The organism is Spongiibacter tropicus DSM 19543, from assembly GCF_000420325.1.
GTDB classification, from domain to species: Bacteria; Pseudomonadota; Gammaproteobacteria; order Pseudomonadales; family Spongiibacteraceae; genus Spongiibacter; species Spongiibacter tropicus.
In genome coordinates, this window is sequence record NZ_ATUS01000001.1 from 1 (window position 1) to 226186 (window position 226186).

Below are 226186 nucleotides of genomic sequence, written 5' to 3' on the forward strand. Positions count from 1 at the left end.
TGCTGCGGCGTCTAAAACGCGGTGCGTTTTATCGAACCCTGGCGAGGGTTCTCACCGACCCGCACAATATAAATAAAAAAGCCCAGCACAAGGCTGGGCTTTTTTATTTATGGCGGTGAGGGAGGGATTCGAACCCTCGGTACGTTGCCGTACACACACTTTCCAGGCGTGCTCTTTCGACCACTCAGACACCTCACCGGAACGGGTTAACATGCGCGTCCGTTGGATGCCTCATGTTTTAAGGGCGGCTACTCTAAGGGATTTTACTGTCGATGGCAATTGCGAATTTTTAGTCGGGAATCAATGCCGGGTTGTGCGTGTTATGGAATGTTTTTTGCGAGCGAATTGGCATTTGGTGTACATGGCAGAGCGAAGCGTAAGGAGCTGGCATGATGTATTCCCCGGAGATGCTGCATCGTCTTCAACAATTGCGGTCGCGGATATACGCGGAATTTGGGGTGCGAATTCGTCTTGCAGACCCCGGTCTGCTGGATCAGCTTGCGGAGTTGGGGCCGAGCAGTCGTGATCCCTTTGCCCGAAAAACGATAGCCGAGGTGATGTCGCTGGCAGGGCGGCCGCTGTTGTTCAAGGACGAGAAAGAGGTGGCTGAGGGCTATAAAGAGATCACGTATCGAGGGCGCAAGCTGGAGGTGGCGCGCGAGGCTGCCCCCGCCGCAGAGGCCGCGTCATCGACAGGCACCAAGCGGGTATACCGGGGGCAGGTGGTCAACAAGTAGCGCCGCTCGGGCTTCTCAGAGAAAAAGCCGGCCTTCGCACAGTACGCAGGCCGGCTTTTTTGTGGCCGATAGTTAACCGCCAATGCCCTGAAGAATCTCCAGGTAGTATTCCAATGGCAGGTCTTCTGGAGCGACGGCGGCCGCATCCATCAAGGCCTGTTGCACGCTGGCATTGAAGCCGGAGATGGTTTCATTGCCGCTGAGCGGCGAGGCGACCAATTCGGGAGCGCGACGGTGTTGGCTTGCCTGTTCGTAGTCGTAAGCGATACCGATGCCGGTGCCTTCGTCAAACTGACGAACAAAAATTTCCATGCCTCTCGGCACGCCGACACTGTCATCAACACCAACGGGAACGACGATGGAGCCCATCTGTGTGGTCGATCCGAAGTCACAGGTGCGCCCTCCTGTGGGGCCGGGGCTCAGAATCAGTGCATCAAGGCGTACTGGATTACCGTCATTGTCGAAGACCTGTGCACCGTTTTCATCCAGCAGTGTGTCCATTTGCTGGGTGGTGTATTCGCGCATGGCGATAATGTCGGCAAGTTCTTCTTCCGTCGGTGCCCGGTTCAGGTCGTCGACGGCGACGGTAGCCAATAGCGGTGCAGTTCGTAAACCGACGCGTCCTGTTTCGATAATGCCGTCCAGTCCTTCACAGATATCCCGCCCGTGAGCGACGTCGCCGCCAGCCAGCGCGACGGCGAGGCTGCTGACGCAGGCGCGGGGGCTATTGCCGCCTTCAGCTTCAAAGGTGACGAAGTATTCGTTCATATCATAGTGGCGGGAGCCAGCGCCCTTGCTTTCAAACCCCGGCAGGTAAACGTCGTACACCGTGGCGCCCAGGGCTTCCATGGTACTGAGTGCCTCGGCGATCAGTGCGCCCTGAGCGTCGGTGCCAGCGGCCTCGCTGTTATCGCCAAGCTGACGAACGATGCCGATGTTTTTGCCTTGCAAGCCGTGCTGTCCGCGATCGAGGAAATCGGTGTAGCTGTCGGGCCGTAACTCCGAAGGAAACGCCAGGGTTTTGGGGTCTCGGAAATCCACGCCGGCCATGGCGTCGAGCATCAAGGCAGCGTCACTGACGGTCCGGGTCATCGGACCACCGGTGTCGCGCTGATGGCTGAGCGGAAAGATGCCGTGTTGGGAGATAACGCCGAGGCTGGGGCGAATGCCCACCAGGCCATTGACGGAGGAGGGGTGGCGGATGGACTGGCAGGTATCACTGCCGGTGCCGCCCAGCGCAAAGTTGGCGGCAATGGCTGCCCCGGTTCCCGACGAGGAGCCCGCCGGGCTCTGGGAGGTGTTGTAGGGGTTGGTAACCTGAATGCCGCGATTGGAAAAGCCGGTGGTCCAGAAGGCGAATTCATCCTGATTGGCTTTGCCGAGAATGAGTCCACCGGCCTTGCGCAAGCCTGCTACGGAATTCGCATCCACACCGGCCTGATGCCCGAGCATACTGTAGGAGCCCTGGGTGCTGGGGTAGTCGTAGGTGTCGTAGTTATCTTTCAGCAGAATCGGCATGCAGTGGATCGGCCGGTCGCCAATACCGCCGTCGCGGGCGTAGAGGGCATCCAGCGCCTTGGCCTGTTCGATCGCCAGCGGATTAATCGCCAATACACTGCGAATGGCCAGGCCGCCACTGGGTTGCGGGGTTTTATCGTAGGCAAAGATGCGCTGGATATAGAGGTTTGCCAGCGCTTCACAGTTGAGGGGCTCTCCATTGTCTTGCAGCAATTCGCCGCGAAATGCGGCATGGATATCGGCGACAGTCGCTTCTTCCAGCGAAAAGACGCCCGGCTCTATCGCCGTGTCATTGTCGCTGTTGGACGAGGATGAGCCGCCACAGGCGGCGAGCATCAGGGTGAGTGCAGGTAAAAGCATCGCAGACTGTCGCCGGCGCGATAGGGGCATAGTGTGGCGCATGGGGGTGACCTCATCGTCGGGTAGTGCAAATCCCTGGCGGTGGACAACATCACTGTTTTCGCAATGACGCATTGCGTATTTTGTGTGAAGCAATCGCTGTGCCAGTGCTTCCCGGCGCTGGCGGCCCCTATGAAGTTCTGGCCTGACTGCTTATCATTGGCAGCCTGAATTGAGAGGGTGGAAACAGCATGAAGTGTGCATTGGTGCCAGTAACGGCCTACCAGCAAAACTGTTCGGTGCTGCTTTGCGAAGAAACCGGCAAAGCCGCAGTGGTCGATCCCGGTGGGGATATTGAACGTATTGAGGGCGCCTTATCGCAGCTCGGCGGAGAGCTGGAGGTCATTCTGCTGACTCATGGCCATATGGACCACTGTGCTGCGGCGGATGTTCTTCGTCAGAAATACGGTGTGAAGATTATTGGCCCGCAAAAGGAAGATGCGTTCTGGATCGACAAGCTGCCGGAATGGTGCCAGATGTCTGGCTTCCCCCATGCCGATGCCTTTACCCCGGACCGTTGGCTGGAGGACGGCGACACAGTGAGCTTCGGTGCTCAAATGATGTCGGTACTGCATTGTCCCGGCCACACACCGGGACACGTGGTGTTTTATCACGCGCCCAGCAAACTGGCGCTGGTGGGTGACGTGCTGTTCCAAGGCTCTATCGGCCGCACTGATTTTCCGCGCGGCGACTACGATACGCTGATTACCTCTATCCGCGAAAAACTCTGGCCGTTGGGTGACGACATTACCTTCGTACCGGGACATGGCCCAACCTCCACGTTTGGCGCCGAGCGACAGAGCAATCCCTTTGTTGCTGACAGCCGCTATGGATGAAGCAATGAGCGAGAAGCGTTTTACGCACTTTGATGCGCAGGGTCAGGCCAGCATGGTCGATGTGACCGATAAAGCGGTCACCCAGCGCATTGCCGAGGCAGCGGGCAGCGTAGTGATGCAGCCCGAAACCCTGGCCATGGTCGCCCGCGGTGATCATAAGAAAGGCGATGTGCTTGGCGTAGCGCGGCTGGCAGGCATTCAGGGCGCCAAAAAGTGCAGCGATCTGATTCCGCTTTGTCACCCGCTGATGCTGTCATCAGTGAAGCTGGAATTTGCTATCGATGAGCAGGCCAGTGCCGTGCATATTCGCAGTCGCTGCAAGCTTGCCGCCCAGACCGGCGTGGAAATGGAAGCCTTGACGGCTGTATCGGTAGCGGCGCTCACCATTTATGACATGTGCAAAGCGGTGGACAAGGGTATGCGCATCGACAATATCCGCCTGCTCAGCAAGAGCGGTGGCCGCTCCGGCGACTGGCAGGCCCAAGAGAAGAATCAGGAGCAGGGCGGCTCATGATTACGCTGCTGTTTTTCGCCAAGTTGCGGGAAGACGTGGGTACGGCGTCCTTGGAGCTGGAATTCAACGGCAGCGTTGCGGAATTAAAGGCGCTGCTTGGCGAGCGCGGGCCGGAATGGGCGGAGGCGCTGTCTCGAGAAAATCTGCGCTGCGCGGTGAATCAGGCGGTGGCATCTGAACAGCAAACGATTGTCGCCGGAGATGAAGTGGCTTTTTTCCCACCGGTGACGGGAGGCTGAGCGTGGCGATTAGGGTGAGCGTTCAAGAGGCCGACTTTGACGCTGGTGACGCCTGTCGGGCGTTGACCTCATCAGACTGTGGCGCCATCGTGCAGTTTGTCGGGGTGATGCGTGCCCGCAACGAGGGCGATGAGGTCGTCTCAATGCGGCTGGAGCATTATCCCGGCATGACCGAACGCAGTATTACTGACATTGCCGAGCAGGCTGCCAGGCGCTGGTCGCTGGGCGAGGTGCTGGTGATTCACCGAATCGGCGAGTTGCTGCCGGGGCAGCAGATTGTGCTGGTCGCGGTGAGCGCTGCCCACCGGCAGGCGGCCTTTTCCGGCTGCGAATTCATCATGGATTATCTGAAAACCCAGGCGCCGTTCTGGAAGAAAGAGCAGCTGCTCGACGGACGCAGTCGCTGGGTAGATGCCCGAAGCAGTGATGCGTCCGCTGCCCTCCGTTGGGACTAGTTGGAGTTCTCGCTATGCTCAAGGAAGCCAAGGTATAATTTGCGGCTTCTACGACCGCGCCCGTTAGTCGGCCGGCACATAAAACGACGAGACAGGAAAACTATGAGCTTCGATCCCCGGACCTTCCGCAATGCCCTTGGCCAGTTCACAACCGGTGTCTGTGTGATTACCGCCAACCCAAAAGGCTACGAGCCGTTTGGCATGACCGTTAATTCTTTTGCCTCGGTTTCTCTGGACCCTGCGCTGGTACTATGGAGTTTGCGCAATGATTCCGAGTGCTACGCGGCCTTCGAAGCTGCCGACGGCTTTGCGGTGAACGTGCTGACGCAGGAGCAGGCGGCGCTGTCGAACCAGTACTCGAAAAAAGATGCTCATCAGCTGTCCAAGGATCACTACCGCATCGGCAAGAGCGGTCTGCCGGTACTGCGCGGTGCACTGACCAGCTTCGAATGTGATATCTGGCAGCGTTACGATGGTGGCGACCACCTGATTCTGGTGGGTAAAGTCACTGAAATGGACCTCAGCCCCACTGGAAAACCATTGGTGTTCCAGGGCGGCGCTTACCGCGAGCTGCGCTGATTGCGTTTGCCGCCGAGAACGATAGTCGATGAAGTATTGCTGTGATTGTGGAGCCCCCGTCAGTCTGAAAGTCCCCGAGGGGGATGATCGGCCCCGGTATATCTGCGAGAGCTGCAATACCATTCACTACCAGAATCCGCGAGTGGTCGTGGGCTGCCTGCCTACGGTCGGAGACAAAGTGCTGCTTTGTCGTCGTGCCATCGAACCCCGCCACGGTTTCTGGACGATTCCCGCCGGGTTTATGGAAAACGGCGAAACCATGCTGGAGGGCGCTCTGCGGGAAACCCGCGAGGAGGCCGCCGCCAAAGTGCGCGGCGAAAAGCTCTACCGCATGTTCGATATTCCCCACATCAATCAGGTGTATGTGTTCTTCCGGGGCGAGCTGGACGGCGATTTTGGCGTCGGTCCCGAGAGTCTGGAGAGCCGCCTGTTCAGCGAAGACGAGATCCCTTGGTCCGAGTTGGCCTTTCCGGTCGTCACCGATATTCTGGTGGATTATTTTGATGACCTTCGCCGGGATGATTATCCTATCCGGCTCGGCAAGCCCGGCGCCTTGTGGGCCGAGCACGTCAACTGGAAGTCCGGCGACTGAACTGTCCCGGCGGGCTTTTTCGCAACAGGGATAGACCGCAATGAACGACATTAACCTCTTTGCTCTGCTGGCCGGAGCCCTGTGTATTGCAGCAGGGCTGATGCTGGGTCTGCTGCTGTCCCGTCGTCAGCAGAAGCTGCAAGAGGGACGCATCACAGCGCTGGAGGAAGAGCTTCAGAGTCTGAATCAGCGCCTTACCACTGCCTCGCAGGAGCGTGAACAACTGCAGGCGAGCTTGAATGCGGCGCTTCAGCAAAAAGCGGTTGCCGAGACCAGTCTGTCGGATGTCAGCCAGCGGCTGGCGCACAGTGAGCAGCAGCGCTCGGATGCCGACCGTGCGAAGGCCGATGCGCAGGCAGCGCTGGCCCGCAAGGAGAGTGACTACCGCCATTTGCAGGAATCCTCAAGCGAGCAGATCGCCTTGCTGAAGCAGGCCAGAGAGGAGTTAAGTCGTCAGTTCGAGCAGCTGGCGAATCGCATTTTTGATGAAAAAAGTCGAAGGTTTTCAGAGGCTAATCAGCAAAACCTTCAGCAGTCTCTTAATCCGTTTCGCGAGCAATTGAAAGGCTTTCAGGAGCGGGTGAACCAGATTTACGACATCGAAAACCGCCAGCATGGCGAGCTGCGCGAGCAGCTCAAATCACTGCAGGACATGAACGCCAATATCAGTCGCGAGGCACAGAATCTGACGCGCGCCCTCAAAGGTGATAACAAAGCACAGGGCAACTGGGGCGAGGTCATTCTCGAGCGCGTGCTGGAGGAATCAGGGCTGCGCAAGGGGCACGAGTACGAAACCCAGCTCAGCTTTACCAATGACGAAGGCCGACGGAGTCAGCCCGATGTGATTGTGCGCTTGCCGGATGAGAAAGACATTATCATCGACGCCAAGGTGTCTCTGATCGCCTATGAGCGCTACTGCAGTGCGGAGAGTGAGAGCGAGCGCAGGGAATACCTGAAAGCGCATATCCAGTCGGTGCGCCAGCATATTGCCGGACTTTCCACCAAGGCCTATCAGCATATTGAAGGCATTCGCACGCTGGATTTTGTCTTCATTTTTATTCCGGTCGAAGCGGCCTTTATGACCGCGTTTGAGCATGATCCGGAGCTGTTCCGCAACGCGTATGAGCAGAACATTATTGTCGTGGGGCCAACCACCTTGCTGGCGACCCTGCGCACAGTGCAGAGTATCTGGCGCTACGAGCGGCAAAACCTGAACGCGGAGAAAATCGCCAGGGAAGCTGGGGCGCTGCACGACCAGTTTGCGCTGGTGGTGGAGTCGCTGGAAGACATCGGCAAGCATCTGGATCGCGGTCAAAGCGCTTACGAGAAAACGATTAAACGCATGACCGAGGGGCGGGGCAATCTGGTTGGCCGGGTGGCGCGCCTTGAACAGCTCGGTGCAAAAGTGAAGAAGACCCTGCCGACGGCGCTGACCGAGCGCGCCGATGTTCAGCAGGATGACAGTGACGACAACGACTAACAGGGGGAAGCATGGCATTTCCGAAAGTGGGCAATAAGGCGCCGGCCTTTAGCCTCAAAGATCAGAATGGCGACACGGTAAAACTGGCCGACTTCAAAGGCAAAAAGAACGTGCTGCTGTACTTCTATCCGAAAGCCAAAACCCCCGGCTGCACCGTGCAGGCCTGTGGTATTCGCGATACCTACGCGGAATTCGGCAAGCGCAATACCGTGGTGCTGGGCGTGAGCCCGGACCCGGTGGCAAAGCTCAAAAAATTTGAGGAAAACCCCAAAAAAGAAGAGGCCGCACTGAATTTCACCCTGCTGTCTGATGAAGATCACGCGGTCGCCGACAAATACGGGGCCTGGGGGCCGAAAAAGTTTATGGGTAAAGAGTTCGACGGCATTCTGCGCACCAGCTTTATCATCGATAAAGACGGCGTGCTGCGTCAGGTGCTGGACAAGTTCAAAACCAAAGATCACCACGAGGTTGCACTGGCGGCACTGGACGAACTGGGTCTGAACTGAATCGCCATCGACTGACAAGAACCGCGCTACGGCGCGGTTTTTTTATGTCTGGGGTTTGCCGTCGTCAGCGCCGAGGACGGGCTCTTCAATGCTGTCCCGCGCATCGCGAAAGCGCCGGTAGCTGTCCAGGTCTTTGCTGACGAGTTCCAGGCACAATTTGAGTACCGCTACATCGTCAATAAATCCGGCTACCGGAATGGCGTCGGGAATGGCATCCAGCGGGATGAGGATGTATGTCAGCGCGGTGGCGACAGCGCCGAGAGTCCACCAAGGGATTTCCCGGTAATTGCCGCGTACATAGTCCTGCAGGAGCTGAAAGAGAATGGAAACCTGATTGAGATAGGGCGCAAGGCGGCGACTTTGCACTACCTTGTCGAGAATCTTTTGGCGATCTGCCAGCGTGTCTTCGAGCTGTTGCTCGTCGGCCTGGCTGGCGCCGTCATCGAGAATTTTTTTTGCGCGACGCGCCGAAAACCACTTCATGCTGTCCTCCCGCCGCAGCGGGAGGCTCCCGCGCGAATTAGGCTTGCGCCAGTGTAGCGTATTCCGCCTTGATATCCTTCTTCAGCACTTTGCCCGCCGGGTTGCGGGGCAGGGGAGCACTGGCGAACTCAATATATTTAGGCAGTTTGAAGGCTGCAAGGTGCTTGGCGAGGAAGTTTCTGACCTCGTCTTCGCTCAAGACTTTGCCATTGTTCAGGCGCAGTAATACGGCTACGGACTCTCCCAGCGTTTCGTCGGGTACCCCAAATACTGCCGATTCCAGAACATCGGGGTGCTGGCTGAGCAGGGCTTCGATCTCGGCGGGGTAGATGTTCTCGCCGCCGCGAATAATGAGATCTTTGGCGCGGTCTGCAAGGAAGACGAAGCCGTTATCGTCGATGTAGCCAATATCCCCGGTGATCATCCAGCCATCCTTGAAGGCGGAGGCGTTGGCTTCCGGACGGTGCCAGTACGATTGAATGTTGGTTACGGAGCGCAGCCAGATTTCGCCTTTCTCGCCTTTAGGCAAGTCATTTCCGTCCTCGTCGCAGGTTTTAAAATCTACCAGTGGCGACAGGGTTCCCGCCGAGCCGGGCTGTTCCTCGTAGGCACCGCCGGCACAACTTGAGCCAATAGCATTGCTCTCTGTCATGCCGTAACCGGTGCCCACAAAGGCGCTTTCAAGACGCTGGTCGATGACACGCTTAAACGCGGGTGGGCACGCACTGCCGCCGCCGCCGACTGAAAACAGGCTGCTGGTGTCGAACTTGTCGTAATCCGGGTGTTGCATCAGGTCGATAACCATCGACGGCGAGGCACTGAATACGGTGACGGTTTCCTGCTCAATCAGTCGCAGAGCTTCTCTGGCGTCCCATTTGTAGGTCATGACAATTTTGCGGCCACCGCGCAGATTGACCAGAAATGCCGCATAGCAGCCGGAAACATGAAACAGCGGCACCGACAGCAGCGAGCAGGGTGCGTTGCCTGCGGCGAACATTTTTTCGATGGCCGCAGGGTTGGCCATCGCTGCGCAGATCGCCTGACACTCGAAGCTGAATAGTGCCTGGGTGATATTCCGGTGGGTGGACAGTGCGCCTTTGGGTTTGCCGCTGGTGCCCGAGCTGTACATGATTTGTACCGGGTCGTCTACGTCAAACTCCCAGGCCTGAGGCATACTTTTACCGCTGGCCTCGTCGATCAGGGCGGCCATATCAACGGCATGCTCGTCGGCCTGCCCGCGGGCCACGATCAGTTTGCAGGGCAAGTCGATCAGCAGGGGGGTGAGCGCCTGACGACGGCGCTCGTCAACAAATACGATGTCTGCTGCGCTGTCGCGAAGCACAAACTCCAGTTCTTCAGCGGTGCCCCAACTGTTGAGCGGTACTACAATCGCGCCCAGCGATACGACTGCTGCATAAGCCATCATCCACTCGGGATAGTTGCGCATGGCGATCGCCACTCGCTGCCCTTTTTGCAGGTCGAAGCGCGCTACGAGCTGGTAGGCGAGTGCATCGACATGCCGATAAAAGTCATTGAAGCTGAAGCGTTCTTCGGGCTGTCCGGGCTCGGCATACACCAAAAACTCGGCGTCGCCATGCTGACGGCCGGCATCCAACAGCTCTCGCATGGAGTTGGGCGCGTTCTTGAAGTGCCGCATCGGCTGGCCGTTGACCAGTCGTTCTTCCAGCTCGTAAGGAGCGCCGGGGCCGCAGAGTTGTGCTTCGCAGTCTTTTAGGGTTTGGGCAATGGATGTCATGGATAAGACCCTGGATTATTTTGTTTCAAACATATTGTGGGTAAAGCTGAGCGTGGCCGGAATGGGAGCATTGATGGTTTCCATAATGCGCTCGTACTCGGTTCGATAGATTTTCCAATCGCCATTTTCCAACCGGTAGTGGTCGGTGTAGATGGCCGTGCCGAACAGCATCCAGTTTTGCTCTTTATTGAAAACCAGATCCTGCAGATACCACTTGCCGGTAGCTTCGGTGTCACTCAGCAGCTCAATTTCGGGGTGATGACCGTTGTGCATGGTGATGACGGAGGGCGAATCCATGTGGCCGCGCAGGCCGTCGATCAGCGCTTTGCGATTGTCATAGCTGTATTTGCCACCGTCATAGCGAGCGACTACATCCTCACTCAGGGTGCTTTCCAGCAGATCCCAGTCGTGGGTATCGACTGCGCGCAGGTAGACATATTTGAGGCGTTTGATGGCTTCGATCAGCAACAACTGATCAGCAGACGTTAAAGTCATGAGTTCGGATTCCTGTCTTAGTGTTGTTATAAACAGTGAGCACGTTCTGTACATCTGACGCCGATTGTAGGGGCATGTTTGGGTTTTCAACATGCTCTGTATGGGTGAAGTAAGGGCGAGTTCAGACGTTGCTATTTTTTCCGCGACGTGTCCACGTGAGCAATGTCCGGAAAGCATCGCTATGCGTCACTGCCATTTGTTAAGCTAGCCGCCGTTTTTCGGTTTGAAAGGAGTGCCGCCGCGCATGCGCATTATTACCGCCAACACCAACGGGATTCGGGCCGCCGCCCGCAAGGGGTTTTTCGAATGGCTGGCGACTCAGGACGCCGATGTGGTGTGTATTCAGGAAACCAAGGCCCAACGGGATCAGCTCGACGACCCGCAGTTTCATCCTGAGGGCTACAGTGTGATGTACAGCGATGCCGAGAAAAAAGGCTACAGCGGCACCGCCATGTACTGCAAAAGGCCACCGAAGCAGTTCGTAACCGCCTTGGGCTGGGACCCTGCAGACAGCGAAGGGCGATACATCCGCGCCGACTACGACAACATCAGCGTGATTTCTCTGTATATGCCGTCAGGCTCCAGCAGTGACGCGGCGCAAGCCAAGAAAGACGATTTTCTTGAGCGTATCTATCCCCACTTTGTAGAGCTGAAAGAGCAGGGGCGGGAACTGATTATTTGCGCTGACTGGAATATCTGCCACAAGGAAATCGACCTGAAGAACTGGAAACCCAACCAGAAAAACTCGGGTTTTCTGCCCCATGAGCGCGCCTGGCTCGACAAACTTTACGACGAGGCAGGCTTTGTTGATGCGTTTCGCGAGATCAATCAAGAGGCGGTTTATACCTGGTGGAGTAACCGCGGGCAAGCCTACGCCAACAATGTGGGATGGCGTTTGGACTACCAGGTGATCACACCGGGGCTGGTGGATAGCATCCGCGATGCCTGGGTATATAACGACGAGCGGTTTTCAGACCACGCGCCCTTTATTATGGATTACGATGGCTCGCTTTGACCCGGTGCCTTGTGTACTATCAGCCTCTTTACAGCGCCGCACTGGCTGGCGCTGAACCCAGTTTCTATTGGTCTTGTTGAAGGAAATACCATGAGCTTTTTTATCTCTCAGGCCCACGCCCAATCTGCCGGTGCCGCCGGTGCGCCTCCGGGTGGCGAGCTGTTCCAGATCGGTTTTCTGGTACTGATGTTCGGCCTGTTCTATTTCATTGCCATTCGTCCCCAGCGCAAGCGCCAAAAAGAGCATGCTGCCATGGTCGCCGCGCTGGCCAAGGGCGATGAAGTGGTGACGTCGGCAGGTATTCTCGGCAAAGTCATCAAACTGGACGACGACTACGTTGTTCTTCAGGTGGCCGACAACACCGAGCTGAAGTTCCAGCGTGTTGCGGTACACGCGGTACTGCCGAAAGGCACGCTGAAAGCGATATAAGTCACAACGGGACGCCACGGCGTCCCGTTTTTATTTCTGCCTGTTCCTTTTTTCTACTTCGCCATAGGTCTCGGTCATGACTTCCCCCGTCAACGCCCGTCCCCCGCGTCGCCACCTTGCTCAACTGCCTACGCCCTTACAACCCCTCGACCGCTTGCAGCAGCGCTACCCAGACGGCCCCCGAATATGGGTGAAGCGCGACGACCTTACCGGCTGCGCGCTGTCGGGCAATAAAATCCGCAAACTGGAGTTCAGTCTGGCTCAGGCGCTGGAAGAGGGCTGCGACACGGTGATCACCTGTGGTGGCTTGCAATCCAATCACTGCCGAGCCACCGCCTTGCTCTGTGCGCAGTTGGGGCTGAAATGCCACTTGCTGCTGCGCGGAGAGCATCGGCCTCCAGCCGATGGCAATCTGCTGCTGGACCAGTTGGCCGGTGCGGAAATTTCGGTTTATCCGGCGCCGCAGTTTACGCGCGAATTAACTACCTTGTTTGAACACTGGGTGCAGCATTATGCGGCGCAGGGGCGTCGTGCTTTTGTGATTCCCACCGGCGCGTCAGATGGCATTGGGGTCTGGGGGTATTTTCAGGCCAGCGAAGAGCTGGCAGCAGACTGTCGTCGTGTGGGGATTTCCCCCCGGCATATCTTGTGTGCCACGGGCTCGGGCGGTACTCAGGCTGGATTGAGTGTGGGGGCGCATTATCACCTGCCGGAAGCGGCGGTGTGGGGCGTGAATGTTTGCGACGACGAACGCTGGTTTTTGAATAAAGTGGCCCGAGACCTGCATGAGTGGCGACAGCGTTATGCACTGGATACCGATGTCGATGCGGTAGACGTGAGGGTTATCGACGGTTATGTCGGGCCTGGCTATGCCCGCGCTGACGAGGAGATATATCGCAGCATTGCCGAGCTGGCGGCCTGTGAAGGGCTGGTATTGGACCCGGTCTACACGGGCAAGGCTTTCCATGCCTTGCTGACCGAGCGTAAGGCGGGGCGATTCGGCGCCGATGGCGACATGGTGTTTGTGCACACCGGCGGTCTTTTCGGGGTCTTTCCCCACCGCGAACACTTTTCTTTTCTTGATCATTAACAACGCTTGATCATCAACAACAACGGTAAGGCGACAAAATGGACACACTCAGTACCGCAATAGGCTACGTTAATGGCCTCGTTTGGGGCTGGCCGATGCTGGTGCTGATTCTCGGTACGGGCGCGTACCTGATGCTGGGGCTGCGTCTGATGCCGCTGCGGCATATTCCCGCCGCGTTCGTGCTGCTGCTCAGTCGCAGCAGTGCAGAGCGAGGCAAGGGGGAGATCAGTGCCTTCCAGGCATTGATGACTTCACTCTCTGCCACCATCGGCACCGGGAACATCGCCGGTGTGGCGACCGCGATCGCGCTGGGTGGCCCCGGTGCGCTGTTCTGGATGTGGTGTACGGCGCTGGTTGGTATGGCGACCAAATATGCCGAGGCGGTCTGTGCGGTGGAGTTCCGCGAGCGCGACAGCGAAGGCAATTTCAGCGGCGGACCGATGTATTACATCCGCAATGGTCTCGGGCCGCGCTGGCGATGGTTGGCAGGGACGTTTGCGTTTTTCGGCATCTTCGCCGGATTTGGTATTGGCAATACCGTTCAGGCCAATTCGGTTGCAGACGCTTTGCAAAGCACGTTTTCGGTTCCCATGTGGCTGACGGGCGCGGCGTTAGCCGTTTGCGTGGCACTGGTCGTGTTGGGCGGCGTGAAACGGATTGCCAGTGTGGCCGGTGTGCTGGTGCCGTTTATGGCGATCAGTTACATGGTATTGGGGCTGATTATTCTGGGGATGCACCTCGATCGCATCCCCGAGATGCTGATGCTGGTGCTCGATTCTGCCTTTGGTGGTGCGGCCGCCGTTGGTGGTTTTGCCGGGGCGGGTGTTGCGGCCGCCATCCGCTACGGGGTGGCCCGGGGCGTGTTTTCCAATGAGGCGGGCTTGGGTAGCGCGCCCATTGCCCATGCGGCGGCGCACACGGATAGCCCTGTACGCCAGGGGCTTATTGCCATGTTGGGGACGTTTATCGATACCTTACTGGTGTGCAGTGTTACCGGCTTTGTGATTTTGCTGTCGGGTCTTTGGCAAACCGGCGAGAGCGGGGCGGCATTGTCAGCGGCGGCTTTTGATCATCTGCTCAGTGGCGGACATTATGTGGTGTCGCTCGGGCTGGTGATCTTCGCGTTTACCACGATTCTCGGATGGGCCTACTACGGCGAGCGCTGTGTCGTGTATTTCTTCGGGACTAAGGCTGTGCTGGTATTCCGACTGGCCTGGGTCGCGGCGATACCGATGGGGGCAATGGCGCAGCTCAACTTTATCTGGCTGTTGGCAGATACCCTCAATGCGATGATGGCGCTGCCTAACCTGATCGCGCTGATTCTGCTCAGCCCGTTGGTGTTTAAACTGACACAGACACGGCTGGCCTCGGCACTGGGCAAGGCGGAATCCGCAGGCAGTTAGGTGACTTGGGCTGTCAGTCCGGGTAATGACGCTCCACGCGATCGCTGATGCCGGTGAACAGCTCGTAGCTGATGGTCTGGCAATGGCTGGCTACCTCGGCGGCCGGAAGGCCGTGTCCCCACAGAAGTACCTCGTCGCCGACTTCAGCGTCGGGCAGGGTGCTGACATCAACTGTCAATAAATCCATCGACACCCGACCTGCCAGCGGCACGCGCTGGTCGCGAATCACCATCGGTGTGCCGTCCTCGGCGTGTCGGGGATAGCCATCGGCATAACCGACGCCCACCGTGGCAATGCGTCGCGGGGAGGGTGCTGTCCAGCGGCGGTTGTAGCCCACGCCGTCACCCGTTTCCACGTCTTTGATCGCAATGATCCGGCTTTTAAACTGCATCACCGCTTGCAACTGCTGGCCACCTTGCAGATAGCCGGTGGGGTCGTCGCCATACAGCATAATACCGGGACGGACCCAGTCGAAGTGACTGTAGGGGTGCGCAATAATCGCCGCCGAATTGGCCATGCTGCGCGGCACCCGACCAAGTTCCGCACTGCTGCTGCAGAGTCGCTGGCACTGTTCTGCGGTCACCGGGGTACTAGGTTCATCTGCATCACTGAAGTGACTCATGTGGATAATATCGGCAACCTGAGGGCTGTCGGCTAGCAATCGGTGCGCTTCAACAAACGTCTCATGATTCATGCCGAGTCGGTTCATGCCGATATTGCGCTTCAGCCAAACGTTAATGGATTGTGGCAGTGGGGTTCGGGACAGTTGACGGGCATCGTCCAGCCGGTGGATGACCAAGTCCAATCGCAGTTCTGAGCAGCGCTCCAGCAGGGACCGGTCGATCAGGGTACCCAGCAGCAGCAGGCGGGCCTCTGGCTGGCTGGCTCTCAGGGACTCTGCCTCGCAGAGACGGGCAAGGCCGTAGCCGTCGGCGAGGGCGCTGATATTGGCGGCTACCCAGTCGGCACCGTGTCCGTAGCCATTGGCTTTCAGCATGGCTAAGATACGGGCCGACGGCGCCCGTTGTTTGACTACCGAGATATTGTGACGCAGGGCCGTCACGTCAAATTCCAGCCAGCTTGTATTACGCAAGGTTTGCCAGTGCTCCACTGCCACGATAAGAGAGACCGCCACGCGGTCGATGAGGTTGCCAAGTTTACCGCTGTGGGGCGATGCCTGTCAGTTCTTGTGCTGCTGTTACTGCTGATTTCTCCCGCTTTGGCCACGGATCTGCTCGAGACCTGTCCGCCACGCTTCTCTCCGCCGTCTTACAGCGACAAGCTGCTTATTGACCAGGCGCATTGGCAGGCCATGCAGCAGCTGCGGGACCGCTCACGCGAATGTCCACAGCTTGCCGCCGATTTTGCGCAGGCGTATTTCTGGGGCGGCGCGGAGTGGTCGGCTGACTTCGTCGAGACGCAACGGTATGCCGCGCTTGCCAATGTGGCGCCGTCGCAGAAATGGCAATTGCGCTTGATCAATGCCGGCTTTGTATTACTCGGTCGGCAGCACGGGGATGTGGACGCAGCCATCGCGGTGTTTCAGCGGGAGCTGGCGACTGAGAAAATGCTGCGCAGGCAGCGCGCCTGGGCGGTATTGAATCAACTTGCTGTTCGAGGGGATGTGCGACAATCCGGAGACCATTATGCCTTGCAGTTGCCCGATGGCAGCCTGCTCGCCAGCGACAAAAAGGGCAATATCCAACGGCTAGTAAGCAGGGCTTATGGCAGGACTTATGGCAAGGTTCAGCAGCCTCCGCCAGCCATATTCTACCCACGGAGCCAAGAGGCGTCGTTTGCCCTCCGAGCTTGGCAGGCGCCAGCGGGGCGCTTGATCATCGGGCAGTTGTACAGTTATTACGATGGCCGACAGAGCGGGCAATGTACGGCTACCGCGCTCAGCGATCGCTGGCTAATCACCGCCGCGCATTGCCTTTACCCGCCAGAGGCCGATGCGCCCCTTGCGGATGTTCTGCGATTCTTCCCTAAAAACGGCAATGACGCGGCGCAGGCATTTCGCGTCGAGCAGCTATGGATGCTGCAGAATAACCACCGCCAGCTACTGAACGGCGATATTGCAGCCTACGCAGGCAGTGATCTGGCGCTGCTGAGATTGGACGCTGCCCTTCCGGGGGAGGTGGTTGGCCCGACTCTGGGTTCCAGCCGTGACTCCTCGCTGCTGTACAGCTATGCCTTCGCTGAAAACACGCCCGATAGTAGTTTGTGGCTAAGTGTTTGCCTCCCAGAAACGAAAGAAACTGTCAGCATCTCAAGCAGTGACAAGGTACGAATGGGGCTGTTGTCACTGGATTGCGACAGCCAGCCAGGACAGAGTGGGGCTCTGCTGTGGCAGCCCGGGGAGCCGCTGAACGGGGTGGCGATTCTCTCGGCAAATCTTACTCAAGCGCATGAAAAGCGCGCCATTGCGGCGAGCTTTTCGGCGCCGCTACTGGCAGATATTCAGCGCATATTGCGCAACGAAAAGCCCCGAGCTGTGCACTGGCGCCATGTTCAGCGGTAGTACCCCGGTGCAGCGGTGATGTATATTACAGCTCTTGCCACAAGGGGATGCTGATGCCCAAGGGATTTGAAGACAAGCTGGTCGTTGCTATTTCGTCGCGGGCGCTGTTTAACCTCGACGACAGCCATCAGGTCTTTGAAAATGAGGGCTTGGATGCCTATCAGCAATATCAGATCGAGCACGAAGACCAGATATTGGAGAAGGGCGAGGCCTTCAATATTGTCGAGCGCCTGTTACAGCTCAATGACGTGCTGGATAAAGCCCGCGTTGAAGTGATTCTGTTGTCCCGCAACTCTGCCGATACCGGATTGCGGGTATTTAATTCGATCGAGCATTACGACCTGGATATTCGCCGTGCCGCGTTCAGTGGCGGCGAAAGCCCCTATAAGTACGTTGCTGCATTTGGCTGCCACCTGTTCCTTTCAACGAACGCTGAAGATGTCCGTCGGGCACTGGATAATGGTGTGGCGGCCGCCACCTTGATGCCGCGTACCCGCAAGGCCGACCAGACGCCGCGACGCGAGCTGCGCTTTGCGTTTGACGGTGATGCCGTCCTGTTTTCCGACGAGGCCGAGCAGGTCTTCAAACGCCAGGGACTGGAAGCCTTTACCGCCAGCGAGGTAGCGGCCGCTGACCAGCCGTTGAGTGGCGGGCCGTTCAAGCCTTTCCTGTCGGCGCTGTATACCTTGCAACGCGAGTTGCCCGCCGATGCGCCGCCGATTCGCACCGCGCTTGTCACCGCCCGCTCGGCCCCCGCACACAAGCGGGTAATTCGCACCCTGCGGGAATGGAATATTCGTATCGATGAGTCGCTGTTTCTCGGTGGTTTGGAGAAAGGCGAGTTTTTGCGCGCCTATGGCGCAGATGTGTTCTTTGACGATCAGCATAGTCACTGTGAATCGGCGAGCGAGCACGTGCCCGCGGGTCACGTTCCCCACGGCATTGCCAATCACCGTGATGACGACTGATACTGGTCGCGATCAGTGTTGTTTTACTGGAGACAATAACAATGAAATTGCAGCAGTTGCGGTATATCTGGGAAGTCGCCCACCACGATATGAACGTCTCGGCAACTGCACAGAGCCTGTTTACCTCGCAACCCGGTATCAGTAAGCAGATTCGCATGCTCGAAGACGAGTTGGGGGTGGAGATCTTTGCCCGCAATGGCAAACACCTGACGCGGATTACTCCCGCCGGGGAGGCAATACTCAAGGAGGCTGGGGAAATCCTCCACAAGGCCGAGGGCATTAAGAGTATTGCCCAGGAATTTCGCAATCCCAGCAAAGGCAGCCTGTCCATTGCGACCACGCATACCCAGGCGCGTTACGCCTTGCCGCCGGTTATCAAAGCATTTATCGAACGCTATCCGGATGTGTCGCTGCACATGCATCAGGGCACGCCCATGCAGATCTCCGAGCTGGCGGCGAACTTCGGGGTGGATTTTGCTATCGCCACCGAAGCGCTGGAGCTGTTTTCTGACCTGATAATGATGCCCTGCTATCGCTGGAACCGGACCATTCTGGTGCCGCGGGACCATCCGCTGGCGGCGGTTTCCCGTCTGAGTGTGGAAGATGTGGCCGCGCATCCCATCGTCACGTATGTGTTTGGTTTTACCGGGCGTTCGAAACTCGACGAGGCATTCAGTGAGCGTGGTCTCGAGCCCAAGGTGGTGTTTACCGCAACCGATGCCGATGTCATTAAAACCTATGTGCGGCTGGGCCTTGGGATTGGCATCGTGGCTCAGATGGCTTACGACCCGGTTGCCGACAGCGATCTGGTGGCACTGGACGCCAGCCATTTATTTGAACCGAGCGTGACCAAGGTCGGCTTCCGGCGCGGGACGTATATGCGCAAGTTCATGTATGACTTCGTTGAGTTGTTCGCGCCACACCTGACGAGAGAGCTCGTCGATCAGGCTTATCAGTGCCACAGCAAACAGGAGCTGGACGAGTTGTTTGCGCCGATCGAACTGCCGACCTACTGATACCCTGGCCCCGCAATTGCTTTATCCCCGCTGAGCCGTTAGATTGACCGCCTTTTTTGACCTTAGGAGACTGTAGCCGTGGAAATCGCATGCCTTGACCTTGAAGGTGTACTGATTCCGGAAATCTGGATCGACTTTGCCGAACGCACCGGAATTGAAGCCTTGAAGGCCACCACTCGCGACATTCCGGACTACGATGTGCTCATGCAGCAGCGCCTGCGTCTGCTCGACGAGAACGGACTGGGCCTGCCAGATATTCAGGAAGTGATTGCCGACATGCGGCCGATGGACGGAGCGCGGGAGTTTCTAGACTGGCTGCGCGCGCGTTTCCAGGTGGTGATTCTTTCCGACACCTTCTACGAATTTGCTGCGCCGCTGATGGCGCAACTGGGCTGGCCAACGCTGCTGTGCCACAAGTTGGAAACCGATAACCTGGGCAAGGTGGTGGATTACAAAATCCGCCAGGTAAACCCCAAGCGCCAATCGGTACTGGCACTGAAAACCCTGTACTACCGCATCATTGCGGCGGGGGATTCCTACAATGACACGACAATGCTGGCCGAAGCCGACGCGGGTATTCTGTTCAAGGCTCCCAGCAATGTGATCGAGGAATTTCCGCAATTCCCTGCGGTTCACGATTACGAGGCACTGAAACTGGAATTCATCAAGGCCTCCAATCGCAACCTCAGTCTCTAATCCGAGACCGACTCGGCAAGCGTTGTCATCAGCTTGCCGAGTTTCTCCTCTGTTTCACGAAACTCCTCATCGGCGACTGAGTCCGCCACGACCCCGCCACCGGCCCAGCCGCGTATTTCACCGTTCTGGCAGACAAAACTGCGAATCAGAATATTGCTGTCCATGCGCCCATCACTGCCCAAATAAAACAGGCTTCCGCAGTACAGCGAGCGTCGGCTGGGCTCCAGTTCCGCGATAATCTCCATCGCCCGGCGTTTGGGAGCACCGGTGATTGAGCCGCCGGGAAAACAGTCCAGCAGGGCCTGCAAGGGGCTGCGCGAGGGCATTAGCTCGCCGGAAATGGTGCTGACCAAGTGGTGAACGGTGCGGAAGCTCTGCAGTTCCAGGAGTGCGTCAACGTTCACGCTGCCTGCGATACAGTTACGCCCGAGGTCATTGCGCAGCAGGTCGACAATCATCACGTTTTCAGCCCGGTTCTTTTCACTGCTCTGAAGCGCGTCAGCCAGTTGTCGATCTTCCCGTGTATTGTCAGAACGCCGGGCTGTTCCCTTAATAGGCTGGGTGCGAAGTCGCCCGTCTTCCGCGCAGATGAAGCGTTCGGGTGAGAGAGACAGCAATTGCCCGGCGCCGAAATCCCAGTAGACCGAGAACGGCGCGGCGGCAGTGTTGCGTAACTGGCGATACGCGACCAGTGGTGATCCCTGATAACGGGCATTGAACTGCCGGGTGAGGTTGATCTGGTAACAATCACCCGCGTGAATGTAGTCCTGTACCGCATTGAAAGCCTCGAGATAGGCGGGCCAGTCCAGTGAGCTGGCAAACGGCTCGGTCAGCGCGAAGCTGGGGAGTTTATTGTCAGAGCAACTCCCGTTGCGGAGGCGGTCGGGCCAGGCACTGCGGCTGCCGGCTTGCACGACGAGTTCACATTTCTGATGTTGATGATCGACAACGATGACCCAGTCATAAATGCCGGTAAACCAGCTGGGCAGTGTGTCGAGTGTGTCGCCAGTCTTCCGCGCGAGCAGATGCTGCTCCCCCAGCTCGTAGCTGATATAACCGATGGCGCCGCCACAGAAGGGTAGCTCGGGGTCATGTTCAAAGTCGGCGATCGCGGCCTCTATGGCCTGCCGTTGCCTGTCGATTTGTGTGGCTACCGGCGTTGCGTCGTCAGGCGTGAAGGCAAAGCACTGAGCCGGGTCTGCACAAATCAGGCTGTAGCGTCCGCGCTCACTGTCGGGTTTGCCGGAATCCAGCAATAGGGGGCAGGAGGCCTCCGTCAGCCAGGTGAGATAATGACTGCTGTCATGGAAGTAGGGCAGCGGGCTGCGGCAAAGGCCGGACATGGCGTTGGAAAAGCTCCCTGAAGGGCTTTGACAGGGGGGCGATTGTACGCGCTAGGCCTATGAAAAATCTAGTATTTTGGTCATTCCAAGTGATCGGTATGGTCACCCCTTCAGATTGACAGCCGCAGCGCCCTAAAGTAAGGTTAGCCGCCGCTTTGAGAAAGCTTTCAAGCCGTCAATGCAACACATACAGAACGGCAAGGCTTCTCAATCATCCGTCGCTTACATGCCTTCTGGCTTACTCCGAACAGTCTGGTTACGGCCAGTGCTGAGGACAGCTTCAGTCTGCATGTGGGTCTCGGAAACAAAAAATGACATTTGGGACTGACAGGCATGAGCAAAAAAGAGCATTTGACGCCCTCACTGGAAAATCCATTCGCGCTAAAAGCCGAACTCGAATTTACCGTGCCGGGACAAATTGATTACGAACCTGGCCTCTATGAAGCTGCGCTTCAAGCGGGTCATGATCTTCAGCAACGCCCCCTGAAAGCTGCCGGTATCAAAGCGGTACAAAAACAGCACGAAAAGAAACGCATGACCATCTGGGAGCGTATTCAGGTGCTGGCCGATGCGGGTACCGAGCCCAAGGTGCTGTATCAGAACTGGGGCAAGAATTTGGACGGTGCGTCACTGGTGACCGCCATCGTCAAAGTCAACGGCCGCGATGTGGCCATGTATGGCCATGATTTCACGGTTCGCGCGGGCTCCATGGACGCGACCAATGGCACCAAACTCGCCAACCTGTTCCAGTTGGCTGGCAAACTGGGTATTCCCCTGGTTGGTATGAACGATTCTGCCGGTGCTTACATCCCTGCGGGTGTGGGCGGCCTTGATGGCTACGCCGAGGCCTTTACTGCACTGCGTAAAATCAACGGCGTGGTGCCGTCGATTATGTGCATGTTCGGCTACAACGCCGGTGGTGGTGCCTACCTGCCGCGTCAGGGCTCTTTTGTTATTCAGCCCAACGACACGTTCTTCGGTCTGACCGGACCCGGTGTTGTTAAGTCCGTGCTGGGTGAAGACGTGACGGCTGACGAACTGGGTGGCCCCAGCGTTCACAGCCAGTCTGGCGTCACCGATTTCGTGGTGCCCGATGAAGTGGCGGCGCTGCGCAAGGTCAAAGAGCTGCTGAACTATCTGCCCGATAACTCTGCGTCCAAACCGCCGTTCCAGCCGACCTCAGATCCGCTGACTCGCCGTACCTGGGACGTTGACCTGCTGCTGAAGAAGGCCTTCAACAGCCCCACCGGCTTTAACACGCCGTTCGACATCAGCATCATTATTCAGCAGATGTGTGATCACGGTGACTATTTTGAGATCCAGCCCGAGCGTGCGCGTAACACCATCTGTGCGCTGGGTCGTATCGGTGGCAACGTAGTGGGCTTTGTTGCCAACAACTCAGCCGTTTCCTCAGGCCAGATTGATATCGACGCCGCCTACAAGAACGCACGCTTTATCCGTTTCTGCAACATCTACAATATTCCGGTGATCTTCATGGAAGACACCACCGGCTTCCTGCCCGGTCGCGATCAGGAAACCGGCGGTATTGTTCAGGCGGGTCGCGCCATGCTGGACGCCATCATCGATCTGCGCACACCGCGCTTCCTGGTGATTGTGCGCAACGCCTTCGGCGGCGCTTACGCCTCCTTTAATAACTACCCCACAGGCGCCGATTTTGTCTGCGCACTGCCGACCACCCGCCTGGCGGTAATGGGCCCGGCAGGGGTGGAGTATGTGTATAAAGACGAAGTTCGCAAGATTCGCGGCTCAATCAAATCGCGCATCGCCGAGGCTACACAGCAGAACATTGCTGCGGGCATGAGCGAAGCCGACGCGAGCGCAGCGGCGCAAACCGCGGTTGCCGAGTGGCAGAAGCAGGAAGAAGCGCTGCTGACACAACGCTATGAACGCGAACTGATGAACCCCAACGAAGCATTGAGCCTGGGCTCTATCTCCCAGATCGTCATGCCCTCGGACCTGCGAAAAGTCCTGGGCGAGCAACTGGAATTGCACCTGAAAGGCTACCAGCCTGCGCCGATGAGTGGCGTGCAGCGTGAATTCCACTAAGTGGTGAACCACTGATAAAACGCTCGACAACAACATACAGACGATTCGCTTACGAGGTTATCAACGTGCAAACGAGCAACAATTACTACCTGAACAATCCGCTGATTCACAAAGATCGTCAGCTTGATAAATCATCTTCAGAGTGGGTGAGAAGTTTTTCCTGTAAGGACTTGAAACCCCTAATTATTTGTCGTGGTCCCATCCGTAAAGAGGCGATGGATGTCTTCGACGAAATGGGTATCAACAGCTACGGCATTCTGCTGTCTGAGAAAGACTCTATTACCTATACGAATGCGCTGGCGCCCGAGTTGCGCACGCTGACAGATCCGAACCGCGTTCACCGCGTGCCGGACTACACAGGCGCAACCAAGGAAGAGCGTCAAAAGCGTATTCAGCAGATCATTCGCATTGCCCACGACAATGGCTATAACGCTATCTTCGCCGGCTACGGTTTCATGTCGGAAGATGCCGAGATGGTGGAGTCGATGGAAGAGGCCGGTCTGAACTTTATCGGCCCCTGTTCCTTCACCCAGAAAGCCGCTGGCATGAAAGACCAGGCCAAGCGCACCGCACTGGAAACCGGCGTGTCGGTAACCCCCGGTGTGAACAATGCCACCAGCCTGGCGCTGTTTGCCAAATACGGCAAAGACGGTCTGGACAAGTGTGCCAAAGACAATAATCTCGACGTGGACTTTGCGGCTTGCAAAGACGACGAAGAGAAAGCGCTGGCACTGTTGGCCGCCTCTTATGATGCAGGCATCGACATTATCGATGCCGCTGATATCGGCGCTGCACTGCAAGTTGAAGCCAAGCGCATGCTGGCTGAAAAGCCCAATAACCGCTTCCGTTTGAAAGCTATCGCTGGTGGCGGTGGTAAAGGCCAGCGTATTCTGCAGTCCGCCAACTCCTACGACGGCGCGACGCTGGAAGAGAAAGTCGAGAAAGCCGCTGCCAAAGTGCCTTCGCTGGTACTGGAATGTCTGATCGAGCTGAAAACCAACGGTGTGGGCGATAACAAAAACGTCCTCATCGAGATGAATATCGACACTACCCGTCACCAGGAAATTCAGGTGGTGGGTAACGGCGAGTGGTGCATGACCATGGGCGGCCGTGACTGCTCACTGCAAATGCACGAGCAGAAGCTGTTGGAAGTGTCCGTGACCGAGGAAGAGCTGAAAGCCGCGATCACGGTGGCTGAAGACGCAGGCAAGACGGAAGAAGCCGGTCAGCTGAAGAAAGATCTGGTCATTCTGCAGCGCATGGAAGAAGAGGGCGCGGTCTTCGGTCAGGCGGTAAAACTGGATTCCGTCGGCACCTTCGAGTGTATCGTTGACGGTGAAGCGCATTACTTCATGGAAATGAACACGCGTATCCAGGTGGAGCACCGCGTTACCGAGCTGTGCTACAAGCTGAAGTTCACCAACCCGGACAATCCCGCCGACTTCTTCATCGCTGAAAGTCTGGTAGAAGTGATGGCGCTGCTGGCCCGTCACGGCAAACGTCTGCCCAAGCCCGAGCGCATTGTTCGCGAGAAGACCTCTGTTGAAGCGCGGATGAACGCCACCAACCAGGCGCTGCAGCCTCACGCGGGCGGCATTATCGAAAACTGGTCCAACGCCATTCCCGGCGAAATTCGTGACGACCAGGGTATTTCGACTCACAACCCCGATACCGATGTGTTCATGAAGTACCATCTGGCTGGGGCCTACGACTCGAATATCGCGCTGTTGCTGACGACCGGTGAAACCCGCCTCGACAGCTATAATCGCATGGCAGAGATCCTGCGTCGCACGGAGCTGCGTGGTAAAGACCTCGCAACCAACCTGGAATTCCACTACGGCCTGGTTCACTGGTTTATTGGTAACGGCATCAATGCGCGCCCGAGCACGCGTTTTATCGTGCCTTACCTGACGGCGGTGGGCTTGCTGAAAGAGCAGGCTAACCAGCTGGATCTGGACTATGCCTACGGTCAGATTCGCCAACGCTACCTGGAAGCCAATGCCGAGCAGGCTGCCGAGTGGGCCGCGGTACTGGACGCCAAAAAACTGCTGTTCACCCGTCCGCTGGAGCGCCTGTTCGCAGAGCCGCACTATATGTCTGGCTGGCTGAGCATCAACAAGAAGGCGCTGGTGATTAAAGACGGCAGCATCGAGTGGCTGGAAAACCCGATTCTGCTGCTGGATCGCCTGTACCACTACCTGAACATGGACTTTGAAGTCGGCAAGCCTGCGCGTTACATGATCTGGGATCACGATCACGACATCCTTGACGCTGCCGTTGGCTTCTACAAGTCGCTGGAAGAAAAACTGGGTACGGCAGATTTCACTGCCATCCAAAAGGCGCTGGGCAGCGACGCTGCGCCGGCCGGCTTCAGTGGGGATGAATGGGCCGCAGTACGCAGTGCGCACGCCGGTTATATGGCGGGCACCGAGCTGCTGGCAGTACTGGCGCATATCGCAAGCAGCACGGGCTTCTTCGAGCTGGCTGTGCAGCCTGACTTGAGCATCGAAATTCCCGAGCGTCTCACCGAGGAAAGCCTCCAGAAGCGCATGGCGAAGGTACTGGTACCACCGCCGGTTGCGAAGTCGGACGAGATTCTGGCCGCCAGCGGCGGTATGTTCTATCCGCGTGAAGCGCCGGGCATGGATGTCTTTGTCAATGAAGGCGACCACTTCGAAGCAGGTGATACCCTTTACATCGTTGAAGTCATGAAGATGTTCAACAAAGTGGTTGCGCCGTTTGCCGGCACCATCGAGAAAGTGCTGATTGAGGGTGATGGCGTCATCATCAAGAAAGGTCAGCCGCTGTTCAAAGTGAACCCCGATGAGAAAATCGAGGTTGAGACACCTGAACAGATTGCTGCCGCGCGCCGCGCCAGCACCGATGGTTTCCTGGCTGGAATTGCCGGTTAAGACTTGTCCTCGCGGCGCCCCGGTGGCGCCGCTATCTCTTAGAGGGAGACATCATGATCACTGCTCTGGACCATATCGCAATTGCCGTTCCTGACTTGGAAAAGGCGATCAAGCGCTTCATGGAAGATTTCGGCCTGACCTTTGAAGGCACCGAGGACGTTGAAAGTGCGAAAACGTCTACCGCGTTTTTCCCACTGCCCCCCACCAGCATCGAACTGGTTCATCCGCTTAACGGCGAAGGGCCAATTGCCAAATACCTCGAGAAAAAGCCGGGCGGCATTCACCACCTGTGTTTTCGCACCGACGACATTGAAGCCGATGTCGCGCGCCTGAAAGAAAAAGGCTATCAGTTCCTGTCTGATGCACCGTCGCCCGGTGCTCATGGCTGCCAGGTTATTTTTATTCATCCCAAATCCTGCGACGGCGTGCTGATTGAGCTCAACCAGCCCTCCGACGATCACCACCACTAATTATCTGCGCCCCAGCCACTCTCAGAAGTGGCAGGGTGCACACGACTATCGACAGGACCACGAATATGGCCGATTACAAAGCCCCTGAAGTTTCGCTGGACGAATGGCATAGCCTTGCCAACAAATCCCTGGAACGCAGCAACAAAACCCTTGATGACCTGACATGGCACACGCCAGAAGGTATCGACGTTAAGCCGCTGTACTCCGCTGAAGATACCCGCGACCTGCCTTACACCAATACTTTCCCCGGTCTCGAGCCCTTTATCCGCGGCCCCCAGCCGACCATGTATGCCGGTCGCCCCTGGACTATCCGCCAGTACGCTGGTTTCTCTACTGCAGAAGAGTCCAACGCCTTCTACCGTAAAGCCCTTGCGGCAGGCGGTCAGGGGGTTTCGGTGGCCTTCGACCTGGCGACTCACCGCGGCTATGACTCGGATCATCCCCGAGTCACTGGCGATGTGGGTAAAGCCGGTGTTGCCATCGATTCTGTCGAAGACATGAAGGTGCTGTTCGACGGCATTCCGCTGGATAAAGTCTCGGTCTCGATGACGATGAACGGCGCGGTACTACCGGTACTGGCGGGTTACATCGTCGCAGCCGAAGAGCAGGGCGTCAGCCAGGACCAGCTCTCGGGCACCATCCAGAACGATATCCTCAAAGAATTCATGGTGCGTAACACCTATATTTACCCACCAGCACCGTCGATGAAAATCATCGGTGACATCATCGCCTATGCCTCAGAGCATATGCCCAAGTTCAATACCATTTCGATCTCCGGTTACCACATCCAGGAAGCGGGCGCTGATGCCGCGCTGGAACTGGCCTACACGCTGGCCGACGGTAAGGAGTACATCCGCACTGCAATTGCTGCGGGGCTGGATATCGACAAATTTGCCGGTCGCCTGTCGTTCTTCTGGGGCATTGGCATGAACTTCTACATGGAAATCGCCAAGATGCGCGCGGCACGTCTGCTGTGGGCTGAGATTGTTTCCGAGTTTGAGCCCAAGAATCCGCGCTCGAAAATGCTGCGTACCCACAGCCAGACCTCTGGCTGGTCGCTGACCGAACAAGATCCGTACAACAACATTGTGCGGACCACCATCGAAGCGATGGCGGCGGTCTTCGGCGGCACCCAGTCGCTGCACACCAACGCACTGGATGAAGCGATCGCACTGCCCACGCAGTTTTCTTCGCGCATTGCCCGCAACACCCAGCTGATCATTCAGGAAGAAAGCGGTATCACCAAGGTAGCTGATCCCTGGGGCGGTTCCTATATGATGGAATCCCTCACCAAAGAGATCGCCGATAAAGCCCGCGAACTGATTGCCGAGGTTGAAGAGAAAGGCGGTATGGCCAAGGCCATTGAAACCGGCATGCCGAAACTGCGTATCGAAGAATCGGCGGCGCGCAAGCAGGCCCGTATCGACCGTGGTGAAGACGTCATCGTCGGGGTGAACAAGTACACCCTGGATGAAGAAGACGATGTCGAAGTGCTGGATATCGATAACGAGAAGGTTCGTCAATCGCAAGTCGCGGCACTGGGACGAATTCGCGACGCGCGTGATGAGAAAGCGGTCGAAGATGCACTGGAAGCGATTTATCAGTGTGCTGTCAGCGGCGAAGGCAACCTGCTGGATCTGTGTGTGAAAGCCACCCGCGTACGCGCTACCGTTGGGGAGATTTCTTTCGCTATGGAACGTGAATTCGGTCGTTTTAACGCTCAGGCGCAAACCGTGTCGGGTGTGTATGGCAGCGCCTATCAGGACGACGAAAACTGGCAGGGCATTTCGTCAGATATTGAAGGCTTCGTTGAAAAACATGGCCGCCGTCCCCGTATGCTGGTCTGCAAAATGGGGCAGGACGGACACGACCGCGGTGCCAAAGTTATTGCAACGGCATTCGCCGACGTGGGCTTTGATATCGACCTGTCGCCGATGTTCTCCACGCCGGAAGAAGTGGCCAAACAGGCGGTCGAGAACGACGTACACGTCGTGGGCGTTTCTTCACAGGCCGCCGGTCACAAAACGCTGGTGCCTCAGCTGATTGAAGAGCTGAAGAAAGTCGGTGCCGACGACATCATCGTTGTCGCGGGGGGCGTCATTCCACGCCCGGATTACGACTTCCTGTACAAAGCGGGTGTGAAGGGCATTTTTGGCCCCGGCACCAAAATCCCGCTGGCGGCACGTGAAGTGCTGAACGCCATTAACGACGCCTACCAGGGCTGATCCGCAACGGCGTGAAACGGGAGGCGCGGTGTCCTGCGGGGCACTGTTGCCTCCCGTTTTCGCATGGGTATTTGCAATGAATATTGATGTAGAAGCGCTCAAACAGGGTAACCGCCGGGCCTTAGCCAAGGCGATTACCTTGGTTGAAAGTAAAAAGCTCGATCACCGTGCACAGGCACAAGAGCTGCTTGAGGCGGTGTTGTCCAATACCGGCAACAGTATCCGTATCGGCATTACCGGTATCCCCGGGGTCGGAAAATCGACTTTTATTGAATCCTTCGGCCAGTACCTGATTTCACAGGGTAAGCGCGTGGCGGTGTTGGCTGTCGACCCCAGCTCACCGATAGCCGGGGGCTCCATTCTCGGCGATAAAACCCGCATGGAAATGCTGTCGCGCAGCGATGATGCGTTTATCCGGCCGTCGCCCTCCGAAGGCTCGCTGGGCGGTGTGGCGCTGAAGACACGCGAAACCATGCTGCTGTGCGAGGCAGCCGGTTACGACGTCATTCTGGTGGAAACCGTTGGGGTCGGGCAGTCCGAATACGAAGTCGCGAGTATGGTCGACTTTTTCATGGTGCTGATGCTGCCCAATGCCGGTGATGAACTGCAGGGCATTAAGAAAGGCATTATGGAATTGGCCGATGCACTGGTGATCAACAAGGCCGATGGCGAGAGCATCAACCTCGCCACGCAAACCCGTCGCCACTACCAGAATGCACTACATCTGCTGCGCCACAGCAGTTTCTGGACGCCTCAGGTGATGACCTGTTCTGCGCTGCGCAATGAAAATATTCAAGCGGTGTGGGGCATGATCAGCGACTATCAAGTCGACGCTACCAAGAACGGCGCGTTGGCGGAGAAGCGCGCTCGTCAGGCCAAAGAGTGGATGAATAAGCTGCTTCATGAAATGCTGGATATCAAGCTGAAGGAGAACCCGGCCATCAAAGCCCTGTTGCCGGAATTGAACCGAAAGGTGACCGATGGCGAGACCACACCTTTCCTCGCCGCACAGCGCATTGTCGAGCTGCTCTTCGAAGGAACGCCGACATCATGAGCAAGGCGGTGGCCAGGAAACTCGATGAATTCATCGCCCGTCATCTGCCGACGGCTCAGCACATGCAGTTGGCGGTGGCTGATTACGACAGCCACTCACTGACGCTGACCGCGCCGCTGGGCCCCAGCATCAATGACAAACTGACCGCTTTCGGCGGCAGTATCTACGTAGTCGCGGTGATGGCGTGTTGGGGGATGGTCTATCTGCGCTGTGTCGAGCAGGGGCTGGATCCTGATATCGTCGTTGCGAAAGGCGAGATTGATTACATGAAGCCTGTCGATGGCGATATTGTCGCCAGCTCACTGCCCACCGACGAGTCCGATTGGACGCAGTTTTTTGGGGACTTTGCCGAGCGAGGCCGGGCGAAGATTGCGCTCAGCTCTGAGGTGCGCATCGGCGATGCCGTGGCGGCGCGATTCTCAGGGCTGTACGCCATTGTCGGTGTCAAAGCATGAGTCGTCGGATTCCTTGTACAGGAAACAACTAAGCGCTTCGCGCTGAGCCATGCCGTCCCGGTAACCCAGGTCGATAAGCTTGCCGCAGAATTCCGGAGTGAACAGCAGGTAGCTGGCGATATTCACATTGCCGCCACGGCTGCTGCCCGTCCGTCCCAAAAATGCCCGGAGAGAACGGGGCAGCTCTTTTACATGATCGTCAGCAATACTGTCGATGTCTTCGCTGGGGCTAATCACCAAACAGCGAACTGGCAGCAAATTGCGACCCATCAGCTCGGTATTTTCCTCGGGGATCAGCGACAGCAACTCGTTGATCCGCTCCAGTCGTTCGATATCAATCTCGATGCTGTCGATAAAAGCACTGTTCAATAACTGCCCGATTATTTGCCCAAAGGCCGGAGACTGAATCGGCTTGGGTGTGGCGGAGTAGTGCTGGCGATGCCCGCTTGGCGGAATCACCAGCACCCGGTGCGCGCCTAGATGGATGGCCGGGCTGATGGGGGTGAGCTGACGCAATGCACCATCGCCGTAGTAGTAGCGGCCCACCTTGGCGGGAGGGAAAATCGTGGGGATGGCGGCGGAAGCCATCAGGTGCTGCAGGGTAATCGGCGTGGCCAGTCCTTGTCGTCGCCAGCGTTGCCATCCGGCGTGGCCAGGGCCGCCCTGAAAAAAAGTTTCAGACAGGTTCAGACTGTAGTTCATCGCTGTCAACGAAAGGGCGTCCAGATCACCGTTGAGAATATTGCGACTGATGTTGTTGAAATGGATATGCTTCCCCAGCAGCTCCCGCAATGGACTGTTGTCCAGCAGGGCAACCGGCTTGCCAACCGCAATACCTGAATTGAACAGCGAGAGCCCCAGCCGCAGGGCATTGCGAATCACGCCGATAATATCGGCGCGATAGATCTTATCAGTGGTTAATTCCCGCCACAGCAATTCAAGTTTCTGCGCGGTGCCGGAGAAATGGTGTGCGCCGGCCGCCAGCGACACGGCATTGATTGCCCCGGCAGACGTGCCGGACAGAATACTGAACGGATTGTCGTGACGCGGACCGTGCAGTTCGGCAACCGCCTTTAATACACCCACCTGATAGGCGGCCCGAGCGCCGCCGCCGGGAAGTATCAGTCCGGTATTCGCGTGAGCGGGAAGGAGCCTTTCACCGTCTTTCATGTCTAGCGCTGTCCGCGCAGGCCGGTTTCCACCAAGACTCGTGTGGCAATTTCCTCCACCGAGGCGTGGGTCGTATTGAGGTAGGGAATACCAAAGCGCTGGAACAGTGCTTCGGCGTCGCGGACTTCGTCTTCGCAGCGTCGCAGGCTGGCGTAGGGGCTGTCTGGACGTCGTTCGGCACGGATCGCGGCGAGTCGGGAGGGTTCGATGGTCAGCCCGAACAATCGTGGACGATGTTCAGCGAGGGCTTTGGGCAAGCGGCGCTCTTCCAGATCTTCTTCGGTGAGGGGATAGTTTGCCACGAAGACCCCCGCCTGCAGCGCGAGGTAGAGACAGGTGGGCGTTTTACCGCTGCGCGACACGCCGATAAGAATGACCTGTGCCTGATCATAGCGATTGATGCGCGCACCGTCGTCGTTATCCAGTGCGAAGTTCACGGCATCAATGCGTGTCTGGTAGCGGGCATCTCGGTCGGCGTTTTGCAGGCGCCCCACGGTGCTTGAGGGCTTCTCGCCAAGGGCAGTTTCCAGTTGCGACAGAAAGGTGTCCAGCACGTCGATAATAAAGCCCTTGCTGGTGGCGATCACCGCGCGGATGTCTTGATTCACCAGCGTGTCAAAAATAATGGGCTGATGGCCGGTTTCCTCGGCGATGCGATCAATTTTAGCCACAGTTAACGCCGCTTTTTCTACAGAGTCGACGTACGGGACGACGATATGTTCAAACTCAAGCTGCTCAAATTGGGTCAATACGCTGCTGCCGAGGGTTTCCGCAGTAATGCCGGTGCTGTCTGAAATGTAGAAAACCGTTCTCTTCATGTAGTTTTTTTACCGAATGCAGGGTGTTTTTCGACGGGAATTTCCAGAATAGCTGTTTTAGTATGCTGGCGTCGCACTATTTTCACCCTTATAGCTGCAAGCCAAACGCATTGCAAAGGAGAATGACCGCATGGCTGAATACGTGATCTGGTTCAGGGACCTGGGTATGAACGATGTCGACCGGGTAGGGGGCAAGAATGCTTCGCTCGGTGAGATGATCAGTCAGCTCTCCAATGCAGGGGTGTCTGTGCCCGATGGTTTCGCGACGACCGCGCAGGCCTATCGCGACTTCCTCGACCAGAGTGGTCTGAATCAGCGTATCCAAGACATGCTCAAGGGCCTGGATATCGACGATGTGAAAAAACTGGCCGAAGTCGGCAAAGAAATTCGTCAGGCCATTGTTGATACCCCATTCCCCGGCCCGCTGAACGAGGCGATCAGCGAAGCCTATGCCAAGATGATCGATGGCAACCCCGCCATGGCCTGCGCCGTGCGCTCCTCGGCAACCGCAGAAGATCTGCCGGATGCTTCGTTTGCGGGGCAGCAAGAGACCTTCCTGAACATCAACGGTCTCGACAACATCATGATTGCGATCAAAGAGGTGTTTGCCTCGCTGTACAACGATCGCGCTATCGCGTATCGCGTTCACAAAGGTTTTGAACATGCCGACGTCGCACTGTCGGCTGGCATCCAGCGCATGGTTCGCTCCGAGACCGGCGCGGCAGGTGTCATGTTCACCATGGATACCGAGTCCGGCTTCGACGGTGTGGTATTCATCACCGCCAGCTATGGTCTGGGTGAGACGGTGGTGCAGGGCGCGGTAAACCCCGATGAATTCTATGTGCACAAGGCAACTCTCGCTAAAGACCGACCAGCGGTACTGCGCCGTAATCTGGGCAGCAAGCTGATCAAGATGGTCTACGGCAGCGAGGCCGCTGCCGGTAAGTCAGTGGAAACCGTTGAGGTGCCCGAAGCCGATCGCAATCAGTTCTGTATCAGCGATGCCGAAGTGATGTCGCTGGCGCGCCAGGCGCTGATTATTGAAAAGCACTACGGCCGCCCGATGGATATCGAGTGGGCTCGTGATGGCGACGACGGCAAGTTGTATATCGTTCAGGCTCGCCCGGAAACTGTGAAGAGCCGTGAATCCGCCAATATGATGGAGCGCTACCTGCTCAAAGAGAAAGGTGAAGTGCTGTGTGAAGGGCGTTCTATTGGTCAGCGCATCGGTGCCGGTCCGGTACGGGTAATTGCCGGTATCGCGGATATGGATCAGGTACAAAAAGGCGATGTGCTGGTGACCGACATGACTGACCCGGATTGGGAGCCGGTCATGAAACGCGCCTCAGCCATTGTAACCAACCGGGGTGGCCGCACCTGCCACGCGGCGATCATTGCCCGCGAGCTGGGTATTCCAGCGGTTGTCGGCTGTGGCGACGCTACCGAGAGGCTCACCTCTGGTCAGGACGTGACAGTGTCCTGTGCCGAAGGCGACACCGGTATGGTGTATGCGGGGCAGCTGAACTTTGATATCAGCCGTAACCAGCTCGACAGCATGCCCGAACTGCCGTTCAAAATCATGATGAACGTCGGTAACCCGGATCGCGCGTTTGACTTCCAGTCCTACCCGAACGCGGGTGTCGGTCTGGCGCGACTGGAGTTCATTATTAACCGTATGATCGGCGTGCACCCCAAAGCGCTGATCAATTACGACACGCTGCCCCGCGATGTTCAGCAGGCGGTGAAGCGCCGTGTTGCAGGCTATGCGGACCCAGTTGAGTTCTACGTGGAAAAGCTGGTGGAAGGCATTTCCAGCATCGCCAGCGCCTTCTACCCGGAGCGCGTGATCGTGCGCATGTCCGACTTCAAATCCAACGAGTATGCCCACCTGATTGGCGGCAGCCTCTACGAGCCCTCGGAAGAAAACCCCATGTTGGGTTTCCGCGGTGCCTCGCGCTACATCTCTGATTCCTTCCGTGAGTGCTTCGACCTGGAATGCCGCGCACTGAAGAAAGTCCGTGAAGAGATGGATCTTCAAAACGTCGAGATCATGGTGCCCTTTGTGCGCACCGTGGGCGAGGCCAAACAGGTCATCGAACTGCTCGCCGAGAACGGTCTGAAGCGTGGCGAGAACGGCCTGAAAATCATCATGATGTGCGAACTGCCTGCCAATGCCTTGCTGGCAGAGCAATTCCTTGAGCACTTCGACGGCTTCTCGATTGGCTCCAACGACCTCACTCAGCTCACGCTGGGACTGGATCGCGATTCCGGCTTGATCGCTCACTTGTTTGACGAGCGCAACGACGCCGTCAAGGTACTGCTGTCCAGCGCGATCAAAGCCTGTAAAGAGCAGGGCAAGTACATCGGTATTTGTGGTCAGGGCCCGTCGGATCATCCCGACTTTGCCCAGTGGCTGATGGAGCAGGGCATCGACAGCGTATCGCTTAACCCGGACTCAGTGCTCGAAACCTGGCTGTTCCTGGCGGAGAAACTGAACGCTTGATATAGCCACCCGGTCTCATTGTAAGAACGCGCTTGAGCCCAGGCTGTTTATCAGCTTGGGCTTTTTTGTGCCGGGCATAACTATTTGTATGGCCCGGTCACTGAGGTAAGATGCCGCAAACCCCATGTGGCAGGGCACTATGCGTTACTACTCTCTGGAAAAGCTGATCAACCTTTTCGATGGCTATCGAGAAGTGTTCAAGATCGACAATCACTCGCTGATGTTGTTGCAGATTGATGGGCAACGCTACGCGGTGGAGAGTAGCTGCCCACATAGAGAGTACCCCTTGACCGCTTCAGATGTGGTGGGTGATGAACTGGTCTGCCCGAAACATCACTACCGCTTTGGCATCAGTGATGGGCAGCTGCGCTTTGCCAGCGAAGAGCCTTGCCGCAACTTACGCTGTTATGAGCTGGTCTACCGCGACAATGAAATCGGTGTGATGCTTGATGGTTGAATATTGGCGCTCAGTAGAGGCGCTTCAACCATGGCGAAGGCCGTGAGACCTGCCAGATCCGGTCAAACTGTTCGATGTACTCCCTTGCCGCGGCGCGCTTGTCAACGCCACTCCGCAGGCCACTTTGGCCGTGGCGGGTGTAGGCCGCAAAATGGCCGTTATCGCCCACCAGAAAATACTCACGCAGCTCTTGTTGTAACTCTACCCGCGCCAGCCGAATGTCGACCGCGCTGAGGCGACGGCTCAGTTCCACCAGCGGGTGGCGGACTTCCCGTAACGGTCGATCATCGCAGATGAGCAAGCGGACTTCGCTGTTTCGATGCCGTCTTGCCAGCGCCGACAGGGCCACGCTCAAGGCGTCTTCGCTGTAAATTGCTTCATTCAGACTGAGACTGAATATGCGCACTTGGCGCCGGGCCTGCTGACAAATATCCAGTGCCAGAGCGGAGAAGTCTTGATGCTCAGGGGGGCTTTTTGCAGCCGTGTCCAGCCGCAATTCCATGCTAACGTGGGGAATTCCCGCATCCATGAAGGGCTCGCCATAAATTTTGAACCCGGCTTTGCGGTAGAAGCCTATCGCGTGTTGCTGAGCGGCCAGACGGAGCAGGGGGAATTGCTGGGCTTTCGCACTGGCTATCACGGTGTCCAGCATATCTTGGCCGATATGCTTGCCGCGATAGTCGGCGAGTACTGCCATGCGGCCAATATGTCCGTCGCTGAGCAATCGAACCGTGCCCACCGCTGTATCACCTAGTGAGGCCAGCCAGTGTTGTGCCTGAGGGTCATGCTCATCGATTTCCAGTTCGATAGGGACATGCTGCTCGTCGACAAAAACGCGGTGACGGATAGCGGTAAGAATCTCGGCGTCGTCTTGCCAGCTGACTGGCTCAATCTTCAACATCGTCATCGAAATACACCGTACCCGCCTGATAGAGGCTATAGCGTAATTCAGGTGTTAGAGTCGTGACAATGTCATCGTTTTGCTGAGCACAAAAGGCGGCAATCTGCTCGCGGTGAGCGCTGTCATAAGAATAGGCACAGCCGTCAACAAACAGATAGTGTGCGTCGAACGCGAGACGGGCGCCGGGGCGCAAATATAGCTTGGAATGCTGTTCCTGCGACTGAAATTCGACAAAGGACAGAGCCGGGTTCGAGAACAATTGCTCGTTGTCGACATGGCTCATTAACTGGCCGAACCAGCGCGAGAGGCTTTGGTCATCATCCAGCCCCTGACTTAGCACCTGCCGCAGCTGGCTGACGACCTCTTCAGGAATCCAGCCGGGATTGGCATCGGCGCGGAGTGCTGCATCCCGAAAACGCTGGTCTTCGCTCAATGCCGATTCACGCTCCATAGACCACTGAGAAATCAGTTCAGCATGGGAGGGGGCGCGAAAACCGACCGACAGTGTGATGCAGTCATCGCCCTCGGCGCGGCCCCAATGGGCGACACCGGGCGGGATGTAGAGAATGTCACCGGGTTCCAGCAAAACGCTCTCACGGCACTCAAACTGTTTTAACAGTCGCAGTTCAGGATGGCCGAGCAGCGGTGTGTTGTCATCGCAGTGCTGACCGATGTCCCAGCGCCGCTTGCCATGCCCCTGAATCAGAAAGACGTCGTAGTTGTCGTAGTGTGGACCCACGCTGCCGCCATCACTGGCATAGCTGATCATGATGTCATCGATACGCCAGCGCGGCAGAAACCGAAAGTGTTCGAGCAAAGCCGCGACTTCCGGAATCCAGTGATCTACGGACTGTACCAGCAGCGTCCAGTCGCTTGCCGGCAGTTCCGCAAAGTCTGACTCGTCCAGTGGACCATGCCGCAGCAGCCAGTCCTCGCCATCGCGTCGGATCAGTCGTGAATCGACGTCGGCTTCACAGGCGAGCCCGGCAAGGTCATCGCCATCGACCGGGCAGACAAAGGCGGGCAGGGCCGCGCGCAACAGGCGTGGCTGGCGCTGCCAGTCACTGTCGAGAAACTGCTGGGCGTCGAAGTCCTGCAGCGCCACGAATCAGATCCGCTTGGCCTGCGCGATCGCGTTGCCAATATAGGTGGCAGGGCTGAGGGCCTGCAGCTCTGCTTTCGCTTCAGCGGGAATCTCCAGCGTTTCCACAAAGGTTTCCAGCGCCTCGCGGGTGATGCGCTGTCCGCGAGTCAGGGCTTTCAGCTTCTCGTAAGGGGATTCCACGCCGTAGCGACGCATCACCGTCTGGATGGGTTCGGCGAGGACTTCCCAGGCATCATCCAGGTCGGCGGCAAGGCGCTTGGGATTAATTTGCAGCTTGCTCAATCCTTTCAGTGTCGCCTGATAGGCGATCATGCTGTAGGCCATTCCCACGCCCATGTTGCGCAGCACGGTGGAGTCGGTCAGGTCGCGCTGCCAGCGGGAAATCGGCAGTTTGGCGGCCAGGTGCTGGAGCACGGCATTGGCAATACCGAGGTTGCCCTCGGAGTTTTCAAAGTCGATGGGGTTCACTTTGTGCGGCATGGTGGAGGAACCCACCTCACCGGCAATGGTGCGCTGCTTGAAGTAACCCAGCGAGATATAACCCCAGATATCCCGGTCCAGGTCGATCAGGATGGTGTTAAAACGTGCCAGCGCATCGAACAGCTCGGCAATATAGTCATGGGGTTCGATCTGCGTGGTGTAGGGATTCCAATTCAGGCCCAGGCTCTCTACAAAACTGCTGGCATTGGCCTCCCAATCGACTGCCGGATAGGCCGAGAGGTGGGCATTGTAGTTGCCTACGGCGCCATTGATTTTGCCCAGCAATTCTACTGAGGCAATGGCTTCGCGCTGGCGGCGTAGACGGGCTACGACGTTGGCCAGTTCTTTGCCCATGGTGGTGGGGCTGGCAGTCTGGCCATGAGTGCGTGACAGCATGGGAATCTCGGCAAACTCACGGGCCTGTCCGGCCAGAGTGTCGATGATCTGATCGATATCCTTCAGAATAACGTCGCGCCCCTCGCGCAGCATCAGTGCGTGAGAAAGGTTGTTGATATCTTCTGAGGTGCAGGCGAAGTGTACGAACTCGGAAATCGCGGCGAGCTCGTCGTCCCCGGCAATGCTTTCTTTGATGAAGTATTCGATGGCCTTTACGTCGTGGTTCGTGGTGGCCTCAATTTCCTTGACGCGGGCAGCCTGGGCCTCACCGAAATTGGCAATCATCTCGTCCAGTACGGCACTGGCGCGGGCGGAGAGGGCGGGCACCTCATCGATACCAGGATTGGCCGCCAACTGAGCCAGCCAGCGCAGTTCCACGATCAGACGGCTTTTGATCAGGCCAAACTCGCTGAACACCGGGCGCAGTGAGGCGGTTTTGCTGCCGTAGCGGCCATCAACCGGAGAAATAGCGGAGAGCGCTGACAATTCCATTATCGGGTACCTTTCTAAATAAATTTTCAATGATGCGGGCGGGCGTTTTACCGGGGCGAATCATACACTGCTCAGGGGCGGATTTCAGTGCTGAGCAGCGCCTGCGCTTCGGTAAAAAGCCGATTTCGATTAAACAGCAAGCTGAGACGATTGCCTCCAGCCTGTCGCCACAGGTAGGCGGCGCGAATGGCCGCCAGCAACAGGGCGCGAATGCGCGCAGCATTCGCCGGATTTTGCAATTGCTGGGCATTGCCTGCCACTTGAATGCGGAAGCGGTAGTTTGACAGGGTGTCCTGATAGATATCGGCCAGGGTGACAGAGATTGCACTGACATCACTGCTGAATTCACGCTTTTTGGCGGCGTGTTCCAGGCGGCTGCGCATGATCGACGCGGCAGCATTATCTTTTCGCAGCTTGTTCTGCAGAAAAAAAACGCCCATGCAATAGCGGGTAATGCGCTGACGTTCACCGTAATCGTTGCCACTCAGCAAGTCGCGCAGGGCGCGAATGCCCAATTCAAGCGTGCGGGTACCGCCAAAAATCTTTTCGGTGTTGCCGCCGTCAAAATCGAACAGGCTATTGAGAGAAGCCTCGGTGGCAGCCGGGTCACTCTGGCCGCTGCGGGCAACCTGGTCGACCAGGGTGACGGCCTGGAGCATGGCCGCCAACGCCAAGGTCTGCTCACGTGCAGCCTGTGGAGTAAGGGAAAACAGCATTAGCGATTGTACCCCGATTCAATAATTCCGCCGCCCAGGCACTGGTCTCCAAGATAAAACACGGCTGATTGTCCCGGCGTAATGGCGCGCTGGGGCTCGGCGAATAGCACTTCATAGCCACTTTCTGTCGGGCGGATTTCGCACTCCTGATCGGCTTGTCGGTAGCGAGTTTTAGCCGTGCAATGCAGCGGCAGTGATGGCGTTTGATGATTGATCCAGTGGATTTCCGACAAGGTTAGGCAGTTCTTGAATAAGCCGGGGTGCTGACTTCCCTGAGCCACAAGCAGAACATTTCTCTCCAGATCTTTGTCGATAACATACCAGGGCTCGTCGCCAGCATCTTTCACCCCGCCGATACCTAATCCCTGTCGCTGGCCAATGGTGTGGTACATGAGGCCACTGTGTTGCCCCATATCCTTACCGTCGAGGCTTTCGATACGACCGGGCTGCGCGGGAAGGTACTGCTGCAGAAAGTCCTTGAAACGCCGCTCGCCAATAAAGCAAATGCCGGTACTGTCCTTTTTATCATGCGTTACCAGGTCGTGCTGCTCAGCCAGTGCTCTGACGGCAGGCTTCTCCAGTTCGCCTACCGGAAACAGGGTTTTGCTGAGTTGCTCGGCAGAGACCGCGTGAAGGAAATAGCTCTGGTCTTTATTCGGGTCAAGCCCCTTGAGAAGCTGTGTATCTTCTACATTGCCACTGCGGCGGGTGTAATGCCCGGTGGCGATGCCGTCGGCGCCCAACGCCAGAGCATAGTCGAGAAACGCCTTAAATTTGATTTCGCGGTTGCAGAGAATATCCGGATTTGGTGTGCGACCGGCTTTATACTCGGCCAAAAAATGCTCGAAGACATTGTCCCAGTACTCCTGAGCAAAATTGGCGGTATGGAGGTAGATGTCCAGTTTCTGGCAAACCGCCGCCGCATCGGCCAGGTCATCCATTGCCGTGCAGTATTCCGTACCGTCGTCCTCGTTCCAATTCTTCATGAACAGGCCTTCAACCTGATAGCCCTGTTGTTTCAGGAGGAGGGCTGTCACCGATGAGTCCACACCGCCGGACATGCCAACGATCACCTTCGTATCGGCGATCGCTTTGTCGGCAATGCGTACTTGTGATGGGCTCATCGCGGGCTCCCGTATATCATACTGAGTGGGTAGCGCTGACCCTCGAGGTAGCGTTCAACGCAGTCCAGCACCATAGGGCTGCGAAGTTGCGGGCGGCGCTCGCGGATTTGCTCCAGCGTCAGCCAGTGAACGGTATCGATATCGGCATCCAGCGGGCTTTCGGGGCAAAACGCCTGAGGCCGGCCGAAGAAGGTGGTGCGGTGATAGGTCATATTCTTGCCCGCCGGGGTATACAGGCCCAAACCAACCACGCCCTGCAGTTCAACTCGCCACTGGGTTTCTTCGAGCGTTTCCCGCAAAGCGGCCTCAATCAGCGATTCACCCGCTTCAAGGTGTCCTGCCGGTTGATTAAACACCCGTCGACCGTCGCGGATTTCCTCGACCATCAGGAATTTTCCATCGTTCTCGATGACGCATGCAACGGTTACCCGGGCCTGCCAATCCATATTGAAACCTTAACGTTTTGTCGGCGATCAAAACGCCGCAGTATACCAGCTCGTCCTTAGCGGCGACCACGTTTTGGAGGCAGGCTACCGCGTCGTCTGGAAGGGCTGCGGCGCGAGATGGGAGAAGACGGCGGGGCAGGGAAGCGCTTGGCGAGCTCCTCGCGACTCAGCGTCAATCGCCGATACTCTCCCGGAGCCAATTCGCTAACGCTCCAGGGGCCAATTGCAGCACGGACCAAACGTAATGTTGGGAAGCCTACCGCTGCGGTCATCCGCCTGACCTGTCGATTTCGTCCCTCGCTGATAGTGAGTGACAGCCAGCTGGTGGGAATGTTTGCCCGATAACGTATGGGTGGATCGCGGGGCCACAAATCGTCCGGTTCGTCCATCAATGCCGCTGTTGCGGGCATCGTCAGACCGTCTTTTAACTCAACTCCCTGGCACAGTTGGCAAACTGCACTTTTATTGATCTGGCCCTCGACCTGAACCCAGTAGGTTTTGCTAAGCTTGTGTCGCGGGTGGCTGATGCGGTGCTGAAGTTTGCCGTCGTCCGTCAGGATCATCAGCCCCTCGGAGTCATAGTCGAGTCTGCCTGCCGGGTAAACGCCGGGCAGGTCGATGAAGTCGGCCAAGGTTGCGCGCGCGTCATGAGCGGAAAACTGGCTCATGACCTGGAAGGGTTTATTGAAGAGAATCAGCTCTGTCACGCGAAACTATCATTCATGGAAGAAATTCGACTATAAAGTGGTATAATGCAGCGCTTTTTGGATAAAGCCTGGCTTTAAAATGCTCGCTGACCAGGAATGGCGACACAGATTTTGTGCAGTGACCCTGCCTTGTTGCCGCCATCTAACGAGCTCAGATACTAACCTAAAAACCATGGAGTCAAAAATGGGATACCAACATATCAAGGTACCTGCAGAGGGTGAGAAAATCTCCGTTAATGCGGATCTTTCCCTGAATGTACCCGATCGGCCAATTATTCCTTTTATCGAAGGTGATGGCATCGGGATCGACATCACTCCGGTCATGATCAACGTTGTGAATGCAGCCGTTGAGAAAGCCTATGCCGGCAGCAAAAAAATCAGCTGGATGGAGATTTACACTGGCGAGAAAGCCGCTGAGCTGTACGACGGCGACTGGTTCCCGGCAGAAACTCTCGACGCGATCAAAGAATACGTTGTCGCGATCAAAGGCCCCCTGACTACCCCAGTTGGTGGCGGTTTCCGCTCGCTGAACGTGGCCCTGCGCCAAGAGCTGGATCTTTATGTGTGTCAGCGTCCAGTTCGCTGGTTCGAAGGTGTACCCTCACCGGTTAAAGAACCCAACAAGACCAACATGGTTATTTTCCGCGAGAACTCGGAAGACATCTATGCCGGTATCGAGTGGCAAGCGGGCAGCCCGGAAGCCGACAAGGTTATCGACTTCCTGCAGGAAGAAATGGGTGTTACTAAAATCCGTTTCCCACAGAACTGCGGCATCGGCATCAAACCCGTGTCAGAAGAAGGCACCAAGCGCCTGGTTCGTAAAGCCATTCAGTACACCATTGACCAAGACCTGCCGTCACTGACTCTGGTGCACAAAGGCAACATCATGAAGTTCACCGAAGGCTCCTTCAAAAACTGGGGCTACGAGCTGGCAATGGAAGAGTTCGGTGGTGAGCTGCTGGATGGCGGCCCATGGGTGAAAATGAAGAACCCGAACACCGGCAAAGAAATCATCATTAAAGATGTGATTGCCGACGCGATGCTGCAGCAGGTACTGTTGCGCCCTGACGAGTACAGCGTTATTGCTACTCTCAATCTGAACGGTGACTACCTGTCAGACGCACTGGCGGCACAGGTTGGCGGTATCGGCATTGCTCCAGGTGCCAACCTGAGCGACAACGTAGCCCTGTTCGAAGCCACACACGGCACTGCACCGAAGTACACAGGCCAGGACAAAGTGAACCCCGGCTCACTGATCCTGTCTGCGGAAATGATGCTGCGCCACCTGGGCTGGAACGAAGCCGCAGACCTCGTTATCGATGGCATGAACGGCGCGATTCAGGCGAAGACCGTTACTTACGACTTCGAGCGCCTGATGGACGGTGCAACCCTGCTGAAATGTTCAGAGTTTGGTGATGCCATCATCAAGCACATGAACTGATAAAAAGCAGTGAACGAAAAAGGCCAGCATATGCTGGCCTTTTTTATACTTTCGTCACTAACTCAGACGACAGGCAAGACTCCACTGCGGCGAGACAACTTCATCACCGCATAAGAAGTTCGCTGTAACTCATTGTTCTGTATCGGAACTGCCGCCTGCGGCAAGAATGTTCACAGCATGCAGACCCTTGGGGCCCTGCTCAGCGTCAAAGCTGACGCTCTGCCCGGCCTTGAGCGTTTTATAGCCTTCCATGGTAATCGCGGAGTAGTGGGCGAAAATTTCATCGCCGCCGTCTTCGCTGAGAATAAACCCGTAACCTTTGGCGTTATTGAACCACTTTACAACACCATTTTGCATAGCTTTACACCCTGATTTCTCGTTATAGTTATCGTTAAATTTAGCACGCTCCAGCTTGTAATCTGCGAGCTAATGCCCATTTTTAAATCACAGAGTCCTTGTCGTCAAGCTGCGGTTTCCAGCAAAAATCCTTGGTGATTACCCCTATTGTGAGGGCTCTGCGCAGTGATAAGCTCAGGTAAACAGACATCTATGTTGAACAGTATCGCAAGGGCAGGTGAAGAAGAGCATCCGGATTACCAAGGCGGCGCGGCCGTACAGGAATCGAAGCCGGAGCTCAAAAAGCCTTCCATGTACAAAGTGGTCTTGTTAAACGATGACTACACCCCCATGGAGTTTGTAGTAGAAGTGCTCGAAGATTTCTTCTACATGGATCGACAGCGTGCGACGCAAGTTATGCTGACCGTCCATACCCAGGGTAAAGGTGTTTGCGGTGTATTCACCCGCGATATTGCCGAAACCAAGGCAGAACAGGTAAATCAGTACGCTCGGGAAAGCGGCCACCCGCTGCTCGCAGAAATTGAGGAGAACGAAGGCTGATTCCGACACGTACACAGCAGTATCCCCAAGCAGCAACAGAAGGCGTAGCAGGCTATGTTGAGTAAAGATCTGGAAACCACGCTCAGCCAGGCATTCAAATCGGCCCGTAGTCGCCGTCACGAATTCATGACGGTGGAACACCTGTTGTTGGCGCTGGCCGACAACGAAGCCGCAGTAAAAGTGTTGCTGGCCTGCGGCGCTGATCTCAATCAGCTGAAAGGCGAACTCAACGAATTTGTTGACGCCACCACTCCCCGAATTCCCGACGATGACGTCGAACGCGACACGCAGCCGACGCTGGGCTTTCAACGCGTCTTGCAGCGTGCCGTGTTTCACGTACAGTCCTCCGGCAAGCAGGAGGTCACCGGTGCCAACGTGCTGGTCGCGATTTTCAGCGAGCAGGAAAGCCAGGCGGTGTACTTCCTCAAATCGCAGAGCGTCAATCGCCTCGATGTCGTCAACTACATCACCCACGGCATCTCAAAAGTATCCGGTGCCGAGAATGAGCACGAGCAACACGGCGAGCAGGAAGGTGAGGGCGGAGATCCCGAGCAGCGCCCGTTGGAAAGTTTTTCCACCAACCTGAACGAAGAGGCCAAAGCCGGGCGTATTGATCCCTTGATTGGCCGTGCCGAAGAAGTGGAGCGCGTCGCTCAAATCCTCAGCCGCCGCCGCAAGAACAACCCGCTGCTGGTGGGTGAGTCCGGCGTGGGCAAAACCGCGATCGCCGAAGGTCTGGCCAAGCGTATTGTCGACGGCGAAGTCCCCAGCGTGCTGGAAGACAGCGTGGTCTACTCGCTGGATATGGGCGCCTTGTTGGCGGGGACCAAATACCGGGGCGACTTTGAGAAACGGCTCAAAGGCCTGTTGGCAGATTTGAAAAAGCGTGAAGGCGCCATCCTGTTTATCGATGAAATCCATACCATTATCGGTGCCGGTGCGGCGTCGGGCGGCGTGATGGATGCCTCGAACCTGCTGAAGCCGCTGCTGAGCAGTGGTCAATTGCGCTGCATTGGCTCGACAACGTTCCAGGAATACCGCGGTATCTTTGAAAAAGATCGCGCCCTGAGCCGCCGCTTCCAGAAAGTCGATGTGGGCGAGCCCAGCGTGGAAGATACCTTCCATATCCTCAAAGGCTTGAAATCGCGCTTTGAAGGGCACCATGAGCTGAAATATACCGATGCAGCACTGCGCACAGCCGCGGAATTGTCGGCCCGTTACATCAGCGATCGCTTCCTGCCCGACAAGGCCATTGACGTCATTGATGAAGCCGGCGCGTATCAGCGACTGCAGCCTGAAGAAAGCCGCGCTGAAGTGATTGATGTGCCTGAAATCGAGGCCATCGTCGCCAAGATTGCGCGGATTCCTCCAAAAAGTGTTTCGTCCGATGACAAGGCTTCTCTCGCGAAGCTCGAAGACAACCTCAGAATGGTGGTGTTTGGTCAAGACCAGGCGATTACCGAGCTGAGCGCGGCGATCAAACTGGCACGGGCGGGACTGAAGTCCGGTGACAAACCGATTGGCTCCTTCCTGCTGGCTGGCCCGACCGGGGTCGGCAAGACTGAAGTATGTCGCCAGCTCGCAAAAATCATGGGGCTGGAGTTGGTGCGCTTCGATATGTCGGAGTACATGGAGCGGCACACGGTATCAAGGCTGATCGGCGCGCCTCCGGGTTATGTCGGCTTCGATCAGGGCGGCCTGCTGACAGACGCGGTGACCAAGCACCCGCACTCGGTGGTGTTGCTCGACGAAATCGAGAAAGCCCATCCCGAGTTGTTTAACCTGCTTCTGCAGGTGATGGACCACGGTTCACTGACTGACAACAACGGTCGTAAAGCCGACTTCCGCAATGTGATTCTGGTGATGACAACCAATGCCGGGGCAGAAAGTATTAGCCGCCGCTCTATTGGTTTCACTGAGCAGGATCACCATACCGATGCCAGCGAGGCGATTAATCGTCTGTTTACGCCGGAATTCCGCAACCGCCTGGACAGCGTCATCAACTTTGCGCCACTGGAAGAAGATGTCGTACTGACAGTGGTCGACAAGTTCCTGGTCGAACTGCAATCCCAGCTCGACGACAAAAAAGTGGTGCTGGATGTCGATGATGCCGCTCGACGCTGGTTGGTGAAAAAAGGTTATGACAAAACCATGGGTGCGCGGCCGATGGCCAGAGTGATCCAGGAGCACATCAAAAAGCCACTGGCTGAGATGGTGCTGTTTGGTGCGCTCGAGCATAGCGGCGGCACTGTCCACATTGGTGTGGATGGCTCCGGAGATACCTTAACGCTGGAAGCTGAAGCGGAGAGGGAGATGATAGAAGAGGCCTGAAAAGGCCTCTCGTCAGCGGTCGCTGAAAGAATTAACGACCGCGGAAGGTGATGCGACCCTTGGTCAAATCGTAAGGGGTCAGCTCAACTTTTACCTTGTCACCCGTCAGAATGCGGATGTAGTGTTTGCGCATTTTACCGGAGATGTGTGCGGTAACTACGTGACCATTTTCCAGGCGTACCCGGAACGTGGTGTTCGGCAGGGTATCGATAACCTCGCCTTCCATTTCAATCTGGTCTTCTTTCGCCATTCGGCAGTAACCCTCAAAGATAGTGGTTTTACGATAGAATCGCAGGAAAGTGGCCCAGTACGGCCTTAAAAGCAGCGCGCATTTTGCCTGAATTAGCAGAATTAGGCAATTTGCTTTATTTCAGCCGTAGCCAGCGGCGACTAATTAACAGTTCGATCGGTCGATAATCCGTTTTATAGCGCATTTTCTGGCAGTCTCGAATCCAATATCCCAGGTAGAGATACGGCAGCTGCTTTTGCTGGCAAGCCTGAATCTGCGCCAAGATCGCCAGTTTTCCCAAGCTTCGCTGGTCTTCCTCCGGCGCAAAAAATGTGTACATCGCGGACAGACCATCGCCCATCTGGTCGCATACCGCTACGGCCATCAGCGTGTTTTCTCTATAAAAATGCAGGAAAGCGGTGTCTTCCCGGCAATCGGCGATAAAACTGTCGAACTGTTCCCGCGTGGGCGGATACATGTCGCCATCGGCATGGCGAAGCGTTATGTAGCGCTCGTAAAGTGAGTAGGCGTCAGCGGCGGGCTGCGTTCGCCAGATGACATCCAGATCGTTATTGCGCTGCAATACCCGCCGGTGACTGCGTCGAAACTGGAAGTCAGCAACAGGAACGCGACAAGGCACACAGGCCTGACAATTCTCGCAGTGCGGACGGTAGTAGTGGTTGCCGCTGCGCCGAAAGCCCGCTCTCGAAAGCTGCGTGTACAACTCACCAGAGACATCCGCTTCCGGATCGACAAACAGTGTTTGTGCCTCGCGATCGTCAAAATAACTGCAAGGGTGGGGCGTGGTTTTGTAAAAGCGGGGCTGTGTTTTATCCGTCATTACCGCTGACCTTTTGCTTGCTTTCGTCGCCCAATGTCCAGTGCCCGCGCTGATCCTCATGCGGCTGAGCATAGTGTTCCAGTAGAGTTTTGAACTGCGCCCGAGGAATCAGCTCGGCGCCCATACTGTAGAGGTAGTCATTGCCGACCTGACAGTCAATGACTTTGAAGTTTCGAGAAAGCAATTCTGCACACAGCGCAATCAGCGCAATTTTGGATCCGCTCGGCCCACGGCTGAACATGGATTCGCCGAAAAATACTTGCCCCAACGCCAAACCGTACAAGCCGCCCACCAGCTCGTCGTCCAGATGGACTTCAATGGAGTGCGCCCAGCCCAGCTCATGCATGCGATTGTATGCGCGGCGCATGTCTTGCGTAATCCAGGTACCGGGACGCTTGGGACTGGTTGCTGCACATTCATCAAGCACCCGCGCAAAGCAGCCATCGGCGCTGACGCGATAAGAGGCTCTGCGCATTTGCTTGCGCAGGCTGCGGCTGCAGTGCAATTTTTCAGGAAACAGGACCGCTCGCGGCTGGGGTGACCACCAGAGCAGGGGCTGGGGGTCTTCGTACCAAGGGAAAATCCCGTGCTGGTAGGCGGTCAGCAAACGCTCGGGAGAGAGGTCACCGCCAACGGCCAGCAGGCCGTTGGGGTCATCTAGGGCATTATCGATGTCTGGGAATTGCAGCGAACGCTCATCCAGCCAGGGAATACTGGGCATTACTGCTGACAGACTCCGTTATGCCAGGTCGTCGAGATAACGCTCAGCATCCAGCGCTGCCATACAGCCAAAACCGGCAGAAGTGACTGCTTGGCGGTAGATGTGATCGGCCACATCCCCGGCTGCAAAGACGCCTTCGATACTGGTCTGGGTCGCATTGCCTTCGGTACCGCTGGCAATTTTCAGATAGCCGTTGGCCATCTCAAGCTGGCCCTCAAAAATATCGGTGTTGGGCTTGTGGCCGATGGCGATAAAGACCCCGGCAACGTCGAGCTCCTGGGTGCTGTCATCTTTGGTACTTGCCAGGCGCAGGCCGGTAACGCCGGAATCATCGCCCAACACCTCATCCAATGTGTGATTCCAGAGAATATTCACATTGCCGTTCTCGGCGCGTTCCAGCAGTTTGTCCTGTAGGATTTTCTCTGAACGCAGGGCGTCGCGACGATGCACCAGCGTCACTTCCGAGGCGATGTTGGACAGGTAGAGGGCTTCCTCAACCGCAGTATTACCGCCGCCGATAACCGCGACTTTCTTGCCGCGATAGAAAAATCCATCACAGGTTGCGCAGGCAGAAACGCCTTTGCCCATAAAGGCTTCTTCCGAGGGCAGTCCCAGATACTGTGCAGAGGCGCCGGTAGCAATAATCAGTGCGTCGCAGGTGTAGGTGTTGCTGCCTTTCAATGTGAAGGGGCGATTTTTCAGGTCGACGGACTCGATATGATCGAAGACCACTTGGGTTTCGAAGCGCTCCGCGTGCTCTTGCATACGCATCATCAGTTCTGGCCCTTGAACACCATTCTGGTCGCCAGGCCAGTTATCAACGTCAGTCGTTGTGGTCAACTGCCCACCTTGCTGCATGCCGGTGATAACAACCGGGTTCAGGTTGGCACGGGCGGCATAAACCGCGGCCGTGTAGCCCGCCGGTCCGGAGCCGAGAATAATTAAACGGTGGTGCTGAACATCGCTCATGGAGGTAATATTCCCTGATTGGGGATTGAACTCTGTGCAATCCCGAGTGACTGATAACAGGCGTCTATCATAGGGTAATCCGGCCACATCGGCAAAAGCCGTAACGGCGACAAGCTCTTGATAGAAGTGCTAATATTGGGCCCACATTTGGCATTTTCAATGCCTTTCGCATCGTCAGTACGCAAAATTCAGAGGAAGCCGATTTCCCTTGGCAAAATCCACTTCGGCAAAACACAGCGAACACCGTGACACCCTGCAACTACGCCTGCGCGAGGGGCTGCTTATCGCCTTGGTTGCAGTCTGTGTTTATATCTTTGTGTCGCTGGTCAGCTACGACCCCGCTGATCCGGGCTGGTCGCGAACCGGCGCGGGCGAGGGCATTCACAACGCAGGCGGACCGGTTGGCGCTTGGCTGGCGGATGTGTTCTACGCGCTGTTCGGTTACATGGCGTATCTGTTTCCGGCAATGCTGGCTTTCAGGGCCGCCAAACTCTTTCAACATCGCCTGCATCCGGGCGGCTTTGACTCCGTTGTCTTCGCTCTGCGCAGCATCGGTTTTGTGCTGGTGATGATCGCCAGCACCGGGCTGGCCGCCACCGAAGATCATGGAGGCAGCTTGCTGCCGTTCGGTACCGGGGGCGTATTGGGCGAAGCGATTGGTCAGGCAACTGTGGCCTCGTTCAGCTACTTCGGCAGTCATCTGCTATTGCTGGCGATCTTGCTCTTCGGCATGACGATCTTCACCGATCTTTCCTGGTTGAAGTTAATCGACCGCTTGGGGGAGATGACCCTCAATGTCTATGACCGCTTGCAGGATGCTTTTTATCAATTCCAGCAGCGACGTATTGAGCGCAAGGCCTCCAAGGCCGCGCAGCAACAGCGCAAAGACTCTGTTGCCAAGAAGAACGAAATTCAAAAGACCCGGATTGCGCCAGAGATCGCGCCGCCACCCAAGCCGGTGGCCAAATCGGCCCGGGTGGAAAAGGAAAAGCAAACCTCACTGTTCGATGGGCTTGTCAGCGGCAGCCTGCCGTCGCTGTCACTGCTTGATGCGCCAGATCGCCACTCCGACAAGGGGTTTTCGCCAGAAACTCTGGAGGCGATGTCGCGCCTGCTGGAGCTTAAACTGCTCGACTTCGGTGTGTCGGCAAAAGTGATTGCGGTCTTTCCTGGTCCGGTCATTACCCGTTTCGAACTTGAGCCCGATGCCGGGGTAAAAGTCAGTAAAATCAGCAACCTCGTGAAAGACCTCGCCCGTTCGCTTGCCGTAGTCAGCGTGCGGGTGGTGGAGGTCATTCCGGGCAAGCCTTATGTGGGTATCGAAATTCCCAACGAAGACCGTGAAATCGTCAATTTTCGCGATGTGCTGTCTTCTGAGGCGTTTGAATCTTCCAAATCGGCGCTGACACTGGCCCTCGGTCACGACATTGCCGGTGAGCCGGTCTGTGCCGACCTCGCGAAAATGCCGCATTTGCTGGTTGCCGGTACCACCGGCTCCGGTAAGTCAGTTGGCGTTAATGCCATGTTGATAAGCTTGCTGTACAAATCGTCTCCCGAGGAAGTGCGCTTGCTGTTGGTCGACCCGAAAATGCTGGAGCTGTCTGTGTATGACGGCATTCCGCATCTGTTGACGCCGGTTATCACCGACATGAAAGACGCTGCCAATGGCCTGCGCTGGTGTGTGGCTGAAATGGAACGGCGCTACAAGCTGATGTCGGCGATGGGGGTGCGTAATCTCGCAGGTTTCAACCGCAAAGTGAAAGAAGCCGCCCAGTCCGGCAATCCGATTAAAGATCCGCTGTTCGTCCCCGATGAGCATTTCCAGGCTGGCTTGGAAGAGGCGGAAGCGCCTGACCTTGAGTCACTGCCGGCCATTGTGGTGGTGATTGATGAATTTGCCGACATGATGATGATTGTCGGTAAGAAGGTCGAAGAGCTTATCGCCCGTATCGCCCAGAAGGCGCGAGCCGCGGGTATACACCTGATCCTCGCAACGCAGCGCCCATCGGTGGATGTTATCACCGGCCTGATCAAAGCCAACGTGCCTACGCGCATTGCCTTCCAGGTGTCTTCGAAAATTGACTCGCGGACCATCCTGGATCAGGGCGGTGCTGAGCAGTTGCTGGGTCACGGTGACATGCTCTACCTGCCCCCGGGCTCTGGCTTGCCGGTACGTGTTCACGGCGCCTTTGTCAGCGACGAAGAGGTTCACCGGGTGGTAGCAGACTGGCAAAAACGTGGCGAGCCACAATATATCGACGGCTTGTTGGAAGAGGGTAGCAGCACCGATGCGATGCCCGGTATGCCGCCGGAAGGTGGCGACGATGCTGGCGAATCCGACGCGCTTTACGACGAAGCCGTACGATTTGTTACCCAGAGCCGTCGTGCCTCCATTTCCTCGGTACAGCGCAAGTTGCGCATCGGCTACAACCGCGCTGCCCGATTGATTGAAACCATGGAAGCGGCCGGTGTGGTCTCGGAAATGGCCAGCAATGGCAGCCGAGAAGTCATTGCACCGCCGCCCCCCGAATAAGGAGCGCTTATGCGCAAACTCGCTTTCTGCTTCTTGGCCTGCCTGCTCAACATTGCTCCGGCGCTTGCCGGAGATGTTGCGCAGCTTCACCTTCAGCTTTCGTCACTGAAAACCCTGCAAGCGGACTTTGAACAGGACGTTTTCGATGAAGATGGGGCGCTGCTTCAGCAAAGCCGCGGCGAACTGGTGGTTGAGCGCCCGAACAAACTGCGTTGGGAAAGTCGCGAGCCGTTTCACTATCTGCTTATCAGCGATGGCGAAACCCTGTGGCGCTACGATGCCGATCTGGAGCAGCTCAACACCGAGGCCTTCTCGCCTGAATTGGCGCAAACCCCCGCACTGATTATCGGGGCGAGCATTGCCGAGCTGGAATCTCGCTTCGAGGTCGCCATGAACAAGCAGGGAGCCCAACGCGAATTCATTCTGAAACCACGAAGCCCGGAAATGTTTTCGCAAATGACGCTGCGTTTTAACAAGGGAAAGCTGGTCGGCATGGCGATGCTGGATAATCTGGCACAGCGCACGGAAATCCGGCTGACCTCACCGCGTTACAACAAGGCGATTCCCGCCGGAGACTTCCGCTTCAACGAGGCCAGCCTGTCTCAATGACGGGCACGCAGGCACCTCTGGCGGCCCGTATGCGGCCGGCCAGCCTCGCCGATTACCGGGGACAGCAGCATCTCCTAGGAGAGGGGCAGGCCCTGCGCCGTGCACTGGATGCCGGGCAGCTGCACTCAATGATCTTCTGGGGCCCGCCCGGTGTGGGTAAAACCACCTTGGCGCGGCTGATTGCCCAGCACAGCGACGCACATTTCCTCAGCCTGTCGGCGGTGCTGGCCGGTGTGAAGGATATCCGCAAGGCCGTGGAGGTCGCACAGCAGGAACAGCGCTACGGGCGACGCACAGTGCTGTTTATCGACGAAGTCCACCGTTTCAACAAAGCCCAGCAAGATGCGTTTTTGCCCTACGTGGAAGATGGCACGCTGATCTTTGTCGGCGCCACCACCGAAAACCCCAGCTTTGAAATCAATAATGCACTGTTGTCTCGGGCCAGGGTGTATCCGCTACGGGCGCTGGACACTGATGAACTGCTGGACATCCTCCAGCATGCCTGCGCAGAGGAAGGCTGGCAGTGCGAGCCTGTATTGCTGGAGATGCTGGCCCGACAGGCAGATGGCGATGCCCGTAGAGCACTGAACCTGCTGGAACTGGCGATGGACGTTGCCCGCGACGAAGACCGCGATAATCGCGAAATCGGGCAGAACGCTATCGATCAGGCCCTCAGTCATCAGCCACGACGTTTCGATAAAGGCGGCGATCTTTTCTACGAACAGATTTCCGCGCTGCACAAATCTGTTCGAGGCAGTTCCCCGGATGGGGCGCTCTACTGGCTGCTGCGCATGCTCGACGGCGGCTGCGACCCTATTTATATCGCCCGGCGGTTAGTGCGCATGGCCAGTGAAGACATTGGCAACGCAGATCCGCGGGCACTGCGACTATGCCTTGACGCCTGGGATGTGCAGGAGCGTCTGGGCAGCCCGGAAGGGGAGTTGGCGCTGGCGCAGGCGGTCAGCTATCTTGCCGCGGCCCCCAAGAGCAATGCGGTGTACACCGCATTCAATGCCTTGAAAAAGCGTATTGCTCAGGACCCAAGCTACGATGTACCCATGCACCTGCGCAATGCGCCGACCAAAATGATGAAAGGCCAGGGTTTCGGCGAGGGCTATCGCTATGCCCATGACGAGCCCGGCGGCTATGCGGCCGGGGAGAACTATCTGCCTGAAGCCCTTCACGCCGAGACGTTTTATCATCCGGTTGACCGCGGACTAGAGAAGAAAATCGGCGAAAAGCTGCGCTATCTGCAACAACTCGATGCCGACAGCCCAAACAAGCGTTATTCCTAGTCCAACTCTTGCTAGAATGCCCGTTTTAACCGTGAAGGAAGACTCCGTGCTGCAATATCTTCTGATCGCACTCGGCGGCGCGGGCGGTGCACTCAGCCGTTACGGCGTTGGCCGTCTTTGCCAAAGCTGGTTCCCTTCTCTGTCTTGGCCGATAGGCACCTTCGCCGTTAATATCGTCGGCTCGGCGCTGATAGGCGTCGCCTATGTGCTGATTACCGAACGAGGCAGTGTGCACACCGATTGGCGCTATGTCCTTATGGTGGGATTCTTCGGGGCCTTTACGACGTTTTCTACATTTTCATTGGAGGCTGTCGCCATGCTGGAGTCGGGGCGTATTGTTCTGGCATTCAGCTATATGCTGGCGTCACTCAGCCTGTGTGTGCTGGCCTGTTGGCTGGGCATAATTGCAACAAGATAGCTATTATTTTCAAAGTCTTGGAGAGTATTAATAATGTTGGATATCAAGCAGCTTCGCCAGGAGCCGGACGCCGTGGCAGCCGCCTTGAAAAAGAAAGGGTTTGACTTTGATGTTGAGACCTTTCAGCAGTTAGACAGTCGCCGCAAGCAGGCAGACATCGACAGTCAGGAATTACTGGCACAGCGTAAGCAAGCCTCCAAGCAAATCGGCGAACTGGTAAAAAGCGGTATGCCGGTGGAGGAGGCCAAAGCCCAAGTTAATGAGACGCTGGCCAAAATTGAATCCCAGCTGGAAAGCCTGAAGCAGGACGCCAAGGCGGCCAACGATGCGCTCGACAGCCTGCTGATGGCGGTACCCAATATTCCGGCAGACGAAGTCCCCGAGGGCAAAGATGAAGCCGATAACCGGGAAATTTCCCGCTGGGGCGAGCCCGCTCAATTCAGCTTTGAGGTCAGCGACCATGTCGACGTCGGTGCCCGTCTGGGTGGCTTGGATTTCGACACCGCCAGCAAAATCACCGGCAGTCGTTTTGCAGTCATGCGGGGCGGTATTGCGAGACTGCACCGCGCTCTGATCCAGTTCATGCTGAACACCCACTGTGGTGAGCACGGCTATCAGGAAGTTTATGTGCCCTACATCGTGAACAGCGACTCCCTTCGCGGCACCGGACAACTGCCGAAGTTTGAGGAAGACCTGTTCCGCCTTCAAGGTGATGCGGAGTACTACCTGATCCCCACGGCAGAGGTGCCGGTGACCAATATCATGCGCGACGAGATAATCGACGCTGCCGAGTTGGGAGAGGGACTGAAATTTGCCGCACACACCCCGTGTTTCCGTTCAGAGGCCGGCAGCTACGGTCGCGACACGCGCGGCATGATCCGTCAGCACCAGTTTGAGAAAGTCGAGCTAGTACAGTTTGTGCGCCCGGAACAGTCTGAGGCGGCACTTGAGGCGCTGACCGGTCATGCGGAAGCGATTCTGCAAAAACTGGAACTGCCATACCGCAAAGTCTTGCTATGTGGCGGTGACCTTGGCTTTTCTGCGCGTAAAACCTACGACCTGGAAGTCTGGCTGCCTGCCCAAAACACTTATCGCGAAATCTCCTCCTGCAGTAACTTCGGCGATTTCCAAGCCCGCCGTATGATGGCACGCTGGCGCAACCCTGAAACCGGAAAGCCGGAATTACTCCATACTCTCAATGGTTCTGGTTTGGCGGTGGGGCGCACGCTGGTTGCTTTGCTGGAAAACGGCCAACAGGAAGATGGCAGCGTTGTGATACCCGAGGCACTTCGACCCTATATGGGCGGCATTGACTGCCTGAAACCCTGCGAGCTGGGCTGAACCGGTGGATTTTCTGCCACTGTTCACCCGCTTAGACGGACAGGTTTGTCTGATCGTGGGCGGCGGCGAGGTCGCGCTGCGCAAAGCGAGGTTGTTGCACAAGGCCGGCGCGACACTTCGGGTCGTTGCACCCGATATTCTCCCTGAGCTGCAGGCATTGCTTGCTGAGAGTGGCGCCGCCGCCGAGAGCCTTCAGGACGTCTATACCCCGGAAACGCTGGATAAGGTCTTTCTCTGTATCGCGGCTACCGATGATCGCAGCCTGAATCAGCGCGTATCGGAAGACTGTGGGCAACTGCAGATTCCGGTGAACGTGGTCGATTGCCCTGAGCTTTGCAGCGTTATCCTGCCTGCCATCATCGATCGCTCGCCGATTGTGGTCGCCGTCAGCAGTGGTGGGAAAAGCCCGGTACTCGCGCGGATGATCCGCTCAAAGCTTGAATCGAGCATTCCCGCTGCCTATGGCCGTCTGGCGGATCTGGTCGGCCAGTTTCGCGATGCCGTCAAGCAGCGTTTCGGTGATATCGAAGAGCGACGGGCCTTCTGGGAGCAAACACTCGATGGCCCGGTCGCTGAAATGGTGTATGCCGGTAAGTCAGACACGGCCGCCGATATGCTGTGCGAACTGATCGGCAAGGCGGAGCCCGCACCGGGTGGGGAAGTATATTTGATTGGGGCGGGGCCCGGCGACCCGGATCTGATGACCTTCAAAGCACTGCGCCTGTTGCAAAAGGCCGATGTCGTGCTCTATGACCGGCTGGTGGCGCCGGAAATTGTCGAACTCTGCCGGAAAGACGCGGAGCGCGTATTCGTTGGCAAAGCGCGGTCAAATCACGCTGTGCCCCAGCAGGATATCAACCAGCTTCTGGTCCAGTACGCCAGCCAGGGGCGCAAGGTGGCGCGGCTGAAGGGCGGTGATCCCTTTATTTTCGGCCGTGGTGGCGAAGAAATACAGGAACTGGCAGAGCATCGTATTCCCTTTCAGGTCGTGCCAGGCGTAACGGCGGCAGCGGGCTGTGCAAGCTATGCGGGTATCCCGCTTACTCATCGCGATCACGCGCAGTCTGTGCGCTTTGTCACCGGGCACCTGAAAGACAACAGCATCAACCTGCCGTGGGCGGAGCTGGTACATAATCAGCAAACCGTGGTCTTTTATATGGGACTGATCGGCCTGCCGGTGATCTGCGAGCAGTTGATAGCCCATGGCCGCAGCCCGGATACGCCGATAGCCATTATTCAGCAGGGGACAACGGCTAATCAGAAAGTGGTCACTGCGACCTTGGCCACCATGGTGAAAACCCTTGAGCAGCACCCGGTACAGGCGCCGACACTGATTATTGTTGGCGAAGTGGTGAGCCTGAGGGAAAAACTGGCGTGGTACGAACAACAGCGTGACCTGGACACGTAAACAGCTTGGAGAACAGCGTGACAGACTACGATTACGACTTACTGGTCATCGGCGCAGGCAGCGGCGGTGTGCGAGCGGCCCGTATGGCGGCGGGCATGGGTGCCAAGGTGGCTGTTGCAGAGTCCCGCGCGCTGGGCGGCACCTGTGTCAATGTAGGTTGTGTTCCCAAAAAACTGTTCAGTTATGCGGCCCACTTCACCGAGAATTTCCACGATGCGGCCAGTTTCGGCTGGGATGTTGAACACCAGCCCCTGAACTGGGCACGCCTGCGTGACAACAAGACCCGTGAAATAGAGCGTCTGAACGGCATTTACGGCAACTTGCTGCGCAATGCCGGCGTTCAAATCATTAATGGTCACGCCCGCTTTGTCGACAGCCATCGTGTGGAGGTAGAAGGCAAAACCTACAGTGCCGAACGTATCTTGGTCGCCGTGGGGAGTTGGCCTTTCATTCCCGACGTTGAAGGTCGGGAGCACGTGATCAGTTCCAATGAATTGTTTTATCTCGACGAACTGCCCGAGCACGCCACCGTCGTCGGCGGTGGCTATATCGCCACAGAGTTTGCGGGGATTCTGAATGGACTCGGCGTCAAAGTGACGCAGATCTACCGCAGAGACTTGTTTTTACGCGGTTTCGATGAAGAAATTCGCGGACATCTCGCCGAAGAAATGCGTCAGCGAGGCGTTGATTTGCGCTTTAACGAGGATGTTAGCGCCATTATCAAAACCGAGCAGGGCTACCAGGTCAAACTCCAGCACGGCGACACGCTGAACACCGGTTTGGTGATGTATGCGACCGGACGCAACGCGCTGGTTGAGGGCCTGGGCCTTGAGAATACCCAGGTCACACTCAACGATAAGGGCTTTATCGAGGTCTCTCCGGAGTTTCAGACCCAGGACCCTGCTATCTACGCCTTGGGCGATGTCACGGGCGGAATGGAGTTGACGCCCATCGCGCTGGCCGAAGCCATGAACCTGGTACGCCGCCTATACGGCGATCAAGACCAAGCCATGGATTACAGCTACATTCCCACGGCTATTTTCTGTCAGCCTAATATCGGCACCGTGGGCTACAGCGAAGAGCAAGCGCGGGAAACCTTTGGCGATATTCGCGTGTTTACCTCGCAGTTCCGGCACCTGAAACACACGCTGACTGAAAACCCCTCCAAGGTTTTCCTTAAACTGATTGTCGATGTCGCCAGCGACCGTGTGGTAGGCGCACATATGCTCGGCGATGATGCGGGAGAAGTGATTCAGGGTTTTGCCGTTGCCATTAAGGCCGGAGCAACAAAAGCGGTCTTTGACAGTACGATCGGCATTCACCCCACCGTTGCGGAAGAGTTTGTCACTATGCGGGAAGCCAGCCGTTAAGCTGGCTTCCGTCCTTACTTATGGGCGCCCGGCCAATTGCTCGGGCTGAAAGTAGGGCATTGCATCAACGAGAATGTGGCCTGCCTCATTGAGTAAGGGGTCGACCTTTTCCTTCTTCTCTTCGTCACCCTTGTCAGCAACGGTATCACTGTCCTGACTGCTGTCCATTTTAGGACTCACAACCAAGTCATCAGGAATTTCCAGTCCCTCTTCACCGTCGCCTTCCAGTACCTCCAGAGGCTCTTCGCCCTTAGCCACACGGCGGCGGTTCTCCATCGCCAGTTGCAGGGCTTTCTGTTCCTCACGCTCTTTCTTGCGAACCGCCATATTCAGCGACAGCTCTTTGCGGTCGCGATATTTATCGATGGCGGCAAGCTGTTCGGTGAGGAAGCGGAAGTCCGGGTCCTTGGCAATACGGGAAGCGTGCTTGTTTTCCAAGGCGGGCAGGCCGGAGCGAAGGTCATAGTAATAACGATGGCGCGCCTCGGCGATACGGTCCCAGGCCATGGCATTGTCCAGAATGCTCTCACCGATCTGCTCCTTGTCGTAGAGCGGCGGGAAGGCAATATCGGGAATGACGCCGCGATTCTGGGTGCTGTCACCCGAAATCCGATAGAACTTGGACTCCGTCATTTTTAGCTGCCCGTGGCTCAGCGGGTTAACGGATTGCACCGTTCCTTTACCAAAAGACTGGGTACCAATCACGATTCCGCGCTGATAATCCTGAATGGCGCCGGCAAAAATCTCTGAAGCCGAAGCGCTCATCCGGTTGATCAGCACAGCCAGCGGGCCGGTGTAGTAGGGGGAGCTGCGACGCTTGCCTTCGCGAATCACCCGCGAATTCGACTGGCGAATCTGCACAGTCGGACCGCTTTCAATAAACAGGCCGACCAAGCCATTGGCCTCGGCCAGCGAGCCGCCGCCGTTATCGCGCAGATCGATGACAATCCCTTCTGCGCCGTCAACCAACAGCTCGCCAAGAATACGGTGGACATCCCGGGTCGTGCTGCGGAAGTCCGGATCTCCCATGCGGAAGGCATCAAAGTCGAGGTAAAAGGTCGGAATATTGATGACACCAATCTTGCGCGTCTCGCCGTCGGCATCTTTGATCTCGATGATTTCGCCTTTGGCACTTTGCTCTTCGAGCTTCACCTCATTGCGCTCGATCACGATTTCCTTGCGCTCTTCATCGCTATGCGCAATGGCTGGGATGACGTCCAGGCGCACGAAGGAGCCGCTGGGACCGCGAATCAGGTCAACCACGTCATCCAGACGCCAGCCGATCACATCCTGCATCTCGCCTTTCTTCCCCTGAGCGACCCCAACGATGCGGTCAGCCGGCTGCAGTTGCCCTTGCTTATCCGCAGGGCCCGCCGGTACCAGGCGAACAATCTTGGTGTAGTCGTCCTCCATCTGCAGCACGGCGCCAATGCCTTCCAGCTTCAGGCTCATATTGATCTGAAAATTTTCAGACAGGCGAGGGGAGAAGTAATCCGTGTGGGGGTCGTACAGCGAAGCAAAGGCGTTGGCATACATCTGGAACGCGTCTTCCGATTCGAGCTGCTCAAGCCGTTTGACCTGGTTGCGGAAGCGTTTCTGCAGCAACTCGACAATATCTTTGTCTTCCTTGCCTGCCAATTTGAGCCCAAGAACGCGGTTTTTAAGCTGCTTTCGCCATATTTCGTCGGCTTCTTGCTGATTTTTGGGCCAAGGCTGCTCCGAGCGATCCAGCAGGATGTTCTCATCCTTGCTGAAGTCGAAACTTGGAACTGTCTTGTCGAGGCTGGCTATCGTTTTCTCCAGCCGTTCAACAATGCGCTGGCGATAGCGATTGAAAATGCTAAAGCCGGCATCCACGCGGCCTTTCTTCAGTTCGTCATCAAGGCGTTCGCGGTAGCGCTCGAACTCATCAATATCGCTTTTCAGGAAAAACTGACGATTCGGATCCAGGTCGGCGAGATAGGAATCCAGCAATTGTGATGACGCGCTGTCATCGACCTCGAGTTTGACGTAATGACCGCGTTCGAGACGCTGCAGCATCTCTTTCATCGCGCCGCGCTGATCGCCGTCTGGTGATAACTCGGTAAGCGCCTGCGCCGAGGGCAACAGCAGCAATACCAGGGCCAGGGTTGTGAACACTCGGCGAGTGAATGAAGAGGTGGATCGTTTCAATAAATACATATAAAACCTGCTTTACTCCGCAGTAGCTCGCTCCTGATCAATACGCTGCCCAAGGCAGCATGGGGCGAATTGCTTGTTATTTCACTGCTACGGATGATGTTCAGTATCGGTATACCGCGTTACACTCAAAATATCTACACCAGCACAATAAATGGAGCCCGCGAGTGAGCAAAAACCCGAAGGTGGCCGCAGTAGAGGCCTATATCAAAGCACTGAGTGAGCATGATCTCACCGCCATCGACGCCCTTTATACGGATGATGCCAGCCTAGAAGACCCCGTTGGCAGCACGCCGGTCGTTGGTAAAGACGCTATTCTTGGATTTTACAAAACCGCATTTAGTTCCGGGATCAGTGCACGCATGGACGGTGCCGTCCGACTGGCCGCCAACCACGCCGTTTTTCCCTTTATTGTGGAGCTGAACCCCGGCAACGGCGAAATGCGCCTGGAAATCATCGACCAGTTTACCTTTAACGATGACAACAAAGTGGTTGCCATGAAAGCGTTTTGGGGACCGGAAAACGCCAGCACTCCCTGAACGCCTGCCGGCCCTGCCTGGCGGGGCCAAAGACAATCCCTTCTTCTATCAGCGAATAATAGCGACTGACTTGAGTTGCGCGTAGACAGACATCCCAGCGCGCAACGCCAGACTATGCACGCTGCGCCGGGTGAGGCGAGCCAGTAACTGCTGCTGGCCCAGCGTTAATTCGACAATCTGCATCGCCTCGGCAAAGTCATCGTGAATGGCGCAAATCTGGCAGGGCAGGATATTCACAATGCTGCTGTCCTGGGGCTGCGCCAGGCTCAAACTCACATCCTGCGCCCGAATCCTCAAACGCAGGCGGCTGCCGATGGCGTCGCCGCTGTCGCGCACCCACAATGCGCCGCCATCAAAAGCACATTGCATCAAGTGCCATTGCGTATCGCGCGCGACCAAATCGGCATCAATGACGGCAGAAACTTCGTCTTTTTCGCCCAGACGGTGCCGCTCCTGAATCAGCATGTCAGAGAGCGGCCCCTGCGCGACAGCTCGGCCGCTATCCATCAGCACCAGATGGTCGGCAAGACGGCAGATTTCATCGAGAGAGTGACTGACATAGAGAATCGGGATGGCCGAGTCCCGGCAAAGCGTTTCCAGATAGGGAAGGATCTCAGCTTTGCGCGCCGGGTCGAGACCGGATAGGGGTTCATCCATCAACAACAACTGGGGCGCGGCCAGCAGTGCCCGGGCAATTGCCACCCGTTGGCGCTCGCCGCCCGACAGCCGGTCTGGCTGACGCTGGAGGAGGGGAGCCAGGCCCAGCAGTTCCACGACTGCATCCAGATCGGGCCCAGAGTCACGGGCCCGCTTCTGGGCATAGCGCAGGTTACCCGCAACATCCAGGTGGGGAAACAGGCTGGCTTCCTGAAACACATAGGCAATAGGTCGCTGGTGGCAGGGCAGATGTTGCCGCTCGTCCAGCCATGTCTGCCCATTGAAGGAAATTGCGCCACTGACTTGCGACTCCAGCCCGGCAATACAGCGCAGTAAGGTGGTTTTACCCGATCCCGACGGTCCGAAGATGCCAGTCACGCCAGTGGTGGGTAAAGGCAGCGCCAGATTGAGCTGGAAATCCTCACGGGAGCCCCTTTGGAGCTGGAGATTGACGTCCAGTTTGCCCATCGCCATTCAGAACCCCAGCAATCGCGAGCTGCGATCGTCCCGCCGCAAATACTGCAACACCAGCATCATCCCGAACGACAGCAGCAACATGATCGCCGCCAAGCGATGGGCACTTCCATAATCCAAGGCCTCAACGTGCTCATATAGCTGTACCGACAAAACCTGTGTCGCCCCGGGAATATTTCCCCCAATCATCAGCACCACCCCGAATTCACCCAGCGTGTGGGCAAAACCCAATACCGTGGCGGTGATAATGCCCGGACGGCACAGGGGCAGTAACACAGTAAAAAACCGGTCGAATGGCCCCGCGCCAAGCGTGGCCGCCACATCCAACGGCCGCTGACCCACCGATTCCATCGCATTTTGAAGGGGCTGCACAACAAAGGGCAGGGAGTAGAACAGGGAACCAACAACCAATCCGGAAAAACTGAATGCCAGACTTTGCATTCCCAGCAGTTCAGTCAACGCCCCGAGCGGACCCTCGGGGCCCATCGCCAGCAGCAGGTAGAAACCCAAAACCGTCGGCGGAAGGATCAAGGGCAGGGTAATCAGGGCAGCAATAGGCTGCCGCAACCACGAACGACTGCGGCACAGCCACCAGGCGAGAGGAATACCAATCACGAGCAGCAGTATCGTGACGATTGCCGCCAACTTGAGCGTCAGCAATAGAGCGCTGAGATCTGCGGCATTCAGGAACCCTGTCGTCACTCTCAGCGGGCTCCCGGAAGGCGGTAACCCGCGCTCAAAATGCGCGCTTCTGCCGCTTCAGTTTGCATAAACGCCAAAAACTGCTCAGCGGCGCGCTGCTGCTTGCTGTTTTTCATGACCACGCGCTGCTGTTCGATTGGCGCATACCAATTCGTCGGAACCTCCCAGAAATCGTCATCATTCCGCATTTGAGAGCGTGCCAGCAAGCCCGCTTCCGCATTGCCGCTGTAGACGTACTGATAGGCCTGACTGATATTCTCACCGCGAACCAGCCTTGGCTGGGCCTTATCCAAAATCGCCAGTTTCGTCAGGACTTCCATCGCGGCTTTGCCATAGGGCGCCAGTCGCGGGTTAGCGATGGAAAAACGGCTGTAAGCAAACGCCTTGAGTGCGTCTTCAGGGGTCGGCCCGGCTGGCCACAACACCAGTTGACCCAGCGCATAGGGCTGGCGACTGCCAGTGGCGATCAGCCCCTTGGCTTCCAGTGCTTTGGGGCGGTCAGCGTCCGCCGAGAAGAAAATATCAAAGGGCGCGCCCTGAACAATCTGCGCGTACAGCTTGCCCGACGAGCCGCGAACCACGGTAACCTTGTCACCTGTGCTCGCCTGGTAATCCGCAGCCAGTGCCTCAAGGGTGTCAGCGAAATTTGCCGCAACGGCGAGGCGAAGCTCCGCATGAGCCTGAGCGACGGTCCCGAGCAGCCATAGGGATAAGCAGAACAAGAATCTGGACAACGACAAGGTGCTCCGAACAAAGAAAAAATCAGCCTGCGTTTTACGGTAGAGCAGCTACGCACACTGAACAACCGCCAGAAAGCTAACAAGCTGAAAATAATAGATTTTTTACCTTGGTTTTCAAGCCTAAGCAGACCGCTACCGCCAAAATTGTATCACGCAACATTGCTCCGCAGGCCCTGGGGCAAAGAAAAGGGCTTCTGCCGTTCGTTTATATCAACAGCGCCGTCGGCAAGGGCTTGACCTGTGTCTTGGACAAAGGTGTATAACCGACTTACTGAATCAGATTCCTGTTCTGGTAAAGGCGCCGACGGGAATTATGATTTGCCATTTGATTGAAGAAGTTGCCGCGGATCAGCGTGGTAGAAGCGAGTCAACGTATTGAAGCCGTTAACGTAGCTGGGCTGTCTTATCAAACGCCCATGCGAATAGGCCGGGAGTAGGGCATGAGTTCAAACACGACAACATCTGGCGATGCATCTTGCCATGGTAATAACGCCACAACGTCACCCCATCATCCTCACACCCATGATCATCATGACGCCGAGACCTTTATCTTGCGCCTATAAAACGGACGCATTTATTTTCTCTGACCGGGAAGTATCTAGAAAACTAGTGGCAATTCAGGTCCTGCAATAGGTGTAGATATAGGGGTAGATTTTTTACAATTTGGAGTTCAGCAAGGTAGTATCGCTAACAGTTTCAGGGGTAGCAGTGGAAGCATTACGACAGACCTAATGCTCCCCTTCATTAGTGCAACAGGCACTATCACTTCAGGTGATATTAACTATGGTGGACAGATTAATTTAGGCATTTCAGTTGCTGATGCGATATTTTTTACGACAGGCATTCCAGTTCCTGAAGTAGTTGGCTCAAAAAATACTACTCACATCATTACTGTTGAAGATGCCTTGAATGGTTTTCGGACAGGGGTAAGCACATTTTTCGAGAGTTTTTTTGGCCCGGTAGACGGCCCAAATGAAAACGGCGCGCGCTATCCAATTGATTCGTTAGACCTAGACTTCGGAGCCGATGGAACAGGGTCTGATTTTTAAGTTTAGCTTCCTAAAAGAGGGTTTGGTTTTGCTTAGAAAAATGAATATTAGAAAAAGATGGTTATTCTTTATCGGAATAGAAATTGTATTTTTAGCTATGGTGATAAGTTTTGTCAGCTTAATACTGAGCTCCGCACCCTATCTCTTTCCCATTTGGTTCTTAAGCTTCCCTATTTTTTTTTCAATTATCGTAAAATGCCCGAAATGTAATTCTTCATTTTTTTCTATTATCAAATCAGAGTCGTCAGTAACATCGAGACTTCGATTTGGAAGGTTATTAATTTTATTCTGGAAAACTCCACTAAAGGGTGAGGTTTTATGTCCGGTTTGTCATCACGATTTATTTGAATCTTCTCCAGATGAATAAGGGATAGGTTTTTTTGCTCAAAATACCCAAAAATCTGCTTAATCCGCCTCGTTTCTACCCTATAAGTGTAACTCCCGCTAGGAGTAGTCAGGGTGATAAGCAGTACTCAAGGACAGCAGTTCCTGTCACGGCTCGCGAAAAATATTTTGGTGTAGAGATGTCGGCTCATGCCGATCTGTTCGGCGAGTAGACTCCATATTTCCGCAGCAAACCTTTGATTTTAAAACGATATACCGCAACAACAGACCGCTACCGCCAAAATCGTATCACGCCACATTGCTCCGCAGGCCCCGGGGCAAAGAAAAGGGCTTCTCCCGTTCGTTTATATCAACAGCGTCGTCGGCAAGGGCTTGACCTGTGTCTTAGACAAAGGTGTATAACCGACTTGCTGAATCAGATTCCTGTTCTGGTAAAGGCGCCGACGGGACCTATGATTTGCCATTTGATTGAAGAAGTTGCCGCGGATCAGCGTGGTAGAAGAAGCGAGTCAACGTATTGAAGCCGTTAACGTAGCTGGGCTGTCTTATCAAAGACCCATGCGAATAGGCCGGGAGTAGGGCATGAGTTCAAACACAACATCTGGCGATGCATCTTGCCATAGTAATGACGCCACAACGTCACCCCATTATCTTCACACCCATGATCATCACCATCATGACGCCAAGACCGCCAATCTGCAGGAGCTCATTATTGAAGGAGCGGGCTGCGCCAGTTGCGTCGGGAAAATCGAGTCAGCATTGAATGCTGTGCCGGGCGTAGAAAAGGCGGAGATGAATTTTGCGATGCGCACCGTAAGTGTGGCGGGCACGGCGCCAGCAGATGCTTTGGTCAATGCGGTAGAGAAGGCCGGCTATAACGCCAAAATCGCAACGGCCGAGCATGAAGACGATGCGCTGGCGGAAAAAGAACAGGCAGATTGGGCCTATTACAAACGTCTGATGCGTGACATGACCATCGCCTTGTCCGTAGGTGTGCCGCTGATGATATACGGCATCGTCGGCGGCGCAATGACCGTGAATACGACCGGTGAGCGCCTTGCGTGGTTAGCGGTAGGGCTCCTGACATTCGCCGTGATGGTCATTGCGGGTAAACATTTTTATATCGGTGCCTGGCAGTCCTTCAAAAACCACTCGGCCAATATGGACACCTTGATCGCGCTGGGCACAGGCACCGCATGGCTGTACTCCATGGTCGTTGTAGCCGCTCCCCAGCTCGTTCCGGAAATGGCGCGACATGTGTACTTCGAAGCTACAGCCATGATTATTGGCTTAATTGACCTGGGCCTGGCGCTTGAACTGAAGGCCCGGGGCCGGACATCTGAAGCCATAAAGCGGCTTATCGGCCTGCAAGCTAAAACTGCCAGAGTCATTCGCGACGACAAAGAACTCGACGTGGCTATTGAGCAGGTATTAATGGACGACATTGTCCGTGTGCGACCGGGCGAGAAAATTCCTGTCGATGGTGAAGTCATCGACGGTCATACGGCCATAGATGAGTCCATGCTAACCGGGGAACCGATGCCCGTTGAAAAAGCCGAGGGCGATGCTGTAGCGGCGGGCACCATCAATAAAACCGGCTCAATACGGTTCAAAGCCACCCGCGTCGGCAAAGACACGGCGCTCGCGCAAATTATCAATATGGTCAAGCGCGCGCAGAATTCCAAGCCGCCCATAGGGCGTTTGGCAGACGTGATCTCGGCGTATTTTGTGCCGGTCATCATGATTATTGCCATCACAAGCGCACTGGCATGGCTCAATTTTGGTCCCGATCCAGCGCTTGCCTTTGCCATTGTGTCAGCCACCACCGTGCTGATTATCGCTTGCCCCTGTGCACTGGGGCTGGCAACCCCCATGTCGGTCATGGTGGGCGTGGGCAAAGCGGCGGAGGCGGGTGTGCTGATCCGCAATGGCGAAGCCTTGCAAACCGCATCGAAAATATCGGCCATGATTCTGGATAAAACCGGCACGATCACACTGGGCGCCCCGAAAGTCACCGATATTCTAATCGCTAGCGAGGAGGACGAGAGCACCGTGCTAAAACTGGCGGCATCCCTTGAATCCGGATCAGAGCATCCCCTCGCGTTAGCCATTGTTGAGACTGCCCGAGAGCGGGGCATCGAGAGCAGCAAAGTCGCTAACTTCAGCGCCATTGCAGGCCATGGCGTGCAGGCGGACGTTGACGGTAAGACATTGCTGTTCGGCAACGAAAAACTGATGCGCGAGCGTAATATCGACCTCGGTGAGTTCGTCGAAAAAGCACAAAATCTCGCCATTGAGGCAAAAACTCCCATGTATTTCGCGGTGAACAATCGGCTGTCCGCCATTATCGCCGTGGCTGATCCCATCAAAGACGACTCCATTGCCGCCATAAAACGCCTGCAACAGAACGGTATTCGCGTCGTCATGCTGACCGGTGATAACCGCGCGACGGCAAAGGCCGTTGCCGCAAAGGCGGGCATTTCCGAGTTTTTCGCCGAGGTACTGCCAGAAGACAAATCCAAAAAAGTTCAGGAATTGCAGATGGAAGGTGAAGTGGTCGGCATGACCGGCGATGGCATTAACGATGCGCCAGCGCTGGCCATCGCCAATGTCGGGTTTGCCATCGGCACCGGTACCGATGTGGCCATCGAGAGTGCCGATATCACCCTCATGCGTGGATCGCTGCACGGACTTGCCGATGCCATAGCGGTAAGCAAAGCCACGCTGCGCAACATCAAACAGAACCTCTTCGGCGCCTTCGTCTATAACGCTGCCGGTGTGCCCTTTGCTGCGGGCGTGTTGTATCCATTCTTTGGCGTGTTATTGAGCCCGGTCGTCGCGGGGGCTGCGATGGCATTTTCGTCCCTGACCGTCGTCACAAACGCCAACCGTCTGCGCCTGTTTAAGGCACAAGAACACTAGAGAGCGCCAACCAGCATCCTGTTAAGGAGAGTAGATATGCTTTTGATCAATATCGTCGGTATCGTGCTGATAGCACTGATTGTATGGTGGTTCTGGCTGTACAAGCCTAAAGAGGCCGAGCTTGGCGAAAACGACCTGATAATCACCGTCGAAAACGGCACGTACTCGCCTGCGAGAATCAAAGTGCCCGCAGGGAAGGCGATAGACATTAAATTCATGCGCAAAGACCCAACGCCTTGTTCCGAAACCTTGCTGATCCCCGAGTTAAGCATCAGCGAAACGCTGCCACTCAACAAACTGAAGTCGATCACTTTGCCGGCATTACAGGCGGGCGAGTACGCATTCCATTGCCAGATGCAAATGTACCGGGGACAGATCATGGTTGGTAACTAAGTCTTGTGGAGGCTATTTCAAAGCCCGCATGCCATCGATAAAACCGAGAGCTTGTCATGAAGCTGATGACCGTGTACCGGCCTTCAGTCCGCTTTGCCTAGCCTTATTGGGCTTGCACCCCGCGAAAACCTCTCGTATAACAGATAGATAATTGCACCAAGGAATTAGGTGAAATGGTACGGATTCAGGACAGCGGCGGGGCATTTCCGGCGCCCCGGACCAAGCGGCTCTTCTACCCGAATGAGCCGCACCTCGATACGTTCCCCATTCAGGACTGGAAGCGCCTGATCGGCAATCTCGACACCGTCGACGCCACATCAGCATACTTCCTCAAACTCGAAATCCTGGGCCTGTTAACAGCCGATCTCGGACATTTTTTTGAGGGGGTAGATTTTCACTAACTGAAATCCATATAAGAATTTAAATAACCAATGAAACGATCATTGATGGTGGCTCGGCCCCGTGGACGACTGCTCATGTAAAAATAGGTGAATAAGTGCCAACAATATTCGAAGCAAAAATAGATGGATCTAATGCGATCAGATACTTCCATTTCTCACTAGTCGAATTTTATCTAGAACAGGCCTATGTCAACTCTACGCAGGCAAAAGAAGATCAAGAGCCTAATCATCTCTTAGCATCGAGCATCATGGGCATTATGTTTTCAGCAATGGCGCTAGAGGCATTTGCCAATGAGATCTCAGAGGAAATAATCCCTAAAGAGGATTTGAAGAGCTTTATTCACCTTAGAAAAGGATACAAGAAGTTACAGGGTGAATCGTCGGTACTAGCCAAGCTCCGGATATTGTTTAAAGAAAAATTTAATCACGACCTAGACTCTGATGCGAAGTCTGGTTTGGAAAAGCTTACATCGTTACGAAACAACCTAGTCCATTACAAGCTAAGCGATCTTGCCGGTAAATATATCATGCCTCCAGTTGGTAACATGGATGTAGGAGGTGGGCAAAAAATGCTCACCATTGACTTCATGCAAAAGCCTGAAAGAGTAGAACCCCCGTTTATACAAGAGGTTACTGGTGACGCGGCTCTTGAATGCTTCAATCATGCCTATTCAGTTATAGAAACATGGAATTCTCTAATATCAAAAAAGGAACAAGATTCTGGAAACGACGTAAGTACTAGATAAAGCAGTTTAAAAGTACGCAGTTAACCCGCCCCAATAATGCGAAGTGGAAGAAGGGCTACGCAGCTTCACGCTGAAGCTCGATGCCTTCTTCGCTGAGATACCATATTTTACATAATATATATTATGCGAACATTTGGGGACTGAATGGCGTCGCAAGCCCGGTCAATCCGTTCCCGTAACTCGCTTGCTTTTGTCGACTGTCCGTAGCCGACACGAACGCCCTCGAATTAAAACGCTGAACACCGATGCCCTTGCGCTTGCCGTGCAACGGCATATCCGGACGTCAGTCCAGACATGCTTGACGCCGGAACCCAATAGCTTGCAAGTCGGGCACTTAATCGGTGAAGCAGATTTCCTTGCCGTTGCCCTGGTCGTAGCAATCGCGGCGATTGGAGTTTGGCGCTGACGGCAACTGGTTTTGCGAGTTGTTGATCATTGTTCTGTATGCGGCATCTGCAGCCTGTTTGCGGGCTTGGTCTTTGGCTGCCTGTTTATCGCGTTCCTGCCTGGCATAGAATTCACGCTGCGCACGGCCCGCCTCATAAGCCTCTTTGGCTAGTTTCTGGCCCCGAATACTATCGAGATATTGCTGACGTTGAGCTGCTGCGATTTTTCGTGCTTTCTCGGCGGCTTCTCGACCCGCTGCGTCGTTTTCCAGCGCGTATTCATAGGCGATGGCAGGAACATATCCACACCCTCGCGCATTGCGATGCTCGATTTGCGAGCGCCCCCAATGCATCAAGGCTTTATCTTTTGCTAGGTAGTGCGTCATTTTCGGCATTGCCGCTGCCGCGTTGCAGAAATTGGCCGAGAATTCACCGCGAATCAGGCCAATCTCCTCGAAATTGAGCTCTGCGCTGCGCTCACCAAAGCAATCGCCGTAAATCTTTGTCACCATGATCATCGCTTCACGCGGCGGATACTCGGATATTCTGTCGAGAGGAAGCGGCTTGTGCTTTTCCAGCGCTTTTTCCACCTTTTTATCGGGCACAATGCCCCAGCGGTTTGGTTCGCCTTTCTTTAATTTATTGGAGGAATCTTGAGCCCATTTTCCGAATACCTGTGCTGCGAAGTCGCGTTGCATGTAGGAGGCCGCCGTTTGTATCCCCTCTTTGCCCTTCAGGGCCCAAAACGCAACAACACCAAAAGACTTGTCGACAGCGATGAAGGCGCGGGGATTCTCGAGCTGCTCTGAGCTTAAATTTCATGCGGGCGGAGGCTGACTGTTCGAGTCCAATTGCGCCACGGCAGTGGAAGAAAAAGAAAAAATGGCAACGGTGGCCACTATTGACGCGGCCGTAAACGCCCCGCTCGCCTTCGTATGCTTGGGCATCAGCTTCCCTCTATAAATGTTACAGCGCTGGGTTGTCGTTACTGAGTTGCAGCGTTGTTTTGCGAAAAGTCGGCCATATCCAGATGGTTCAGGTTAAGAATGCCGTGCTGGACGGCGACGAGTGTCGCCATCGCGCGATTTCTAATCCCGAGTTTTCGGTAAATTTCTTTCACGTATCCGTCTACCGTGTACATGCTGATAGATAAGATATTTGCAATCATCTTGTTGCTCTTACCCATCGCGAGTTCCTGGAGCACCTGGCGTTCGCGTGGCGTGAGGGGCAGCGGTTTTGCACTGGAATACGGGGTATTAGCGTTGTCGAGGGGCATTTTGGCGATCACTTTTCCGTTGCGATTGCCGAGTATCTTCCCCTGTGAATACGGGGCTGACAAATGAATAATTCAGCGCTTTCAGATTAGATTATCTTATTCGACCATTCTTTGGCGATGATACCCGCTACCCACTGATGGAAGTCCTGAATGACTTGATCACCCTGATGCTTGTTGCTGTAGGTCAAAAAACATTCACCGTGCCGGGTAACTTTCTCGGCCATTGGCAGCACCAACTCATCGTCGCTGCGCATGAATTGATAGGACGTGGGCAGGTAGCCCATTGCGACGCCGATGTTGCTCTTCACGGCCTCGATACTCGCCTGCACCGTGCTGACTACCAGCTCGTTTGCAATATCCGGGAGCAGGCCCCACTGCGTTTGCCATCGTGGCCATTGGTAACTGTCGTTGGCGATTTTAATGATCCGGCAGCCGCTGAAATCGCCGGCGCTCAAGCCGGGATGTTCGGCGAGGTAGCTCCGTGTGCAGATGGGCGTCAACGAGATTTCTACCAGGGGATGGTAGGTAAGCTCGGGCTCATTGCCACATTCGTGACGGATAGCGACGGTGGTTTCCGACTGTTCCAAATCAACCCGCGAGACATCGGAATCGATCTGGATTGTTAGCTCTGGATATTTCGGCTGGAACTCGTGGATGTTGGGAAACAGTAACAGCGTTGCGATATTTGGCAGTGTATTGATGACAAAACGCTGTTTTTTCCGCTCTTTGCGCACCGCCAGTGTGGCGGTATCAATCAAGTCCAGACCGCGTTTGACATGCAGATAGTAGCGTTTGCCTTCTGCCGTCAGGGAGATTTTGCGATTTTCCCGTTTGAACAGCGCCACACCCAGATTTTCTTCCAGCGCTTTGATCTGGTGGCTGACTGCCGGGGGCGATACAAACAGTTCGTCTGCGGCGTCTTTGAAGCTTAATCGGCGAGCGGCAACTTCAAAAACACGAATCAGGTTAAGTGAAGGCAGGTGCTGGGTGGGCATACGATACGACTCAACGATACAGCAGGCTAATCTATACGAGTGTTGCGGAATAACAACAAGAATATCCTAATGTTACGCGCGATATCACCCTGCACGCCGCAGATACCGAAATGTCTCACTCCCCTGTTGCTCAGGCAGACCATCACCCTACTCACCTCCACGCCCCAACGCTCGGCTGAGGCGCTGCGCAAGTGCCGACATCGCGCACAGAGTAACGCCGGATACCGCCCCCCATAAATGGGCCTCGGTGGCGACTCGCATGTCTATCAGCGATTCCGTGCTGCTAGTATCCAGCAGTCCGCTTTGTTCCAGTACGATTTTTGTCAGGAGCAGCAATAACAGCACTGGGCCGCTTATCGCGTGTTCGCGCCACAGCCAGATGCCGATGACCACGCTTAAACCATGTAGAACCCCAGACAAGCCCACATAGTGCTCCAGCTGGGGCTCCATCAGCAGAAGAAATCCGCCTGTGAGCAGGGCTACGACGACCACGACCGGCAGGAGGTAACTCCTGTTTTTCTCGGGAATCAAACCGGCGAGTAATATCAAGGCAGCGAGATTCATCGCCATGTGTATGAGGTTCGAGTGAACAAAGTGTCCGCTGATTAGCCGCCACGGCATAGCGGCCAGAATGGCCTGGCGTTGATAACTCAACTCGGTTACGCCGCTCTCTGTTACCAGTTGCAGCACTATCAGCAAGGCCGCGATTCCCAGCAGCGCCGGATATGGCCAGTTATTTCTCCACACACATTTCTCAACACGCGCCCTTTAGCGCTCATTTCCAGAGCATTCAGTAAATACCGAATACTGCGCAACGTGACCTTAAGGTGTCACATATGCGCGTCAGACTACAGCGGCGTTCTCGGTAGAACGCCCCTTTGCGAGTCGCCGCCGAGATCTGCTTCACACCGCCCCAATATACATGACGAGGTCTCTCCGGATGACGTTTCTGCGCGCAGTCATAACGATGTGCAGGCTGCTTATTGCCCTTTTTCTAATTGCCCCCAGCCATGCCAACACCGCCGCGCCACTGCCCTTTCACGGCTGGACGCTGACGCATGACGACATGGCCTACAATTTATCGGCGATAAGCAGAATGCAAGAATTCGGCGTGACACATGTTCAGCTCTCTCACCGCATTGTCACCCGCGTCGACCAGTTCCAGTCAGAACCAGAGGTCGTAGATCGCGTCCGGACACTGGCCAGTGCCATCCATAGTCAGGGTGGCCAGGCGATTGTCTGGATGCAGGAGCTTAACACCTCAGATACGCTCGCTTACTGCTTTGACCTGGACGGTGAGCAGATGCAGGAAAAAATGCAGGCCTACCGGGATGCCCTGACAGCCGCGCCGGAAATCGACGGTGTGATGATTAGTTTCGGTAGCGCGCCGAGCGAGTTGCAGTACGTGCTTCCAAGCTGCAAGCCATTGGAGTTTGCACAGCCCAAGGCCCGTTACAAAGCCATCATCGAGGCGGTTTCTCGTGTGGTAATGGATGAGTTCGGCAAGCAGGTGTACGTGCGAACTTTCTATCACAAGGGGCACGAGATACCGATTCTTCGCAATGCCTTGCAGGAAACCAAGCGGCCCATTGTGGTGATGTCTAAAGCCGAACCCAATGATTTTGAACCCTATTACCCGCTTAATCCCTTAATTGCCGACGTCGGCGATCACGATCAGTTTTTCGAGCTGGATTGCGCCGGGGAATACTGGGGGCGTGGAGCGCTCCCCTTTGTTGCGATCGAGTACTTCGTACAGCGCTATCGCGAAGCCGCCCAGCGTCAAGCCACGGGCAAGGGCCGCTTTATTGGATCAACATGCCGGGTCGACCGCTACGAATACTCAGCACTGGAAACCCTGAATGAAGCCAATCTGTTTGCGCAGGCTCAGCTCGTTCGCGACCCCAGTGTGAGCGCGCAGACGATTCTTCGTCGTTTCGTGGAATCGCAGTACGACCTCCCTGCGGGCAGCGATGAGCACCACGTGCTGGCCGACATTCTGCGCCGCACTTATTGGATTGGTCGAAAAATGTACTACGCCAAGGGGGAGTGGGCGTTCAAGAAAGGCAGCGACCTCCCGTCCAGTAATACCGATGCCCTGGGCAATATGATCGATAAGAGCATCTCTCAGTGGGAGCCCGCCTACACGCCGATTACCGCCGCCCTGCTCTCACCCGGCCGCCAGACACTGCAGGAGCTGGGGCAGGAAAAGTTTGAAGCCAGTGACCTCGCGCGGCGAAATCTTGAGACCCTGGAGCAGTTACGGAGTGCGCTGCAGCCGAGCGATTACACAGCGATCGAGACGCTATTGCTGAAACAGCGAATCGCCGCGGACATTTGGCGGCATATGTCCGGCGCGGTGTTTGCTGCGCGTAGTTTGAACCTGGCGTCGTCGAACTGGGCCGCTTGGCATCTCGAGCAGATGGAAGCGATTGCCCAGCAGTTGGACCAACAGTCCTACCCTCAACTGCCCGATACGTATCCCTTCTCTAGCGACGACATTCGGGCGTTTGCGGAGAGCGAGCGTCGGTTCTTGTTCGCTACCGCAGCCTCCCCACTGGAACAATTGACTATCAGCATGATTGATGTCGTGCCTAGCACTAGCAATTCCCTCACGCTGCGCTGGCTGGCGGAAGCCGATACCCAGTACCGCATTGAACTCAGCCAGCAGCTTCCCAACTACACGACCGAGATAGCGATCGACGGGACGAGTGAGGCCCTGCCGAGCCTGAATGACTTTACGATTACCGATCTTGAAGCGGACTCGCCGTACTGGTTACGCATCACGGCCAGCCGCGGCGAGGAAACGGTGAGCTCTGGCGATTTTCCTGTCTGGACCCTGAGTACGCTCGATGCGCAAGATTCCGGGACACCGTCACTGCAATCGCGCTCGGCATCGGGTGGCGGCGCACTGTCACTGTGGTGCCTTATTGGCTTGGCAATGATGCAATGGGCCCGCCGACGCGGGCCTTAGTCGTAGCGCGCGTCCCGCCCCACCTGGGCAGCACACTTCCCCCAGCGACCAACAAGCGCGTAATATTGCTCAGGGCTTTCCTGTCAAAAGGCGTTGTTGATATGTCACGTGGAATGAAAATCTATGCGGCTCTGCTCGTGGCGCTGGGCGGGTTTATCGTATTCAACATATTTTACGAGCCGTCAGATGTCAGGGCGCTGAATGCTACGCTGAAACAAGATGAACAACTCAGCAGCTACCCCTACACATTTCGCGTTTTACGCCTGAAAGATGGCGTGGCGACGATGACATCCCCGCGCTCGGCGTCCGTCCCCGTACCGATGATTATCAGCGTCATTGAGCCGGCGCTAAGCGGCATATCCGTCAACGACGAGCGTTTCTTTGCGGCTCAACAACGCCTTGCCGACATGCAGTCGAGAGCGCATACACTGGTCACCGCCAGCCCCGACGTCGACCGCGTTATATGGGCCTTGGACGAAGCCTGGCTTCAATCTCAGGGAATCACACTGCCCCGCTAACGCCTTGCCCGCGCTTGAACGCGCTACGGCGTTCGTGGGACAACGGCAATAAAGTAGTTGCTGCTTTGGTAGCAAGGCACGGCGACCATTACATCCTCGGTATCGCTGTACTCCCCAACAATGGAAGGATGCCCCGGCGCCAAACACCCCTCTTCAACAGCGTGGGTAGACGTCGCCACTTCGCCACCTTCACTGTCCAGCTCAATAATATGGAATGTATTGTCATTGAATCCGGCACTGATCAGTAAGCTATTGCCGGAGTCTTCGTCGTACCAGATATCGATGCCTACCGGCCCGTCGCCGACCGGCAGGGGCTCAAGAATAACGGGAGTGCCGACACCATCCCAAACAAGTGGAATCACCTGGTCATTGGCAAAATCACTCACAGCGCAAACTGGACCGTCCGCGCTGCAGCGAATTTTTCGAGGACTCTCCCCCACAGAACCGACATTTTCTTTGTCTCCAATTCTGTCGTCAAAGTAGAGATCCCCAGTTTCTGTTACCACCAAAATGGCACCACCGTCTATTTTCCCTGTCGCGCTGACAGGTTCGAGGAAATTGTAGTCGAGAGATGCAGACCACGAATATCCGTCAAAGCTGCTATCGTAGCTAACGAAACGAATCTCGGTATCGGCTGTGACAACCATTTCGTTCGCAAAGATTGTTCCGGGCGGCACATTGGCCGCATCGGTATGGGCTCCTTGCCGAATATTGCCACCCGGCCCAAATTCTCCGGTATCGGGGCTGAAGTTCATCAGAAAGCCTTGCGCCCCTACGCCGTACTCAACAATGGCGGCCGCGGTACTCCTCTCACCCGAAGTGGCGAGTTGCGCAATTAGATGAGCCCCCTGAAGATTGAAGCCGGTTTTATTCTCGCTTGTTTGATCCGCGATAATGTTCCCGTTATCGGCGCGAATTAGCGCACTACCGTGGTCGCCAGCCATCAGCAGGCCAAGCACTTGAGTTGTCGGAGCAAGGGCATTGATGCCTGCTTCACTGACTAACTGCAGTGTTTCGAGCAGTTGTAAGCCACTCGGCGCGGAAAATAGCCCCAGTTCCGGCGTGGAGTCGGGTTCTTCCCCTCCGGCATCGACACAATCAACTGGCGTCGAAGAGTAAAAACTGTATTCATAAACACGGCCCAAATCGTCTCCCGATGTATCGGTTGCGAACAGGGTGTTGGCATAGACAACACCACCTTCAGCGATGAACGCCAGCGAGGTTCGCCCGACACCAGGGCAATACAGCACTACGCTCTGTTGGGCAGGCCCAAGAGTGCCGTCTTCACGCTCCACTTGAAACATCTCGAACGCTGGTGGTGTGGAGGTATCAAAGCAATCTCCGGCGGCAGTCTCGAGAATACTCTGATTGTCAGGGTTGAACGCAGGACAGACTCCCACTCGCCGATCAAGAAAGCGCGACGCACCGCCACCGGTTCTAAGTTCCGCCGTGAAGCTGGCATTAACAGGGTCATCAACTTCGATTTGCGCAGGCACGCCTGACACCAAGAAGTCCACATCATTTAGCGAACCACGTCGGAGAATAAGTGGCGAGAAATGCGATAGCGCGCCTTCTACAGTAACGCTTGCACTCCCCGCGTCCTCTCTGACAATCACAGTTTGATCGAGCAGTACTTCTGGAACTCCCTCGTCGTCCACTGTCCCCAATGCCAGTATGGGAAGCGAAAATTCACCCCGGCGCGCCACGGGATTTATCGGTGCTTCAAGAACAACCTTTATCGGAGCGTCAAAAGTTAATCCATCTGGGCCCAATTCGTAGTAGCTGAGATTACTCTCCGAGGAAAGCGCATCAGGGACATCACTCACGCGTAGAGCGTCAATACGAATCTCAACGGTTTGCTCCAGCGCTCCCGCAGGTATCTCGAGTCTTAACAGGCCATCGCTGGACACGATTTCTCCACCCGACGCTCCGATTGTTTGGCTCCGGCTAGTGCTACTTGCGTTGGAGTTCGAATCAGAATGCCAGCAAGCAGCCAGCGTCAGGCAAATGGTGATGATAAGAAATTTCGATTGGGTGCTCGGCTTATTCTCGAACCTTTTGAAAAACATGACGAATACCTTCGTTTTTTGAGATATCACAACTTTCAGTTGCGCTGTCTTACAAGCAAAAAGGGAGTGAGTCAGTTTTTACTATAGTGGCTCAGAATCGCGACAAGTAATCTAACTTGAAAAAATGAGAAGTAGTGCGAGCTTGCGGCAAGACCGTGTAAAGGCTGGGGACGTTTGGGATCAGATTAGCTGGAGCTAGTAGTCGGCGTCACTTTGAAAACGGAGCAACACATCGCGATCAATGCCGCTGCCACCGGCTTCTCCGTCCGAGCCAAAGCTTGTCAGCTCGAAAGAAGGCGGCGCGTCGGAGCTATTGTAGCGATAGGGTCGCTGCCAGGGATCTTCAAGCAGGTTGGCCCGGCTCAAGTAGGGCCCCGCCCAGTTGGGTGCCAGCGGGGCTGTCTGAGGGGGCTGCAGCAAGGCGCTCAGGCCTTGCTCCGCGCTGGGGTAGCGCAGATTGTCCAGTTTGTATTGGTGTAGCGCTAGCGAGATACGTTCGAGGTCTGCTGCGGCGTGGTGGTGCATTGCCTCTTCCGCGCGGTGCTTCACCAAACTGCTTACATAGATAGCAAGCACCGCAACAATAACGAGCACCCAAATCACCTCGCGACGGGTAATCCCCGCCTGGCGGCGCGCGCAGACACAGTAAGACTCGGACATTTACAGCTTGACTCGGGTTCTCCCGCACACCGAAACGGTAAGAAACCGCGCCAGTTGATCGGGAACGGCTGCCAGTTCAATTTCAGTCAGAAGGTTTGACCACTGGTCGGATGATAACTTCCACGGACCGGCAAAACGCTGCCAAATTTCCGCTTTTCTGGCAGGGGAAATTTCCACTGAATCGACGCCGAGCAGACAAACACCTCGGAGTATAAAGGGGAACACGCTGCTTTCGATATCCGTGCCGGCAGCCATACCGCAGCAGGCCACAGCGCCTTCCGGGCAGATCATTTTCAGCAGGTTACTCAGTGGCTCACCACCAAGCGTGTCAACAGCGGCATCAAACTGGGGTTTGACCATCGCCTTTTTCGCCGCATCGTCAAACAAATCAGGTGAACAGCATTGATCCGCGCCAAGCTGCTTCAGCATGGGATATTGCTCCCCCTTGCCGCTGATCGCCGTCACTCTTGCACCGAGATGACTGAGCAGCGCGACGGCGATAGAACCGACACCGCCACTGGCCCCGGTCACTGCGATGCGCAGGCCCTGAAGTTCGCCTAACTGGCGCTGCAATTTGTCGACACAAAGTCCCGCTGTGAGACCTGCCGTCCCCAGGCCCATCGCTTCGGCAGCATCCAGGCCTTCAGGCATTTTCAGCACCCAGCTTCCCGGAACCTGAATTTGTTCCGCCAGGCCGCCGTCGGTATTCATGCCGAGGTCGTAGCCGGTAACGATGACCTTATCGCCCACCTGAACGTTATCGCAGGTAGAGGCCACGACCTCCCCTGCGGCATCGATGCCTGGTGTGTGGGGGAAACTACGGGTAACCCCCTTATTCCCGGCGGCAGACAGTGCATCTTTGTAGTTCAGCGATGAATAGGCAACTGCAACCCGCACCTGTCCCTCTTCGGGCTCGGGGAAGTCACTTTTATCAATTAACTCTACGCGGTAGCTACCCTGCTCTTCTCGAACCTGAATGGCTTTGAATGACATATCGCCCTCCCGTAATCAGCCGTGGAAGCGGCTGCTTCGCAGCTTATCGATAACGCGCCACAGCCCGCGATCAACTGCCCCTTCAGCAGCCAGGCCCAAGCGTTCTTGCAAACTGCGCTTGTATTTGAATTTAACGGCATAAATATCCGCTTCATCGCGCTTTTCAAGCAAATAGTCGTCGCTGGTTGAAAGGCCGTCAATCAGACCTTGGTCGACGGCCCGGCGGCCGTACCAGACCTCCCCGGTAGCGATGGCGTCGATATCCAACTGCGGACGGTGCTCTCCCACAAACTCTTTGAACAACTGATGAGTGTCTTCGAGTTCTTCAATGAACTTTTTCCTGCCTTCTTCCGTGTTCTCACCGATCATCGTGAGTGTGCGCTTATGCTGACCAGCCGTATGCAGCTCAACATCGATATCGTGTTTTTTCAGCAGGCGATTGAAATTGGGAAGCTGGGCAACCACACCAATGGAGCCGATAACGGCGAACGGCGCGGCCAACAGGCGGTTGCCGATACAGGCCATCATATAGCCGCCACTGGCGGCCACGCGGTCTATGGCAATGGTCAGCGGGATATTCTTGTCGCGCAGGCGTTGCAATTGTGATGCGGCCAAACCATAGCTGTGCACCAGTCCGCCGGGGCTTTCCAGGCGCAGCAACACTTCGTCCTGTGGCGTTGCAAGCGTCAGAATGGCGCTGATCTCATGGCGCAGACACTCGACCTCTGACGCTCGAATATCACCGTCGAAGTCGAGAACAAACAGCCGTTTCTTGTCGGATTTCAGTTTGCCTTTGCGCTCTGCTTTCTCGTGCTTGCGCCGCTCTTTGCGCAGCTTTTTATATTGCTCATCATTCATCAGCGCATAGTTCAGGGTGTCCTGCCAGTCTTCAAAGCGTTCGTGAAGCCGACTGACTTCTATGTGCCCGTCTTCGTTTTCGCGCTTGTTGCGCTGGGACAACGAGCTGATCAAGCTGATAAGAATAAGGATAAAAACCAGGCCAGTAATCGCTTTAGCGAAGAACAGACCGTACTCAAGCAAAAAGTCCAAGGTGGCTCCAGAGAAAAAGCAAAAGGATCGCCATAGTCTTATGACTGGCCGTTTGGGTCAAGCTCACCAGTGCTGCAAGGCGTTGATGGCAATTGGGTTTTCCGGTTTGATAAACATACCACTGCGCCCGAGATAGACGCCATAAAGCGCACCGTCAACCAGGGGCGCATATACTCCGCTGCCGAAGTCCACTTCCACCCAGTCCCAGATAAAAGGCTGGTCTCGCAAGAGCTGCCATGAGTCGACCCATTCTCCCCCTTGCAAGGGATAAACACTGCGCAGTTGTTGCGCCTCATCAGCGGGATCACGATAGCGACTGCTCAAGCGTTCCAAGCGCACCAGATTATTGAGCCCAAGCTTGCCCAGCGCCGCGTCCCAGCGGAGTATCCGCGCGTCCAATCGCCACTCATCGCCGTGCATTGTCGCATCCAGCGCTAACTGCTGGTCATCTGTATTGACGTGAATAAGAAATCCCTTCGCCGGATCCTCGGCCACAAACACTGTGGCAACACGCTGCTCTTCCGCGAGGTTGCGATAGGCCAGCAAATCCTGACTGAGGAACACGACGCCCCCCGTCAGTGGCGCGACGAGGAGTAAGGCAAGCGTTGCACCGAGCGGCCGCCGTCGCAACAGCAGGAGTAGTAGCAGGGTCAGGCCAAGGCTGACACCACACAGCGCCAGCAGCAGGCTATCAAGATCAGGAAGCCACATATTCCGGCTCAGCTGTGGCGACGGGGTAGCCCAGTTGTTGCAGGGCCTCTTCGGCAATACCCAGAATACTGTCGTCGGGCAGGTGTCGCCGCTCCATCTCGCCCAGGTAGTACTCCATGCTGATCATGGCGTCTGCCAATGTCTCGAGAGACTGGGCATCCCGCGTAGGATCGATATCTCCCCGCGCAACAAACGCTTGCATGAATGCCACCGACGACACCGCGACAGCGGCAAGACGGCGCATTTTCAGCATCTGGAATGCCCCTCTGACGGTATTGAGGCTTGTCGGGGTATTGGCGATATGGGTGGCGTCAAAGCCCGAGTCGATATAGGCGGCAATCGCGCGTTTAACAAGACTGATTGCGCTCTTTGCCTCGTCCAGCACAATCGCCGTCGCTTCGCTGACCTGATTATCGGCACTAATGCTGTCGCGTTTGTCGATACTCAGCGCATTCAGCTCGTCGTAGTTCAGCTTGCGGCGGTCGATCTGCGCCAGACTGCTCTCGATAAACAACAGCGTCTCCGCCAATTCCTCCAGTTCACTGCGGTGGCGACTCAGGTCTTTACCAACAAAACTCAGCAAGGCTTTCGAATGCGTGTTCAACACTTCCGACAAGGAAGGCAGGTTCAGTACCAGCAACACATCGGCGCCCTGCTGCAGTAACTCGCTCAGTGGTCGAATTTCTTCGTCATCACTTCGGCCATGCTGCGCAAGGAGTTCGAGGATATCCTTGGCGTGACGCAACTCGCCGCGCAATTCATTCAATACTGACGATACGGTGTCATAACTCAGCCCGAGCATCTGCTGGCGCAGGCGCTGCAGTTCAGCATCATCGAGTTCTGAGGGTGACGCCCCAATGGCTCTGAGAAGCTTGCCGCCCAGCCCCTCCTGCCACGCAGAAAGCCTGAGCAGGAACAGCAGTTCAGCTTCCAGAACATCGTCAGACGGCTTGCCTGCCGCCAGGCGTCGGAGCTGTCCATCCAGAGCAGACAGTACCCGCTTACGTCGCGGATTGAGCTCCAGCCCCTTGTTCAGAAACGCCTCGATCACCGCCGTCGCCAGCAACCAGAAACGCTGCTGGGGGCCGCCAGTCAGCGCCGAACAGAGCTTGCGCAAGGCACGGGCGATCAGCGTCAACTGCATTTCGACCTGGGCATCGCGCAGCACACCGAGCAAGCCCCGCTGATACGCTTGGCGAACGCGTTTCAGCAAGGCCTGAAAGTCCGCCTCTGACAGATTTTCACTGCGCAATACCAGACGGCTGTCGCGACTGAACAGAAACCCGGTTTCAGGCAGGAAATAGCTGTCTGGCAGCAGCAACTGCCGGTGAGCCGCTCGAAGTTCGTTCGCGTGAGTAATGGCCAGAATAGGGATATCTTCTGCGTGGCTCTGCACGAACTCCAGGTACCGGGGCAGAACAAAAAAGGCCGTACTCAGAGCGTTCAGCTGTGCCTCGGGCAATTCCTGCGTGTTGGCAAGAATACTTTGGCAGAGCGCTCGCATTTCATCGGCGATCAGCGCGGCGCCACGCACTTCAATCAAGCGTAGCGTACCGCCAATCTGCCGAAGATCTGTTTCACAATGTTCAAGCAATTGCAGGTCATGTCGCTCTGCAAGAAAGGTCTCAAACACATTGGTCGCTTGCTGGACCGTATTATTCAGTTCTGCATCCACCAGCGCAAAGGAGCTGGTATTGATGGCTGTTTTTATTTCAACTGGCTTTAACACGCGTGATTGCCCCACCTGATTCCGCCGCAGACCGGCACCTTGATAGGCCGACCCTTTCCGGCTGCAATGGCGCAGTTTTAGCAGGTCTTGCCGACGCTGCCCAGTCTCTGCAATGCGAAATACCTACTGGGACACAGTAAATGCCTGCGTCCATTTGAGTATTGGCTGTCACCCTTCCGGAGAGGAGCGCCATAAACACTGGCCGCCACTGGCCTTGTCAATAATATCCAGCTGCTCCTGATGGGCCGCCAGTTCGACATCGCTGGCACGCACCACCCGCAGCGGTTGACGCTCAGCCGAAAGTCGACGAATACCACTACTGCCCTCAGCGCTGCTGTCTTCTTCCCCCGCCAGCGCCAGATTGGTCTGACCACCGGTCATCGCCAGATAGACGTCGGCGAGGATCTCCGCATCCAGCAGAGCCCCGTGAAGATCGCGCTGGGAGTTATCGACAAAATAGCGCTGACACAGGGCATCCAGGCTGTTGCGCTGCCCCGGATGTTTCTGACGCGCCATGACGAGGGTGTCGAGAACCCCGCAAATCTCGCGAATACGAGGCTGGGCCGACATCAGCCCCAGTTCCATATCGAGGAAGCCCACGTCAAAGGGCGCGTTGTGAATGACCAATTCGGCGCCGCGCACAAACTCCAGGAACTCATCGGCAATCGATGAGAATACCGGCTTGTCTGCCAGCATTTCATTGGTGATGCCGTGAACTTCAATCGCCCCCTGCTCGACTTCTCGTTCGGGGTTGATATACACATGAAAATGGCGCCCGGTGAGCTTGCGGTTAACCAGCTCGACACAGCCTATTTCGATAATTCGATGGCCGTCATTGGGGTCGATACCCGTGGTTTCGGTATCCAGAACAATCTGCCGCATGATTACCTCTTTAATTCATCAATACCGCGATTGGCCAGAGCATCGGCCAGCTCGTTCTCGCGGTGACCACTGTGGCCCTTTACCCAATGCCACTCAATGTCATGCTTGGCAGCGAGTTCATCCAAGGCTCGCCACAGGTCGGCGTTCTTAACCGGGGCTTTGGCTGCCGTCTTCCAATTGCGCTTTTTCCAGTTGGGCAGCCACTCCGTAATGCCTTTGCGCACATATTGGGAGTCGGTCGTCAGGGCAACTTTGCAGGGACGTTTCAGGGCGCGCAGCGCTTCAATGGCTGCCGTCAGCTCCATGCGATTATTGGTTGTATCCGGCTCGCCGCCATACAGCGGCTTTTCCGTGGTGCCGCTGCGCAGCAACGCTCCCCAGCCGCCGGGGCCGGGGTTGCCGCGGCAGGCACCGTCGGTGAAGATTTCCACTTTACTTGCTTTTGTCATTCCTGAGGTTTTTCTCTGAGATTGCGCGTTGCACCGAGCATGGCCGGGTGCGGGATGATATTGGAACGCCGGCGCAGGTTGGCAGACGGCGTCAGCGGCGCGCGGTATTTTGTCGCGCTCAGCACAAAAACACCACCCATCGGCAGTTTTGACGACAGGCTCCGATGGTTCATAAAGAAGCTTGGCGTATTGATCGGCAGCCGGTGAAAGGTGTAGCGCAAGTCCGCCTGTTCAAAGCCAAGCAGCGACAGCCAGTCATTGAGCCGGTTGAGCGTAAGGCTGTGGTGCTGCCACATGGCGCTGCGTTTGACACGCCCCATCATTCCTCGCAACGCCAGTGGCGACCAGGGGTTGATACCACAAATCACCAGCTTCCCATGGGGAACGATGAGGCGCTCAACCTCTCTGAGAACGGTGTGCGGATTATTGACGAACTCCAGTAAGTGATGAAGGACGACCATATCCACCGATTCATTGGCAATGGGCAGCTGGTCAAATTCGCAGACGGCGTCGAGAACCTGGCTAAAGCCATACTGACCGATACTGCCAAGGTGAATTGGGCGGTGACAAAGTCGGTCATCAACCTGAAACCGCTCGGGAATCATGCTGAGCTTGAGCAGGTTCCTGCGTTCGGTGCTGCAGTCATCCAGCGCGGCATTAATCAATGCCTGTTCTTCCTGCAAGACGGTGCAGCCGACTGGACTCCGAAACCATTCCCGCAGCGCGGGAAGCAGAATTTCCGGGGAGTGTTGTGTACGCCATTTAGCCATTGTTCACCTCTGTCGCGCCCCTGTGATCACTGCCTGAGAGCTTGTCTGGCAAGAGATAACTGTTTAACCTGAGCCAAACGAGGTAGCAATTTATGGACGCTCTGTCTGTGACGCCGATTCCGGCGTTCGACAACAATTACATCTGGTGCATTCACCGCGACCAAAACGCCGTGCTTGTCGATCCCGGTGATGCTGCTCCGGCACAGCGCTTTTTGCGCGAGTCTGGCTTTGAGCTTACCGCAATTCTGGTAACGCATCATCACTACGACCACGTCAACGGCATCGCCGAATTGCTGTCTGAGTGGCCGACTGCCACTGTCATTGGGCCCGCCACCGCCTCCCCGGCCATCACCCAAGCGGTCAAGGATGGCGATACGGTCACGCTGTTCGACCACCGCTATCAGGTCATCGCCGTTCCGGGCCACACACTGGATCACTTGGCTTACTATCAGGCAGAAACCGGCCAGTTATTTTGTGGCGACACGCTCTTTGCCGGGGGCTGCGGCCGGCTGTTTGAAGGCAGCCCCGAACAGATGCTGCGCTCCCTCCAGCGGCTTCAGGACCTTCCGGCGGCAACCCGTGTATACTGCGCCCACGAGTACACCTTGGCGAACTTGGCCTTTGCCTTGAAAGCCGAGCCAGAAAACGCCACACTGCGCGACCGTTATAGCGTAGTGACCGAAAAGCGTGAGCGTGGAGAGATCACACTGCCATCCACTCTTGCCCAAGAGTGCGCGAGCAACCCGTTTTTACGAACCGACAGTCCCTCGCTGCGAGCGCGAATCTGCGAGCGCGAAGGAAGCGACACGCTGAGTCAGGTTGAGGTGTTTGCCGCGCTGCGAGGCTGGAAAGATAATAGTTGAAGATAATGACAACGACCGACACATTGACCTGGGGCGTGAACTTGGCCCGTGCACCGAGACTCCTGATCATTTCACTTGGCGTATTGCTGACTGCCTGTGTCAGTCAGCCCTCGCGCCAGCAGGCAGTTGACTATCGCGCCAGTTGTGCCACCTGCACCGCCGATCGCCAGCTCACGGTTGTCCGTAAGACCCAAGCCGTGGCCCCGGAGCCCCAGCCATCGCTCCCCGAGTATCAGGACGTCTGGGAGCGAATCGCCGCCAAACTCAGCTTTACCGATATAGCCCGCCACGCCCGGGTGGAAAAACTGGAAGACTGGTACGCAACACACGGTCATTACATGACGAAGGTAAGCGACCGCGCCGGGCACTACATCTACCATATTATTGAGCAGCTTGAAGCCCGTGACATGCCCGTTGATCTCGCGCTGCTGCCTTTCGTCGAAAGTGCCTACGACCCCTTCGCCTATTCCCACGGACGCGCCGCAGGCCTCTGGCAGTTCATTCCCAACACAGCAAAATATGTCGGTATCGAACAGAACTGGTGGTACGACGGCCGACGTGACGTTCTGGTCGCCACAGACGCCGCACTGGACTACTTAAGCTCGCTAAACCAGCGTTTCGACGGCGATTGGATGCTGACGCTGGCCGCCTATAATGCGGGCGCAGGTACCGTGAACAAGGCGATACGACGCAACAAGAAAAAGGGCCGCCCCACCGACTTCTGGTCGCTGGATTTACCAAGAGAAACAGAGCGTTATGTGCCAAAGCTACTGGCACTTGTAAAGATTTTTAGAAACCCGGCGAGCTACAATATCACCCTGCCTCATGTGGAAGACGCGCCACGCTTTGCCAAGATCAATACCGGTGGACAGATTGATCTTGCCAAGGCAGCGAGTCTGGCGGGCATCACTGTCGAAGAGCTCTACCGCTACAACCCCGGATTCAATCGCTGGGTCACGGCCCCCGATGGCCCCCATTACCTGCTTATTCCCACCAGCAATGCCGCACAATTTCAGACCCAGCTGGCCGCCCTGCCAGAAAAACAGCGCGTGCGTTGGACCCGCTACAAGGTTGCCAAAGGCGACAATTTGATCAGCATCGCGAAGCGTCACCATGTCGACATTGCCAGCATTCGTCGATTTAACGAATTGAACAGCGACATGTTGCGCATTGGGCAGGAACTGCTGATTCCCGGTGGCAGCCAGTCGGCGCCCCTCGACAACCTGAATCGCGGCGTCGCCAGCAGCGGCCGTCAGCAACGCAATTACACGGTTCGCCGCGGTGACACCCTGAGCGAAATCGCCAAGACCCACTCCGTAAGCGTCAATCAACTGATTCGCTGGAACCGACTGGATCAGGGCGCCCTGATTAAACCCGGCCAACAACTCTCCATTTGGACCAATGCATCGGCGCCCAGCGGCATTGTTCGCAAGGTGGGTTACAAAGTGCGCAACGGTGACTCACTCTCGGCGATTGCCAGTCGCTTTAAACTCAAAGTTGCTGATATTCTTGAGTGGAATGGGATTGGCCGCAGCAGTTATCTACAGCCCGGTCAGTCGCTGACGCTGTACGTCGACGTAACGCGCGCCGACCTCTAACGAAACCCGCCCTGTCAGGACGCTTTTCATGGCCGGCTATTTTCTGCGCCGAATATTGCTGATCATACCGACCTTTCTCGGCATCACTTTGCTGGTATTCAGCATTACCCGCGTGGTGCCCGGTGGTCCTATTGAGCGCATGATGACCCAAGCCCAGCTCGGCGGCGAAGCTGGCAGCCTCCACCGCAGCGAAGGCGGCGGTACGCTGTCTGACGAGCAATTGGCAGAGCTGGAGCGCTACTACGGCTTTGATCAGCCGCTGCTCACCAGCTATGCCCTTTGGCTGAAGAAGGTGGCCGCCTTTGATCTTGGCCTGTCCACTCGCTATCAGGACCCGGTCTGGGAGATTATTCGCGAACGTTTCCCGGTGTCGATATTCTACGGCGTTACCACGCTGATCCTCACCTACCTCGTCTGTATTCCCCTTGGGCTAATGAAAGGCATCTATCATGGAAGCCGCTTCGACAGTATGTCGTCCGCCGTGGTATTCCTCGGCTACGCGCTGCCCAGTTATGTAATCGGCATCGCGCTGATTTCCCTGTTTGCCGGGTATTACGACTGGTTTCCCCTCGGCGGCTTTGTGTCGGATGATTACGATGATTTATCAACCTTGGGCAAGGCAAAGGATATTTTTCACCACGCGGTCTTGCCGCTAATCGCCTACCTGGCCGGCAGTTTCGCCGTCACCACGCTGATGATGAAAAATGCGCTGATGGACAACCTTTCCGCCGACTATATGCGCACGGCTGCGGCCAAGGGACTGAGCGTCGGCCAGAGTGTACGGCGCCACGCCTTGCGTAACAGCCTCATTCCGATTGCCACCTCGTTCGGCAACAATATTTCGCTGCTCATCGGCGGGTCTTTCCTGGTAGAGACCATCTTCAATATTGATGGAATTGGCCTGCTGGGCTACGAGGCCGTCATTGAGCGCGACTATCCCATTGTCATGGGGATTCTGGTGATCTCCTCGCTGCTGTACCTGGTTGGCAACATTCTGTCTGACCTCTGTGTTGCGCTGGTCGACCCCCGTATTCGCTTCGGCGGAGGACGCCATTGATGGCACTGCTGAGCAACCCGATTGCCCAAAAGCGCTGGCGGCGATTCAAGCAGTCACGTCGAGGCTATGTCTCTGCCTGGTTACTGCTGATACTGACCACACTGAGCTTTGCGGCTGAGTTTATTGCTAACAACCGCGCCCTCATTGTTGCCTACGATGGCGAGCTTTATTTTCCCACGCTGTCGGCCCAGTACAGCGGCAGAGATTTTGGGCAGGACTACGATTACGAAGCCAACTATCGGGATCTGCAGCGCCATTTTGCCGATCAGAAGCAAGGTAATTGGGTGCTTATGCCGCCGGTGCCCTTCGGGCCGCTGGAAAACGACTTGATAGATGGAGATTTCCCGCCGAATGCGCCCTCTCTGGCTACCGGCCACTATTTGGGCACAGACACCAGCGGACGCGATGTTCTCGCCAGACTGATTTACGGCTTCCGTACCGCCATGCTGTTCTCCTTGATTTTGCTGCTGTTCAACTATGCCATCGGTGTCGCCATTGGTTGCATGATGGGCTACTGGGGCGGCGCCTTTGACCTGATATTTCAGCGCCTGATCGAAATCTGGTCGAACGTGCCGTTTCTCTACGTCATCATGATTGTTGCCTCGGTCATCACCCCCGGGTTCTGGACGCTGCTTTTCATCATGGCGTTTTTCGGTTGGACAGGAATGACCTGGTATATGCGTACCGCCACCTACAAAGAGGTGGCACGGGATTATGTGATGGCCGCGCGAGCGCTTGGCGCCTCCGGCTCACGCATTGTGTTCCGGCATATTCTGCCCAATAGCGTTTCGACACTGGTGACCTTCGTCCCCTTTTCCGTGGCGTCCGGGATTACCGCGCTGACAGCGCTGGACTACTTGGGCTTTGGTCTGCCTGCGCCGACGCCGAGCTGGGGCGAACTGCTGAAACAGGGAACGGAAAACCTGGAATCCATGTGGATTGTCAGCTCCGTCGTTCTCGCGATGACATTGATTCTGATGTTGGTGGCCTATGTGGGTGAAGCCATCCGTGACGCCTATGACCCCAGGACCTTCAGCTACTATGACTAAGGCCGCTAGAAACTGCCTGTGGCTGGTCGTTATCGGCCTGCTGCTGAACTCCTTGACGCTGCATGCAGACGACAGCGCAACAGCGCTGCCCGCAGAATTACCGCCAACGTTGACCTGGGAAACCAACAACAGTGATCCGACGTTTGCCAGCCCTGAGGCCAAACGCGGTGGCCGCTTCCGCACCTTCGTTACCACCTTTCCGCTGACGCTGCGCCTTGTCGGGCCCGACTCCAACGGCAGTTTTGCGAGCTATATGCGCGCCAATAATTTAGGCCTGGTCGGCGTCCACCCCAATACACTGAATCCCATTCCGGAGCTGGCCACTCACTGGGCGTTCGGCGACGACGGTCACAGCATTTTCTATCGCCTTGACCCGGATGCCCGCTGGTCTGATGGACAGCCCGTCACCGCGGAGGACTTCGTATTTGCACTCGCGTTCATGCGATCAAAGCACATACTTGCGCCCTGGTATAACAACTACTACAGCGAAGTCATTCGCGATGTCGTCAAGTACGACGACCACACTATTGGCGTCCTCGGTGCAGTGGCGAAACCGCGCGATGAAATGCTTTTCGAATACAGCATCTCCCCTGTTCCCGCGCATTTTCACCAGCTCGATGAAAATTGGGTGCGTGACTACAACTGGAAAATCGCGCCGAATACCGGCCCCTACGCCATCGACCGTATTCGCAAAGGCAAGTACATTGAGTTTCGGCGCAAAAGTGACTGGTGGGCTAACGACAAGCGCTATTTCCAGCACCGCTTCAATCCCGACTATATTCGTGTAAAGCTGATACGCGATCTGAACATCGCCTATCAATATTTCCGCAAAGGCGAACTGGACAGCTTCCCGCTCCTCATGCCCCGGCTTTGGCACAAAAAGGCGCAGGGAAAAATCTACGACATGGGCTATGCGGGCAAAATCAAGTTCTACAATGAGGTCCCCCAGCCAATCAGTGGGCTATTCCTGAACGAGGATGCCCCCCTGCTGAAAGATCGAAACGTGCGGTATGCGATAGCCCATGCCCTGAATATCGACAAAGTCATCAACACGGTGCTTCGCGGTGACTATGAACGCCTGCAGCGTACCCACGACGGTTATGGTGACTACAGCAACCCGAATATTCACGCCAGACCTTTCGACCTGAAGAAAGCCAATGCGCTGCTGGACGAAGCCGGTTGGACGAAACGCGGCCCGGATGGCATCCGTGTGAAAGAAGGTCAGCGTTTGAGCTTGCGCATTACCTATTACAACAGCGGCCACAATGATCGCCTGGTGATCCTCTCCCAGGAAGCACGCAAAGCCGGTATTGAATTCGAGCTGCAGCTCCTGGACCCATCGGCGGCCTTCAAGCAAATTATGGAGAACAAACACCAAGCCGCCTGGATGGGCTGGTCGGGAGGCGGGCTGTCGCCGCGTTACTGGCAATTCTACCACTCCGATAATGCCCATAAGCCTCAGACGAACAATGTGACGAACACCGACAACCCCGTAATAGACGAGAAAATAGACGCCTACCGTAAAGCGACGAAAAAGGCAGACCGTGTGCAGCTTGCTCACGAACTCGAACAGCTCATTTTCGATCAGGGTTCGTTTATCCCCACCTTCAAAGTGCCCTATACCCGTGAGGCATTCTGGCGCTGGCTCAAACTGCCTGCCTTCCACGGTACGCGGACCAGCGAAAGTCTGTTTGACCCGATGGGTAGCAACGGCGGTCTGTTCTGGATTGATGAGCGGGAAAAACAGGCTATCGAGACGGCAAAAGACGAACACCAGGGCTTGCCACCGCTGAAGATTGTTAACAAGCAGTGGGCACAGACACCATGACAAGCGTTCCTCATCCCGCTATTGAAGTCCGCGAGCTGAGCATCGCCATTCGCGATGAGCAGGGCAATGAGCGCCTGATGGTCAGCGATATTTCGTTTCGTATTGCGGCGGGTGAAACCCTGGCTCTGGTGGGCGAATCCGGCTGCGGCAAAAGCCTTACCGCGATGTCACTGCTCCATCTTCTTCCCCAGCCCCAGGTTCGCCTCCACAGCGGCGAGATTATTCTCGCGGGTCAGGCCGTTCACCGTCTTGGGAAAAAACAGTTCCGTAAACTTCGCAGTCATCGTATCGGGGTGATCTTCCAAGACCCCATGACCGCCTTGAACCCCGTTCAGCCTATCGGCAAGCAAATCGACGAGGTGTTGCGCCTGCACCGACCGGAATTGGCGCGGCGTGCCCGGAGAGACCGCACCCTTGAACTGCTAAAAGATGTGGGGCTGCCAGCTCCTGAATCCCGGCTGATAGCCTACCCTCACCAGCTCTCCGGCGGGATGCGCCAGCGGGTGATGATCGCGATGGCCCTTGCTGCCGAGCCGGAAGTGCTGATTGCTGACGAACCTACCACAGCGCTGGACGTCACTATTCAAGCGCAGATTCTGCAATTGCTGAAAAAACTGCAGGACGAACGGGGCATGGCAATGCTGTTTATCACCCACGACCTTGCGCTGGTTTCCCAGCTCGCCGATCGGGTCGCGGTGATGTATGCCGGAAAAATCCTGGAGCAGAACCGCGCGAAAGCGCTGTTCCAGTCTCCCAAACACCCCTATACCCGGGGATTGCTGGCAGCCCTGCCCGCGTCAGCGACAGCCCCGAAGACCTTGCTGACTGCCATGCCGGGGCAAGTGCCGAGCATTGATGCCATGCCGCCGGGCTGTCGTTTTGCGAACCGCTGTGCTTATGCAGATGACCGCTGCCAGCAGCTACCCGCTATCGAGAGGGATAGCGCTGGCGGTGAAGTCGCTTGTCACCACTGGAGGCGACTGAATGACTGAGCCACTGCTGCAGGTGCGTGACCTCGCCTTGCACTTTTACCCTGCTCGCCGCCTGTTCCGTCGCGGTCCCGCGTTGCGCGCCGTCGATGGCGTAAATTTTGATATCGCCCCCGGCGAAACGTTGGGACTGGTCGGAGAATCCGGCTGTGGCAAAAGCAGCCTGGGCAAGGCGCTACTAAACCTTTACCGCCCGACCAGCGGAGAGGTTCGCATGCAGGGGCAGCCGATCAGTGCGCTGAGTGACCGGCAAATGCGGCCTTTGCGCCGCAACATGCAGATGATTTTCCAGGACCCGTTTGAATCGCTGAATGCCCGTCACACAGTAGGCGCCATCCTCGAAGAGCCGCTGATTATTCATCGGGCAGGCGATCGCGCAAACCGGCAAAAGCGAGTCGCCGCCTTGCTGGACCAGGTTGGACTTCCGCAGTCCGCCCAAGATAAATATCCACATGAATTCAGTGGTGGCCAACGCCAGCGTATTGGCATCGCCAGAGCTATCGCCCTGCAACCGAAACTGCTGATCTGTGATGAAGCGGTCTCGGCACTGGATGTGTCGGTGCAGGCACAAATCCTGAACCTGCTACTGGAAATACAACGGGAGCTGGGGCTCAGCATGCTGTTTATCTCCCACGATATCTCCGTGGTACAGCACGTCAGCGATCGTATTGCCGTCATGTATCTCGGCGAGATCGTGGAAATCGGCGACGCTCAGACCGTTCGTCAGCATCCCGCCCATCCATATACCCAAGCACTGCTGGCTGCGGTTCCGCAGTTGGGAGCCGAACAACTGCCCGTGGTGGCGCTGGAGGGAGACATGCCCTCTCCCATGGACATGCCCACAGGATGCCGGTTTGCCGGGCGATGTCCACACCGCCGCCCCAAATGCGAGGAAACGGCGCCACGGCTTGAGTCGGAAAGCCTTCATTCACGCGCCGTTGCCTGTCATTTCTGGCGGGAAATTTCTCCCCAATTGCCGTAAACTGGGCGATTAAACCGCCGTGGGAAGACACCGTGCGCAGCAGTAACCTCCATGCAAAACGAGACCCCGTGCCGCTGAAATATGCCCGCAGCATGTTGCAGGTGGCTGAGGCGCAGGGGTACAACAGCGCGGAGATATTGCGTTCACTGCAGTTGCCCATCGACCCACTGGCTGATAATGCGGACCTTGAAGCCCCTATTGACGCGCGTTATTACTCGGTTATTTACCGGCGGGTCATGTCATTGCTGCAAGACGAATCCTTCGGTTTGGGACTGCGGCAAAAAACGCCGGCTGGCAGCTTCCGCATGTTGTCGCTGTTTATTATTCACTGCGAAACGCTTGAGCAGGCACTGCGCAGGGCATCGGAATTCATTATTTTCTGTCGCACATTGAGAGAACTGCCCAGCGCGTCCAAACGGCCGGTTGAGCGGCTCGGCGATGGTACCGGGCTGTATCGCTTTCCCGCCGACATGGAGCTGGCAGAGAGTGACGATACCGATGAGCAGCGTTACACCATGGCCCACACCATGGCGATCTGGCGCCGCTTTTGTCAGTGGTTAATCGGCAAGCCGCTGGATCTCGTCGCGATACGTATGCAAGCCAGCAAACCCGAGAATCCCGAGTATTTCGAGCAGCTGTTCAGCTGCGAAATTCAGTACGGCTGTAGTGACAACGCCTTTGTCTTGGCAGAGCACTGTCTGGATTGCCCGCTGATCCACACCGAAGAGTCGTTGCGTAAATTTCTACGCGACGCGCCCTACCATCTGCTGGTTGCCCAGGATGATGATGACACCTCACTGCTCTCACAGATGAAGCGCATTGTCGGCACGGACCTGAGCCACGAATTTCCCAGTGTTGTCACCATGGCGGAACACCTGAGCATGTCGGTGCGGACGCTGCGCCGACGCCTCAAGGATTTGGGGACAACCTACCAGCAGTTCAAAGATGAGCTGCGAAAAGAACACGCTCTGCGCTGGCTCAACCAACCAGAGCTAAAAATTAACGCCGTCTCAGCGCTGCTGGGCTTTGACGAACCCAGCGCCTTTCACCGCTCCTTTAAAAAATGGACGGGAATGACACCAGGGGAATACCGCGCCAGCCGCCAGTCAGCCAAACCCCAAAATAATCAAAGGCAATCCGGATGAGCGAACACGACATTGCGAAAACCCTGCACCTGCAATCGGCATTTTCCCAGCTTAGTGCCGATGAACGCCCGATACCCGCGCAGCTACCACCCGAAGAGCGCCTTGCGCTGCGAAAACTGCCCTTTGAGCAGGCCCACAATTTCCGAGACCTGGGTGGCTATCTGAGCGGCGATGGCCGCTATACCCGCTGGGGCAAGATTTATCGTACCGACAAGCTTTCCTCACTGAGCGAGCAGGATCAGCGCTACCTTCAGCGACTGGGAGTTAAACGCATTGTCGATTTCCGCTCCGATGAAGAACGCAATACGGCGCCCCATACCCTGCACCCGGAAAGTCGCATCCTGATCGACCCACTACCCATTAATGTTGAGGCCGCCCAGATCGAGCGCGTGACCGCTCGCCTGCAGGAGCAAAATGTCAGCGCCGAGGACATGGTTGAGTTTCTGATGAGTGCCAACCGCGCCATGGTGACGCACTTCACGGACACCTACAGGAATTGGATACACTCGCTGCTCAGCGACGACCACTATCCCCAGTTATTCCACTGCACGGCAGGCAAAGACCGCACCGGCTTGGCTGCTGCCTTGCTGCTGCGTGCCCTTGGCGTCTCTGAGGAGACGGTGATGGAAGACTACCTCGCGACCAATCACTACACAGCGGCGCGTATCGACGAAATCATTCGCCAAATCCAGGAAATGGATGTGTTCAAAGTTGAGGAGCCGGTCATTCGCACGCTGTTCCATGTGCAGCCTCAGTATATCAATGCCGCCTTCGAAGTGATTGCCGAGCGCTACGGCGATATAGAAGCCTACCTCCAAGACGGCCTCGCTCTGGACCGTTTCCAACGGGAACAGCTTCGCGATATGTTGCTTGAGGAGCTGTAAGCCGCTTGAGCAATACCGTTTTTGACAATCCTTTTGGGCAGATCCAACTTCAGCGCAGACCTCGTCGCCGCAATGAAGTATTGCAAGCATGGGATAATGCCGATCACTACTTGCTGCAGCATCTGGCGGAATCCCCGCCGCCAAGCGGCGCCCGCCTGCTTATCGTTAATGACAGTTTTGGCGCACTGGCCTGCGCACTGGCCGACTACGATTGCCTTGCCTGGTCAGACTCTGCGGTCAGCCATCTGGCCACTCAGGAAAATTGTGCTGTAAATGGCCGCAAGGCGCCCACATTGTTGAGCAGTACTGAAATCCCACAAGGCGACTTCGACCGTGTGATCTATCGTCTGCCTCGCAACCACACGCTGATGCGCTATCAACTCCAGCAGATAGCCCCCCTCCTGCCTAATGCCGATGCATTCTGCGCAGGCATTATGGCGAAATACCTGGATGCCGCCACAATGGCCGTGATCAGCGACAGCATCGGCGACGCCGCCGCGTCACTGGCATGGAAAAAAGCCCGCCTCGTACGGCTCAATCAAGTGAAGCAAAACGTCGCCCCTGATGACGACTGGCTACCGTTCTATGCCGAAGATTACCAGCTTGAGTTGGGTAATCGCGGCAATGTGTTTTCACGAGGGAAACTGGACCGAGGCAGTCGCCTGCTGATCGCAAGCCTGCCGCAGCTCAATACGCCCGCGTGCGTTGCCGATTTGGGCTGCGGCAATGGCCTGCTCGGCTTAATGGCGACTCGACAATGGCCCGACGCTCAGCTCGATTTTTTTGACGAGTCCTACATGGCTGTGGCCAGCGCTCATCGGAATTGGCGGGAAAACCGCTTTGAGGAAAAGCGTGCCGCATTCCATGCCGGCGATTGCTTGCAGGGGTACGGTGGTGAGCATTTTGATTTGATCCTCTGCAATCCGCCTTTCCATCAAGAACAGCAGCTCGGTGACCACATTGCCCAGCAGATGTTTGCCGATGCCAAACGATTCCTCCGTCCCGGAGGACAGTTCTGCGTGGTGGGTAACCGCCACCTTAATTACCACGTCAGCCTGAAAAAGCGCTTCGGTAATTGCCGGGTCATCAATACCGACGCTAAATTCGTGGTATTACTTGCAGAGCAAGAGACACGCTGACACGCGGTACTAGAGCACAGCGCCAACCAAACGGGTGATGGCAGGCCAGGAACCCCCGTGATAGCCTCCAGCGCGTCGCTTATTCACGCACAGATTGAAGTTTGCCATGACCATCCATGTTGTATTTGTCTGCCTCGGTAATATCTGCCGCTCTCCCGCCGCTCAGGGAATTTTTGAGAAAAAAGTCAGCGATGCCGGGCTCGATCAGCGCATAACGGTCGATTCCTGTGGCACCGCCGCCTTTAACATCGGCAAATCACCCGACCCGCGTTCCGTCTCTGCCGCCGCCAAAGCGGGCTATGACATCAGCCAGCAAATCGCCCGGCAGATCGACGACGATGATTACCATCGGGGCAGCTATCTGATCGCGATGGACCGCAACAATCTGGGCAATGTGATGGCTTGGGCGCCGAAGAATTTCGACGGCGAGATCAAGCTCTTCCTCGATTACTGTCACCACGGTGGCAACCGGCAGATTCCAGATCCCTTTTATGGCAAGGCCGACCAGTTTGATACGGTTATCCGCAGCTTGGAAAAAGCGGCAGATGGCCTCCTCCATTACATTCGGGAGCAACATTCGCTGTAATTCGACTCCCGCATCACGACCAACAATAACAACAGGTGCACCATGAAATTTGTTCTATCTTCTTCGTTTTGTCCGCTTCACGAATTGCGCGAGCTGGCCGTAGCCGCGGATCAGAGCGGCTGGGAAGCGATGTCGTTCTCAGACCACGTCGTCAATCCCGAAACACTCAGCCACGATTACCCCTATACCGACGACGGCTCGCGCCGCTGGGCACCGTTCACCGACTGGCCTGACCCTTGGGTCATGACTGGTGCACTCGCCGCCGTGACCGAGCGCTTGAAGTTCACCAACAACATCTTTGTATTGCCGATGCGCAACCCGTTTCTCGTTGCCAAAGCCATCAGCACCGCCGCGATTGTCTCCAATAACCGGGTGATTCCGGCTATCGGCGTGGGTTGGTCTAAAGATGAGTTCGGGCTTCTTCAGCAGGATTTTCACACGCGCGGCAAACGCACTGACGAAATTCTGGAGATTCTGCCGCTGCTGTGGACCGGTAAAATGGTGAGCTATCGCGGTGAGTTTTATCAGTTTGACCCACTGGAGATGAATCCTGCGCCCAGCGAAATTCCGCCAATCTGGGTCGGCGGTATCAGCAAGGCGGCGATGCGCCGCGCTGCACGCTGTGATGGCTGGGTCAGCGACCTTCAGACCAGCGCCGAGATCATTGAATGTCTGGAGTTCATCAAACAGTGCCGACGGGAACTGGGACTTGAGAACACGCCATTCTCGGTGATGGCAACGCCCTCCGACGCTTTTACGCCGGATGGCTACCGGCACCTTGAGGATCACGGCGTGACGCATATCCTCACCCAGCCCTGGCCTTTCTACCATGGCAATACCGACGACCCGGCGAAAAAGCGGGACGGCGTGCTGCGCTATGCTGAGGATATTATCCAGCAGATGGACGACTGAGCCAGACCATAGACTCCAGGTGGTGGGTATGAGGGAACATATCCACCGCCACCGCCTCACGAATGTGAAACCCGCCCTCACATAGGATGCTGAGGTCTCTGGCCAGACTGGCTGGATCACAAGACACATAAACCAGCGATTGCAGCTCTTTCGACGTGGCCAGTGCTTCACACAGGGCTTTGGCACCGGCGCGCGGCGGATCAAGCAAGACCTTGGCGGCACCGCGCAGCACAATATTCTCACTGTCAAACAAATCAGCCCTGGCAAACTCAATGCTAAGCCCCAGTGCGTCCGCCCTTGCCGAGGCTCGCTCGAGCATCGCGTCCCCCATATCCAGCCCCAGCACATGGGCCCCGCTGTGGGCCAATGCGAAGCTGAAATTCCCCAAACCACAGAAATAATCCACAATCTGCTCGCCAGCGCGTGGAGCCAACCAGGTAATCGCCTGCTCAATCATTTCGGTGTTCAGGGGGCGGTTGGCCTGCGTGAAGTCCCCCGGTACAAAACTGACACCCAGCTCGCCACCGTAACGCAGCGCTGGAAAGCCGCCGCTCCAGCGCGTTTGATTACTGGAGACACTATGAAGCTCTAACGGCTGCAAGGCGACTTTGAGCGCCTCACACCAGTCAGTGTCCACCTCATGCGGAAGCGTCAGGGCCAGTCCAACACGCCCGTCGTCATCGCAGGCGAAATGCAATTCCGCCGTTTTCAGGTTTTTAAGCGTACTCAAAAGTAATGGACGCGCTGCCATCACCGCAGGCTCCAGCACAGATTCCAGTACAGGACAGGCCTCAACATCCACCAGGTGATGGCTGGCCGCAGCCCGAAAACCCAAGTGACCGGCGCGGTAGGAAAGCCTTGCCCGGTGGCGGTAGCCCACGGCCTCAGCCGCCAGCAGCGTAACCTCAACATTCGCACGCTGCGCATCCATCACGGCTTGCAGGCGATCGCGTTTGTAGCTCCGCTGAGCCGCGAGCTCCAGATGCTGTAACTGGCAGCCACCACAATCACCAGCGTGAGCACAGGCCACCGGCCGACGGCTGGGTGATGCATCGAGAATCTCCACCGCCAGTGCCTCATCGAAGCGTTTCTGTTGACGCAGCAAGCGCACATTGATGCGCTCTCCCGGCAGCGCGTTCGCCACAAATACGACTTTTCCCCCGTGATACGCTACGCCTCGGCCATCATCCGCCAGACGTTCAATGGATAATGTCTCGATCTTCTGCGGCGGCGTCCGGGGTTTGGCACGTCGCTTGTCCGGCTTTCCAGGCTTGAATATTTTCGCCATCAACGCAGTCCTGTCGCCGGGATAAACTGCCGGTAAGCCTGCAAGCACTGCTGCTGACGTTCGCGTAGCTGCCGCTGCTCAGCTTCGGACTCCGCCCTCACCTCAGCCAGGGAGTCACAGGGCATATCACTGATGGCATTGTGCGGCTGTTCTCTCACCACCGGAGACAGACGCACTACTGAGCCGACGTCGGCATCGTCGGGCTCAGCCGCCCAAAGGCCGACAGCGGATAACAGGCCAATGGCCAATAGGGTTGTTCGCTTCATTGTGCGTCTCAATGCCCGGTTCGCTGGAAATCCGCGTATTTTAGCGCCAGAGGCGCCGCCTTGATATTTTATTGCGGTCTTTTTCGGTTAGAATATCAGGCTCTATTGCGATTGCAGCGGAACAGAATCCGGAAGTTTTATGCCAGAAACCGTTATTGAAAACCTAAACGTTGCCGCACAGGAAGTGCTGATTACTCCTGCGCGACTGAAAGCCGCTCTGCCCATGAGTGACAAAGCCAAAGCTGTCGTGGCTGAAGGTCGTGAAACCGTGCGCAACATCCTCGATGGCAAAGACCACCGTATGTTTATCGTGGTGGGCCCCTGCTCTATCCACGATACGGAACTGGCGATGGACTATGCCCAGCGTTTAAAAGCGCTGGCAGACGAGTTGCAAGATACGCTGGTTATCATCATGCGTGTCTATTTTGAAAAGCCCCGCACGACGGTCGGCTGGAAGGGGCTGATTAACGACCCCTATCTGAATGACACCTTCAAAATCGAAGATGGGCTGCATATCGGCCGCAAGCTGCTGCTCGACATCACCGAGTTGGGGCTGCCTACTTCGACCGAGGCACTGGACCCGATTTCGCCGCAGTATCTGCAGGACTGTATTTCCTGGTCCGCCATCGGCGCCCGCACGACGGAGTCTCAAACCCACCGGGAAATGGCCAGCGGTCTCTCCTCCGCAGTTGGCTTTAAAAATGGCACGGACGGCAACCTGGATGTAGCCATGAACGCGATCGGTTCGGCCGTGAAGCCTCACCGTTTTCTGGGGATTAATGGCGAAGGCCAGGTTGCGGTTATCCACACCCGTGGCAACCGCTATGTACATGTCGTACTGCGCGGCGGCAGCACCGGCCCGAATTACGACTCGGTACACATCAAACTTTGTGAGGCTGCGCTCGACAAGGCCGGTTATCCGCAAAACATCATGGTGGATTGCAGCCATGCAAACTCCAACAAGCAGCCAGAGCTGCAGCCGCTGGTGATCGAGAATGTGACCAATCAGGTAATTGAAGGCAACGCCTCGATTGTCGGGCTGATGGTTGAAAGCAATATTCGCCCCGGTAACCAGAAAATTCCGGCAGATCTGTCTGAGCTGGAGTACGGCGTATCAGTAACCGACGGCTGTATCGGCTGGGAAGAAACGGAAGCGGCCCTGCGCGATATGCGTGACAAGCTTCGGGATGTCCTGCCCAAACGCAAGCGCAATGTCTGACATTGCGGTGTGTAATATAAAAAGGCGCCTTTTGGCGCCTTTTTTGTTTCTAAGAGATCCAGATGGGAGATCCGCGCGTAAAGCTTTATGCTTCTACACCATCTATGGCTGTTTGCCCCGGTTTACCGGGGCTTTTTTATTCTGGGAGCATTCACTTTAACCCTCCAGCCGCATTCAGCTCACCGGGCAGTTCAAACTCCGCGTACAGCGCACAGTGGTCCGACAGTGACTCCCAAGGTTCCCCGTGTAGCAACTGGGCGTGGCGTAAGGTCAATCCTCTAAAATATACCCGGTCCAGTGGCAACAGCGGCCTCTTCGATGGGAAGCTTTTCACTGGTCGTCCATATTGCTCGCAGAACGCCTCTTTCAGATCGAGGTTTAAAAAGCGCCGGTGCAATCGCTGGTGCCAGTCATTGAAATCACCCGCAATGATCAGCGCATCATCCCCGCTGACGCGGTCATTCAACTGCTCATCAAGCCGCTTGAGCTGCCGCCGTCTCTCCCAGGCAAACAATCCCATATGAGCGCAGACGAGCTGCACGCCGGGCGCGATTTTAGCGAAAAGCAGCCCCCGCTGAGAGCGGCGCATTACGGAAATATCGACATTGTCGACGGCGATAATCGGGTATTTGCTCAGTATGGCATTGCCGTGGTGGCCATGCTGGTACACAGCGTTCCGACCATAGGCATAGTGGCTCCAGACGCTATCCGCGAGATACTCAAACTGCCCCGCATCAACCCAATTACTGTGCTTCTGGGCATTCTGACGGTTTTGTCCCACTACCTCCTGAAGAAACACGATATCTGCGTTGACGCGGCGTATCCCTTCGCGGATTTCCTCTAGCAAAAACCGCCGGTTATCGGCGTTAAACCCTTTGTGAACATTGTAGGAAAGGATACGCAGAGGAACAGACATTCAACACTCCGGATGGCATTTCTTCTGTTTACGGCCACTGCCACAGCAGCAGGGATCGTTGCGGGACAATTTGACGGGCGGCAAAAAGCGGCCATCAACATAGCGCCACACCCCATCGACACGCTTGAAACGGGAACGCTCCCGGAGTTGCTGGATTTTTCCCCCATCAAGGAAAAATGCCACAAACTCGACGTCTGCATCGCCGTCGCTGTTCTCACGATGATCGAGAACGCGCAGCCCCAACCACTCAGTCTCCAGCGCCTCGCCCGGCTTTGGCGCCGCGCTGAGCGTCTTGGGATGCCATGACTCGCGCAGATACGCGATATCTCTGAGTACATAAGCACTGTAACGCGAGCGCATTACCTGCTCTGCGGTGGCCTCGCGGGACGGCTGCTGATGCAACAGGCGGCAGCAATCGGCATAGAGCTCACCGCTGCCGCAGGGACAATCCGCATTGAGCATCAGCGCGCGGGCGGAGGTGGAATCTTTGAGGAGTCGGTGGGCTGCCAGCTTTCCGGCAAAGCAATCGCCGCCCGGGTCTTTCTGTCAAAGCCCACAATGATCGTACTGCATGTCGTGGCACACTCGCCATTGGCGTAGATATGATGCTCTATCGTCATGCTCTTGTTGCCAACCCGGCTGCACCAGCTATCGACGACCACTTCATGGTCAAAGCGAATTTCATGCAACATATCCATTTTCACACTGGCAACCACGTTGTGAGGTGCCGGCGAGAGCTTTTCCACCTCAGTGAAAAAATCGATACGTGCCAAGTCAAAGTACTGCGCGTAGACACTGTTAGAAACGTGCCCAAGGAAATCGAGGTCAGAAAAGCGCACCTGAATCCGGGTGCGCGTGTAGGGAAGCTGAATCATGGGGTAAATCCTTCTTCAACGCGGCGCGATGCCGCGAGAAACTGCAGGCTTACTTGAAATACGCGTTATCAGTATTGCTGTGGTCAGTCGTGTCGCGCACACCTGCCAGCTCCGGGATGTTCTCCAGCAGTGTTTTCTCGACCCCTTCTTTGAGGGTCACGTCAACCATACCGCAACCCTGGCAACCACCGCCGAATTTCAAGACGGCGTAATTATCAGCGGTGATTTCCAGCAGCGAGACTTCGCCACCGTGGGCGGCCAGCGAAGGGTTCACCTCGTTGTAGAGCACATAGTTCACGCGGTCTTCCATTGGACTGTTGGCGTCAACACGGGGCAGCCGGGCATTCGGTGCTTTGATGGTCAATTGACCACCCATACGGTCTTTCGCGTAATCAATCAGTGCTTCGTCGAGGAACGGGGCGCTGCGCAGCTCGAAGTAGGCTTCAAAACCCTCATAGGGCACCACCACGTCGTCCTCTTTGGCATCGCCGTCCCGACAATAGGCAATACAGGTCTCAGCCTTGGGAGTGCCTGGCTGGGTGATAAATACACGAACGCCGACGACATCGTCCTGTTTGGAAAGCAACTCAGCAAGATAGCCTTGGGCAGACTCAGTAATCGTTAAGTTAACCTTGGCTTGCTCTGTTGTCATGTTCACCTCATTCTGACACTGCGCACTGACGGGAAAACTCACACGATGAATTTCTATGCGCAGCAGAGTATCTGATAGAATTCCGCAGTTTAACACGAAGCCCCTATCGGCCACAGCCTCGGGGCGTTAACACGCTATTTACGCATCAGGATATTCATGAAGCCTTCAACCCCTCGCCCCGACGCCCTAAAGGCCGCCTTAAAAGACCGCATCTTGGTAATAGATGGGGCCATGGGGAGCATGATTCAAGAATACAAACTGGAGGAAGCCGCCTACCGCGGCGAGCGCTTTGCCGACTACCACCTCGATCTGCGCGGCAATAACGACCTGCTCACCCTCACCCGCCCCGATTTGATCCGCGACATTCATCAGGCGTTTCTGGATGTCGGTGCCGATATCATCGAGACCAACACTTTCAATTCCACCGCCGTGGCGCAGGACGATTACCAACTGGGCGAGATTGCCGAAGAGTTGAACCTGGCCGGCGCTCGCCTCGCTCGCGAGATCGCGGATGCAGAAACTGCAAAGAATCCCGCCAAGCCGCGTTTTGTGGCGGGGGTGATCGGCCCCACCCCGCGGACGGCATCCATCTCGCCGGACGTAAACGATCCGGGCGCCAGAAACATCACCTTCGACAAGCTGGTTGAGGATTACTATGCCGCCGTGCGCGGACTGGTGAACGGTGGCGTAGACCTGCTGCTGATTGAAACCATTTTCGACAGCCTGAATGCCAAAGCCGCCGTCTACGCGGTTCTGCAGTATTTCGAAGATCAGAGCATTGAACTGCCCATCATGATTTCGGTGACCTTTCCGGACACCAGCGGGCGTACCTTGTCCGGTCAGACGCCCAGTGCCTTCTGGAACAGTATTTCCCATGCCAAGCCGCTGATTGTTGGCACCAACTGTGGTCGTCGATTCAGTGAGATACGACCGTTTGTTGAAGAACTTTCTGAAACTGCGGAATGCTATTTCAGCGGCCATTTCAATGCGGGCCTGCCCAATGAGTTCGGCGAGTACGATGAAACCCCCGCCGACATGCATGACGAGCTTCGCGATTTCGCTCAGCGGGGCTTTCTGAATCTGGTCGGCGGTTGCTGTGGCACCACACCGGGACATATCGAAGCGATCGCTAAAGCCGTCGAAGGCATCGCACCGCGCCCCTTGCCTGAACTCCCTGTCGCCTGCCGCCTGTCGGGGCTTGAGCCTTTCAATATCAGCGCCGACAGCCTGTTCGTCAATGTCGGCGAGCGCTGTAATGTCACCGGCTCCGCAATATTCAAGCGCCTGATTCTCGAGGGCAATTACGACGAAGCCCTGTCGGTAGCCCGGCAGCAAGTGGAGAATGGTGCCCAGATCATCGACGTGAACATGGACGAAGGCATGCTGGATGCCAAGGAAGCCATGGTCACCTTCCTTAATCTGATTGCCTCTGAGCCGGATATTTCCCGTGTGCCGATCATGGTCGACTCGTCGAAATGGGACGTCATTGAAGCCGGACTGAAGTGCATTCAAGGCAAGCCGGTTGTGAACTCGATCTCTCTTAAAGAAGGCGAAGAGGAATTCCGCGAGCGCGCAAGTCAGTGCATGAAGTTCGGTGCGGCCGTCGTGGTAATGGCTTTTGACGAAACCGGCCAGGCCGACACCTTTGCCCGCAAGGCCGAAATCTGTAAGCGCTCCTATGACATTCTGGTCAACGAGATCGGCTTTCCGCCCCAGGACATTATTTTCGACCCCAATATCTTCGCCGTTGCCACGGGCATAGAAGAGCACAACAACTATGCCGTCGACTTCATCGAGGCCACCGCCTACATCAAGCGTGAACTGCCTCATGCGATGGTGTCCGGAGGGGTCTCCAACGTATCGTTCTCGTTCCGGGGCAATAACCCCGTCAGAGAGGCCATCCACTCTGTATTCCTCTACCACGCCATTAAAGCTGGCATGGATATGGGTATCGTCAATGCTGGCCAGCTCGCCATCTACGACGACCTCCCTGCTGAGTTGCGCGATGCCGTCGAAGACGTGGTACTCAACCGGCGCGATGACGGAACAGAGCGCCTGCTGGATATCGCCGAGAAATATCGCGGTGACGGCAAAGGCAGCACTCAGAAAGAAGACCTAAGCTGGCGCGAATGGCCCGTTGCCAAACGTATTGAGCATTCTCTGGTGAAAGGTATTTCCACCTTTATCGAGGAAGATGCCGAAGCTGCACGCCAGGAGGCAGCCCGCCCCATTGACGTGATCGAAGGGCCGCTGATGGACGGCATGAACGTCGTCGGCGACCTGTTTGGCGACGGCAAAATGTTCCTGCCTCAGGTGGTGAAATCTGCCCGCGTGATGAAGCAGGCCGTTGCGTACCTGAACCCATATATCGAAGCTCAGAAAGAAGTCGGTGCCAAGGCCAACGGCAAGGTGCTGATGGCCACGGTGAAAGGCGATGTCCACGACATCGGCAAAAATATTGTTGGCGTTGTGCTCCAGTGTAATAACTTTGAGGTTATCGACCTGGGCGTTATGGTGCCCTGCGACAAGATCCTGGAGACAGCCAAGGCCGAAGATGTCGACATTATCGGCCTAAGCGGGCTGATCACCCCGTCATTGGATGAAATGGTGCACGTTGCCAGTGAGATGCAACGGCTGAACTTTCAGGTACCGCTGATGATAGGCGGTGCCACAACATCGAAGGCTCACACCGCAGTAAAAATTGAGCCGAAATACCAAAACGACGTTGCCGTTTACGTTCCCGATGCCTCTCGCAGCGTCGCGGTAGCGACACAACTTATCAGCCGCGACATGAAAGCCAATTTCGTGGCTGAACGACGCGATGAGTACGAGCGCGTTCGCGCGCGCCGCGAGGGTAATCAGCGTAAAACCCGACTGCTCGACTACCCGACGGCATGCAGCCGCGGCCTCAATATCAACTGGGCCGATTATCAGCCACCGACGCCAGCCTTCCTTGGTACCCGCGTGTTCACTGATTATCCCTTGGAAAAACTGCGTGAAACTATCGACTGGACGCCCTTCTTCATCTCCTGGGGGCTGGCGGGCAAATACCCCAAAATCCTCAACGACGAAAAAGTCGGCGAAGCCGCTCAGAACCTGTTTAACGACGCCCAGCAAATGCTCGACAAGCTGATCAACGAAAAGCGGATTCACGCCAATGCCGTTATTGGCTTCTGGCCCGCGCAGCGTCGTGGCAGCGATGATATTGCCGTCTTCAATGAACAGGGCGAGGAAATCAATATCCTTCACCACCTGCGTCAGCAGGCAGAAAAGGCCGATAACAAACCACAAATGAGCCTGGCTGATTACATTGCGCCGGAAGGCAGTGGTGTTAAGGATTATATTGGCGGCTTTGCGGTGACCACCGGCATCGGCGCCGACGAACTCGCCCAAGAGTACGAGGCCGCCAATGACGACTACAGCGCCATTATGGTTAAAGCGCTGGCGGATCGCCTGGCGGAATCCTTCGCGGAGCATATGCACCTGCGCGTACGCAAGGAATTCTGGCCTTACGCGACGGATGAATCACTGAGTAACGAGGAATTAATCAAAGAGGCCTATCGCGGTATTCGCCCCGCTCCGGGCTACCCGGCCTGCCCGGATCACACTGAAAAAAGCACCCTTTTTGAGCTGCTTGATGCCACCAACGCAACGGGAATCAGCCTTACCGAACACCTGGCCATGTTCCCCGCCGCCGCCGTCAGCGGCTTTTATTATTCGCACCCCGACTCGCGCTACTTTGCGGTGGGACGTGTAGCCAAAGATCAGGTCGCCGATCTCGCCAAACGAAAAGGCATGGAAATGGCAACCATGGAACGCTGGCTATCTCCCATTCTGGATTACGATCCCTGAGGCATCGCGGAAAGTCCGCTAAGGCTATGCGGGAAAAGCACTTAGCCTTGGCGGACTCGGCAAGGCTATTATGTAAACGGTAAGATGGGCTGACTGGTTAAGGACATGAAATGACAGACCCCGACAAAAAAGACGAGAAAAAACCCGGCCCGCTGCAGGTTGTTGGCAGTGTAATTTCTGCAGCATTTGGTGTGCAGAGCAGCCGCAACCGTGAGCGCGATTTTCAGCACGGCCGCTTTCGCAATTACGTGATTGCGGCCGTGGGCTTCGTGATGGTGTTTATCGTGGTCGTCTTCAGTGTGGTGCAGATGGTGCTGAAAAGCGCTGGCTGACCCCATTTCTCGAGCAATAAAAAAGGCTGCCGAGGCAGCCTTTTTTATTGCAACCGTCACCGGCTCTTAATAGCCAGGCATACCGTGAAGCCAGTAAACCACAGTACCGACCACAATGGTCAGGATCGCAACGGCGGCGCAAGCATCAGCAAAACTGTCCTCACGCGCTTCTTGATTGTTGTCAGACATAGCAACCTCAAAAGATTATCGGAATAAAATACCGGATTATTCCGGCAGACAAAGACGGCGCATTATAACAAGTTTCTGGATAACGAAATCCCCTAAATGATAATCGGCCAGACGTATAAGCCTTATCCGCAAAAAGCATTAGCGATATAACCGATAACATTTTAAGATTCGCGCCAGATTGCTATTAAGCCCTCCGGCAGAGTTCTCCGCCGGTATCGCCGGGCTTCCGAGCCCTACAAGACCGATTTAACGCGAGAGATTTCAACGCTTTATGTACGCCTACGACCAGTACGACCGGCAAATTGTCAGCCAGCGTGTCGCCCAATACCGGGACCAAACCGAACGCTATCTGGCAGGAAAAATCAGCGATGAGCAGTTTCTGCCGCTGCGCCTCCAAAACGGCCTTTACGTTCAACGCCTGGCCCCCATGCTGCGCATCGCGGTTCCCTACGGCACACTCAACAGCCAACAGTTGCGCAAACTGGCGCATATTTGCCGCCATTACGACAAAGGCTACGCGCACATCAGCACGCGGCAGAATATTCAGCTGAACTGGCCAAAACTCGAAGAAGTTCCCGGCATTCTCGAAGAGCTACTCGAGGTCGATATGCACGCCATTCAGACCAGCGGCAACTGTATTCGCAACGTGACTGCTGACCAGTTCTCAGGCGTCGCTGCAGACGAGGTGGAAGATGCGCGCCCCTGGTGTGAAATCATTCGCCAGTGGTCAACGTTCCACCCCGAGTTTGCCTTCCTTCCCCGCAAATTCAAAATTGCCGTGTGTGGTTCCGAACAGGACCGTGCAGCGGTGATGGTGCACGATATCGGCCTGCAAATTGTTAAGGATCCCGAGGGCAACACCGCATTCAAAGTGATCGTGGGCGGCGGCTTGGGTCGCACCCCGGTGATTGGCAGCGTGATTCATGACGCCCTCCCCCCACAGCACCTGCTGACATACCTGGAAGCCATCGTCCGGGTCTACAACCAACTCGGGCGCCGGGACAACAAGTTCAAAGCGCGAATCAAGATTCTTGTTCGCGCCATGGGCGCTGATGCCTTCAAGGCGAAAGTAGAAGAAGAATGGGCCTTCATCAAGGACGGTCAGCTGAGCCTGCCGGAGGAAGAAGTCGCGCGCGCCAAGTCGTTTTTCACAGCACCCGATTACCTAGCGCTGCAGAATGAGGATCTTCAGGCTGTCGCTCTTGAGAGCCCGGCGTTTGCCCGTTGGCTTGCGCACAACGTACACGCGCATAAGCAAGACGGCTACGCGATCGTTACCCTGTCACTGAAAACCACCGGCGTAGCGCCTGGTGACATTACTGCAGAACAATTCGAGGCCGTTGCGAATCTGGCTGAAGAATATGGCTTCGGCGAGGCGCGAAGCACTCATCAGCAAAATATGGTGTTGCCAGATGTACAGCAGAAGCAGCTTTTCTCTCTGTGGCAGCGGCTGGAGAGCCTAGAGCTGGCCAGCCCGACTGTGGGCACGATGAACGATATTATCTGCTGCCCAGGCGGGGATTTTTGCTCGCTAGCCAACGCGAAATCTATTCCGATTGCAGAAGCGATTCAGCGTCGCTTCGACGATCTGGATTACCTCTATGATCTTGGCGAGATCGAACTGAATATTTCAGGCTGTATGAATGCCTGCGGCCATCACCATATCGGCAACATTGGCATTCTCGGTGTTGATAAGAAAGGGCAAGAGTTTTATCAGGTTTCCCTCGGCGGTAGCCAAGGGTTAAACGCGTCACTGGGTAAAATTCTGGGGCCATCTTTTGCACAGGAAGATATTCCCGACGTTATCGAGAAAATTCTGAACTGCTACGTAGAGCGTCGCCAGCCCGACGAGGACTTTCTCGACACTTTCAATCGCATTGGCCTGGAGCCCTTCAAGGAGCGTGTATATGCCTAATATCATTAAGCAGGGCCAGATCGTCGAGGACAACTGGCAAGTGTGGCGCGACAGCGACTCTCTGCCGGACAGTGCCCATGTTATTGTTCCGCTCGCCCTCTGGCAGGCACAGCGTGATGCCCTGCTGGCCAAAGGGCCTGTAGCACTGTTTCTCGCCAGCGACGAGTCTCCGAAAGCCCTGAGCGATGACGACCTGGAAAAAGCGGCCTTTATTGCCGTCGATTTCCCCAAATTCATGGATGGCCGGGGCTTCAGTTATGCACGCGAGCTCCGGGAACAGCGTCACTATCAGGGCGAAATTCGCGCCATTGGCGACTTTATGCGAGACCAGCTTTTCTACATGCAACGCTGTGGCTTCAGCAGTTACGCGCTGCCCAGCGAAGAACTGGAAGCCGCATTGGCCAGCTTCAATGATTTTACCGAAAGCTATCAGCCGTCTATCGATCAACCGCGACCGCTATTTCGCAGACGCGCCTGACAGCAGCTCGATCCCCACAAAAAAGCCCGCTAAAAGCGGGCTTTTTTGTCTTTGGTGACATTCGCGAGTTATTTAAAAATCACCGAAAAAGTCACGGGCACAGCCAGAGAAATGTTATTCAAACCGGCGAGACTGCGCAGCTTGCCGATACCGGGTGCCAACTTGTGTCGAGTCACATCAATAAAACCAGGAGTGACCGTCGCGACGCTCAACTCACCGCCGCTCAATCGCGTCACCTGCGTCTGAAATACCATGGGGACGGTATTCCCATTCAAGGTCAACTCCCCTTTTAACTCTACTGCCTGTTGCTCACCCGCTTTCAGCGCGCTCACCGACTCGAGATCGACATCAGCTACGAAATTCGCCGTTTTATACTGCGCGGTATCGAACAGGTATTTGCGCATGCGCTCATCACGGATTTCGATCCCGCTGTTAATGCTGTCCAGAGCAATCTCTATCGTTGCTTTACCACTCGCGTCATCGATACTGCCAGCCACCTTTTCAAAGGTAAACAATTCTGCAAAACGGTCATTCTTGACACTGGTGATGTTCAGTGTCGAGCGACTGCTATCCATTTCCAGGGCATTCAAGCCACTGGCAGCCAAAGCCAGCGCTGCCGCACAGAAGAGCTTTTTCATTACCACACACTCCTTTCTTGATGAACTCGCATTGTTGGACAATATAATCCCAAAAAATTACCGACCATCTTACAAAGAATGGCTGCTCTTTGCAGATGTCGTGCGCATAAAAAAGCCCGGCCAAATGACCGGGCTTCTCATACGCTCAAAGCGTAATGCGATACAGCTGCTTAAATCGCGCTTTCCAGCTCAGGCAGTGCATCAAACAAATCGGCAACCAGACCGTAGTCGGCAACCTGGAAGATGGGAGCATCTTCGTCTTTGTTGATGGCGACAATGACTTTAGAGTCTTTCATGCCTGCAAGGTGCTGGATGGCACCGGAAATGCCCACGGCAATATACAGCCCGGGAGCAACGATCTTGCCGGTTTGACCGACTTGCATATCGTTAGGTACGAAGCCTGCGTCAACAGCGGCACGAGAAGCACCCACTGCGGCACCCAGCTTGTCAGCCAGCGAGTACAGCATGCTGAAGTTATCACCGTTCTGCATACCGCGTCCGCCAGAGACAACGATGTCGGCAGCGGTCAGGTCAGGACGATCGCTCTTAGCCAGCTCTTCTTTATCGAAGCTGGAAATCGCTGCGTCTTGGGCACTGGCTACGGCTTCAACAGCCGCAGAACCACCTTCAGCTGCGGCGGCATCAAAAGCGGTTGCACGTACAGTGATCACCTTGATCGGATCAGAAGACTGCACCGTTGCGATAACGTTACCCGCGTAGATGGGACGCTTGAACGTGTCAGCGCTTTCTACAGCGATAATCTCAGAGATTTGTGCAACATCCAGCAGAGCTGCTGCACGCGGCAGCGTGTTCTTACCATTGCTGGTCGCAGGAGCCAGGATGTAACCGTAGTCCTTGCCCAGCTCGGCAACCAACAGCGCAACGTTCTCAGCCAGTTGATGACCGTAGGCAGCATTATCAGCCACCAGAACCTTGCTCACGCCGTCGATTTTCGCTGCAGCTTCCGCTACAGCACCACAGCCTTCACCGGCAACCAATACGGCGATATCACCGCCGATCGCTTTTGCCGCTGTCACGGTGTTCAGGGTTGCCCCATTGATAGAGGCGTTATCGTGTTCTGCAATAACAAGAATGCTCATTAGATTACCTTCGCCTCGTTTTTCAGTTTTTCAACCAGTTCAGCAACGTCGGCCACCTTGATGCCTGCCTGACGCTCTGCCGGCGGCTCAACTTTCAGTGTTTTAACACGTGGCGTTACATCGATGCCCAGCTCGTCAGGAGTCAGAGTATCCAGCGGCTTTTTCTTGGCTTTCATGATATTCGGCAGTGAAGCATAACGGGGTTCGTTCAGACGCAAGTCTGTAGTCACCACTGCGGGCAGCTTCAGTTTCACTGTCTGCAGACCGCCATCAATTTCGCGAGTGACTGCAACGCTGTCGCCATCAACCGCAACTTCTGAAGCGAATGTCCCCTGACCCATACCAGCCAACGCGGCCAGCATCTGACCAGTCTGGTTGTTGTCACCGTCAATGGCCTGCTTGCCCATGATCACCAGCTGAGGCTGCTCTTTATCAACAACCGCCTTCAGTACTTTGGCAATGCCCAGAGGCTGAACGTCTTCATCGGTTTCGACCAAAATGCCGCGGTCAGCACCCAGCGCCAACGCAGTACGAATTTGCTCTTGGGCCACTTTGGGACCGATCGATACAGCGACGATTTCAGTAGCGACGCCTTTCTCTTTCAGGCGCACAGCTTCTTCAACAGCGATTTCACAGAATGGATTGATCGCCATTTTGACATTATTCAGATCAACGCCAGTACCATCCGACTTGGGACGCACTTTGACGTTGTAGTCAACGACTCGTTTGACAGCAACAAGAACCTTCATGGATTCCCCAGTAAACGCGTAAATGAATGGAAATAGCTAACGTCCTTACGCTGCGGATTGAAAAATCGATCCGTCCAGACGAAGCCCCTTATAAAAAGCGCCGTTATATTGACGCCATTGCCCCGCGAGGTCAACCAAACCGGCCTATTCACCGCCTGAATAATGAGAATTAACGACATTGAATTTGATGCTTTTATAACCCAAAAAACGGCAAGAACAGCGAACAGCGCCGGACTCTGCCCTCCTCTATACACGCAAAGCCAGTGCACACTTGTAGCCTTTCCAAGCACATCCCCCTATAATTTCGCCTTTTGACGGCGCCCAAAGGCTCAGACTATAAGGGCTGCGCTGAACTTGGTATTAAAGGAGAGAGACTGTGGAACGCGAATCGATGGAGTTTGACGTCCTGATCGTCGGCGCTGGTCCTGCGGGTCTGGCTGCGGCCTGTAAAATTCGCCAACTGAGCGAAAGCACCGGCCAAGACATCAGCGTGTGTGTAGTAGAAAAAGGCTCCGAAGTCGGCGCCCACATCCTTTCAGGCGCGGTCTTCGAGCCCACAGCTCTGAACGAGCTGTTTCCCAACTGGAAAGAGATGGGTGCACCGTTGAACACTGCGGTCACTGGCGACGACATCTACTATATGACCAGTGCGGAAAAGGCGACCAAAGTACCCGGTTTCGCCGTCCCCAAGACCATGCACAATGAAGGCAACTACGTCATCAGTCTCGGCAACCTCTGCCGCTGGCTGGCAGAGCAAGCAGAAGGCATGGGAGCAGAAATCTACCCCGGCTTTGCCGCTTCTGATGTACTTTATAACGAAGATGGCAGCGTTAAGGGTATTGTGACCGGCGACATGGGTATTGCTGCCGACGGAAGCCAGAAAGACAGCTACATGCCCGGCATGGAGCTGCACGCCAAATATACTCTGTTCTCGGAAGGTTGCCGCGGCCACTTGGGTAAGCGGCTGATTGAGAAATTCGACCTGAGTGCGGGCAAAGATCCCCAACACTATGGCATTGGGATCAAAGAACTGTGGAAAATCGATCCAGCCAAACACGAAGAAGGCAAAGTTATTCACGCCACTGGCTGGCCGCTTTCAGAAAATGGTGCCTTTGGTGGTAGCTTCCTCTACCACATCGAAGACAACCAAATTTCTATCGGCCTGATCACCGATCTGTGCTATGACAACCCCTGGTTGTCGCCCTTCGAAGAGTTCCAACGCTTCAAGCAACACCCCGTTATCAAACAGTACCTTGAAGGGGGCGAGCGTGTTTCATACGGCGCTCGGGCCATCTCCAAAGGCGGTCTTCAGTCTCTGCCCAAAATGACCTTCCCAGGCGGCCTGCTGATCGGCTGTGACGCCGGCACACTGAATTTCGCCAAGATTAAAGGCAGCCACACTGCAATGAAATCGGGCATGATCGCTGCGGAAGTGGTTCACAAGGCCTTGACGGCCGACAGTAAATCCGGCGAAGAGCTGACCGAGTACACCACCGCCTTCGAAAACTCCTGGCTGTATGACGAACTCTACGCGCAGCGTAACTTTGGTCCTGCGCAACACAAATGGGGCAACTTCATCGGCTCGGCGTACGCCTTCGTTGACATCAATATCTTCAACGGCAAACTCCCGTGGACAATGCGCGATGATCATGCGGACTACGCGCAGATGAAACCCGCTGACAGCTGCAAGAAAATCGAGTACCCGAAACCTGACAACAAAATCAGTTTTGACCGCCTCAGCTCGGTGTTCCTGTCGAATACCAACCACGAGGAAGATCAGCCCTGTCATTTGACCCTGAAAGACCCAGAGCTGCCAATTCGCGAAAACCTGCCGAAATACGCCGAGCCTGCTCAGCGCTACTGCCCGGCCGGTGTTTACGAGGTAGTTGAGGATGAGAGCGGCACAGCGCGCTTCCAGATCAACGGCCAGAACTGCGTTCACTGCAAAACCTGTGACATCAAGGATCCGGCTCAGAACATTGTCTGGGTAACGCCTGAGGGCCTGGGCGGCCCCAATTACCCCAACATGTAAAACCCAAAAGGGCAGCTTACGCTGCCCTTTTTTTTGCACGACTATTGATGACACATCAATGCTTCAGCCACCCATCGCCATGACTGGCAACAGCGAGAATCGATCAGCAGCTCCCCAACTCAAAGTTACTGCCTGAGGAAGCCAAAATCAGCTTCCCATCTTCTTGTTCCGCCATCTCCACCAGACGATAGAACGAAGCGCGATTTACCCTCGCCGCCAAGCCATATTCCGTCATGACGCTGGGTTGCGGCTCTCCAGAGGTTTCATCTTCGGTCACGATTAATGGGTGTTCAGCAGCAATCGCATACCAGCGATCAACATTGGTTTTTACCGCAACACGCTGCTCAAGAGTGCCTTGATTTTCGATTTCCGTATCAACGACGATGAGCGGCAGGTCATCGACAATCAGCCGCCACTTTTCGACAGGCGTCACCAGGTAATACTGCCCGTCGTCCTCACGGCGAAGAATAGACGAGAAGAGGCATACCAACTCGTGACGCTTGATCTCCCCGCCTTCATGAAACCATCGTCCGTCGGCCGTGATACGAATATCGATATCGCCACTGAGTTCCGGATGCCACTTGTCGAGCGGCGGGCGTCCCTTCTGCTCACTCAGTAGTTTCTCAATGCTGTCCAGCGCCGACATAGCCACCTCCTGCTCAGCGAATCAAGCGGACGTTGATCACTCCTTCCAGCGCCGCAATTTGCTCCAGCAACTCCTCGCCAACATCACTGGCGAGATCAATAAGATTGTAGGCAATTTCATCGCGGCTCTTGTTTAGCATATCAACGATATTGATGTTTGCATCGGAGAGAATGCCGAGAATACTGCCCAGAATCTTGGGCACATTGTGATTGGCAACCGCCAGTCGACACTCGCCACTGCGCTCCAGGTACAACGCCGGAAAGTTCACAGAATTGCTGATGTTGCCGTTACGCAAAAAGTCATCCAATTGATTCGCCGCCATGATGGCGCAGTTCTCTTCGGCCTCGTCAGTGCTGGCACCAATATGCGGCATGAGAATCACGTCGTTGCGACCAATCAGCTCAGGCGTTGGGAAATCGGTGATAAATTTACGCAGGCGCCCGGCGTTTAGGGCTTCTACGACCGCATCGATATTGACGATTTCTTCCCGCGCAAAATTGAGCAGACAGGTGCCTGGGCGGCAATTGCCCAGCAGATCGGCGTTAACCATGCCTCGAGTTGAATCGAAGACCGGCAAATGCAGCGTGATGAAGTCTGCCTTGGCGAACAGGCTGCCAATATTCTCCATTTTTTGCACCGCGCTGGGCAGCCGCCAAGCGGCATCGACGGACAGCGCAGGATCGTAGCCAATCACCTGCATGCCAAGATCCAGCGCTGCTCGGGCAATCATAGAGCCAATGGCGCCCAGGCCAACAATACCTAGCGTGCGCCCCTGCAATTCATTACCTTTGAAGCGCTTCTTTTCCTTTTCAAGCAGCTTGGCAAGCTCAGCACCATCCTTCATGTCGCCCAACGTATCGACATAGGCAATACCTTCAAGAATGCCCCGCGAGCCCAGCGTGAGGCCGGAAATCACCAGCTCTTTTACCGCATTTGCGTTGGCACCCGGGCTGTTAAAGACGGGAATGCCGCGCTGCGTACATTCGGCAACAGGAACATTGTTGGTCCCCGCCCCGGCGCGCGCGATGGCTTTTACCGATTCGGGAATATCAGCATTCTGCAATTTATGACTGCGCAGCAAAATGGCATCTGGCGAGCTAAATTCGCTGGCGATCTCGTATTGCTCTCTGGGCAGACGCTCCAGGCCTTTGACAGAAATCTGGTTCAAGGTAAGAATTTTGTACACACTTCCTCCTTCTCGTTTCACTTAACGGGCCGTGCCGGGCAGAATCTCCTGCAGCGACGCCAGCTCTTTACACTCCACTTTTGGAATACAGCGAAACGCATTGATATTATTAATTTTTCCCGCCACTACCAGAGCCGCAGTGAAATCGTCATCCTGGGCCAACAGACGCAAATCCCAGCGCCCTGCATCATCGGCATCCAGGCGCTTAACCTGCATGCCATCTAACAGCACGGAGAAATCGTGTAGCGGAATAGACAGCCCCTCACCACGCGCCTTGAGATAGGCCTCTTTTAATGTCCAGAAGCGGAAAAAGGCGGTCAGGCGCCCTTCAACCTCGATCTCTTTGAGAGCCGCCATTTCGGTGTCGGAAAGGTAATCATCCGCTGCATCCAACATCCCCTGGCTGTCGGTCTGAAACTCGACATCAACACCAACATCGACGCCATTGGTGACAGCACACAGCGTCAATCCGTGGGTATGAGCAGCATTAAAGCTTAAATTATGCTGATGCTCGGCGAGGCTCGGCTTACCATAGCGGTTAACCTCGAATTGCAAGGCTTCAGGCGCCATATCAACATACTCTGCGAGCACACAGCGCAAAAACGCTCGGCTCGCCAAATAGTCCTCGGCCTGGCCGGCATGCTGGCGCTGCTCGTATTCCTCCTGCTCATCAGGAGACAGCCACTGCATGTAATGTTGTAGCTTGGGTTTAATGCGGGGATCATCGGTCGCACAGCACCAGATATCGACCTGGCCGGCAGACAAACGCCTGAATTCACGCGTTGTCGTCATTATTATGTCCTTGCCGGGCCGAAAATCACGCACCCGGTTCTCTTAAGAGCAGAATCAAGGGCGCTGCTGCGCCCCCTCTCAGTTGATACTGATTTCTGCGGTGTTCCACAAAATATTAAAATAGCTAGCGAAAGCCTGTGAGGCAGCATTTTGATTCATGCTGCGACGTACGCTCGCAAGTGTCTCTGCGTCCAGCGCAGCACGCTGCCCTGCCTGATGGTCTCTCAGTTGCACCACTAAGTAATCACCCGTCTGACGATGTAGCGTCGACGCACTCACACCACTTTCCTCTGGCAATGGCATTTGGAATACGAAGCGGCGCAGATCCTGTTCAACAGAAATGTCCGTTCTGCGGATAGACTGGGATGCCTGCCATTCCAGCCCCCTCGCCTTGGCGACGGCTTCCGCTCGCTCGCCTGCCGCCATGGCCGCCTCAATTTCCTGCGCATCGGCAACGGCCAACGCCTGAGCTTTCTCAGCCTTCAACTCCGCACTGATATCGGACTTAACCTCGTCAAAAGGCAGAGTTTCCGGCGCTTGGTAAGCATCGACATGAATAACCAAGAAGCGTTCTGGGCTCAATTCAAATACATCGCTGTTTAACGCCTGGTCGCGCAACTCAGCGTCAAAGGCCGCCTGTTTGACGCGCTCATGGCTAAAGAGTTCGCTGTCAGCATCTTCCGTCAGCCAATCTGTCTCTTTGACCTCCAGCTCCAGTTCCTTTGCTGGCATGCTCAAATCTTCCGCGTTGAAAACCAGATCTCTCAAGGTTTCTACCGCGGCCGTCAGTTCCGGCTGCGCTTTCTGGCGGCGCAGACGCTCTGTAATCTCCAATCTCATGGAGTCGAGGCTTGGTGTGTCAGCTTCTTTGATGCTCAGCAATTTAATCAGATGTAACCCCGCCTCGGTTTCCACAGGCTGTGAGACTTGCCCTGGCTCAAGGGAGGCCAAGGCCTCTTCAAATTCAGGAGGGAAACTGTCCCCGCGGGTAAAGCCGAGACGACCGCCATCATCAGCAGAGCCTACGTCTTCAGACAGCGATTTTGCCAATGCCTCGAAGGACTCCCCCGCCATCAGCTTCGCCTCTGCGTCCTTCAGTTTTTCGAGCGCTTGTTCTCGACTTTGCTCATCGTTTATCTCAAGCAAAATATGCGCAGCCTCTCGCTCTGACTCAGTGTTCAGATTGGCCACCATATTTTCGTATTCGGCCTGGACCTGCTCCTCAGAAACTGGCTGATAAAACTGCTCTTCGTTCAATTCCAGATAGGAAAGCTTCACTTTCGGCTGACTCTGAAAGCGCGCACTGTTGGCATCATAAAAGTCACGCAGCTCGTCTTCACTGACCGTGACCTGGTTTTCATACTTGCTCAACGGCACGGTAACCGTGTGGAAGCCCCGTGTTTCGTATAGGTAGGCCACGGCATCATCAACATCAGCGTCCGTAACAAACGCCGAGGACGCAACTGATGCCGAGAGCTGCTGAATGCGCAAGTCAGCACGCAACATTTGCTTGAACAGAGCGCCGCTGTACCCCTGCAGCCTCAACACTTGCTGATACAGGTCTTGAGAAAAGCGGCCATCTTCCTGAAATTGCGGCATACCCGCAATGACGGCATTGAGCTGCTGATCGGAAACCTCAATACCGGCTTCATCGGCGGCTTGAAGTAACAATTGTTGCTTGATCAATGTATCCAGTGCGGGTTTGCGTAACACGGCATCATCAAGCATGGCCGGATCCAATTGCTGCCCCATTACAGAAATAAGGCGGCGCTTCTGCATCGCGATCGCCTGCTGCAATTCTGCCTCGGAGACTTTTTCGCCATTAATGCTTGCCGCTGGCGGCTGGGATGAGGTGTTAAAAAGGCTGTCGATTCCGAAAAGCGCAAAGGGAACAATAATGATGGCGATGATGACTTTCGCGGCCGTTCCCTGAATGTTATCCCTGATGTTCTGCAGCATGTACGTTGGACCCGTTTAAATATAAAAAAAGCGCATCTTTCGATGCGCCTTTCGACAGAGGCATACCCTCTTTTCAGTGGCGGCTCTGCCTAACGCTATAAGCTGTTCGCCCTTAGTTGCAGGCGTCTTTCAGCGCTTTACCCGCTTTGAAACTAGGGATCTTCGCAGCAGCGATTTCGATCGGCGCACCAGTCTGAGGGTTACGGCCGGTACGGGCAGCACGCTCTTTGACACTGAAGGTTCCGAAGCCAACCAGTGATACTGAATCGTTTGATTTCAGTGCATTAGTGATCGCTTCGACGGCGGCGTCCAGTGCACGCCCAGCCGACGCTTTGGACAGGTCTGCGGACTCAGCAATAGCGTCGATTAGCTCAGATTTATTCACTTATCCTTCCCCTTCAAATTGTTATGAAAAACCGTATAGCAACGCTGGTGACAACCTACACGCATCGATAAATTACGCGGTAGCTGCCGACTCAGAGAGAGGGTTTTATACCAACTGCCATGGGGCCGGTCAAGGAAACTCTGCGCCACCGGACGCATTATCGCAAATATGCCAAATACAGTTGCCACGGGGGCTGGAGGCTGGTTAATAGATAGCCAACCTCAGCCAAAAACGCTTTATCATATTTTTATTCAATGCGCATTAGGGCGAGCGTTTTCCGCGTTCTCCCGAGATGCCTCAACAGCTTTTTGACCGTCATCAAGGCCGGCAAGATATTCCTCTTCAGAAATTTCCTGAGGAATGCTTTCGAGCGCAATATTGAGCACTTCGTCAATCCATTTGACGGGCCGAATATCGAGGTCTGCTTTGATATTTTCTGGAATCTCTTTCAAATCGCGCTCATTTTCTGCCGGAATCAGCACGGTACGGATGCCACCTCGATGCGCGGCCAACAATTTTTCCTTCAGGCCGCCAATCGCTAACACCTGCCCTCGCAGGGTAATTTCCCCCGTCATCGCAACATCGCTGCGTACGGGAATACCGGTTATCACTGAAACAAGCGCCGTACACATGCCTATCCCGGCAGACGGACCATCTTTTGGCGTCGCACCTTCCGGCATGTGAATATGGATGTCGTGGCGGTCGTGATATTTAGCGGGAATACCAAGGCGCTTGGAGCGACTACGAACGACGGTCATTGCGGCCTGAATAGACTCCTGCATCACGTCTCCCAGAGAGCCGGTCTGCACCTGCCGTCCCTTGCCCACGACCGACACAGCCTCGATGGTCAGCAACTCACCCCCCACCTGCGTCCATGCCAGCCCGGTGACCTGGCCAACCTTGTTCTCCTCTTCGGCCTTACCGAAGGTGTATTTACGTACGCCAAGGTAATCCTCAAGATTTGCCGCATTCACCACGATTGGCGTCGACTCATCACTGAGCGCGACATTCTTGACGATTTTCCGGCAGATTTTGGCAACCTCTCGCTCCAATGAGCGCACCCCTGCCTCTCGGGTGTAATAACGAACAATGTCCTGCAATGCGTCGTCATTGATTTCAGCTTCTTTGGCTTTGAGGCCATTATTTTTGAGCTGCTTGGGCACCAGATAACGGCGTGCAATATTAATTTTCTCATCCTCGGTGTAACCGGGGATTCGAATCACTTCCATACGGTCCAGCAGCGCAGGGGGAATATTGAGCGAATTCGACGTGCAGATGAACATGACGTCCGACAAATCGTAATCCACTTCCAGGTAGTGGTCGTTGAAAGCGTGGTTCTGCTCAGGATCCAACACCTCCAATAACGCTGATGCCGGATCGCCACGGTGATCCATCCCCATTTTGTCGATTTCATCCAGCAGGAATAACGGGTTACGAACGCCGGTTTTCGACATTTTCTGGATGACTTTGCCCGGCATGGAACCGATGTACGTGCGGCGATGACCGCGAATTTCAGCTTCGTCACGCACCCCACCCAGCGCCATACGCACGAACTTCCGATTCGTAGCACGCGCGATGGACTCGCCGAGTGACGTTTTGCCGACCCCAGGAGGCCCTACCAAGCAGAGCACAGGGCCTTTCACTTTCTTCACTCGTTTCTGGACTGCGAGATACTCAAGAATACGGTCCTTGACCTCTTCAAGCCCGTAATGATCACTGTTGAGGATCTCTTCCGCTTTCTTCAGGTCGTGTTTAACCCGAGAACGTTTCTGCCACGGGATATTAACCAGCCAGTCGATGTAACCGCGAACCACTGAGGCTTCCGCCGACATCGGCGACATCATCTTGAGCTTGGAGAGTTCCGCTTTTGCCTTCTCCAGCGCCTCTTTACTCATGCCGGCGTCACTGACACGTTTTTCGAGCTCTTCAAGCTCATTGGCGCCATCTTCCCCCTCACCCAATTCGCGCTGAATCGCTTTCATCTGCTCATTGAGGTAGTACTCGCGCTGGCTTTTCTCCATCTGCTTCTTAACGCGACCGCGAATCCGCTTTTCGACCTGAAACAGGTCTATTTCAGACTCCATCAGCGCCATCAAATGCTCCAAGCGCTCGCGCTCATCGCTCATTTCCAGTACAGCCTGCTTCTGCTCCAGGTCCATACTCATATGCGCTGCAACGGTATCAGCCAGGCGTCCTGGTTCGTCAATACCAGCGAGTGACGTCAGAACTTCGGCGGGAATTTTCTTACTGAGATTGATGTACTTTTCAAACTGCGACACCGCAGAGCGAAGCATTACCTCGGCTTCCTCAGCAGGAATTTTCTCTTCAGGCAAAGCAACAATTTCCGCCTGAAAATACTCTTCTTCAGCGGTGATGCTGTTTATTTCTGCTCGGTAATCGCCTTCGACAAGTACCTTGACCGTGCCATCGGGAAGCTTCAACAATTGGAGAATATTGGCCACGGTACCAATGTCGTAAAGGTCTTCGGTGCCCGGCTCATCAACATCGGGGTTCTTCTGGGCAGCGAGAACGATCTCTTTATTGCTGGACATTGCCAGCTCCAGAGCACGAATAGACTTATCGCGTCCGACAAAGAGCGGAATCACCATATGGGGATAAACCACAACATCCCGAAGGGGAAGCAGCGGCAATTCCAGGGTCTCACGTGTATCAGCCATTAGCTCGCCTCGTAGTAATACTGTGAACGCCCGCAGGCAATAAATTCTACGGCTTACGGACGGCTATGGTTCTAAGATGGGGACTTGCCAGGGGAAAAACAAGACTTGACTGTAAACAAAATGACAAAAGCCGCCTGTATAGGCGGCTTTGCAGGCCTTACTCTTCAGGAGCGGCTTTGCGCTGCTCACTGTAGACCAGTATCGGCGGCGATTCGCCATTGATCACGGAAGCATCTATAACCACTTTGCTGACATTGTCGACAGAAGGCAGGTCATACATCGTATCCAGCAACACCGACTCCAAAATAGATCGGAGGCCGCGGGCGCCAGTCTTACGCGCCATGGCCTTCTCTGCGACGGCACGAAGACCATCGTCACGGAAATCAACCTCGACACCTTCCATCTCGAACAATTTAGAGTACTGCTTGGTCAGCGCGTTGCGCGGCTCAGTCAGAATATTGACGAGCGCATCGGCATCCAGCTCTTCCAGTGTCGCAATGACAGGCAAACGACCGACAAACTCAGGAATCAGGCCGTAGCGCACCAGATCTTCCGGCTCGACATCAGCCAAGACTTCACCCACGTTACGAGATTCATCTTTGCTTTTGACCTCAGCACCAAAGCCGATTCCGCCTTTTTCTGAGCGGTCGCGAATCACCCGGTCCAAGCCAGCGAAGGCACCACCACAAATAAACAGGATATTAGCCGTATCCACCTGCAGAAACTCCTGCTGGGGATGCTTGCGGCCTCCCTGCGGCGGAACCGAAGCCACGGTACCTTCAATCAGCTTCAACAGCGCCTGCTGCACACCCTCACCCGAGACGTCACGGGTAATTGACGGATTGTCTGATTTACGCGAAATCTTGTCGATCTCATCGATGTAGACAATACCCATCTGGGCCTTTTCTACATCGTAGTCGCACTTTTGCAGCAGTTTCTGAATGATGTTCTCGACATCCTCGCCGACATACCCCGCCTCTGTCAGCGTCGTAGCATCAGCAATGGTAAACGGGACATCGAGCAGGCGCGCGAGCGTTTCAGCAAGCAAGGTTTTACCGCTACCGGTGGGGCCCACAAGCAGAATATTGCTTTTGCCCAGCTCCACATCATCCTTGTTCTTGTCGCCATATCGCAGGCGCTTGTAGTGGTTGTATACCGCTACCGCCAATACCTTTTTGGCACGCGACTGGCCAATAACATACTGATCCAGCGTCGCATTAATTTCCTGCGGAGAAGGCAGTTTGCTGCTACCGGACTCGCCAGCGGCTTCCTGCACTTCCTCGCGGATAATGTCGTTACACAGGTCTACGCATTCGTCACAAATGAACACGGAGGGGCCCGCAATGAGTTTGCGCACTTCGTGCTGACTTTTGCCGCAGAATGAGCAATACAGCAGTTTGCCGTTGTCGTCTGCGCCGTCTTTACTACTCATTAACACTCACCTTGTCGATGTTTCGGGGCGAATTTACTTCTGTAAATTAAAATGACCCCTTTTACCCAGTTTTGCAAGTCGCCGGGTACGATCTCTCATACCCTACGGCTTAGCTACGCGAAGTGATGACCTGGTCAACCAAACCGTAATCGCATGACTGCTGGGCATTCATAAAGTTATCCCGCTCAGTGTCGCGAGAGATGGTTTCGTAGTCCTGACCGGTGTGCTCAGCCATCAACTGATTCAAGCGCTCGCGAATAATGAGAATTTCACGTGCATGGATATCGATGTCGGTAGCCTGCCCCTGAGCGCCGCCACTGGGCTGATGGATCATCGTGCGAGCATTGGGAAGAATATAACGCTTACCCTTCGTACCGCCGCTCAGCAAAAATGCCCCCATACTGGCCGCTTGACCGATACACATCGTGCTGACGTCAGGCTTGATAAACTTCATCGTGTCGTAAATGGACAGTCCTGCAGTGACCGAGCCACCCGGAGAGTTGATATACAAGTGAATATCTTTGTCGGGGTTCTCAGATTCCAAGAACAGCATCTGCGCCACGATCAGGTTGGCCATGTGATCTTCCACCGGGCCGACGCAGAAGATAACGCGCTCTTTCAAAAGGCGGGAATAAATATCGTAAGAGCGCTCGCCACGGGCGGTCTGCTCAACGACCATGGGGATCAGGCCGAGGTTATTAATGGTATTGTTGCTGATTCCGTCGAAATTGCGGGACATACTCAATTCTCTTAAGTGGCGTGAATTGACTGTTACGTTATGGCATGCCAGAAAAAAATCAAGCGGCGGAACCGAAGTTCAGCCGCTTGACGAGGAATACGAGATCAGCTTGGAAATTAAGCTTCTTCGTCTTCCGAAGACGGCGGCGACATAACCTCTTTGTAGCTTAAAGTTTCTTCGCTAACCTTCGATTTTTCAAGCAGTTTCTCAACTACTTGCTCTTCAATCACAATGCCTTCAATCTGCTGAAGCTGCTGAGGCTGACTCATGTACCAGTTGATGACTTCTTCTTTGTCCTCATAGCTGGCGGCCATTTCTTCCAGCGTCTCACGAACCTTATCGGCATCGGCTTTAATTTCTTCAGAGCTGATCAGCTCATTCAACACCAGCCCCAGTTTTACGCGACGCTCAGCGTTGTCGCGAAACAGGTCATCTGGCAGGATGTCGGCCGGGTTCAATTTCTCAGCGAGAGCACCGAACTGCTGCATCTGCTGGTTGCGCAACGCATCGATCTCTTGCGAGATCAAGGCCTTCGGCACTTGCAGATCGCCGTGAACCGCCAATACGCCATCCATCACTTGAGTTTTAATGCGGTTCTTGGTGGCATTTTTCAACTCTCGCGCCATGTTTTTTTCAACTTCAGCACGAAATGCTTCTTCACCACCCTCTTCTACACCGAATGCTTTGAAGAATTCATCATCCAGCTCAGGCAGTTTGCGCTCTTTAACCGCGTTGACCTTGATCTTGAACTCGACAGCAGCACCTTTCAGCTCTTCGCTGTGATAGTCCTCGGGGAAGGTCAGTGCGACGACTTTTTCCTCACCGACAGTCATGCCCACGATGCCATCTTCGAAGCCTGGGATCATACGGCCAGAGCCCAATTCGAGGTCGGTACCTTCTGCCTTGCCACCTTCGAATTCTTCGCCGTCTTTGGTGCCGACAAAGTCGATATTGACTTGATCACCTTCGGCTGCCGCACGCTCTGCCACTTCCCACGAAGCGCGCTGTGTCCGCAGATTCTCGATCATTTCATCGATATCAGCAGTGGTAATTTCTGCCACCGGCTTTTTAACTTCAATGCTGCTGTAATCTTTCAGCTCGATTTCCGGGAACACTTCAAAGGTAGCGACAAACTCAATGTCCTTACCCTCATCCAGGCTTTTGGGCTCTATCTCCGGACGACCGGCAGGTTTGAGGCCTTGCTGCTGAATCGCTTCGTAGAATGAGTCATTCATCACCTGGCCAAGAACTTCCATACGCACAGACTGGCCGAAACGCTGACGGATCACCCTCATCGGTACTTTACCTGGACGGAAACCATTCAGTTTGACGGTCTTAGCCGCTTCCTGGAGGCGGCTGTCCACTGCGCTATCAACGCGCGACGAGGGGACACCTACGATTAAGCGACGCTCAAGACCTGACGTCGTTTCTACAGAGACTTGCATGGAAGTTCCTCAAAAGCGATCTAACACACGAACCGCTTTCAGAGCGGCCCGTTTTAAGAATTCTATGAAATGGTGCGGATGGAGAGACTCGAACTCTCACGCCTCGCGGCACCAGAACCTAAATCTGGCGTGTATACCAATTTCACCACATCCGCACACGCTAAGCCGTTGATAATTAACGACTTACTAACAGTTTCGTCCAGCCCGAGCTGAACGAGGCGGGAAATTGTGCCACAGGGCCTGCCCACGATCAAGCAAAGCCCCGTCGCACAGGCCTTTCCGAAGAAAGGCCGGGAAGCACGTTAAACGCGCTCGATGATGGTGCTGATGCCCTGTCCCATACCGATACACATGGTCGCCAGACCGATGCTGGTATCCTGCTGCTCCATCACATTAATCAGCGTAGTAATGATGCGAGTACCGGAACAGCCGAAGGGGTGGCCCAGAGCAATAGCGCCGCCGTTGAGATTCACCTTATCGTCCATCTTATCCAGCAGACCAAGGTCTTTCAGCACAGGCAGCGCCTGGGCCGCAAACGCCTCGTTAAGCTCGACCGTATCGATATCATCCATGCTCATACCCACACGCTTCAGTGCTTTCTGAGTCGAGGGGACAGGGCCGTAACCCATGATGGACGGATCAACACCGGCAACTGCCATGCTGCGAATTTTCGCACGTGGAGTCAGACCGAGGTCCATTGCACGCTGGCCGGACATCACTATCATCGCAGAAGCCCCATCAGCGATCTGCGAGCTGGTGCCCGCAGTGACTGTGCCGTTTTTGGGATCAAAAGCAGGACGCAGTGACGCCAGACCTTCCAGCGTGGTGTCGCCGCGAACCGTAGTGTCAGCTTTCACCAGTACTTTGCGACCCTCTTCATCATGGCCCTCAATCGCCATAATTTCCTTGTCGAAAGCACCACGCTCTTGAGCCGCCGCTGCACGCAGATGAGACCGCAGACCGAACTCATCTTGCTGCTCGCGGCTGATGCCGTGCAGCATACCCAGTGCTTCAGCGGTCATTCCCATCATACCCGCGGCACGCGCTACGTACTTGCTGGCCTGAGGGTTGGGGTCAACACCGTGGTTCATCGCCAGATGCCCCATGTGCTCAACACCACCCACCATGAAAGTGTCACCGAGACCAGCGGTAATTGACGCCGCAGCGGTGTGCAGGGCTGACATGGAGGAGCCACACAGGCGACTGACGGTCTGGCCTGCGACTTCGTGGGGAAGCTTGGTCATTACCGACATCATCCGAGCGATGTTCCAGCCCTGCTCATTGGTCTGGTTAACACAACCCCAGATCACATCTTCAAACAATGCAGGATCAACACTAGGGTTGCGCGCCAACAGCGCATCAACCAGCGCCGCTGACATATTTTCCGCACGCACGTTGCGGAAAACACCGTTTTTTGAGCGCCCCATGGCAGTACGGGCGCAATCTACAATTACTACATCTGTTGCTTTGAAGTTCATCGTTCTGTCTCCGCCCGATTATTTAAAGAAAGATTCGCCTTTGGCCGCCATCTCGCGCAGGCTGTCAGTAACCTGATACAGCTTGCCAAGGTCGGCGTAGCGATCTGCCATTTCCACGAAGGCTTTCACGCCCATCTGATCGATGTAGCGCATTGCACCGCCGCGGAATACCGGGAAACCAATACCCATAATGAGCCCCATATCGGCGTCTGCCGCACTGCCGACAATGCTCTCATCCAGGCAGCGAACCGTTTCGATGCACATTGGAATCATCATGCGAGCCAGGATGTCGTCGTCGCTCAGCTCAACACTGTTCATCTTGGCCTCAGCGGCCATTGACAGCGCAGTTTCGTCCTCAGTCTTCTTAGGCTTACCGCGCTTATCTTCCTCGTACTTGTAGAAGCCGATGCCGTTCTTCTGACCGTAGCGGTTCGCTTCAAACATCATCTGCGAAATACCTTTAAAAGGATGACGCATACGATCCGGGAAGCCTTCTGCCATCACTTCTGCGGCGTGGAAACCGGTGTCGATGCCGACCACGTCCATCAGATAAGCCGGCCCCATAGGCATACCGAAGCGCTCCATCACTTTATCTACGTGACGGAAGTCGGCGCCATCGCGCACCAGCATGTCGAAGCCCGCGAAGTACGGGAACAGCACGCGGTTGACAAAAAATCCGGGGCAGTCGTTTACAACGATCGGCGTCTTACCCATTTGCAGGGCGTACTTAACTGTGCGCGCAACGGTTGTTTCGCTGGTCTTTTCTCCGCGGATAACCTCAACCAGCGGCATGGCATGTACCGGGTTAAAGAAGTGCATACCGCAGAAGTTTTCCGGACGCTCCAGTGCTTCGGCCAGATAGGTAATGGAGATCGTTGAGGTGTTCGACGCCAGTACCGCGTCCTCGCGGATGTGTTTCTCCGTTTCGGCCAACACAGCGTGCTTGACCTTTGGGTTCTCAACCACAGCCTCTACGATAACATCGGCTTTATCAAAACCGTCGTAGCTCAGCGTCGGACGAATGCTGCTCAGCACTGCCGCCATTTTGTCCGGGGTCATACGACCGCGGGCAACACGCTTGGACAACAGTTTGCCAGCCTCTTTCATGCCCAGCTCAAGACCCGCTTCAGCAATATCTTTCATCAGAATAGGCGTGCCTTTATAGGCAGACTGGTAGGCAATACCGCCGCCCATAATCCCGGCACCCAACACGGCGCCCTGTTTAACATCGCCACCCTGCTTGGCAATAGTTCTGGCAGTTTTGCTGACGCCCTGCTCGTTCAGGAACAGACCCACCAACGCATCAGCCTGGGGCGTGCGGGCCAGTTTGATGAAATGCTCTATTTCCACTTCAATCGCTTCATCGCGGCTTAGCGTGGCGTTGCGCTCCATAGACTTAACGGCTGTCACAGGTGCAGGCATATTTTTACCCGCTTGCTGTGCCACCATCGCTTTACCGGTAGTAAAGGCCATCATGCGCTCAATATCGTTCAGCTTAACAGGCGACATTTTTTCTTCGCGACGTGCCTGATAATCAAACTCGCCTGCCAGGGTTTTCTTCAGCAGGTCTACAGATGCATCTTTTAGCAGTTCAGGAGCCACTACGGCGTCGACGCCGCCGTCTTTCAATGCAGCGTCTGGCTTTTGCTGGTTACCGGTGGCCACCCAAAGGTTGGCATTGTCGCAACCGATGACACGAGGCAGGCGCACAGTGCCGCCGAAACCGGGGTTAATGCCCAGTTTGACCTCAGGAAGTCCCACGACAGCCGCAGACGACATCACGCGGAAATCACAAGCCAGACACATTTCATAACCACCGCCCAGCGCAACGCCATTGATGGCAGCAACAGTCGGTACAGGCAGGTCTTCAAAAGCGTTAAAAATGGCATTGGCTTGTTCCAACCAACCGCGCAGCTCGGCGTCTGGCAGCGTGAACAGCTCAGTGAATTCAGTGATATCGGCGCCCACAATAAAAACCGGCTTGCCGCTGGTAACGACCACCCCTTTCAAGCCTGACTCACTGGCCAAAGCCTGAGTAGCTTCGCCGAGTTCTTCCAAAGTCAGCCGGTTAAATTTGTTGACGGAGTCGCCCTGAAGGTCGAAGCAGAGCTCCGCGATGCCATCTTCCAGAAAGCTTGCGCTTAACGCCTTGCCTTGATAAATCATTGTTTTCCCTCTAATCGAGTTCTCTAGTCGAGATGTTGGCGGCGGCATTTGCCTAAAGCAACATGTTTACCATGTAAACATCCGGGTGCAAAACTACCCGAAAGCGATAGGCAAGGCAAGCCGCCGTGTTAAACCCCATTGCCCTACTCGGTGAGGCAATCGGGATCGAAGCGATACTCTTCCCTGAGCCACCCGGCCAACTCAGCCGCCGCAGGGTGATCGATACCATCACAACGCAAAGCCAGTACGGATTTCAAGTCTGTGGGCATCCCATCCAAGCCTTGACGCTGAAAGACATCAGCATATTCCACCAGCACCTCAGCAAGCTCAGCGGGTAAGGTCATCAGGGCGGACTTAAACGCCGCATCAGGACTGAGGCCCTGTTCATAGCCCGCAGGCAAACCCTGCAATGAGAGAAAGGATAGATGATAGGCGTTCATTGGGTTAACAAAATGCCCGCTACAGGCCTCTTTCAACCAGGGCTGTCGCCCACGGAACGGCAGGACATTTAAAAACCGGCTACTCTTGCGACCGTCATTCACCGGGTAATTATCCCAAAGCAGCGGCTTGCGCCCCAGCAATTCACTCGCGCGGTGCATATCTTCGCGGCGATACTCGGTTGAAATGACCTGGGGCCCAGTCCACAGCAAATCGACCTCAGCGCCCAAGCCGCTGGCTAATTGCTCGAAATAGCCTTCAGGGCAGCGGCCAAACAGGGTTTCCAGAATAGGATCGTCGCTGTAATAGCTGGGGCACATGGCCAGCCTAACCTCCGGCAGTGCGTCCCTTACAACGGCCATGACTGCCAGTTGACGCGCTGCGAGCTGGGGAACTCCCGCAGGCAGATCATCAAATAGAATCCAAAGTATGGCCGGTTTCAGGGATTGAATTTGCTTTAGCTTACGTCGAAGATCACGCTGATCCTGATCACCGAATTCGCTCTGCAAACCCGCTGGCGACAGCCCCACCCCCCAGTCGATACCAGCCTGAATGGAAGCCTCTGAGAGGGACCGCAACCTTGCCGAATGCTCTTTGGAAAAGTCGTCACGCCAGCGACTGCGCAAACTACCATCCCCTTTAGGGGCATAGATATAGGCGTTGTACCCCCAGTCTCGCAACAGCCGGGGAAGTTCCCGACGCTGCTCCCAGCGCCACTGGCGACCGTAAAAACCCTCAATGACGCCCAGCGGCCACCGTTTCATCGCTCAGCCGCGGTAATAGCGCTGTGGGAAAAAGGCGCTACTGCGCACCGATACCGGAATTTGCCTGCCGCGAACATCGGCAAACAGCGCGTCTCCGCCATCCAGCACGACGGCATCAATATAGGCCATCGCGATAGGTCCACCTGTAGAAGGCCCAAAGCCGCCGCTGCATACTTCGCCAACCGCTTTTCCTTGCCCATTCACAATGACACTGTGCTCCCGCACCGGCGCGCGGCCATCAATATCCAGCAGTACCCGACGCTGGGGAACACCCCTGCTCAACTGCTCCTCAACTGCCGCCGAACCAATGTAACCGCCGGCCCTGTCTCCACCGGGGCGGCGGCACTTCTGAATCGCCCACATCAAGTTCGCTTCAACGGGACTGCGCTGACTGTCCATATCGTGGCCGTAGAGACACAAGCCAGCCTCCAGCCTCAAGGAGTCGCGCGCACCCAAGCCGATCGCCTCCACTTCGGGCTCCGCAAGCAGGCATCTGGCTAGTGCCTCGGCCTGATCACTGGCCACCGAAATTTCAAAACCGTCCTCGCCGGTGTACCCCGAACAACTCAACCAGCAATCACTGTTGCCGACAGACGCATAGGCCGTATCCATAAAACGCATTTCAGCAGTAGCGGGCGCAAGACGGCTCAACACCTCGCGTGCTTTGGGGCCCTGCAACGCCAGCAATGCGCGATCCTCCAACAATTCCAACTCGATGGAATCCGGCAGGTGCTTACGCAGCCAGGCGGCGTCGTCATATTTACAGGCGGCATTGACGACCAGCATGAAATCCTCGCCACGATTGGCCATCATCAAATCGTCCAGAATTCCGCCTTGCTCGTTCAGTAACATGCCGTAGCGCTGGCGAGATTCTGCAAGCCCCAATACATCTTGCGGCAGGATAGCTTCCAAAGCCGCCGCGATATTGTCCCCGCTCAGGCGAATCTGTCCCATGTGTGATACGTCAAACAGGCCTGCGGCATCGCGCGTGTGAAGGTGTTCTTTCTTCACCCCGAGAGGATACTGAACCGGCATCTCGTAACCGGCAAAAGGTACCATCTTGGCACCGAGTTCCAGATGCAGCTTGTACAGCGCAGTGCGCTTGAGAGAGGCGTCGCTCAATGGTTTTCTCCAGGATGATTGGCCTGAGTCCTTCAGGCAAAGCGGAACAAACGGTCAAAATTCTGGCTGGTCTGCGCGGCGACTTCGCTGAAGGACATACCTTTCAGCTCGGCAACGCACTCCGCCACTTCTCGAACATATTTGGGTTCGTTCTTTTTACCGCGGTAAGGCACGGGCGCCAGGTAGGGAGAATCGGTTTCCACAAGCATGCGCTCCACCGGAACGCGCTTCACCACCTCACGCAAGTCTGCCGCATTTTTAAATGTGATGATGCCCGAGAAGGAGATGTAGTAGCCCATGTCCAGAGCCGCACTGGCCATCTCCCAAGACTCGGTAAAACAATGCAGGACCCCCGCCACCGAGGGATCACCATGCTCGCGTATCAGTTGCAAGGTGTCCTCCCGAGCATCGCGAGTGTGCACAATCACCGGCTTACCCGTAAGCGCCGAGGCGCGGAGATGGTTGGCGAAGCTGCGTTTCTGCGCCTCGCTTTTCTCGGCGCTATAGTAGTAGTCCAGTCCCGTTTCACCGATAGCAATGACCTTCGGCTGATCGGCTAATGCGACAAGCTGCTCCACCTCGCAGAGCTCTTCGCTGATATCCAACGGATGTATGCCTACCGAGGCATAGATATTGTCAAAACGCCGGGCTATGTCCACAACCGCCGGGGCATTCCCCAGATCAATGCCAATACACAGCATACGATCAACCCCACGCTCAGCGGCGGCGGCGACGGCCGCCGCAAGATCGCCGTCGTAAGGTTTCAAATCGATACGATCAAGATGGCAATGACTATCTACCAGCATGGGACGCAAAATTCCTTATGTGCAAAATACGGCGACCATTACATCCATGGCCGCCCAGGTCTGTTACATGGTGTGGGTAGGTTTTTCGGATTCCAGAATACCAGCGAGATACGCTTCAATTTTCTGATTGGCGGTGCGGTCCTCGCCAATGAACTGAACGCCAATACCGGCCGCCCGATTGCTTTGCGCTCCTCGTGGCGTGATCCAAACAACGCGGCCAGCAACGGGGATTTTTTCCGGCTCATCCATCAATGTCAGCAGCATAAACACCTCGTCACCAACCTGATACTGCTTCGTTGTCGGGACAAATAAGCCGCCATCGCGAACAAAAGGCATGTAGGCCGCATAAAGTACCGCTTTATCGCGGATGGTCAGCGATAAAATGCCGTTGCGCGCGCCCTGAGGTCCACTCATCAATACAGCTCCACCTCGTCAACAACCAGTCTGAGAACCCATTTCGTACTCACTATATCAAATATGCCATCTGCTACACATGACTGCGCAGCATTGACTGCCAGTCGAGCAGCAACTTTTCCAGAAGTAAGCGTTTGTTCAGGGCCGCACCGCGCAACAGCTTCGCTCTCACGCTCAACACCTCATCCATGAAGCCATGCAGCCGCCCGTCAGGCAATACAGCAAAAGGCAACCAGATGTCGGTTGTCATCGGCTGCCCCGCACTTTTATGCCGAATCAAGGACGACAGGCGTCGCAACCACCAATCGAGCAGCTCAATACTGTCCTGCTCTTGCCACTCTTCCGCGAGCGCTACCGCGTCCTTCCTGCCGGCTACCAGCGCTGCCAGCGCCTCATCCTGGCGCTGCCACTGCGCCAGGCCGTCAGCCTCGAACAACTGCAGTGCCGCAAGCGGACGCCCGCCACTCTCATCCAACAAGCGCTCGGCGCTGTCACCGCCCCCAAGCTGCGTTTCCAGCCAAGTCAGTGCCTGTTCCCGCACAGGCAAGGGGAAATTCATTTGCATACAGCGCGAGCGTATCGTCGGAAGCAGCTGACTGGGCGAATGGCTGAGCAGAATCAGCACGGTGTCCCCGGCGGGCTCTTCCAGGGTTTTCAACACCGCATTAGCCGTATACGCATTCATGGCTTCCGCCGGGTGTATGAGGGCCAGTTTTCTGCCGCCATCGCGGTGGGCACTTTGTGCGGTGAATTGCTGAAGACTGCGAACCTGATCGATACCGATCTGCCGCTTACCTTCCTCTGGTGTCAGCTCGCGTAGATCCGGGTGCGAGCCGCTCGCATGCAGCTGGCAGGCTTGGCAAGCCCCGCAGGCCTGAAACCCTTTGGGTTGCTCACACAACAATGTAGCCAGCAATGCGCGCGCAAAGCGCAACTTGCCAATACCGGGTGCGCCGCCAATAAGCAGTGCATGCGGCAGGCGCTGTTCTTCGTGGAGCTGGGCGAGCTGCTGCCACTGAATGGCATGCCAAGCGTAACTGATCATCGGCTCAGCCATCGGCTTGGCCCAGCCAAGGCATTAGTACATCACGGATGTCGGCCTGCACATCGCTCAGCGATTGCGATGCATCAATAATGCGATAGCGATCGGGATCAGCCTGCGCCTGATCAATATATCCCTGCCGCACGCGCTCAAAAAAACTCATCTGTTCTTGTTCGAAGCGATCCAGCTCTCCTCGTTCACTGGCCCGAGACATGCCAATCTCGACGGGAGCATCCAATAACAAGGTCATATCCGGCTGCAGGTCACGATGCACCAACGCTCTAAGCTGAGCGATCGCGGACAACGATAAACCGCGCCCGGCTCCCTGATAGGCAACGGTAGCGTCCGTAAAACGGTCACACAGCACCCATGTACCCGCGGCCAGCGCTGGACGAATGGTTCTGGCAAGGTGTTGTGCCCTAGCGGCGAACACCAAGAGCAGCTCGCTCAACTCATCCATATGCTCGTCACGCGGCGTGAGTAGCAACTGGCGAATTTCTTCGGCCAGGGGTGTGCCACCCGGCTCGCGAGTCTGAATAAAGTCGACACCGGCCTCAGTAAGCAAATCGACAATAAAAGCCATATTGCTGGACTTACCAACGCCCTCGCCCCCTTCCAGCGTGATAAAACGTCCTTTATTCATTGGCCTGCCCCCTTAGGAGCTGGACTGGACCGATAGTCCTGCCGTCGACGAAGCTGGTACTGACGAACGGCAGCCTCATGTTCAGCCAGCGTTTCGGAAAAATAATGGCTGCCATCACCCTTGGCGACAAAAAACAGGCTGCTGCCCGGTTCTGGCTGCAGGGCAGCATGAATGGCTTCGCGCCCGGCCAGCGCAATCGGCGTAGGCGGCAGGCCGTTAATACGATAGGTGTTGTAGGGATTACTGTCGTCGCGCAGGTCGCGGCTACGAATATTCCCCTGATACGCGTCACCCATACCATAAATAATGGTGGGATCCGTCTGTAGACGCATACCCTTTTGCAAGCGGCGAATGAACACGCCGGCAATTTCACCACGCTCGCCGGGAACACCAGTTTCCTTTTCTATAATAGAGGCCAGAATCAGCGCCTCGTAAGGCGTTGCCAGTGGGAGATTTGGCTGTCGCTTTTCCCACTCGTCCATCAGCACTGACTCCATACGCTGGTAGGCGCGCCGCAACAGTAATGACGGCTCGTCACCTCGATGAAAATCATAGGTATCCGGAAAGAAGAGCCCCTCAGGGTGTTTGGCCAACGGCGCTTCAATACCCAACTGCGCCCATAGTTCCGGCCCTGCCACCAACGTTTCGTCTGCTAACATGGGGCTGCCTTTCAGTTGCGACAATAACTGCTTAACAGTCCATCCCTCGACGAAGGTGAAATGGTGCCGCACCACTTCCCCGTTTCGCATCATCGCCAACCATTGCCCCACGGTTGTGCCAGCGTGAACCTGGTATTCCCCAGCCCTCACCTCAGCCATGGAGGGTACTATCCGTGCCGCAATTTTGAGCACGCCCGGCTGCGCTATCCAGCCCCGTTCAGCCGCCTGATTGACCATGGTCGAAAAGCCCGTACCTCTCTCCAACAACATGACGGCACTGTCTCCCTCAATCTGCAAACGCCGATCGAAATAATGGTCGACGTAGCCGACCAGAAGCACGCCGGCAATAATGACCGGAAACAGCAGCGCGGCAATAATTCTGACTAATCTAAGCATGAAACTGCGAATCAAACTCCCGTTGCAATGTCCGGCATAACTCACCGACCGGAAGGGACACACAGCCCACCGCCGTCACCGGCCAAATACCGAACACGCTGTTGCAGACAAACACTTCGTCGGCCTTGGGCAAAGCACTGGGACCCAGCCGCCCCTCGCGACAGTCGACGCCATGGCCACTCGCCCACTCGATAATTTTCTTGCGCATAATACCCGCGACACCACTGCGTGCCAGTGATGGCGTCATCAGCGCTCCGTCTTTGACCACGAACAGATTACTTCGCGTTCCCTCGACGAGGCAGCCAGAACCATCCAACATCAGCCCCTCGTCGCAGCCACTGCGCGCTAATTCCGCAGCCGCAAGGACCTGCTCCAGGCGGTTGCAGTGCTTTATGCCAGCCAGCGCAGGGTTCTCTGCCAGCCGCGTCTGGCAGAGCATTAGCCGTGCCCCCGTAGCCCAACAGGTATTACCGGGGAGCGGCCACAGCGACAACAAGCGCTCGGCTTCCCGCTCAGCACCGAAGTACCCACGCCCGCCGGCACGGCGATAACACTGGATTTTTAGCACCGTTGGCGCAACGACATCCACCAGGATTTCAGCGATCTCTCGGTGAAGCGCCGGGATGTCGATCCACAGCCCCAGACGCGCCGCCCCTTGAGCAAGACGCTGGAGATGCTCATCTATCCAGAGAACCCCATTGGCATCCACCCTCAGGGTTTCAAAAACACCGTCGCCGTAGGCGGTTGCGCGATTGTTTGGCAAGGCAGATGTACAGGGACGACCATTTAGCAGGGCGCTCAATGCGAGACTCCACAGGCCTTCGACAAGACTCGATCAGTCATCAAGCTTTGCAAACAGCAAGCTGCCATTGGTGCCGCCAAAGCCGAAGGAGTTGGACATGCTATAGCGGATGTCACGAGGCTGCGCATTGTTGGGCACATAGTTCAAATGACAACCGTCATCCGGATCATCGAGATTAATCGTCGGCGGCGCCACCTGATCGCGAATCGCCAACACCGAGAAAATAGCCTCGACCGCACCCGCAGCCCCCAGCAGGTGTCCAACCATGGACTTCGTCGAACTCACAGCCACCTGACTGGCAGCACTTCCCATCAACTGCTCTATCGCTCGACTTTCCGCAACATCCCCCGCCACCGTCGAGGTACCGTGAGCATTGATATAGTCAAGCTTGTCCGCACTCAAGGCGGCATCATTGAGGGCAGCACGCATAGCAGCCAGTGCGCCACGACCATCTTCCGGTGGCGACGTCATGTGGAAGGCATCACAGCTCATCCCGAAGCCCTGCAGTTCCGCATAGATTCGCGCGCCACGCCGGCGAGCAGATTCCAGCTCCTCAAGCACCAGCATGCCAGCGCCATCCCCCAGCACAAATCCATCGCGGCCTTTATCCCAGGGACGGCTTGCCGCCTGAGGGTCATCGTTGCGTGTGGACATCGCACGCGCCGCGGCAAAGCCACCCAGGCCCACGGGGGTGGTGGCCATTTCCGCGCCACCAACCAACATGGCATCGGCATCGCCGTAGGCAATCATCCGGGCGGCCATGCCGATATTGTGGGTGCCCGTCGTGCAGGCAGTGGTAATCGCTATGCTCGGTCCCTGCAGGTTATGGCGAATGGCCATCAAACCCGCCACCATGTTGATAATGGCACCAGGCACGGTAAATGGTGACAGCTTGCGGGGACCGCTTTTCTCAATAATCATGCGGCTGTTTTCAATCAATCCGATACCGCCAATACCCGAGCCAATAGCCGTACCAAAGCGCGGCGCATTTTCCTCGGTGATTGTAACTCCAGCATCAGCTAACGCTTGTTCCGCTGCAGCAATCCCGTAGTGTATGAAGGGGTCAAAACGCTTGGCTTCCTTTGCCGACATATACTCATCGACGCTGAAATCCTTAATCGACGCGCCAATCTGCGTCGAAAAGGCTGACACATCAAAGCTGTCGAGAACACCAACACCACTGCGCCCATCCAGTATGTTCTTCCAGCTCTCATCCATTGAATTGCCGAGTGGGCTGACCATCCCCATACCCGTCACGACGACTCTACGCTTTGACATGTTTTCCTCCAGAATCACTCTTCACCGCCTATACGGTGGATGGCGCGTCAACAGACCGCCAGTACCGGGCGCAATACTATCTCAAAGCGCCACCAACATAATAATCAGGCATAAAAAAAGCCGCTCTATATGCTATAGAAACGGCTTTTTCGTGACGGCTTTCGCCGTACAGAAAACTTACTGCAGGTTTTCTTTGATGTAATCGATAGCCAGCTTCACGGTAGTGATTTTCTCGGCTTCTTCATCAGGAATCTCAGTTTCGAATTCCTCTTCGAGGGCCATTACCAGCTCAACGGTATCCAGAGAATCTGCGCCCAGATCTTCTACAAAAGAGGCAGACTCCTGAACGTCGTCTTCCTTAACACCGAGTTGCTCTGCCACAATTTTCTTGACGCGTTCTTCAATGCTACTCATGGTCGTAAATGACTCCTAATTGATTTTAAGTTTGGAGCGCCCAACTTCAACCAACGCGGTCGAAGAAGAGGTCGTTCATCGAATACGTGTTGTATACCGCTCAGCACTTGCCGCTAATTCTACCTCGACTGCCGAGCCTTGTGCATAGCAAAATCTGAAAAATTCAACATTTCCGGACAGAAAGCTCTATTTTTCAGATGTTTACGCCATATACATCCCGCCATTCACATGAATGGTTTCACCTGTAATGTAGCCACCGGCATCACCAGCGAGAAAGGCCACCACCGACGCAATCTCTTCAGGCTCACCCAGGCGCTGCAAGGGAATTTGCCCCTTAAGAGCATCGCGCTGCTCGTCAGGCAATTTTTTAGTCATATCGGTATCGATAAAGCCCGGCGCCACGCTGTTTACTGTTATGCCACGCGAACCAATTTCCCGTGCCAAAGCGCGGGTAAATCCATCCATACCGGCTTTCGCCGCAGCATAGTTGGCCTGCCCCGCGTTCCCCATAGAACCCACAACAGAGCTGATATTGATGATTCTTCCCCAGCGGGCTTTGGTCATGCCACGCAGTGATGCCTTGGCGATGCGGTAAAGAGAGTTGAGATTGGTGTCGATGACATCGAACCACTCGTCCTCTTTCATACGCATCATAATGTTGTCCTTGGTAATACCGGCGTTATTGACCAGCACGGTTACCGGACCATACTGTTCTGCAATCGCCTTCAGCACCGCGTCAACCGACTCAGAAGACGACACATCCAGCGCCATTCCTGTACCCGCCACACCATGCTCGGCAAAGCGCTCGCTAATCGCCTGCGCACCTGATTCAGACGTTGCCGTTCCCACGACGGTCATCCCCGCCTTGCCCAACTCAAGGGCGATCGCTTTACCAATTCCCCGGCTGGCACCCGTGACCAGTGCAACTTTTTCGCTCATAGCTAAATCCTTATTCCTTATTGACTGCGAACTTACTGAGAAACGGCTGCCAGCGCCGCATCGAGAGTCTCCGGACTGTCGACGTTCAGGCATGTCAGCGACTTCTGAATCCGTTTATTGAGGCCACTCAACACCTTACCCGGCCCACATTCGAGCGTGCATTCCACCCCTACTTCAGTCATCGCCTCAACGCAGCTCACCCACTTCACGGCGCTGTATATCTGCTCGGTAAGCAGGGCCTTAATTTTTGCAGGGTCGCTTTCAGTCTGTGCATGCACATTGTGGACCACGGGAATGACAGGTGGGTTAACGGTCAACTCCGCCAGCGCTTGTTCGAGCTTTTCACCTGCAGGCCGCATCAATGAGGTATGGAAAGGTGCACTGACCGGCAACAGCATGGCCCGCTTGGCACCGGCTTCCTTGAGCTTTTCAATCGTTGCCTCAACCGCTGCAGTGTGCCCCGCAATAACCACCTGACCCGGAGAGTTATAGTTTACCGCTTCAACCACGCCCTCGGCGGCTGCACAAATTTCTTCGATTTGCGCATCCTCCAACCCCAGAACTGCGGCCATCGCCCCTTCTCCCACTGGCACAGCCGTTTGCATGAACTGCCCGCGGGCCCGCACCAACTTGACCGCATCAGCAAAGTCGAGCGCACCAGCGCAAACCAGTGCGGAGAATTCACCCAAGCTGTGCCCAGCCATAATTGTCGGCTGCAAGCCGCCCTGTGCCTGCCAAAGGCGCCAAACGGCCACACTGGAAGTGAGCAGAACGGGCTGGGTAGTCTCGGTCATGTTCAGCTGAGACTGCTCGCCCTGCTGAACCAGCTCCCACATGTCATAACCCAAAGCCTCAGAGGCTTCGGCAAATGTTTGCTTCACGCTGGAATAGGCCTCTCCGAGCTCAGCCAGCATGCCCACTTTCTGTGAACCCTGACCGGGAAAAACAAACGCCAGTTTTTGTGCTTCCATCTGTCGCTAATCCTTTTATTTAATCAGTGAGTAGTAATGTCTTATGTCGGCAGGACCGGCATGTCCCGCAATTGATGGGCAATCCGCGCAGGCAATTCCTGCTTCATGGCTTTACTTGTGTGCCGGATTGCGGCCAGAAAACCCTTTGCATCGCTGCCACCATGGCTTTTCACTACCAGCCCCCGCAAGCCGAGCAACACCGCGCCGTTGTAATAACGGGGGTCATGACGGCGTTGAAAGCGGTTAATCACCGGCAATAGCAGCAGGGAAATGAGGCGGCCGCGCCAAGTACTGAGCAACTCTTCACGCAATGTGCGCCCGATATAGGATGCCGTTCCTTCGCTGACTTTCAGTGCGATATTTCCCACAAAACCATCGCAGACGACAACATCCACCCTGGCACTAAAAATATCACCACCCTCTATAAACCCAATGTAATTGAGCGCGGCATCGCCTTCCAGCATCTGCGCCGTCTCCTGCAATACCGGCGTTCCTTTGATCAGCTCTTCACCGATGTTCAGCAGGCCCAGGCGCGGCGACTCAAGGCCATCTATTGACGATGCCAGCGCACTGCCCATCACGGCAAACTGCCGAAGCTCTTCGGCTCCGCACTGTACATTGGCGCCCAAGTCAAGCATATAGGTGTGGTGATTGTCAGCGGGAATAGCAGCGCAGATTGCGGGCCGCCTCACACCTTCCAATCGCTGAACGATAATACAGCTCATTGCCACTAGCGCGCCGGTGTTGCCGGCACTCAGCACGCCTCCTACTTTGCCATCTCTCAATAATTCAAGGGCCACAGCCATTGAAGACTGAGGTCGCGAGCGCAATGCCTGAGCAGGTTTTTCATCCATCGGCACCACGTCAGGGGCGTGATGAACCGTAAGGCGCGGGGAATCAAAGCGCGCTTTCTCAAGCTGCTGCCGGATTGCAGGCTCGTCGCCAACCAGGGTGATATGAAGTTGTGAATTCTCGTTCAGCGCGAGAATAGAGGCAGGGATAGTTGAGCGGAGACCGACGTCTCCGCCCATTGCATCAACAGCGAGTCGCAGTGATGCCACGCAAAAGTCAGTCGTCTTTACCAGCGACTACTTTACGGCCACGGAAGAAACCGTCCGCAGTAACATTGTGACGCAGGTGCTTCTCTCCGCTAGTCTGATCAACAGACAGCGCTGCGCTGGACAGTGCATCGTGAGACCGACGCATACCGCGACGAGAACGGGTCTTTTTGCTTTTCTGAACAGCCATGGCTCAACAATTCCTCTTTACTTAATCTCGGGGCTTTAACGACCCCAGCACAGAAAACGGTGACTCACCCTTTTCTTCACTTCCGGCGCCTTCCGGCGCGGGGTAATCGACAGGTGCATCGGCTGCACATTCACGCTTATCATGGTAGTTGACGAACGGCGTGCTGATAATTAATTCATCCTGCAGCAGTTCATCCAGCTCAAGCAATTCTTCTCCCAGAATCACCGGATCCAGTGATTTTGGCAGCGCCTTGGCTTGCTCTTCGGTCCAGACAATCGCCAATGCAAACTCTGCAACTATCTCGACTGGCATCGGCTGAAGGCAGCGCTGACAGAACACATCAACACTTGCTACCGCTTTGCCATCGATACGGTAAAACCCCTGCTCTTCACGATACAAACGAATATCGACCGTCACTTCACCTCGATCCGAGGCTAGCCCGGCCGCAAAACGCGGCAATGTACTCACACTTGCCTGAGCACGAATATTCGCAGTGGTTGCGCATAACTTCCGCGCATCAATCTGCTTGGGCAGGGGCTGGTTTTGCATAAGCGCGCAATCATAGGGATTTGCCCCCACGATGTCAAAGCAAAAAGCTGTATTTTTAAGCGCTTAGGCCACGCATTCCGGGCATCAGGAGAATTTTGATAAAGTAGCCCAATTCACAGCAAGGAAAAACCATGACCACCCCCTTTCCCACCCTCATTCTCGCTTCTGCCTCCCCTTACAGGAAACAACTGCTGGAGCGACTGGGTTTGGACATTGAGTGTCACCCGGCCAATGTAGACGAAAGCCCTCTGCCGAATGAAACACCCCACCAGCTCGCGGGCCGCCTTGCCTCCAACAAGGCAAGAACCGTTGGCGCGCAACATGAAGAAGCGTGGATAATCGGCAGCGACCAGGTGGCAGAATTGGACGGCTGCGCACTGGGCAAACCAGGCAACGCAACAAAAGCCGCCGAGCAGCTGCGCAACTGCTCCGGCAAAACCGTTGTTTTCCATACAGGACTCAGCCTGTTTCGCCACAGCGACGCGCGGGAACACCACTGCGTAGAGCGCTATGCCGTCACCTTTCGCCCCCTGAGCGACGAACAGATAGAGCGATACGTTACCGCTGAACCGGCTTTTGACTGCGCAGGCAGTTTCAAAATGGAAGGACTCGGGATTAGCCTGTTCAGCGCATTAAGCGGCCGCGACCCCAACAACCTCATCGGCCTGCCACTCATCCGGCTTATCAACTTTCTTAATAAAGAAGGCTATACCTTACCTTGATCGCGACGCCTCAAGGTATGCCACCAGCTCAGCAAACTGATCCACCACCCGCAGAGGCGACCAGCGAAGCAAGCGCTCCGGCGCATGCGCTCCATAACTGACACCAATGGATGGCATACCAACCTTGCTGGCCATTTCCAGATCGTACTCCGTATCACCCACCATCAATGCCTCATGTGGCGACACCGAGAACTGGCCGCACAACTCCTGCAACATCAGCGGATGTGGCTTGGACGCTGTTTCATCAGCACAGCGACTGCCTGCAAACAGCGCCGCCTCTGGCAAATAGGAAAACACACGATTCAACCCCTTGCGGCTTTTCCCAGTGGCAACACAGAGTGTGTGCCCGGCCGCATGCAACCTCACCAAGCCGTCGCCAACCCCCGCAAAAAATGAGCAGGGTATCTGATCCGCCTCAACAAACTGCCGGGAATAGGCTGCTCGCATCAGCTCCACCCCTGCCAGCCCCAGCTCAGGATAAAGCTGGCCGATCGCCACGCCGAGCTCAAGCCCGATAATATTGTGGATTGCTTCCGCCTCAAGGGGCTCCAACTGCCGCTCGATAGCGGCGGCGCGCATACAGCGCACAATTTTGTCCGCTGAGTCCATCAGCGTGCCATCCCAGTCAAAAATCAGCAGCATCTGCGCCCTTCTCCTCCAAAATGGCTTGCAAATCTGCCGGAAGCGGCGCGGTCACCGAAATTTTTCGCCCACCCAACTCAAATGACAACGAGTGGGCATGCAAAAATAGGCGGCGAAGCCCCCTATCTCGAAAACGCCGGTTCAACTCGTCATCACCGTATTTCTCATCACCAAGAATCGGGTAACCCGCATACTGACAATGCACACGAATTTGATGGGTTCGCCCAGTAATCGGCTTGGCCTCTACCAGCGTCGCCCCGGGAATACGCTCAATTACACGGTACTCGGTCAACGACGGCTTACCTTCCAGACCCGCACGCACCATACGCTCACCGGATTGCAGCACATTCTTCTGCACGCGCACATTAACCTGCTGCTTACGGACTGGCCAACTTCCCGCCACCAGCGCCAGATAGCGCTTATCAACCGCATGCCTTTTCTGAAGAAGAGAATGTAACTCTTTGAGAACTGAGCGCTTCTTAGAAACCATTACACAGCCAGACGTATCTCGATCAAGGCGATGCACCAACTCCAGGTGGCGCTCTTGCGGATACAGCTGCCGCAGCGACTCTATTAGGCCCAGCGAAACACCGCTGCCACCGTGAACAGCCAAGCCAGAGGGCTTATTGATAACCATCAAGCCAGCATCTTCGTACAGCACGGCGTCGCGAATCTCTTCGCCCAAGCCCTTGGGCACCGGCGCCTCCTCACGAACCGCCAGACGCACAGGAGGAATACGCAACACATCTCCCGCAACAAGCTTGTACGCAGGCTTGGCTCGAGACTTGTTAACCCGCACCTCTCCTCGCCGCAAAATGTTATAAATCTTTGACTTAGGGACGCCTTTTAACTCCCTCATCAAGAAATTATCCAATCGCTGACCGGCGAAATCTGCACTAACGGTTACAAAGCGAACGGCGGGGTTGACCACTCCGTCTGACGTCACGTAATACCTCGGTAAATCATTGAGACAACTACTGAATCCTGTTATATTCGCCCGGTAGCGGTCGGGTCCGGTTCCCGCCACAGCAAGGGCTGTGCAGCGAGGGAAAACCGCCGACTCCTACCAGAGGCTGACACTGCCAACATTTTTGGCTTCGCCTCTCGACGTGAACAAGTAGCGTACCGGCGGCATTCTAGCGTAGTGCCGGTACATAAAACATTGTGCCGCTGAGATTTGTCGGCACCGCAGATGTGATAGAACTCTGTTAAAGCGAAAACCAACGAAGACGTTATCGATATCCGGCGCTTATACCCTGCGCCTGCCGTATTAGACGGACGAACGAATTGACCGCAGCCACTGCGCGCGGAATTGAATGCGGCGACGACATTGCCGCCTCACGATGAGAACGCTGGCCGACTCGGCCCCGGTGCCCATAAGGCCCAATCGACTCATTGAACGCTAATAGATGCTCAATCACATGAGCGGCCCGGCAAGTCCCAGCTTTTGGGATTTTCTAGCTCATGAAAAGAATGCTTATTAACGCAACTCAGCCAGAGGAGTTGCGTGTTGCCCTCGTTGACGGGCAGCGGCTGTACGATCTGGATATTGAAAACCGCACCCGTGTCCAGAAAAAGGCCAACGTCTACAAAGGGAAAATCACCCGCGTAGAACCCAGTCTGGAAGCGGCTTTTGTCGACTTCGGCGCCGAGCGCCACGGTTTCCTCCCCCTCAAAGAAATCTCCAAGGAATACTTCTACCAACACCCCTCTGATGTTTCCGGTCGCGCCAAGATCAAAGATCTGGTCAAGGAAGGCACGGAAGTCATCGTACAAGTAGAAAAAGAGGAACGCGGCAATAAAGGCGCAGCGCTGACCACGTTTATCAGCCTCGCTGGTCGCTACATGGTACTGATGCCCAACAACCCGCGTGCGGGCGGAATCTCCCGCCGCATTGAGGGTGAAGAGCGCGCCGCTCTGCGCGACGCACTGAACAGCATTAATATTCCCGAGAGCATGGGCGTCATCGTGCGCACCGCCGGCATCGGCCGCAGCTCAGAAGAACTGCAGTGGGATCTCGACTACCTCCTCCACCTCTGGTCAGCTATCCAGCAGGCTGCCGAGGAACGTAAAGCTCCAGTCCTTATCCTGCAGGAAAGCAATGTCATTATCCGCGCAATCCGAGACTACCTACGCGACGATATTGACCAAGTGTTGATTGACTCTGAGGAGTCCTACAACGAAGCCATGCACTTCGTGGAACAGGTCATGCCGCACTTTAAAAATAAAGTGCGCCTGTATCAGGACCAGGTTCCGCTGTTCAACCGCTACCAGATCGAATCGCAGATCGAATCGGCCTTCCAGCGCGAAGTTCAGCTTCCCAGCGGTGGCTCCATTGTTATCGACCCCACCGAGGCTCTAGTCTCTATCGATATCAACTCCGCCCGCGCCACTAAAGGCGGCGATATCGAAGAGACCGCCCTGCAAACCAACCTTGAAGCTGCTGACGAGATTGCTCGCCAGTTACGCTTGCGCGACATTGGCGGCCTGATCGTTGTCGACTTTATTGACATGATGGCAGCCAAAAATCAGCGCGAGGTGGAAAATCGCGTCCGTGAGGCCATGTCCAGCGATCGCGCCCGCGTGCAAACCGGTCGCATTTCCCGCTTTGGCCTGCTGGAAATGTCCCGCCAGCGACTGCGCCCTTCTCTTGGAGAAACCAGCGCCAAGGTCTGCCCCCGCTGCAGCGGGCAAGGCACTATTCGCGATACCAAGTCGCTGGCCCTGTCTATTCTTCGCCTTGTCGAGGAAGAGGCCAACAAAGAGAAAAGTGCTGAGATTCGTGCCGTAGTCCCCGTCAATGTCGGCTCCTACTTGCTTAACGAAAAACGCACCGCAATCTATGCAATTGAGCAGCGCAGCAATGTTCGCGTCGTGGTCATTCCTGCGCCACACCTCGACACGCCTCACTTCGAAGTTGTCCGTCTGCGGGAGAGCGACATCGAAGGCGATGCAGAAATCAGCTACAAAATCGCTGCTGAGGTTGAAGCGGCTGAAGAAGAGCTGAGCAAGATCGAAGACACTCCAGCAGCGGCTCCCGCGGCTGTTGTGCGCACCCTGGCGCCCAAAACGCCGGCCCCTGCTCCCACAGCGGCCAGCACTGATGCGAGCGACGACAAAAAAGCCAAGGCTGATTCCGCTAACGCGAAAGCAACGCCTGACGGTTTCTTTGCAAAACTCGCAAAAGGGATCGCCGCACTCTTTAAAACCGAAGAGCCTGAGCCGGAGCCAGAACCCGCGCCGCGTCGCAACAATAACAACCGCAACCGGAACAATAACGGCAATCGCAACAACCGTAACAACAACGGCAATCGCAATCGCAATAATCGCAACCGCAATAACCGCCCCGCTCAGAACGCTGACGGAGAGGAAAAGGCGGGCGATAAAAATGCCAATCGTGAGAAACGCAGCGACAACCGCAGTGAAAAGCCCGCCGAAAATCGCAATGGTGAGCGTCGTAATAACCGCAATAATCGCAATCGCAACAACGATCGCAATGCCGACAAGGCAAATGCGGCGAAAGAAACCGAGCGCAATGAAAGTAACAACGCTGACGACAACAGCGACAAGCGCAACAGTGACAACGCCAATCGCCCGAAGCGTCGCGGTAATCGCAAGCCCCGTGGCCCGCAGGAGCGCAAGCGCAGCACGGTTCCCAGCGAGGAGCTTTCTGACGACGCACGCAACAGCATCGTAAGCGAAGCGGGTAACGAAGAGCCCAAAGCGGAAGCAACTCAGCAACAGGCCCCGCAAACCGACGTCAGTGCCGAGAAGCGGCCTGAGACTCCGGTCGCCAACGAAACGACCACGGAAACGCCGGCTCAAGCCGACGAGGCTGCTACTACCCCGCAACAGGAAAATGTCGATACAGCAGCGACCGCCAAGGAGCCTGCGAGCGAGACAGCAGACACGGACAGCACAGAAGTCCCTGTAACTGAGCAAATCTCTACAACTGAGGCCGCTTCCGAAAAACCGCCGGCTGTCACAGAGACTACTCAGGCGGAAACGGTACAAGCCGAGCAGGAAGAAAGCGCACCAGCGGAAGCCGTACCGGACATCGATTCGACTCAAAATGCTGAGGCGAAGGCCGCAGAGCCTGCGTCCAACGCGCAAGAAACGTCAGAGCCTGCGTCCACTGAACCAGCAGCCGTCGCCGAGCCAGAAGCACCGGCCAAGAAAGCGACCACCCCGCAGCTTGAGGTGGCTAAGCCTCCCGTCAGCGTGGCCAAACCGAAGGGCCGCGCCGCCAACGACCCTCGCGTGTCGCCGAGCCCGGTAGAGGCTGTAGAAATTACCACCGGCACACCGACACCACCGGCGCTCGACCCAACACTTACCGCTCAGCCCGACCCGAATCGCCCGACGCTTCCGAGAGCGGCGAACGATCCCCGCAACAGCTGAAGCGAAACACCAACAAGCCCGGCCTAGCGCCGGGCTTTTTATTTTCAGCGCCTCTCCCCCTGCGCAAAAAATCGCCACACCGGGCTGATTTATAAGTCTTTTTTAGCAAGATGCTTGTTTCAGAAACAAACCTAGGTATAATCTCGGGCTTCTCCGGAGGGGTGGCTGAGTGGTCGAAAGCACCGGTCTTGAAAACCGGCGACGGGCGACCGTCCCAGGGTTCGAATCCCTGCCCCTCCGCCATTTAAACCCGCGTCATACGGGGCTTTCCGAGACTGGCAGTTTGGAATGGGACGATTTTGGGACCGTTCTGGGACTGACGAAGTGGGAAGGCAGGCCGAATTACCGGCCTTTCTGCTTGTGACTCCGGGGCTTTGTTATTCTTCCTGCCCAGTAAACCCCAACTTGGCGTTGGCCAGTTGCGAGAAGTTGATCGGCTGGTCTTCCTGAATGAATTTGCCGTAGTGCTTCCGGATCATGGCTTCTGACGTGTGGCCCACCTGCGCAATAATCCAGTTGATGGGCATGCCCACCGTTAGCATCTGGCTGATGAAGGTGTGGCGGCACTGGCTTGGCCCCCGGTAGCGAACCCCAGCCGCCTCCAGGTGATTGGTCCACCAATATTCCCGGTAACTCTTAATGTGGATGAACGGCTCGCCGGTACCGGTGCTTACCCATACCGGCCGGAATTTCACTTTGCGGATAGTGCGGTTATCCCGGTCGGTCATCTCAACCGTGATCGGCTCCAGGTCGCCGGTGATCGCTTTCTGTCGTCGCAACGCGTCAACAGCCGGCTTCAACAGTTCCACCGTGCGCTTTGAACGCCGCGTCTTGGTCGCCTTGTACTGCCCTTCAACCACGCCCATTTCATACCGGGCAATACCGGCGTCGAGGTCGATATAATCCCAGCTCATCGCAATCAGCTCTGCGGTGCGCGGGCCGGACCACAGCCAAAACTCCGTCATGTTGCGCTCAGATTCACGCTCAGTGGGCGTATTGAGAATCAGGTTAATTTCCCGGCGCGTGAACACATCCGGATCTTCCGAGTCAGGCAACGCCACCCGGATCGGCTTTGTGGGATTGTAGTGAACGCGGTGGCGGGTGCCGTAAAGGTCAAACACCTGAGACATTATCTGCAGAATCTCCTTGATGCTTTTGCTGGCAAGCGAGTCAAGGGACGCACTGATCCATTTCTCTATGTCGATGGTGTCGATATCCTCCACCAGCCGGTGGCCCCACTGGGGGCGAATATAGCCTCTTCCCCAGCGCTGGTAATTCTCCAGCGTCAGTGCCGCCACCTTGCGGGCTTTGATCTCATAGAAAATATCCAGGTAGTGCCCGAAAGTGTTTTGCTTCAACCGCGGCGAATTGGGAAATCGGCTGGCATAGTCAAAAATGCCCTGCCGAATCTCATGCTTAATGGTGGCCACCAGGCCCTCAGCATACGCCTTGTTTTGATCCGTGGGCGGCAGGTTCAATGGCTCCCGGCATTTATCCCCCTTGTAGTAAAAATAAACCCGCAGCATCCCACCGTGGACTTCCCAACCCTTCGCCATTACTATCGCCCTAACTGATCATTGTCAGCGGTGAAGATCATTCATCGCGTATCGATGTTCAAGAAAATGGAATCACAGTAAAAAAACAGGGAATCCAAGCATGAAAAAAACCGTAATCACCTTCCTTTCCGTTATTGTTTTCGCCTCTGGATGTGCCAAGTCTGTGCCTAAATGCAGTGACAGCAGAGTGACCGATCTGGTTGCAGAAATTGCTGATCGTGAGATGAAGAATCAGATCGGTGAAGCCGATGCCAGCGGCTTTAAATACACAGTCGGAGCGATAAGAACTACAGCTACGAATGAACAAACTGGGGCTCACGAATGCGCCGCAGAACTTGGCATTAATCATGAGCCAACCGGCGATTCTAGCGACTTGCAAATAACCTACACCGTTGAAGTGACTGATGACGGAAACGACTTTTACGTCAACGTCTTTGGTCTTTGAGTAACATGGCGGCGCCAACCTGGCCGCCGCCAACCAATCCCGCAAAATTAGCAAAGTCTTTCTCTGAAATGCGGGAGTCTGACCTTTGCCCCCTCTTGAGCGCTTAAAGCCCTCACCGCCGTTATCTGACAAACCCACTGGAAATAGCACCGTGGGCTATTACAAACCAACGACACCTCGGTATTGCAGCGCGTCTGCTTTTTAAAGCGGGTGATAACCGCCGGTGAGGTGCACTGTGGGCAAGTGAACACATCCCGATTGATGCTGATATTGGCCTTGCTCATGGCAGCACCTCCAGCACCATCTGCTGAGGTTCTTTGCCCAGCAACGGCAGCTCTGGCATTGGCCAGGCAGCCAGGCGGCAATAGTGCTGCAGGGTAATCCAGGTCTGCTTGTACACCATCGCATCCCGGCAGACAGCCAGTTTATCGGTCAGCCGCTCAATCTCCCGGATGTAGCCATTCCTCTCCTTGTCGCTGATGTTAACTGGCCCGGCGAAATGCCACACAAACTCGGCCACCGCCACCTTCATCGCCTGGGCTTTTGGCTGACCGGACTCCATCACCAACAGCAAAAACCCAATGGGGTGATACACCTTGGTGTCGTAATTTTTGCCGTCAGTTGACATCAACTTGATGTCAACTGAGTAATGATTGATGTGCAAATTTCGGTCTAAGATATTGTTGATGCACCTGCGCGGCTCGGCATATTCCAGCCACTCACCGATCGCGGTTTTGGTGGCATGAGGAATGCCATCGATAAATACGGCCTGAGTCAGTTCGATCTGGCCCCAGTGAAAGGGCATGGGGGTATGTTGAGTCATTATGCCGCCTCCCCTACTACCGCGCTTTGCTGGGTTTTGGCTTCCCAGCGCCACACATTCATTTGCACCCGGTGCAGGTTGGTGAGCATGGCCTTTTTGTCCAGCTCGCCCTCCGGCATGAGGTCGGCCTGGCGGCCCAGGCACCACAGCAGCGCTTTCAGTTGCTTGCTCAGGTAACAGTAAGGCGTCAGTTGCAGAACGGCGCGCACCTCGTCGATATGGTGGGCCATCACATTGGGAAGATCGCTGTTGTCGATCAGGCGCTCATTGACCGAGTCAATAGCGCTGTCCAGGGCTACATGCAGGTAGAGAAAAGCCGATGCCAAACAGCTTACGCTCAGGCCGGGAATGGAAAGTAAGGATGGTTCGCGCTCAGTCGATACCAAACTGGTATCAGTTGGGGTCAATTTGACCCCAACTGAATCCTCGGTGAGGTCAGTCGCAGAAGGTTCAACCGATATCAGATTGATATCGACTGAATGGTCAACCGCCGTCAAATTGACGGCAGTTGACCTCAGGCTGAGGTCAACTGAAGCGGGTTCAAGCGGAGTCAGATTGACTTCAGTTGACGTCAGATTGACGGCAACTGAGCCTTGCTCGCGGACAGTATCCAGGTGATCTGCGTTGAATCCGGACGGATTTTGGGTAGGGTTTTTCATGGCAGTAGCCTCTTGCTGAGTCAGAGAACCGCCACCATTAACGCCAATTAATAGGGTGGCGGGCGTCACAGGGTTGGCGTTACCGGGCAAGAGAACCGGCGCGACCGAAGTCGCCCCCATGACACCCGCCATAAACTGCGGGCACAAAAAAAGCGCTTCGGATGAGCGCCATTGCGCTCTTGCTCGAATCGGGACGCCAATCCCGGCTGCGGATTTTGCCGCAACGGGGATAGTGTATGGATAATTATTTAGAATTGTCAAATTGCATGCTGTTGAACCAATGTTTGACAATCGTATCCAAACGGATACACTAGCCGCATGTACACAATAAAGCGCCTGGATGAATTCGACGACTGGCTTAACGGCCTGAAAGACAGTACAACTCGACTGCGTTTGTCTCGTCGCTTGGAAAAAGCCTCTAGGGGCTTGTTGGGTGACACCAGCTCCGTGGGCGACGGCGTTTTTGAAATGCGCGAGTTCTTTGGCCCCGGTTGGCGAATGTACTTTGTAGAGCGCGGCGAAACACTGATTGTAATGCTCGGCGGTGGAGATAAATCGAGCCAACAGGCCGATATCGACGCCGCTAAAAAACTGGCTGAACAGCTGGAGGATTGAACCATGAATGACAAAATTAAAGTAAGCGACCTGGCTGAATTTGATATGGCCGAACAGCTTCGCAGCGAAGAGGATATTGCAGAATACCTTTCGATGGTTCTGGAAGACGGGGATACCAACGAGCTGATCCGAGCTGTCGGCTATGTTGCCAAAGCTCGTGGAATGACTCAGATCGCCCAGGCCAGCGGCCTCGGACGTGAAAGTTTGTATAAAGCATTGCGAGTCGGCGCTAAACCACAATTTGAAACCATCAGTAAGGTATTGGGGGCGATGGGCGTTGGCCTTAAAGTCGTTGCCACACCTATAGCAAAGCAGGACAACCACGCTGTAGCGCATTGACGCCCCCCTCCCTGCTTCGAGTGATAGTCTCACCCAAAGCAGGGACCACTGACCTTCTCGCATACGCACCAAGCACCTACTCCCCGAACCCGAGCTGGGTTACCACAGGAATATCCAGGCCATAGGCCGCGTTGGCTTTCTCAATAGCGACCTGCCTGAGCTTGGGATTTTTAATACCATCGATTTTGGCGAGCACGTTAACAATGCTGGAACCATTTCCGGCTTTTACGGCGATGCCCTGAGTTTCATAGGCATGGAGCGCGCCGTCCCATTCCTCATGTTTAGATTTAAGCCACTCTGCAGATTCCAGATTGCCCTGAGCATTGATATTTCGGGGACTTAATGTGTTCAAAAACGAAGTGACACGGTCTAATCGGATAAGATATTGCTCTCTTTCAACAGGTTTCTCGTCCATTTGGGGGTACCGGGGTACCCCCAAAGTCATCCCAAACCGCTCGGTCAGATATGAGTCGTTAAGCAATTTTGTCTTTTGCCTTTTCCACTGGATACCGATCTGATCGCATATCGGTTTAAGGGGCACTCGGTCATGCCCATCTTCGCATTTCACCACCGGCAATATTGCATCGCCGAAGCCGATTGAAATATGGATACGTTCGTTTTTCATGGTTCACCTCGCTTGATAACGGGAATAGCTTTTACAAATCTTCTGAAACATCGCCGCCGCCTCGGGTTTGTGGTCCAGTTCGGCGCGGCTTTCTATGCCGCAGGCATCCAGAAAGAAGTCGCGGGCGTCTTCTTCGGTGTGGGTGCCGTCAGCAATATAGATTGGGTATTTCGCATTGCGCTTGCGGTCGAGCCACAGCCGGAACTCGGCGGACTGGCATAGCATTGCAGCACGTCGTGAAAGTGCCCCGCCCTTCTTGCCCCCGCAAGCTCCCTCTGTTTGCATGGTCATGCCCCTGTTGTGGTCAGTGGGCACCGGGGAGTTGCCGCTCTCCGGTGCCACCTTCGTTAAATGGCGGAGAGGTGCTTGCGCCGGTCAGTCATGGTGTCAGGTGCTTGTTTCTGGGCCTGTTTGCGCTGGTAAATCTCCTCACGGTCCACGCCCACATCCTTTTCAGCAACAATGCCAAGCCGCACCTGGTTGCCCTTCACGCCCAGCACAGTCACTTCGACCAGCTTGCCGTTGTCGTCGCAGATCAGGGTCTCGCCTATCCGTCGGGTTAAGATCAACATGGTGGTTCTCCTTCCTTAGTTTTGGGCCACTAAAACGTGACCACGTAGGTGAGCCCTGCGGCAAACAGCCAATAGAGCCCTTTTCTCCAGTCGCCACCCATCAGGTAGGGCGCGGCAGCGCCCAGTTGCAACACCATCATGGCGGCGGGTAACAGTTTCTCAGCGGTCATGGGTGGCACCTGCCGGCAGGTGCGGACGTTTGGCAAAGCCGGTGCGGTCATAGATAGCTTTCCATTCGCTGAGCGGCTTGGCAGCGCGCACAATCAGCTTGTTAGACTCATCTTCACGGTGCACTTGCAGCAACACATCCAATAGCGCTATGGCCAGTGCATTGCCACCGGCTACCAGCTCCTCATAGCTGGCCATGCCGGGGTCTTCGGTAAATTCGCTCACGCGGGTCTCTCCTTGTTTTCAAATATCCAGCAGCGCACCGACTTCCCCTCGGTGCCGTTCAGGTGAATGGCAGAATTAACCACCTTGGTATCGAGGTATTTGTGACGGCGGCTGCCTTTAAGCAGGCGCTTCAGATCGGTCATGGGCGGCACCTGCTGGCGGTGCTCCACGGCGCGCTCCACAAAGTGGTTCAGGTTGATGGCGATTCGATCTTTATTTTTGCTGTGGTTGAGCTTGGGATCGTTGTCGCCACCATTCAAAAATTCGTATTGCTCCCAAAATTCCTGCACTACCGGATGATCAGCACTAATCGCCTTCTGGCGCTCCACGGCCATATTCAGCAGCTCCCGCTGGGTCGCCTTCACCTGCTCTTTGCTGAGGGGCAACACCAGCGCCAAGGCACTTACCAGGGCACACAGTTGCCCGTGGTTCTTCGCAATCCGCACGTTCTTAATGCCGGGCTGGGCCATCAGGCGCTGCTCAAATTCGGGGGTTTTTTCGGAAATCAGAGCCATAATCTCGGCCTCTTTTTTTACCGACTCGAGCACAAAGCTGCTCACATGCTCCAAGGGCATGTGCTCCAGCTCATGGGCCATCCGCTTGCTGTCGTCGTTGTGCGCAGCGCGGGTAAAGCGCAGGTGCACAATCCGCTGCAGCACCGCCTCACTGGCCTGTACAGCAGCGTTCTGGCTGATGGCAACCGCGCCACGAAACGGCGGCTCATAGGTCTCGTTGCCACTGTTCTTCATGCCTCGGCTGCGCACCGACCGCCCGTTGTAAGCCGTTTTCAGCTCGTCCCAGTCAAACTTTTTGCCGTGGGCGGTATCTTCGTCGCGGTCGCCCTCAATCAGCACCACCGGCATATTGGACACCTGCCCCATATTCCGCGCACGGGCGGCTGCCGTAGACTTGCTGGGGTCAAAACCTTCGTAATCGCGCCGACCAAAGGTCTTCCACAAAAACTCAATGAGGGTGGTTTTACCCGCGCCGGGCTCGCCGATGATTTCGCAAAAGGGATAGCTTTTTTGGGTATCGCGGATCTGCTCGGCAAATAAAGCACCAAACCAGAAGGCCAGCGCCACCAGGCCCTTTTCGCCAAAACACACATGAATGTGGTGCACCCAGTCGGTGCGGTAGTTGTCGGCGTTTTTCGCAATCGCCAGGTGCACGGATTGGTTCAGGCTCTTGATCGCCAGTTTGCCCGCGTCGAAATAGTCCTCATCGTTGATGCCGATCAGGCGACCATCTTTGACCGCCACATCGTTGTAAACGTAAATGCCAAACTCTTTGCTGTAGCCCAAAAAGTCGATGGTATTGACGGTCTTAATATTGAAAAGCTGGTCCTTGGCAATCGTGTCCAGCTGCTGACTGGTGCCGGTAAACACACTGCCCGCCGCGACCGATAGCAGGCGCTTTTTAAACTCACTGGCACTGGAAAGCTGCCCCCCGGTAAAGGTGTTTTTAACGGCTGGCCCACCGTGGGGAAAGGTAATACGGGCGTAATACCAGCTCTCATCGGTGATGGTATTGGCCTGAAAATACAAAAACTGGAAATGGCAATTGGCGATCTCGCAAATCGTGTTGCTCAGCTCCAGCGCCTTGTCGCGCATTTCCCGCTCAGTCATCCCTTCGTCGGCATCGCTCAGGCTGTTATAGGCCTTGTTGAACTTGTCCAGGTTGAGCGCAAACCAGTACACCCGGCTGCGAAACTCAAAATTGAACTCCTGCCGCTGGTGGTGGTTGTACATCAGCAGGGCTTTTTCGCTGGCACTGGCGGCAATCAGTAGGCTGCCGTGGTAGCGATACCGCGCCATATCCTTCTCGGTAAGGCGGGCCTGCATGTGCAGGTCGTTCCAGTCGTCTTTGCCCTTGCTGTTTTGGGGAATGGTCACGGCGGTAGACCGCTCGTTGGTTTCAGCCAGGCGAGTATGGTGGCGCAGGGTCCACTTACGCCCTGCCGCGTCGCCATCCAGCGCCCACACCCAGCGCACGTCTTTATGCTTGTGCTCGTCAAAAAACGCCGAGGGGAAATTGGTGCAACCTAATATGGCGCAGGCTTTGTAACCGTTCAGGTAAAGGGCGATCGCATCCAGAATACCCTCAACAATAAACACCTCGTTGCCGTGGGCGATTTCCTGCCCCGGGGGGAACCAGGCCAAGCCCTTATAATCGCCCTTGAATGAGGCCTTGCGCTTCTTCTTCTCGCCGTTGTCGTTAACCCACAGCTCTTCAACGAAGCGGTCAAAGTAGATGCCATCGGCAATCATAAAGCGCACCGTGGCCGTGCCCGACTGCTTGCCGATCACGTTGGGGCTCCACCATCGGTCCTGCTCATACCAGCCCGCAATGCGGGTAATATCAAATCCCCTCGCCTGCATTAAGTACGCGTCGGCGGTGGCTCGGGGGTTATCGTCCGTGGGCTGGTAGCGCTCGTTGAATTTCTCAAACGCATCGGGGTACAGCTCTTTAATGTGCCCTGACCAGGCGCAGTTATTTTCCCGGCCGCAGCGAATCACCCAAGGGCTTTCCGCTTTGGTGTACAGCTCCTTCTTGCCGCAGCTGGGGCAAACACCGGAGCGCAGCCAGCCGCTGCGCTCCTTGAACTGATAATCCCGCAGCAGGCGCTGGGTGATATCGTTATGTACCGCTGGGATCATGGTTGCCCCTTAGTACAGTTCGATTTGTTCGGAGATAAGGTCTTTGTTGGTCACCACTTCCTCACTGTGGCTTATGGATCTATGGATTTTCTCCAGAGACACCCGCTCGAAATACGGTTCAAGATCTGAATCCGCAAAAATCTCCACCAATTCCTCCATAGCGCCGCAGCTCACATTGGCGTGGCGTTCAATGGTTTCAAGTCGATCACGGATCAGGTTGTAGTCAGGGTGGCTGTCATCCAACTCATCGCGTTCGTCAAGCACTTTCAGAACAGCGTTGTGGGCGGAGCTATAGGGCTCGGTGAGCCACAAATGGGTTTCCAGTTCGTCAATGGTGATGTTGTTCAACATCGCGTCATTCATGATGCTTTCTCCGTTTTGGTCACTGCTTCCCACGCCGTAGCGCCGTTGTAGTCATCGCCGCCGGTGGCGACCCATTCATTGCCCTGTTCATCAACGAGAATTGAACCGGGCATGGCGGTGTGCGGGTCGCGCACCTTATCCATCCAGCCGCAGGCCTCGCCGTTGAAAATGTGGATAACGCCGCCCGTCAGGCTCAGGTCTCGGCAGCGCTCTTTCCGGTAACGGTCAGCAATTTGCTTATTGGTTTTCATGGCGCCCCCTACATGCGAATCGGCATGAGCACATGCACGACCTCCTGATTGCCGGTCCACAAAAACTGGGGATTTTGGGTACCGGTATTGAGCCAGGTGAATTCGCCCTTAACGGCATTCATGGCATCGTTCAGGTAACTCAGATTCAGGTGCACCTTCGGCCAGCTTCCGCTGCATTGCGCCTCAGCTTCGTCCTTGGTGTCGCTCTCTGTGCCCGCCGTCAGCGACAGCAGATTTTCATTGATTTCGCAGCCAAGCATCTGGGTGCCTACCGGTACAAAACTGCGCAGACGACTCAACGCAGGTGCGATATGCGCCGCGTCCAGGGTCGCGGTCACGCCGCTTACAGGAATGCGCATCACTCGTTTGTAATCCACGTATTTCACATCAAGCAGCTGCGACCGGTAGCGGCCGCAGGCGTGGACTACTTCAATGGCACTATCGCTATAGCGGAGCTCTGCGCCCTCTTCCATCAGCGCCGCAATCAGGTTTTTGAGGCTATCGCGGGGAATCGTAATAGGCCGAAAATCGGCATCGATCAGCGCGCAGGCGGCCCGGTGACCATCCGTTGCAACCACGTCATGCTCATTCAGGTGAACCCCCAGCAGCGCGGGGCGCGCGTCATGAACTGCCACCGCGTACTGCACCGTCGCAATGGCTTTGGCTAATTCCTCGGGGTCTAACACAGGCGATTTCGCCTGGCCCATCTCCTGCCCTTTGGGGAAAATATCTGCCGGCATCGACAAAATCTGAAAGCGCCGACGGCCTTGCTGCAACACGGTTTTAAACTGTTCGCTGTCGGGGCTGCCCGTGGTGCTCAAGGTGGCAGGCCCAGCCAGTCCCGTGACAGCCGCCTGCAACTTCTCGGCATGACAGGTAACACTCCCCGCCTGCTCAACACGCTCAGCGGCAATCACCACCTCGATCTCTTGAGAGAAATCCCGGCTGATCACCCGCAGCTCAGCGGGCGATTCCGTAGCGATCAACAGCACATGCTCAAGGATGTTCAAGGTGCTTCGCTTTTGCGCCAGATTGTTTTTCAGGGCGGCAGCCAGTCCCTGTGCATTCACAGTCACATTCACATTCATGTGGGGCCTCGTTATTGGAGAGAAAAGAAGTCGGTAATCGCGTGCAGAATCTGGTCTGCACTCACAATAATCTGGCGGCCATCCTTGGTGCGCAGCGTGGTGTAAAACGCACAGGTGGCGTCCACATCAATCCACACCTCACCACTGTGGCTGGCCTCTGCCAGCGCCAGCGCCGCTTCTTTGGTGGCGCGATCGGCGGTGATATCAAACGTCATCATCAGGTGCGCCTGGCAGCGCGACAGCAGCGCCTCGTTGCCTTGGCGACTGGCCAGATGCTGGCTGCGGTGTTTCAACATGTAGCTCAGGGCAGCGTTGCTGATGGTGTTATCAGGGTTAAACGGCAATACATTGCTCATGGTCGCACCTGCGTTAGTTTTTGGAGAAAAGGCCCTTGGTCACCGGGAGGTGAATGGAGGGGTCTGGCGTGGCCGACTCAGACAGCGTCCGGGTGGCCGTTAAATGGGCCACCCAAGTGTGGCCGCAAACCGGGTTCTTACAGATCAGCGTCAGCTCTCGGGTGAGCCGGGTCATTTGCTCGCTGTCACGAATGTAAGAGTCAGAAAGGCAATGGGGGCATGGCACCAGGCGGCTCATTCGGCACCCCCTGCGCGCAGCGCTTTAACGTAGTTGATGGCGCTAACGGTGGCCGACAGGGCTTCGTGCAGCTCTTTATCTGCTTTATCCAACTCGCCGGGGTCGACGCCATCCATAAGGGACACCAGTGAGCAGGCAGCATCCGCCTGCTCTTTAATCAAGTGATCCAGCGTCAATGCAGCTGCATTACTCTCGAATTGGTGAGAAACGGAAATACCAGAGGCCGCGTACACATGCCGCAAGTACTGAAGACGAAGATCCTGCGGCATTGCTGCCACAATGGCCTGCTCTAAATACCAAAGCTTATCCGGGGCGGGCTTGGCCTCCTCATAGGCTCCCAGCCAGCGCCACAGCTTTTGGGCGTGAGCGCGCATATCCCCAACCGCATCATCGCCGTGCGAAAACTCCACACCAGTGCCCGCCAGTTGCTCTTTCAAGCCAAGCTGGTCGAACTTCTCCACCACGATCTCTGCCACTAACTGGCGGTTATGGCGTGGGCTTGAAGCCCACCTATCCAGATAACGACGAATCAGTGCGAGGCGATTTTGCGTGTGATTAATTTCCATGCTTACTTCCTTCCGTGTTGATGTTTGCAACACCAACGTCTCATAGGTTTCAGAACCAGCAACTCGGAGTGCATGCGGGGTGCTTTCTTATTCATATCAAGCACTGGGAATGGCTCAGCTATTGGAAAAGTGGCATGTCGTCATCGACGGCCGCGCCCATTTCATTGAGATGTTCATGAATCAGCTTGGAGATGGATTTCTTCTCCGCTGGGTCAGTGGTGGCCTTGCGGGAACGAATCAGCTTGTCGAGCTGGGTAACGGCTTCGCCTTTGCCGCGTTTATGTGCGACACCATAGGTTTCATAGTTGTGGATGGCTTCTGCCCATTCCTCTTGGAGATTAAGAAGCTTTTGCGCCGCCTCTTCTTTACCCCGAGCCTTGATCCGATTCGTTTGGATTCGAGCCAAAAACATTCGAGATCGGCTCAATTGGAGATAAATGCTTTCTTTGGGGGGGGTAATAGATCCCCCCTCAGCCGATAAAACGGGGTCTACAAGTCGCTTAGTGCCATAAAGAATGGCGTTATCAGGCTCAAATACAGTGCGTTTTGCACCTCGCCAGTCAATTTCCGCAAGGTCTACTAGCGGCTTGAAGGGGATGTATTGCACCCCTTCGTGCTCCACTACGATCATGGTGACCCCGTGGAAGTTGATCAGACTTACTACTTTGGTTGCGTTACTCATGGTTTTCGCCTCGCTGGGTGGGTTGGTTTTCTTTTCGGACCTCAGCCAAGTGAGCGGCGATGGACTCAAGAAGTGCGAGGTCGACTGGGCTAAGAAGGCCGCTGTCATTCATTTGGAAAATGTTGAACAGTGAAGTTGGAGCTATTGAAGAGGCGCATAGCGCCGATTCGAGTTTCAGCCAAGATGGAGGTGGAACGTCGAACGCACGGCAGATATCCATAATTCTCTCAGCGCTGATCGCACCAGTTCTCTTGAACTTCGATACTGCCGACTCCGTGCAACCTAGCGCCCCGGATAAGCGCTTTTGAGTTATGCGCCTTTCTGCCAAAAGCGAGTTAATCCAACGCTTGTTGGAATCCGTCACCTCGTCGCTTCTATACTTAATGCCCGCCATTTTTCCTTCTCCTGTGATCACGTATTCAAGACAGAGCAGTCGTACTGCCTATAAGGTCGAATCAACTTGGAGTTGGGCCGAAGATGTCTGGACGAAGTTGGTGCGCGGCAACCTTCCCTGCAGTGAGGTTTTCAATTGCCTTGCATCTCGCAGCCGGAACGCTTCCACGCTTTTTCCAGCCTGATATCGCTGCTGTATCAATAGCGAGTTTCTCGGCGAGCCGGGCTTGTCCACCTACGACTTCAATTGCCTTTTCTAGCGCTTCCATTAATCCCGTCTCAATTGCTAATCTGAGATTAACACTAATATGAAGTTAAGGTAGATGTCAAGGTGAAATTAGCAAATAATCGCCGCATGCGAGATTCAAAAAACAAATACGAAGTTGAAAACCGACTGTGGCTGATTGAGGTCTTTTCGAAGGCTGCAATTAGCCAGGCTGAAGTTGCTCGCAGGATGAAACTGACCACAGCTGCGGTCTCCCGCTGGAAGAAAACCGGCCAGATCTCTGGGGAGAACATCATGATGCTGTGCAGCATCCTTGATTGTTCCCCGCCAGCCTGGTTTCAAAAGGAGAAGCTGGAAGAAGGCGCGCCAAGGTATGTGAATGCGGTCATTCAGCGCATACAAGAGCTATACGAAGCAGGTGGCCTTACTGTAGACGACCTCCTCCACCTCGAACGTATGGCCCTACACATCGCAGGCTTGCGCCAGGCGCTAGAAAAAAAAGGGTAAGAAACCGAGCATGCACGGACCGCATTTGAGTTATGTTAAATAGACTGCTTTTAGTTTCTCTCCTGATTTTTGCACCCAGCGCCTTTCCCCACGGCGGCGGACTCGACAGCAACGGCGGTCACACCAATCGCCAGACCGGCGAATACCACTGCCACCGCGCTCCCTGCACATCCGCGAAGACACAAGTTGAAAAGGCACAAACAGAGGCCGTCAGCGAAGGCCGCGAATTTTCTACTCTCTACAACCGGAAAGATTGGCCCCACTGGATCGATGCAGATAATGACTGCCAAGACACCCGTGCTGAGGTGCTGATTCGTGATAGCCAGGTGCCGGTCAAGTTCAAACGCAACAAAGGCTGCTCAGTTAGCCACGGATCGTGGCTAGACCCCTACACCGGCCAGCGTTTTGATAAAGCCTCTGATCTGGATATTGATCACATCGTGCCGCTGGCCTGGGCGCATGGTCATGGAGCCAGCGGCTGGACAAGGGCGAAGAAGCGCGCCTTTGCCAATGACATGGATAATTTGCTGGCTGTGGATGCTGGAGCCAACCGAGAGAAAGGCGCTAAGGGGCCTGATGATTGGATGCCGCCCGCGGCGGGATTTCGGTGTGAATACACGAGACGCTTTAAATCATTGGCGATCAACTATGGACTCAGAATTTATCCTACTGAAGCAAAAGCTATCAGCAAAATAATGGCTCTCTGCTACAAAAAATAGAAAGAGCTATACTCCGATCTATGTTGATCTAGCATCTTGGTCAGCACGTATCGACAACGGGGTCTAGCTCACGCTTAAAAACATGTAGTAAAATTTCACCTTTTGCCAGCAAAGGACTGACAAGGGTATGAACGCAATAGATCAACACGCTAATAAAATAAGTGAGCTGGCCGACGAGTTATGGGAAAAAACTGTTCTTTTTTGTAACAAAGTCCTTCATCACTCCCGAACGTATGGATTTACCCTGATGGACATACCGGACCCGGATGTTCATAAAATATGTGACTCATTGGAAACTGTTGTGCTTCCTGTGCTGTCAAAAATAGTAGATAGGCCTGAGCTAGCTGATGAAGACCACATTAAGATAGCGAACGTGAGGCAGTACATTTTACACATTCAAAATATAGTGCAGGCGATCCACCAAGATGATGAAGCCGCATTTATAGATGCCGTAAACGCTCTAGAAAATGAGTCATTTTTACACGTTGCGAAAAATTGAAATTTAAGCAGAAATAGTGCAAGATAGTCCTTACTAAAAAGTTATGCACAGTTTATCCACAAGCATGTGGTTGACAGGAAGCATAACACTGTCGTCAACTGGGAAATGCCAAGGAGGCAAAATATGGGTAACTATGCTGAAACCATAGAGCTTCTTAACCAAGCCATTAAGGCTATTGAAGAGCTAGACAACATGTGGAACGAGGCTGTTTCCACTGTCGCCGCCGAAGAAGAGTTACTTGCGGCATAAAAGGCTCTCAAAGAAATAGAATATTCACGAAAGCTCCCAACATAGGGGGCTTTTTTTTTGGTCAAGATCCTGACAAAAACTACCTCTTCGTGACCAACTCCACCGCCGTGACCAACCCACTGTCGCTGACGGTGTGGTTTAAGTCCTCGATCACCCAATTGTGGGCGTCGATACCCCCCTTCCACCCGCTCAGCGCCACTGGTTGGCCGTTTACCAGCTCGGGGCGGCCTGGTTCCACGGTAATGCTCATGGTGGCGTCGCCGCGCTGAATACGCGCCCACTCGGCTTTTGCCGCCTCACCCGCTTGCTGCTCATCTGGCAATGGGTCGCGAATTTGTTTGGTGTAGCCCGCCTCACCCACGGTCACGGTCTCGGTCTGGGCGGTGTCGTTGTTGTACCAGCGAGCGGTCACGCCGGTGAAGCGGCTGTTGCGGTCGGCGGTTTTGTAGCGATGGTCGGTGGTCTGGTTTTTGGTAATGGTGGCCATTGGCAAGGCCGCGCCGCTGGCAGTGGCGCCCTGCCCCTTGGGGAAAAACAACAGGTAGCCATTTTTGCTGGTGGCTACGGCGTCAAACTGTTTGCCAATGCGGTTGAGAAAGGCGCTGTCTGATTCGGCGGTTTGGTTGAGTTGCGCCAGCGCGACATCGGCCAGATCGGGGGCCACTTTCGGCGCCAGGTTGTAACGCTCAGCAATGGTCGCCACCAGCGCACCCAGGGTAGTGCCGGGCTCCCAATGGGTAGAGCGCAGGGACTTGAACTCTTCGCGGAAGTTCGCGCTGCGGGCGGTAATAATCAGCTTGTCTGGCGGCCCCGCGTGCTCCACATCGTCAACGGTAAATGTGCCCTTGTTGTGCAGGGCCTTGTCCCGGAAACCCAACTGCAGGCTGAGTACCGCGCCCTTTGGGGGAATGTTCAGGGTACCGTCACTGTCGTCCAGCTCCAGCACCAACTGGTCAGCGGTGGTGCCGCTGGCGTCGTGGAAACTCACGCTGATAATGCGCTTTTGCACCTCGGTGGCCAGGGCAAGGCCGTTGGCGGTAATAGCGGCGATGGGTGTCATGCTGTACGGGCCGTTTCAGGGTTGCCGGTGCCATTCATGGCCAGGGTGCCGATAGTGTCGGTTTCGCCGTCGTTGTTGCGATTGAGCACCACGGTAAATTCAATTTTGCGCGGGGTGCCGTCGGGGAAAAAATAGCTGGCGTTTTCCTCCACCGAGTCGATAAACCAGAAGCCCTTGTGCTCACCGTCGCCCTGCATCAGCACCCAGGCTTTACCGCTGTCGCCAAGATCGCGCAGATCCTGCAGGCGCTGGCCGTCGCCGGTAATGTCGTGGGCCAGCGTGCCACTAAGCGTAATGCGGTCTTCACCGGGGCCGGTAAATTGGTGGGCCGGACGCTCACCCAGCCGGTTATTGGCCGCCCAGCGCCATTGGGTGCTGCGTTGCAGCCGGTCATAGGCCAGCGAGTCTATGGAGAATACAAACAAGCCCAGCGACATCAGCATGGCTTAGCCCTCACGAGTGGTCCGCGTATGCCCCGCCCCGGCGGCGGGCTTTGCGGCGGTCAATTTCATCAATGGTCTTTTTCACCAGGGCATCGGCGTTTTCGCCCGGTTGCTGGTGCACGTTGATGGTGTATTGGCTGGCGTCGGTGTAGTTCTGGCCACCAGCGGCGCCAGCGGCCACCACCGGGGCTCCGCTGCTGACCGGCACGCTGGCCTTGGCTACATCGGCGCCCTTGTTACCAAACACCCAGTCGCCCACCTTGTTGCCAAACCACTCGCCACCCATGCCACCAGCAATGGCGCCTACCAGGCCGCCAATGGCGGTGCCGACAATCGGCACCACTGAGCCCAGTGCCGCACCGGCCGCACCGCCTGCCAGCGCTCCGCCCATGCCGCCAAGGTCTTTGGAAACCTCCAGCCCTTTGTTGATATTGGGGTTGTCACTCATTAGCGTGCTGCCGATCGACAGTGCACTGATACCGGCACCGATTAATCCCGCCTTAGACCCCAATCCACGGGCCAGCCCCTTCAGAGCGCCACCCTTACCGCCGCTGGCCACGACGCCCCCTAAGCCACCGGCCGCATTTTGCAAAGCGGCCCGTTTAGCGCTGACGCCCAAGCCGGAAATGGCAACACGCAGGGCCGCGATAGACACCAGTACCGGGGCAACAGCGACAGCCAATGCACCAAGCCCGCCCACCAGAATCATTGCGACTTTACCTGCTACCGGGAATCGCTCATTCAGCCAATTAACTGCGTCGAGAAGCCTGCCTGCAGCAGATGCAAGGGTATTGATGGTTGGAAGAAGTTTGTCACCAAGGTTTGCCAGCGTGTCCTGGTAATTGGATTGCAGCCGCTGAAGCCGCATTTCCGAGGTCTCCATCTGCTTGGCACGCTCTCTCTCTGCGCTGCCCAAATATTTGCTGGTATCTGCCACTTCAATCATCGCAGCGTCGTAGGCTTTCAAATTGCCCACCAACGAGTTAACTGCAGTGATAGATTCTCTACCAAACAGCATTTCGGCAATGCCGCTTCGCTCTTCTGCATCACGATCAGCTATTGCCGCCAAGACCTCACGAATAGTCCCTACAGCGTTTTCCTGCATCCGCCGTGCAATGTCGGCGGAATCAAAGCCAAGGTCTTCAAGAATAGATTGCTTCCCAGCCGCCATCTGTTCGCCGCTGCTCAACGAAAGCAGCAGGTTTTTCATGCTGGTAGCCGCGATCTCCGCGCTGGGCGCAGCTCCATCTATCACTGCAGCAAGTGCGGCAATTTGCGGTGCAGCCAAGCCAGCAGCTTTTGCTGTAGAGCCAACTCGGGTAACGATTTCCAGAATGTTCGGCGCGTTGGACGCGGAGTTGTCACCCAAGTGGTTTATGGCATCCCCCAAGACTCCAACTTGCTCCATTGTTAGATTCATGCTCGTTAGAAGCGTTGGGATTGACTCCGAAGCCTTGTCAACACTTATTCCGTAGGCAACCGAAAGTGCTTCGCTTCTCTGTGCGAACTTCAAGGCTTCTTCTGAAGAGAGGTTTATTCTCCCGCCGGCAGCGACCAACTGTGCGACAGCAGCAGCGCCCATTGGAGACTGCTTCGCCAGCTCTTTAATTTGCGAGATCAACACCGGCATATCGGCGTCTTTTACAAATTTTTCAACTTCGGTAAAGGCTGACTGACGGGATATTGCCTGTCCAGCAGGTTTCGATAGAACGCTGAGCGCGCCCCGGCCAACACGGTCCATCCCTGCCGCGACAATGGTAGTGTTAGCGGCTTTCTGCAGGGTTTCGTTGTGCTTTGATTCGGCGGCTTCCAGCTGGCCATGAGCCCTGGCCACCGCCTTTATTCTGTCTTGAGTCTGAGCGTAGGCGGCGCCCAGGCGCTTTTGTTCGGCAGCCAGCTCCCTTGTTTCGATGCCCTCTGCTTTTAGCTTCTTCCGCAGCGCCACCGACCGCTCCGCCGCAAGACGCCGCTGCTTGGTGGCTTGTTCCAAGGCCTTTTCTGCGCGCTCATGCTCACGGATCAGGGTTTTATTTTCTTTGGCCTGGCGCTTTAAATTGGCGATCTCTTTCGCATCGACTTTTACGCCACTGGCTTTCAGCTCCTGCAATTTTCGCAGATTGGCCTGGGTGATGTTCAGCTGATCGGCTTCTTTCTCCCGCGCCAGCCGCAACTGCTTGACCTTCTCCGCCGCCTGGGCAGAGGCCTCTTTGGCCTTGCTGGATGCCAGCTCATATTCTTTGAGACGGGCCACCGCTTTGCGCTGGTTGCCGATATTCTTGAGTTCGTTACCGGTGGCAGAGAGCTTTTGTGCAAGCTCGCTGTTGATGCCAGCCAGCTTTTTTGCGGGTCCACTCCACTGATCAACGATGCGAAGCGTTAGCGTGCTGTTGAGGTTATTACTCATGTGCGTTACCGGGTTCAGTTGGGGTTAGTGTTGCCGGATCGGTCCCGCGCTTTTTGCTCCCACATGACCAGATCGGCCAGGGGCATTGCCGCCATTTCTGAGGGCGGCCAGTGGAAGACGGTAGCGATATTTGCCATTGGGTCTTCCACCTGGTCGGGCAGTGGCATTCCTGCCGACCGCCCAATCAGTTCAAAAAACCAATCACCTCTTCTGCGCAGCTCACCAGGTCTTTTACATCCATGTCGGCAATTTCCATTTCTGTCAGTGCGGGATCAGTAATGCGCGGTAACACCGTGATCAGGCTGTCGACGTCGGCGTTCAGCAGCAGTGAAAGACGGCAGCCACGCAGTGCGCCGGTATTGGGCTTGCGCAGAGTGAGTTTGGTAATTTCCTGATCGCCTCGTTTTATCGGCTTTTTGAGCTGGATCTCGCCGGGATTAAGCGTCTGCTTTTGCTCTGCTTCAGGCGCTTGCTCTACGCCTGCCGGTACTACTTCTTGCGTTTTCATAAGTCGCCCCTTGTTACGCGTTTATAGACCCAGCGCATTGCGCTGGCTTGCCAGGCGGTCGGTGCCGCCCACGTTTTCGATCATGTTGATCACGTCGATTTCGATCAGCGTTTCGCCGTTCACCACATATTTGAAATAGCTGAGAGAGGCCGTGCAATTGAGCATGCCCGACTCCCCGGCTTTGTAGCCGCTGGGCAGCTCCAGGCCGCTGTAGCGCCCGCGCATAACCACTTCGATGGCATCGGTGCGGCTGGCGTCGCCGTCGCTCACAGCCGCGCCCAGAAAGCGCAGGGCCACGCCGTCTACGGTGGTTACACCGAACTGGCGAAGCACACTGGCGGCCATTTCGTGCAGGCGGAAAGACGAGGTGAGTTTGTTCATGCCCATGTCGCTATCGACCGGCGCGTTAAACCCGCCGGGGCGCATTTCTTCCATCTTGCGCTCAAGGTTGGGCAGCGTGATTTCGTCTACCCGGCCAACAAAGTTTTCACCGTCGGCAAACAGGTTAAAGTTCTTGAGTTTCTTGGGCAGCATGGTTGCTCTCCGGTGATTGAGTGGATGGCGTCAGGCGCGTTTAGGCGACCAGTTGCACCAGGTAACGGTCGGTAATGGTCTGGATGAAGGTGAGGTCTTCCAGCGGCGGCACGGGGGTGTAGTCGTAGCTGATGGTGAGCTTGCCCGCTGCCAAGGTCTCGGTGGTGTTGAGGTCGGTGTCGACGTAGGCATAGGCATCCACGATGTAGCCGCTGGCCTTGAGGCTGCGGAATTTGGCGTTGATGCCCTCCACAATCTCTTTGATCAGCACCTTGCTCATGGGCTTATCCATTGCCCACATGTGCGCCTCGGCAATGGTGTCGGCCAGAATGTCGCCAGTGCGGGCGGCAGACTCAAAGGCAAACACCGGGTCATTCGAGCAGGTGCGCGAACCCCAGAAGCGGAAGCCGCTGCTGCGGATCAGCGTGGTGATTTCGTTGCCGTTGAGGTAGTTGGCGTCGGTATTGACGTTGGTGAGGTCGAAATGCACCGACTTGGAAATGCCGGTGACGCCGTTCACCTCGATGTTGGACAGGGTTTTGTGCCAGCCCACCTCGTTGTCGGCGCGGGCGCGCACACCCAGTGCGCGGGCGGTTGAGGTGAGTGCGACCTCAGCATTCAGCGCGGTATTCCAGCCGGTGAACTCGGGCCACAGCAGCATAAGGCGCTTGGAGCCGTAGCTATCGCGGGAAGTAACAGCGGCCTCCATGGTGTCGGCGCTAATGTAGGCATAGGCAAAGGCGCGCAGGTCGTCGGCCACGCTCACCATGGCCGCAATCACGCCGGTGAGGTGATCCAGCCCCGGCACACCCAGAATGCGGGGTTTAACGCCCAGTTGGGCTTGGGCATCTTTCAGGGCCAGCAGGCCGGTGGCTTTGCCGTCTACCACCGAGCCGATCACGTTGGTGGTGGTGGCGGCATCATCAATGCCCTCTGCCACCCGCACCACTACGACCATGGCGCCAATCTGGTCAAAGATGGCGGTCATGGCGGCAGGCAAGGTGCCACGACCTTTACCGGTGCTATCCAGCAAGGCGGATTTGGCCCGGTTGCCCAGTACCAGAACGGGGGTATTCAGCGGGAAGGGTTCGTTGACGCCGCCAGACAGGGTGACTTTCGCCTCGGCAATCATTACGCCAGTGCCGTCTGAGCCGGTGGCATTGGCGGCAGTGACGAGGGCGGACGCCTCGCTGGTGATCTCGTTAATCACATCGGCGGCGGTGCTGGTCACGTCGCCCGTGCCGTCGGTGGCCAAGGTGACAGTAATGTCGTTGCCGTCTACCGCTACCGCCAGCGCTTCGTCCACTTCGCCGGTATCAATCACGGTAATGGTGACGCTGTTGCCAGCCTGACCGATCAGCGTTGATGTGAGTGCGATGGCGGTGTCTGACGCGACAACCCCAATTTGGCCGGTGGCGGCCACCGCTGGGGTGGAGTCTGGCGCGGTACCCACCAGACCAATCACCGCCGTATTTACGGTGCGGATTGGGCGCGCCCCTTCGGATTTTTCAATGATGCGGACGCCGTGGTGATATTGGTCAGACATGGTGGTCTCCAGCGATTAATGATTGCGTTACCCGCATTTTTCGCTGGTTGCCATGCGCGTTAAAGCAGCGGCAGGAGTAAAACCCCGCTATACAGCGGGGTGCGATGGTGGGCTATTGGGAAATGAGCTGTGCCACGTCGGGGTTTTGCTGCAAAAAGGCCTGCAGCTTTGCCACGGGGTCTCCGGGTTCTGCCTGGGCGGGCCGGTTGACCAGATCCCAACTGTGACCGTTCCAGCGCGGCCATTTTCCCTCGGGCACCTCGGGCGGCGGCGGTGTTTCGGTGCATCGAGCGGGCAATAAAAACTTGCCGGGTTCCAGGGGTGATTCGTCGGCTTCGGTCTCACCCTGATACAGCCCGGCAGCGTCGTGCTGATAAACAATCATGCGCAGCTCCTTTAATACTTGATGCAGGCCAGCATGGCAATATTGCGCGGGCGCGCCTCACTGCCGCCCGATGACGATGTGAGGCCCACCGATGGCGTAGCCGTTCTACCGGCAATATGAGCGTTAGCCTCGCCCCCGGTGGCACTCCTCGGCACCGGGCTATTACCGGCGGTAATGGGGCTGCTTTGCGGGTTAACTGAGCCAGTGTCTGACGTAAACGAAAAGTGGGTGTGGGCCTTGTTATCTGAGCCTTGGGCTGAGCCAAAGGACCGGCCGGAATCAATGCCGCGGCTGTCATCCCAGCCTCGCATAAACTCTCCGCGCAGATCCGGCAGCGCAAAGGTGTTAAAGCCATCGCCATTGCCAAAGGTGGTGCCGATCGCAGCAAAGAGGTTGGCATAGGCTGTGCGGCTCACCAACGCGCCGTTGGCTTTGAGCCAGCCCGTCGGCGCCGAGTTGCGGGCAAACATGCCCACCAGCCCCGGGGGTGCCTTCTGATCTGCCTCCGCTTTGCTGTACACGCTGAGGTTTGCCCGGGCGGTCGCTACGCTGGCCACATCAGACAGGTTTTTGCTCTTTTCCAGCGGCGCAGGCGCGCTGCCGGTGGGCTCGTTCTGGGCGCAGATGATCTTGGTGCCGGCGGTGTAGCTTTGGCCCAGGATGATGCGGGTTTCATCATTGGGCGCCGCCGCCTTCTGCCACTGATCGGCCCCTGCCCCCGGGTAAAGCCGTTGGCCGTCAATGTACACCGCCAGCCCCCGGGTGCTGACCACCGCCAAATCCACTTGGGTTTGGCTGTCGGCCAGGGTCTGCTCCTCTTCGATAGTGTCCACCGTGATATTGGCCACGTCGGGGTCTTCCCAGTCCACATCGCCGTCGGTGTTGGACTGCTTTCGCAGCACCTGGCCCGTAGTACCACCCGGCGTGAGCGTGGCCATCTTGATGTTATTGATGATCCACGTTTGGGTGGCCACCGCCACGTTGGGGTCGACCTGCAGAGTAATCACAGCCGTATTACTAACGGCAAATTCAACCCGCAATACCGTATCGGAAAACGCGCCATCGGCTTCGGTGGGTTTGTAGGTGTCCGGCAAGTTTCCGACAACGAACAGCCCGCCCTGGTCATCAAACACGCCAATTTCCCGCAGCGTGAACCCCCCTTCCGTGGCGGGAATAATCAGCTCTGCGGTGTAGCGGGTGTTGTCCTCCGGGTCTTGATATACCCGGTTGACCACATCACGGAAACGCTCCCGCACCAGTGTGGCCTGGCCTTCGTCGGGGTAAACCTCGTTGCCGTTGCCATCGCCCACGGCGATCTCCACCAGGTTGATGGGCTCGCCGCTCAGCTCAGCGGCGGCAAGGCGCTCCAGGGCGTAGGCGGTGTGGATTGTTTTGAAGTTTGGCATGGTAGGCTCTCTATCAGCATTTAGATTTAGATGGACAGGCCTATTGAATTCGCTAACCGCTCTTCGATTAATTCCATGTCTGCGCCGGACTTAAACGCGCCATAAATGCCAGCAGCTCCAAGGCTTGCCAATGTGTTGTAGTTTGGAGACCCAGCATTTCTTCCTAGCAAGCCTAGCACCGCAGTTCCAACCGACCCATCCCAAGATGCCGAGGCAACCTGCTCTCCATTTAGCCGCAGAAAGCAGTCAGTTGCATTCCATGATAGCGTTGCAATGTATAGCGTGCTCGGAGTAAGCAGCCCGCCTTTTAGCGTTGTGAAATTCTGGTCTCCAACTTGAGCCGCGATCTCTGTGCCGTTGAAGCCGATGGAAATCGCAGAGCTAGCGGACCCACTATAAGACCCCATAAGAACCTTAACGCCACTCAAGCTCGGAGGTGTTTTAAATCCTGCTAACAAAACACCCTGAGAAGGCGGCGTGACAGATGTCTGTAGTATATCGTTGGTCCCATCACCTTTTATCCCAGGTATCCCTGGCGCAATTTCATCGACCAAAAATAGCGGCTTCTTACTGGCGTCTACTTGTGTTGCCGTCGATCCATTCACACCCACCCAGCTTTCAACGGCGGCTTCGTCATCCAAGCCTAAACCTGATAAAGCCGTCCAAAATTCAACCAAATCCTCCTCTGGCACATAGCGTAAAAATTCCGATATATGTGGCAAATCATCATCGTTGCTGTTGACTCCAAGGGTTAACACTCGAGAATCGTAAATCGACATAGCTATTGCCTCAAAAAGGGATTAAATATTCGGATACAAGTTCTTCGGTTGTGAATCGACCGCCAATAAAATTAAGGTGGTAGCCATCCGCCCAAAGACCAAGGTTATTCATCACATCAAAACTTGCAAAAAGAGAGAACTGATCAAAATGCTCACACTTCAGTGTTTTTGCTGCATCAGCTGCCCTATCCCTGTATGACGACATCGGGTAACTGCCTGCGGCGTTGCATGCCGGCGGAGACGTAATAACAATGCCTGTTTCAGTCCGCGCAGATTTGTAGGCAGAACCCAATGACTCAAGCCCTGATCGGTAGCTTGCCAACGCGACGCCTTGGTTAAAGTCGTTGGTACCCAAACAAACTTCGACAAGATCAACGCCAATATCCTGAAGTATGTAGTGCACACTCTCATCATCAACAATGGATGCATACTGCGGCGCGGTCGCACCACTGTTCGCCATCTTTGACACCTCTATGCCGCTGATACCAGTAGCGTAGACGCCAAATAACGTTACAGTTCCGGCGTTACCAGCAGTCCTAATCTCAAGCGTGTGTGTAAATGCGGCGGAAAGCCCAGATATTTCAATTTTCGAGGTGTTGCCAGAGCCCGCTTCATTGACGGTTACCCAACTGCCACCGTCAATCCTGTAATCCCAAGTCCCATCCGTATCCAGATAGTAGGTTTTTATTGTCTCAGCTCTGATGCCAGTTATAGCGATTGTTCCAGCCTCGGTGTTGCAGTCGATGCGATGACCATCTGGGCCAAATAACCCTGTTTTGGCATCGGTGCTAATATCAACCAGGTCAAAGTTGCTGCGAGCGACTGTCACGCCATTTAACGGCTTGCGTGATGTAAGGCCTTCGGTCGTGTCAGTGGATGAAACCGGAATCCAGCCGTCAGCACCCTGGCCATAAACCGCATACAACCGATCTGCTATGCGCTGAGGTATTAGCCATCGCTCGCGCCAAGAATCACCAGTAAGCGCAAGCTTTATTATATTTCCGGCGCCCTCTATTGCTTTCGCAATCGCGGTTTTATACGCGTACAGACTGGCACCTCTAATAGATTTCTCTGGGGAAATAACATTAGGAGATTTTCCATAATAGTAAGCCACCCCGCCTTGGTATCGAAAGATGACCTTTTTGTCTGCGGTTAAAATTGAAAAGTCCGGATAGCCAACTTCTCCTTTATCAAGTATTAAGCCCTTTCCCAACAACCAACTTTCAACGAAATCCATCAGTCCGCCAGAAAGCCCCTTTGCTGAAAGCATATTTCCTTCAAGCCACAAAGGAACCCGACCGTCGAGGAATTTAAACAAAGGGATTTTCGTAGAGCTAACAGAGTGGTTTGCAAAAACGGCTTTTATGAGAGAGTCAGACTGTATAATCCATTCATCTTCGGTATACGCCGCGCCGTTGTTGTTGATGTAGTATCTGGCGGCACCAGTCCCATCATTTAAAGGCACCACATACAGTTCGCCACTAGGCCGGTTTTGCAATAATACAGGCGTTACATCACCCCCAGTAAATCCTGGCACAGCCGAAAAATCGAAAGATGCTGAACTATAGTTTCCGCCCTTGCTCTGTACTAGCATAGCGATCAAGGCGCCGCCAGAGAATATTGCGCGATAAAGCGCCCCATCACCGTCACCTATTACAGGGATGTTGTACTGGCCGTCAGTAGCACCGTTACCGGCATTGTTAATAACAGCCCCGCCTACACCATAGCTATGAGCGATCGCAGTGCTCTCATAAACATGGCCTGCAGCAGCGGCTTGAAGGGCTGATAATTGGGCTTTATCCCTAGATAAAATAGTTTCACCCATAGCAAGTTCTGCGGCCGCTTTGCTGGCTTCTGCAGAAGTCGCCGCCGCCAACAGCGCAGGCGTATCAACAATACTCACCCGTATCCGATAGTCCCGCAGGCTGCTTTTAAACCGCAGGTCATACACGCCATTGGGGCCTGCAAACTGCACCAGCCCGTCTTTATCCGCCTGAAAGGGATTGTCGATGGGGTTGCCGTTTTTATCGGTCAGCCCGCTTACCAGGTTGCTGGTGCCCGCTTCGTAGAGGTAAGCCGTGCAAAAGGGAATCGGTTTATTTTCTGCGGTGAAGGCGAAGTAATTTTTAACTTCCATTTCAGGCCTCGGTGACGGGCACAACCAACTCGTTGATGACAACGATGGGGTCGGCGTATTGATTGACGGTGACTTCATGGCCGCTGTTGCTGGCGGTGGCGAACGCGGGCTGGTTGCGGCTGATCACAATGGAGATGATTTCATTCAGGTGTGAGCGCAGGCTTTTGGCGCTGTCGACCACGGCCAGAATCTTGTCGATATCTTCAAAGCGGATGCCGGTCTGGTCGGTTTCAAAAATCAGGTTGAACGTATAAGGGTCGCCGGGTGGGTCTTGGTTGAACCACTCCTGCACCTTCACGCCAAGTCCAATGGCATTGAGGGCGCGCTTGACGGCGCCGATGCTGCCCTTGCGGCGGTGCACACCCAACGACGCTTTAATGGCGGCGCGCTTTTGGGCATCTGTCCAGTTGGCATCCCAGGCATCTACCGAGGCGGCGCTGGCCAACCAGGGCAAGAGCGCATAGGGGCAGGTGTCGGGGTTCCAGACCTCCCGCATGACCACCGGCACTTCACCGATCCGGGCGGTGACGGCTTCCAGCGCTAGCTCATAGTCGCTTGCGTTTTTGGGCAGCAGGCTGGTATCAGACACCGGCTTCGCCCTCCACGGTGATATCAAAGGCGGTGCAATACGCGGCCTCGCCGGTGTCGATGGCGACATCGGCGACGGGCTGGACCAGATCAACTGACTGAACTCCAGGCTGGTGCAGGGCGGCATATACGGCAGACAATTTAATGTCGTAGCCCAGCTTATGGATGCTGTCGGCGTAGGCCTGGGCGGCGGCAATGGCGTTGGCCTGCACTACCATGGCATCGGGGCCGGGGTAGATGGTGAGCACGGCCTCGATGGCGTAGGTGGTGATGGTGGCCGACAGCACAGTGACGTTATCAGTCATGGGCCGCTTGTCTTCGTCATTCAGTGCCGCGTCTACCGTCTCGATCAAGCCGCTGTCGGCAGTGCCGTCACCCGTGCGGCTGAGAACATACACAGTCACTTCGCCGGGGGTTGGGCTTTCGGCGTCGGCGTCTTTAACGCTGGCGTCGGCGTTCAGAGTGAGCGCCACGTAACTGCCCCGGCTGCCTGCCGTGGTCAGGGCTTCGTCAGCCAGTTGCACCCGGCGGCGCAGGTCGGCGTCTGACTCATAGGTGGGCGGCACAGGCGGGATGGCGTTGGGGTTGCCGGGGTCGAGCACAAAACGGGTGAGCTCTTTATTGGCAGCGATCTGATCCAGATCTGATCCGCTGGCATAGGCCAGCATAATGGCTCGGGCACCGTCGTTAACCCGCTGGCGGATGTTCAGCTCACGGGCAGCGGCCACCTCCAGAATTTTATAGGCCGGGTCTGATTCCACATTGGCGTCAAAATCCGGGTGGCGGGCGCGCATGTCGGCAATCATTTCTGCCAGGATGGTTTCGTAGTCCAGGGGCTGGACCACATTGGGCGGTGGCAACTGCGACAGGTCGATGGCGGAAAATGTGGTGGTCATTACAGCGGCACTCCCGTCAGCACTTGCTGGCCTGATTCATCAATGCCCTCAACGTGCAGCTCAAATTTGCCGGTATCCGCCTGGCCAAAGCGGGTCTTGGTGAGCGTAAATCGCGGCTCCCACTTGGCTATGGCGTGGGCCGTGGCGGCAAACAGCCGCAGTTTGGTCGCGGGGTTGAGGGGCTGGTCGATCAATAGCGGCACCAGACTGCCGTAGTCCCGGCGCATTACCCGAGAGCCCACTGGCGTAGTGAGGATGTCGGCAATGGATTGGCGAAGGTGCTCTGCCCCGCTCAGCGCTTTGCCGGTTTTTGCGTTTACGCCATTCACTGCTGTTGCCCCGGTTTGCCGGTATTCGGTGAGCCGATGGGGTGATCGTGGTCGTTGTAAATGGTGCGATCGTCGGCCATGGAGCGGGTGCCGTCGGACACATCGCCGTCGGCATGGACACTGCCAGCGGCGGCCATGTCGTCGTCGGTGGTGATGGCACCGGCGCTGTGAGTGGTGCCGTTGATGGTGACGTTACCGTCTATTTCGGTGTCGCCGACAATGTGCAGGCCGCCGTCGGTAACCAGTTCGGTGGTCGCACCTTCTGGCAGCGTGACGGATAAATGCTGGTTGCCGTGGTGGTAGCTGAACACGGCGCCATCGGGCATTACGCTCACGGTTTCGTCGGGGTCGGTGCTGGGGGCGGGCTTGGCGGCGCTGTATAAACCCGGCAGGGCCACCGCGTTGCCGGGGTCACCCGAGGGGCACAACAGCATGACCTGTTCGCCTACGTCGAGTTGGGACCAGCTCCTTTCATCCGCGGCGCGGCTTGCCAGCCACTTGATAGGCGGGGTGAGATTGTTGGCATCACCGCCAATGGCAACCCGGCAAAAGATGCCGTCCACCGAGTGCACAATGCCCAAGGTGAGTAAATTGGCGATGCGGCGCTGCAGGTCGCTGATGAGTTCGAGTTCGGTCATGGCTGTGATTGTTGATGATTTATGCGCGCGCGTAGTGGCTGCGGCGGTGTAACGGGCGGGTTTACGGCTTGGCGGGGTATTTTATGGGGCGGTTTTTACCGCCCAGAAAGGTGCTTGCTAACCAGGGTGTCGATGTGGCTCATGTCGGCGTCTGATAGACCCAGCAGCTCCCGCTGGGCGTATTTCACCAGCGGCCCGCCCTGTTCTACCTCGGCAATAAGACCGTGCTGGTGCACCTCGGCAATAGCGGCCACCCGGCCCCGGAAGCCCACGGCGGCCTCGTTGGCGCTGGCCCGGTAGCGCAGGTGCTTGCGGGTGCGGATGCGGGCAAACATGGCACGGCGACGAATGCCGGGCTTCTGCACGCGGCTTTTGCGAGGCTCAAAGGCGGTGCCGTCGGGGTTTTGCTGGGCGGCAATGCGCTGGCTTTGCGACTGGCGCAAATACAGGGCGATATCGCGCATAAGCTGTCGGCGGCTGGCCGGTGACAGTGGCGCCAGGGTGGCGCTGAGCCAGTCGTTGAGGGTGGCGTCGGTATATTCGGCGGCCACTATTCGCCCCTGGCAACCCAGTCGGCCACGGGGTCAGGATCGGGCGGGATGTAAAGCTCCCACTCCCCCGCACTGAGCGGCACAACATCGATGGGCGCAACGCCGTTGTGTACCAGCTGGATGCCGCCCTCGACTTCGTTGGCGCCCACCAGTTCTTCCAACCGCACGATGATTTCTACATCGGTTTTTTTGTGGTCGATGATGTCGGCATTAAAGCGGATGGCGTTGGCCTGGTGGTTGGCGTTATTGGCCTTGAGCCAGTTGAGCACAATGTAAAACAGCATGTCGGGGGCTTTGCCGTAATCCACCACTATGATGTTGGCGTCGTAGCGGATGGCAAAATGGTGGTTGGTGTCGCCCTGATGGCTGACGATTTCGCCGTCTTTGGCAAAGGTGACCAGGTTGTCGGCCTTGACGCCGAGCGGACTGGTAAGGATGTGTTTGCGCAGGGCGGCGAGTAATTCCATTACGGGGCCATCACACCTTTGATGCCGGAGATCACACCCAGTGATATGGCCGACACGATTCCAGAGATAACAAACCCCCAAATGGTGATGCGGGTAAACTTGCTGACTGACTCGGTGGCACGGCGCTGGGTGTCCAGGTAAAGCATATTGCGCTGGATATCCATGGGGTTTTCCATGTCGAAACCCAGCGATTTAAGGGTGTCTTGCACGGCCTTGGCGGCGGCTTTGTCGGCCAGCTCCTGGATTTCTTCCTTGCTGAAATCGCTCATTTGCCACGGCCCCGCAACAGGGACTCTCCCGCCCCGCCTAAAAAATAAAACGCGACGATTGCCAGCACTATGCTGCCCATATCGCCGGACAGCAACTCAATTTGCTCTTCTACGCTGGTAAAAAACGAGGCCAGAAAGGTTATCAGCCAGCCGAACGCATAGGGGATGCCAAAAATCATCGCGAGAAGGCGCTGGGCGAGTTTGAATGGCTCGTAGAGCTTGAGCAGGATGGCAAAGCGCTCTGACTTTTCTTCGTCGGTGAACACCAGCTTGTCGACGCCGTTGTATACACCATCTACAGCTTTGCCAACCACCTCGTCGCTGCCGAACAACTTGGAGAACAGCTTAATGGCCATCGTGTGGCTCCTTGATACCGGGATTGATGTTAGCGATGCCCAGGCCGTAGCACTCGATGGCGCGACGAAACCAGCCAAGGCCAAACCGGCCATAGGCCGACAAGGGAACATAGTGCTGGAGCCGGAAGGCGGTTATGTCGCGGATGACGGTCTCGGGCCTTGCACGTTGCACGGCTGCCAGTGTTTTGGGGCCAAACAGGCCGTCTTGCTTAGCGCCCAATGCCCGCTGAAGCCAACGGATGGCATCGCCGGGGCCACTAGGGATGGCGGCATCGAACAGCACGATGTCTATTCCACTGGGCAATTCATCACAGCGGCAAATCTGCCAGAATTCGCGGCGGTAGAAGTCAACCGCATCGTCCCAGCTTGGCGGGCCGTTTTCCCACATGGCGGGGTGGTACACGCTGCTGATGCCATAGCGGGTTTTGCCGCCGGGGTCGGCGGGATCGTCAGCGTCGACCCCCTCTTTCAGCATTGAGAAGGTGAACGCGACTTTGTAGTTATCGCGGGTTAATCCCATACGTTTATTCCCTGCGCCTGTGCGCGTTGGGGTGTGTCTGGGAGGGTGATGAGTAAGCCGCTGGGCAGTATTGAGCCATAATCCGCCAGACGTGGATTCAGTTCGTACAGTTGCTCGGTGACGCCAGCGGTGCGACCCAGCTCCCGGTAGCAGATCAGGTCGGCGGTGTCGCCCTGCAGGGTGCGGATCTGGCGCATTAGATCAGCTCCACCACGGTGCCGGGCTGGCCCATAATGGCCCGCACGTTGCGGCGAGCCTCGCGCTTGAAGTCGTCAATGGGCTGGCTGAGTTCGTCGGCCTTGTTGTGACCGGCGGCGGTGCTGTCAAAGTCGCGCATGTGCTCTACCACGCGGGCTTTGGCGAGGTGGAACACGGCAGACTGGTAGAGTTTTTCTTGATGGTTAACGGCCTGTTCGTCCTCGCCATAGACGGTGTCTTTGGTGGCGGCCAGGGTGGCATTGCCCAGTTCAATTTGCGCGGCAGACCACACGGCCAGGCTGTTGTTCACTTCCATGAGTGAGAGCTGCAGGGCCATGTTGATGCGCTCGGTAGACACGGTGGTGTCTACATCCATGGCATCGCGGAAAAGCGACGGGCTGACGGGTGGAAAAAAGGGGATGTTGGGCAGGTCGGGCTCGTTGCTGGGGGATGCTTGGCCGCTGGGGATAAAACTGCCCATTATCTCACCTATGTTGATGTGCCCAGTGCGTTAAGAAGCGCCCGGCTTTCAGCTTTGACCAATTTCAAAACCTCCAGCCGGGTCTTCCGTCGGCGGGGCGACCCTCTTATTGACTGGCAGCGGCTTTAATTTCCCGCTCCAGTTTTTCAATGTCTTTTTTCACGCCAGCGGCGGTGTTCAGCTCCAAAGCCCGTTGCAGTTCTGCCAAGGCGGCGGACTTGTTGGTATCTCGCAGCAAGTAGCCGATGGCTTTATGCAGCTTGGCGCGCACCTGGTCGGGCATGTCTTGCTCTTTGGTCAGCTCCTGAACTTGCTGCAACATGTCCAGCGTGATGCCCTCTGCCCCTTTCAGGCTGTAGTCGGCAAACTCTTCGGCGATCACAGTGCCCATGGTGCGCTGGTGGGCGTCTGGCGTGGGCAGATTGTGCCGCAAGCAGTACGATGCCAGAGCCAAAGCGGCGTAGTGTTGGCCTGCGTCGATACACCAAAGCAACAGTGTGGTGACCACTTCGTCCGCGCCCCCCTTGTCGGCTTCTAAAATGCCTTTTAGGTATGACTGATATTCTGGAATAAGCTGCTTTTTAAGCTCGATTTTCTTCTCGATGCTCTGAATGCTTTTGAGCTGACGCTTGTGCTCAGCCAGCAAAACCAACTGCCGCTCGTAGGCGGTGTGGCTTTGGGTGTTGGCTGGATCAGCGTTTTTCTCTGCTTCGACTTTGGCCGCCATGCGCTGGCGGTGCCGCTCTGCTGGTGTCATGTTCGCCCCGTTTTTTTGCTGGTTAGTGCAGTAAACCGTATCGGCAGCTACCCACGCTTACGCGTAGGCAGTGCCGTTCCACAGTTTGATATTCTCGACAGCGGCGAAGGCGCCGGTGTCTTCCACCACGTAGTCTTCGTTGATGGACTGGTAGTCTTCGACGCGGTCGCGCTTGGCGTTGTCCACCACGGTGCGGCGGCGCGTGCCCTCTTGCCAGTAGATGGACAGGTTGTCCAAGGTGGTCACCACAATTGTGCGCGGCGGGAAGAATGGCACCCGCACCGCTGGCAGACCGCCAACGCGCTTGCTGGAAATGATGATGTCGCTGGCGATTTTCTCAGTGGGTGTGTTGTTGTCATCAATGATGGGGAAATACTTATCCGCCAGCAGTTGACGGCCCATGATCGCCACCAGCCCGGTGTCTTCGGCGTGCCATTCGTCCAGCAGGTTTTCGACGATGTCGAACACCAGGGAATCCAGGTTCTGGTAGTCGTAACCGGCGTTGGTGCCGACCTTGACGGCGGAAGATGCGGCTTCGACCTCGCTCATGATGCGGGCGGCATCGTTGTCGCGCACGTACTGAATCCAACCCTTGCTAACGTCTTGCAGCAGAGGGTTGGTGGTGCGGTTTGAGGTAGCGGCGCGGCTGGTGCCGTTCCAGCCGATCATCAGGCGGTCGCGGGCGATCTGGCGCAGAATGGCGTCGCGGATGCGGGTTTGGAAATCCGGGAACTTGGCCCACATATCCATCTTCGCGTATTTGAGGTGGGTGTCGAAGTTGGTTTGCTCGCAGCGGTAGCCGAAGGCGTTCAGGCCGGTTGGGTCTGTGGTGGCGCGATCGTTTGAGTCGGTATCGGTCGTGCCAGCGATGGTTGAGCTGGTACCCAAGCCAAGGGTTTCGCCCTCTTGCTCTGAAACCGGAACCACGTTGATGCTCTGCAGGAAGGCTGATGATTCCTGAATACGGTCTTCAAGGGTTTGGGAAATTGAGGGCTCAACAGCGAACTTTGTACCCCCCTTGATATCTTCAAGCGCAATGGCATTCAGCGCGGCTTGCTGGGCCAAATAGCCGTTGTATTTTTCGCGGGTTTCTTTACGCATGCCTGTTGCTCCTGGTGAAAATTTTCTAACTGAGTTCGTTTACTGCTGGGTTCAGCAGTCTGCTAATACTTCGCCGTCACCACCGGTGGCCGGGGGGCGCTGACTGTGTTGGTGTTCTTTGCCAAGCTGGGTTTTGAGTGCGTTCAGCTCGCTGTTTACCGTGGTGAATTTTTCCATCAGATCAGAGATTTCTTGTGCGGATGCGGTAGCACCGTCCATCCCTTCGATCTTTTTAGTAAGTGCCACCACTTCGTTGGCAAGAAGGGTCACCGCCTCATTCTGGTCTTTAATAGCCGCACCAAACTCGGCACCAGTTTCGGCTTTGTCACGCTTGAGCAGCTCTTTGATTTTTGAGAACAGGCCGTTTTCCTCGGGCTTGCTCTCGGCTTCCATCTCGATCTGCACTTCCATGGCAGAGCTGAACAGGTTCTCCGGGCGATTTTTGCGGCTGGCCAGCAGTTTTTCGGCATTGGGCTTTTCGGCAGAGAATTTCAGCGCCTCAGTGCCGAGGCTGGCGGGGCTGTCAGTAACGCCCAAGCCGAACATATAGGCCTGGCCGCTGCCAGCGAAGTCGGGGTCCAATTCAATGGAGGTATAAATTTTCTGCCGCTTTTCGTTAATCGCCAGCAGCTCTTTGGTGGGGTTGATGGCGGCGTAGAGGCCCATTTTGCCTTTCAGATCACCGTCTTTGATTTCCTCGGCTTTCAGCTCTACCACATCGCCCAAGGCAGGAAAGGAGCTGTCGGCGTACAGTCCACGAATGTGTTCCATCCAAATACGGGCGCCGTATTTTTCAGGGCTGTAGGTGCTGGCCATGTCCACAATTTGTTCGCGGGTAATGGCGCGGCCATCGGTGGTCTGGCCTTCAACGGCAACTCGGAAAAATTTCGATTTCATGTTCTGCATCCGCTTTGGTGGCTGTTGGGCTGTGAAATCAGCTATTGAGCGGTAGCGTTGCGGAATTGTTTTGACACGCCAAGGCGGTGCAGGAGTAAACAGGCGGTTTACGCCGAGGCCGCATAAGGGGGTGGCAGCTTTGCCCGTAATCTGGGCGCATGAAAACAGGCTCAGATGACAGGACAGAAGCGCGACTGCTGTATTGGCAGGGCTATCGCATTCCCGAGATCGCTACTCGACTGAGCGTTCCCGGCCCTACCCTGCACAGCTGGAAGCGTCGCGACGATTGGGACAATGCGCCCATCGTGCAGCGGGTTGAGCAATCTATTGATGCCCGACTGTGCCAGCTTTTGAAGAAAGATGAAAAAACCGATCAGGACCTGAAAGAGATTGAGGTGCTGACCAAAAGCCTTGAGCGCACAGCGCGCATCCGCCGGTATGACGATGGCGGCAACGAGGCAGATTTAAACCCAAACGTGCGTAATCGCAACAGGGGAAAGCGGCGCAGCAATAAAAAAATCAAGAACGAGATCTCGCCCGAAGCGCTGGACCGCATCAAAGAAGGCTTCATGGATGAGATATTCGGCTACCAAAAAGAGTGGCTGCATAAAAAGACTCTGCACCGCATTCGAAATATTCTGAAGAGCCGCCAAATTGGCGCCACCTACTATTTTTCCAATGAGGCCTTGGTCGATGCGGCCACCACTGGCGATAACCAGATTTTTATCTCGGCCTCAAAGGCTCAGGCCCATGTTTTTCGGAATTACGTGGTGCAAGCGGCAAAGAAATGGGCTGACGTTGAGCTGACTGGCGACCCGATTGTGTTGCCCAATGGCGCTGAGCTGATATTTCTGTCGACCAATTCCAATACGGCTCAGAGCTACCACGGCCACTTGTATGTGGATGAGTATTTCTGGATCCAGCGGTTTCAGAATCTGCGCAAAGTGGCCTCGGGCATGGCCGCTCACAAGAAGTGGCGCCAGACCTATTTTTCTACGCCATCCAGTGTTAATCACGAGGCCTACCCATTCTGGACCGGTGCACTGTTTAACCGCGGTCGCAAAAAAGAAGACCAAATCCAGTTGGATGTTTCGCACAAAAAGCTGGCGCCCGGCCGCATGTGTGAGGACGGCCAATGGCGGCAGATCGTTACCTTGCTGGATGCCGAGGCCAAAGGCTGCGACCTGTTTGATATTGAGCAGTTGCGGCTGGAGTACAGCCCAGAGGAAATGGAAAACCTCTTTATGTGCCAGTTCGTGGACGACACCTTCTCGGTGTTTTCCTTCACCGAGCTGACGGCCTGCATGGTGGACAGCTGGGTGGCCTGGGATGACTACAAACCGCTGGCACCTCGCCCGATCGGCAACCGCGACGTGTGGATAGGCTACGACCCGTCGCGCACCAGTGATAACGCCAGTTGCGTAGTGGTGGCGCCCTCGCCGGTACCGGGTGGTAAGCACCGCATTTTGGATAAGCTCAACTGGGTGGGCATGGACTTTGTCGACCAGGCTGAGCGCATCAAGCGGCTGACCGAAATCTATAACGTTACCCATATCGGCATCGATAAAACCGCGATTGGCACCGGTGTGTTTGATATGGTGCGCCGTTTTTTCCCCCGCGCTGTCGGTTACGACTATAACCCTGGCATTAAGGCCCAAATGGTACTCAAGGCCAAGGACATTATTTCCCATGGTCGCCTTGAGTTTGATAACGGCTGGACGGATATGGTTCACGCCATGCTGATGATCAAGCGGACCATGACCGCCGGCGGCGGACAGATGACCTACCAAGCCAGCCGCACCAACGAAAGCGGCCACGCCGATTTGGCTTGGGCGCTAATGCACGCACTCGACAACGCCCCGCTTCATGAGAGCGCGGGCAATAACAGCATATTGGAGTTGTTCTGATGGCCACCGCGAAATCCAAACCCGCCAAAAAGCAAAAAACCGAGGTGTTCACCTTTGGCGATGCCGAGCCAGTGCTGGCCGCACGGGATATCTTGGGCTACACCGAGTCGTGGTTTAGCGGCAAATGGTATGAGCCGCCGGTGTCAGTCAATGGCCTGGCCAAAACCTACCGGGCCAACCCACACCACTCCAGCGCGATCCAGGTGAAAAAGAATGTGCTGGTGAAAACCTTCCGCCCTCACCCGCTGTTAAGCCGTCAGGAGTTTGAAAAATTCGTCCTCGATGATCTGGTGTTCGGCAATGCCTATCTGGAGAGAGAGGACAGCCGCTTGGGTACGCCAATTCGACTGCGACATAGTTTGAGTAAGTACACCCGTCGTGGCAAAGACGACACCTACTGGTTTATCCATGACGCTGGCAACCCGCACGAGTTTTCGGCGGGATCGGTATTCCACCTGCTGCAGCCGGATATCAACCAGGAGATTTACGGCGTGCCGGAATACATGTCCAGCCTGCAGAGCGCCTGGCTGAACGAAAGCGCCACCATCTTCCGCCGGCGGTATTACGACAACGGCAGCCACGCAGGCTTCATTCTCTACATGACCGACGCGAGCCAAAATGGCGAGGATGTGGACGCGATCCGCAAGGCCATGAAGGAAAGCAAAGGCCCCGGCAACTTCAAAAACCTGTTCATGTACGCGCCCAACGGCAAAAAAGACGGCATGCAGATCATCCCCATTAGCGAAGTCAGCGCCAAGGACGAGTTCTTCAACATCAAAAACGTCACCCGCGACGACCTTATGGCAGGCCACCGCGTACCGCCCCAGCTCATGGGTGTAATTCCCACCAACACCAGCGGCCTGAGCGACCCAGCTGTTGCCGCCAGAGTGTTCGCCGCAAATGAAATAGAGCCCTCGCAGGAGCGCTACCGACAGCTAAATGACTGGCTCGGTGAAGAGGTGATCACCTTCAACCCCTACACCATAGAAGGCATCAGCCAAGTCTGAGTCGCCAGCATCAGATAGCTCCACCCCACCACCCAGTTGCCGCGCCTAGCGCGGCTTTTTTATGCCCAAATTTCGCACCATTTCGATGCGCCTCCTGCCTTCGCACCCCTCAGGGGGAGGGCCAGCCCCCGGCGCGCGCAGTTCGCCCCCCGCCGCGCCTCCGCGCTTTATGTCAAAGATTTTTTGCAGATGCATAAGTAGGCGGGAACTAGCTACCGCGCAGCTTTGCGGAAATTTCGTAACTCACTGATTTATTGCAGATTTATCTGGCTATGCAGAAATCCATAACAGCAGGCAGCCTCTGAGGAGCAAGGGGGGTGTCGGAAAAGTGTAATTTCTATGAACACCCCCCATAATCATGCGTAACCCATTGTTTTAAAAGGGTTTTAAAGTTACAAAAGGGTGTAATTTATCGTAACTCAAAACGTAATTAATTTATAACTTATTGATTTTTATAGATATTATTTATTGGAAATATTACTACAAATACTGTAACTAAATTACGTTTTTTAACACAATAATTACATTCATCAAGTCAAGTTTTCCATTTAAAAACAACGAGATAAAGCGGCCTCGCGCTCAAATTACAGAAATTACGCTTTTCCGAACCCCCCACACATTCTGAGCGAACCCCTTACGCAGGGAGGCTTTTGCTCCCACGCTGAATACTGTCACCAGCATGCTGGGACCGCTCCGGGACTAAACCGGCACCTTGAATCTGCTATTTGCAGTCGTAACCCATTGATTTATATAGAGCAGGCCGCATCGCGACAGGGTTCGAATCCCTGCCCCTCCGCCATTTTTCTCCCCCTGCAAATTCCCTCCCAACACCTTCAATCTGTGTCGCAAGCGTCCTCGCAAAAAGCACCGAATCGTGTTTCCAAACAGCTTTTCTATGCGTATCATCTGATGAGTGCTTTGCTTATTTACGGAGAAAACCATGCAAGATAAGCCTGTATTTCAGACCAACGCGGCCACCGCGCCGGCCGTCGAAATAAACAAGGTTTTGCGCAATACCTACATGCTGCTGGGACTTACCCTGCTCAACAGCGCCCTGTTCGCCGGTGTCGCCATGGCAATGGACCTTGGCCGAGGAGCCGCACTGGGCTTGATGCTCGGCTCACTGGTCATGCTGTTTGTCGTCAACGCCACAGCCAACTCAGGCAAGGGGCTCATCGCCACATTTGTGTTCACCGCAATGATGGGCGCGTCGTTGGGGCCCATGCTTCAAGCTTATTTGGCGCTGCCAAACGGCCCTTCGCTCGTCATGCAAGCGCTGGGTGGCACAGCCATTGTGTTCTTTGGTCTTTCCGCCTATGCACTCACCACCCGAAAGGACTTCTCCTTTATGGGCGGCTTCCTGATGGTTGGCCTACTGGTCATCGTCGGAGCGAGCATCGCCAACCTCTTTTTCCAGGTTGCAGCGGTTTCACTCGCGATTTCGGCCGCAGCGGTCTTCATCATGTCTGCACTGATTCTGTTTGATACCAGCCGCATTATTCACGGCGGTGAAACCAACTACATCCGCGCCACCGTTGCGCTGTATCTGGACATCTACAATCTCTTTGTTCACCTGTTGAGCCTGCTGGGCGTTTTCAGCGACGACTAAACAACGATATGCCAGCCGCGCAAGCGGCTGGCATTCTCCCCCTCAGTATCAACAACCATGCAATTCGCCATCATGCTCAGCGGTCAGCTCGACCACCCTCATCATAAGATCGCACTGCGTCTCTGCCGACAAGCACTTGATGACGGGCATCAGCTCAATATTCTCTTTTTCACTGGCGACGCCGTGGCCAGTGGTTGTAAAAATACCGGCTCATCAAATCAAGCGGATTGGCAGCAATTGGCCCGTGACAGTGGCGCTGAACTCATTCTGTGCAGTCGCAGCGCCGACGCACTCGGGATCCATAGTGAGCATGTGGCCCCCCATTATGGGCTGGGCGGATTGGCATTATGGATCGACGCCAGCCTGACCGCTGACCGCTGCCTGCAGTTTGGGGGCGAGTAGATGTTGCTGCTCGTCAGTCACGCTAGCAAGCTCCACTTGGCCTCCGATATTGCACTGACCTCTGTTGTATTCGGCCTGGAGCCCACATTAGTCCTGTGGCCAGCGGTAGCCAGGCGCTTTGCTGATGATGCCCCTCTGAAAAAGAAGCTGGAAGAGTTTGGCGTATCATCCCTTTTTCAACTCAGTGCGAACAGCGACTGTTCACCAGACATCCCTGTCATCGACGCACATCAAATCACCACCTTGATGACACAGCAACAAAAGGTACAGAGCTTTTGAGCTGTCTTCACCTGATACAAAGCGATACCGGTTTCCAACATGCGCAGGCGGTGGTGAATGATGGCGACACCATTGTGCTGTTTCCGTTAGCCGGCCAACCCAAGCTCACAATATCTCCGACGATTTCGATCTATCAGCTCAAAGACAGCGGCCTGCCAGACATCCCTGTCATCAGCGATACCGAATTTATTGCGCTCTGTTGCCACCACCAGCAGGTGCTGAGCTGGTAAAATCCGCTTTTAAGCAATTCTAGGGCACCAGCATGAGTGAACATCCCTTTGCCCCCTATGTTCGTATTCTGGGGAAAGGTAAAACCGGCTCCCGCTCACTGAGCATGGACGAAGCCTATGCCGCGATGAACATGATCGTGCGTGGTGAAGTGGAAGATGTGCAACTGGGTGCCTTCCTCATGCTACTCCGTGTGAAAGAGGAAAGTCCGGAAGAACTGGCGGGCTTCGTACGCGCAGTACGCGATAATATTCCCGCACCGACACTCTCTGTCGACCTCGACTGGGCGAGCTACGCCGGCAAACGCCGCCAACAAGCCTGGTATTTACTTGCTGCGCTTGCATTGGCTGACAGCGGACTGCGGGTCGTCATGCATGGCGCTGCGGGCCATACCGAAGGCCGTGTTTACAGCGAGCAATTGCTCGCGTCGTTAGGGGAAACGGTTGTCCAAGACTGGCAGCAGTGCAGCGACGCACTCGACCAGCGCCAATTTTGCTACGTTCCGCTTTCGCTGATGTCACCGCCACTGCAACGTATCATTGCCCTGCGCAATCACTTCGGCCTGCGCTCTCCGGTACACAGCCTAGCCCGCCTGCTGAATCCGTTTCGTGCGGAATATTCCATACAGAGCATATTTCACCCCGCCTATGCCGAAAGCCACCAGCAAGCGGCGGCGTTGCTTGAACAGCCCCATGCCGTCGTTTTCAAAGGCGAAGCCGGTGAAGCGGAGCGCAAACCCGAGGCCATTTGCCGCACTCACAGTGTCCATTACGGCGCACTGGGCGAACAAAGCTGGCCGAAGCTGATTGAAGGGCGCCAAGCCTGGCAGGAAGAAATGAGCAGTGCTCCACTTCGCGCGGCCTGGCGCAACGATGAAATAGACGACTACGGCCGTCAAGCCATCATCGGCACCATAGCCATTGCCCTTCAGCTACGCGACAGCACCCTCGACCAGCACGCCGCTATGAATGCTGCCGCCGACGTCTGGGCCTCCCGTAACCGTCAACGAATCGATTCATGAGCCATTTAAGCATCTCCCCAGAAAACTACAGCACATTGCTTGAGCAGAAAGTGGCGCGCTGCCGTGAGCGTTTCAACTCGCTGTCACTGCCCGACCCACAAGTCATTGCCTCTGCACCTGAGCACTACCGCATGCGCGCGGAATTTCGTATCTGGCATGAGGGCGATGATCTTTACTATGCGATGTTTGATCCCGCTGATCCGAAAACGCCGCTGCGGGTAGACGATTTCCCCGTTGCCAGTCTCGCCATCTGCGAGCTGATGCCGCGGCTACGCGACGCCCTGATAGCCGAGCACTCACTGCGCCACCGGCTTTTCCAGGTCGAATTTCTGAGCACCCTCAGTGGGGAAATGCTGGTCACGCTGGTCTACCACCGCCGACTGGACGATAGCTGGCAGGCTGCCGCCGAGCTGCTGAGTGAACAACTGAATATTCAAGTTATTGGCCGTAGCCGTAAACAAAAATGCGTCCTCGGAAGGGACTACGTCAATGAAGTACTGCCTATCAACGGGCGGGAATTCCACTATCGCCAGTACGAGGGCGGATTCACTCAGCCCAACGCCAATATCAATTGCAAGATGATCGAATGGGCACTGGAAAAACTGGGGCCATCAGAACAGGACTTGCTCGAGCTTTACTGCGGCAACGGTAACTTTACGGCGCCACTATCCCGACAGTTCCGGCGCGTGCTGGCCACGGAAATTTCCAAAACCTCCGTCAAAGCCGCAAGGGAAAATTTTGCCGCCAACGGCATCGATAATGTCGACATTCTGCGGATGTCCAGTGAAGAATTCGCGTCAGCGCTTAACGGCGAGCGGGAATTCCGTCGTCTGGCCGAGGTCAACTTGCCTGACTACGCACTGAATACGGTGCTGGTCGATCCGCCCCGCGCCGGGCTGGATGAGGGGACACGGGCTCTGGTATCGCGGTTTTCAAGAATTGCCTACATCTCTTGTAACCCCGAAACACTGTCGCGAGATCTGCAGCAGTTGAGTCGTACTCACCGCGCCAGCCATTTCGCGCTCTTTGATCAATTCCCCTACACTGATCATATGGAATGCGGCGTGATTCTTGAACGCAGCAACGCCGACTGATACGAGGACAGGAAGCATGACAGTCAAATTGACTGACAAAGAACTGAGCGATGCCCTGAAACAGCTTAAACGCTGGCAGCAGGAAGACGACTGCCTGGTTCGTGAATTTGAATTCGACAACTTTATTGCCGCTTTCGCCTTCATGAGTCGGGTTGCCATACGCGCCGAGAAAATCGACCACCATCCGGACTGGTCGAACAGCTATAACAAGGTCAGAATCTCACTGACCAGTCACGATACCGGTGGCCTGACGGCGCGAGATCTCGCACTGGCCGATGCGATTGATCAGGAGTTCAGCAAGTGCTGAGCCCCCTGCCCCACGTTAAAGCACGGCGATCCCCAGTTCACGCAGTCGGCGACTGAGATAATCATCCAGTGCACTCAGGTCTTCCGGGTGCACATCAATCACCGCTATTTTCATTTCCCGGCAGGCTTCAGACCTCGCCATGCGAGCGGTCAGCTCATCGGGGTGCTCTGCCCCACTCCACAGCTCGATGCACAGTCGATGCTCCGCCAGGAAAAAATCACATACCCCCAGCTCGCTGCCAAACAATTGCTGCGCCGAGGCGTAGCGCAACCCAGCGAGGTACAGCCAGTTTGCCAACTGGCGATGCGCCGGGCTCTGACAGTGCATGCCGTCAATACTCGGCGGGTTCTGATCCAATAGGTCCTCACTCGCTTGACTGCGCCGATGCAGTTCAAGCAAGGGAGCATGGTCCTGCATTTCCTCGGGCCACATCACATAGCTCTGGCCGTTCTGCGGATTTTCACAGGGTTGTGCCCCGTACTGGAGGCCAGTAGGCGTCGCCTCCCAGCCCCGGCGACCAGGACTGATATAGCCCAGTGCATGCAGCAGTCTATTTAACTGACGGGCAGTAATCCCCAACGGCCGCCCTAGATCGGCCGGCGATAACAGGCGTTGACTCTCCATCGCCTGAAAAAGCCGGTGTTCCACGATCTTCGCCGGCCAGACAATATAACGACCGTAGCGCTTGCTATTAATGTAGCGACCGCCCTCAAACTGGCCCTTACCGGTCAGTGCCCAGCCATCGTCGACCTTTCTAATCCAGCCGTAATCCTTCAGCGTGGAAAACAACTGCTGCACCGGCAGCTCCAGCTGCCGGGCGAGTGCTGAAGTCGAGAGCGCCTCGTCACTCACTCGGCAGTCGCCCCCGGGTAACGGGTTTTGAGGCTGACATATACCAGATCGGCATAGTCATTCGCTTGGCTATCCAGCTCGGCGAGAATCTCCACCAGGTGGACATTGTCCTCACGACCATCCCACACCTTGATGTAACTGCCATCTTTATAACCATGGTCTTGCCGGAAGAAATTGAGGACGTTTTTACCCACGTACTGACGGTACAGGCTATCGAAATCCAGCCCCGAAGCGTGGAGCAAATCGCGGAATAGAGAAACGGAAAAGGAGCGGGTTTGCAGGCTATGCGCCGCCAGTGCTTCGGTAGCCAGCAGCACATCAGTCTCGCCGGTGGCTGACGCCTCCAGCTCAGCCAGCATGTTCGCGGCAATGTCTTCGTGGCTCAGACCGGGGGCGAACAAGGCACTCATGCCAAAATGCCAGATATCCACAACCTCCAACTGCACCTGCTCGGTGTCGCTGTGCTGTTTCTTCCACCACTTGTAGCCCTGGTGATCCATCAACTCACCGCATTCAATCCATACGGCGCGATACCACTCATAGCCCTGCTCAGTCCATTGCGGATGGACGCGCTGATTCATGCGGTCCTGCATGCCAAGCATGGTAGTAAAGGCTGATAACAAGGCTTGGTTCGACACCGTCTTCTCCCGTGATTCGCAAAGCCTGTCATCATAAAACAAAGCTCGCGCGGGTGATACGGCAGGCTAGCTTGCTGAATCGCAGTGGGACATGTCCGTTTCAGCGAGCGCGATGAGCCGGGCAAGCGCGTCGGGACTAAAGTTTTCCCGCTCGTCGCTTTCCACGCGGCTTAAGATTACCGCAGGAATCTGAGCGGCAAAATTGGCGGCATAGACCAGTCGCCGGGGTTGAGACCAGACCATAATATTTGAGCTGGGGCCGTGAAGCGTGTAGCGCTGGCTGCGAATAAGGTTGGGCTTCCACATGCGTCAGACAGTCCTCATGCGCAACGGCGAATGCGTAATGGATCGAGGCCGACGCGCAAGCTGCGACCGCAGGCGAAATCCACCAATGGCAGGCTTCGCTCAGTCAGCAAGATCGCGGCAACCGCCTCGGGAAGGTTAGGCAGGCAAAGCATTTCACGGGGCGATTCGGCCTGAGGGAAACTAACGAGCAGATCGTAACGCGCTTGCTTGCGCTCATCGCGACTCTCGCACAGCTCGTAATGAACATCATCGATATTGCGGGGAAAAGCATGGTCAACGGCGAGATGGCTCACCGTGCCATCATCGTTATAGCCGATCAAATAACTGGCGATTAACATACCCGGCCCCTGACTCATTTCCAATGCAGAGATTATCGCCAGCAGGCCGCCGAACCACTATCCGTTGAACTACCTAGCAACGCATCGCAAGGCCGGTACTATTGCCTAAACTCTCTGCTATTCAAGGGCTTGGCGCTCGGATCACTGCTCCGCCAAGGATTGATATCCAGACCGCCGCGCCGCAGGTAGCGGGCGTAAACGGTCAGCGATTCCGGCTGACATTGTCGCCAGATATCGCAAAAAATCTGTTCCACACATTGCTCGTGGAAATCGTTCTGTTGGCGAAATGACACCAGATAGCGCAACAACGCCGCCTCATCCAATCTCGGGCCGTCACAGCAAATATGCACACTCGCCCAATCGGGTTGCCCGGTCACCGGACAACGTGAGCGCAGCAAGTGGCTGTAATAACTCTGCGCCAACTGACGGTCGTCGTGGCAAGCCAGCAGCGCGGCGTCCGGTTGATAATCGCGCATTTCAATGTCCTGCTCATCCAGACACTGCCCCCGCATAGCATCAATACCGAGCCCGCCGGGCCATGCCGCGGGACGATGTAAAACGACTGTCACCGGCGCACCACAGGCCGCACTCAAGTCGTTCTGCAACGTTTTCTGTACCGCATCAGTACTCGCCCAGCGTCCCTGATTAAAGGAATTCAGATACAGCTTGAAGGACTTGGACTCAATGATATTCGGCGAATCCGCCGGGAAGTGGAACTCCCCGCAGGCCACCAGAGGCTTGCCCCGCTCATTCAACCAGGACATTTCATAGGCATTCCAGATATCCACGCCCGCAAAGGGAAGATCGCCCTGAACGTTCAGGCGTGAGCGACCGTCAAGACGGGGAATCGGGTGCAAAACGTCAGGCGAATACTGCTCGGGATACTCAACCTGACTACCCAGGGGGCCGTGAAGACTCATTGCCGACTCCTCACTGACGCAGGCGCTTGCCGCTGTTGAGCAAGTGCATGCAATAGGCGTATGCCAGCAAGGTGAATACCGCGACCATCAAAAAGGCCGTGCCAACATTGACATCAGAGACCCCCAGCACGCCATAGCGGAAGGCATTGACGATATAGAGCATCGGATTCAGGCGCGACACCCCTGCCCAAAAGTCTGGCAGTAGATCTACCGAATAAAACACGCCACCGAGATAGGTCAGCGGCGTGAGGACAAACACCGGCACGATCGAGACGTCGTCGAAATTATTGGCATAGACCGCATTGATAAAGCCCGCCAGCGAGAACATTACCGAGGTCATCAGCACAATACCCACGGTCACCCACAAGTGATGGATGTGCATCTTGGTGAAAAACAGCGACAGCAATGTGACGATCAGCCCCACCAGCAAACCGCGCGCTACGCCGCCGAGCACATAGCCCCAGAGCACAGTATTGTTGGACATGGGCGACACCAAAATCTCTTCGACAAAACGCTGGAACTTGGCTGCAAAAAACGACGACACCACATTGGAATAACTGTTGGTGATCACCGACATCATAATCAGCCCCGGCACCACAAACTGCATGTAGCTGAAGCCACCCATCTCGCCGATACGGCTACCGATAAGCGTGCCGAAAATAATAAAATACAGCGACATGGTGATGGCTGGCGGCAGCAACGTCTGCATCCATATACGCAGGAAACGCCGGATTTCCTTCCGGATGATGGTAAAAAACGCGATCCATTGTTCACGGGCGGTCATACACTTCCCCTCTTGCGCCTTGGCCTAGTTCTTATTGGCCAACAGCGATACAAACAATTCTTCCAGACGGTTGGCCTTATTGCGCATACTCGTCACCTCAATACCTTGCGCAGACAGCGCCGCGAACACCGCATTGAGTGAAGCCCCTTTTTCCACCGCAACTTCCAGCATGTGGTCATCCGTTTTCTGGGTATCAAAGCCCGCCAACTGGATGTCATCCGGCACACTCTGCAGGGTATCCAGCACAAAGGTTTCTCGCTGCAGCTGCTTGAGCAGACTTTTCATCTCGGTGTTTTCGGCGATCTCGCCATGATCGATAATGGCGATGTGGCGGCAAAGGCTCTCCGCCTCCTCCAGATAGTGCGTGGTGAGAATGATGGTCGTGCCCTGCCGGTTGATCTCTTGGAGGAACGTCCACATTGAGCGACGCAGTTCGATATCTACCCCGGCGGTCGGCTCATCAAGAATTAACAGGCGTGGCTGGTGCACCAGGGCACGGGCAATCATCAATCGACGTTTCATGCCCCCTGACAGCATACGCGATGCCGTGTGACGCTTGTCCCACAGGTCGAGCTGCTTCAGGTAGGTCTCCGCGCGCTCGCAGGCGAGGTCTCGGCTAAGGCCGTAGTAGCCCGCCTGATTTACCACGATGTCCCACACAGTTTCAAAATTGGAGAAATTGAATTCCTGCGGAACTACGCCGATCTCTTTTTTGGCCAGCGCCAGCTCGCTATCAATCGAGTGCCCAAACACTTCAACACTGCCCGCGGTTTTCTTTACCAGCGAACAGATGATACCGATGGTGGTGGATTTACCGGCCCCGTTGGGGCCTAACAACGCAAAGAAGTCTCCCTCCTGAACCTCGAGATCAATGCCTTTCAGTGCTTCGAAGCCATTGTCGTAGACTTTCCGCAATCCCTTTATTTTCAGGGCCTTGCTCATAGTTTCACCCCATTCACAAATTCGCGTGACAAGCCGTCTATTTTGCCACGGCAGACAGATCGAATACACTGGCGCGCTTCAGTTACCGGTAGGGAGCCAGCGTGAACAGCCGATCGCATTATTTTCTGAATCTTGTTGAACAACTTGCCAGACAGTGCAAAAACGGCCTGCCCGGCCATGGCGGGCACAGTGAGGACGCCATCAGCAACACCATCGACACCGTGGAACAGTTGACGAGCCGAATGGCGCAGGGCGAGGACAGCGCAGCCCAGGGCCAGGCTCTGATCAGTCAGATCATTGCCCACTTTCCCGACATTGCCGCCATCATGCACCGCGATCTGCTGTGGTGCTTCGGTGGCGACTGCCTGCACTTTCTCAGCGACGACGAGCTTGCCCGCTATCAGCAACTCGAGGAACGGTACTATGAGGACTGCGGCGCCGAGGATTCGGCAGAAACGGGCCTGTATCGCGATCTGCGGGCAAAGGTGTTTGGCATGCACTGAGTCCGCCACGCGGACTCCACCTCAGCCGCGCCTTATTCGGGACGAAAAAAAAGCGAAACAGTTGTTTCGCTTTTTTGTTTGGAGCGGGAAACCGGGTTCGAACCGGCGACCTCAACCTTGGCAAGGTTGCGCTCTACCAACTGAGCTATTCCCGCGTAATGCCTTGTGCAGACTAAGAGCAACACATTCAACTCTTGTCTTTACTGCTTTGATATTTAAGCAGTTTTTATAAATCGGCGCGAATTCTAAAACCCGTCCAATTTACTGTCAAGCATTGCTTCGCCTCAATGCCTGTTTGAATATTTGCGCTGAAACTCAGCCGCCAATACCCAGAAATAATGGCGTCCCCTAGGGGACTCGAACCCCTGTTACTGCCGTGAAAGGGCAGTGTCCTAGGCCACTAGACGAAGGGGACGCAGTCTTTTTTAGAACCCCAAAAAGGGTGCCCGTCAAAAGAGGTGGCAATTTTAGTGGCCGCTTGTGGGGCCGTCAAGGCTATTTTCCAGCTTCCTTCGCTTTTTTTCACCGAAAATGAATGCCTTGCATCTACGGCAAACCGGCAGTGACTAAAGCCTGAACAGATTGACCACAAATTGCACTAAAGAGCTGGCCATTACAGCATTGGCAGACGGGCTTGCGCCCTAGCCAACTCCTCCCGGCATTCAACCATCATGCGCTTGAGAAGCTGCGCACAGCCCGGGATATCGTCAATCAGCCCAGCGACCATACCGGCGGTAATAACGCCACCATTGGCATCACCGGAGAGCAACGCTTCGCGGCCTCGCCCCCCCGCCACAAGGTGGCGGATATCCTCAAAGACACAGCCTCCAGGCTGATTTTCAATGCTGAGTACCTCATTCGACACCACATTGCTGAGCACCCTTGCGGTGTTACGCAGACTCCTGAAGATCAACCGCGTATCGCGTTCACTTGCATTAATCAGAGCCTGCTTAATATTATCGTGAATGGGCGCCTCCAGCGTGGCGCAAAACCGTGTTCCCATGTTTACGCCCTGAGCACCGAGCGCTAACGCTGCCGCCATGCCACGACCATCCGCGATACCGCCCGACGCAATCACCGGAATATCCAGTGCCGCTGCCGCAGCGGGAATCAATACCAACCCCGGCACGTCCTCCTCACCCGGATGGCCTGCGCACTCAAAGCCATCGATGCTGATGGCATCCACCCCCAGTGACTGCGCTTTCAGTGCGTGCCTGACCGCAACACACTTGTGAATCACTGTAATATCCGCCGCCTTGAGGCGTGGCCAGAATTCAATGGCCTCGTTACCTGCGGTTTCGACAATCTGCACACCGCTATCGATAATCGCATCGATATAGTCGCTGTATGGTGGTGGGTTAATCGAGGGAAACAGGGTCATATTGACCCCAAAAGGCTTGTCCGTCATCTCGCGACAACGGGCAATTTCGTCACGCAATGCATCGGGAGTGGGCTGGGTCAGCCCTGTGAGAATACCTAGCCCTCCAGCATTAGACACTGCAGAGGCCAATTCCGCACGCCCGACCCACTGCATCCCCCCCTGAATTATCGGGTAAGCAATGCCCAGCAGCTCGCATACTGCGTTCGCCATAGTGACTCCTCCATAGTTTGAAACAGCGGGACCGTTTTCAGTCTTTGGGGAGCGGTTTCGGACGATCCATTTTGAATAGATCTGTACCGCGGGCATACCAGCCACTGCCGTGAACGCGACCGATCAGGTTCATTGCCGGGGTATCTAAATAGACCTTATCCGGATCGAGGATGAATTCATCCTTTATATGTGTCACCAGAATCTCGCCAATCACAATGGTCTGACGCGGTCCGATTTCCAGCATTTCCAGGCTACGACATTCGAAGCTGACCGGGCTGCTGGCGATACGCTCAGGCGTCACCGCCGTCGATGGCAGGGTTTCGATATTGGCGTACTCCAATTCGTCCAGATCAGCCGGCGCATCAATGCTGGTCATATTCATTTTTTCAGCATCCGCTTCGCAAACCAGGTTAACGACGAACTCGCCAGTTGCGGCGATGTTGCTCGCGGTATTTTTCATCCCGCCACTAGCCGGATCTTTGAGCAAGCCCAACACCACCATCGGCGGTTCATCGCCTACCGCATTGAAAAAGCTGTATGGTGCCGCATTGCGCGTGCCGTCCTCAGACACCGTCGTAATCCAGGCAATTGGCCGCGGAGTAATGGTGGAGTTGAGGATTTTATAGCGCTTGATCAAACTCAATTCGCGCATATCAAAAAGCATGAATAACCACCTTTTGTCTGTTATCAGTCGGTGTAAGCGTATCTATGACGTTGCACGATTACGCATTTTTTTGTTGCTTACGCGCGGCGGCTTCAGCCCGCACCCGGGCGACTTCTTCGCCGGTTTGAGAAAGCGTGCCAAAACTCAGTTCCAAGGCGCTGTGCTGGCTCAGCTCGGAACTTTCTGCGGTATTCAGCAAACGCTTGGCCATTTCGACCGAGTGCCGATTGCCCGCACCAAAGGCCGATGCCATTTCAACCGCCTGCACGGTGGCCTGCCCTGCGGGCGCCAAGCGACTCAGCAGGCCCAGCGACAAGGCCTCCTGGGCGGTAACAACGCGCTCGGAAAATAAAATCTCAGCCGCGCGATAGACGCCCAGTTGCTTACGCAAGAACCAGATAAAACCGCCGTCAGGCACCAGGCCCAAACGCAGGAATGGCGCAGAGAACTTTGCCTCATCCGAAGCAATGATCAGATCACAGGCCAAGGCCAGACTCCAGCCCATGCCGATGGCCCCGCCTTCAACGGCCGCAATAACCGGCACTGGCAGACTGCGAAGGCGATGCATCACCTGTTGACCAAGTTCGAGCCGTGCAGCGGGTGCCAGTGCACCCTCACCTCTGGACGGCGGTGTTTTCAGATCCCCTCCGGCGCAAAAAAAGCCCCCCGCTGCCGCCAATACAACAGCACGCGGGGGACTAGCCTGGGATATTTCGCGAACGGCTGCATCCAGGTCATTCCACAGATCAAACGACACGGCATTTCTTGCCTGCGGACGATTCAGTGTCAGCACAACAACGTCGTGTTCGTTTCTTTCGACGGTGACCTGCGGCGTGTCTGCAGAGGAACTTGCAACCATTTTTATGTCCTTTTTCTTTCTCTTATTGAAGCGCCGAAAGAGGGTCCGACGCCGGAGCCAAAATTGCACTTAAGTGATATCTTGACCCAAAATTAATTCAAATGGATAATGCACTTGAATTCAAAAAAAATCAAACGAATATTGCCCTGAAGAATACTTTTAAACGTAAGGCCAGGGCAACAAAACCCGGTCATCCGGCCACGGCCGATGCCGTCCGCTCACTCGCAAAGGTTAAAACGCTATGACTGCAAGCAACACCGCTGCCCCGGCAAGCCAAACCGCCATTAACAGCGACCTCGCCTCCGCAAAACACTGCCTGGAGCAAGCCCAAAGCGCCGTAAACAAAGCGCTTGGCAGCATAAAATCGCTGTGTAGCACAAGCGGCGAATTTGATAATGCGATCATGGATGACTACCAGCTGGCCAGCTATGACCTGGCGTTCTGCACCGCGGAGCTGAGTGCTGCAGATATCATGCTGAACTACGCCAGCGAAGCCGGCGAACAGGATTCTCTGGCCCCCGAGACCAGCCTCGCCTTCATTGCCGAAGCACTCCACTCCGTGTATTCGCGCCTGATCTCACGCGCGGCAGAACTCAAGCTGAGCCGCAAAGATCTGCTGCAAGCTTTCGGCGAGGACTCACTCAACCAACTACTGGAACGCTATTTGAACGGTTCTGCCGTGGCCGCGCTGGGTGAAGCGATTATGCAGCGCAGCCATGCACGCCTGCCCTCGCTGCTGGACGAAGAGAAGGAAATGGTGAGAGAGGCCTTCTCCCGCTTTGGCGATGATGTGGTTGCCCCACTGGCAGAAGAGATTCATCGTAAAGACTTGGACATTCCCGACAGCATCCTCAAACCTGCCGCCGAACTCGGCTGCTTTGGCACGTCTATCCCCGAGCGTTTTGGCGGCTTGATGCCTGACGATCGCACCGACAGTCTGGGAATGATTGTGGTCACAGAGGAACTGTCACGCGCGTCACTCGGCGCCGCAGGCAGCTTGATCACTCGCCCGGAAATCGCGGCAAAAGCCCTGCTCAGCGGCGGCACCGATGCCCAGCAACAACACTGGCTGCCACGGCTGGCCAGCGGCGAGACCCTGTGCGCGATCTCTATCACCGAACCTAACTTCGGCTCGGATGTGGCCTCGATCTCACTCAAAGCCACCCCGACCGACGGCGGCTGGCTGCTTAACGGCAGCAAGACCTGGTGTACCTTCGCCGGCAAAGCCAACCTGCTGCTCACCCTGGCTCGCAGCAACCCGGATCCCAAGCTGGGCCACAAAGGCCTCAGCCTGTTTCTGGTAGAAAAACCCTCAGACACCGGCCACGAATTCAGCCACCAGCAAGCAAATGGCGGCAAGCTTTCCGGCAAAGCCATCAGCACCATTGGCTACCGCGGCATGCATTCTTTCGACCTGTTTTTTGAAGACTACTTCGTCCCCGCTGACAATCTGATTGGCGGAAAAGACGGCGAAGGCAAGGCGTTCTACTACACCATGGCTGGATTTTCCGGCGGCCGAATTCAAACTGCCGCCCGTGCAACCGGCGTTATGCAAGCGGCCTTCGAGCGCGCGCTGAGCTATGCAGGTGAGCGCAAAGTCTTCGGCAAAGCTATCGGCGAGTACCAGCTAACACGCGTCAAACTGGGCAGAATGCTGGCCACGCTTACGGCATCTCGGCAGTTCAGCTATCAGGTGGCACGCATGATGGACGATGGCAAAGGACAGATGGAAGCCAGCCTGGTGAAACTCTTCAGTTGCCGCGCTGCAGAATGGGTGGCACGGGAAGCCATGCAGATTCACGGCGGCATGGGCTACGCCGAAGAGTCAGCGGTCAGCCGCTATTTTATCGATGCACGTGTGCTGTCAATTTTTGAAGGCGCCGAGGAAACCCTGGCATTGAAAGTGATTGCGAAGGATTTGGTAAAACGCGCTCAGCCATGCTGAGCTGACAGTTGGGACACTGCACTGGGTAAGGCATCACCGACCCAGTGCAGTCTTTTTATTACAGACGCTCGATGATCGTGGCATTCGCCATGCCGCCTGCCTCACACATAGTTTGCAAACCATAGCGCAAGCCGCGATCTTTCAACGCATATATCAGCGTCGTCATTAAACGGGCACCACTGGCTCCCAGTGGATGCCCTACCGCAATCGCCCCACCGTTCACGTTCAACTTTTCGGGATCAGCGTCCATACCCTGCAGCCAGGCCAGAGGAACCGGCGCAAACGCTTCGTTCACCTCATACAGATCGATATCACTGATCGAGAGACCGGCCTTTTTCAGGGCCATTTGCGATGCGGGAATCGGCGCTTCCAGCATAATGACCGGGTCGTGCCCCAATACCGACATCTGATGAACTCGCGCCAGCGGCTGAACACCCAAACGCTTCAGGCCGTTTTCATTCACGACCAACAGCGCAGACGCACCATCGCAAATCTGACTGGCATTGGCCGCACTGATACGACCACCCTCTTGCAGCAGTTTGACACCGCCAATGCTTTCCAGCGTGGAATTGGCACGAATGCCCTCGTCGCTGACATGCTGAACCACACTGCCATCTTCCAGCGTAACTTCCAGAGGGAGAATCTGCTCCGTGAACGCCCCGGCCTCGGTGGCCGCCGCAGCCAACTGGTGACTGCGCAGCGCGAAGCGATCCAGCGTCTCACGGTCAAAGCCGTATTTTTCCGCCAGCATTTCCGCGCCGACAAACTGACTGAAGGGCTTGGGATACCGGGCGTTTAAGCCTGGACTGCGGTAAGTGCCGAAGCCGTGCTTTTCCGCCAGTGTCCAGGGCAGCCCCATGGGCACACGAGTCATGCTTTCCACACCCGCAGCCACCACGACATCCTGAATACCACTCATTACCGACGCCGCCGCAAAATGCAATGACTGCTGCGAAGAACCACATTGACGATCCACCGTGGTGCCGGGAACACTCTCCGGCAGCCCAGCCGCCAGCGCCGCCATACGGCCAATGTTAGCGCCCTGTTCGCCACCCGGGCAGGCACAGCCCATAATGACATCCTCAACCAGCGATGGATCGGCATCCACTTTATCCAACATGCCTTTCACCACCGCGCCGGCGAGATCTACCGGGTGCCAGCCCGCGAGTCGTCCTCCACGGCGACCGCCGGCGCTGCGCGCGGCAGCAACAATATACGCTTGCGACATCTGCTTTTCCTTTTCCTGTTACAGCTTGGGATTGACGCACTCAAGAGAAGAGTGCCAGTATTACGAATATTAACCTGTAGTGCAGAATCCCATTGCCAAAGATTCTTGTCAAGCGTATTATCCTTTTGGATGAAAGTGGCTAAGGGGCCGAAATACGCCACGTTCAGCGCGATCAGGCAAGACAGAGAACCGGCGTCGCATACACGCAGGCCCAAAGATTTGGATGAACACGTAACACCACCACCTAACGAATAATTTTTAACGATTAAACAGTAGGAATAACGATGATCTCCGACGTAAAACTGGGCATCAGCCTGTACAAATTCCCCAACTTCGGGCCGGAAATTGAACCCCTTGTTGAGTACGTGAAGCTGGCCGAGGATATGGGCTTTGAACACGTTCGTCTTCTCGATCATGTCGTCGGCATTGTGGCCGAGCGCCACGGCGGCATCGCACAAACCCCTTACACGGATAAAAGCATCATCCGCGAATGTTTTACGCTGATGGCTTACCTGTCAGCCGTTACCGACAAAATCCGCTTTATGACAGCGGTACTCGGCCTGCCCCAGCGCCAGACAGTTCTGGTCGCCAAACAGGCTGCCGAAGTCGACATTCTGTCTAAAGGTCGCCTGACCATGGGCGTCGCCGTGGGCTACAACCCGCTGGAGTTCGCCGCCATGGGCGAAGATTTTAAAACCCGCGGCAAGCGCTTCGAAGAACAGATCGACGTGATGCGCCGCCTGTGGATCGACCGCGATGTGAGCTACAAAGGTGAATGGCACGAGTTCCAGGACGTGAGCCTGTCGCCCCGCCCCATTCAACGCCCGATTCCCCTGTACTTCGGTATGGGCCGCAAAATTGCGCCGATTCCGCCCGATGTCGTTCTGCGTCGCGTTGGCCGCCTGGCGGATGGCTGGCTGCCCATCTTCGGTCCTGACGCCGAAGGTCAGAAAGCCGTGGACACCGTCTTTGCGGCAGCACGTGAAGCGGGTCGAGATCCCTCTGAGCTGACCATGTGCATGAGCATCGATGTGCCCGATCCGAAAGATCCCTCGTTCATCGACGATATCAAACGCCGCCGCGACTTTGGCGCCTCTCAGATCACTCTCAACCTGCTCGGCACCTCAGCCAGCGAACAGATTGAAAACCTCAGACAGGTTAATGAAACCCTGAACAAACACGGATGAATGCGCTGTGGCAAATGAACTGAATTACCCTGAAATCCGCGAGGCGGTCGCCAAACTCTGCGAGCAATTTCCCGGTGAATACTGGCGTGAACTGGACGAGCGTCACGCCTACCCCACCGAGTTTGTCGACACGCTGACTCAATCTGGCTACCTGTCGGTGATGATTCCCGAAGAGTACGGCGGCTCCGGCCTGCCTCTCGGTGCCGCCTGCGCCATTCTGGAAGAAATCCAGCGTGCCGGCTGCAACGGTGGCGCCTGCCACGCCCAGATGTACACCATGGGTACGCTGCTGCGCCACGGCAGTGAGGAACAGAAACAACGTTATCTGCCCAAAATTGCCACTGGCGAAATCCGCCTTCAGGCTTTTGGGGTGACCGAGCCGACCAGCGGCACCGATACAACCCGCATTCGCACCCAGGCGGTTCGCGATGGCGACGACTATGTGGTGAACGGGCAAAAAGTGTTTATCTCGCGCAGCGAGCACTCCGACCTGATGGTTCTGTTGGTCCGCACGACGCCTCGCGACCAGTGCGCCAAACGCACCGATGGCATGTCGGTCCTGCTGGTGGACATGAATGAAGCTCTGAACAATGGCATGACGATTCGCCCCATCAAAACCATGATGAATCACGCCACGACTGAGCTGTTCTTCGACAATCTCCGCGTACCGGTCAGCAACCGCATCGGGGAGGAAGGCAAAGGCTTTGCCTACATCATTGACGGTATGAACGCCGAGCGTATTCTGATCGCCTCCGAGTGTATCGGCGATGCCCGCTATTTTATCGAGAAAGCCAAACACTATGCCTGCGAGCGCGAGGTGTTCGGCCGCCCCATCGGGCAGAACCAGGGCATTCAGTTTCCCATCGCCCGCGCCCATATCCAGACGGAAGCCGCTGCGGCTGTGCTGGATCAGGCAATCAGCCGCTTTGAGAACGCCCAGCCCTGTGGCTCGGAAGCTAACATGGCCAAGCTGTTGGCCTCGGAAGCGTCCTGGCAGGCTGGCGATACCTGCATCCAGACCCATGGCGGCTACGGCTTTACACAGGAATACGATATTGAGCGCAAGTTCCGGGAGACCCGCCTGTATCAGGTTGCGCCCATATCGACAAACCTGATTCTGTCGCATATCGGCACCCACGAACTCGGCATGCCGAGGTCGTTCTGAGCCGCGCATGACAGACGCGCCTCTCAAAGGCCTATTGGTCGTTTCCCTCGAGCAGGCCGTCGCGGCACCCTACTGCTCCTCGCGCCTGGCAGACGCCGGCGCGAGAGTTATCAAAATTGAACGTGACGATGGCGATTTCGCCCGTCGCTACGATGCCGTTGCCCACGGTGAAAGCGCCTACTTTGTGTGGGTGAATCGCGGCAAAGAATCCCTCTGCCTGGACATTAAACAGCCCGCAGATCAGGCACTGCTGCAACGCATGCTTGATCGCGCCGATGTGTTTATCCAGAATCTCGCGCCCGGCGCCTGCGAACGTGCGGGCTTTGCTCAGGCGCAACTCCGCGCACGCAATCCCCGCTTGATTACGGTAGATATCAGCGGTTATGGCAGCAACGGACCGGCTGCCGAAATGAAAGCATACGACTTGCTGGTACAGTGTGAATCCGGGCTGGCCGCTATCACGGGGGCGCCCCAGGAACCCGGACGGGTGGGCGTTTCGGTCTGCGATATCGCCTGCGGCATGTACGCTCACACCGCGGTACTGCAGGCACTGATACAACGCGGCATCACTGGCGAGGGCCAGCATATTCAGGTCTCGCTGTTCGACGCCATTGCAGACTGGATGACCGTTCCCCTGCTGCATCAGGACTATGCCAATGCGCCGCCGCAGCGGCTTGGCCTGAACCATCCCAGCATTGCCCCCTATGGCGCGTACCGCTGCCTCGGCGGCGAGCAAGTGGTGTTCTCCATCCAAAACGAGCGCGAATGGCTGAGCTTTTGCGAGAATGTACTGCAGCAGTCGGATATCGCCACCCGGCCGGAGTTTCGCTGCAACGAGCAACGTACCGCACACCGGGCCGCACTCGATGCTGTCATCACTCAGGTTTTTGACGCCCTGCCCCGGCACGCGGTTATCGAGCGTCTGAAAGAAGCGCGCATTGCCTATGCCTCGCTGAACAGCGTGGCAGACTTCAGTCAACACAGCCAGTTGCGGCGTATAGCCGTAGAGACCCCATCGGGGCCGGTAGAGATTGTCGCGCCGCCCGCCCAGCAATCCGCCTTCACGCCCACACCCGGGCCAGTGCCCGCCTTGAATGAACACGGGGATGCACTGCGCCGAGAGTTCAGCGAAGCCGCGACATCCGAACGCCGCCAAGGGTAAATGTCAAAATCAAAAAATGCGTGAGGGCCGCCCTCCCGAGAGAGCGGCAATCCCTTACGCTTTCACGAAAGGCAGTCGCTCAGTCGGTTTGCCGGTGATCGCCAACAGCGCATTCGCAACCGCCGGGCCCACCACCGGAGTCCCCGGCTCGCCACAACCTGTGGGATTGTTAGCCGAAGGCACAATATAGGTCTCGACGTGGGGCGCTTCGTTCATCCGCAGCACCCGGTAGTTGTGAAAGTTCTGATTCTGGACCAGGCCTTTGTCCATGTTGACCTCGCCGAACAGACTGTAGGATAGGCCATAGTTAACGCCTCCCTCCATCTGTGCGCGAATCTGGTCAGGCACCACAGCAATGCCACAATCCACCGCCACAACGACGCGTCGCACTACCGGCTCGCCATCGCGCAACTGAACCTCAACTACGTTGGCAACGACGGATCCGAAACACTCGTGCACCGCCAAGCCTCGCGTCCACCCCTCATCCAGCGGTTTTCCCCAGCCAGACTTCTCTTCGACCAGTGCCAGCACACCCAGGTGTCGATCCTGTTTGCCCCGCTGATACAGCTCCCGGCGATAGGCCAGCGGATCGATACCGGCACGCTGCGCCAACTGGTCAATACTGTGCTCCATGGCCATCGCCGTATGAGTGGAACCCACCGAACGTAACCAGAGAATGGGCACTTTGGTATCCGGGGATAACAAGCGGGCATCCACATCGGCAATCGCCGAGAAATAGGGTGAGTGCTGCACCCCTTCCACCGACGTGTGGTCAACGCGGCCTTTTACCGCAGCGGCCAAGGGCGAATTCGCCAGAATCGATGGCGTCACAATGCGATGCTGCCAGGCAGTCGGGTAACCCGCGTCATCGACAGCAACGCGCACCCGATGATGCGCAGGCGCGCGATAAAAGCCCGAGGCCATATCATCTTCCCGGCTCCACACCAGCTTCACCGGCGTGAAATCGCCCAGCTTTTTGGCGATGTGCACCGCCATCAACTGGTAATCGGAATCGGCCACCGACCGGCGTCCAAAGCTGCCGCCACAGGGCAGCGTGACAATTTCCACATCCTCGGCCTTGCCGCCAATGACCTTGGCCACATTTTCCTGATCCATGGTTTGATTCTGGGCGCCGAACGTCAGCCGAGCACGCTTGCCCTGCACCTGTGCCACGCAGTTCATCGGCTCCATGGACGCGTGGGCAAGATAGGGCGAAACGAAGTGAAATTCGGCACTGGCGTCTGACGTGCTCAGCGCCGCCGCCCGCTCGCCTTTTGATTCAAAGGCGCGCCAGGGGCCGGCGTCCGGGTTCTCCAGCAACGTCCGGTAGTCGTCCAGAATCTCATCACTGGAACGCATTTCGGCGTCACTGTCATCCCATTCGACCGTCAGGGCCTTTCGCCCCTTGAAGGCCGCGTGGGTGTTTTTCGCCACCACGGCAACCCCGCCGGGAATGGTAAATACCTGCAACACGCCACGCACTTTGCGGGCGGCGCTGTCATCGACACGTTTAACTGAGCCCCCAAAGCGGGGTGGCTGTGCTACCGCGGCGTAAACCATGCCCGGCAAGCGCACATCCTGAGTGAATGTCTCCTGCCCCGTGGACTTGTCACTGGCATCAAGCCGGTTCAGTTTATCGCTGCCCAGCAGGCGGAACTGATCCGGCGATTTCAGCGTCGGTTCCGCGGGGGGAGTCTGTGCAGCCGCCCCGGCAAGCAGTTCGCCAAAGCGCGCGGAGCGGCCGGATGCCGCATGGCGAACCCGCCCATTCTCAACATCGATACTGTCAGCGCTGACCGACCACTGCTTCGCGGCCGCCTGCACAAACATGGCGCGCGCCGAGGCGCCCACCTTGCGCAACTGCAGCCAGGAATTGCTGATCGTGGTCGAACCGCCGGTAATTTGTTTTTTAATGCGCGTATGGCCGTATACCGTCGGATCTGACGGCGCCATTTCTACCCGGACTTGCGCCCAGTCGGCATCCAACTCTTCCGCCACCAATGCTGCCAAGCCGGTGTGCGCGCCCTGCCCCATTTCTGAATGCTTGGCGATGACGGTCACAAGACTGTCGGCATCAATGCGCAAAAAGGGGCCAAACGCCCCAAACCGTTCGGCATCAGCCTGAGGCGACGCCAAGCCTTGCAGCGGCAGGCTGCCAACCATCAAGGCACCGCCAGTGAGCGAGGCCGCGACCAGGAAACGTCGACGCGAGATCAGCAGCGCATTCTGCTCATTGATAGCCATAGCGTATTCTCCCCGTTATTTCTCGGCAGCAACCAGATCGGCAGCGTCGTGAATCGCTTCGCGAATGCGCTGATAGGTGCCACAACGACAGACGTTACCGGACATCGCCGCGTCAATCTGCTCATCGCTTGGCTGTGGGGTTTTGTCCAGCAGGGCCTTGGCCGCCATGATCTGACCAGACTGACAATAGCCGCACTGCGGCACATTGCGGGCCACCCACGCCTTCTGCAGCGGATGCTCCCCACCCAAACCTTCTATCGTCGTGATTTCTGCACCGACCATGGCCTGCGCAGGCATGACGCAGGCGCGGACCGGGTTGCCATTCATCAGCACCGTACAGGCCCCGCACTGGGCAATGCCGCAACCGAACTTGGTGCCCGTCAGCGCCAACTCGTCGCGCAACACCCACAAAAGCGGCGTATCGTCATCAATGTCGGCAGACAGGGTTTCACCATTGATCTTCAGCTCAATCTGCATAACGGCCTCGCCTTATCGTTGCGTGATCGGTACAGGGCATAACTCACGCATTTACTTGTTCAATGTTGTCAGCATCTCATACAGTGGATCATTGGGCTTGCGCGCACTCAACTGGTCTGCGGGTGCGTCGGCCAGCCCCTGATCCGCCCGGGGGACCACGCGCTCAAAGTCGTGCAGGCCTCGTCGGAAGGCAATCTTCCACTCACCGTTGCGACGCTCGAAACGATCCAGATAGCGGCCCTTCAGGAAGTAATCTTCCTCGTCGCTACCCGCTTTGTTCATTCGACGGTGATGGGCAAAAAACAGGCACTCTGCAATCGCTTTATCACCGTCGATCTCGATCAAGGGGTTGGTAATCAAATGTGTGGTGCTTTTCACCTTGGCGCGGATCGCCTTCATCCCCGCCGTAATAAAGTCATGAGACTTGCCCTTGAAACCGCCGTGCTGGTGATCGGAATCCGCAAAGAAGCAGCCGCGCAGCGCTTCTTCATCCAGGCGGTCCCAGCCACGTGCATACAGATAGAGCACATCGGTAATCTGCTGGCGCGCTTCTGTTTCGCGCTGGTGCGCCAGCAGGCTGTTCAGCACACTGTGCTCGGGGGCGCTCTCCGCTTTTGGCGGCTGTGATCCCGCTCGACTGGACAGCGCGAACAGCCCCAGTGGCAGGGCTAATAAGGCTTTTGTCATCAGCTGACGACGTTTGTTCTCAATCATTATTCTTCTCCCGCCCATCTAAGGGCTAACAAGGGGACTAATGCCAGCGCAAGGTTTACAGAGAACCAGCAGATTTCAAAGCATCGATGTCTTCAGCAGAAACGCCCCAGTCACTCAATGCGCTCTCATTGTGCTCACCGCGCCGCGGCGGTGGCCCCTGAATGGCGCCGGGCGTTGCGGAAAAACGCGGTGCCGGTGCCGGTTGAACCACCCCGTCGATGTCCACGAAGGTTTCGCGGGCCACGTTGTGCGGATGCTTCGGCGCCTCCTCCAGACTTGCCACGGGTGCAAAACAGGCATCGGTCGCATCCAGAATCTCGCACCACTCGGCGCAGCTCTTCTGCGCGATCACCGCCGCCAGCTTTTCCTTCAACTCTGGCCAATCCTCGCGGGACATCTGCTTCTGGAATTGCGGATCGTCGATGCCGGTTTTCTCCAGCATGAGCGCATAGAACTGCGGCTCAATGGGGCCGAGAGAAATCCATTTGCCATCCGCGCACTGGTACACATCATAGAACGGCGCCGCGCCATCCAGTACATTGGCTTCCCGCTCATCCTTCCAGCGACCAGAGCTTTTGAAACCGTAGAACATCGACATCAACGACGCCGCACCATCACTCACTGCGCAATCAATCACCTGACCTTCACCGGTTTCGCGGGCGTGCAGCACACCGGCCAGAATACCCAGCGCCAGATACAGCGAACCACCACCAAAGTCACCGACCACATTCAGAGGGGGAACCGGCTTGTCGCGCCCGCCCATAGCATGCAGCGCACCACTGATGGCGATGTAGTTAATATCGTGTCCAGCGGCCATCGCATAGGGGCCTGTTTGCCCCCAACCGGTCATGCGGCCGTATACCAGGCGGGGATTACGCGCCAATGCAACGTCGGGCCCAAGGCCAATACGCTCCATCACACCGGGACGAAAACCCTCGAAAACCACATCGGCGGTAGCCATCAACGACAGGCACAATTCCACCGACTTGGGATTTTTCAGATCGAGCGCCACTGAGCGACGTCCTCGAAACGTCACGTCGTCAGAGCCGCCAGGAGCGCCACCCTTGCGGTCGATGCGAATGACATCAGCGCCGAGATCGGACAATAGCATGCCGCAAAACGGGCCGGGGCCAATCCCCGCAAACTCGATGATTTTCAATCCCTTAAGCGGACCTTGTGACATAACACTTAAACCTTAAATTGCGTCGCTGATAAGCAGCCCTGCCCGCCTGAGAACAGGCAGGGCTGCAGTCATGTTTTATTTCTTTTCTTTGGGACGGTTGGCGTCTGCCATCGCTTTGGCATCCAGGCCGTTTACCAGATTGCCGCTGAGCAGCTGATTGTGGGCGTGGGCCAGGTGATGCATGTGGAAAACACCATCCATCGACGTGCGCTTGCCACGCAGGTCTTCCACAAAATTAATCGCCTGCTTGGTCAATGCCAGACCAAAGCGCGAACGTTCAGCCAACTCATCAGCCATTTCCACGACATTGGCTTTCAGCTCATCGCGAGGAACTACCGCGTTAACCATGCCATACATATAGGCACGATCCGCAGGCATGCGGCGACCCAGCATCAGGAACTCGCGGGCAATGCGCGGCGGCAGCTCAAAGGCGTGGGCAAAATACTCCACGCCCGGCACACCCATACGCACCACCGGGTCCTGAAAGAACGCGTCTTCCGACGCCACGATCAGGTCACAGGCCCAGGCCAGCATCAGACCACCCGCGACACAGGCGCCCTGCACCATGGCGATGGTGGGCTTGGGAATTTCCTGCCAGCGACGACAGAAACCGAGGTAGGCATCCTGCTCCAGTACGTACTGCAGCTCGGCACCGGGCTTGTCGACGTGGTCGTACCACAGTGTCTTGCGCTCACGCGGCATCATGCGGTCGCGGTCTGGCGTACCAATATCGTGACCCGCAGAGAAGTGCTTGCCTTCGCCGCCCAGCACAATCACCTTCACTTCCTCGTCTTCCACTGCCCGCTTGAAGCAGTCATCCAACTGATTCAGCAAGCGGTAGTTCTGGGCATTGCTGTATTCGGGCCGGTTCAACATGATCCAGGCCGTCGTCCCCTTCACTTCGTAGCTGACGAATTCCGGCGTGGTGTCCGCGCCTGCCGTGTTTTCCGTATTCTGATCTGTGGTCGCCATATCGATAACCTATCTGTAATGAGTAAAACCGCCGCGATCAGCGCGGCGCCATGCGAATTGCGCCGTCCAAACGTACGTCTTCGCCATTGAAGTAGCTGTTGGTCACCATGCAGACAGCGAGCTGCGCGAATTCCTGCGGCGCGCCAAAGCGCTTGGGAAACGGCACGCCCTGCGCCAGGCTTTCTTTGACATTGTCTGGCGCACGACTCATCAGCGGCGTATCGAAAATGCCGGGCAGTATGGTGTTAACGCGAATACCGTCGTTCATCAGGTCGCGAGCGACCGGCAGCGTCAAACTGACCACGCCACCTTTAGACGCGGCATACGCCGCCTGACCGATCTGGCCGTCTTCAGCCGCCGCACTGGAGGTATTGATGATCACGCCGCGCTCGCCATCTTCCATCGGCTCCAGATCGAGCATGCCCTGTGCAGCATTGGCGATACAGCGGAAGGTGCCCACCAGGTTGATCTGGATAATGCTGTTGAACAGATCCATCGGGAATCGCTTGGTTTCACCGGTGTTGCGATCGCGGCTCGCGGTTTTCACGGATTTACCGGTACCCGCACAGTTAACCAGAATGCGCTCCTGACCGTGGGCCGCGCGCGCTTTCTCAAACCCTGCAACGACATCGTCATCAGAGGTGACATTCACCTGACAGAACACTCCGCCAATTTCGGCAGCGACCTGTTCGCCGCGCTCGGCATTCATATCGAACAGCGCGACCTTCACGCCCTCCGCACTCAATGCGCGGGCCACTGCCTCACCCAACCCTGAGGCACCACCTGTGACCACTGCAGCCACTGAACTATCAAGCTTCATATCTCTCCCCTCGCAACGCGATGTTTCTCTTACCACCGGCAACGCTGCGCAATGTAATAAACAGATCTTTTTCAGACGCCCACCAGAGCCCCTGAACAACAGGAGCTATTTTTATCTCAAAAGCCCTCGCTATTGCAATACGAATTTTACATATAAGTGCAAATTTGTTCTTGACGTCAGATTGCTGCTTTTGCTAATTTCATCCAAGCGCTTTAATCCGGGCAGCGCCCTGCATGTCGCAAAGCGCGCCCCACTACTAAAGATAAAGAGTATGGATAACGAGACCTTTGAATTGCTGCGCACCACCGTGCGCCGGTTTGTGGATAACACCCTGATTCCCGCTGAAAACCGACTGGAAGAAGAAAACGATATTCCCGAGGAAATCATTCAGGCCATGCGTGAGCTGGGGCTGTTTGGCCTCTCTATTCCGGAAGAATACGGCGGCATCGGCCTGACCATGTCTGAAGAAGCGCAGATTATTCGCGAACTCACTCGCGCATCGATCGTTTTCCGCTCATTGATTGGCACCACCGTCGGCATTGGCTCGCAAGGCATCATGATGGATGGCAGTGAAGAGCAGAAACGCGAGTGGCTGCCCAGACTGGCAACCGGCGAAGCCATCTCCAGCTTTGCGCTTACCGAGCCTGAAGCCGGCTCTGACGCCGCGTCACTGAAAACGGTCGCCGTTAAAGATGGCGACGTCTACCGTATCAGCGGCACCAAGCGCTTTATCACTAATGCTCAGCGCGCAGCGGTCTTCACCGTGATGGCCCGCACTGAAAAAGATGTGCCCGGCGCGGGTGGCATTTCCGCCTTTGTTGTCCCCGCGAATACGCCCGGCATCAGCTTTGGCAAGGTCGACAAGAAGATGGGGCAACACGGCTCCAAAACCTGTGACGTGATCTTCGATAACTGCGAAGTGCCCGCCTCGGCCATTATCGGCGGTGTCCCCGGACAGGGTTTCAAAACCGCGATGAAAGTGTTGGACCGCGGCCGTATTCATATCGCCGCCGTCGCCCTGGGCATGTGCGATCGCCTGATCCACGAAAGTCTGAGCTACGCCACCGAGCGCAAGCAGTTCGGCCAGCCCATCGCGCAATTCCAGCTGATTCAGGCCATGCTGGCCGACAGTCAGACCGAGCGTCTTGCTATCGAATCCATGTTGACCTCCGTGGCGGCCCGATTCGATGCCCGCGAGAAAGTCAGCATGGACGCCTCCTGCCTCAAATACTTTGCCACCGAGGCGGTCGGCCGCGTTGCTGATCGCGCGGTACAGATTCTCGGCGGGTCCGGTTATATGGCGGAATACAAGGTGGAGCGCTTCTACCGGGATGTGCGCCTGCTGCGCATTTACGAAGGCACCTCGCAGATTCAACAGATGATCATTGCCAAAACCATGATCCGCAATGCCGCTGATCAGGCCTAACTGGCACGGATTTCAGGAGTAACGAGTATGAAAGGCTCACAGGTCGCTATTGTCGGCGTAGGCGAAACGCCCTACGTTCGCGCCAGCGAGGCCACCCCCATAGAAATGCTGGCGGCAGCCTCCCGTCAGGCCATTGCCGATGCCGGACTCAAGATATCGGATATCGACGGTGTGATTGGCAATCGCATGAACCACTCCACCGACGACCTTTGCTTTAATCTGGGCGTTACGCAGCACGTGTTCACCGCCACTACCGATGTCGCTGGTGGCACGGCCACCACCGGCTCCGCGGTCATGCTGGCACAGCTTGCGGTTGAGGCCGGACTGGCCAACTACGTACTCGTCCCTTACGGGATTTCCTGCTCCGCGCCCGGCGGCCCCTATATGTTCCACGGTCGCGAACCCTTGAAAGCCGACCTGGAAATGCCATTGGGCTACTACGGTCAGCCCTCCTACTTCGCCGCGATGGCCAATCGCTATCGCCACGAGTTTGGCCTGACCGAAGAAGAGCTTGCCTCGGTGGCGCTGACCTTCCGTCGCTGGGCCACCATGAACCCCAACGCACAGAAACAGTCACCGATGGATTTTGAGGGCTATCAGAAAAGCCCGATGATTTCCTCGCCCCTGCGCGCCGCTGACTGCTGCCTGATGACTGACGGTGCCGGCGCCTACATCGTTACCAGCACCGAGCGTGCCCGCGACCTGAAGCAGCCTCCCATTAATGTTGCTGCGGTCGCCATGCACAGTAATCCCTGGCCACAGTCCATGGTGCTGACCCAGAACCCCGACCTGCTGGAACTGCCCGGTCGCGGCTCGGCGGCCAAAGCCTATGCCATGGCCGGAATGAGCGCCAAGGATCTCGATCTGGCGCAGGTTTATGACTGCTTCGCCATTTCCGCCATTCTGCAAACCGAGATGCTGGGCATCTGCGAGCGTGGCGAAGGCGCCAAATTCTTCCATGCGGGACATGCCATGCCCGGCGGTAAGTTGCCGATCAACACCAGCGGCGGGCATATGTCCGGCGGCTATGTGCCCGGCATCAACCTGCTGATTGAAGCGGTTCGTCAACTCCGCCATGAACGCGGTGAGGCCCAGGTGCCGGACGCCAAGGTATGCGCCGTCGCCGGTCTGGGCGGCAACTCCCACTCCACCACTATTCTGACGAGGGCTTAACATGGGCATTCCCGTTTTTCCCCCGCGTTTCGACAGCGATCTTCTCAAGCCCTTCTACGACGGCCTGGCCCAGGGAGAACTGCGCCTGAGTGCCTGTTCGGAATGTGGCAAGTTTCACTGGTACCCCCCGGAAGTTCTGCCCTGCCATCCAGAGGCGGAGCTGGTGTGGAAGCCGGTTTCAACCGAGGGCGTGGTGTATACCTTCACCACCATCGAGCGCAGCCTTTTGCCGGGCGATCACCGCGACGAAGTGCCGTTTACGGTAGTTCTGGTCGCATCAAAGGATACCCCCCACTTACGGGTCCCCGGTCTTTTTATCAGCGACGACGGCAGCGAGCCGCAGTGCGACATGTCTGTTCGCCTGCGCCCCGTGCAGATTGGTGACTACTGGCTACCGGCCTTTGAACCCATTGCAGCCTGAGACATTCCATCGCGCCGTTTGGCTCTGCCGCGGCGCGACGACATACCGATAACAGGAGATAACACCATGCAAGGCCCACTGGAAGGACTCACCGTCCTGGAAATTTCCAATGTCATGCCCGGCAGCATCGCCGGTGTCTTGCTGGCCGACCACGGCGCCAACGTCATCAAGATTGAGCCCCATGGCGGCAACCACTTTGCTCACGAACTGGTGCGCAAAGGCTGGGACCGTAACAAGAAAAGCATTGAGCTGGATCTGCACAAGCCCGAGGAACTGGAGAAAATTAAGGCGCTGGCCGCCTCGGCAGATGTGCTGATCCACTCGCTGGAAGCCCCCGAAGCCGCCGCGCTTGGTCTGAACGCTGAAAGCCTGTCAGCCGGCAACCCGGAACTGATTGTTTGCGGACTCACCGCCTACGGCCAGGACACCCCTTTCAAAGACCGCCCCTACGGCGAATCGCTGGTCGCTGCCCGCCTCGGCGGCATGCTGGAAAAAGGCAGTCCCTACCGCGACGGTCCGCTGTATATGGGCCACCCAGCCCTGCATTACGGCCAGGCCTTTCTCGCGGTTATCGACATTCTCGCCGCACTGCGTGCCCGTCATGAATCCGGCATCGGCCAGGACGTGGAAGCTTCATTGTTTGATTCCTTCCTCGCCCAGTCGCCGATGAACTGGTGGTGGCACCCGGAAGGCATTTCCTATATCAAGCGTCCCGCCAAAGCCAGTAAAACCGGCACGCCCTTCGGCCACACCCGTCTGGTCACCACCAAGTTCCAGTGTGCCGACGGCGAATACCTGCAAATGCACACCGGCGGTGTAGGCTCGTTCAAGCGCGCCATGGATATTCTCGGCTTCGGTGATCGCGTTCAAGCCATTGACGGTCCGGAAATGGCCGTGCCGCTCAGTGACGATGAGTATCAGATTGCCCGCGTGGAAATCTACGACGCCTTTAAGAAAAAGCCCCGCGCCGAATGGCTGAAGCTGTTCCACGAGGCCGATATTGCTTCGCTGCCCGTGCTGCGCCCGGCCGAAGTCCTGCTTGATGAGCAGGTGGAATTCCTCGAACAGCGCGTCGAAATTCCCGATGAAGACTTCGGCACGATCCATCAGGCGGGTCCGGCTATTCGCTTCCGCCGCGCCGGTGGTGCCAGCATCAAACCGGCCCCCAAAGTCGGTCAGCACAACGCCGAGCTTGACGCGCTGCTGCAACAGCCAGGCAAACCCTCCAGTAACAGCAAGGGCAAGCCGCTCAGCCACGCCCTGGAAGGCATTCGCATTCTCGACCTCAGCTCCTTCTTCGCCTGTGGCTATGCTGGCAAGCTGATGTCAGACATGGGCGCCGATGTAATCAAGATCGAAACGCCATCCGGCGACCAGATGCGTCCGCTGCCCGACCCGTTTGAAGGCTGTCAGCGTGGCAAGCGCGATATCGTCGTCAACCTGAAAACCGCAGAAGGTCTGGAAATCGTCAGAAAACTGGTCGCCACCGCCGACGTGGTGATGCACAACATGCGTCCCGGCAAAGCCGACAAACTCGGCATTGGCTACGAGGCCCTGACCGAAATCAAACCCGATTTGATCTACGCCTACCTGCCCGGCTACGGCTCCACCGGCCCCAAGTCCAAACTGAAAAGCTTCGCCCCGCTGATCAGCGGCTTCTGCGGCCTGCTGTACGAAGGCGCTGGCGAGGGGAACGATCCGATCCCCAGCGTTTACGGCAACGAGGACTACAACAACGGTTTCCTTGGCGCGGTCGGCGTCCTGATGGCCCTGCAAAACCGTGCGAAGACCGGCAAAGGCGATTATCTGGAATGCCCACAGGTACATTCCAGCCTGTTCACCACCTCTGAGCACTTCCTGAATGCCAACCGCGAGACCGTCTACGGCCTGCGCATGGACAAGGACCAGATGGGCTTCAACGCGCTCGATCGCCTCTACCAGACCGCTGACGACCGCTGGATCTGTATTGCCAGCACCTCTGACGCGCACTTTGCCGGGCTGTGCAAAGGTATTGGTCAGGCCGAACTGGCCCACGATCCGCGCTTTGCCACCGCCAAGGCCCGTTCACAGAACGACGCCCAACTGCTGGACATTCTGCAACCCTACTTCGCCGCCCATAGCGCAGAGGACGCCTTCCAGGCGCTGGACGCCGCCGGAGCCGCGATTGAAATCGCAGCGGACGACCACTGGCTGCCCGACTTCCTCGAAAAAGCCGAGTGGGCAGAAACCCATGGTCACGTGTTTGATCAGCCCACGTCGATGTATGGCCATATTCGCGAAGTCGGCATTGTGAACCGCCTGTCGAAAACCCCGGCAGTCCGCAAAGGTCCTGCCCCGCAATTCGGCGGCCACACTCGCGAGATACTGGCTGAGCTGGGCTACAGCAGCGAGCAGATCGACAGCCTGATTTCCGGCAAGCAAGTGCTGTCGGTGTAACGAGTTATTGGAGAAAGACGAAACATGCGGGCTCTTGACGATATTTTTGTACTGGACCTCAGCCGTGTACTGGCGGGTCCCTGGGCAACCCAGATTCTCGCCGATCTGGGCGCCACCGTGGTGAAGGTAGAGAAGCCCGGCGAGGGTGACGACACCCGCCGCTGGGGGCCTCCTTTCCTGAATGATCCGGAAACCGGTGAACCCGCCGATGCCGCGTATTACCTGTCCGCCAACCGCGGCAAACGCTCCATCACGGTTGACCTTGCCTCGGAAGAAGGCCAGGAAATCATCCGCAAACTGGCAGCCAAGGCCGACGTACTGGTAGAAAACTACAAGCTGGGTGGCCTGAAGAAGTACGGTCTGGACTACGACAGCCTGAAGGAAATCAACCCGCGGCTGGTGTACTGCTCCATTACGGGCTTTGGTCAGGACGGCCCCTACGCCCCGCGTGCAGGCTATGACTTCCTGATTCAGGCCATGGGCGGCATGATGAGCGTAACTGGTGAGCGCGATGACCTGCCTGGCGGTGGCCCTCAGAAAGCCGGGGTAGCTTTTGCCGATATTAGTTCGGGCCTGTATGCAGCCATTGCCATCTTGGGCGCACTGAACCAACGCCATCGCAGCAACAAAGGCCAGTATATTGATATTGCCCTGCTCGATGTGCAGGTGTTCAACATGGCGAATCAGGCGCTCGCCTATATGGTCAGTGGCGAATCACCCAAGCGCATGGGCAATGGCCACGCGGTCGTGGTGCCCTACCAGAGTTTCCCGACCTCCAACGGTCACGTCATCATCGCCACTGGCAACGACAACCAGTATCGCAAACTGATGGATGTGCTCGGCCGTTCCGACTTATCCGACGACCCGCGCTTTGCCAAGATGTCGGGCCGGGTGAAAAACCGCCACGAACTGATTCCGCTGATCGAAGCCGAGACCCGCAAGCTGAGCAGCGCCGAGCTGTACGAAAAGCTTGAAGCTGTCTCGGTGCCCTGCGGCCCGATCAACACATTGGAAGAAGTGTTTAAAGATCCCCAGGTCATTCACCGCCAGATTCGCAAAGACCTGCCCCATTCCCAGCAAGGCACCGTACCCGGTATGGCGACACCACTGCGCCTGTCCGATTCGCCGACACCCTACGATCGTGGGCCACCGGTACTCGGCGAAAACACCGACGAAGTGCTTCAGGAGATGCTGGGACTGGACAGCGATGCGCTATCTGAACTGCGGGAACGACAAGTGATTTAACCGAGGAGGCTCAACACCATCCGAGCTGAGGCTCCATAGCTGTTAATAATAAGGAGAAGCTATGCCATCACTGAAAATCCAAGCCGACACAGAAAAGTGCCAGGGGCATGCGCGTTGCTACGCCATCGCCCCGGAACTGTTTGCACTTGATGAAGAAGGCTATATCGGCTTTGACGAAAAGATCATTGCCAGCGACCAGGAGCAAACCGTACGACAGGGAATTCGCGCGTGCCCCGAACATGCACTGCGTATGAGAAAAGGAGAAGAATAATGCTCACCAACGCTGAAATCCCCTCACACGTTCCACAGGATCTCGTCAGCAGTTTCAATTTCTGGACAGCCAAAGACATGGCCCCCACCCCTGGTGGCGACCCCCATCTGTCGCTGTCGGCGCTGCGTAAGGGGCCACGCATTTTCTATTCACCCAATAACACCCGCGACGGCCAGGGCACATGGGTACTGACCAGTATCGACGATATGCGCACTGTGCTGCGCGATACCGAGACGTTTTCCAGCCACCGCAGTATTTTCGCCAGCGCATTGGGTGAGAACTGGCCGCTGATTCCACTGGAAATCGATCCACCGGACCACTCCACCTTCCGCAAGCTGCTCAACCCGCTGTTTTCACCCCAGCGAATGGAAAAGCTGGAAGCTCAGGTACGTCAGCGGGCCATAGACCTCATTGAATCGTTCAAAGACAAAGGGTCTTGCGAGGTGATGAGCGAATTTGCCTTCCCCTACGCGGTCAGTATTTTCCTGGAGTTTCTCGGCCTGCCCAAAGAGCGCATGAAAGAGTTTCTCGGCTGGGCGACCAACCTGCTGCATCCCGCAACGCCCCAGCATCGCACCGATGCCGCCATGGAGGTGATCGCCTACCTCGACGATCTGGCCAAGCTACGCCGCAGCACGCCTGCCGATGACTTTATGAGCTTTGTGGTCGACGCCGAGGTCGATGGACGTCGCCTCAGCGATAAAGAAGTGCGCGGCATTGCCGTGCTGGTGTTTATCGCGGGCCTGGACACCGTTGCAGCGGGCATTGGTTTCGACCTCAGCCATCTTGCGCGACACCAGGACGACCAGCAGACCCTTCGGGAAAAGCCGGAGATGATTCCCAATGCCGTAGAAGAGCTATTGCGCGCCTATTCCACTGTGCAGATGGTGCGCGTGGCAAAGCAAGACACCGAGCTGGCCGGGGTACAGATCAAAGCGGGAGATCTCATCACTTGCGCGTCGCAAATCGCCAACCGCGACCCCAATGAATTTCCCGACCCGGACAAGATCGACTTTGAACGCAACGCCAACCGACATATGGCCTTCGCCTACGGGGTTCACCGCTGCCTGGGGTCTCACCTCGCCCGCCGGGAGCTGGTTGCCTCACTCGAGGAGTGGATGAAGCGTATCCCGCCATTCCGTGTAAAAAACGGCACTGAACCCGTTGCCCACGGCGGCTTTGTATTCGGCGTGCAATCTCTGGAAATTTCCTGGGACTAATGTTTCCTGTGACTCATATTTCCTGAGACTAACATTTCCCAAGACTACAATTACCAGGACTAAGTACAACCGCGTCACGTACCGACCTTGTCGGTGCGTGACTCGCGCCTCTCCGTCCAGTTATATTCTGTTCTGCCTGCTCCCTTCCCTGCGCTCCCTTTCTCTGCAGCCTAGAGCCCCTGCCGCTTTTCTGACCGGCAGGAACGCCATTGTCTATTCACTGATTCGCAGCCGGTTTTTTGACCGCCGGCAGAGAGAAGAAACACCAGGCTGCAGGTATTAACAGCGCCGCGAACAGGATAAATGCCAGAGAATAGCCGCGAGTGACATCCCGTATGCCCCCGGCGACGACGGCGCCAACGCCCGCAGTACTGCCCACAGCAAAGACCACCCCCATAACACGGCCGAAGCGCTCCGCACCCCAGTGGTCGACAATATACGAGGACACCAGCGGCAGACTGGCACCGGTTCCCACGGCCAGCAAGGCGACCCCCAGCATGAGCGGAATGAAGCCGGAGAACAGTCCCAGCGCCAGTAAACCGGCAAGCTGACTGATCAACAGCAAGAGATAGGGCCACCAATGCCCGGCCCAATCACACAGCATGCCGGAACCCAGCTTACTCAATACCATGACGAACGACGCCACACTGACCACCAGCGCAGCCTGCGGCGCGATGACCGCTTGGTCGGCCGCCAAGGTGCCGAGATTGTGCAATGTGGCCACGAACAACAAATTCGGAACAAAGAAGGCAATACCCAGCTTAAGCACCGCCGCAGACAACAGGTGTTTGCCATCATTCGACGTCGCAGCGCTTTTTTCCTGGCCGCTATCGTCGGCCTCATCACCGCCCACCAGCAGGATGCCGGGGATGACGACGGCCAACATAACCAGCGCCGCCAATATCTGGAAAGCGGCCCGCCAGTCGTAGCGACTCAACAGGAAGGCGACCAACAGCGGAATCACAAAGCCGCCAATGGAGGAACCCAGCGCCGAAATACCGAGGGCCGCCCCCCGGTGTGAGGAAAAACGCCGCGCAACAAGCGATGACGCCATCAACGTACCGGAAAACAACATCCCGAACGGCAATACGAAAGTGAAAAGCGCGATAATCCAGTAAACATGGGAAGCGATCGACACGGCGCACAGTCCGAGCGCAAAAGAAGCGCCGCCGAATAACAGCAGGGCCCGGCTGGAAAGCTTATCCAACAACCAACCACACAACGGCGACACCACCGCTATCGCTATCGAGAGACCGGTGGCCGCGATCATCAGCGTGCTTCGCGAGGTAGCGAAGGCCTCCACCCACGGCGTAACAAAGAAGGTAAAAGAATAGAACGCGATACCCACCACAACGGCCTGCATCACCACAACGTACACCAGCAGCTCCCATGGATTGCGATGTTGCTGCCCCGTGTTCACAGCCCCCGTATCCACAATCCCTTTGCTCGCACCTCTCGTATTCACGGCATATCCCTCCAAAGGCTCATCGACTTGTCCAATAGCACTGCATTCGAACAACAAGCTGTCTCTTTGGATGATCCCGCATAGCGAGAACTAACGCTGAACGTCGGGCTGAGGCTCGCTATCGGCGCAACAGCGGTGTGAAGGAGATACTTTTTATTATTCGACTGAGTACATCTGTAAGGCGTTAACCATGCACGGCATCCGCCTGCGGCGCAACAATTTTAACCACAAGAGCAATATTGGGATTGACACACCCTCTTTAGCTGCCCACCCGATTTCCCCACCCAGATCACAGTTTGAGCGTTAGATAGCTCACTTGCCGACCAGCCCTTTCCACACAGGCCACATACCTCGCGGCACCGAACACGGAAAAACTCGCGAAAAACGTTTCATTCTGATGCCTATCGCCGCCACAAAGACGCAACGAAAACTGCACGCGCGTGTTGCATTGACTTAATTGCTGCGGTATAACTAATTCTAACCTTTAATGCAATTTTAAAAAGTTGGTAACGCCACCAACAAGACATAACAGAGTATGACTTCACCATGACCGATTTTGCCGCAATTGAGGGCGATGCCTTTCGCAGAGAAGTCCGCCAGTGGCTGGCTGACAACTTCCCGCCCTCACTGAAGAATGCCTCGTCACTGACATACCAGACCAACCCCGATGAAGCGCGGGCCAATGCGGATTTCTGCCGATGGAAGACATTGATGGGCGAGTCCGGTATGGGCGTTCCCACCTGGCCAAAACAATATGGCGGCGCGGGCCTGAGCACCGAACAAGCCGAGGTATTTCAGGAGGAAATGAGCCAACTGAATGCCTTCAACCCTATTTTCGGTAACGGGCCAATGATGCTGGGGCCGACCCTGCTGGAGTTCGGCACTGAAGAGCAAAAACTCGAGCACCTGCCGGTCATCGCCCGCGGCGAAAGCAGTTGGTGTCAGGGCTTTTCGGAGCCGGGCGCAGGCTCAGACCTGGCCTCGTTGAAAACCAAATGTGAAGACAAAGGTGACCACTGGCTGGTCAACGGCCAGAAAGTATGGACCTCCTTTGCCAACCATTCCGACTGGTGTTTCTGCCTCGTACGAACCGATACCAGCGTTAAACACACCGGCATCAGCTTTCTGCTGATTGATATGACCTCGCCCGGCATCGATGTCCGTCCCATCGAACTGATCAGCGGCATCACGCACTTTTGCGAAGTGTTCTTCAACGACGTCAAAGTTCCCAAAGCCAATCTGCTCGGGCAGCTGAATGAAGGCTGGTCGATTGCCAAACGACTGCTCCAGCATGAGCGCAACGGCCTCTCCAATGTCCGCCGCGCAGGCCCCGATGTCGTCGATCTTGCCAAAGAATACGTGGGCGTGGACGAGAACGGCCAGCTCGTCGACCCCGATCTGCGCTGCCGACTCACCACACACCAAATCCGCAGTCAGGCTTACAAGCTGACACTGAAGCGCATCAGCGATGCCGAGAATGCGGGCGTGCGAAGCGACATTGCCGTTTCCGTGGTTAAAAACCTCGGTGCCTGTGTCGAGCAGTCAAAGTCCGAGCTCAGTGTCGAAATTCTCGGCTACCGGGGACTCGGCTGGGAAGCTGAGGGCTACAGCGATGAGGAGCTCGCCGTGACGCGAGCGTGGCTGTACAGCAAGGCCTTCTCGATCTACGGCGGCAGCCACGAGATCCAGAACAATATCACTGCGAAGCGGGTACTCAACCTGCCCAGCGCCAAATAACCTGAAGAACACAAGGCAACTACATGGCTGTTCTCAACGACGAACAAATGATGCTCAAGGACGCAGCGGCTGCCTGGGTGCGTGAGCGCGCGCCTGTGACAGAACTGCGCAAACTCAAAGAAAGCCGCGATGTTTATGGCTTTCAGCCCGCGCTGTACCAGGAAATGGCTGAGATGGGCTGGGCAGGCATTCTGATTCCAGAAGCCTACGGCGGCGTCGAATTCGGTTTCACCGGCCTCGGACTGGTTCTGGAAGAACTGGGCAAAACACTGACGGCCTCTCCGCTGCTGAGCTGTTCACTGGCGGCCAGCGCGCTGGTATTGGCGGGCAGCGAAGAGCAAAAGCAGGAGTTCCTGCCCGGCATCGCCACCGGCGAGATGATTGCAGCACTGGCGATCGACGAAGACCACCAACACGCGCCGTTTAACACCGCGTTACGGGCTGAGCGCAATGGTGACGGCTGGCAATTGAACGGCAGCAAAACCGCGATTGCCGAGGGCATGAGCGCAACACTGGCAATTGTCCTGGCCCGTACGTCGGGTAATCCGGGTGACCGGGATGGCCTGAGCCTGTTTATCGTGAATACCGCAGCCGATGGTCTTCGCCGCAGCCCCCGCCACCAGATTGATGCCCGTGATGTCGCCCATTACGAATTCGAGCAGCTACAACTCTCCGCCGATGCGCTGCTTGGCGAGGAAGGTAAGGCTGCCGATATCGTCGAGCCCGTACTTGATCGCGCCTGCATTGCCCTGGCTGCCGAGATGCTGGGCAATGCCAGCGAAGCCCTCGACGTCACCCTGGAATACCTGAAAATCCGTGAGCAATTCGGTGCCATTATCGGCTCCTTTCAGGCCCTGCAGCACCGCGCTGCGCATATGCTGGGCGAACTGGAACTGACTCGCAGCGCCATTGAAGCGGCCCTGCAGGCAGTCGACGATGAGCAGGACAACCTCTCGCAACTGGCCTCGCTGGCGAAGGTACTGGCCTGCGATACGCTGAAGCTGATCTCCAATGAGATGATTCAAATGCACGGCGGTATCGGCATGACCGACGAACACGACGCCGGGCTGTACATCAAGCGTGCGCGTGCAGCGGCGGCCAGCTATGGCAATGCCTCCTATCATCGCCTTCGCTACGCCCGCCTGTCCGGCTTTTAAGCATCCCTTCGTCGCCGAGTGTTGAGAGGCCCGTTATGACCGAGTCAAAGCAGATACACCTGATCAATCGGCCCACGGGCCTACCCTCAAAGGCGGACTTTGCGCTTGTGACCGCCCCGCTGCCGCCCCTTGCTGACGGCGAGATCAGAGTGCGCAATGACTGGATGAGCGTCGACCCCGCCATGCGGGGGCGAATGCACGATGTCGAAAGCTACAAACCGCCGTTTAAGCTGAATGAGGCCCTGTACGGCCTGGCCATTGGTCATGTTGAAGAATCGCGCCACCCCGATTTTCAGGTCGGCGATATTGTGCGCAGCGAGCTGGGCTGGCGCGATGTTGTCAATGCCCCGGCCGACGCACTAGAGAAAATCGATGTCGGCGAGATCCCGCCGCAGGCCTTTCTTGGCATTGCGGGCATGCCCGGCATGACCGCCTACGTCGGCCTGCTGCGCATTGCCGAGCTCAAACCCGGCGATGTGGTATTCGTTTCCGCCGCCTCAGGCGCTGTCGGCTCACTGGTATGCCAAATTGCGAAGCTCAAGGGCCACAAAGTTATCGCCTCGGCGGGCGGGCCGGAGAAAGTAGCCTATCTGAAGGACGAACTGGGCGTGGACGAAGTGATCGACTACAAAGCCGAACCCAGCCTGACCAAAGCCCTGGCCCGTGCCGCACCGGAGGGGATCGACGTGTACTTCGATAACGTCGGTGGCGACCACCTGCAAGCGGCAATTGCCGTCGCCAACCGTTTCGCCCGGTTTGCCATCTGCGGCATGATTTCGCAATACAACCTTACCGGCGCACCAACGGTGCCGCGCAATCTGGTCCTCATTATGGGTAAGGCCCTGAAACTGCAGGGCTATATTGTGTCTTTCCACGAGGATATGAAGCCCGACTTCCAACGCGATATTCACCAATGGCTGGCCGACGGCAAGCTGAAGTGGAAAGAGAGCGTTGTGGAGGGACTGGAGAATGCGCCGGACGCCTTGATCGGACTGTTTACCGGTAACAATTTCGGCAAAATGCTGGTCGACCTGCGTCCGGCACAAGACTGACCCACACTGTAATCGCCGCCGGGGCGCCCTGCTCCGGCGTTCACGGAGTTTCTGTATGTACAAGCTGCTGCAAGGCCTGCGCGTCGTCGAAGGCGCCGCATTTATCGCAGGCCCCTCCTGCACCATGCACATGGCGCAAATGGGCGCCGAGGTCATCCGCTTCGACAATATTGGCGGCGGCCCCGATTTCACCCGCTGGCCCGTCGCCAGCAACGGCAAAAGTTTTTACTGGGAAGGCATGAATAAGGGTAAAAAATCTGTTGCCCTGAACCTGTCCTCCGACGAAGGCCGCGAACTGGCCGTCGCCATTGCCACTGCGCCCGGCGACAATGCGGGGCTGTTCGTCACCAACTATCCGGTCAACGGCTTTTTGTCCTATGACCGCCTGAAAGAAAAGCGTGACGATATCATCTGCCTGCGCGTCATGGGCTGGGCCGACGGGGCTCCGGCGATGGACCCCACGGTGAATGCCGCTTGCGGCGTGCCGCTGATGACCGGCCCGGACAACTACAATGGTCCGGTCAACCACAGCCTGCCGGCTTGGGACCTGATTACCGGTGCCTATGCGGCATTTGCGATGATGTCTGCCATACATGACCGTCAACGCAGTGGCCGTGGCCACGACGTGCGTCTGCCGCTGTCAGATGTGGCGATGGCCTGCCTCAGCCACACCGGCCAAGTCGCCGAAGTGCTGGAAAGCGGCGGTGATCGTGAGCGCTGCGGCAATGACCTGTTTGGCGCACTGGGACGGGATTTTCTCTGCAAAGACGGCCGCCGCATCATGTTGGTGGCCCTGACCGGCAACCAGTGGCGAGGCCTGGTCAAAGCCCTGAATGTGGGCGAGCAAGTGGCCGCGCTGGAAAGCCAGACCGGTATTTCCTTCTCTGGCTCCGACGCCGGTATTCGCTACGAACACCGCGAAGCCCTCTGCGGCGTTCTCGCCAGCGCGATTGCCGAGTGGAACAGCGAAGAACTGGGCCAGGTACTGGATACCCACAAAGTGACTTGGGGTCGCTACCAGACGGTTCATGAAGCAGTCACTCAGGATGGCCGCATGGTGAATGGCAACCCCATCTTCGCCAGCATCGACAACCCCAGCGGGATGAACTACCCCGCTGCTGGTCCCGCTGCCAGCTTTGGCGAGCTGCCTCGCGGCGCCCTGCAGGCCGCGCCGGTACTGGGCGCCCACACTGACGAAGTGCTCGCCGAGGTGTTGCGCCTGCCCGAGCATGAAATTGGCCGCCTGCATGACGCAGGGATTGTCGCTAACGGAGGCGCCTCAGCATGAGTATTGATCCAAAGGAATTTGAACACTGGCAGAGCTGGGTCGGCAAGACCGAGCGCCACGAGGAGAGCCTGAGCATCGCGACCCTGCGCCGCTTCGCTGCCGCCACCGACGCCAACCTCGATGTGGAGCAACAGCTCCCCGCGCTGGCGCACTGGGCATTTTTCCTGCCGTTGGCAGGCAGCCGCAATATCGGCCCCGACGGCCACCCCAAGCGCGGCGGCTTTGTCCCGCCCGTCAGCCTGCCTCGCCGTATGTTCGCCGCGGCCAATATGCAGTTTGAAGCACCACTGCTACTGGAGCGCCCCGCTGCGCTGACCGCCACCATCACCAATCTGAAGCACCGCAGCGGCAAGAGCGGCGAGCTGGTGCTGATGGATGTGGAGCGTGAAGTCACGCAGGACGGCAAACGCTGTGTACTGGAGCAACAGACCATTGTCTTCCGCGACGATGGCGCGCCCCAACCGGCGATTGTGCCAAGCGCAACCGATGCGCAGCCCAACGAAGTCCTCTGGACGCCCAACCGCGTGGACCTGTTTCGCTTTTCGGCCGTGACCTTCAACAGCCACCGCATTCACTACGACAAGCCCTATGCGGTCAACGAAGAAGGCTAT

At 56.1% G+C, this 226186-nt stretch carries 232 protein-coding genes and 5 tRNA genes (1 of these 237 cut by a window edge); 97 read left to right on the top strand and 140 right to left on the bottom strand.

The window, feature by feature from the left end; all coding sequences use genetic code 11:
• Positions 1–110: 110 nt before the first annotated feature.
• Positions 111–198: transfer RNA gene (locus G411_RS0100005), tRNA-Ser, on the bottom strand.
• A gap of 191 nt (positions 199–389) precedes the next feature.
• Here G411_RS0100005 and G411_RS0100010 point away from each other — a divergent pair.
• Positions 390–737 (top strand): hypothetical protein, encoded by a 348-nt coding sequence (locus G411_RS0100010; protein ID WP_022652404.1) that lies wholly within the window; start codon positions 390–392, stop codon positions 735–737.
• A 72-nt stretch (positions 738–809) separates the two neighbouring features.
• Here G411_RS0100010 and G411_RS0100015 read toward each other — a convergent pair whose 3' ends face one another.
• Positions 810–2615, bottom strand: coding sequence for an amidase family protein (locus tag G411_RS0100015; protein ID WP_022957111.1), 1806 nt, complete (start codon positions 2613–2615; stop codon positions 810–812).
• A gap of 230 nt (positions 2616–2845) precedes the next feature.
• Between G411_RS0100015 and G411_RS0100020 the strand changes: the two genes are divergently transcribed.
• From G411_RS0100020 to bcp, 8 genes are all read left to right on the top strand, one after another.
• A complete protein-coding gene (locus G411_RS0100020) occupies positions 2846–3490 on the top strand; it encodes an MBL fold metallo-hydrolase (protein ID WP_022957112.1) in 645 nt (214 codons plus the stop codon).
• A gap of 4 nt (positions 3491–3494) precedes the next feature.
• Positions 3495–4004, top strand: a complete 510-nt coding sequence (moaC, locus tag G411_RS0100025) for a cyclic pyranopterin monophosphate synthase MoaC (RefSeq protein WP_028968001.1) — start codon at positions 3495–3497, stop codon at positions 4002–4004.
• Positions 4001–4243, top strand: a complete 243-nt coding sequence (gene moaD, locus G411_RS0100030) for a molybdopterin converting factor subunit 1 (RefSeq protein ID WP_022957114.1) — start codon at positions 4001–4003, stop codon at positions 4241–4243. The genes moaC and moaD overlap by 4 nt, the downstream gene beginning before the upstream one ends.
• Before the next feature lie 14 nt (positions 4244–4257).
• Positions 4258–4698 (top strand): molybdopterin synthase catalytic subunit MoaE, encoded by a 441-nt coding sequence (moaE, locus tag G411_RS0100035; RefSeq protein ID WP_245542359.1) that lies wholly within the window; start codon positions 4258–4260, stop codon positions 4696–4698.
• A gap of 102 nt (positions 4699–4800) precedes the next feature.
• Positions 4801–5277, top strand: a complete 477-nt coding sequence (locus G411_RS0100040) for a flavin reductase family protein (protein WP_022957116.1) — start codon at positions 4801–4803, stop codon at positions 5275–5277.
• Positions 5278–5305: 28 nt separating this feature from the next.
• Complete coding sequence (locus tag G411_RS0100045) at positions 5306–5869, top strand: NUDIX hydrolase (RefSeq protein ID WP_022957117.1); 564 nt, start codon at positions 5306–5308, stop codon at positions 5867–5869.
• Between the two features lie 40 nt (positions 5870–5909).
• Entirely contained in the window at positions 5910–7349 is a 1440-nt protein-coding gene (locus tag G411_RS0100050; protein ID WP_022957118.1) for a DNA recombination protein RmuC, read from the top strand.
• Between the two features lie 11 nt (positions 7350–7360).
• On the top strand, positions 7361–7855 hold the full coding sequence (gene bcp, locus G411_RS0100055; RefSeq protein ID WP_022957119.1) for a thioredoxin-dependent thiol peroxidase: 495 nt from the start codon (positions 7361–7363) through the stop codon (positions 7853–7855).
• Positions 7856–7897: 42 nt separating this feature from the next.
• Here the strand turns inward: bcp and G411_RS18745 are convergent, their stop codons facing one another.
• The 3 genes from G411_RS18745 to G411_RS0100070 are packed head-to-tail and all read right to left on the bottom strand — an operon-like array spanning position 7898 to position 10589.
• Complete coding sequence (locus G411_RS18745; RefSeq protein ID WP_022957120.1) at positions 7898–8338, bottom strand: YkvA family protein; 441 nt, start codon at positions 8336–8338, stop codon at positions 7898–7900.
• A 37-nt stretch (positions 8339–8375) separates the two neighbouring features.
• Entirely contained in the window at positions 8376–10094 is a 1719-nt protein-coding gene (locus G411_RS0100065) for a class I adenylate-forming enzyme family protein (RefSeq protein ID WP_022957121.1), read from the bottom strand.
• 15 nt (positions 10095–10109) lie between these two features.
• Positions 10110–10589, bottom strand: coding sequence for a nuclear transport factor 2 family protein (locus G411_RS0100070; protein ID WP_022957122.1), 480 nt, complete (start codon positions 10587–10589; stop codon positions 10110–10112).
• A 244-nt stretch (positions 10590–10833) separates the two neighbouring features.
• Between G411_RS0100070 and G411_RS0100075 the strand changes: the two genes are divergently transcribed.
• The 4 genes from G411_RS0100075 to G411_RS0100090 all read left to right on the top strand — a co-directional run bounded on the left by G411_RS0100075 (position 10834) and on the right by G411_RS0100090 (position 14526).
• Positions 10834–11604 carry an exodeoxyribonuclease III gene (locus G411_RS0100075; protein ID WP_022957123.1) on the top strand — a complete coding sequence of 257 codons (771 nt, stop codon included), beginning with the start codon at positions 10834–10836 and terminating at the stop codon, positions 11602–11604.
• A 90-nt stretch (positions 11605–11694) separates the two neighbouring features.
• A complete protein-coding gene (gene yajC / locus G411_RS0100080; protein WP_022957124.1) occupies positions 11695–12033 on the top strand; it encodes a preprotein translocase subunit YajC in 339 nt (112 codons plus the stop codon).
• A gap of 76 nt (positions 12034–12109) precedes the next feature.
• Positions 12110–13123 (top strand): D-cysteine desulfhydrase family protein, encoded by a 1014-nt coding sequence (locus G411_RS0100085; RefSeq protein ID WP_022957125.1) that lies wholly within the window; start codon positions 12110–12112, stop codon positions 13121–13123.
• Between the two features lie 38 nt (positions 13124–13161).
• The gene (locus G411_RS0100090; protein WP_022957126.1) at positions 13162–14526 is read left to right on the top strand and encodes an alanine/glycine:cation symporter family protein; all 1365 of its coding nucleotides are present in this window, start codon (positions 13162–13164) and stop codon (positions 14524–14526) included.
• A 13-nt stretch (positions 14527–14539) separates the two neighbouring features.
• On the opposite strand, the gene alr is transcribed toward G411_RS0100090, so the two are convergent.
• Entirely contained in the window at positions 14540–15619 is a 1080-nt protein-coding gene (gene alr, locus G411_RS0100095) for an alanine racemase (protein WP_028968004.1), read from the bottom strand.
• A gap of 9 nt (positions 15620–15628) precedes the next feature.
• Here alr and G411_RS0100100 point away from each other — a divergent pair, with 9 nt between their 5' ends.
• The 4 genes from G411_RS0100100 (at position 15629) to thrH (ending at position 19727) form a co-directional block, all read left to right on the top strand.
• Positions 15629–17047 carry a trypsin-like serine peptidase gene (locus G411_RS0100100; protein ID WP_157581064.1) on the top strand — a complete coding sequence of 473 codons (1419 nt, stop codon included), beginning with the start codon at positions 15629–15631 and terminating at the stop codon, positions 17045–17047.
• Between the two features lie 53 nt (positions 17048–17100).
• Positions 17101–18015 (top strand): 5'-nucleotidase, encoded by a 915-nt coding sequence (locus tag G411_RS0100105; RefSeq protein WP_028968005.1) that lies wholly within the window; start codon positions 17101–17103, stop codon positions 18013–18015.
• Between the two features lie 41 nt (positions 18016–18056).
• Positions 18057–19031 (top strand): HTH-type transcriptional regulator CysB, encoded by a 975-nt coding sequence (gene cysB / locus G411_RS0100110; RefSeq protein ID WP_022957130.1) that lies wholly within the window; start codon positions 18057–18059, stop codon positions 19029–19031.
• A 78-nt stretch (positions 19032–19109) separates the two neighbouring features.
• On the top strand, positions 19110–19727 hold the full coding sequence (thrH, locus tag G411_RS0100115) for a bifunctional phosphoserine phosphatase/homoserine phosphotransferase ThrH (RefSeq protein ID WP_022957131.1): 618 nt from the start codon (positions 19110–19112) through the stop codon (positions 19725–19727).
• Here the strand turns inward: thrH and pabB are convergent.
• On the bottom strand, positions 19724–21070 hold the full coding sequence (gene pabB / locus G411_RS0100120; RefSeq protein WP_022957132.1) for an aminodeoxychorismate synthase component I: 1347 nt from the start codon (positions 21068–21070) through the stop codon (positions 19724–19726). The genes thrH and pabB overlap by 4 nt on opposite strands.
• A 333-nt stretch (positions 21071–21403) precedes the next feature.
• On the opposite strand from pabB, the gene G411_RS0100125 reads away from it, so the two are divergent.
• From G411_RS0100125 to G411_RS18750, 6 genes are all read left to right on the top strand, one after another.
• Complete coding sequence (locus G411_RS0100125; RefSeq protein ID WP_022957133.1) at positions 21404–23137, top strand: acyl-CoA carboxylase subunit beta; 1734 nt, start codon at positions 21404–21406, stop codon at positions 23135–23137.
• 65 nt (positions 23138–23202) lie between these two features.
• Positions 23203–26049: an ATP-binding protein gene (locus tag G411_RS0100130; protein WP_022957134.1), complete on the top strand. Its 2847-nt coding sequence runs from the start codon at positions 23203–23205 to the stop codon at positions 26047–26049.
• Between the two features lie 53 nt (positions 26050–26102).
• Positions 26103–26519, top strand: a complete 417-nt coding sequence (gene mce, locus G411_RS0100135) for a methylmalonyl-CoA epimerase (protein ID WP_022957135.1) — start codon at positions 26103–26105, stop codon at positions 26517–26519.
• Between the two features lie 65 nt (positions 26520–26584).
• The gene (gene scpA / locus G411_RS0100140; RefSeq protein WP_022957136.1) at positions 26585–28744 is read left to right on the top strand and encodes a methylmalonyl-CoA mutase; all 2160 of its coding nucleotides are present in this window, start codon (positions 26585–26587) and stop codon (positions 28742–28744) included.
• Between the two features lie 76 nt (positions 28745–28820).
• A complete protein-coding gene (gene meaB / locus G411_RS0100145) occupies positions 28821–29798 on the top strand; it encodes a methylmalonyl Co-A mutase-associated GTPase MeaB (RefSeq protein ID WP_022957137.1) in 978 nt (325 codons plus the stop codon).
• Positions 29795–30253: a YiiD C-terminal domain-containing protein gene (locus G411_RS18750; protein WP_022957138.1), complete on the top strand. Its 459-nt coding sequence runs from the start codon at positions 29795–29797 to the stop codon at positions 30251–30253. Before meaB ends, G411_RS18750 begins: the two co-directional genes overlap by 4 nt.
• On the opposite strand, the gene G411_RS18755 is transcribed toward G411_RS18750, so the two are convergent.
• On the bottom strand, positions 30218–31423 hold the full coding sequence (locus G411_RS18755) for a patatin-like phospholipase family protein (RefSeq protein ID WP_022957139.1): 1206 nt from the start codon (positions 31421–31423) through the stop codon (positions 30218–30220). The two genes, G411_RS18750 and G411_RS18755, sit on opposite strands and share 36 nt — an antisense overlap.
• Before the next feature lie 2 nt (positions 31424–31425).
• Positions 31426–32241 (bottom strand): posphoenolpyruvate synthetase regulatory kinase/phosphorylase PpsR, encoded by an 816-nt coding sequence (gene ppsR, locus G411_RS0100160; RefSeq protein ID WP_022957140.1) that lies wholly within the window; start codon positions 32239–32241, stop codon positions 31426–31428.
• 130 nt (positions 32242–32371) lie between these two features.
• On the opposite strand from ppsR, the gene ppsA reads away from it, so the two are divergent.
• Together ppsA and G411_RS0100170 are read left to right on the top strand one after the other, a co-directional pair.
• Positions 32372–34744, top strand: coding sequence for a phosphoenolpyruvate synthase (ppsA, locus tag G411_RS0100165; protein WP_022957141.1), 2373 nt, complete (start codon positions 32372–32374; stop codon positions 34742–34744).
• Positions 34745–34883: 139 nt separating this feature from the next.
• Complete coding sequence (locus G411_RS0100170) at positions 34884–35201, top strand: Rieske (2Fe-2S) protein (protein ID WP_028968006.1); 318 nt, start codon at positions 34884–34886, stop codon at positions 35199–35201.
• A gap of 10 nt (positions 35202–35211) precedes the next feature.
• Here G411_RS0100170 and G411_RS18760 read toward each other — a convergent pair whose 3' ends face one another.
• From G411_RS18760 to G411_RS18765, 7 genes are all read right to left on the bottom strand, one after another.
• Positions 35212–36108, bottom strand: coding sequence for a GNAT family N-acetyltransferase (locus tag G411_RS18760; RefSeq protein ID WP_084495171.1), 897 nt, complete (start codon positions 36106–36108; stop codon positions 35212–35214).
• Entirely contained in the window at positions 36089–37207 is a 1119-nt protein-coding gene (locus G411_RS0100180; protein ID WP_022957144.1) for a cupin domain-containing protein, read from the bottom strand. The genes G411_RS18760 and G411_RS0100180 overlap by 20 nt, the downstream gene beginning before the upstream one ends.
• Positions 37208–37210: 3 nt before the next feature.
• Positions 37211–38575, bottom strand: a complete 1365-nt coding sequence (purB, locus tag G411_RS0100185) for an adenylosuccinate lyase (RefSeq protein WP_022957145.1) — start codon at positions 38573–38575, stop codon at positions 37211–37213.
• Between the two features lie 71 nt (positions 38576–38646).
• Positions 38647–39291 carry a high frequency lysogenization protein HflD gene (hflD, locus tag G411_RS0100190; protein WP_022957146.1) on the bottom strand — a complete coding sequence of 215 codons (645 nt, stop codon included), beginning with the start codon at positions 39289–39291 and terminating at the stop codon, positions 38647–38649.
• On the bottom strand, positions 39291–40415 hold the full coding sequence (gene mnmA, locus G411_RS0100195; RefSeq protein WP_022957147.1) for a tRNA 2-thiouridine(34) synthase MnmA: 1125 nt from the start codon (positions 40413–40415) through the stop codon (positions 39291–39293). The genes hflD and mnmA overlap by 1 nt, the downstream gene beginning before the upstream one ends.
• Positions 40412–40861: an NUDIX hydrolase gene (locus tag G411_RS0100200; RefSeq protein ID WP_022957148.1), complete on the bottom strand. Its 450-nt coding sequence runs from the start codon at positions 40859–40861 to the stop codon at positions 40412–40414. The genes mnmA and G411_RS0100200 overlap by 4 nt, the downstream gene beginning before the upstream one ends.
• 56 nt (positions 40862–40917) lie before the next feature.
• Positions 40918–41568, bottom strand: coding sequence for a pseudouridine synthase (locus G411_RS18765; protein ID WP_022957149.1), 651 nt, complete (start codon positions 41566–41568; stop codon positions 40918–40920).
• 184 nt (positions 41569–41752) lie between these two features.
• Here G411_RS18765 and icd point away from each other — a divergent pair, with 184 nt between their 5' ends.
• Complete coding sequence (gene icd / locus G411_RS0100210) at positions 41753–43009, top strand: NADP-dependent isocitrate dehydrogenase (protein WP_022957150.1); 1257 nt, start codon at positions 41753–41755, stop codon at positions 43007–43009.
• Between the two features lie 129 nt (positions 43010–43138).
• Here the strand turns inward: icd and G411_RS0100215 are convergent, their stop codons facing one another.
• Positions 43139–43366 carry a cold-shock protein gene (locus G411_RS0100215; RefSeq protein WP_022957151.1) on the bottom strand — a complete coding sequence of 76 codons (228 nt, stop codon included), beginning with the start codon at positions 43364–43366 and terminating at the stop codon, positions 43139–43141.
• Positions 43367–43558: 192 nt separating this feature from the next.
• On the opposite strand from G411_RS0100215, the gene clpS reads away from it, so the two are divergent.
• Complete coding sequence (gene clpS, locus G411_RS0100220; RefSeq protein WP_022957152.1) at positions 43559–43906, top strand: ATP-dependent Clp protease adapter ClpS; 348 nt, start codon at positions 43559–43561, stop codon at positions 43904–43906.
• 54 nt (positions 43907–43960) lie between these two features.
• Positions 43961–46237 carry an ATP-dependent Clp protease ATP-binding subunit ClpA gene (gene clpA / locus G411_RS0100225; protein WP_022957153.1) on the top strand — a complete coding sequence of 759 codons (2277 nt, stop codon included), beginning with the start codon at positions 43961–43963 and terminating at the stop codon, positions 46235–46237.
• A gap of 31 nt (positions 46238–46268) precedes the next feature.
• Here the strand turns inward: clpA and infA are convergent, their stop codons facing one another.
• The 4 genes from infA to trxB all read right to left on the bottom strand — a co-directional run bounded on the left by infA (position 46269) and on the right by trxB (position 48997).
• Positions 46269–46487, bottom strand: coding sequence for a translation initiation factor IF-1 (gene infA, locus G411_RS0100230; protein WP_022957154.1), 219 nt, complete (start codon positions 46485–46487; stop codon positions 46269–46271).
• Between the two features lie 115 nt (positions 46488–46602).
• On the bottom strand, positions 46603–47307 hold the full coding sequence (locus G411_RS0100235) for an arginyltransferase (protein ID WP_022957155.1): 705 nt from the start codon (positions 47305–47307) through the stop codon (positions 46603–46605).
• Positions 47297–48028 (bottom strand): leucyl/phenylalanyl-tRNA--protein transferase, encoded by a 732-nt coding sequence (gene aat, locus G411_RS0100240; protein ID WP_022957156.1) that lies wholly within the window; start codon positions 48026–48028, stop codon positions 47297–47299. The genes G411_RS0100235 and aat overlap by 11 nt, the downstream gene beginning before the upstream one ends.
• A gap of 18 nt (positions 48029–48046) precedes the next feature.
• Positions 48047–48997 (bottom strand): thioredoxin-disulfide reductase, encoded by a 951-nt coding sequence (trxB, locus tag G411_RS0100245; protein ID WP_022957157.1) that lies wholly within the window; start codon positions 48995–48997, stop codon positions 48047–48049.
• A gap of 208 nt (positions 48998–49205) precedes the next feature.
• On the opposite strand from trxB, the gene G411_RS0100250 reads away from it, so the two are divergent.
• Genes G411_RS0100250 through gorA form a run of 7 tightly spaced genes read left to right on the top strand, consistent with a single transcriptional unit; the run spans position 49206 to position 57971 of the window.
• The gene (locus G411_RS0100250) at positions 49206–51530 is read left to right on the top strand and encodes a DNA translocase FtsK (RefSeq protein WP_022957158.1); all 2325 of its coding nucleotides are present in this window, start codon (positions 49206–49208) and stop codon (positions 51528–51530) included.
• 9 nt (positions 51531–51539) lie between these two features.
• Positions 51540–52139, top strand: a complete 600-nt coding sequence (lolA, locus tag G411_RS0100255) for an outer membrane lipoprotein periplasmic chaperone LolA (RefSeq protein WP_022957159.1) — start codon at positions 51540–51542, stop codon at positions 52137–52139.
• A 29-nt stretch (positions 52140–52168) separates the two neighbouring features.
• The gene (locus tag G411_RS0100260) at positions 52169–53434 is read left to right on the top strand and encodes a replication-associated recombination protein A (protein ID WP_272993164.1); all 1266 of its coding nucleotides are present in this window, start codon (positions 52169–52171) and stop codon (positions 53432–53434) included.
• A gap of 46 nt (positions 53435–53480) precedes the next feature.
• Positions 53481–53852: a fluoride efflux transporter CrcB gene (gene crcB / locus G411_RS0100265; RefSeq protein WP_028968010.1), complete on the top strand. Its 372-nt coding sequence runs from the start codon at positions 53481–53483 to the stop codon at positions 53850–53852.
• Positions 53853–53885: 33 nt separating this feature from the next.
• A complete protein-coding gene (serS, locus tag G411_RS0100270) occupies positions 53886–55193 on the top strand; it encodes a serine--tRNA ligase (RefSeq protein WP_028968011.1) in 1308 nt (435 codons plus the stop codon).
• Positions 55194–55197: 4 nt separating this feature from the next.
• Positions 55198–56601 carry a siroheme synthase CysG gene (gene cysG / locus G411_RS0100275; RefSeq protein ID WP_022957161.1) on the top strand — a complete coding sequence of 468 codons (1404 nt, stop codon included), beginning with the start codon at positions 55198–55200 and terminating at the stop codon, positions 56599–56601.
• A 17-nt stretch (positions 56602–56618) separates the two neighbouring features.
• Positions 56619–57971, top strand: coding sequence for a glutathione-disulfide reductase (gene gorA / locus G411_RS0100280; RefSeq protein WP_022957162.1), 1353 nt, complete (start codon positions 56619–56621; stop codon positions 57969–57971).
• Between the two features lie 18 nt (positions 57972–57989).
• Here the strand turns inward: gorA and G411_RS0100285 are convergent, their stop codons facing one another.
• Positions 57990–60152 (bottom strand): carboxy terminal-processing peptidase, encoded by a 2163-nt coding sequence (locus G411_RS0100285; RefSeq protein ID WP_022957163.1) that lies wholly within the window; start codon positions 60150–60152, stop codon positions 57990–57992.
• A gap of 164 nt (positions 60153–60316) precedes the next feature.
• On the opposite strand from G411_RS0100285, the gene G411_RS0100290 reads away from it, so the two are divergent.
• The gene (locus G411_RS0100290; protein WP_022957164.1) at positions 60317–60688 is read left to right on the top strand and encodes a nuclear transport factor 2 family protein; all 372 of its coding nucleotides are present in this window, start codon (positions 60317–60319) and stop codon (positions 60686–60688) included.
• Between the two features lie 48 nt (positions 60689–60736).
• On the opposite strand, the gene modC is transcribed toward G411_RS0100290, so the two are convergent.
• Genes modC through modA form a run of 3 tightly spaced genes read right to left on the bottom strand, consistent with a single transcriptional unit; the run spans position 60737 to position 63255 of the window.
• Positions 60737–61819 (bottom strand): molybdenum ABC transporter ATP-binding protein, encoded by a 1083-nt coding sequence (gene modC, locus G411_RS0100295; protein WP_022957165.1) that lies wholly within the window; start codon positions 61817–61819, stop codon positions 60737–60739.
• Positions 61820–62521 carry a molybdate ABC transporter permease subunit gene (gene modB, locus G411_RS0100300; RefSeq protein WP_022957166.1) on the bottom strand — a complete coding sequence of 234 codons (702 nt, stop codon included), beginning with the start codon at positions 62519–62521 and terminating at the stop codon, positions 61820–61822. It lies immediately after the preceding gene.
• Between the two features lie 2 nt (positions 62522–62523).
• On the bottom strand, positions 62524–63255 hold the full coding sequence (modA, locus tag G411_RS0100305) for a molybdate ABC transporter substrate-binding protein (protein WP_169530592.1): 732 nt from the start codon (positions 63253–63255) through the stop codon (positions 62524–62526).
• 737 nt (positions 63256–63992) lie between these two features.
• Between modA and G411_RS22005 the strand changes: the two genes are divergently transcribed.
• The 5 genes from G411_RS22005 to G411_RS0100325 all read left to right on the top strand — a co-directional run bounded on the left by G411_RS22005 (position 63993) and on the right by G411_RS0100325 (position 69117).
• Positions 63993–64310, top strand: a complete 318-nt coding sequence (locus G411_RS22005) for a hypothetical protein (RefSeq protein WP_157581066.1) — start codon at positions 63993–63995, stop codon at positions 64308–64310.
• 927 nt (positions 64311–65237) lie between these two features.
• Positions 65238–67577, top strand: coding sequence for a heavy metal translocating P-type ATPase (locus G411_RS0100310; protein ID WP_022957168.1), 2340 nt, complete (start codon positions 65238–65240; stop codon positions 67575–67577).
• 36 nt (positions 67578–67613) lie between these two features.
• Positions 67614–67970 carry a cupredoxin domain-containing protein gene (locus tag G411_RS0100315; protein WP_022957169.1) on the top strand — a complete coding sequence of 119 codons (357 nt, stop codon included), beginning with the start codon at positions 67614–67616 and terminating at the stop codon, positions 67968–67970.
• A 173-nt stretch (positions 67971–68143) separates the two neighbouring features.
• A complete protein-coding gene (locus G411_RS0100320; protein WP_022957170.1) occupies positions 68144–68371 on the top strand; it encodes a hypothetical protein in 228 nt (75 codons plus the stop codon).
• A gap of 95 nt (positions 68372–68466) precedes the next feature.
• The gene (locus G411_RS0100325; RefSeq protein WP_022957171.1) at positions 68467–69117 is read left to right on the top strand and encodes a hypothetical protein; all 651 of its coding nucleotides are present in this window, start codon (positions 68467–68469) and stop codon (positions 69115–69117) included.
• 334 nt (positions 69118–69451) lie between these two features.
• On the opposite strand, the gene G411_RS0100330 is transcribed toward G411_RS0100325, so the two are convergent.
• The 4 genes from G411_RS0100330 to rrtA all read right to left on the bottom strand — a co-directional run bounded on the left by G411_RS0100330 (position 69452) and on the right by rrtA (position 72521).
• Entirely contained in the window at positions 69452–70201 is a 750-nt protein-coding gene (locus G411_RS0100330) for a hypothetical protein (protein ID WP_022957172.1), read from the bottom strand.
• Between the two features lie 287 nt (positions 70202–70488).
• Positions 70489–70779 (bottom strand): response regulator transcription factor, encoded by a 291-nt coding sequence (locus G411_RS0100335; protein WP_022957173.1) that lies wholly within the window; start codon positions 70777–70779, stop codon positions 70489–70491.
• 86 nt (positions 70780–70865) lie between these two features.
• Complete coding sequence (locus G411_RS21215) at positions 70866–71774, bottom strand: LysR family transcriptional regulator (protein WP_022957174.1); 909 nt, start codon at positions 71772–71774, stop codon at positions 70866–70868.
• Between the two features lie 147 nt (positions 71775–71921).
• A complete protein-coding gene (gene rrtA, locus G411_RS0100345; protein WP_022957175.1) occupies positions 71922–72521 on the bottom strand; it encodes a rhombosortase in 600 nt (199 codons plus the stop codon).
• 220 nt (positions 72522–72741) lie between these two features.
• Here rrtA and G411_RS0100350 point away from each other — a divergent pair, with 220 nt between their 5' ends.
• Positions 72742–74745: a fibronectin type III domain-containing protein gene (locus tag G411_RS0100350; protein ID WP_022957176.1), complete on the top strand. Its 2004-nt coding sequence runs from the start codon at positions 72742–72744 to the stop codon at positions 74743–74745.
• 101 nt (positions 74746–74846) lie between these two features.
• The gene (locus G411_RS0100355; protein ID WP_157581068.1) at positions 74847–75263 is read left to right on the top strand and encodes a hypothetical protein; all 417 of its coding nucleotides are present in this window, start codon (positions 74847–74849) and stop codon (positions 75261–75263) included.
• Positions 75264–75286: 23 nt separating this feature from the next.
• On the opposite strand, the gene G411_RS0100360 is transcribed toward G411_RS0100355, so the two are convergent.
• The 9 genes from G411_RS0100360 to G411_RS21220 form a co-directional block, all read right to left on the bottom strand.
• Positions 75287–77362 carry a hypothetical protein gene (locus G411_RS0100360; RefSeq protein WP_157581070.1) on the bottom strand — a complete coding sequence of 692 codons (2076 nt, stop codon included), beginning with the start codon at positions 77360–77362 and terminating at the stop codon, positions 75287–75289.
• Between the two features lie 165 nt (positions 77363–77527).
• Positions 77528–77992 (bottom strand): type II secretion system major pseudopilin GspG, encoded by a 465-nt coding sequence (gspG, locus tag G411_RS0100365; protein WP_022957179.1) that lies wholly within the window; start codon positions 77990–77992, stop codon positions 77528–77530.
• Complete coding sequence (locus G411_RS0100370; protein ID WP_022957180.1) at positions 77993–78985, bottom strand: YhdH/YhfP family quinone oxidoreductase; 993 nt, start codon at positions 78983–78985, stop codon at positions 77993–77995.
• A 15-nt stretch (positions 78986–79000) separates the two neighbouring features.
• Positions 79001–80035 (bottom strand): protease SohB, encoded by a 1035-nt coding sequence (gene sohB / locus G411_RS0100375; protein ID WP_022957181.1) that lies wholly within the window; start codon positions 80033–80035, stop codon positions 79001–79003.
• A gap of 63 nt (positions 80036–80098) precedes the next feature.
• Positions 80099–80746, bottom strand: a complete 648-nt coding sequence (locus G411_RS0100380) for a hypothetical protein (protein ID WP_022957182.1) — start codon at positions 80744–80746, stop codon at positions 80099–80101.
• A complete protein-coding gene (locus tag G411_RS0100385) occupies positions 80733–82475 on the bottom strand; it encodes a FimL-related protein (protein WP_022957183.1) in 1743 nt (580 codons plus the stop codon). The genes G411_RS0100380 and G411_RS0100385 overlap by 14 nt, the downstream gene beginning before the upstream one ends.
• Positions 82476–82643: 168 nt before the next feature.
• Complete coding sequence (gene dnaQ, locus G411_RS0100390) at positions 82644–83357, bottom strand: DNA polymerase III subunit epsilon (RefSeq protein WP_022957184.1); 714 nt, start codon at positions 83355–83357, stop codon at positions 82644–82646.
• Between the two features lie 2 nt (positions 83358–83359).
• Positions 83360–83806 carry a ribonuclease HI gene (rnhA, locus tag G411_RS0100395; RefSeq protein WP_022957185.1) on the bottom strand — a complete coding sequence of 149 codons (447 nt, stop codon included), beginning with the start codon at positions 83804–83806 and terminating at the stop codon, positions 83360–83362.
• Complete coding sequence (locus tag G411_RS21220; RefSeq protein WP_022957186.1) at positions 83803–84576, bottom strand: class I SAM-dependent methyltransferase; 774 nt, start codon at positions 84574–84576, stop codon at positions 83803–83805. The genes rnhA and G411_RS21220 overlap by 4 nt, the downstream gene beginning before the upstream one ends.
• Positions 84577–84668: 92 nt before the next feature.
• Here G411_RS21220 and gloB point away from each other — a divergent pair, with 92 nt between their 5' ends.
• The 12 genes from gloB (at position 84669) to G411_RS0100460 (ending at position 97608) form a co-directional block, all read left to right on the top strand.
• Complete coding sequence (gene gloB / locus G411_RS0100405) at positions 84669–85439, top strand: hydroxyacylglutathione hydrolase (protein ID WP_022957187.1); 771 nt, start codon at positions 84669–84671, stop codon at positions 85437–85439.
• A gap of 5 nt (positions 85440–85444) precedes the next feature.
• On the top strand, positions 85445–87037 hold the full coding sequence (locus G411_RS18780; protein WP_022957188.1) for a LysM peptidoglycan-binding domain-containing protein: 1593 nt from the start codon (positions 85445–85447) through the stop codon (positions 87035–87037).
• Between the two features lie 28 nt (positions 87038–87065).
• Positions 87066–88094, top strand: coding sequence for an ABC transporter permease subunit (locus tag G411_RS0100415; RefSeq protein WP_022957189.1), 1029 nt, complete (start codon positions 87066–87068; stop codon positions 88092–88094).
• Positions 88094–89143 (top strand): ABC transporter permease, encoded by a 1050-nt coding sequence (locus tag G411_RS0100420; RefSeq protein ID WP_022957190.1) that lies wholly within the window; start codon positions 88094–88096, stop codon positions 89141–89143. The genes G411_RS0100415 and G411_RS0100420 overlap by 1 nt, the downstream gene beginning before the upstream one ends.
• Positions 89136–90971, top strand: coding sequence for an extracellular solute-binding protein (locus G411_RS18785; RefSeq protein ID WP_022957191.1), 1836 nt, complete (start codon positions 89136–89138; stop codon positions 90969–90971). The genes G411_RS0100420 and G411_RS18785 overlap by 8 nt, the downstream gene beginning before the upstream one ends.
• The gene (locus tag G411_RS0100430) at positions 90968–91963 is read left to right on the top strand and encodes an ABC transporter ATP-binding protein (RefSeq protein WP_022957192.1); all 996 of its coding nucleotides are present in this window, start codon (positions 90968–90970) and stop codon (positions 91961–91963) included. The genes G411_RS18785 and G411_RS0100430 overlap by 4 nt, the downstream gene beginning before the upstream one ends.
• On the top strand, positions 91956–92942 hold the full coding sequence (locus tag G411_RS0100435; protein WP_022957193.1) for an ABC transporter ATP-binding protein: 987 nt from the start codon (positions 91956–91958) through the stop codon (positions 92940–92942). Before G411_RS0100430 ends, G411_RS0100435 begins: the two co-directional genes overlap by 8 nt.
• A 68-nt stretch (positions 92943–93010) precedes the next feature.
• The gene (locus tag G411_RS18790; protein WP_169530594.1) at positions 93011–94087 is read left to right on the top strand and encodes an AraC family transcriptional regulator; all 1077 of its coding nucleotides are present in this window, start codon (positions 93011–93013) and stop codon (positions 94085–94087) included.
• The gene (locus G411_RS0100445) at positions 94084–94971 is read left to right on the top strand and encodes a tyrosine-protein phosphatase (RefSeq protein WP_022957195.1); all 888 of its coding nucleotides are present in this window, start codon (positions 94084–94086) and stop codon (positions 94969–94971) included. Before G411_RS18790 ends, G411_RS0100445 begins: the two co-directional genes overlap by 4 nt.
• 5 nt (positions 94972–94976) lie before the next feature.
• A complete protein-coding gene (locus G411_RS0100450) occupies positions 94977–96110 on the top strand; it encodes a methyltransferase (RefSeq protein WP_022957196.1) in 1134 nt (377 codons plus the stop codon).
• Positions 96111–96216: 106 nt separating this feature from the next.
• Positions 96217–96696: a low molecular weight protein-tyrosine-phosphatase gene (locus tag G411_RS0100455; protein WP_022957197.1), complete on the top strand. Its 480-nt coding sequence runs from the start codon at positions 96217–96219 to the stop codon at positions 96694–96696.
• Positions 96697–96738: 42 nt separating this feature from the next.
• Entirely contained in the window at positions 96739–97608 is an 870-nt protein-coding gene (locus G411_RS0100460) for a TIGR03619 family F420-dependent LLM class oxidoreductase (protein ID WP_022957198.1), read from the top strand.
• On the opposite strand, the gene G411_RS18795 is transcribed toward G411_RS0100460, so the two are convergent.
• Together G411_RS18795 and G411_RS0100470 are read right to left on the bottom strand one after the other, a co-directional pair.
• Positions 97586–98896 (bottom strand): methyltransferase domain-containing protein, encoded by a 1311-nt coding sequence (locus tag G411_RS18795; RefSeq protein ID WP_022957199.1) that lies wholly within the window; start codon positions 98894–98896, stop codon positions 97586–97588. The genes G411_RS0100460 and G411_RS18795 overlap by 23 nt on opposite strands.
• Entirely contained in the window at positions 98896–99162 is a 267-nt protein-coding gene (locus G411_RS0100470; RefSeq protein ID WP_022957200.1) for a hypothetical protein, read from the bottom strand. The genes G411_RS18795 and G411_RS0100470 overlap by 1 nt, the downstream gene beginning before the upstream one ends.
• A 139-nt stretch (positions 99163–99301) precedes the next feature.
• Here G411_RS0100470 and G411_RS0100475 point away from each other — a divergent pair, with 139 nt between their 5' ends.
• The gene (locus tag G411_RS0100475; protein WP_022957201.1) at positions 99302–100381 is read left to right on the top strand and encodes a 3-deoxy-7-phosphoheptulonate synthase; all 1080 of its coding nucleotides are present in this window, start codon (positions 99302–99304) and stop codon (positions 100379–100381) included.
• Positions 100382–100532: 151 nt separating this feature from the next.
• On the opposite strand, the gene G411_RS0100480 is transcribed toward G411_RS0100475, so the two are convergent.
• From G411_RS0100480 to nfuA, 4 genes are read right to left on the bottom strand one after another with little or no spacing between them, the layout of a single operon-like run.
• The gene (locus tag G411_RS0100480) at positions 100533–101297 is read right to left on the bottom strand and encodes an endonuclease/exonuclease/phosphatase family protein (protein WP_022957202.1); all 765 of its coding nucleotides are present in this window, start codon (positions 101295–101297) and stop codon (positions 100533–100535) included.
• Positions 101298–101759, bottom strand: a complete 462-nt coding sequence (locus G411_RS0100485) for a YchJ family protein (RefSeq protein ID WP_022957203.1) — start codon at positions 101757–101759, stop codon at positions 101298–101300.
• Entirely contained in the window at positions 101759–102172 is a 414-nt protein-coding gene (locus G411_RS21225; protein ID WP_022957204.1) for an acyl-CoA thioesterase, read from the bottom strand. Before G411_RS21225 ends, G411_RS0100485 begins: the two co-directional genes overlap by 1 nt.
• 49 nt (positions 102173–102221) lie before the next feature.
• Positions 102222–102824 (bottom strand): Fe-S biogenesis protein NfuA, encoded by a 603-nt coding sequence (gene nfuA / locus G411_RS0100495; protein ID WP_028968015.1) that lies wholly within the window; start codon positions 102822–102824, stop codon positions 102222–102224.
• 156 nt (positions 102825–102980) lie between these two features.
• On the opposite strand from nfuA, the gene metH reads away from it, so the two are divergent.
• Positions 102981–106676 carry a methionine synthase gene (gene metH, locus G411_RS0100500; RefSeq protein WP_022957206.1) on the top strand — a complete coding sequence of 1232 codons (3696 nt, stop codon included), beginning with the start codon at positions 102981–102983 and terminating at the stop codon, positions 106674–106676.
• Between the two features lie 110 nt (positions 106677–106786).
• Positions 106787–107008, top strand: coding sequence for a DUF2970 domain-containing protein (locus tag G411_RS0100505; RefSeq protein WP_022957207.1), 222 nt, complete (start codon positions 106787–106789; stop codon positions 107006–107008).
• Between the two features lie 66 nt (positions 107009–107074).
• Here the strand turns inward: G411_RS0100505 and G411_RS22310 are convergent, their stop codons facing one another.
• Positions 107075–107197: a hypothetical protein gene (locus tag G411_RS22310; protein ID WP_022957208.1), complete on the bottom strand. Its 123-nt coding sequence runs from the start codon at positions 107195–107197 to the stop codon at positions 107075–107077.
• 271 nt (positions 107198–107468) lie between these two features.
• Here G411_RS22310 and G411_RS0100515 point away from each other — a divergent pair, with 271 nt between their 5' ends.
• Together G411_RS0100515 and G411_RS0100520 are read left to right on the top strand one after the other, a co-directional pair.
• The gene (locus G411_RS0100515; protein ID WP_022957209.1) at positions 107469–109112 is read left to right on the top strand and encodes a nitrite/sulfite reductase; all 1644 of its coding nucleotides are present in this window, start codon (positions 107469–107471) and stop codon (positions 109110–109112) included.
• On the top strand, positions 109105–109590 hold the full coding sequence (locus G411_RS0100520) for a DUF934 domain-containing protein (RefSeq protein WP_022957210.1): 486 nt from the start codon (positions 109105–109107) through the stop codon (positions 109588–109590). The genes G411_RS0100515 and G411_RS0100520 overlap by 8 nt, the downstream gene beginning before the upstream one ends.
• Before the next feature lie 68 nt (positions 109591–109658).
• Here the strand turns inward: G411_RS0100520 and G411_RS0100525 are convergent, their stop codons facing one another.
• The 3 genes from G411_RS0100525 to G411_RS0100535 form a co-directional block, all read right to left on the bottom strand.
• Positions 109659–110228, bottom strand: coding sequence for a YceI family protein (locus G411_RS0100525; RefSeq protein WP_022957211.1), 570 nt, complete (start codon positions 110226–110228; stop codon positions 109659–109661).
• 170 nt (positions 110229–110398) lie between these two features.
• On the bottom strand, positions 110399–111328 hold the full coding sequence (locus G411_RS0100530) for an electron transfer flavoprotein subunit alpha/FixB family protein (protein WP_022957212.1): 930 nt from the start codon (positions 111326–111328) through the stop codon (positions 110399–110401).
• Entirely contained in the window at positions 111328–112077 is a 750-nt protein-coding gene (locus G411_RS0100535) for an electron transfer flavoprotein subunit beta/FixA family protein (protein ID WP_022957213.1), read from the bottom strand. Before G411_RS0100535 ends, G411_RS0100530 begins: the two co-directional genes overlap by 1 nt.
• Positions 112078–112453: 376 nt before the next feature.
• On the opposite strand from G411_RS0100535, the gene G411_RS0100540 reads away from it, so the two are divergent.
• Positions 112454–114109, top strand: coding sequence for an electron transfer flavoprotein-ubiquinone oxidoreductase (locus tag G411_RS0100540; RefSeq protein WP_022957214.1), 1656 nt, complete (start codon positions 112454–112456; stop codon positions 114107–114109).
• A gap of 103 nt (positions 114110–114212) precedes the next feature.
• Here G411_RS0100540 and G411_RS0100545 read toward each other — a convergent pair whose 3' ends face one another.
• From G411_RS0100545 to G411_RS0100675, 27 genes are all read right to left on the bottom strand, one after another.
• Positions 114213–114755 (bottom strand): DUF1285 domain-containing protein, encoded by a 543-nt coding sequence (locus tag G411_RS0100545; protein ID WP_022957215.1) that lies wholly within the window; start codon positions 114753–114755, stop codon positions 114213–114215.
• Positions 114756–114768: 13 nt separating this feature from the next.
• Complete coding sequence (locus G411_RS0100550; RefSeq protein ID WP_022957216.1) at positions 114769–115941, bottom strand: phosphoglycerate dehydrogenase; 1173 nt, start codon at positions 115939–115941, stop codon at positions 114769–114771.
• 21 nt (positions 115942–115962) lie between these two features.
• Positions 115963–116733, bottom strand: a complete 771-nt coding sequence (locus tag G411_RS21230) for a 4'-phosphopantetheinyl transferase family protein (protein ID WP_022957217.1) — start codon at positions 116731–116733, stop codon at positions 115963–115965.
• Positions 116734–116811: 78 nt separating this feature from the next.
• The gene (locus tag G411_RS0100560) at positions 116812–118692 is read right to left on the bottom strand and encodes a SurA N-terminal domain-containing protein (RefSeq protein ID WP_022957218.1); all 1881 of its coding nucleotides are present in this window, start codon (positions 118690–118692) and stop codon (positions 116812–116814) included.
• 112 nt (positions 118693–118804) lie between these two features.
• The gene (locus G411_RS0100565) at positions 118805–119077 is read right to left on the bottom strand and encodes an HU family DNA-binding protein (protein ID WP_022957219.1); all 273 of its coding nucleotides are present in this window, start codon (positions 119075–119077) and stop codon (positions 118805–118807) included.
• Positions 119078–119328: 251 nt separating this feature from the next.
• Positions 119329–121755: an endopeptidase La gene (gene lon, locus G411_RS0100570; protein ID WP_022957220.1), complete on the bottom strand. Its 2427-nt coding sequence runs from the start codon at positions 121753–121755 to the stop codon at positions 119329–119331.
• 157 nt (positions 121756–121912) lie between these two features.
• Positions 121913–123187, bottom strand: a complete 1275-nt coding sequence (gene clpX / locus G411_RS0100575; protein ID WP_022957221.1) for an ATP-dependent Clp protease ATP-binding subunit ClpX — start codon at positions 123185–123187, stop codon at positions 121913–121915.
• A 109-nt stretch (positions 123188–123296) separates the two neighbouring features.
• Complete coding sequence (gene clpP, locus G411_RS0100580; protein WP_022957222.1) at positions 123297–123926, bottom strand: ATP-dependent Clp endopeptidase proteolytic subunit ClpP; 630 nt, start codon at positions 123924–123926, stop codon at positions 123297–123299.
• Between the two features lie 116 nt (positions 123927–124042).
• Complete coding sequence (tig, locus tag G411_RS0100585) at positions 124043–125371, bottom strand: trigger factor (RefSeq protein WP_022957223.1); 1329 nt, start codon at positions 125369–125371, stop codon at positions 124043–124045.
• Positions 125372–125441: 70 nt separating this feature from the next.
• Positions 125442–125526, bottom strand: a tRNA-Leu gene (locus G411_RS0100590).
• A gap of 147 nt (positions 125527–125673) precedes the next feature.
• Entirely contained in the window at positions 125674–126849 is a 1176-nt protein-coding gene (gene fadA / locus G411_RS0100595; protein WP_022957224.1) for an acetyl-CoA C-acyltransferase FadA, read from the bottom strand.
• 18 nt (positions 126850–126867) lie between these two features.
• Complete coding sequence (fadB, locus tag G411_RS0100600) at positions 126868–129015, bottom strand: fatty acid oxidation complex subunit alpha FadB (protein ID WP_022957225.1); 2148 nt, start codon at positions 129013–129015, stop codon at positions 126868–126870.
• Between the two features lie 143 nt (positions 129016–129158).
• Positions 129159–130217 carry a beta-N-acetylglucosaminidase domain-containing protein gene (locus G411_RS0100605; protein WP_022957226.1) on the bottom strand — a complete coding sequence of 353 codons (1059 nt, stop codon included), beginning with the start codon at positions 130215–130217 and terminating at the stop codon, positions 129159–129161.
• A 3-nt stretch (positions 130218–130220) separates the two neighbouring features.
• The gene (gene gcvT / locus G411_RS0100610; protein WP_022957227.1) at positions 130221–131339 is read right to left on the bottom strand and encodes a glycine cleavage system aminomethyltransferase GcvT; all 1119 of its coding nucleotides are present in this window, start codon (positions 131337–131339) and stop codon (positions 130221–130223) included.
• A 32-nt stretch (positions 131340–131371) separates the two neighbouring features.
• Entirely contained in the window at positions 131372–132145 is a 774-nt protein-coding gene (locus tag G411_RS0100615; protein ID WP_022957228.1) for a TatD family hydrolase, read from the bottom strand.
• 63 nt (positions 132146–132208) lie between these two features.
• A complete protein-coding gene (locus G411_RS0100620) occupies positions 132209–132559 on the bottom strand; it encodes a PilZ domain-containing protein (RefSeq protein WP_022957229.1) in 351 nt (116 codons plus the stop codon).
• Positions 132560–132632: 73 nt separating this feature from the next.
• Positions 132633–133616, bottom strand: coding sequence for a DNA polymerase III subunit delta' (locus G411_RS0100625; RefSeq protein ID WP_022957230.1), 984 nt, complete (start codon positions 133614–133616; stop codon positions 132633–132635).
• Positions 133609–134244, bottom strand: a complete 636-nt coding sequence (tmk, locus tag G411_RS0100630) for a dTMP kinase (RefSeq protein WP_022957231.1) — start codon at positions 134242–134244, stop codon at positions 133609–133611. The genes G411_RS0100625 and tmk overlap by 8 nt, the downstream gene beginning before the upstream one ends.
• A complete protein-coding gene (gene mltG / locus G411_RS0100635) occupies positions 134241–135299 on the bottom strand; it encodes an endolytic transglycosylase MltG (protein ID WP_022957232.1) in 1059 nt (352 codons plus the stop codon). The genes tmk and mltG overlap by 4 nt, the downstream gene beginning before the upstream one ends.
• Positions 135292–136101, bottom strand: a complete 810-nt coding sequence (pabC, locus tag G411_RS0100640) for an aminodeoxychorismate lyase (RefSeq protein WP_022957233.1) — start codon at positions 136099–136101, stop codon at positions 135292–135294. The genes mltG and pabC overlap by 8 nt, the downstream gene beginning before the upstream one ends.
• A 33-nt stretch (positions 136102–136134) precedes the next feature.
• Positions 136135–137379: a beta-ketoacyl-ACP synthase II gene (gene fabF / locus G411_RS0100645; RefSeq protein WP_028968018.1), complete on the bottom strand. Its 1245-nt coding sequence runs from the start codon at positions 137377–137379 to the stop codon at positions 136135–136137.
• A 177-nt stretch (positions 137380–137556) separates the two neighbouring features.
• A complete protein-coding gene (gene acpP / locus G411_RS0100650; RefSeq protein ID WP_022957235.1) occupies positions 137557–137793 on the bottom strand; it encodes an acyl carrier protein in 237 nt (78 codons plus the stop codon).
• A gap of 201 nt (positions 137794–137994) precedes the next feature.
• The gene (gene fabG, locus G411_RS0100655; RefSeq protein ID WP_022957236.1) at positions 137995–138732 is read right to left on the bottom strand and encodes a 3-oxoacyl-ACP reductase FabG; all 738 of its coding nucleotides are present in this window, start codon (positions 138730–138732) and stop codon (positions 137995–137997) included.
• A 32-nt stretch (positions 138733–138764) separates the two neighbouring features.
• Positions 138765–139703, bottom strand: coding sequence for an ACP S-malonyltransferase (gene fabD / locus G411_RS0100660; RefSeq protein WP_022957237.1), 939 nt, complete (start codon positions 139701–139703; stop codon positions 138765–138767).
• A gap of 41 nt (positions 139704–139744) precedes the next feature.
• The gene (gene plsX, locus G411_RS0100665; protein ID WP_022957238.1) at positions 139745–140764 is read right to left on the bottom strand and encodes a phosphate acyltransferase PlsX; all 1020 of its coding nucleotides are present in this window, start codon (positions 140762–140764) and stop codon (positions 139745–139747) included.
• A gap of 7 nt (positions 140765–140771) precedes the next feature.
• Positions 140772–140951 carry a 50S ribosomal protein L32 gene (gene rpmF / locus G411_RS0100670; RefSeq protein ID WP_022957239.1) on the bottom strand — a complete coding sequence of 60 codons (180 nt, stop codon included), beginning with the start codon at positions 140949–140951 and terminating at the stop codon, positions 140772–140774.
• Between the two features lie 21 nt (positions 140952–140972).
• Positions 140973–141500 (bottom strand): YceD family protein, encoded by a 528-nt coding sequence (locus G411_RS0100675; RefSeq protein ID WP_022957240.1) that lies wholly within the window; start codon positions 141498–141500, stop codon positions 140973–140975.
• A gap of 131 nt (positions 141501–141631) precedes the next feature.
• On the opposite strand from G411_RS0100675, the gene G411_RS0100680 reads away from it, so the two are divergent.
• Positions 141632–142222, top strand: a complete 591-nt coding sequence (locus G411_RS0100680; protein ID WP_022957241.1) for a Maf family protein — start codon at positions 141632–141634, stop codon at positions 142220–142222.
• On the opposite strand, the gene G411_RS0100685 is transcribed toward G411_RS0100680, so the two are convergent.
• Both G411_RS0100685 and rluC read right to left on the bottom strand, forming a co-directional pair.
• Entirely contained in the window at positions 142214–142864 is a 651-nt protein-coding gene (locus G411_RS0100685) for an HAD family hydrolase (protein ID WP_022957242.1), read from the bottom strand. The two genes, G411_RS0100680 and G411_RS0100685, sit on opposite strands and share 9 nt — an antisense overlap.
• Entirely contained in the window at positions 142848–143810 is a 963-nt protein-coding gene (rluC, locus tag G411_RS0100690) for a 23S rRNA pseudouridine(955/2504/2580) synthase RluC (RefSeq protein WP_028968020.1), read from the bottom strand. Before rluC ends, G411_RS0100685 begins: the two co-directional genes overlap by 17 nt.
• A gap of 518 nt (positions 143811–144328) precedes the next feature.
• Here rluC and rne point away from each other — a divergent pair.
• On the top strand, positions 144329–147265 hold the full coding sequence (gene rne / locus G411_RS0100695) for a ribonuclease E (RefSeq protein WP_022957244.1): 2937 nt from the start codon (positions 144329–144331) through the stop codon (positions 147263–147265).
• Between the two features lie 155 nt (positions 147266–147420).
• Positions 147421–147508: transfer RNA gene (locus G411_RS0100700), tRNA-Ser, on the top strand.
• Between the two features lie 134 nt (positions 147509–147642).
• On the opposite strand, the gene G411_RS0100705 is transcribed toward G411_RS0100700, so the two are convergent.
• Positions 147643–148821 (bottom strand): Arm DNA-binding domain-containing protein, encoded by a 1179-nt coding sequence (locus G411_RS0100705; protein ID WP_022957245.1) that lies wholly within the window; start codon positions 148819–148821, stop codon positions 147643–147645.
• Between the two features lie 100 nt (positions 148822–148921).
• On the opposite strand from G411_RS0100705, the gene G411_RS0100710 reads away from it, so the two are divergent.
• Positions 148922–149266 (top strand): hypothetical protein, encoded by a 345-nt coding sequence (locus G411_RS0100710; protein WP_022957246.1) that lies wholly within the window; start codon positions 148922–148924, stop codon positions 149264–149266.
• Positions 149267–149546: 280 nt separating this feature from the next.
• Here the strand turns inward: G411_RS0100710 and G411_RS0100715 are convergent, their stop codons facing one another.
• Both G411_RS0100715 and G411_RS0100720 read right to left on the bottom strand, forming a co-directional pair.
• On the bottom strand, positions 149547–150089 hold the full coding sequence (locus tag G411_RS0100715; protein ID WP_022957247.1) for a BRO-N domain-containing protein: 543 nt from the start codon (positions 150087–150089) through the stop codon (positions 149547–149549).
• On the bottom strand, positions 150089–151039 hold the full coding sequence (locus tag G411_RS0100720) for a hypothetical protein (protein WP_157581072.1): 951 nt from the start codon (positions 151037–151039) through the stop codon (positions 150089–150091). The genes G411_RS0100715 and G411_RS0100720 overlap by 1 nt, the downstream gene beginning before the upstream one ends.
• Positions 151040–151066: 27 nt before the next feature.
• On the opposite strand from G411_RS0100720, the gene G411_RS0100725 reads away from it, so the two are divergent.
• Together G411_RS0100725 and G411_RS0100730 are read left to right on the top strand one after the other, a co-directional pair.
• On the top strand, positions 151067–151363 hold the full coding sequence (locus G411_RS0100725) for a type II toxin-antitoxin system RelE/ParE family toxin (protein ID WP_022957249.1): 297 nt from the start codon (positions 151067–151069) through the stop codon (positions 151361–151363).
• Positions 151364–151366: 3 nt separating this feature from the next.
• Positions 151367–151702: an addiction module antidote protein gene (locus tag G411_RS0100730; protein ID WP_022957250.1), complete on the top strand. Its 336-nt coding sequence runs from the start codon at positions 151367–151369 to the stop codon at positions 151700–151702.
• A gap of 76 nt (positions 151703–151778) precedes the next feature.
• Here G411_RS0100730 and G411_RS0100735 read toward each other — a convergent pair whose 3' ends face one another.
• The 15 genes from G411_RS0100735 to G411_RS22555 form a co-directional block, all read right to left on the bottom strand.
• The gene (locus G411_RS0100735; protein WP_028968021.1) at positions 151779–152327 is read right to left on the bottom strand and encodes a phage antirepressor N-terminal domain-containing protein; all 549 of its coding nucleotides are present in this window, start codon (positions 152325–152327) and stop codon (positions 151779–151781) included.
• 3 nt (positions 152328–152330) lie between these two features.
• Entirely contained in the window at positions 152331–152612 is a 282-nt protein-coding gene (locus G411_RS0100740) for a hypothetical protein (protein ID WP_028968022.1), read from the bottom strand.
• Positions 152613–152674: 62 nt separating this feature from the next.
• Complete coding sequence (gene csrA, locus G411_RS0100745) at positions 152675–152899, bottom strand: carbon storage regulator CsrA (protein WP_022957251.1); 225 nt, start codon at positions 152897–152899, stop codon at positions 152675–152677.
• Between the two features lie 29 nt (positions 152900–152928).
• Entirely contained in the window at positions 152929–153069 is a 141-nt protein-coding gene (locus G411_RS22010; RefSeq protein WP_022957252.1) for a hypothetical protein, read from the bottom strand.
• On the bottom strand, positions 153059–153292 hold the full coding sequence (locus G411_RS0100755) for a hypothetical protein (protein WP_022957253.1): 234 nt from the start codon (positions 153290–153292) through the stop codon (positions 153059–153061). The genes G411_RS22010 and G411_RS0100755 overlap by 11 nt, the downstream gene beginning before the upstream one ends.
• Positions 153289–155949, bottom strand: coding sequence for a toprim domain-containing protein (locus G411_RS0100760; RefSeq protein WP_022957254.1), 2661 nt, complete (start codon positions 155947–155949; stop codon positions 153289–153291). Before G411_RS0100760 ends, G411_RS0100755 begins: the two co-directional genes overlap by 4 nt.
• 9 nt (positions 155950–155958) lie before the next feature.
• Positions 155959–156312, bottom strand: coding sequence for a hypothetical protein (locus G411_RS0100765; protein ID WP_022957255.1), 354 nt, complete (start codon positions 156310–156312; stop codon positions 155959–155961).
• Positions 156309–156563 (bottom strand): hypothetical protein, encoded by a 255-nt coding sequence (locus G411_RS0100770; RefSeq protein ID WP_022957256.1) that lies wholly within the window; start codon positions 156561–156563, stop codon positions 156309–156311. Before G411_RS0100770 ends, G411_RS0100765 begins: the two co-directional genes overlap by 4 nt.
• 8 nt (positions 156564–156571) lie before the next feature.
• Complete coding sequence (locus G411_RS0100775; RefSeq protein WP_022957257.1) at positions 156572–157651, bottom strand: DNA polymerase III subunit beta; 1080 nt, start codon at positions 157649–157651, stop codon at positions 156572–156574.
• 11 nt (positions 157652–157662) lie between these two features.
• Positions 157663–158007 (bottom strand): hypothetical protein, encoded by a 345-nt coding sequence (locus tag G411_RS0100780; RefSeq protein WP_022957258.1) that lies wholly within the window; start codon positions 158005–158007, stop codon positions 157663–157665.
• A gap of 13 nt (positions 158008–158020) precedes the next feature.
• Positions 158021–158245: an Ogr/Delta-like zinc finger protein gene (locus G411_RS22550; protein WP_157581074.1), complete on the bottom strand. Its 225-nt coding sequence runs from the start codon at positions 158243–158245 to the stop codon at positions 158021–158023.
• Positions 158242–158811, bottom strand: a complete 570-nt coding sequence (locus tag G411_RS0100785) for a hypothetical protein (RefSeq protein WP_022957259.1) — start codon at positions 158809–158811, stop codon at positions 158242–158244. Before G411_RS0100785 ends, G411_RS22550 begins: the two co-directional genes overlap by 4 nt.
• Before the next feature lie 118 nt (positions 158812–158929).
• Complete coding sequence (locus G411_RS0100790; RefSeq protein WP_022957260.1) at positions 158930–159493, bottom strand: phage antirepressor N-terminal domain-containing protein; 564 nt, start codon at positions 159491–159493, stop codon at positions 158930–158932.
• Positions 159486–159887, bottom strand: a complete 402-nt coding sequence (locus G411_RS0100795; protein WP_022957261.1) for a helix-turn-helix domain-containing protein — start codon at positions 159885–159887, stop codon at positions 159486–159488. Before G411_RS0100795 ends, G411_RS0100790 begins: the two co-directional genes overlap by 8 nt.
• Positions 159888–159948: 61 nt before the next feature.
• Positions 159949–160155 (bottom strand): transcriptional regulator, encoded by a 207-nt coding sequence (locus tag G411_RS22555; RefSeq protein ID WP_022957262.1) that lies wholly within the window; start codon positions 160153–160155, stop codon positions 159949–159951.
• A 62-nt stretch (positions 160156–160217) separates the two neighbouring features.
• Between G411_RS22555 and G411_RS0100800 the strand changes: the two genes are divergently transcribed.
• The 4 genes from G411_RS0100800 (at position 160218) to G411_RS22490 (ending at position 162086) form a co-directional block, all read left to right on the top strand.
• Positions 160218–160619 carry a helix-turn-helix domain-containing protein gene (locus G411_RS0100800; RefSeq protein WP_157581076.1) on the top strand — a complete coding sequence of 134 codons (402 nt, stop codon included), beginning with the start codon at positions 160218–160220 and terminating at the stop codon, positions 160617–160619.
• Between the two features lie 32 nt (positions 160620–160651).
• The gene (locus tag G411_RS0100805; protein WP_022957264.1) at positions 160652–161338 is read left to right on the top strand and encodes an HNH endonuclease; all 687 of its coding nucleotides are present in this window, start codon (positions 160652–160654) and stop codon (positions 161336–161338) included.
• Positions 161339–161465: 127 nt separating this feature from the next.
• A complete protein-coding gene (locus G411_RS0100810; RefSeq protein WP_022957265.1) occupies positions 161466–161837 on the top strand; it encodes a hypothetical protein in 372 nt (123 codons plus the stop codon).
• A gap of 123 nt (positions 161838–161960) precedes the next feature.
• Positions 161961–162086 carry a hypothetical protein gene (locus tag G411_RS22490; protein ID WP_022957266.1) on the top strand — a complete coding sequence of 42 codons (126 nt, stop codon included), beginning with the start codon at positions 161961–161963 and terminating at the stop codon, positions 162084–162086.
• A gap of 79 nt (positions 162087–162165) precedes the next feature.
• On the opposite strand, the gene G411_RS0100820 is transcribed toward G411_RS22490, so the two are convergent.
• The 25 genes from G411_RS0100820 to G411_RS0100940 all read right to left on the bottom strand — a co-directional run bounded on the left by G411_RS0100820 (position 162166) and on the right by G411_RS0100940 (position 181336).
• On the bottom strand, positions 162166–163146 hold the full coding sequence (locus G411_RS0100820; RefSeq protein WP_022957267.1) for a contractile injection system protein, VgrG/Pvc8 family: 981 nt from the start codon (positions 163144–163146) through the stop codon (positions 162166–162168).
• Positions 163143–163589 carry a phage tail protein gene (locus tag G411_RS0100825; protein ID WP_022957268.1) on the bottom strand — a complete coding sequence of 149 codons (447 nt, stop codon included), beginning with the start codon at positions 163587–163589 and terminating at the stop codon, positions 163143–163145. The genes G411_RS0100820 and G411_RS0100825 overlap by 4 nt, the downstream gene beginning before the upstream one ends.
• A 10-nt stretch (positions 163590–163599) precedes the next feature.
• On the bottom strand, positions 163600–165993 hold the full coding sequence (locus G411_RS0100830; RefSeq protein ID WP_022957269.1) for a phage tail tape measure protein: 2394 nt from the start codon (positions 165991–165993) through the stop codon (positions 163600–163602).
• Between the two features lie 14 nt (positions 165994–166007).
• Entirely contained in the window at positions 166008–166160 is a 153-nt protein-coding gene (locus G411_RS21235; protein ID WP_022957270.1) for a GpE family phage tail protein, read from the bottom strand.
• 17 nt (positions 166161–166177) lie between these two features.
• The gene (locus tag G411_RS18810; protein WP_022957271.1) at positions 166178–166501 is read right to left on the bottom strand and encodes a phage tail assembly protein; all 324 of its coding nucleotides are present in this window, start codon (positions 166499–166501) and stop codon (positions 166178–166180) included.
• Positions 166502–166522: 21 nt separating this feature from the next.
• On the bottom strand, positions 166523–167035 hold the full coding sequence (locus tag G411_RS0100845) for a phage major tail tube protein (RefSeq protein WP_022957272.1): 513 nt from the start codon (positions 167033–167035) through the stop codon (positions 166523–166525).
• A 40-nt stretch (positions 167036–167075) separates the two neighbouring features.
• A complete protein-coding gene (locus G411_RS18815; RefSeq protein WP_022957273.1) occupies positions 167076–168581 on the bottom strand; it encodes a phage tail sheath subtilisin-like domain-containing protein in 1506 nt (501 codons plus the stop codon).
• A gap of 112 nt (positions 168582–168693) precedes the next feature.
• The gene (locus G411_RS0100855) at positions 168694–168966 is read right to left on the bottom strand and encodes a hypothetical protein (RefSeq protein ID WP_022957274.1); all 273 of its coding nucleotides are present in this window, start codon (positions 168964–168966) and stop codon (positions 168694–168696) included.
• A gap of 11 nt (positions 168967–168977) precedes the next feature.
• The gene (locus G411_RS0100860) at positions 168978–170372 is read right to left on the bottom strand and encodes a phage tail-collar fiber domain-containing protein (protein ID WP_022957275.1); all 1395 of its coding nucleotides are present in this window, start codon (positions 170370–170372) and stop codon (positions 168978–168980) included.
• A gap of 26 nt (positions 170373–170398) precedes the next feature.
• Positions 170399–171151, bottom strand: a complete 753-nt coding sequence (locus G411_RS0100865) for a hypothetical protein (RefSeq protein ID WP_022957276.1) — start codon at positions 171149–171151, stop codon at positions 170399–170401.
• Between the two features lie 10 nt (positions 171152–171161).
• Complete coding sequence (locus G411_RS0100870; RefSeq protein ID WP_022957277.1) at positions 171162–173288, bottom strand: SGNH/GDSL hydrolase family protein; 2127 nt, start codon at positions 173286–173288, stop codon at positions 171162–171164.
• A gap of 1 nt (position 173289) precedes the next feature.
• A complete protein-coding gene (locus tag G411_RS0100875) occupies positions 173290–173877 on the bottom strand; it encodes a phage tail protein I (RefSeq protein ID WP_022957278.1) in 588 nt (195 codons plus the stop codon).
• Positions 173870–174772, bottom strand: coding sequence for a baseplate assembly protein (locus G411_RS0100880; protein WP_022957279.1), 903 nt, complete (start codon positions 174770–174772; stop codon positions 173870–173872). The genes G411_RS0100875 and G411_RS0100880 overlap by 8 nt, the downstream gene beginning before the upstream one ends.
• The gene (locus tag G411_RS0100885; RefSeq protein ID WP_022957280.1) at positions 174772–175101 is read right to left on the bottom strand and encodes a GPW/gp25 family protein; all 330 of its coding nucleotides are present in this window, start codon (positions 175099–175101) and stop codon (positions 174772–174774) included. The genes G411_RS0100880 and G411_RS0100885 overlap by 1 nt, the downstream gene beginning before the upstream one ends.
• Positions 175098–175739 (bottom strand): phage baseplate assembly protein V, encoded by a 642-nt coding sequence (locus G411_RS18820; protein WP_022957281.1) that lies wholly within the window; start codon positions 175737–175739, stop codon positions 175098–175100. The genes G411_RS0100885 and G411_RS18820 overlap by 4 nt, the downstream gene beginning before the upstream one ends.
• A gap of 95 nt (positions 175740–175834) precedes the next feature.
• Positions 175835–176290: a phage virion morphogenesis protein gene (locus G411_RS0100895; protein ID WP_022957282.1), complete on the bottom strand. Its 456-nt coding sequence runs from the start codon at positions 176288–176290 to the stop codon at positions 175835–175837.
• Positions 176290–176757, bottom strand: a complete 468-nt coding sequence (locus G411_RS0100900) for a phage tail protein (protein ID WP_022957283.1) — start codon at positions 176755–176757, stop codon at positions 176290–176292. Before G411_RS0100900 ends, G411_RS0100895 begins: the two co-directional genes overlap by 1 nt.
• On the bottom strand, positions 176757–177026 hold the full coding sequence (locus G411_RS0100905; RefSeq protein WP_022957284.1) for a hypothetical protein: 270 nt from the start codon (positions 177024–177026) through the stop codon (positions 176757–176759). Before G411_RS0100905 ends, G411_RS0100900 begins: the two co-directional genes overlap by 1 nt.
• Positions 177023–177382: a hypothetical protein gene (locus G411_RS21240; protein WP_022957285.1), complete on the bottom strand. Its 360-nt coding sequence runs from the start codon at positions 177380–177382 to the stop codon at positions 177023–177025. The genes G411_RS0100905 and G411_RS21240 overlap by 4 nt, the downstream gene beginning before the upstream one ends.
• The gene (locus G411_RS21245) at positions 177372–177902 is read right to left on the bottom strand and encodes a glycoside hydrolase family 108 protein (protein WP_022957286.1); all 531 of its coding nucleotides are present in this window, start codon (positions 177900–177902) and stop codon (positions 177372–177374) included. The genes G411_RS21240 and G411_RS21245 overlap by 11 nt, the downstream gene beginning before the upstream one ends.
• On the bottom strand, positions 177893–178099 hold the full coding sequence (locus tag G411_RS0100920) for a tail protein X (RefSeq protein ID WP_022957287.1): 207 nt from the start codon (positions 178097–178099) through the stop codon (positions 177893–177895). The genes G411_RS21245 and G411_RS0100920 overlap by 10 nt, the downstream gene beginning before the upstream one ends.
• The gene (locus G411_RS0100925; protein ID WP_022957288.1) at positions 178099–178581 is read right to left on the bottom strand and encodes a head completion/stabilization protein; all 483 of its coding nucleotides are present in this window, start codon (positions 178579–178581) and stop codon (positions 178099–178101) included. Before G411_RS0100925 ends, G411_RS0100920 begins: the two co-directional genes overlap by 1 nt.
• A 106-nt stretch (positions 178582–178687) precedes the next feature.
• The gene (gene gpM, locus G411_RS0100930) at positions 178688–179338 is read right to left on the bottom strand and encodes a phage terminase small subunit (protein WP_028968024.1); all 651 of its coding nucleotides are present in this window, start codon (positions 179336–179338) and stop codon (positions 178688–178690) included.
• Between the two features lie 57 nt (positions 179339–179395).
• Positions 179396–180439, bottom strand: coding sequence for a phage major capsid protein, P2 family (locus tag G411_RS0100935; protein WP_022957290.1), 1044 nt, complete (start codon positions 180437–180439; stop codon positions 179396–179398).
• A gap of 51 nt (positions 180440–180490) precedes the next feature.
• Positions 180491–181336 (bottom strand): GPO family capsid scaffolding protein, encoded by an 846-nt coding sequence (locus G411_RS0100940; RefSeq protein ID WP_022957291.1) that lies wholly within the window; start codon positions 181334–181336, stop codon positions 180491–180493.
• A gap of 158 nt (positions 181337–181494) precedes the next feature.
• Between G411_RS0100940 and G411_RS0100945 the strand changes: the two genes are divergently transcribed.
• From G411_RS0100945 to G411_RS0100985, 9 genes are all read left to right on the top strand, one after another.
• Positions 181495–183243, top strand: a complete 1749-nt coding sequence (locus tag G411_RS0100945) for a terminase large subunit domain-containing protein (RefSeq protein WP_022957292.1) — start codon at positions 181495–181497, stop codon at positions 183241–183243.
• Complete coding sequence (locus G411_RS0100950; protein WP_022957293.1) at positions 183243–184250, top strand: phage portal protein; 1008 nt, start codon at positions 183243–183245, stop codon at positions 184248–184250. Before G411_RS0100945 ends, G411_RS0100950 begins: the two co-directional genes overlap by 1 nt.
• A gap of 940 nt (positions 184251–185190) precedes the next feature.
• Positions 185191–185859 (top strand): Bax inhibitor-1/YccA family protein, encoded by a 669-nt coding sequence (locus G411_RS0100955; RefSeq protein ID WP_022957294.1) that lies wholly within the window; start codon positions 185191–185193, stop codon positions 185857–185859.
• A gap of 57 nt (positions 185860–185916) precedes the next feature.
• Positions 185917–186261 (top strand): DsrE/DsrF/TusD sulfur relay family protein, encoded by a 345-nt coding sequence (locus G411_RS0100960; protein ID WP_022957295.1) that lies wholly within the window; start codon positions 185917–185919, stop codon positions 186259–186261.
• Entirely contained in the window at positions 186262–186540 is a 279-nt protein-coding gene (locus tag G411_RS0100965) for a hypothetical protein (protein ID WP_022957296.1), read from the top strand.
• Complete coding sequence (locus G411_RS0100970) at positions 186537–186770, top strand: hypothetical protein (RefSeq protein ID WP_022957297.1); 234 nt, start codon at positions 186537–186539, stop codon at positions 186768–186770. The genes G411_RS0100965 and G411_RS0100970 overlap by 4 nt, the downstream gene beginning before the upstream one ends.
• A 32-nt stretch (positions 186771–186802) precedes the next feature.
• A complete protein-coding gene (locus G411_RS0100975; RefSeq protein ID WP_022957298.1) occupies positions 186803–187789 on the top strand; it encodes a glycosyl transferase family protein in 987 nt (328 codons plus the stop codon).
• A complete protein-coding gene (gene trmA / locus G411_RS0100980) occupies positions 187786–188883 on the top strand; it encodes a tRNA (uridine(54)-C5)-methyltransferase TrmA (RefSeq protein WP_022957299.1) in 1098 nt (365 codons plus the stop codon). The genes G411_RS0100975 and trmA overlap by 4 nt, the downstream gene beginning before the upstream one ends.
• A gap of 16 nt (positions 188884–188899) precedes the next feature.
• A complete protein-coding gene (locus G411_RS0100985; RefSeq protein WP_022957300.1) occupies positions 188900–189190 on the top strand; it encodes a 4a-hydroxytetrahydrobiopterin dehydratase in 291 nt (96 codons plus the stop codon).
• A 15-nt stretch (positions 189191–189205) separates the two neighbouring features.
• Here the strand turns inward: G411_RS0100985 and G411_RS0100990 are convergent, their stop codons facing one another.
• The 7 genes from G411_RS0100990 to G411_RS0101020 all read right to left on the bottom strand — a co-directional run bounded on the left by G411_RS0100990 (position 189206) and on the right by G411_RS0101020 (position 193970).
• On the bottom strand, positions 189206–190042 hold the full coding sequence (locus tag G411_RS0100990; RefSeq protein ID WP_022957301.1) for a hypothetical protein: 837 nt from the start codon (positions 190040–190042) through the stop codon (positions 189206–189208).
• Complete coding sequence (locus tag G411_RS0100995) at positions 190039–190644, bottom strand: dUTP diphosphatase (RefSeq protein WP_028968026.1); 606 nt, start codon at positions 190642–190644, stop codon at positions 190039–190041. The genes G411_RS0100990 and G411_RS0100995 overlap by 4 nt, the downstream gene beginning before the upstream one ends.
• Before the next feature lie 102 nt (positions 190645–190746).
• Complete coding sequence (locus G411_RS0101000) at positions 190747–190986, bottom strand: hypothetical protein (RefSeq protein ID WP_022957303.1); 240 nt, start codon at positions 190984–190986, stop codon at positions 190747–190749.
• Between the two features lie 14 nt (positions 190987–191000).
• The gene (locus G411_RS0101005; protein ID WP_157581080.1) at positions 191001–191324 is read right to left on the bottom strand and encodes a hypothetical protein; all 324 of its coding nucleotides are present in this window, start codon (positions 191322–191324) and stop codon (positions 191001–191003) included.
• 98 nt (positions 191325–191422) lie between these two features.
• Positions 191423–192244, bottom strand: coding sequence for an NADPH-dependent 7-cyano-7-deazaguanine reductase QueF (gene queF, locus G411_RS0101010; RefSeq protein WP_022957305.1), 822 nt, complete (start codon positions 192242–192244; stop codon positions 191423–191425).
• Positions 192245–192254: 10 nt separating this feature from the next.
• Complete coding sequence (locus tag G411_RS0101015; RefSeq protein WP_022957306.1) at positions 192255–193028, bottom strand: ABC transporter permease; 774 nt, start codon at positions 193026–193028, stop codon at positions 192255–192257.
• A gap of 24 nt (positions 193029–193052) precedes the next feature.
• A complete protein-coding gene (locus G411_RS0101020) occupies positions 193053–193970 on the bottom strand; it encodes an ABC transporter ATP-binding protein (protein WP_022957307.1) in 918 nt (305 codons plus the stop codon).
• 101 nt (positions 193971–194071) lie between these two features.
• On the opposite strand from G411_RS0101020, the gene G411_RS18835 reads away from it, so the two are divergent.
• Entirely contained in the window at positions 194072–194473 is a 402-nt protein-coding gene (locus G411_RS18835) for a PA2817 family protein (RefSeq protein ID WP_022957308.1), read from the top strand.
• Positions 194474–194552: 79 nt separating this feature from the next.
• On the opposite strand, the gene G411_RS0101030 is transcribed toward G411_RS18835, so the two are convergent.
• The 5 genes from G411_RS0101030 to G411_RS0101050 all read right to left on the bottom strand — a co-directional run bounded on the left by G411_RS0101030 (position 194553) and on the right by G411_RS0101050 (position 197587).
• Positions 194553–194628: transfer RNA gene (locus G411_RS0101030), tRNA-Gly, on the bottom strand.
• A gap of 184 nt (positions 194629–194812) precedes the next feature.
• Positions 194813–194888 (bottom strand) — tRNA-Glu (locus tag G411_RS0101035).
• Between the two features lie 198 nt (positions 194889–195086).
• On the bottom strand, positions 195087–196064 hold the full coding sequence (locus tag G411_RS0101040) for an NAD(P)H-dependent flavin oxidoreductase (protein ID WP_022957309.1): 978 nt from the start codon (positions 196062–196064) through the stop codon (positions 195087–195089).
• A 37-nt stretch (positions 196065–196101) separates the two neighbouring features.
• Positions 196102–196728, bottom strand: coding sequence for a flavin reductase family protein (locus G411_RS0101045; protein WP_022957310.1), 627 nt, complete (start codon positions 196726–196728; stop codon positions 196102–196104).
• A gap of 58 nt (positions 196729–196786) precedes the next feature.
• The gene (locus tag G411_RS0101050) at positions 196787–197587 is read right to left on the bottom strand and encodes an enoyl-CoA hydratase/isomerase family protein (RefSeq protein ID WP_022957311.1); all 801 of its coding nucleotides are present in this window, start codon (positions 197585–197587) and stop codon (positions 196787–196789) included.
• Positions 197588–197828: 241 nt separating this feature from the next.
• Here G411_RS0101050 and G411_RS0101055 point away from each other — a divergent pair, with 241 nt between their 5' ends.
• Entirely contained in the window at positions 197829–199532 is a 1704-nt protein-coding gene (locus G411_RS0101055) for an acyl-CoA dehydrogenase family protein (RefSeq protein ID WP_022957312.1), read from the top strand.
• Positions 199533–199590: 58 nt separating this feature from the next.
• Here the strand turns inward: G411_RS0101055 and G411_RS0101060 are convergent, their stop codons facing one another.
• Positions 199591–200760: an acetyl-CoA C-acetyltransferase gene (locus G411_RS0101060; protein WP_022957313.1), complete on the bottom strand. Its 1170-nt coding sequence runs from the start codon at positions 200758–200760 to the stop codon at positions 199591–199593.
• Between the two features lie 284 nt (positions 200761–201044).
• Between G411_RS0101060 and G411_RS18840 the strand changes: the two genes are divergently transcribed.
• The 3 genes from G411_RS18840 to G411_RS18845 are packed head-to-tail and all read left to right on the top strand — an operon-like array spanning position 201045 to position 204274.
• Positions 201045–201947: an LLM class F420-dependent oxidoreductase gene (locus G411_RS18840; RefSeq protein ID WP_022957314.1), complete on the top strand. Its 903-nt coding sequence runs from the start codon at positions 201045–201047 to the stop codon at positions 201945–201947.
• Positions 201948–201954: 7 nt separating this feature from the next.
• Entirely contained in the window at positions 201955–203112 is a 1158-nt protein-coding gene (locus G411_RS0101070) for an acyl-CoA dehydrogenase family protein (RefSeq protein ID WP_022957315.1), read from the top strand.
• A gap of 7 nt (positions 203113–203119) precedes the next feature.
• A complete protein-coding gene (locus tag G411_RS18845) occupies positions 203120–204274 on the top strand; it encodes a CaiB/BaiF CoA transferase family protein (protein ID WP_022957316.1) in 1155 nt (384 codons plus the stop codon).
• 54 nt (positions 204275–204328) lie between these two features.
• Here the strand turns inward: G411_RS18845 and G411_RS0101080 are convergent, their stop codons facing one another.
• From G411_RS0101080 to G411_RS0101105, 6 genes are all read right to left on the bottom strand, one after another.
• On the bottom strand, positions 204329–206518 hold the full coding sequence (locus G411_RS0101080) for a xanthine dehydrogenase family protein molybdopterin-binding subunit (protein WP_022957317.1): 2190 nt from the start codon (positions 206516–206518) through the stop codon (positions 204329–204331).
• A gap of 15 nt (positions 206519–206533) precedes the next feature.
• The gene (locus tag G411_RS18850) at positions 206534–206995 is read right to left on the bottom strand and encodes a (2Fe-2S)-binding protein (protein ID WP_022957318.1); all 462 of its coding nucleotides are present in this window, start codon (positions 206993–206995) and stop codon (positions 206534–206536) included.
• A 51-nt stretch (positions 206996–207046) separates the two neighbouring features.
• The gene (locus G411_RS0101090; protein WP_022957319.1) at positions 207047–207709 is read right to left on the bottom strand and encodes a nuclear transport factor 2 family protein; all 663 of its coding nucleotides are present in this window, start codon (positions 207707–207709) and stop codon (positions 207047–207049) included.
• 55 nt (positions 207710–207764) lie between these two features.
• Positions 207765–208892 (bottom strand): CaiB/BaiF CoA transferase family protein, encoded by a 1128-nt coding sequence (locus G411_RS0101095; RefSeq protein ID WP_022957320.1) that lies wholly within the window; start codon positions 208890–208892, stop codon positions 207765–207767.
• A 75-nt stretch (positions 208893–208967) separates the two neighbouring features.
• Positions 208968–209864, bottom strand: coding sequence for an enoyl-CoA hydratase (locus tag G411_RS18855; RefSeq protein WP_022957321.1), 897 nt, complete (start codon positions 209862–209864; stop codon positions 208968–208970).
• Positions 209865–209901: 37 nt separating this feature from the next.
• Complete coding sequence (locus G411_RS0101105; protein WP_022957322.1) at positions 209902–210684, bottom strand: SDR family NAD(P)-dependent oxidoreductase; 783 nt, start codon at positions 210682–210684, stop codon at positions 209902–209904.
• 271 nt (positions 210685–210955) lie between these two features.
• Here G411_RS0101105 and G411_RS0101110 point away from each other — a divergent pair, with 271 nt between their 5' ends.
• The 7 genes from G411_RS0101110 to G411_RS0101140 all read left to right on the top strand — a co-directional run bounded on the left by G411_RS0101110 (position 210956) and on the right by G411_RS0101140 (position 218876).
• Positions 210956–212110 carry an acyl-CoA dehydrogenase family protein gene (locus G411_RS0101110; protein WP_022957323.1) on the top strand — a complete coding sequence of 385 codons (1155 nt, stop codon included), beginning with the start codon at positions 210956–210958 and terminating at the stop codon, positions 212108–212110.
• Positions 212111–212137: 27 nt separating this feature from the next.
• Positions 212138–213283, top strand: coding sequence for a thiolase family protein (locus G411_RS0101115; protein ID WP_022957324.1), 1146 nt, complete (start codon positions 212138–212140; stop codon positions 213281–213283).
• A 1-nt stretch (position 213284) separates the two neighbouring features.
• The gene (locus G411_RS0101120) at positions 213285–213704 is read left to right on the top strand and encodes a Zn-ribbon domain-containing OB-fold protein (RefSeq protein ID WP_022957325.1); all 420 of its coding nucleotides are present in this window, start codon (positions 213285–213287) and stop codon (positions 213702–213704) included.
• A gap of 66 nt (positions 213705–213770) precedes the next feature.
• Positions 213771–216140: a CaiB/BaiF CoA transferase family protein gene (locus G411_RS18860; protein WP_022957326.1), complete on the top strand. Its 2370-nt coding sequence runs from the start codon at positions 213771–213773 to the stop codon at positions 216138–216140.
• Positions 216141–216164: 24 nt separating this feature from the next.
• On the top strand, positions 216165–217385 hold the full coding sequence (locus tag G411_RS0101130; protein ID WP_022957327.1) for a CaiB/BaiF CoA transferase family protein: 1221 nt from the start codon (positions 216165–216167) through the stop codon (positions 217383–217385).
• A gap of 61 nt (positions 217386–217446) precedes the next feature.
• On the top strand, positions 217447–217656 hold the full coding sequence (locus G411_RS0101135) for a ferredoxin (protein ID WP_051151222.1): 210 nt from the start codon (positions 217447–217449) through the stop codon (positions 217654–217656).
• Positions 217656–218876 carry a cytochrome P450 gene (locus G411_RS0101140; RefSeq protein ID WP_028968031.1) on the top strand — a complete coding sequence of 407 codons (1221 nt, stop codon included), beginning with the start codon at positions 217656–217658 and terminating at the stop codon, positions 218874–218876. The genes G411_RS0101135 and G411_RS0101140 overlap by 1 nt, the downstream gene beginning before the upstream one ends.
• A gap of 217 nt (positions 218877–219093) precedes the next feature.
• Here G411_RS0101140 and G411_RS0101145 read toward each other — a convergent pair whose 3' ends face one another.
• Positions 219094–220341: an MFS transporter gene (locus tag G411_RS0101145; RefSeq protein WP_157581082.1), complete on the bottom strand. Its 1248-nt coding sequence runs from the start codon at positions 220339–220341 to the stop codon at positions 219094–219096.
• 546 nt (positions 220342–220887) lie between these two features.
• On the opposite strand from G411_RS0101145, the gene G411_RS0101150 reads away from it, so the two are divergent.
• The 5 genes in view from G411_RS0101150 to G411_RS0101170 are tightly spaced (at most 55 nt apart) and all read left to right on the top strand, a layout consistent with a single transcriptional unit that may run on beyond the window.
• Entirely contained in the window at positions 220888–222078 is a 1191-nt protein-coding gene (locus G411_RS0101150; RefSeq protein ID WP_022957330.1) for an acyl-CoA dehydrogenase family protein, read from the top strand.
• 23 nt (positions 222079–222101) lie between these two features.
• Positions 222102–223235: an acyl-CoA dehydrogenase family protein gene (locus G411_RS0101155; protein WP_022957331.1), complete on the top strand. Its 1134-nt coding sequence runs from the start codon at positions 222102–222104 to the stop codon at positions 223233–223235.
• A 35-nt stretch (positions 223236–223270) separates the two neighbouring features.
• Positions 223271–224287, top strand: coding sequence for an NADP-dependent oxidoreductase (locus G411_RS0101160; protein ID WP_022957332.1), 1017 nt, complete (start codon positions 223271–223273; stop codon positions 224285–224287).
• Between the two features lie 55 nt (positions 224288–224342).
• The gene (locus G411_RS0101165; RefSeq protein WP_022957333.1) at positions 224343–225575 is read left to right on the top strand and encodes a CoA transferase; all 1233 of its coding nucleotides are present in this window, start codon (positions 224343–224345) and stop codon (positions 225573–225575) included.
• On the top strand, positions 225572–226186 hold the 5' portion of the coding sequence (locus G411_RS0101170) for an HTD2 family dehydratase (RefSeq protein ID WP_022957334.1). The gene runs 240 nt beyond the window's last position; 615 of the gene's 855 nt are visible here — the first part of the coding sequence; its start codon is at positions 225572–225574; the stop codon falls past the right edge of the window. The genes G411_RS0101165 and G411_RS0101170 overlap by 4 nt, the downstream gene beginning before the upstream one ends.

Excerpts from the sequence above, each read along its gene's own strand:
- G411_RS0100010 (WP_022652404.1), top strand. The coding sequence starts at position 390 with ATGATGTATTCCCCGGAGATGCTGCATCGTCTTCAACAATTGCGGTCG.
- G411_RS0100015 (WP_022957111.1), bottom strand. The coding sequence starts at position 2,615 with ATGCTTTTACCTGCACTCACCCTGATGCTCGCCGCCTGTGGCGGCTCA.
- G411_RS0100020 (WP_022957112.1), top strand. The coding sequence starts at position 2,846 with ATGAAGTGTGCATTGGTGCCAGTAACGGCCTACCAGCAAAACTGTTCG.
- moaC (WP_028968001.1), top strand. The coding sequence starts at position 3,495 with ATGAGCGAGAAGCGTTTTACGCACTTTGATGCGCAGGGTCAGGCCAGC.
- moaD (WP_022957114.1), top strand. The coding sequence starts at position 4,001 with ATGATTACGCTGCTGTTTTTCGCCAAGTTGCGGGAAGACGTGGGTACG.
- G411_RS0100040 (WP_022957116.1), top strand. The coding sequence starts at position 4,801 with ATGAGCTTCGATCCCCGGACCTTCCGCAATGCCCTTGGCCAGTTCACA.
- G411_RS0100045 (WP_022957117.1), top strand. The coding sequence starts at position 5,306 with ATGAAGTATTGCTGTGATTGTGGAGCCCCCGTCAGTCTGAAAGTCCCC.
- G411_RS0100050 (WP_022957118.1), top strand. The coding sequence starts at position 5,910 with ATGAACGACATTAACCTCTTTGCTCTGCTGGCCGGAGCCCTGTGTATT.
- bcp (WP_022957119.1), top strand. The coding sequence starts at position 7,361 with ATGGCATTTCCGAAAGTGGGCAATAAGGCGCCGGCCTTTAGCCTCAAA.
- G411_RS18745 (WP_022957120.1), bottom strand. The coding sequence starts at position 8,338 with ATGAAGTGGTTTTCGGCGCGTCGCGCAAAAAAAATTCTCGATGACGGC.
- G411_RS0100065 (WP_022957121.1), bottom strand. The coding sequence starts at position 10,094 with ATGACATCCATTGCCCAAACCCTAAAAGACTGCGAAGCACAACTCTGC.
- G411_RS0100070 (WP_022957122.1), bottom strand. The coding sequence starts at position 10,589 with ATGACTTTAACGTCTGCTGATCAGTTGTTGCTGATCGAAGCCATCAAA.
- G411_RS0100075 (WP_022957123.1), top strand. The coding sequence starts at position 10,834 with ATGCGCATTATTACCGCCAACACCAACGGGATTCGGGCCGCCGCCCGC.
- yajC (WP_022957124.1), top strand. The coding sequence starts at position 11,695 with ATGAGCTTTTTTATCTCTCAGGCCCACGCCCAATCTGCCGGTGCCGCC.
- G411_RS0100085 (WP_022957125.1), top strand. The coding sequence starts at position 12,110 with ATGACTTCCCCCGTCAACGCCCGTCCCCCGCGTCGCCACCTTGCTCAA.
- G411_RS0100090 (WP_022957126.1), top strand. The coding sequence starts at position 13,162 with ATGGACACACTCAGTACCGCAATAGGCTACGTTAATGGCCTCGTTTGG.
- G411_RS0100105 (WP_028968005.1), top strand. The coding sequence starts at position 17,101 with ATGCCCAAGGGATTTGAAGACAAGCTGGTCGTTGCTATTTCGTCGCGG.
- cysB (WP_022957130.1), top strand. The coding sequence starts at position 18,057 with ATGAAATTGCAGCAGTTGCGGTATATCTGGGAAGTCGCCCACCACGAT.
- pabB (WP_022957132.1), bottom strand. The coding sequence starts at position 21,070 with ATGTCCGGCCTTTGCCGCAGCCCGCTGCCCTACTTCCATGACAGCAGT.
- G411_RS0100125 (WP_022957133.1), top strand. The coding sequence starts at position 21,404 with ATGAGCAAAAAAGAGCATTTGACGCCCTCACTGGAAAATCCATTCGCG.
- mce (WP_022957135.1), top strand. The coding sequence starts at position 26,103 with ATGATCACTGCTCTGGACCATATCGCAATTGCCGTTCCTGACTTGGAA.
- scpA (WP_022957136.1), top strand. The coding sequence starts at position 26,585 with ATGGCCGATTACAAAGCCCCTGAAGTTTCGCTGGACGAATGGCATAGC.
- meaB (WP_022957137.1), top strand. The coding sequence starts at position 28,821 with ATGAATATTGATGTAGAAGCGCTCAAACAGGGTAACCGCCGGGCCTTA.
- G411_RS18750 (WP_022957138.1), top strand. The coding sequence starts at position 29,795 with ATGAGCAAGGCGGTGGCCAGGAAACTCGATGAATTCATCGCCCGTCAT.
- G411_RS18755 (WP_022957139.1), bottom strand. The coding sequence starts at position 31,423 with ATGAAAGACGGTGAAAGGCTCCTTCCCGCTCACGCGAATACCGGACTG.
- ppsR (WP_022957140.1), bottom strand. The coding sequence starts at position 32,241 with ATGAAGAGAACGGTTTTCTACATTTCAGACAGCACCGGCATTACTGCG.
- ppsA (WP_022957141.1), top strand. The coding sequence starts at position 32,372 with ATGGCTGAATACGTGATCTGGTTCAGGGACCTGGGTATGAACGATGTC.
- G411_RS0100170 (WP_028968006.1), top strand. The coding sequence starts at position 34,884 with ATGCGTTACTACTCTCTGGAAAAGCTGATCAACCTTTTCGATGGCTAT.
- G411_RS18760 (WP_084495171.1), bottom strand. The coding sequence starts at position 36,108 with ATGACGATGTTGAAGATTGAGCCAGTCAGCTGGCAAGACGACGCCGAG.
- purB (WP_022957145.1), bottom strand. The coding sequence starts at position 38,575 with ATGGAATTGTCAGCGCTCTCCGCTATTTCTCCGGTTGATGGCCGCTAC.
- hflD (WP_022957146.1), bottom strand. The coding sequence starts at position 39,291 with ATGCTGTTTTCCCTTACTCCACAGGCTGCACGTGAGCAGACCTTGGCG.
- mnmA (WP_022957147.1), bottom strand. The coding sequence starts at position 40,415 with ATGAGCCCATCACAAGTACGCATTGCCGACAAAGCGATCGCCGATACG.
- G411_RS0100200 (WP_022957148.1), bottom strand. The coding sequence starts at position 40,861 with ATGGATTGGCAGGCCCGGGTAACCGTTGCATGCGTCATCGAGAACGAT.
- icd (WP_022957150.1), top strand. The coding sequence starts at position 41,753 with ATGGGATACCAACATATCAAGGTACCTGCAGAGGGTGAGAAAATCTCC.
- G411_RS0100215 (WP_022957151.1), bottom strand. The coding sequence starts at position 43,366 with ATGCAAAATGGTGTTGTAAAGTGGTTCAATAACGCCAAAGGTTACGGG.
- clpS (WP_022957152.1), top strand. The coding sequence starts at position 43,559 with ATGTTGAACAGTATCGCAAGGGCAGGTGAAGAAGAGCATCCGGATTAC.
- clpA (WP_022957153.1), top strand. The coding sequence starts at position 43,961 with ATGTTGAGTAAAGATCTGGAAACCACGCTCAGCCAGGCATTCAAATCG.
- infA (WP_022957154.1), bottom strand. The coding sequence starts at position 46,487 with ATGGCGAAAGAAGACCAGATTGAAATGGAAGGCGAGGTTATCGATACC.
- G411_RS0100235 (WP_022957155.1), bottom strand. The coding sequence starts at position 47,307 with ATGACGGATAAAACACAGCCCCGCTTTTACAAAACCACGCCCCACCCT.
- aat (WP_022957156.1), bottom strand. The coding sequence starts at position 48,028 with ATGCCCAGTATTCCCTGGCTGGATGAGCGTTCGCTGCAATTCCCAGAC.
- trxB (WP_022957157.1), bottom strand. The coding sequence starts at position 48,997 with ATGAGCGATGTTCAGCACCACCGTTTAATTATTCTCGGCTCCGGACCG.
- lolA (WP_022957159.1), top strand. The coding sequence starts at position 51,540 with ATGCGCAAACTCGCTTTCTGCTTCTTGGCCTGCCTGCTCAACATTGCT.
- G411_RS0100260 (WP_272993164.1), top strand. The coding sequence starts at position 52,169 with ATGCGGCCGGCCAGCCTCGCCGATTACCGGGGACAGCAGCATCTCCTA.
- serS (WP_028968011.1), top strand. The coding sequence starts at position 53,886 with ATGTTGGATATCAAGCAGCTTCGCCAGGAGCCGGACGCCGTGGCAGCC.
- G411_RS0100285 (WP_022957163.1), bottom strand. The coding sequence starts at position 60,152 with ATGTATTTATTGAAACGATCCACCTCTTCATTCACTCGCCGAGTGTTC.
- modC (WP_022957165.1), bottom strand. The coding sequence starts at position 61,819 with ATGGCGATGGGCAAACTGGACGTCAATCTCCAGCTCCAAAGGGGCTCC.
- G411_RS22005 (WP_157581066.1), top strand. The coding sequence starts at position 63,993 with ATGCTCCCCTTCATTAGTGCAACAGGCACTATCACTTCAGGTGATATT.
- G411_RS0100310 (WP_022957168.1), top strand. The coding sequence starts at position 65,238 with ATGAGTTCAAACACAACATCTGGCGATGCATCTTGCCATAGTAATGAC.
- G411_RS0100315 (WP_022957169.1), top strand. The coding sequence starts at position 67,614 with ATGCTTTTGATCAATATCGTCGGTATCGTGCTGATAGCACTGATTGTA.
- G411_RS0100320 (WP_022957170.1), top strand. The coding sequence starts at position 68,144 with ATGGTACGGATTCAGGACAGCGGCGGGGCATTTCCGGCGCCCCGGACC.
- G411_RS0100330 (WP_022957172.1), bottom strand. The coding sequence starts at position 70,201 with ATGCAACGCGACTTCGCAGCACAGGTATTCGGAAAATGGGCTCAAGAT.
- G411_RS0100335 (WP_022957173.1), bottom strand. The coding sequence starts at position 70,779 with ATGCCCCTCGACAACGCTAATACCCCGTATTCCAGTGCAAAACCGCTG.
- G411_RS21215 (WP_022957174.1), bottom strand. The coding sequence starts at position 71,774 with ATGCCCACCCAGCACCTGCCTTCACTTAACCTGATTCGTGTTTTTGAA.
- G411_RS0100350 (WP_022957176.1), top strand. The coding sequence starts at position 72,742 with ATGTGCAGGCTGCTTATTGCCCTTTTTCTAATTGCCCCCAGCCATGCC.
- G411_RS0100355 (WP_157581068.1), top strand. The coding sequence starts at position 74,847 with ATGTCACGTGGAATGAAAATCTATGCGGCTCTGCTCGTGGCGCTGGGC.
- gspG (WP_022957179.1), bottom strand. The coding sequence starts at position 77,992 with ATGTCCGAGTCTTACTGTGTCTGCGCGCGCCGCCAGGCGGGGATTACC.
- G411_RS0100370 (WP_022957180.1), bottom strand. The coding sequence starts at position 78,985 with ATGTCATTCAAAGCCATTCAGGTTCGAGAAGAGCAGGGTAGCTACCGC.
- G411_RS0100380 (WP_022957182.1), bottom strand. The coding sequence starts at position 80,746 with ATGTGGCTTCCTGATCTTGATAGCCTGCTGCTGGCGCTGTGTGGTGTC.
- dnaQ (WP_022957184.1), bottom strand. The coding sequence starts at position 83,357 with ATGCGGCAGATTGTTCTGGATACCGAAACCACGGGTATCGACCCCAAT.
- rnhA (WP_022957185.1), bottom strand. The coding sequence starts at position 83,806 with ATGACAAAAGCAAGTAAAGTGGAAATCTTCACCGACGGTGCCTGCCGC.
- G411_RS21220 (WP_022957186.1), bottom strand. The coding sequence starts at position 84,576 with ATGGCTAAATGGCGTACACAACACTCCCCGGAAATTCTGCTTCCCGCG.
- gloB (WP_022957187.1), top strand. The coding sequence starts at position 84,669 with ATGGACGCTCTGTCTGTGACGCCGATTCCGGCGTTCGACAACAATTAC.
- G411_RS18780 (WP_022957188.1), top strand. The coding sequence starts at position 85,445 with ATGACAACGACCGACACATTGACCTGGGGCGTGAACTTGGCCCGTGCA.
- G411_RS0100415 (WP_022957189.1), top strand. The coding sequence starts at position 87,066 with ATGGCCGGCTATTTTCTGCGCCGAATATTGCTGATCATACCGACCTTT.
- G411_RS0100420 (WP_022957190.1), top strand. The coding sequence starts at position 88,094 with ATGGCACTGCTGAGCAACCCGATTGCCCAAAAGCGCTGGCGGCGATTC.
- G411_RS18785 (WP_022957191.1), top strand. The coding sequence starts at position 89,136 with ATGACTAAGGCCGCTAGAAACTGCCTGTGGCTGGTCGTTATCGGCCTG.
- G411_RS0100430 (WP_022957192.1), top strand. The coding sequence starts at position 90,968 with ATGACAAGCGTTCCTCATCCCGCTATTGAAGTCCGCGAGCTGAGCATC.
- G411_RS0100435 (WP_022957193.1), top strand. The coding sequence starts at position 91,956 with ATGACTGAGCCACTGCTGCAGGTGCGTGACCTCGCCTTGCACTTTTAC.
- G411_RS0100445 (WP_022957195.1), top strand. The coding sequence starts at position 94,084 with ATGAGCGAACACGACATTGCGAAAACCCTGCACCTGCAATCGGCATTT.
- G411_RS0100455 (WP_022957197.1), top strand. The coding sequence starts at position 96,217 with ATGACCATCCATGTTGTATTTGTCTGCCTCGGTAATATCTGCCGCTCT.
- G411_RS0100460 (WP_022957198.1), top strand. The coding sequence starts at position 96,739 with ATGAAATTTGTTCTATCTTCTTCGTTTTGTCCGCTTCACGAATTGCGC.
- G411_RS18795 (WP_022957199.1), bottom strand. The coding sequence starts at position 98,896 with ATGGCGAAAATATTCAAGCCTGGAAAGCCGGACAAGCGACGTGCCAAA.
- G411_RS0100470 (WP_022957200.1), bottom strand. The coding sequence starts at position 99,162 with ATGAAGCGAACAACCCTATTGGCCATTGGCCTGTTATCCGCTGTCGGC.
- G411_RS0100475 (WP_022957201.1), top strand. The coding sequence starts at position 99,302 with ATGCCAGAAACCGTTATTGAAAACCTAAACGTTGCCGCACAGGAAGTG.
- G411_RS0100480 (WP_022957202.1), bottom strand. The coding sequence starts at position 101,297 with ATGTCTGTTCCTCTGCGTATCCTTTCCTACAATGTTCACAAAGGGTTT.
- G411_RS0100485 (WP_022957203.1), bottom strand. The coding sequence starts at position 101,759 with ATGCTCAATGCGGATTGTCCCTGCGGCAGCGGTGAGCTCTATGCCGAT.
- G411_RS21225 (WP_022957204.1), bottom strand. The coding sequence starts at position 102,172 with ATGATTCAGCTTCCCTACACGCGCACCCGGATTCAGGTGCGCTTTTCT.
- nfuA (WP_028968015.1), bottom strand. The coding sequence starts at position 102,824 with ATGACAACAGAGCAAGCCAAGGTTAACTTAACGATTACTGAGTCTGCC.
- metH (WP_022957206.1), top strand. The coding sequence starts at position 102,981 with ATGAAGCCTTCAACCCCTCGCCCCGACGCCCTAAAGGCCGCCTTAAAA.
- G411_RS0100505 (WP_022957207.1), top strand. The coding sequence starts at position 106,787 with ATGACAGACCCCGACAAAAAAGACGAGAAAAAACCCGGCCCGCTGCAG.
- G411_RS22310 (WP_022957208.1), bottom strand. The coding sequence starts at position 107,197 with ATGTCTGACAACAATCAAGAAGCGCGTGAGGACAGTTTTGCTGATGCT.
- G411_RS0100515 (WP_022957209.1), top strand. The coding sequence starts at position 107,469 with ATGTACGCCTACGACCAGTACGACCGGCAAATTGTCAGCCAGCGTGTC.
- G411_RS0100520 (WP_022957210.1), top strand. The coding sequence starts at position 109,105 with ATGCCTAATATCATTAAGCAGGGCCAGATCGTCGAGGACAACTGGCAA.
- G411_RS0100525 (WP_022957211.1), bottom strand. The coding sequence starts at position 110,228 with ATGAAAAAGCTCTTCTGTGCGGCAGCGCTGGCTTTGGCTGCCAGTGGC.
- G411_RS0100530 (WP_022957212.1), bottom strand. The coding sequence starts at position 111,328 with ATGAGCATTCTTGTTATTGCAGAACACGATAACGCCTCTATCAATGGG.
- G411_RS0100535 (WP_022957213.1), bottom strand. The coding sequence starts at position 112,077 with ATGAAGGTTCTTGTTGCTGTCAAACGAGTCGTTGACTACAACGTCAAA.
- G411_RS0100545 (WP_022957215.1), bottom strand. The coding sequence starts at position 114,755 with ATGTCGGCGCTGGACAGCATTGAGAAACTACTGAGTGAGCAGAAGGGA.
- G411_RS21230 (WP_022957217.1), bottom strand. The coding sequence starts at position 116,733 with ATGACGACAACGCGTGAATTCAGGCGTTTGTCTGCCGGCCAGGTCGAT.
- G411_RS0100560 (WP_022957218.1), bottom strand. The coding sequence starts at position 118,692 with ATGCTGCAGAACATCAGGGATAACATTCAGGGAACGGCCGCGAAAGTC.
- lon (WP_022957220.1), bottom strand. The coding sequence starts at position 121,755 with ATGGCTGATACACGTGAGACCCTGGAATTGCCGCTGCTTCCCCTTCGG.
- clpX (WP_022957221.1), bottom strand. The coding sequence starts at position 123,187 with ATGAGTAGTAAAGACGGCGCAGACGACAACGGCAAACTGCTGTATTGC.
- clpP (WP_022957222.1), bottom strand. The coding sequence starts at position 123,926 with ATGTCCCGCAATTTCGACGGAATCAGCAACAATACCATTAATAACCTC.
- tig (WP_022957223.1), bottom strand. The coding sequence starts at position 125,371 with ATGCAAGTCTCTGTAGAAACGACGTCAGGTCTTGAGCGTCGCTTAATC.
- fadA (WP_022957224.1), bottom strand. The coding sequence starts at position 126,849 with ATGAACTTCAAAGCAACAGATGTAGTAATTGTAGATTGCGCCCGTACT.
- fadB (WP_022957225.1), bottom strand. The coding sequence starts at position 129,015 with ATGATTTATCAAGGCAAGGCGTTAAGCGCAAGCTTTCTGGAAGATGGC.
- G411_RS0100605 (WP_022957226.1), bottom strand. The coding sequence starts at position 130,217 with ATGAAACGGTGGCCGCTGGGCGTCATTGAGGGTTTTTACGGTCGCCAG.
- G411_RS0100615 (WP_022957228.1), bottom strand. The coding sequence starts at position 132,145 with ATGCTGGTAGATAGTCATTGCCATCTTGATCGTATCGATTTGAAACCT.
- G411_RS0100620 (WP_022957229.1), bottom strand. The coding sequence starts at position 132,559 with ATGAGTGGACCTCAGGGCGCGCGCAACGGCATTTTATCGCTGACCATC.
- G411_RS0100625 (WP_022957230.1), bottom strand. The coding sequence starts at position 133,616 with ATGGCTGAGCCGATGATCAGTTACGCTTGGCATGCCATTCAGTGGCAG.
- tmk (WP_022957231.1), bottom strand. The coding sequence starts at position 134,244 with ATGAATAAAGGACGTTTTATCACGCTGGAAGGGGGCGAGGGCGTTGGT.
- mltG (WP_022957232.1), bottom strand. The coding sequence starts at position 135,299 with ATGCTTAGATTAGTCAGAATTATTGCCGCGCTGCTGTTTCCGGTCATT.
- fabF (WP_028968018.1), bottom strand. The coding sequence starts at position 137,379 with ATGTCAAAGCGTAGAGTCGTCGTGACGGGTATGGGGATGGTCAGCCCA.
- acpP (WP_022957235.1), bottom strand. The coding sequence starts at position 137,793 with ATGAGTAGCATTGAAGAACGCGTCAAGAAAATTGTGGCAGAGCAACTC.
- fabG (WP_022957236.1), bottom strand. The coding sequence starts at position 138,732 with ATGAGCGAAAAAGTTGCACTGGTCACGGGTGCCAGCCGGGGAATTGGT.
- fabD (WP_022957237.1), bottom strand. The coding sequence starts at position 139,703 with ATGGAAGCACAAAAACTGGCGTTTGTTTTTCCCGGTCAGGGTTCACAG.
- rpmF (WP_022957239.1), bottom strand. The coding sequence starts at position 140,951 with ATGGCTGTTCAGAAAAGCAAAAAGACCCGTTCTCGTCGCGGTATGCGT.
- G411_RS0100675 (WP_022957240.1), bottom strand. The coding sequence starts at position 141,500 with ATGCAAAACCAGCCCCTGCCCAAGCAGATTGATGCGCGGAAGTTATGC.
- G411_RS0100680 (WP_022957241.1), top strand. The coding sequence starts at position 141,632 with ATGACCACCCCCTTTCCCACCCTCATTCTCGCTTCTGCCTCCCCTTAC.
- G411_RS0100685 (WP_022957242.1), bottom strand. The coding sequence starts at position 142,864 with ATGCTGCTGATTTTTGACTGGGATGGCACGCTGATGGACTCAGCGGAC.
- rne (WP_022957244.1), top strand. The coding sequence starts at position 144,329 with ATGAAAAGAATGCTTATTAACGCAACTCAGCCAGAGGAGTTGCGTGTT.
- G411_RS0100705 (WP_022957245.1), bottom strand. The coding sequence starts at position 148,821 with ATGGCGAAGGGTTGGGAAGTCCACGGTGGGATGCTGCGGGTTTATTTT.
- G411_RS0100710 (WP_022957246.1), top strand. The coding sequence starts at position 148,922 with ATGAAAAAAACCGTAATCACCTTCCTTTCCGTTATTGTTTTCGCCTCT.
- G411_RS0100715 (WP_022957247.1), bottom strand. The coding sequence starts at position 150,089 with ATGACTCAACATACCCCCATGCCCTTTCACTGGGGCCAGATCGAACTG.
- G411_RS0100725 (WP_022957249.1), top strand. The coding sequence starts at position 151,067 with ATGTACACAATAAAGCGCCTGGATGAATTCGACGACTGGCTTAACGGC.
- G411_RS0100730 (WP_022957250.1), top strand. The coding sequence starts at position 151,367 with ATGAATGACAAAATTAAAGTAAGCGACCTGGCTGAATTTGATATGGCC.
- G411_RS0100735 (WP_028968021.1), bottom strand. The coding sequence starts at position 152,327 with ATGAAAAACGAACGTATCCATATTTCAATCGGCTTCGGCGATGCAATA.
- G411_RS0100740 (WP_028968022.1), bottom strand. The coding sequence starts at position 152,612 with ATGCAAACAGAGGGAGCTTGCGGGGGCAAGAAGGGCGGGGCACTTTCA.
- csrA (WP_022957251.1), bottom strand. The coding sequence starts at position 152,899 with ATGTTGATCTTAACCCGACGGATAGGCGAGACCCTGATCTGCGACGAC.
- G411_RS22010 (WP_022957252.1), bottom strand. The coding sequence starts at position 153,069 with ATGACCGCTGAGAAACTGTTACCCGCCGCCATGATGGTGTTGCAACTG.
- G411_RS0100760 (WP_022957254.1), bottom strand. The coding sequence starts at position 155,949 with ATGATCCCAGCGGTACATAACGATATCACCCAGCGCCTGCTGCGGGAT.
- G411_RS0100765 (WP_022957255.1), bottom strand. The coding sequence starts at position 156,312 with ATGAATGACGCGATGTTGAACAACATCACCATTGACGAACTGGAAACC.
- G411_RS0100770 (WP_022957256.1), bottom strand. The coding sequence starts at position 156,563 with ATGAAAACCAATAAGCAAATTGCTGACCGTTACCGGAAAGAGCGCTGC.
- G411_RS0100775 (WP_022957257.1), bottom strand. The coding sequence starts at position 157,651 with ATGAATGTGAATGTGACTGTGAATGCACAGGGACTGGCTGCCGCCCTG.
- G411_RS0100780 (WP_022957258.1), bottom strand. The coding sequence starts at position 158,007 with ATGAGCAATGTATTGCCGTTTAACCCTGATAACACCATCAGCAACGCT.
- G411_RS22550 (WP_157581074.1), bottom strand. The coding sequence starts at position 158,245 with ATGAGCCGCCTGGTGCCATGCCCCCATTGCCTTTCTGACTCTTACATT.
- G411_RS0100785 (WP_022957259.1), bottom strand. The coding sequence starts at position 158,811 with ATGGAAATTAATCACACGCAAAATCGCCTCGCACTGATTCGTCGTTAT.
- G411_RS0100790 (WP_022957260.1), bottom strand. The coding sequence starts at position 159,493 with ATGAGTAACGCAACCAAAGTAGTAAGTCTGATCAACTTCCACGGGGTC.
- G411_RS0100795 (WP_022957261.1), bottom strand. The coding sequence starts at position 159,887 with ATGGCGGGCATTAAGTATAGAAGCGACGAGGTGACGGATTCCAACAAG.
- G411_RS22555 (WP_022957262.1), bottom strand. The coding sequence starts at position 160,155 with ATGGAAGCGCTAGAAAAGGCAATTGAAGTCGTAGGTGGACAAGCCCGG.
- G411_RS0100805 (WP_022957264.1), top strand. The coding sequence starts at position 160,652 with ATGTTAAATAGACTGCTTTTAGTTTCTCTCCTGATTTTTGCACCCAGC.
- G411_RS0100810 (WP_022957265.1), top strand. The coding sequence starts at position 161,466 with ATGAACGCAATAGATCAACACGCTAATAAAATAAGTGAGCTGGCCGAC.
- G411_RS22490 (WP_022957266.1), top strand. The coding sequence starts at position 161,961 with ATGGGTAACTATGCTGAAACCATAGAGCTTCTTAACCAAGCCATTAAG.
- G411_RS0100820 (WP_022957267.1), bottom strand. The coding sequence starts at position 163,146 with ATGACACCCATCGCCGCTATTACCGCCAACGGCCTTGCCCTGGCCACC.
- G411_RS0100825 (WP_022957268.1), bottom strand. The coding sequence starts at position 163,589 with ATGCTGATGTCGCTGGGCTTGTTTGTATTCTCCATAGACTCGCTGGCC.
- G411_RS0100830 (WP_022957269.1), bottom strand. The coding sequence starts at position 165,993 with ATGAGTAATAACCTCAACAGCACGCTAACGCTTCGCATCGTTGATCAG.
- G411_RS21235 (WP_022957270.1), bottom strand. The coding sequence starts at position 166,160 with ATGCCACTGCCCGACCAGGTGGAAGACCCAATGGCAAATATCGCTACC.
- G411_RS18810 (WP_022957271.1), bottom strand. The coding sequence starts at position 166,501 with ATGAAAACGCAAGAAGTAGTACCGGCAGGCGTAGAGCAAGCGCCTGAA.
- G411_RS0100845 (WP_022957272.1), bottom strand. The coding sequence starts at position 167,035 with ATGCTGCCCAAGAAACTCAAGAACTTTAACCTGTTTGCCGACGGTGAA.
- G411_RS18815 (WP_022957273.1), bottom strand. The coding sequence starts at position 168,581 with ATGTCTGACCAATATCACCACGGCGTCCGCATCATTGAAAAATCCGAA.
- G411_RS0100855 (WP_022957274.1), bottom strand. The coding sequence starts at position 168,966 with ATGATTGTTTATCAGCACGACGCTGCCGGGCTGTATCAGGGTGAGACC.
- G411_RS0100860 (WP_022957275.1), bottom strand. The coding sequence starts at position 170,372 with ATGCCAAACTTCAAAACAATCCACACCGCCTACGCCCTGGAGCGCCTT.
- G411_RS0100865 (WP_022957276.1), bottom strand. The coding sequence starts at position 171,151 with ATGTCGATTTACGATTCTCGAGTGTTAACCCTTGGAGTCAACAGCAAC.
- G411_RS0100870 (WP_022957277.1), bottom strand. The coding sequence starts at position 173,288 with ATGGAAGTTAAAAATTACTTCGCCTTCACCGCAGAAAATAAACCGATT.
- G411_RS0100880 (WP_022957279.1), bottom strand. The coding sequence starts at position 174,772 with ATGACCACCACATTTTCCGCCATCGACCTGTCGCAGTTGCCACCGCCC.
- G411_RS18820 (WP_022957281.1), bottom strand. The coding sequence starts at position 175,739 with ATGACCGAACTCGAACTCATCAGCGACCTGCAGCGCCGCATCGCCAAT.
- G411_RS0100900 (WP_022957283.1), bottom strand. The coding sequence starts at position 176,757 with ATGGAATTACTCGCCGCCCTGCGCAAACACATCCTTACCAGTCCGCTC.
- G411_RS0100905 (WP_022957284.1), bottom strand. The coding sequence starts at position 177,026 with ATGAGCGATTTCAGCAAGGAAGAAATCCAGGAGCTGGCCGACAAAGCC.
- G411_RS21240 (WP_022957285.1), bottom strand. The coding sequence starts at position 177,382 with ATGGCCATTAAGCTGTTCTCCAAGTTGTTCGGCAGCGACGAGGTGGTT.
- G411_RS21245 (WP_022957286.1), bottom strand. The coding sequence starts at position 177,902 with ATGGGATTAACCCGCGATAACTACAAAGTCGCGTTCACCTTCTCAATG.
- G411_RS0100920 (WP_022957287.1), bottom strand. The coding sequence starts at position 178,099 with ATGCGCCAGATCCGCACCCTGCAGGGCGACACCGCCGACCTGATCTGC.
- G411_RS0100925 (WP_022957288.1), bottom strand. The coding sequence starts at position 178,581 with ATGGGCAGTTTTATCCCCAGCGGCCAAGCATCCCCCAGCAACGAGCCC.
- gpM (WP_028968024.1), bottom strand. The coding sequence starts at position 179,338 with ATGACACCAGCAGAGCGGCACCGCCAGCGCATGGCGGCCAAAGTCGAA.
- G411_RS0100935 (WP_022957290.1), bottom strand. The coding sequence starts at position 180,439 with ATGCGTAAAGAAACCCGCGAAAAATACAACGGCTATTTGGCCCAGCAA.
- G411_RS0100940 (WP_022957291.1), bottom strand. The coding sequence starts at position 181,336 with ATGAAATCGAAATTTTTCCGAGTTGCCGTTGAAGGCCAGACCACCGAT.
- G411_RS0100945 (WP_022957292.1), top strand. The coding sequence starts at position 181,495 with ATGAAAACAGGCTCAGATGACAGGACAGAAGCGCGACTGCTGTATTGG.
- G411_RS0100950 (WP_022957293.1), top strand. The coding sequence starts at position 183,243 with ATGGCCACCGCGAAATCCAAACCCGCCAAAAAGCAAAAAACCGAGGTG.
- G411_RS0100955 (WP_022957294.1), top strand. The coding sequence starts at position 185,191 with ATGCAAGATAAGCCTGTATTTCAGACCAACGCGGCCACCGCGCCGGCC.
- G411_RS0100960 (WP_022957295.1), top strand. The coding sequence starts at position 185,917 with ATGCAATTCGCCATCATGCTCAGCGGTCAGCTCGACCACCCTCATCAT.
- G411_RS0100965 (WP_022957296.1), top strand. The coding sequence starts at position 186,262 with ATGTTGCTGCTCGTCAGTCACGCTAGCAAGCTCCACTTGGCCTCCGAT.
- G411_RS0100975 (WP_022957298.1), top strand. The coding sequence starts at position 186,803 with ATGAGTGAACATCCCTTTGCCCCCTATGTTCGTATTCTGGGGAAAGGT.
- trmA (WP_022957299.1), top strand. The coding sequence starts at position 187,786 with ATGAGCCATTTAAGCATCTCCCCAGAAAACTACAGCACATTGCTTGAG.
- G411_RS0100985 (WP_022957300.1), top strand. The coding sequence starts at position 188,900 with ATGACAGTCAAATTGACTGACAAAGAACTGAGCGATGCCCTGAAACAG.
- G411_RS0100995 (WP_028968026.1), bottom strand. The coding sequence starts at position 190,644 with ATGCTTGGCATGCAGGACCGCATGAATCAGCGCGTCCATCCGCAATGG.
- G411_RS0101000 (WP_022957303.1), bottom strand. The coding sequence starts at position 190,986 with ATGTGGAAGCCCAACCTTATTCGCAGCCAGCGCTACACGCTTCACGGC.
- G411_RS0101005 (WP_157581080.1), bottom strand. The coding sequence starts at position 191,324 with ATGTTAATCGCCAGTTATTTGATCGGCTATAACGATGATGGCACGGTG.
- queF (WP_022957305.1), bottom strand. The coding sequence starts at position 192,244 with ATGAGTCTTCACGGCCCCCTGGGTAGTCAGGTTGAGTATCCCGAGCAG.
- G411_RS0101015 (WP_022957306.1), bottom strand. The coding sequence starts at position 193,028 with ATGACCGCCCGTGAACAATGGATCGCGTTTTTTACCATCATCCGGAAG.
- G411_RS0101020 (WP_022957307.1), bottom strand. The coding sequence starts at position 193,970 with ATGAGCAAGGCCCTGAAAATAAAGGGATTGCGGAAAGTCTACGACAAT.
- G411_RS0101040 (WP_022957309.1), bottom strand. The coding sequence starts at position 196,064 with ATGGCGAACGCAGTATGCGAGCTGCTGGGCATTGCTTACCCGATAATT.
- G411_RS0101045 (WP_022957310.1), bottom strand. The coding sequence starts at position 196,728 with ATGCTTTTTGATATGCGCGAATTGAGTTTGATCAAGCGCTATAAAATC.
- G411_RS0101050 (WP_022957311.1), bottom strand. The coding sequence starts at position 197,587 with ATGGTTGCAAGTTCCTCTGCAGACACGCCGCAGGTCACCGTCGAAAGA.
- G411_RS0101055 (WP_022957312.1), top strand. The coding sequence starts at position 197,829 with ATGACTGCAAGCAACACCGCTGCCCCGGCAAGCCAAACCGCCATTAAC.
- G411_RS0101060 (WP_022957313.1), bottom strand. The coding sequence starts at position 200,760 with ATGTCGCAAGCGTATATTGTTGCTGCCGCGCGCAGCGCCGGCGGTCGC.
- G411_RS18840 (WP_022957314.1), top strand. The coding sequence starts at position 201,045 with ATGATCTCCGACGTAAAACTGGGCATCAGCCTGTACAAATTCCCCAAC.
- G411_RS18845 (WP_022957316.1), top strand. The coding sequence starts at position 203,120 with ATGACAGACGCGCCTCTCAAAGGCCTATTGGTCGTTTCCCTCGAGCAG.
- G411_RS0101080 (WP_022957317.1), bottom strand. The coding sequence starts at position 206,518 with ATGGCTATCAATGAGCAGAATGCGCTGCTGATCTCGCGTCGACGTTTC.
- G411_RS18850 (WP_022957318.1), bottom strand. The coding sequence starts at position 206,995 with ATGCAGATTGAGCTGAAGATCAATGGTGAAACCCTGTCTGCCGACATT.
- G411_RS0101090 (WP_022957319.1), bottom strand. The coding sequence starts at position 207,709 with ATGATTGAGAACAAACGTCGTCAGCTGATGACAAAAGCCTTATTAGCC.
- G411_RS0101095 (WP_022957320.1), bottom strand. The coding sequence starts at position 208,892 with ATGTCACAAGGTCCGCTTAAGGGATTGAAAATCATCGAGTTTGCGGGG.
- G411_RS18855 (WP_022957321.1), bottom strand. The coding sequence starts at position 209,864 with ATGGCGACCACAGATCAGAATACGGAAAACACGGCAGGCGCGGACACC.
- G411_RS0101105 (WP_022957322.1), bottom strand. The coding sequence starts at position 210,684 with ATGAAGCTTGATAGTTCAGTGGCTGCAGTGGTCACAGGTGGTGCCTCA.
- G411_RS0101110 (WP_022957323.1), top strand. The coding sequence starts at position 210,956 with ATGGATAACGAGACCTTTGAATTGCTGCGCACCACCGTGCGCCGGTTT.
- G411_RS0101115 (WP_022957324.1), top strand. The coding sequence starts at position 212,138 with ATGAAAGGCTCACAGGTCGCTATTGTCGGCGTAGGCGAAACGCCCTAC.
- G411_RS0101120 (WP_022957325.1), top strand. The coding sequence starts at position 213,285 with ATGGGCATTCCCGTTTTTCCCCCGCGTTTCGACAGCGATCTTCTCAAG.
- G411_RS18860 (WP_022957326.1), top strand. The coding sequence starts at position 213,771 with ATGCAAGGCCCACTGGAAGGACTCACCGTCCTGGAAATTTCCAATGTC.
- G411_RS0101130 (WP_022957327.1), top strand. The coding sequence starts at position 216,165 with ATGCGGGCTCTTGACGATATTTTTGTACTGGACCTCAGCCGTGTACTG.
- G411_RS0101135 (WP_051151222.1), top strand. The coding sequence starts at position 217,447 with ATGCCATCACTGAAAATCCAAGCCGACACAGAAAAGTGCCAGGGGCAT.
- G411_RS0101140 (WP_028968031.1), top strand. The coding sequence starts at position 217,656 with ATGCTCACCAACGCTGAAATCCCCTCACACGTTCCACAGGATCTCGTC.
- G411_RS0101150 (WP_022957330.1), top strand. The coding sequence starts at position 220,888 with ATGACCGATTTTGCCGCAATTGAGGGCGATGCCTTTCGCAGAGAAGTC.
- G411_RS0101155 (WP_022957331.1), top strand. The coding sequence starts at position 222,102 with ATGGCTGTTCTCAACGACGAACAAATGATGCTCAAGGACGCAGCGGCT.
- G411_RS0101160 (WP_022957332.1), top strand. The coding sequence starts at position 223,271 with ATGACCGAGTCAAAGCAGATACACCTGATCAATCGGCCCACGGGCCTA.
- G411_RS0101165 (WP_022957333.1), top strand. The coding sequence starts at position 224,343 with ATGTACAAGCTGCTGCAAGGCCTGCGCGTCGTCGAAGGCGCCGCATTT.